Raw genomic sequence first — 230,686 nt, 5'->3', positions numbered from 1 at the left:
AATCTTCAAAAGTGATTCTCATTATTTTTATAGCTATATTTATTATTTATTCTACTAATTTTTTTATAAGGAAACGAAAAAAAGAGGTAGGATTATATTCTTTACTAGGAATAACTAAAAAACAAATTGGTACGATGTTATTTTGTGAGACTATGATAATGGGAGGCGTTGCTTTAGTAGTTGGCATACTGATTGGCAGTATGAGTTTTAAGTTATTTTTAGAACTGCTAATGAGTTTAATGAAATTAAATGTACCTATTCATTTCGAGTTATCTATAAAAGCGATAATAGACACGTTCATCGTCTTTTTATCTATTTTATTATATACAGCATGGAAAAACTCTCGCATTATTTATAAATTTCCATTGATTGAAATGTTTCAAGCTAATCATCAAGGAGAACGGATGCCAAAAGGTTCTGTACCTAGGGCGTATATAGGTCTTATTTTAATGGGATTAGGATATATACTAGCAGGCTTCTTCCGTGAAGTAGTAAATATTGTGCGGAATCCCATTGATCCTATGAACCCTATTATAAATCCTATAATGATTCCAGTTTTTATTTTGTTTTTAGTTGTTTTTGGGACATATTTTCTATTCACTTCTTATACAGTTATTGTTTTAAAGAAAATTAGAAGTAAAAGAGAAATATTTTATAGCGGTATAAATATAATAAACATTTCGCAATTACTATACCGAGTAAAAGGAAACGCTAAGTTACTTGCAATAATTGCTATATTAAGCGCTACAGCTTTAACTGCAATTAGTACAGTCGCAGCAGGGTATTATGTAGGGCAATCTGAAACAAATGGAGATTTTATGCAACTGTATGGAGTTGCGTTATTTATTGGAAGTTTTTTAGGGGTTATATTTGTATTGGCGACAGGTTCAATTATATATTATAAACAATTATCTGAAGCGTATGCTAATCAGAGATATTATGAAACTCTTCGTAAAATAGGTGTTACGAAAAAAGAGGTAAGAAAGTCAATTTCGAAGCAAGTTAGCTTTAGTTTTATTTCACCTCTAATAGTCGGACTTGTTCATAGCTTATTTGCGATACCAATAATAAACAACATGCCTATATATAACATCATTATTCCTATTTTAATTAGTAGTGGTGCATATTGTATAATTTATGTTGGATATTATGTGTTAACTATTTATTCGTATTTTAAAATTGTGTATAAATAAAATGGAATGATACGTGTAATAGATAAAAAACGGTTCACTAATAGTGAACCGTTTTTTTTTGTGAACTCATTATTACTCTATAAGAAAATAAAGCAGTGATAGATAGGTTCTTCAATATTTTAAAGGTAATCGAAGAGTTTGGATTTGCGGTTCTTTTTTGTATACATGCTCCTACTATTTCAAAATGCATAAAATGTTATGCGAAATAATGGAGGGGATACGATGTATAATTCGAATTATGATAATTGGTATAGACAGAATGATAAGCTAATTAGTGATATTGAAAAAGCTATAAACGGAGAGTATAGCGCTATAAGTTGCTATGCAAAATTAGCTAACATGGCTCCAAATCAAGTAGAACAAAAACAAATTCTTGAAATCCGTAATGATGAAATAAGGCATTTTCATCATTTTGTACAAATCTATACGAATTTAACTGGCAGACAGCCGAAACCACAGATTACGGAAAATTGCCCTAATACGTACTTACAGGGATTAGAGTTCGCTATACAAGATGAGCAAAAGACCGTAGATTTTTACTTGGAAATTTCAGATGAAGCAGCAGATGCATCTATGAAAGAGTTATTGCGCAGAATAGCTGCAGATGAACAAAATCATGCGGTGTGGTTTTTATATTATTTTGTGAAGTCGAAGTGAGTGTTAAAAATGAATGGCTGATGTGCTGAACATATTAGAAATTATTTTAAAACGCAGTGCAATAATTTAATGAAAAACTTAAATGTAAGTAGAAAGAAACCGTTTCATAAGTAGTGGGACGGTTTTTTCGCGGTGAAATACAAGTTACATAGGTATCGACAAAATATAGTAGTTGAATTTGGTATATAATGTATGGAACGAAAATAAATAAGCTAGGAGCAAACAAATGAAAAGAGGAATTTTTGTAGATATTCCAAATGAAAATGATAATTTACTTTGGAAAGTGTTAAAGCCAATTGATATTACTTCATTTGATTGGCGAGTGGAAAACGAGGAATCTTATTTCATATTGCCTGATGGATTAGGAACAGAATTATTTTCAGAAGATAACAAGGTAATGAGTGGATTAGAATTGAAAAAATTAATAAAAGACAACATATATTATCTCATTTTTGCAGATTTAAAAGCGTATCCAAAAGGAGAGGAAGTAGTAGATATTGAAACATATGAAGAATTTAAAGAGAGTAAGTGTAAAGTAGTCGTATTAGTAGCGGATGGTGATTACATACAGGTTTATGCGAAAAACCAAGAAGAGATTGAAATGATGTATGAAAACGCAATTGATCAAGGGTTTTATGTTGAATATGTTACAGACGAGAATGATGGAAGGACTCGTATGTCAGTATGGTAGTAATTTGAAGGGGGAATGGCAATATGGAGAGAAATATAAGTAAAGAATATACAATTCGAATTGCTGCAGAAGAAAGTAATAGCATTATCACTCTATTAAAAGAAGTAGCACAATGGCTACAATATAAAGAAGTGGATCAGTGGCAGTATCTTTTAGGAGAGGAAGCTACGGCTGAAATACTAGAATGTATAAGAGAGAAATATACATATGTTGTTATGAAAGAAGATGAAATAGTTGGTACGGTTACAGCTTCTCCTAAACAAAATGAATGGGATGAACATATTTTTGGAAAAGAGGAAGTTTCTAATTCATTATATATTCATAGATTTGCGGTGAAACGGAAGTATAAGGGGGATGGAATAGGAGAATGGATTATACGGTGGGTAGAAGAGAATGTGCAACATGACAAAGAGTATTTGAAGTTAGATTGCGTCCGGCATAATCGTATATTGAATGATTTTTATAAGAGAGGTGGTTTTGACTATGTTGGCAGTACGGATGGACTTAGTAAGTTTCAAAAGAAAAGAGGAGAGTGAATGAATCAAATTAACGTAAGTTTAGTTGAACAGTTAATACAACAACAGTTTCCCGAATGGGCCCATTTAGAAGTGAAACCTGTAAAGTTTAGTGGGCATGATAATAGGACGTTTCACTTAGGGGATGAGATGAGTGTAAGATTGCCAAGTGATGCAGCATATGCACCGCAAGTAGAGAAAGAAAATAAGTGGCTTCCAATATTAAGTAAGGAACTTTTTTTACCAATTTCTGCACCAATTGTGAAAGGGAGTCCATCTGAAGAATATCTATGGCCTTGGTCTATTAATAAGTGGATCGAGGGGGAGACCGTTACGAAAGAAAATGTTCGTGACTTAAATGAATTTGCGGCGGACTTAGGCTCGTTTTTAATAGAGTTACAATCAATTGATGCGAGTAACGGGCCAATAGCTGGAGAACATAATTTTTACCGAGGCGGGCTTATATCTGTATACGATGAAGAAGCGAGAGTGGCTATTGAAAATAATAAGGATGTTTTTGATGAGACATTATTAAAGCATCTTTGGAATGTAGCACTTCGTTCAACATGGGACCACAAACCAGTTTGGATTCATGGAGATGTTGCACCAGGAAACTTACTCGTTAAGGATGGAAAACTTTGTGCCGTAATTGATTTTGGTATTTTAGGAGTAGGAGATCCGGCTTGTGATGCAGCGATGGCCTGGACATTTTTTGATAAGAATAGTAGAAACGTATTTAAAGAAGTATTACGCATGGATGAAGAAACGTGGAATAGAGCGAGAGGATGGGCGCTTTGGAAGGCGTTAATTACATATGATGCGAATAAGACTAGTAATAAGATAGTGGCAGAAGAATCTTATCGTGTAATTCAAGTAATTGTGGATGATTATAAGAGGTAATAGAAAAAGCTTATTTTGATTGTATATTTCAAAATAGGCTTTTTTACATGATTAAATATTCGAATTAAAAGAAGGAATTCGACATTAATATACAGAATATTTAGATAATAGGAGGTGTCTAATTTTGAATGAAATTGAATTAAAAAGTAATGTAATTAAGACAGGGCGAGAGAAGGGGATTATACTTCGCTTTATACTTGCTAGTCTAGTTGGTGTGTTTATGTTTTTTGTTCCTGTTACGATAAACGGTGCTTCGTCTATTATGATTGATCATATCGTATCATGGATTAGGACTTCGGTTCCGAGCGTAGTACCTTATTACGCACTACTTGTTATGGCAATGGGTGCGATTTATCCGTTTTATACGAAGAAATGGAATGCATCTATTGTAGACATTTGTTTTTCTATTTTAAAAGTAGTAGGTGTTGTTTTCGGCGTATTATATTGTTTGAAAGTAGGACCAGCATGGTTCTTTGCGCCAGATGTTGGACCGTTTTTGTATGAGAAGTTAGTTATATCAGTAAGTTTACTCGTTCCAATTGGCTCAGCATTTTTAGCGTTATTAGTCGGGTACGGATTGCTTGAGTTTATCGGCACGTTTTGTCGTCCAATTATGAGACCGTTATGGAAAACACCTGGGCGATCAGCAATTGATGCGGTTGCTTCCTTTGTAGGAAGCTATTCGTTAGCCTTATTAATTACGAACCGTGTTTACAAAGAAGGAAAGTATACGACGAAAGAAGCAGCAATTATCGCAACAGGTTTTTCAACAGTATCCGCAACATTTATGATCATCATCGCAAAAACATTAGATATTATGCATTTATGGAATGTTTACTTTTGGACTACTCTTGTTGTAACATTCATCGTGACCGCTATCACCGTAAGAATCCCGCCTCTTAGTAGAAAACCAGATACATATATTACGAAAGAAGGGTTCCCAGAGCCCGTTTATAAAGAGAAAATGTTAGAGCGAGCTTGGGAAGATGCATTAGAAGTATCGAAGTCTGCGCCAAGTATTATGAAAAATATCGCAGTGAATTTAAAAGACGGATTTATAATGACGATGGGGATTTTACCATCAATTATGTCAGTAGGATTAATTGGTATCGTCTTAGCAAAGTTTACGCCAATATTTGATTGGGTAAGTTACATTTTCTATCCATTTACGTGGCTATTACAATTACCAGAAGCAGACCTAGCTGCTAAAGCAGTATCAGTTGGTATTGCAGAAATGTTTTTACCTTCTCTTTTAGTTGTAAGTGCACCGCTTGTTACAAAGTTTGTTATTGCGGTTGTGTCCGTTTCATCCATTTTGTTTTTCTCCGCATCAATCCCTTGCATATTATCGACAGATATTCCGTTAAAAGTATCTGAACTTATTATTTTATATGTGCAAAGAACGATTTTAACGTTGCTTATTATTACGCCGATTGCTTATTTGTTGCTTTAAACATGTAGAGTTAAGTTTCTGAAGTTATGCCATTTTCTGATTATTAAAATCAGAAAATGGCATAACGTTAATTATGTTCTAAAGTAACTCTAGATGATTTTTTCATAAATAACGTATGAGCTAAGTATATAATCATACCAATACGTGTGATTAATACTCCTGCGAGTAGAAAAACTCCGCTTACTTTTATCCATAGGGCTAAAAGTGAACCTAATGTAGGTGAAATCACCATAGCGCCGTGCACCATTGTATTTGCGGTACTAGTTACTCTTCCCATTAATCTTGCAGGGGTTTGAAGTAAGTAACTATAGCATACAGAGATAGAAGCGATAAATATACCAATAAAAAACCAAATGATTAACGATAAAAATAAATTACTCGATAAAAAGCCGAACCCTCCAAGTCCAGTAAGGATCAACATTCCTCCAAGTAATATAGCTGAACCGTTTAAGATATTCATTTTGTTTACTGTATTTCCCTATTTTCCAATGGTTATAGCTCTGACTAAAGCGTCTAACCCAACGATACTTATAAAGATTCCAAACAAACTATCACGTATGTCCATTTCTTTTGCCAATAAAACAACTAAACTATCAAATAAAAATATGAAAAAAAATACTGTAGCGTTAAATAGTATTAAAAGTGTTAAAGCTTTCTTGGACCAGATAGAAACAAAGCCTTCGCGGAAATCGTTCCAAAACCCACTGACTAAAGCATCACTTTATCGTAAAACATAGGCTTGTGAAATGTTTTTAATCCATTTTTATTATTAAGTAACGATTTGGTATTACTTTAGTTTTCGAATATTCCTTGACGGGAATATTCCTATTTGGTTATAATCGATTCAACAGGAAAAAAATATTAGTGATGATATTGATGTGTTATAACCGGAGACCATCACTTAACGGGGTGAGTGATATGTCGGGGAAAATTCCGGGCGTGAATATGACGACGTTGAGCGCTTTATCTGAACCGAATCGTATGAATATCGTTGAACTCTTGCGTGACGGTCCCTTAACCGTTGGGGAAATCGCCGAACATTTGGGATTAAGGCAACCACAAACTTCGAAACACCTAAAAGTGTTAAGCGATACAGGGATTGTGGAAGTGCAGGCTGAAGCTAATCGCCGGATTTACAAACTCCGACCTGAGCCTTTCCAAGCACTTGATTGTTGGGTGCAGTCATTTAAGCGTGTGATGGAAGAGAGATTCGATAATTTAGATGAGTATTTGAAGGAATTGCAAAACAAGGAAAAGTCATAAAATCAGTTCATATTTAAGGAGGAATTAACATGTCAAACAATACAATGGTATCAAGAGTAGAGAACGATCGGGTATTAGTACTGGAGCGCGTTTTCGATGCGCCGCGTGATCTTGTATTCAGTATGTTTAAAGAACCAGAGCATTTGAAACATTGGTGGGGACCAAGAGGTTGGGAAATTCCAGCATGCACTGTCGACTTCCGTCCGGGAGGCGTTTGGCACTACTGTATGAAGTGTGTCAATCAGAACTTGGAGCAATTTTTTGGTATGGAATCATGGGGAAAAGCAGTCTATAAAGAGATTATTGAGCCAGAAAAAATCGTCTACACTGATTACTTTTCAGATGCTGAAGGCAATGTAAATGATTCTATGCCGTCAACCGAGATGACATTGGAATTCATCGATTTAGGTGGAAAGACAAAGCTAATAAACCGTGCTGAATATGTTTCCGAAGAAGCCCTTAAGACCGTTATGGACATGGGCATGCTACAAGGTATCACCGAAACTTGGGATCGTTTGAATGAGCGATTGGAGTCGCTGAAATAGATTTTTGCACCGCAACTTTATTTTCGGTGATAATTAGGTATAAGTGTATGGAGTTTAATAAAAATTGTTTATAAAGGAGCGTTAAAATAAATGATTAATAATGTTGGTCAAATCATGTTGTATGTGAATAACCAAGATGAAGTGAAGGAGTTTTGGACAGAGAAAGTAGGGTTTATTGTAATTTCAGAGGAAGATAACGGTCAAGGAATGCGATGGATTGAAATTGCTCCAACTAAAGAAGCTGAAACAAGTATTATTCTCCATAATAAGGAGTTAATTGCTAAAATGCAGCCTGAGTTAAATCTTGGTACACCTTCCTTAATGTTCTTCTCAAAAGAATTCGATCGTTTATATAGCGATTTAGTAAACAAAAACGTTACAGTCGGAGAAATTGTAAATATGCCTTCAGGTAGAATATTTAATTTTGCAGATAGCGAAAATAATTATTTTGCAGTAATGGAAAAAAAGTAAATTTCAATTCAATTTATGAGTGCGATGCTTGAATAAAGGCATCGCATTTTTTATTTTAAAGATATATTTTATTCCTTAACATAAATATAATTATGTGTTCTTATATAACGATTTAACGGTATTAGAGTATGATATAGTTACAACAAAGGGGGCTTAAAAATGGAAGTAATTCACGAAAGAGCAAAGTTACGGTTAATGGATAGCAATGATGTCGAAAAAATGTTTTCAATCGTGGAAGGAAATCGAGATATTTGGGCGTATTTAATCTCTAAAATGGATACTGTTCAAGATATGCAGCAATATGTTCAAAAGGCGATAAAAGCTTATGGGGCAGGGAAGGATTTGCCATTTGTTGTTGTTGATCAAAAGACAAATGAAATAGTAGGGAGTACACGCTTATATAACATTTCAGTTGAAGATAAGACGGTGGAATTAGGGAAAACGTGGTATGACCCAAGTGTGCAACGTACGAGTATGAATACAGAATGTAAGTATATGTTATTACAATATGCTTTTGAAAAGTTGCATATGCGGAGGGTACAAATTAAGACGGATGCACGAAATGAAAAAGCACAAAGAGCAATTGAAAGACTCGGCGCAGTAAAAGAGGGTGTACTTAGAAACGAAAGAAAATTACCGAGTGGGCATGTTAGAGATGCAGTTGTATATAGTGTTATTGCAAATGAATGGCCAGCTGTAAAGGAAAGGTTATTAGAAAAATTAGAGTCATATAAAGAAAAACGATAATTCATATTATTAAAGGTGTATTGATCGTCAAGATGAAAAATATACCTTTTTTCTTACAAAACAGTTACTTCTTTTGTTTCATCATTCCATTATGATAAAAAATTCGTTACAATGTAGTTGTATGGTAATAAACTTATAAATTACACAAATGTAATGAAAACCGCAAACGAAAAATGAATTGATAATCCTCAATTTTAAATGAAAACCCTTTAATGCATATATATGATAAGAAAAATTCCTTCTTTTAAACAAATTCAAACAAAATGATTTGATATATACGTTTTTATATAGAAGTATGGATGATGTACGGAGGCAGTTATAAATGAAAGAAAATAAGAAAAGTAAGAAAAGAAAAATCTTGCAAGTATTCTTGCTTATGATTTGTTCTATTATTTTATATGTAAGTTATGCAGCTTACGATATTTGGAGTTATCGCTTTAAAACAGATGATGGTGTGAAGACAGATGCTGGTATCGTGCTGGGAGCAGCTTCATGGAACGGAAAACCATCTCCTGTATTTAAAGAAAGAATTAATCATGCAATTTCCTTATATAAGAACGGTAATATTAAAAAGATTATTTTCACAGGTGGTACAAAGTTTGAGGCAGAGCTTGAGGAAGCGCGTACTGCTAGAGTGTATGCACTGAAACATGGTGTGAAAGAAGAGGATATTCTAATTGAAACAAAATCCCTTTTCACAGAGGACAATTTAAAGAATGCAAAGCAAGTTGGAATAGAGAACGGAATACGCACATATACGATTGTGAGTGATCCACTTCATATGAAACGTGCAATGAAAATTGCAAAACATATTAAAATTGAAGCGTATGCATCACCAACTCCAACGTCAGCGTATAAAACGTTAGATACAGAAATCCCTTTCTTTTTTAAAGAATTATGCTCGTATATTGGATATGTAACCTCTTTGCCATTAAAGGCATTGAAAGGGGATTAATATAAGAAAAGAACCTATCCTTTTTATAGGAACTTTTCTTATTGTTCAAAAGCATTGTATTTTTATCGGAATAGTGAAACAATAGAGAAGTAACTTCATATAATCATAATGACAAAATGAACGGTTTATGAATCGAACATAAAGGAGATTATGTATGGCACTCTCATTTGTTGAAACAGAAGAACAATCTTTAGTTATTGAGAAAATAAATAAATTGATTCCGAAGTTCATGGAAAGGGAGCATCAACTAAGTGAATTAGGATCATTTCCGTATGAAAATATTAATAATTTGAAAGATATCGGATATACGAAATTAACGTTGCCAAAAGAATTGGGAGGCAATGCGATTTCTTTATATGACTTCGTTTTATTTCAAGAGAAAATAGCAGAAGGCTGCGGTGCTACCGCATTATCGATTGGATGGCACCTTGGCATTGTAAAGGAATTAGCTGAAAATCGTTCTTGGAATGAGGAAATGTTCACTTGGTTTTGTGAAGAAGTACGTAATGGTGCGCTTTTTAATCGAGCAGCGACAGAGCCGAATACAGGTAGTCCTACGCGCGGCGGGAAACCAGAGACGTTAGCTGTCAAAAAAGGTGAGAAGTGGATTATAAATGGAAGAAAAACGTTTACGACAATGGCACCAGTACTTGATTATTTTATCATTTCAGCAAGTATTGAAGGCCAGGAAGATATCGGAGAGTTTGTCATTCCAAAGAATACGCAAGGCGTGACAATTGAAGAAACGTGGGATAGCATCGCAATGCGAGGAACTGCGAGCCATGATCTCGTTTTACAAAATGTAGAGATACCAGATCGCTTTTTCACTGATATAAAGGGTTCAAAAGTTAAAGCTAAGGGTATTGGCTGGTTGCTACATATACCAGCATGTTATTTAGGAATTGCACAATCAGCAAGAAATTATGCAGTTCAGTTTGCGGTATCATACAAGCCAAACAGTTTAAATCATTCTATAAGTTTATTACCGAATGTTAGAAGGTTAGTTGGAGAATTAGAACTTGAGCTTATGCAAGCTCGTGTCTTTTTATATCAAATTGCGAAAAAATACGATGAGGCAGAAGATAAATTATCATTGCAAGCAGAACTTGCGGCAGTGAAATACGCGGTAACAAATGCGGCGATATCTATTGTAGATAAAGCAATGCGCATCGTAGGAGCGAAAAGTTTATCAGAAAAAAATCCGCTTCATCACTATTATTTAAACGTCAGAGCAGGACTACACAATCCGCCGATGGATGATGTAACACTGTCTATGCTGGCGGATGCGGCGTTTCGGTCGTAATGAAGAAATATAAAGTCTGTTCCGTTCAGGAACAGGCTTTTCGTTGTCGGTGAATCGTTGATATAATTCCATGTATTATGTCATTGTTCAAAGAAGAGGGAATTCTCGTTTTACAAAATAAAAAGGCTATCCTTTTGATAAGAGGATAGCTTTTTTATTTTGTTCTATTGTGGCTGCACTTCAAGATTCATACTACTTTCAGAACCGTCTTGATTATGTGCAAATAATGAATACTCACCTGGTAAAGGATTGGCGATGAGTGAACGTAAAGGAAAGGATTTACTTTCATTTGGCTGTAACGTGTGTTTTACTAAACGATCTTCTTTGAATTTAATTGAGAAGATGAACGAAAGGTTTGAGTTTCTTCTTTATTGATTGATGAAAGGGGAATCGTTTCTGTTTCTATACTTGAAGGTGAGGAAGCTAGTTTTGTATTTGGCTTTGTTAATAAAGTAATCGCGCAAAGTGATGCAATTACAATAAATGAACTAGAGATAACGAACCGTTTTTTTGTAAGAAGTATATATTTCTATCCTTTTATAAGAATATAAGAATGTATAATTTTAAGAAAAACATAACATATATGATATTTATTATCAATTCAATAAATCTTTCTTTTCATTCTTCTTTTTATAGTTTTATAGTGGAATGCTATGTTTCTTATTTCACCTACTGTATAATAAGAAAAAAGTACGAAAAGAGGTTATCTCATGCTAGAGGTTATTGCAACTTGTTTAGAAGATGTGAAGCGAATTGAAAAGGCTGGTGGAAATCGAATTGAACTCATTTCATCATATACAGAAGGTGGTTTAACACCGAGCTATGCTTTTATAAAAAAAGCAGTAGATGCAGTGCAAATACCAGTTCATGTTATGATTCGTCCGCATGCGAAGTCTTTTACATATACGGAAGAAGAAATTGAAATGATGAAAGAAGATATTGTAGTTGCTCAAAATCTTGGAGCTGCTGGTGTTGTATTAGGTGTATTAAACGTACAAAATGAAGTTGATGAAGAGAAATTAGCAGATATATTATCTGTTGTGGATGGAATAAATGTAACGTATCATCGTGCGATAGATGATACAGAAAATCCAGTAGAAGCGATGAAAGTTTTGAAGAAATTCAATAAAGTTACTCACGTTTTAACTTCAGGCGGACAAGGAAATGTAGTAGATAATATTCCGGTGCTTCGAGAGATGCAGAAGGAAAGTGAAGGGAATATACAGCTTGTTGTCGGAAGTGGAGTAACGAAAGAGAATGTAAAGCAATTGCTAGATGAAACTGGAATTTCTCAAGCTCATGTCGGTACAGCGGTAAGAGAAGGGAAATCATGTTTTTCTGAAATTGATCCTAATTTAGTACAAGAATTAGTTCAAATAATAAAATAAACACTTAAGAAAGAGGAGAAACGATGAAGGAAAATACGAAGAAAGAATTATTCTCATGGGCTAAAACGATAGGATTTACCCTTGTATTAATCGCTATTATTCGCGGTGTTTTATTTACACCTTCATTAGTACAAGGGGAATCGATGATGCCCACTTTAGAAAATAACGAACGAGTTCTCGTGAATAAGATTGGTTATAGTATAAGTGGATTAGACCGTTTTGACGTTATCGTCTTCCACGGAAAAGAAGGGTACGATTTAGTAAAACGAGTAATTGGTTTACCGGGTGATACAGTTGAGTATAAAGATGATGTTTTATATGTAAACGGAAAAGCGATGGAAGAACCGTATTTAAAAGAATTTAAAGAAAAGGCGTCTGGTCGTGTATTAACTCCTGATTTTACGTTAGAACAAATCACAGGGAAAACGAAAGTGCCAGAAGGCCAAGTGTTTGTTTTAGGAGATAATCGTGAAGTTTCTAAAGACGGTCGTATGTTTGGATTTATTTCAGAAGATGAAATTGTCGGAAAAGGACAAGCTGTTTTCTGGCCGTTGAAACAAGTGAGAGCGTTATAAAGTAAAGCGAAAGTATGGGAGAAATATTCTTCCATACTTTTTTTGTTTGTAAAAAAATATTGATAGAATTGAAAGAATATTTTATAATTTTAAATTATATGTTTGTTTCGAAAAACGGAATTGAAGTTCCGAAATTCGGAACGAGAAGGAGATAGAATGAGTATAAATAAAACGGCAGTTAAGACAATGGATATTTTAGAGTTGTTTTATGAGCATGAGGAGCTAAGTTTGACAGAGATGGTTCAGCTTACGAATATGCCGAAAACATCTGTTTATCGTTTAATTGGCTCGTTAGAAGAAATGGACTTTTTACAAAAAACAGAAAAGGGCAAGTATCGTCTCGGAGTCGTTTTTTTACGATTTGGTCAACTTGTTTCACAAAGGTTATCCGTAAGAAATATTGCGATTCCTTATATGAAAGAGCTTAGAGATAGTTTAGGGCAAGCAGTAAATTTAATTATTCAAGATGGTAATGACGCGATTTATGTTGAGAAGATGGAAGGAGCTCAGCCAGTACGTGTTTATACGGCGGTTGGAAGAAGGGCTCCACTGTATGCGGGTGCATGTCCGAGAATTTTACTATCGTATTTTTCTGAGGAAGAGAAAAGAAAGTACATAGAGGAAACGGATTTAAAGCAGTTTGCAGATGGAACGATTGTGAATAAGGAGCATTTGTTAGAAGTATTACATATGGCAAAACAAGCTGGATATACAATTAGTTATTCTGAATTAGAAAATCATACAGCGGCTATAGCAGCACCAATTTTTGCAAGTGATGGAACGGTTGTAGCCGGCATTAGTATTTCGGGATTAGCAATTGAGTATAGCGAAAGTAACATTTCATATTTTACTGCGAAAGTGAAAGAAACAGCATACCGCATTTCGAAAGAACTCGGCTTTTTGGCATAGAAAGAGGGAGTGGGATGAAATTTTCTGCGTTAGGGGATCAAGCAATTATTGTTACATTTGGTGAAGAAATTGGGATGGATATATACGAAAAAGTGCAACGGTTATTTCAAGCGCTGAGGCGGCATCCATTTGCAGGAATGGTTGAATGCGTTCCGTCGTTTACTTCATTAGCGGTGTACTACAATTTGTACGAAGTATGGAAGGAAAATGATAGAAATATAAGACCATATGATTACGTTTGCCAGTATATACGGGAGCTGTCTGATTCTTATAAAGAAGAAGTGAACCGAGATGTGAAACATATTTCTATACCAGTGTGTTACGGGGGAGAATATGGACCTGATTTAGAAGAAGTTGCGCATTATCAAGGATTACAAGTAGAGGATGTTATTCGAATACATAGTGAAACAACATATTTCGTGTACATGTTAGGTTTTACACCTGGATTCCCTTATTTAGGGGGATTATCAAAAGAACTAGAAACACCTAGAAAAGAAACACCACGGTTACAAATCGCTCCTGGTTCAGTAGGGATTGGCGGAAATCAAACGGGTATTTATCCGCTTGAAACACCAGGAGGCTGGAATATTATCGGCCGAACACCTATTTCTTTATTTAATCCAAAAGAAGAAACACCAACATATATTCAAAGTGGTATGTATTTACGATTTATACCAATAACAAAAGGAGAGTACGTATCGCTTGAGGGGGCTAAAGAATGGATGTAGAGATTTTGCATGCAGGAATGTTTACAACAGTCCAAGATTTAGGACGATTTCATTATCAACAATACGGTGTACCTGTTGGCGGGGCTATGGATAAAAATGCGCTCAGGATGATTAATATGTTAGTAGGTAATGAGGAGAATGAGGCTGGACTCGAAATTACAATAATGGGACCTAAATTGTTAATAAAGAAAACGACATTGCTCGCGATTGGCGGTGCGGATATGGAACCGTTATTAAATGGAGAACGCATTCCATTATGGCACCCTATATTAGCTGAAGAAGGAAGCATGCTTTGCCTCGGAAAAGCGAAAAGCGGTTGCAGAGCATATGTGACTTTTGCGGGCGGTATAAATATTAATCGTACGATGGGAAGTAAAAGTACTTACATACGTGCTGCTCTTGGCGGTATTGAAGGGAGAATGCTGAAAAAAGGAGATTATTTTCAAATTGGTACAGGGGCAGAAGTTGGGAGTCGTTTCATTCAAAATTTACAAGAAGAAAAGCGTATAAAAACGAAGTGGGCAATTTGTAACAATGCTTTACCAAAATATAAGAAGCATCCTATTCTTCGCGTCATAACAGACTTTGAATATGATCAATTTACAGAAGAAAGTATAAAGTCGTTTTTTTCAAAAGAGTATAAAGTGTCCAATTATGCTGATCGCATGGGATATAGGCTTGACGGAGATGTTTTAAATAGAGTTGAAGAGATAGAAATTTTATCGAGCCCAGTTACATTCGGAACAATTCAAGTACCAAATGGTGGACAGCCTATTATATTAATGGCGGATAGACAAACGACAGGTGGTTATCCGAGAATTGGAAATGTAATTTCAGTAGATTTACCTCTTCTAGCGCAGCTGAAACCAGGAGACTATGTAACTTTTGAAAAAATAACTATGGAAGACGCTGCACAATTATATATAAAGCAGGAAACAAGTATGAGTCTATTAAAGAAATTCATCGCTTTACGAAGCTGAGATTAGGAGGAAAACATCGTGACTACAATCGATTTGAACTGTGATTTAGGAGAAAGTTTTGGAGCTTATAAAATGGGGAATGATGATGAAATTCTTCCGTTCGTTTCCTCTATAAACGTTGCTTGTGGTTTTCATGCGGGTGATCCGGCCGTTATGAGGCAAACGGTTGAAAAAGCTCTGCAGCATAACGTAGCAATAGGAGCGCATCCTGGATTTCCTGATTTAATTGGATTTGGAAGAAGGAATATGCACGTTTCAGCAAGTGAAGTGTACGATTATGTTTTATATCAAATTGGCGCATTAGAAGGATTTGTTAGAGCTGCCGGAGGGAAAATGCAACATGTAAAACCGCACGGTGCCTTATATAATATGGCGGCAACTGATTCGGAAATTGCGGATGCAATCGCAAAAGCAATTTATCATATTAACCCTGGATTATTACTTTACGGATTAGCGAATAGTGAGGCATTTATAAAGGCAACAGAAAAATATAATATAACTCTCGTACAAGAAGCTTTTGCTGATCGTACGTATAAGCAGGATGGAACTTTAACGAGCCGTACAGAAGAAAATGCTCTTATAAAAAATGAAGATGAAGCAATAAAACAAGTACTTCAAATGGTGAAGGAAGGGTATGTAGAATCGGTTAATGGGGAGAAAGTAGCAGTTCAGGCGCAAACGATATGTTTACACGGGGACGGAGAGAAAGCAGTACAATTTGCGAAAAAAATATACAGAACATTCGAACTTAACGGTGTTTCTATAAGTGCACCGAAATAATAAATGAGGGGAAGTGCTGGAAATGATTAAATTAATTGGGATACTACTTGTTGCAGTTGGGTTTTTATTTAGATTAAATACACTGTTAGTAGTAATGGTTGCGGGTATTGTTACTGGTATGGTTTCAGGCTTAAGCTTTTATGATGTGATTAGCATGTTCGGTAAATTTTTCATAGAAAACAGATATATGTCTATGCCAATCATATTAACTTTACCGGTAATCGGAATTTTAGAGCGTTACGGTTTAAAAGAAAGAGCAGAAGCACTTATAACGAAATCAAAAGGAGCAACAACTGGAAGAGTATTAATGTCATATTTTACGATAAGAGAATCATCAGCAGCACTTGGACTTAATATCGGTGGTCATGCGCAAACAGTGAGACCGCTAGTTGCGCCAATGGCAGAAGGAGCTGCACAAGGTAAATATGGTAAACTCCCTGAAAAATTGAGAGAAAAGATTAAAGCAAACGCAGCAGCTGCGGAAAATACAGCTTGGTTTTTCGGAGAGGATATTTTCATCGCAACTGGTGCCATTTTATTAATGAAAGGGTTCTTCGATTCAGTAGGTATGCATGTCGGTGTATGGGATATGGCACTTTGGGGTATTCCAACTGCGATATCTGCCCTTATTGTGAGCTGGATTAGGTTTAGAAGGTTTGATAAGTATATAGAGAAAACAATGAAGGCAGAAGAAAAACAAGAGAAGGAGGCTATATAAGATGAACATCATAACAATGGATACAATTTATTATGTATTAGGAATAATCGTTGCATTTATCGCTGTTCGTATTGCATTTGATCGTGAACATCCAAACCGATTCGGTTCTAGCTTATTTTGGGCATTGTTTGCAGTTACATTTTTATTTGGAAATGTAATACCTTCGTTTTACGTTGGCTGTATCGTACTCGCTATGGTCGTGTTAGCTTCATTAAATAAAGTAACAAAATCCGAGGAGAAAGAAGTACCAGTGCAAGAACGTGTGAAACATGCTGAGAAATTAAAGAATAAAATTTTTATGCCTGCACTGTTAATACCTATTTTTACAATTATCGGTACACTGACATTAGGGAAAATCAAATGGGGAAATGTCTCTCTTGTTGATCCTGATAAAGTAACGTTAGTTGCATTAGCGTTAGGTGCATTACTCGCATTCGTTGCAGCGATGCGTATTACAAAAGCGAAAATAACAACGCCTGTTCAAGAAGGAAGCAGATTACTACAGGCTGTCGGCTGGGCTGTTATTTTACCACAAATGTTAGCAGCGCTTGGCGGTATTTTCGCAAAATCTGGCGTTGGCCAGGTCGTTTCTGATTTAGTCGGACAAGTGTTACCAACAGAGTATCCATTCGTTGCTGTTATGGCGTACTGTTTAGGAATGATGCTATTCACAGTTGTAATGGGAAATGCTTTCGCTGCGTTTGCGGTTATTACTGGCGGAATTGGCTTGCCTTTAATTGTTCAAATGCACGGCGGGAACCCAGCAATTATGGCAGCACTCGGTATGTTTGCTGGATATTGCGGAACACTGATTACTCCAATGGCGGCAAACTTTAACATCGTTCCGGCAATGCTCTTAGAATTGAAAGATAAGAATGCTGTCATTAAGGCGCAAGTACCAATTGCTCTGTCCATTTTCATTATAAATATGTTTATAATGTACGGCCTTGTATATCGTTTCTAATTAGGAGAGTGAAACTATGAAAACAGTATTAGTAACAGGATTTGATCCGTTTGGCGGAGAAAGCATCAACCCAGCTTGGGAAGTCGCAAAAAGTTTACATGAAAAAACAATTGGAGAATACAAGATTATAAGTAAACAAGTTCCAACGGTATTTCATAAATCGATACAAGTATTAAAAGCGTATATAGAAGAGTTGTCGCCTGACATTATTATATGTATTGGACAAGCTGGGGGCAGACCAGATGTTACGATAGAGCGAATAGCAATTAATGTTGATGATGCAAGAATTGCTGATAATGAAGGGAACAAGCCGGTGGATATGCCGGTTGTAGAAGAAGGACCTATTGCGTATTGGTCTACACTTCCGATGAAAGCAATCGTGAAAAAACTTCGCGAAGAAGGTATACCGTCATCTGTTTCACAAACCGCAGGTACATTCGTTTGTAATCATTTATTCTATGGTCTCATGCACGAACTAGAGAAACATGATAAGAAAATAAAAGGCGGATTTGTTCATATTCCGTTCTTGCCAGAGCAAGCGAGCAATTATCCAGGGCAACCGAGTATGTCACTTTCTACGATTCGTAAAGGGATAGAGTTGGCAATTGAGGTAGCGACGGAAGTGGAAGTAGATATTGTAGCGTGCGGCGGTGCGACGCATTAAGTAAAAAGCATGTTAATTAAAGAGGGCTGATGCAGCCCTCTTTGTGTGTTTGTATTTTGTAATTGAAGATGCAGTATAGAATATAAAGGGAAAGGTTGCAATGGGAGTATTCTAACAAATATGGAATTGTTCCAAATAAAAGGCAACTTTTTAAACAGTTTCTTAATGATGTAGAATTTTCGTCTATATGAATGGATAAAAAGTTAAGTTCTGATAAACTCAAAGATATACAAAGTAATGATTTTAAAATGGTGTGATAAAAATATCACACCATTTTTATGTAAAACAAACAGAGTGAATTTTTTCCATTAGTAAAGTATAACTGGGTAAGAGATAATCATCAGAATTGTTAATTGTACTATGATTTTTCAAAACTGATAAATTTAAATATAAGTACGGTAAGAATGCAATATTTATCTAACCTTTACAAAAAAGAGTAACCCGTTTGGCTACTCTTCACATAGAAACTTGTATTTGTTTATTTCAATAAGAGACCGTTATTGAAGTCCCTTCATGAAACTTTGGATTTTTGATGATAATGCAAACAGCAGGATGCTAACTAAAATGGAGATAGCACCAATAACACCAAAGTAAATTGATTCTGTTGCAGGATTATACAGTTTAACAACTTGGGCATTTATTGCTTGCGCAGACGCAGTTGATAAGAACCATAAGCTCATGGTTTGCGAAGAGAAAGCAGCTGGAGCCAGCTTCGTCGTTATTGATAACCCTGAAGGAGATAAACAAACTTCTCCAATTACAATTAAAAAGAAGCTAAGGACTAACCACATAGGGTTCACTAAAGAGTGAGTACCGTTGATTAAAGCCGGAATAATCATAACTAAGAATGATAAACCTGCAAATAGCAATCCAATAGCGAATTTTTTTGCCGTTGAAGGCTGCTTCTTGCCTAACTTTATCCAAATCCATGCAAAAATCGGTGCAAGCGTTACGATAAAGATTGGACTTAATGATTGGAACCAAGCGGAATGCAATGTAATTCCATTGAACTGTAATTGAGTTCGTTGATCCGCGTATGTCGCTAAGATAATAGCACCTTGTTCTTGTATAGACCAAAATATTGTAGCTGCAATAAAGAGTGGTATATACGCAAGAAGACGAGATTGCTCTATTTTTGTTGTTTTAGGACTACGATACATATAAATGAAATAATAGGCTGGAATAACAATCCCTAAGATACTAATCAGGAATGTAAAACGATTTATAGTTAACAACCCAGTTGGAATTGTAACCACACCTAGCAATATTAATACAACCAGACCAACACTGAAATACTTAATAGTCTTTTTTCTTTCCGAATCTGATAATGGATTAGGTACTTGTGTACCGATTAGACCAAGGTTTTTCTTTTTTGTTCCAACAAATACCCCTAACCCAATTGCCATACCAATTGCCGCAACTCCAAAACCAAGGTGGAAATTATATTGCTGACCTAATGTTCCGACAACTAAAGGTGCAAGTAAGGCACCTAAGTTAATACCCATGTAGAATATACTGAACCCTGAGTCACGACGCGCATCTGTTTCACTGTATAAACTTCCTACGATGTTCGATATGTTAGGCTTTAACAACCCTGTTCCTAGAACTAAGAAGACCATAGAGATAAATAACGCACTTTTACTACCCGGTAAAGCTAAAATAAGATGGCCAATCATAATTAAAACGCCACCAAAGAATACGGTTTTACTTGGACCAAATAAACGATCCGATATCCATCCACCGATAATACTAGACATGAACAGTAAGGAACCGTAAATTGCCATTATCGAGGTTGCGGTAGATTGATCAATTCCTAATCCACCTTTTGAGACCGAATAGTACATATAATACAGTAAAATAGCTCTCATCCCGTAATGAGAAAACCTTTCCCAAAACTCAGTGAAGAATAAAGAGAATAATCCTTTTGGATGCCCAAAAAATCCTGTTTGAGGAATACTTTGAACAAGTTCGTTTTTTTCTTTCATAATGTTAATATTACCCCTTATTAATTTTTTATATTATACAAGTATAACTTAAGAGGTTCCCAGTAGTCCATAACTATCTAAGCCCGTCGATGAAGAAAAGCAGCCTTCTGGCTGCTTTCTAAATGAATTGAAAAATCGTCATTTACTCATTAGACACACCTTTCACTGAATCTACCTCTAAACAATCCAGAATTGATTGTGAGAGTGCTTTAGCTATTAAGAATGCTACGCCATTACTAAAATAAGTGTATATTGTTGATTTAATGGTATATGAGGCGGAATAACGTATGTATCTGGAACACTCATTAATCTTAAGCATTCTCGAACGGTTAACCTTCTATTTTCTTGTGGATGAATAAACTCTCTACCATCCTTTGCAATATGAGAAGTGATAGTGTAGGATGGTTGATCCCAATATAACTTTCTTACACCATTAAATTGGTTTGGGTTTAGATAATGAAACGTAGTAAGTAAACCGAATTGTACAACACCTACTGTAAACAACTGGTATAATAAGTATAGGAAAATACATAGAGGTGATTTTTGTGCAGCAATATGAGGAAGTACGTTCGATATTAGAAAAAGCAAAGAAAATTACAGTGTTAACAGGGGCTGGTGCAAGTACGGAAAGTGGAATCCCTGATTTTCGTTCAGCAAATGGATTATATGCTGATGCGAATATAGAGATGTATTTGTCGAGAGGCTATTATAATAGAAATTCGAAAGAGTTTTGGAAGCATTATAAAGAAATCTTTCAAATTAATACGTTTCATCAATATAAACCAAATCTTGGGCATCGCTTTTTAGCAGAGATAGAAGAACAAGGAAAAGACATAACGATTTTAACGCAAAATATTGATGGTTTACATCAAGTAGGTGGTAGTAAACATGTAATTGATTTACATGGAACACTGCAAACAGCGCATTGTCCAAAGTGTAAAACGGGGTATGATTTACAATATATGATTGATCATGAAGTGCCGCGTTGTGAGAAGTGTAATTTCATACTAAATCCAGATGTTGTTTTATACGGAGATACGTTACCTCAGTATCAAAATGCGATCAAACGTTTATATGAAACAGATGTACTTCTTGTAATGGGGACGTCACTCAAAGTACAGCCTGTCGCGTCATTCCCAGAAATCGCAAAGAGGGAAGTAGGCGCAACAACAATTTTAGTAAATGAAGAATTAACGGGACAAGAATACAATTTTGATTTTATTTTTCAAAATAAGATTGGTGAATTTGCCAAAGGGTTATCTTCGATTAAATAAGTTTTTGTTTTCGTAAAGAAACTGAGGTGGATGATGTCCACCTCAGTTTTTTTGTATGAATTATATTCATGTTATTGCGTATTAAGGGGAATGGTAATAAATAGGATATAAAATACAAAAACTGAAAATTAAATCTTTTATTTCTTTTGTAATTAATATAAAATTCTATATATATCATAAAATTAAATTTGATACATAATGATGTATTTGATTGCACTGTAGTGAACGTATGTTCTATGTAGAGAAATGTTAATAGAATGAAGCGAGGGAGCAAAATGAGACAGAAAAAGGAGAAACAGAAACAGTCGAAAAAGAAAAAGACTCATATTCCATTTCGGTTAAATGTACTATTTTTTATCGTTTTTCTTTTATTTTCAGCTATTATTATTCAATTAGGTAAAGTACAAATCATCGACGGAGAAACGTATCGAAATGAAGTGAATAAAAAGGAAGATGTAACGGTGAGTACTCCAGTTCCGAGAGGGAAGATGTTTGACCGGGAAGGGAAAGTTATTGTAAATAATAAACCGTTACGAACTGTTACATATACGAAGATGAAAGGAGTGGACTCAAAAGAGGTTTTAATAGTGGCAAGAAATTTAGCAAAGCTAATTGAAATGCCGCAAGAAGATATGGACAAGTTAACAGAGACAGATAAAAAAGACTTTTGGATGCAGTTAAATGAAAAACGTGCAGCAACAAAAGTAACGAAAGAAGATGAGAGTAAATTTAGGAAACAGGAAATAGAAGGGAAAGACTTAGATAAGAAAGTAGAAGAGTTGAGACGAGAAAGAATTACACAAGAAGAATTAAACGAGCTTTCGAAAGAGGATATAGAAGTACTAGCAATTAAAAGCAAAATGAATGCGGGATATAAAATGACGCCACAAATCGTCAAAAAAGATGTAAGTCAAAATGAATATGCAGTAGTGAGTGAAGGATTATCGAGCTTGCCAGGCGTAGATACGACTGTGGATTGGGAGCGCGAATATCCAAATGACAAAATACTACGTTCTGTACTTGGTAGTGTTTCTACTGAGAATGAGGGATTACCAAGGGAGCAATTAGACTATTATTTAGTGCGAGATTATAACCGAAATGATCGTATTGGTAAGAGTTACATCGAAAAACAATACGAAGATGTGTTACATGGAACGAAAGAACAGTCTAAAAATATTACGGATAAAGCTGGAAATATTATTCGGACTGAAAAAGTGACAAAAGGAAAAAGTGGAAATAATTTAATGTTAACAGTTGATATGGATTTACAGAAAAAGGTGGAGGAAAGTCTTGAAAGGAATTTAAGGGCATTTCATTCTTCTGAACCGATGATGGATCGTGCATTCGTCGTTATGATGAATCCGAAAAATGGTCAAATTCTATCATTAGCAGGAAAGAAAATTGTAAATAAAGATGGCGGGATGCAAATAGAAGACTACGCTTTAGGAACGATGATAAGTTCTTACGAGTTAGGATCAACGGTGAAAGGAGCTACGGTATTAGCGGGATATCAAACAGAAGCGATTAAGCCATATACGCATTTCTTGGATGCACCAATGTACTTTAAAGGAAGTTCGAAGCCGAAGAAATCGTGGAAAGACTTTGGAGATATTGATGATTTAAGAGCATTGCAAGTTTCATCCAATGTCTACATGTTTAATACGGCGTTAAAGATTGCGGGGATTGATTATGTACCAAACAATCCGTTAGATATTAGGCAAGAAACATTCAATAAAATGCGCTATTACTTTAGACAATTTGGTTTAGGTGTACCAACCGGTATTGACCTTCCAAATGAATCGATTGGTCAAATGGGTAGAACAGATAATATACCTGGTTTTTTACTTGACTATGCCATTGGACAATATGATACATATACGCCGCTTCAGCTTGCGCAATATATGTCAACGATTGCAAATGGTGGTTACCGAATGAAACCACAAATTGTACAAGAAATTAGAGAGCAACCGAATAGACCAGAGGAAGTCGGGAAAGTTATGCAATCGATGGAACCAGTCGTGTTAAATCGAGTGGATATGGATCTTTCATATATAAATCATGTGAAAGAAGGGTTTAGAAGAGTTTTCCAAGAGGTAGATGGGACCGGTGCTGGAACTTTTAAAGGTTTACCGTATAAACCGGCTGGGAAAACAGGAACAGCAGAAACAGTGTACGGTGGAGAAAGTGATATTGGAAGAGATGAAAACAACTATCGAAAAAAATGTTATAATTTAACTCTCGCCGGGTATGCGCCATATGATGCTGATCCGGAAGTTGCTTTTTCTGTTGTTGTGCCATGGGTAAATAATGATAAATCAGGTATTAATTCTGCAATTGGTAAAGAGGTTTTGGATGCATATTTTGACTTAAAAACGCAGAGATCGGGTGCAAGTCCAGTCCCAGTAGCACAATAGCCGAGTAAGGCACAATAAAAACTTCAAATTGTAGCATATCACTGCGCAAATGAACAGGTGCAGTGATATATTTTTGAGTTGAAAAGTGTTTTGATAAGGTGGGAATGGATATGAAAGAGGAGATTAAGAGAGGTTGGGGAAAGTACATACTATTTATATTTGTCCTAGTAGGAGCGTACCAGTCTTTTACTTTATGTAAGGTGGAAGGAAAATCAATGCAGCCAACTTTACATGAAGAAGACTACGTATTTGTAAATAAAGCCGCTGTACACTTTTCTAGCTTACAGCATGGAGAAATCGTCATTATTAAGGAAGAGGATGAGTCGAAATATTATGTGAAACGTGTAATAGGGCTTCCTGGTGACATAATTAACATAACGAATGGAACTGTATACGTAAATGACAAAAAGCAAGATGAACCTTATATAAATAAAGATTTATATAACAATACACAAGTGTTTTATAATTTTCAAAAGACAAAGATTCCGCCAAATAAGTTATTTGTAATGGGAGACAATCGTGAACAAAGTAAGGATAGTCGAAATGGTTTAGGATATATTGAAGAAGATAATATAATAGGAAAAGTGAAATTTGTGTACTATCCTTTTTCGAAAATGAAAATCATAAAATAAGTGGGGATTCACAAAACCCCACTTATTAAAGTTTCACTTTATCTTCTTTAAAAAACCTTTTGGATTAAATGATATGAAAAACTTATGTTTAGATTCATCGATTATGAAATTGCTATTTTTAGTTAAAAACTCTTCCACAGCTTCCATTGGGCCAGGGCCCCAATCAGGAAGGAGAGGATTTCCGTTAATACTTGTATCTTCTACAATAATGTAACTGCCAGTGGTTACAATAGATTTATAAAGTAAGAGTTCTTTCGATACATGTTCTTTACTATGATCAGAATCTAAAATAACTAAAATCACATCATCAGGTTTGCGCATACTTAATATTGATTGGACGGCCTGTACAGAAACAGATGAAGCTGTTAAATACGTAATTCGATTATGGGATGGCCGATTTGGTTGCGGAGTTATATCGATAGTAAGTACGTGACCTTTTCCAATTAAATCTAACATAGAAGCTAAAAACAGTGCACTACCACCGTAAAAAGTTCCGCATTCAATAATTAAATCAGGCTTTAATTCGTATAATATTTCTTGATACAAAAAGAGATCAGAAGGAAGTTTGCAGATTGGAACCCCGAACCAGTGTGTACCATGTAACCAAACGTTGCTGTCGTAATATTGTTTTAGAAATTCGCTACTAATGTTATCGATTTTGAATTCTCCTTTTTAAAAAGGGTTCTTTCATACGTAAAGAGTTTACGTATGAAAGTTGTACTATATATTATGTGGTAAGGGATTATAAGGCGAGTGTTTTCACGTGAAAATAAGCCAAATAACACATGTGGAAAATGAATTGCTTATAAAAGAAGATGTAAATGAAAGGAAATGATCGTATGTATAAGTACACAATTTGCTTCATTAGAAAAGGAGATAATATACTGCTATTAAATAGAAACAAAAAGCCGACAATGGGAATGTGGAATGGTGTCGGAGGGAAAATAGAAGAGTATGAAACGCCATACGAAGGAGTTATTAGAGAAACGTTTGAGGAAACGGGAATAGAGCTTCCAAGTGTAACGTATAAAGGGAATGTTATGTTTCAAGTTAAAGACGAACCTTTGGGTAGTGAGGGAATGTATGTATTCCTTACTGATTTACCAGATGGAGTACATATTGATACGCCAGTAAGCACAGATGAAGGTATATTAGAATGGAAGTCAATTGATTGGATATTAGATGGTGATAATAGAGGTGTAGTTAGCAATTTGCAAAGATATTTACCAAGAGTATTAAAAGAAGAAAACAATTTAGAGCATACATTCACATATGATAACCGGAATATTATTGATTACACAACTACACTTTTGACAGAAGATGATACGAAAAAACGATATGAAAAACATCTCATTTCTCAATAGGATAAGATGCGTTAAAATAATAAGAAAAAGCCAAGTCCTTTATTGGGACTTGGCTTTTTTGTAGGGAATGCTAATTCAAATTTTACTCTTCATAATTTGCTTTAATAATAAAGCGGTGTTGCTTCACATCGAAATATCCTTTTTGCAAGATGATTTCATGTATGCGATACAATTCCTCGGTATAGCTGTCTACTGTAAATTCAGGAATTTGCCACGGAATTGCTTGCAAGTAATAGACAACAGAACCGACATCATAAAAACGCTGAAGAGGGAACTCTTCCTTCGCTTCTAAAATTGTAAATCCGCTTTTTCTCAATTCACTACATGCCGTTTCGAGTGACCAACTTGAAAATTCGCTATTCAGCGGTGTGCCAAACTGCTCATTCAGTTCCGCACAATCAAGACCACCGACTTGTTGTGTAAGAAATGTTCCATTGGTGGAAAGACTTCTTTTCACTTCAGAAGCAGAATAGGATTCATGTTGATTCACAATTAAATCAAACTGACCATCTTGAAATGGTAAAGCAGTATCATCAGTCACTTCTACGACTATAACTCCTAAAGGTTCTAATTTCTTTCGTGCAATTGGGACATTCGGAGCATAGCCCTCAGTCGCATAAATAGTTGACGGGAACGGTTGTAACATAGATAAAAACTCTCCGCCACCAGTCCCCATATCTAGCATTGATTTTGCACGTTGCATAAGCTGGAAAGCAGTGCTACCGTATGACCATGATAGGGGCTCGCTATTCATACGGCCAGTTTCTGAAATGAAAGAAAAATCCCAGCCGCTAAAGTTAGTCTTTGCACTTTCTAATAGTGCTGAAAATAATGGATCACGTTTCATAATATGTCCTCCTATTTCGTTAATGAATGATATAGTAAGAACAGAGAAATGGAGGACCTCTTGTAAAGATGAAGAGGTTTTACGTTTCGTGTTCGAATAGATTCATACAAATTCGCTCCTTGCGAGAATAATTATTTATATATTCGGGATAATCGAGTGAAAATCCTTTGAACTATAAAGGGAAGGTAGATATTTAATGAAGAATTGGATTGAGTTTACAGACAAAGAGTACGACCGAATATGGGATAGGGTATATAGTGATTTTGAGTTTTCACCAAGTATGTCTATATTCCCATCATTTAAGGTGCCAAGTCCTTTTATAACATATGATATTTCTCATTACTTTGGAGAATCGGTAGATTTAAATGTATATGACGATCTGGAAGAAAAAGCATTACTAGTTTTTAAAGAGAATACAGTATCGAATGAATATATAATGGCACTTGATTGGCAACATGAATGTTACTGGGTAAATTCACATTTAAAGTTCGATAGAAATGAATTTGATGAGTGGACAATCCCGATTTTTCCAACTGGAGATTACTATTTCTTTATTCAGAAGGACTTTAAGTGGGGGTATTTAGGGCATCCGTGGGAGGAGAGTATAACGATATTTGGAAAAGAATTAATAGATGCTTTTGATCAACATAAACCGGAAATGTTTCATAAGATTTTAAGGCAGGGTTAATGTTTAAAAGAGAAAAAACGTTTATACTTCCAAATGAAGTATAAACGTTTTTATTATTAGCTGTTTTCATATAGATTGTTGCTTTCTTTACAAATACTTAAAAATAAAAATCTTTTGGTAAAGTGCCATTTTTTATCACCGTTCTTAATCCATGTTTCATAATCCAAGGATTAACAGGATGGTTTTTATCGAGTAATTCTCGCAACCATCGAAAAACGAGTTCTTTATCTTCTTTCGTAATATCATTAATGTGATTGGCTACAGATTTTTGAACATAATTAGAAGGGTCATTCATTAATGGCTCAAGAAGCTTTAAATTATTTCTGAAGTCACCTTTCAAAGCTCCTATTTTTTTTGCCCAAGGAAGTCTTGGCCTAGTACCTTCTGAAGCTAATCTTCTAATGTGGCTGTTTTCATCACGTAACCATTGCTGCAATATGTCCAAGGTTTCTTCATGATATTTTTCAAGATAAGGACGAATGGCATATTCAGCAGTATTTCTTTTTGTTATTTCATACATTGCGTTGAATGAGGAGTCAAAATCGTTAAGCCCATATTTTTCAACGTATTTTGCGATAGGCATATACATATAACCCTTTGTAAATGTGCCGACTTCTGTTGTATTTTCTGGTCCTAATGTTTTCAGTAATATATGTATTGCTTCATTAAAATCTTTTTGTAATGCATTGTGTAATTCATCTGCTATTACTTCTATACGTTGCTTTAACTCTAAATTTTCAACTTTATATGTTACGGTAGATACAAAGTTTCTTTTAGAGAAATTAGGATCGTGTTTACAAATAGAATCAGCCATTTTTTCTGCTAATTCTTTGTTAAATAAAAATTTTAACGGAACATATTTGCCCATTTTTTCACCCCATTGGTCGGATAAAAACAATGTTTATTTTTTAATCGACAATCCATACACCAAAGTCTCACTAGGAGTCGTAATACTAAAACCTGTCGTCTTATAATCAAGTTTCACCGTATCACCAGTGTAATCTGTCGTGAATGAATCCATTTGTACGATAAGCTCCGCATCTTCATATACAACATCATCCGCATTATATGTATCCCAAATTAAATCGACATCAACGAAAATACTGCAAGAGTTTGTCATAGTTCCTCTAATGCGAATGATCTTTTTGTCTTCACGTACTAGTCTATGTATAGCTGCTTTTGCTTCATCAGTAATACGAATGTTCATGTAATCCCAACCTTTATTTATATTTCCTCTATTATTGCAAAAACAGGAGAAATAGGGAAGGGAGAAGCATTGCATTAAAAAAACGAGCAAACAATTTTGTTTGCTCGTTTTACTTTATTTCAGTTCACATTTATCAAGTGGAATGACTTTCGTTTTCTTAGTAAATTTATAACCTAACCATAGTACTAAGAAGAGTGGTAAACCGATGTAAGAAACGAGTACACCGTTCCAGTCGATAGATGCTCCTGTAAATGCTCCGTAGTTTTGACCTAAAATAACAATAACACAAAGTGTAAATGCAAAGATTGGACCGAACGGGAACCATTTCGCTTGATATGGTAAATCTTTCAAATCTTTCCCTTGTGCAATATAGGCTTTACGGAAACGGTAATGACTAATAGCAATCCCTACCCAAGCAATAAATCCTGACATCCCTGAAGCATTTAATAACCAAATGTATACAACACCGTCACCGAATAAAGAAGCGATGAAAGCGACGCTACCAACTACTGATGTTGCGATTAATGCGTTAACAGGTACACCGCGGCTATCTAATTTCCCTAAGAACTTTGGTGCTTTTCCTTGGCGAGCTAAATCCCAAAGCATACGAGTTGATGCATACATTCCAGAGTTACCAGCAGAAAGTACTGCAGTTAAAATAACAGCGTTCATAACAGAAGCAGCGAAGGCAACGCCCGCTTTTTCAAATACAAGTGTAAATGGACTTACTGTAACATCACTTGCTGCAAGGCTTTCAGTCGTATAAGGAATTAATAAACCGATAACGAGAATTGCTAAAATATAGAATAATAAAATGCGCCAAAAGATAGAACGAATTGCTTTCGGAATATTGCGTTCTGGATCAGCAGTTTCACCAGCAGCTACTCCTAATAATTCAGTTCCTTGGAATGAGAAACCAGCAGCCATAAATACACCGATAATTGCCATGATGCCGCCATTAAATGGTGCATCTGCAACAGTGAAGTTTTTAAAGCCAACAGATTCGCTGCCCATAATTCCAAAAATCATCATAAAACCGACAATTAAAAAGATAATAATAGTAACTACTTTAATAAGTGCGAACCAATATTCAGATTCACCAAAACCTTTAACAGATAAATAGTTTAAGAGAAAAATAATAGCTAAACAAAGTCCACTCCAAATAAGAGAAGGGGTATCTGGGAACCAAAATTTCATAATTAATGTTACGGCCGCTAGTTCAGCTGCAATCGTAATCGCCCAGTTATACCAATAGTTCCATCCAAGTGCAAAACCAAGTGATGGATCAACAAATTTTGTTGCATAAGTACTAAAAGATCCAGTAACAGGCATGTAAGCCGCGAGTTCTGCTAAGCTTGTCATTAAAAAATAAACCATAATTCCAATTGCGGCATATGCGACTAATGCACCGCCAGGACCAGCTGAATGGATAACACCACCACTGGCAAGAAATAATCCGGTACCGATTGTACCACCGAGAGAAATCATCGTAAGGTGACGAGATTTTAATCCGCGTTTTAATTCACCTTGTCCTTGTGTAGTTTGCGTTTTAGAGGTAGATTGATTTGTTGCGCTATTCATGTTCAACACTCCTTTTCTTGTAGGTTAGGAAGGAGCGGGGGAGAAAAATACAAAAAACCGCCAAAGGAATTAGGCGGAACGTTTCACAAATAACCACCCCATCATACCCTTCCGTTAAGATAGCACACCACGTTTACACGGTAATTTTGTAAACGTGACAGTTCTGTTCCTTTCGGAGACAGCCCCAGCTCATATTTCCAGAGAAGAAATATAAACTTCGGCAACTTTTCCTTTCAAACGGAGTCAGTGACATTCGCTGTGTCTCGTCCATTTTACTTTTAAAAGTCGCAACCTCTACCTCATCGGATTGATGAGGATTTATATATTGCTAAGATATTTAATATATGGCAATTGTAATGACTTTCTGAATATATTGCAAGGAATTTTGTTAGGAAAAGTCAAAAAATATCGGTTATTGTATAGGAAACGCTTGCAAAACTCCACCCGAACCTACTATTATGTAGCAATAAGCAAAGAAAAAATTGTTATACAAATGTTTCGCAAAAAATATTGAAAAACCCTTTAAAATTAAAAGAAAATTCAGAAAAAATAATTCGACATAACTATCAGAAGAGGATTATTCCTTAAATTCGTTTCAAAGAATAAGTATAAATTCGATAAATAGAATGAATATTCTTTTTATTTCTGATAAAATTGAGGTATTGTTTAATTGAAAAGGGGATATCATTATGAAATTAGAAACGGAAAGATTATATATAGTACCGTGTACAGAAGAATGGATTCAAATTGCGGATAATCAAGGATACAATAGTGGTCCGCATATTGTAGGACATATAGAAAATATGAAACGAGATGCGGCTTCATTACCGTGGGGACCGTGGTATGTTATTCGGAAAGAGGATGATGTTGTTCTAGGTGATATAGGATTTAAAGGGAAACCGAATGAGCAACATACGGTAGAAATTGGTTACGGATTTATTGAGAAATATTGGAATAAAGGGTATGCAACAGAAGCAGTTAGTGAATTAATGAAATGGGCTTTTCAAACAGGGGAAGTGGAAACGATTATAGCGGAGACACTCCTTGATAATTATAGCTCTATTCGTGTCTTAGAGAAATTACATATGAAAAGAGTAAATAGTACTGAAACGATGGTCAATTGGAAAATAGAAAAATAAAAAATACCGCTCGAAGTAAATCGGGCGGTATTATTATTAATTATGGTAGCATTTGTTTTTGATCTTTCGGATAGCCGGCTGTCGATACGTTAGAACGATTGGAATGATTACGAACAGCAATAAAAATAGATATAATAACGACAAGACCAACTGCAACGTAAGAAAGTGAAATAATAGTTGGATCTACTTTAAATGTAGTAAGCAGTGTACGTATATTCGTAAAGATAATAAGTCCGCCAACGAGTACGCCAAGTAAATGAGAAGGAACGATGCGTACTAACCATGCGGCGATTGGTGCGGCAACAATACCACCAAGCATGAGGGCAAATACCCAAACCCAGCTTACTTGTTCCCAGCCAAGTGAAATGAAAAAGCCAATCGTTGCAGCGAGTGAAACAGGAAATTCACTCGTATCTACAGATCCAATAACTTTTCTAGCTTCATTTCCTCTTGCAAGAAGAACAGGTGTCGTAATCGGCCCCCAACCACCGCCGCCAGTTGAATCGACGAATCCAGCGAATAAGCCAAGTGGTACAAGTTGTTTAGCAGACATACGCTTATTTGAAGAAACAATTTGTTTTTGAATGATGAATCGTAATAAAATATAAACCCCTAAAGTAAATAAAAATATGGAAATGTACGGTTTAATTACATCACCAGGTAAATTGCTTAAAAAACATGCCCCAATAAATGCGCCAATTGCTCCTGGTAATGTAAGTCTGGAAACTGTATATTTATCAACGTTTCCAAATTTGATATGAGATGCACCAGAAGCGGCGGTTGTAACGACTTCAGCTAAATGAACTGATGCGGAAGCTACAGCTGGTGCGATACCAAACATTAATAATAGTGAGGTAGACGTTACCCCGTACGCCATACCAAGTGCGCCATCAATCAATTGAGCGAAAAATCCAATAATAGCAAAGACAATTAATTTCTGCATAAATAATCCCCCTGTAATAATAAATGAAAAAGACACTTTTCCCGTATGAGAAAAGTGCCTTTGGTTTTTCCAATCAGCAATAATTAAATTTGTTTTATTATAATACACATTAATCGTATAAATCAACTGGGTTTTAAAGTTTTTTGAATTGAACGAAAGAAAAATAAAATATACAATAAAAGGATGGAGAGAAAGGGGAGAAAGACTATGTTAGCATTTGATCATCTCGTTCACGCAGTGCATTGTACACCGGAGGAAGCAACAAAACAAATGCAGGAGCATGGATTTCATACTGCATTAGGCGGTGAGCATACGACTTGGGGTACTTGGAATAGTTTATGTTATTTTGATTTATCATATATAGAATTTTTAGCAGTTCAGCATGAAGAAAAAGCGAAAGAAGCAGAAAATCCATTAGTACAAGAAACAGTGGTGAAATTAAAAAATGGAGAAGGGATGCTACAAATCGCAATTCGAACAGATGCAATTGAAGAACTAGCAGTTAAATTTAGTAAGCACGGCTTACATATGATAGGACCATTTGAAGGGAAACGGATGAGAAAAGATGGCCGGCTTTTAGAATGGAAAATGTTATTTGTAAAGCAAGAAGAGAATGGACCGAAATTACCATTCTTTATACAGTGGAATGAAACGGATGAAGAAAGAAGAAACGATTTACGTAAAATAGGGACGATCACTGAACATAAAAATAAAGTACAAGAAATTGAAACGATTCATTATACGGTGAAAAATGTTCGAGAAACAGTGCGGAAATGGAAAGAAGTAATGGAGCTAACTGCAAATTCAATCATACAAAATGAAGAATGGAATGCTGAGTGTCAAAGTGTATCGTTTGGTGATGTTCATGTGCAGTTTTGTGAACCAGTTGGAGAAGGGCTAGTACTAGAACGTTTGAAGCATCATGGCGAATATCCATTTGCAGTGGAGTTTAAAGGGGAAAATAAACGAGAGTATGAAGTGTTAGGTAGTTTGTTCGTATATTAATAGAGGTGAGTTTTGTGGAAGAAATGTTAAGAGAGATAGAAAGAAAACTAGAGTGGTCACGTATTGTAAAATGTACAGCTATTACAAAAGGTTTTTCACATGAAGAGAAGTATAAAATTGACCTAGAGAATCGAGAAACTTATTTTGTAAAAGTGTGTGATTCTTCTAATTATGAACGAAAACAAGAAGAATATATGTATATGAAACAATTGGAGTTATTACATATTCCAACGCCGAAGTTAATTCATTTCATAAAACTTGAGGGATTAAATAAATGTGTTCAAGTATTTGAATGGACCCAAGGTGTAAATGGTCAAGAGAGCTTAAGCAAGCTATCGGTGGAAGAACAGTATAATGCAGGAAGAAAAGCAGGGGAAATATTAAAGAGAATTCACTCGATAGAAAGAGAAAGTGCAAGTAATAAATGGGAAATATTTAGGTGGAATAAGTATGAAAGGTACATAGAGGCATTAGCAGATTATGAGGTGAATTTTCTGGATTTGAAGCCAGTATTAACCTTTGTAGAAAATCATAAAGACTTATTGAAAAATCGGCCTATCACATTTTTACACGATGATTACCACCCAGCAAATAGTATGATTCATAATAATGAATTTATCGTTATCGATTTTAGTGGATATGATTTTGTCGATCCAATACACGATTTTTATAACGTAGCGATTTTTACTACAAGAATAAGCAAACCATTTGCGGTTGGACAAGTTCACGGTTATTGCGGAGGCGATCCGTCAATCCACTTTTGGAAACTGTATTCATTATATGCAGCGATGACATTCCCAGCGGATATCGTATGGACAAACCGAACTACACCACATTTAGTAGAGGATATGAAAGAAAGATTGAACCGAATTATAGAAGATCATAATCATTTTTCATCTTATATTCCAAAATGGTATCAATCACAACATGAGGATATAATAAACAATAAATAACGGAGGGATTCATTTGGATAAAATTGCGGTAATTTCAGATATACATGGTAATATTCCGGCATTAGAATCAGTACTGAAAGATATTAAATTAAGAGGAATTGAACGTATTATTTGTCTTGGAGATTTAGTAGGAAAAGGTCCGCATTCTAGCGAAGTAATTGAAATCGTTCGTAAAGAATGTGAAGGAACCGTAATGGGAAACTGGGATGATTTCATTACAAAACCGACTGAATTTGAAGCGTTAAAATGGCATCAAAAACAATTGTCAGAAGAACAAAATGAGTATTTAAGAAGCTTACCATTTTCAATCGAGTTTTATATGAGTGGGAAACTGATTCGTATGTTCCACGCTTCACCGAGAAGTTTGTATGAAAGAATTCAACCACATGCAACAAGAGAAGAGCGTATTAGTATGTTCGAAAATAGTGAGCTCACAGAGAATATAGAAGGGGAAAGAAAACCAGATGTCGTTTGTTACGGTGACGTTCATCAGGCGTATGTGCAAAATTTTAGAGGGAAAACGTTATGTAATGCTGGTAGTGTAGGTAATCCACTTGAAATTACACAAGCTTCCTATTTAATTTTTGAAGGAACATACAATGAAAAAGAAGCAGCAAGCTTTTCCATTCAACTCGTACGTGTACCATATGATATTGAACTAGCCATCAGACTAGCAGAAGAACTCGATATGCCAGAAATTGAAGAATACAAACAAGAGTTACGGACGGCTTTATATCGAGGGTTTAAGGGGAAATAAGGAAAATATAAATCAATAAAAATATATCTATCATAACTTAAAATATATCAACGATTTTTTTAAATATATCGATTTACCAACAAATAGCGATGAATTTAATTTACTGCAATTATATTATGTAAACAATATACAGGAGGGAATGTCATGCTCCGAAAACAATACATGAAAGAAATTGCTGATCATATTTTAAATTTAAATTTAACTCATCCAACAAGAGTTGGAGTGAGTGGTATTACAGCTTCAGGAAAGACAACATTTGCAAACGAACTGGCAGAGGAAATGAAAAATCGGGGAGTACAAGTAATACGCGCCAGCATTGACGATTTTCATAACCCTAGAGTGATTCGCTATACACAAGGCAAAGAATCAGCAAGAGGGTATTATGAAGATGCACACGATTATACAGCTTTCAAAGAAAGGCTATTAAAACCTTTAGGACCTAACGGGAATTTACAGTATGAAACGATTTCTCATAACTTAATAACGGACATCCCTGTACATAATACGCCGCTAGTGGCCTCGCCAAATATGGTGCTAATAGTAGATGGAACATTTTTATTGAAAAAAGAAATTGAGTATCTATTTGACTATAAAATTTTCATAGATACAGATTTTGAGATTGCGAGAAAACGTGGTGCAGAGCGCGAGACTGAGGCTTTTGGAAGTTATGAAGAAGCAGAGAAAATGTTTATAAACAGATATCATGCGGCTTGTAAGATGTATATAGATGAGCATAATGCGAAAGAATGTGCAAATGTTATATTTCAGAATAGTAATTTTGATGATCCGGTAGTTGTATTTAAAGGAATTTAAAATCTTTTATATAACAAAAAGTTCGTGAAAGGGGATGCGTCGGGTGGATAAAAAAGATAATCCGAACGATTGGCCTGTATGGGCGAATGAGTCAGTAGAGATAGTTAATGCAAATCCTGATTGGCAAGATAAAGGCCGATATGAAGAACGGCAACTTTATGAACTGCTTACTCCTCTCGGTATTAGCAAAGTAATACATATAGGAAGTACATCCATACCTGGTTTACCTGCAAAACCTATCATTGATCTAATGGCTGAAACAGACTCATTTGATAGAGTGCTCGATATTTCAGCAAAATTGGCTATATATGATTGGCATTATGTAGGCCCGGAATTAGATGAAAGACCTTGGAGAAGGTTCTTTGTGAAAGTGAAGAATAATAGGCGTGTAGCTCATCTGCATTTGATGGTTAAAGGAACTGAACGATGGGAGCAACAACTTTTATTTCGTAACCGCTTACGAGAAAATCCACAATTAGTTTATGATTATTCAAATCTAAAGCAAGAGTTAGCAAAAAAGTTTAACCAAGATAGAGAAGCATACACAAAAGCTAAAACAGAATTTATTAAACAAGTTCTAAAATGATTTAATTTTTGATTGTAACTACGTTTGAATATAAATGAAAAAAATACTTTATTTTATAGCCTAAACTTACATGAAATGCATGTAAACAAAGTGAGAAGCTTTGGTGTTCCAATGTATTTCCTTTTATTTCTCGGGAGAAATTTATATAATTGAATCAAGTTCATAGAAAGATAGGGACTAAAACTATATTAAAAGTCGACTTAATTTATGAGGGGAATTACAGGGGATAAGGCGAAAATAAGTTGAAAAACGTAAAAAGGGGACAGGGAATATAATGACAGAAGTGCTAGAACTAAAAGAAGAATTACAACAAATTCAAAATAATAATTATGCTGTGCCAGAAGACGTAGACGCATATCCATATGCACAGTGGATGTTAGATTATATCGGATCACCTGATGCTGAATTACGTGATGATTTGATTTATAGTACGCTTCACAAATGGATTACAAATGATGTATTTAGACAAAAAGAATTACGAGGATTAATGTTACAAGCAATTAGTCCTGATTATTTATTTTATAAAATTGGTGAAAAGGGCACAGATTCTGTTTTTAAACGTGCGTTCTCTGTTTTAATTCCACCACTTATTTTATCTGTTCATGAAAGAGAACCATTGTTATCTGAAGAACAACTGTACAGTGTAGCAGAACAAGTTCTGGAATATGTCTATTTAGAAGAAGATGTAAGGGGTTACGTAGAAGGAAAAGGCTGGGCGCATTCTACTGCACATGCGGCAGATGCACTAGATGCTTTAGCACGTACAATACAAAATCGTGAGTTTTCATATGCAATACTAGCTGCTGTTCGTCAGAAGATTCGATTGAATGACTACGTATACATACACTTTGAGGATGAGAGATTAGTAACGCCAATTATGTCGTTGCGTAACCAAAATATTTTAACTGAAGAAGAGTGGAGCAATTGGCTACATAGTATAGCAATTGTTGAAGATATCCCACATCCTCAACATGATATTTTAGTACAAAATATTAGAGCTTTCTTAAGAAGTTTATATTTCAGAGTTTTAGAGAAAGAGGGCGCTACTGCCTTTATAGATGATATATTGGAGACTTTGGAGAAATTGCGTAGGTATTAAAAATGACCAATACTTTAGAAACAAAGAGAAAATAATAATTTTCAAAAATTTATTAGAAATTTATTTTTACATTGTACCCTTTCAGTATAAGTTGAAAGGGGTGTCAAATGAAAAAATTATTGAAGATAGGAAAGATTATATTTTTTGTGTGTATTAGCATTATTTTTCTTGGAATAGGCGCTGTATTTATATATCATAACTATCAATTAAGAATGGAATCGAAATTAATTAATAATGAAGGTGAACTTGTTAATTTCAATAATAAAAATGTGAATGTTTATAATGAGGGGAGCGGGAAGGATACGTTTGTATTTATGGCCGGATCTGGAATTGCCGCTCCTGTTTATGAATTGAAAGGCCTATATAGTAAATTTTCGAAAGAAAACAAGATTTCTGTAATTGAGAGAGCTGGTTATGGATACAGTGATGTTTTTCATGATGATAGAGATATTGATAAGATATTAGAACAAACGAGAAAAGCGCTTATTAGAAGTGGAAATAAACCTCCCTATATTTTAGTGCCACACTCTCTATCGAGTATAGAGGCTATTTATTGGGCACAAAAATACCCAAGTGAAGTAAAAGGGATTATTGCGTTAGATATTGGTTTACCTAATCAGTACGTAACTCATAAAATAGACGAGGTTGATTCATTAAGAATAAAAGGAATGAATATTTTAACGAAAATTGGTTTTCAGCGATTAGTTCCTTCTATTACTTATAATCCCGAAGTAATTCAGCAATCCTTTTTAACCGAACAGGAAAAAAATATTTATAAAGCGCTCTCATATAAACAAGCTTTTAATGATGATATGAAGCAAGAACTTTTACAAAGTTACAATAACAGTAACAAATCTAATTCCTTATCATTCCCAAAAGAAACACCAATTTTATTTATAGATGCGATTGCTAGGGAAAATAAAAACTCGAAATATACAAAGCAAAAAAACAGAGATTATGAGGAGTTTGCTAGCAAGTTATTGATAGCTGATGTGAAAAAAATTGAAAGTACACATAGTATTTATTTACACGCTCCTGATGAAATATACAAACTTGCTACGGATTTTATTAATAATAAAGTAGTGAAGAACTAAGCTATTGTTATTTTAGTGATGGAAGGTCTACATAATGAAAGAATATAACATATTAATTGTTGAAGATGATTTGATGATAGGAGATTTATTACAAAAAATTTTGCAGCGTGAGAAGTATAAAGTGTATTGGGAGAAAGAAGGAAAGAATGTTCTTGATGTAATTCATGAAATAGATTTAGTCATAATGGATGTTATGTTACCAGGTGAAGATGGTTATCAAATTACAAAGAAAATAAAAAATCTAGGATTAAATATTCCAATCATATTTCTATCAGCTCGGAATGATATGGATAGTAAACTAAAAGGTCTTATCATTGGAGAAGAATACATGATAAAACCTTTTGATCCTCGAGAATTATTGTTAAGAATTCAGAAAATGTTAGATAATCAATATGGTACTTTCACGCAAATTAAACATTTATTTATAGATGCAGAATATAAAAGGGTTTTCATTAATGGTTTGCGTGATGAAGTTGTGTTTACAGCGATTGAGCGTAAAATATTTTTCTATTTGTATGAAAATAGGGATAGAATTCTAACAAAAGAACACTTCTTTGATTACTTATGGCAACTCGAAGATAGAAATCAAAATATCATGAACGTACATATAAAGAAAATTAGGACCAAAATCGATGATAAAACAGGTAACATTATTCAGAACATATATGGAGAAGGGTATAGATTAAATACCTTTATGAAGAAATGAAATTAAAGAAGAAATATCAGTTACTACTATTCTCCGCTATTGTTAGCGTACCACTGTTATTGTTGTCGATTAGTATCTTTGTATCAGTTATTTATAATGTTGTCTTTAAAACTAAAAACAAAAACATTCCTTTTCACGAATCCTTTGCATATCCTACTATGTTAATCATATTTTTATTATCACTATTAGTATTAGCTTTTTTATTTTCAAAATCGATTAACTCATTATTAAATAAAATTAATGTATTAAATCAAACGATTCGAGATTTAGCAAGTGATAAAAAAATCCCTAATATAATAGATGTCAAAATCGATGATGAGATTGGGGAACTGATTAAATCAGTAAACTTGCTTATAGAAAGAACGACTTATCGAGAATTAGAACTACAACAACAGGAACAAATAAAAAAAGAACTATTAAATAAATTACGGCATGATATTAATACACCCTTAACTGCGGTTAGATTACAATTATATTATTTAGAAGGTGAGTACGAGGAACAAGCACCAGTACTTGAATCACTGTATGAGCAGATACAATATATAAGTAATTTAACTAACGAATTTAATATTCAATCTACAGAGACCTTAGAGAATACTTATATTGTGAACGATGAAGTGAATATACATAATTTAATAGAAAATATGATGAAAAAATGGAGCTATTTGTATAGCATTCATAAAATTGAATTAGTATATAATCCACAAGATAAAGAGTTGATATGGGATAGTAATGAGTTATGGATTCAAAGGCTATTCGATAATATTTTTCAAAATGTGCTTAAACATTCACAAGCTAAAAAACTCAAAATCATTATAGATGAAGATATTGTTTCCTTTAGAGATAATGGAATTGGCTTTGATATAAATGTCAAAGGAACGGGAATAGGATTAAAAAATATTGAAGATATATCAAAGATGTTCAATATAAAATATACTTTACAATCAAATAGTGAGGGGACGATGCTTTCTTTTAAAAACACTCAAAAAAATATATAAATTTCATTTTGAATTTCTAGTTTAAGTTTTATTAATAACGCCTATCATGTCGTTACGGAACCCAAACCTTTTTATTGAAGCAGAGGGGGATACTGCCTTTACAGATGATATATTGGAAACTTTGAAGAAATCGCGTAGGTTTTAAAAAAGGGGGAATATTTGGTCCATCACTCGATCCCATCATAAATGAGCATTTCAGCAAAGAATAAGAATTAAAAAAACGATCTTTTCTGTAGGTTCCTACAAAAAGGATCGTTTTTGTAGTTAAATTGAAATTTCAGACTAAATAAGATTGCTGTTAAAATAGAATGTTGATTTCTGCCGAGTGCTTTGGAATTTATGCAGTACTTCTGTCTTTTCGAGAAGATTTCTTTCTTCAAGTTTTGTTGCAATAAAACGATATATTACTTTTATTAGACTAGAAAAGAGCACTTCCATCTTGATAAGAAGTTTATAAATAATAAATTATTGCTGATAAGATAAATACAAATAATACATAGTTAAATATTTTCGCTGTGCCATTCATTATTTTCACTATATTACTTAATAATCCAATTGTACAAAGACTGAATATCACCATTGTGGATCCTATAAAGTCAATTGAATAACATTGATATATAGATGTTATATTTTAAACAATTTATATAAAATTACAATAATTTAATGTGAATTATTTTCGTATCAAAGGGTACACCTTTTGAAGTGGCGTGATTTCTATGAAAAACAATGTGTCAAAAAGTTGGAGATAACATTTTGAAGTAGGGGTACCTCTACATGCCCATCAACCTAGCAGAAGAGCTTGTCCCAAAAATGATAAAAACGAACTTTGTTTCTACAAAAGACATAAAACAATAAACACGTACTTCATATTTACTTTTGTTGTGGACGATAAAAAGCATCTACCAATTGATTATACTCGCTTCTTGAAATTTCTTTATTATATAGTTTAATTAATAACTCTTTATGCGCCTTCGAAAACGCTATTTTATCAATAAATTTTGGATACATACGATCATTTTCTCCCTGTCTGATAAATTATTCTGTTGAATTCCGTCTATTTCCCCTGAATATTTTAAAAAATAAACCAACAATGTTTTATGAAATATTACATATCGAAATGATTGGACATTTTATAAGCGCTTACTATTACGAAAATGACAACAACCCTTCATTTCTCCTATGAAGAGGGTGAAGCAAAAACATTAAACTATTATATTTAAAGTTTAATCTACATGAATCGACACGGAAAGACTTTTTTAGACGAAATTATACATAATTTTATGTAATTGTACATATCCAAATAAAGTAAAAATGTATTTAAAGTATCATTGGTCTTAATATCTCATGGCACTGGTGGTTCACCATTAGTTTATCGAACGATTGCTCGTCACTTGGCTCGTAACGGATTTGTTGTGGAAATGCTTGAGCATCCATTCAATAATCGAAACGACAATACAGTGGAAGGTACAGTCGATAATCTAACTATTAGGCCAAAACATATTTCTATGGCGATTGATTGGTTCTTTAATAGTGAAGATTTTACAAAGGTTTTAAAACCTGATTCTGTTTCAGTCATCGGACATTCTATGGGAGGATACACAGCATTAGCAGCATCAGGAGGAATATCAACCTCTTTCCCTTATGAGTCTTTTGATGAGAAATCTCATCTTATCAATGTTACACCTGATTACAGAATAAAATCTTTAGTTCTTTTAGCGCCAGCTTCAGTTTGGTTTAAAACAAAAGGGGCTTTGGAAGGCATAAACATCCCTATTTTGATGCTTGTTGGGGAGAAAGATCGATTTACACCTTATTTTCATGCGGAAATTATATTGAACGGGATAACTGACAGTACTGAAATTCAACATAAAATAGTTGAGAACGCAGGACATTTTTCGTTTCTTAGCCCGTTTCCAAAAGAAATGACGAATGCGTCTTTTCTTCCGTCGCAAGATCCACCTGGTTTTAATCGAGAATATTTCCATCATGAACTAAATGAAGAGATTACAGAATTCTTATTAAAGAATATACAATAATAAGAGACGTTTGATAAAGATTAGGACTATGTATCTGAAAAAACAATTGATCTATTCACAAAGCATTCTCGTTAAACAAATGGAACCATAAATTTTCTCATTTTACTTTCCTGATCCTACATGAACATGTAGAAACTGACCACTTGTTAAAGCATACTCTAGTTGAAATTTTACACTAGCATTTTGGCTACTCCGATCCAATCCTGATATGTAGAAGCAAATTCATAAAATCTTAAAATATTTTATAATACAGTGTAAAGATATGGTGAAAATAGATTGTTTACAAAGTTGGAATTTTGCTTGAAGAACAAAATTGCTGCTGAAGTAAATAGTGGTATAAATCCTTTTAAACTATACACAATAAAAATACTGAAAAGTCTTTTCGAGGGGAGTCAATGTTGTGTTTTCTATATTTAAATTTTTAAAACAAGGACGTTATTCTATAAATGATTCGGAGAACAGAAATTCAAATGTTCAGAAAGAAACTATGGGAAATCATAATATCAGCTGTGACTTATTCCAAAACACAAATGATCTTCAAAAGCTTTTTCAACAAGCTCCTGATTTGGTAATTCGTCAATTTCAACTAGTAAATAAATCAGAAGCCGCTTTGATATACTTATCTGGATTAACAGATAAACAATCTATTCATAATAATATACTGCCCCCTTTGATGCATAACCCATTTGATGTTAGTAATGGTCTACCTGTCACAATAGGAGAAATTCAAACAATCAATACTTGGAATCAAGTCGAAAATGCTATTTTTCAAGGGGATAGTATTTTATTAATTCACGGTCAAAACACAGGGTATCAACTAAATACAAAAGGATGGCCACAAAGAGATATAACAGAACCTAGAAATGAAATATCTCTAAAAGGGACGCATCAAGGGTTTGTAGAAACATCTAGTCAGAATATAGCTTTAATACGAAGATATATTCCTAATAGAGAGTTAGTATTAAAAGAGGTTTTAATTGGAAGTAGAGGGAAGACCAAAGTATCTATTTTATATTTAAGAGATGTAGCTTCTCAAGATGTACTTAAGGAATTGGAAACTAGATTTCAAAATATTAAGGTGGACTCGATTATTAATACTGGCGAAATAATTGAATTTATTGAAGATAATCCATATTCACCCTTTCCGCAGTTTATCTTGACCGAAAGACCAGATTCAACTGTATCACACATCCTTCAGGGGAGATTCGCCATTGTTGTGGATCGAAGTCCAAATGTTTTGATTGCCCCCATAAATTTCATTTCCTTCTTTCAATGGGTAGATGACTACAACACACGTTGGTTAGTATCTTCCTCTGTTCGATTACTACGTTTTATAAGTTTTTTTATAGCCTTATTGTTACCTGCAACATATGTAGCGTTTATTTCATTTAATTATGAAGTTATTCCTGTACAGCTCTATTTATCAATTGCAGAATCGAGAGAACGCGTTCCGTTTCTTCCGGTGATAGAAGCTTTACTTATGGAGATTACCTTAGAAATGATGAGAGAGGCTGCCCTTCGTTTACCCACTCCCATTAGCCAGACCGTAGGGATTGTTGGAGGTATTGTGATTGGACAAGCTGCTGTTCAAGCAGGGATTGTGAGTAATATCATGATTATTATTGTTGCTATTACAACTATAGCTTCTTCTATTGTTCCTAATTTTGAAATGGGTTTGGCAATAAGATTACTGCGTTTTCCTATGATGTTATTAGCTGCTTTATTTGGAATTGTAGGAATTATTATCGGCTGGATGACTATAATTGCACATCTTATAAGTTTAGAGTCTTTAGGTACTCCTTATGGTAGTCCTTTGTCACCTTTTCGAATATCAGGTATGAAGGACACGTTCGTTCGCTTTCCTTTGTGGTCAATGAAGAGAAAATCTAAAAATATTACGAAGAATCACAAAGAAACCAATCCTGATAAAGGGTGAAAATATGAAAAAATATGCATATAATGACATCACTGTCATGCAATACATCTTTATTATTAATGCCTCACAAGTAGGAACTGGAATTCTGTCCCTTCCAAGGGTACTTGCAGAAAAAGCTGGAACAGATAGCTGGATAGCACTATTTATTGGTTGGTTTTGCGCTATGACTGCCAGTATTTTGCTAATTCAAACAGCCAAACACTATCCAAATGATACCTTATATGAAATTCTTATTCGATTGTTTGGGAAAATCATTGGTACCATGGTAATTATTCTTTATATGATATATTTTGCTTTTTACGCATGGACAGTTCTAATTAATGGCATGCTTTATATTAAGGGCTGGCTTCTTCCAAAAACACCCGACTATATTATTTTGTTTCTATTCTCTATTCCAACCTTTTTGGTTGCACGCAATGGTGTTCGGATAATAGGTCGATACTGCGAATTATGCTTTTATATGACAATGTGGATTCCATTTTTTTTCTTCATACCATTAAAAGATAGCAATTGGTTACACTTTCTTCCAGTATTAAAGGAGGGTTGGAAACCTGTCTTTTCGGCTGTTCCGTCTACTATCTTTTCCTTTATAGGATTTGAAATTGCATTTTTTCTTTATCCTTTTTTGCAAAAAAAGCAATATGCAACGCAAGGAATTATTATAGCAAATACCTTAACATTTATATTTTATCTATTTACTATCCTTATCTGCTTTTCGTACTTCAGTCCAGATGCAATTTTAGAGTTTAATCAACCTGTACTAAACTTGCTTAAAGTTATTGAATTTCGTTTTTTAGAACGGTTTGATATGATTTTATTGGCTATTTATCTAATTGTCGTCTCTACTGCATGGATTCCTTGTGTATACGGTGCTGTATTTTGTTCTAGTCAACTAATTGGAAAACAAGATCATACTCTTCATGTAGCTATTTTATTATTGGCAGTAATTATAGTAACGTTTTGGATCCATCCCTCATGGAATGAATCTGAACTATTTCAAAAGCTTACATCGAAAGCTGGACTTGTATTAGCTTTCTTATTCCCTGTATTTTTATGGATATATAACTTAATCCACAAAAAATACTTTCGGAGGGAAGCACATTGAAGCAGAAAATATTATGCAGTGTTTTAATTCCGCTAATATTGCTCACTGGGTGTTTAGACCAAATGAATGTAGAAGATGTTACACTCACGCTTATACTGGGTTTAGATTTGGACGAAAATGATAATTTGAAAGTATACTTATCCAGTCCTGTTTTCAATAAAGAAGCCAAGATTAAAGAGGAACAATATGGTGTGAAATCTGTTACAGTGCGAAACTCTCGTGAAAAATTCGACACCATGGCTATGGCTTTGACATCGGGAAGCAAGACACAACTTATTTTGATTGGTAAGCGACTTTTAAAACAAAAGAAGTGGGCGGATTATTTAGATCCTTTTTATCGAGATCCCAAAAATACGGTTACTACAAGAATTGTTGCTGTGGATGGACCTGTTTCAGACATAATTTATTATGCTCCCAAAAATAAACCACGTCTTCCTATATATTTGGCAAAATTAATTGAGACTGCACATAGAAGAAATATTACTGTAAAAACTACTCTTCAAGATTTTCATAACCAAACAAAAGAAAAAGGAATGACGGCGAGTGTTAGCGCACTTAAAAAGAATAACAATATAAAGTTGATAGGTTCAGCATTACTTGATGAACAGAATAGATATAAGCTAACTATTACACCAAAAGAAAATTTATTATTAAGTATCTTACAGAATCACATACAGGGAGAATTTCCATTTACTATTGCCGTACCGCTACAATCTGAAAGCAAAGAAAAACATTGGTTAAGCTTTAATACTCAAAGTACCAAAGTAAAAACAAACGTACAATACAAAAATCATTTTATGTTTAATATAAATGTACATATGAGAATTTCAATTTCAGAACGACTGTTTCCTTTTAATGTTAGGAATGATGGAGAAAGATTAGAAAGAAGCATTGAAAAACAGTTAAAAAGTGATTTAGAACGTTTAATAAAGAAAATACAAAAAGCAGAAATTGATCCTATAGGATTGGGGTTGTATGCACGAGCTTATACATATAAAGATTGGAAAAGAGTCCAAAAGAAATGGGGAAAAGCATTATCGAAGGCTGATGTTAAAGTTAATGTACATGTTAAAATTGGTGGAATGGGTACAATCAAGTAACAAGAACTCAGAGTAATAATTTTTTTTAGAAACTTCCTGGGTAGCATCACATCTCCATCAGCTTAAAGGTTCATAGCGCCCTTAGAACGTAATTTTTTGTTAGTCTGTAACAAAAAAGTACATTTTTTTCTTTTTTGGGGTGTTTACTTTTCTTAAGTTGATGCGCATGGGTCACCATACCATTTCGGGGAAATTGTACGTTTAGACACAATTTGGACGCAAATTAACCGATTCCCTGTACGTTAAGGAATCGGTATTTATAATACAGGTTAAAATAAACAGCACTGTAGACTAATTGCTATGGTGTTTTAGCAGATGAAATAACCCATACTTTATATAGCTAAGGTTCATTATTTACGTCTATTTCTGTATGAACTTTAAAATGAGGGACCTCAGCCAATAGAACATAGGCAATCTTATAATCAGGTGTTACATAACCATCATAAACACGTCCATATATTTCATTCCCGATTGAGTCCGTCCATACTTCAGCTTCTCTCAATGTCTCAAATATAATGTTTTCACTATTCCATTTGATATTCATCTGAACAGCTCTATTTCTTAAATGTTTTCGATATAATATTATCAGTTTTGAGTATCTTATATTGAGAGGTACTCTATAAAGTTCTAAAATAAATTTGTAATAGATTGAAAAATTATGATCCGGGTTATCTTTTTGAGGGAGTGTATTTTTGTGAACTTGATGGAAGAAGTACATAAAACCAATACCTTCCAAACATACTAATAAAATATTTTGGAGGTGAGTTTTATGGACAAAAAAGACTTTGAAAAAGTTTATAATGATTACTTACATCAAGGAGAAGAGCAAGCTCAATTTGAAGTAGACAATGAAGGCAATTCAGGAGCAGAACAAATTGTTGCCGTTCGTAAAAATGATGATGGGGATTTAATTGCTTTTAAGACAAGTAGCGGGAGAGAGTTAGATTATATTACTGCTCTTGGTGAAGCGAAATCAGGGGAGTTAGCTCACGTGGACGTATTTCATAAGTATGGTAGAGATATTATACGTAGTGAACCTGATGGAATAAAGGAAAATAACTTAGATAATTTACCTTCATTTTAAACAGGTAAACCTCAAGAAGAGAATGTTCATTTGGATATTCTCTTCTTTGTTTTGCGAAGTTTTCCTTGCAAATAGACGGTTCATTTTTAAAGTGCGATTATACTTTTAAAGAGCACTCTAAATTTCTCTTTATCTTCTGCTGTAAATGGTTTCGGTCCCTTTGTACGCTTACCGCTTTTTCGAACCATTGCACTTAAATACCGTGTTTGTAACAATTGTTCAATGTTTTCATTCGTATACTTATAGCCTTTATGGTGTAGAACGATACAGCCTTTTGCTAAAGCGAGCGAAGCAAGACCGTAATCTTGCGTTACGATTAAATCTTCTTTTTTGGCTAATTGCATTATTCGGTAATCCGCAGCATCTGCTCCGGAATCAACATAAATTGTTTCTACACCTTTTGGTTGTTCCGCATTAGAATAATGAGAAAAGCTAGTAACGAGGGTAACGGGAATTTCTGCATTCGTAGCCTCTAAAATAATTACATCTTTTACAGGACAAGCATCTGCATCAACGTAGATCTTCATTTTATCACTCCTATGAATAGGTTCGTGTTGATAATAATGGTAGATTTTGCTTTTGTCAAACGAGACTTCTTTACATAATGTTATTTCCCACAAACCAAAATAGCCTCACGCAAACGAGAAATACCTTTTTCAATTTGATCAATATTCACTTTCCCGTAAGATAAACGAATATAACCGTCTTTAGCACCGAAAATACTACCCGGCATAAAGGCGATTTCTTGTTTTAAGCTTTGCATAATGAGTTGTTTTTCGTTTATCGGTTCGTTTAATTTTCCCCATATGTATATACCACCGGTCGGGCTTGAGAAAGAGATTTTATCGTGAAGTTGCTCGTTTAGGGCACGAACGATAATGTCTCTTTTTTCTGCAAGTTGTTTTCGTAACGGTACGATATGCGACTGAAATGGTACAGTTTCGAAAAATTGTTGTATAAGCCACTGCGGGAATATACTCATTCCTAATTCCATTTGGTGACGCGCATCTGATAATCGCTCTACGACAGACTGCGGAGCGACAAGCCAGCCAACTCGTAACCCTGGCGCAATCATTTTTGATAAGGAATGAACATAAATGACAGTTCCGTTTTCATCAATCGATTTTAAAGTAGGGCAAGGTTGTTTATTTTCTAGCGTAAGTAAACTAGACGGATCATCTTCAACGATCGCAATTCGTAAGTCTGCGCAAAGTGATAGCAGTTTTTTTCTACGGTTTGGATGAAGCATCGTTCCCGTAGGGTTTTGGAAATTTGGATTTAGAAAGATCATTTTAATACGATGCTTTCTATATAACTCTTGCACATCGTCTGGATTAATACCGTGTTCATCGACAGGTAATGGAAAAATACGAATACCTGCCGATTGGAATAACGGTAATGAATAACAGTGTGAAGGGCTTTCGAAAGCGACTGCGTCACCTGGATTTAATAAACATTGTACGATAAGGTGAAGTGCTTGTTGGGCGCCGGATGTAATCATAATCGATTGTTCGGTCGCTTCAACTTTTAAATATTCCTTCATATATTTTACTACCGCTTGTCTTAGCGGGAGATAGCCTTGCGGATGATCGTAACTTAATGACTGCGTTAACGGTTGTTCTCGTAAAATCGTTTGTAGTTGATCGTGAGGATAGAGATTACAACCGAGCTCTCCGTTTGCGAAATCTATAATGTTCTCATTTTGTTGTACTTCTGCCCGAATATGGCGAAGTAACGGTAAGTTTGGTAAGAAAGTACCACCTTCTACGAAATTTCTCCAATTCGGCGTTAATGTTGGAGAAACGCCCCACATATGTGTACTTACACGTGTACCTTTACCAGTCGTACTTTCTACAATTCCCATAGCACGTAGTTCATTATAAGCAGTCGTTACCGTACTTCGGTTTACATTTAACTGTGTAGCTAATTTCCGTTCTGAAGGGAGGAAGCTTCCTGGAGGAAGTTCTCCGTATGTAATACGTTTCTCAATAAAGTCAACTACTTGCTGATAAATTGGGATTTTACTGTCGTTATCTAGCTTCCATTCCATACAAACGCCTCCGCAAATCTTATATACATTAAGTATAACAAATTGGCTGGGTAAAAAAACAGCCAATTGGACGGTGTTATATCCAGCCAATTTTACTATGCTAAATAGGGAAGGGGAGATTCGGATGAAACGATGGCAAATGGAATGGCTCCTAGTATCAGTAGCATTAGTATGGGGAGCAAATTATACAATTGGAAAGTATGGCGTGGCATATATGTCATCCATTCAATTTAATAGTTTACGATTTTTAGTAGCATCACCGGTATTATTACTTATTACATTTTTAATGGAACGCTCATTACGTATTGAAAGAAAAGATTGGTTACGATTACTAGCAGTCGGTATCGTTGGAACGACAATGTATCAAACGATGTTTATGCTATCTGTAAAATATACTTCAGCAACGAACGCCTCATTATTAATTGCGATGTCACCTATATTTACAGGGATATTAGCAGTATTGCACAAACAAGAACGTTTTTCGATGAAAGTACAAATTGGTTCAATAGTAGCGTTTATTGGTGCAGCATTCGTTTTATTAACAGGGCATACGGGAGGAGCTACATACGAGTATGCGTGGCTCGGAAATGTAATTGGATTAGTCGCAGCAATTGCGTGGGGATGGTATCCCATTTTAGCGCAACCACTTATCACAAAATACTCCGCAATGAGAGTCACATCATGGTCTACTTTAATTGGAATTGTACCTCTCGTTATATACTGTTTATTCAACGTAAATACATTAACGTGGCCAGTAGATACGCCAAGCTGGGGATCACTAGCATATTCAATCGTCTTTGCGACAATCTTCGGACTTGCAATGTGGTATGTCGGTATTAGTAAAATCGGTTCAACGAAAGTAATGGTTTATATGTATCTCGTACCATTGTTCGCAGTTATCTTTGCAGCTGTAACAATTGGAGAGCAAATCAATATGATGCAACTTGTTGGCGGTCTTATTATCTTTATCGGTTTATATGTTGTAAAAAAAGGCGGAATCAAAAAGACAGCTCTCAATTTGAAAAAAGTAAGCTAACAGTAAAAAGGATCTCTTTCACATAGAAGGAGATCCTTTTTTATTTAGTAGTAAAAGTGCTTGTTCAACAGCCCATTTTTGATGATCATGAATTAAATGTTCTATAGCAAGCGATGGAGACATCCATTGTAAAATATGGTCTTATTCATGAACTTCAACTTCATGAATCTTCTTTTTCGGCATAAAAATATCGTGCTGCATTACCGATAGAACGATCAATTTCAATCGCCCAACCTAATTCCTCTAGTAATTCACGATGTAAACATGCTTCTTTCGTTTCCGTACTTTCCATACCGTCACCAGGTAAAAAGTAATGTTCTCCTTTTTCGATGATAGCTATTTTTGAGCAAGTATTGTTAAAAATAACCGCATAGCAACTAGGCCGTAATACATACTGGACGGTAGGGTTTTTAGAGATAAATGTCGGTTTCGAAATCATAAAACACGACCTTTCTCTATAAAATACATAAAAGGGATATTAAGGTAAATGTAGAATTATGTAAGTATAATCTTATATGAGTGGAGTGATATCAACATGATAAATCGAAAGTGTTCACGATGTAAAGAAATAACAGGTACATTGCATGGTGGTAAAAAAATTAAAGAAGAATTTCTATGTGAAGACTGTTTGCAAAAAGGAATTGCGAGTGGGGAAATCGAATTATCACAAGTGGAGCAAGAACAAACCTCGTATCTTTCTATAAAAATATTAAAAATAATGAGTGTTATTTATTTAATAGTATCTATTATAACTGCTTTTTCTGCTGGAGCACTTATACAGGATCCAGGGCTTGGTGGAATATCATTTTCAATAACAGGTGCAGTTGGTGTTATGATAATTGGGTCGATATTCCAGTCTGTTCTTGTATTTTCAGGTATTTGGGTATTCATTCTGTTAGTCGAAACGGTTATTAAAATATATGAAAAAATGAAGTGAGTGAGAGGGAGAAATACATGCGAGTAAGAAACATTCAAGGGGAAGATTATGTAAAGATTCATTCTGTATTAAATGATTGGTGGGGCGGAAGAGATATGGCTAGTATGTTGCCGAAGTTGTTTTTCGTTCACTTTCAAGAAACGAGTTTTATCATTGAAGAAGATGGCGAAATGTTAGGTTTCTTATGTGGATTCTTTTCACAAACATATAAAGATGAAGCATATGTTCATTTTATCGGTGTAAATCCGAAGTTTAGACGAAAAGGAATCGCATCGACGTTATATTCTTATTTCTTCGATAGCGCTCGTGCAAATAACCGTAAAGTTGTAAAAGCGATAACGTCACCAGTTAATAAAAAGTCAATTGAATTTCATCAAGAAATCGGGTTTCAAATTGAAGTTGGGGATGATGAAATAGAAGGTGTATCCGTACATACAAATTATGATGGGAACGGCGGGAGTAGAGTATTATTTTTAAAAAATGTGTAAAGTAGGCTGACGTAAAGTTAGCCTTTTTGTTGTGAGGAGGGATAAATATGGAGAGTTCTCAAAGTAGAAACGAGTATTTACGACGTGTTTATAAAGTGCAAGACTATATAGAATCACATATAAATGATTCACTTTCAATTGAAGATTTAGCTAATGTGGCAGGCTTTTCAAAATTTCATTTTCATAGAATTTTTAAAGGGATGATGGATGAGCCGTTATCTCGGTATGTGAATCGTTTGAAATTAGAGAGGGCAACACACCTTCTTACTTATCGTACAGATATGACGATTACAGACATTGCGTATTACTTCGGGTTCACAGATTCAGCAGTTTTCTCCCGGACATTTAAAAGTTATTACGGAGTAAGTCCGTCTCACTATAGAAATCACAATAGCAAGAATTGCAAAGACGTAAGTGAAACTTCTCAATACAATGAGTGTAAGAAGGTTCGAGGAGAGGTCGAAATTGTAACAGCGGACAAAGTAAACGTCGCATACATAAGACATGTAGGTACATATAAAGATTTAGCTATAGATTTTCCGAAAATGATAGAAAAACTATTTCATTACGCATCGGAGCAAAACTATCATGTATTTGAGGATACGAAAGTATTAACCATTTACCACGATCATCATGAATTTACTGAGGACTATCATTTAAGAACAAGTCTATGTATAACAATTCCAGATGAGTCCGCAGTAGAAACGAGCGACATTGGAATAATGGTAATACCTTCAGGCAAGTATGCGGTAGGTCATTTTGAAATATTCCAAGATGAATATAAAGGAGTATGGAATTTCTTGTACGGTGAATGGTTGCCAAATAGCGGATATAAACCGAAAGATTCGTATCCTTTCGAAGTATATAGAAATGATCCAAGGCAGCATCCCGAACATAAACATATAGTTGATATATATGTACCTATCGAACCTTTTTAATCATAGATTAAGGGGGAAGAACGATGAAAACTGCTGAACAGTTAGATTGGACTATAAAAGAAAACTATAAAAATATAAATGGTGTATTCGTTGTACAAAAAGGTAATGTTACTTTTGAAAATCATTATAATGGTTACGGTCCAGATGATGCACGTCATGTAGCATCTGTCACAAAGACGATAATCTCCGCGTTAATTGGGATATGTGTAGATAAAGGGTATATAAAGAGCGTTGATCAAAAAGTAATAGAATTTTTCCCAGAATATAATTGTAATTCATCTGAAATAACAGTACGACACCTTCTTACAATGACAGCGCCACATCCTTTCGTAGATTGGCAGGAACCGTTAGAAGAATTATGCACACAAAAGGATTGGGTGCAGTATACGTTAAATAGGGTAGGGAAAGGCGGAGAAATTGGATTTTTTAAATATTCATCTGCAGGAGCTCATTTATTATCAGCAATTATTACGAGCGCAACAGGAAAAAGTGCGCGTGAATTTGCGAATGAATACTTATTTCAGCCGCTTGGCATGAGAGAAATTCCAAACTACAATATGAAATCTTTTGAATTCGATGACTTATTCGGAAAAGATGTGAAAGGATGGGTTCACGATCCAAATGGTATTTCGACGGGCGGCTGGGGACTAACGTTAACAGTTAAAGATATGGCTAAGTTTGGACAGATGTATTTGAATGAAGGTATTCATAATGGAAAGGAAATTCTTTCAAAATCGTGGGTACAAGAATCAATAGCGATGAATTCAAATCAATACGGTTACTTATGGTGGTTACGAGAAGAAGATGGGGTCTTTTCATACTGTGCCATGGGTGATGGTGGGAATATGATTTGTTGTATTCCAGAGAAGGAATTGGTGGTGGCGATTGCTTCAGAGATTATACCGGAAGCACATGATAGATGGAGATTAATCAAAGAGTGTATATTTCCTTATTTAAAAGTTTTACAAAAGTTACAATAGGAGAAATAGTTATACTTGCTATGTTCTACATAATTGAAATAAGTGCTGTGAGAACGGAGTCGTTCAATTAAAATTAGAAAACTTCAACACCTATACGATTATTGAATAATTGAAAGGTGTTGAAGTACTTAATGAGCTAATTAAGGTACATTAAACTGAAACACTTTTTTTAATTGTTAACTATTTTTTAACTTTTCGATGTATAAGATACATAATGCAGAGCGCAATTGCTAAAAAGATAAATTTAATTAACTCCATTAGGCTGGCATCCCACTTGTTTTGCAATCCATCTGTTAAAAAAAATACATTAAACATACCATGTAAAATTGCGGGTGGTAGTACAGAACGACCGTACTCTCTCGTGTACGTCAAAATTATAGATAATATAAATAATAACGATAGATAACTTAATATTCCTACAAACCATAACTCATAGTTTTTATAAAAGAGTGCTACTGGTAAATGCCATAAAGACCAAAGTGAAGCTGTAATTATTGCGGTTTGTATTAATGAATATTTTTTTCGTAAATAGTAATGAAGATTCCCGCGCCAAATAATTTCCTCTAAAAATGCAGACAAAGCTGCAATTGTAAGACCAATGAGTAGGAGAAATCCCAATTCATTGCAGTGATTAAATAAGAACTTTATATTATAAATATAAAAATAGAAATGGAGAAATAGACCTAGAAGTAGTGGGAATAAAATGGAGAAAATTAGTGATTTTAATGTTGGACGTGAAATGCCAAATGTATGGAAAATTTCTTGTTTCTTATATGCTTTTTGATATAAAATAACGGCTAACAACGGAACAACCATCGTGAAACCCAAATAACTACGACCATTTTCTATGTTTAGCAAAAAGATATAAAAGAACGATGTGAGAGAATAAATGTAAAATGTTGAATGATAAACTATGTTTTTATTAATATTTATCACCTACCTAAGTACGTATAATTTGTTAATCAAATATTGGATATTTTAATTATATATGAAATGGAAATAGACAGAATGAATATTTTCATATTGTTGATTCTAGTAATAGAGAAGGGGATTAAATTATATCCCTTTTTTTGCTAGTATAGTAAGAGATAGAAAGAGATTTCACTAGATGGATAAAAGACGTTGTTTGAAAGGTGAGGGTATGATGACAAAGTCTAATGTTGTAGAAATCATTTCAGCTTTAGTAGCTATTATCGGTGTGTATGTACTAATAAATGCACCAGAAATGGGGAGTAAGGCAACAAGTGAATCTGTTGCAGAGCAGGGCGGTCATATGGATACAAGTACGTATTTAGCTTTATTACAAGGATACGGAAATTCTTATACAATTCTAGGCGCGACTTGTTTATTTATGGGGTTGCTCAGTTTAATTTCGATCATTTCAATTCAAGTATATAAAAGTAAATAGAGGTTGAAAAAACAATGCTCCTGCCAAATTGACAGGAGCATTGCTCGTATAAATAAGTATTTTCGTAGATGTGTACTTATCACTATGACTTAGTTGAAATATTTTTCAACCCCTCTTTATCGTCTTCATTACTGTCGAATTCGATAAAAAGTTATGTCACAAGTTGCAAATTTGGATGACGTTATATTAACTATAGAAAAAAATGAAAAATACCCGTAACTTTTTACAAGGGAAAATCGTTAAACAAAAGAAAAGGTTTTTAATCATGCGCTTGATTGAATGGGAGAAAAAGAATGAAGATTCTAATACTGGGCGGTACACGTTTTTTAGGAAGGGCTTTCGTAGAAGAGGCTTTGAATAGAGGGCATGAAGTTACATTATTCAACCGTGGAACAAATAAAGAAATTTTTCCTGAAGTAGAGCAGTTAATCGGTGACAGAAATGATGATGTTTCAAGTTTAGTAAATCGAAAATGGGATATGGTCATAGATACATGTGGATTTTCTCCTCATCACATTAGGAATGTAGGAGAAGTACTTAAAGATAATATAAAGCACTATACATTCATCTCAAGCCTTTCCGTATATAAAGATTGGATCCCGCATCACATAAAAGAAGATTATAAATTACTACCTGAACCACCAAGTGATAAGGTAAAAGCTGTAGAGAATGGTGAAATATCTCCTTATGAGTATTACGGTGCGCTTAAAGTATTATGTGAAAAAGAAGCAGAGAAGTATTGGCCGGGGCGTGTTTTACATGTAAGAGCAGGACTTCTTTCAGGAATGTTTGATTATACAGATCGGCTTCCATACTGGATTGGGCGTTTAGCAAAGGGAGGAGAAGTGTTAGTGCCTGGAAGAAAAGACCATCCAGTACAGTTCGTTGATATAAAAGATGTCGCAAGCTTTGGGCTAAACATGGCAGAAAATAATAAAGCGGGTACATTTAATGTAACGGGTCCGAATTATGAATTGACGATGGAAGAACTATTAAATACGTGTAAAAAGGTAACGAATAGTGATGCTGAATTCGTTTGGGTAGATGAATCGTTTATGCATGAGAATAAAGTACAGCCATGGACGGAAATGCCATTGTGGCTTCCAGAAACTTTTTCATTAGAAGGTGAAACAGATCCGTGGAAAGGTGGATTTTCTATTAATATAGAGAGCGCAGTTAAAGAGGGTCTTACTTTTAGAAGGTTAGAAGACACAGTTACAGACGTGTATGAGTGGATGAGAGAAACGAAAGATAGGGAATTAAAGGCAGGTATTTCAATTGAAAGAGAAAAGGTGCTGTTAGATAAGTGGTATGAAATAAAGAGAGCTTAAATAGGAATCTTATGAAAAAAGGACTCTGTCTATTGGTTAAACAGAGTCCTAATATTAGTCTACCACTCAATCGGTTCTTCCCCGTACATTTCCCATAGCTTAGGAAACATCTTTTTCAAACCTTCTTCGTCATCTTCATCCCAGTCTAACTCGATATCAACTTCCTCAAATTCTTCATTTGATAAGACATGGTATAGTGTAAAGTATGTATCATCTTCATCCCCAGTCTTCTCCAAATATACTTCTTGTCCGAAATATAGCGTAAGTTCTTCTATTTCTGGAACATCAAACTCGCTCAAATTTTCTAATACAGGAATTAACCGTTCTGGATCTTCAATACACGCTTCGTATGTTTCTTTTCCTTGATATAATAACCACCCGCGGAAGTAATCAAAACTATCATCCGAACAACCGCCCATAATTATATAAGCAGCCGCCCATAAGTGAGACGTATAGGAAGCTTTTAAAATATGGTGCATATGTGTGTCAAAAGCTACAATTTCATGTACTGTACGTTTGGCGATATGAGAAGTGAGCCATTCTATTTGTTCTTCTTGGTCTTCGCCTTTCGATTTTGCACGAGCGAGTAGTTCCCAAAATTCTTCTTCTGTTATCGTTTTTTCTTTTATGTAATCTTCCCCTAGAATAGGGTCGGTATATCCTTTTTTTCGTTTGGAAGCGATTAGTTTGTTAGCTTCTTTTATGCATTCTTCTTCTGTTTCAAACTCTTTCGCTTTCACACTACCAGCTGTGCCAATTTTTCCGTAAAACACAACGTAGTCTCTATCTTTCACAACGATTTTCCAAAACTTATTTGATTTCTCAGTTTGCTGGATTAATAACGTTTCCATTCGTACCCCCATATTGCTTTTCTAGTATGCATTGTGATTGTAACATATGTATAAATACCTGTAATGACAAAAAGGTAAGTGCAGTTTTCGGAAAGTTCGAAAATCATTGAATGAAATAGAAAAATTTAGTAATCTTATTTGTACAGCACATACATAATAGTTTTGTAATGATACATTGGAGGGGTTTGTTGTGGATCTTACGTTTAAAGTAGAGGAAACATGTTTTAATTACCGAGTCGGAGCAATTTGCAAACAAGGTAGTAAAATACTTATCCTTCAAGATGAAGGTGAAGAGTATTGGTACGTACCAGGCGGAAGAGTGAAAATGCTAGAAAATAGTGAAGATGCATTAAAACGAGAGCTTGCAGAAGAACTAGGCGTACCTATTGAAGTGAAGAGATTAATATGGTCAGTAGAAAACTTCTTTACACTTTCTGAGCGAAAGTTTCATGAGATTAGTTTTTATTATGAAGTAGAATTGCATGAATTACCTGCAAATGGGGCGGATCAATATATTCTTGAAGAAGCAGGTAGAAAATATTTATTTAAGTGGGTGCCGGTAGAAGAGTTACATGCATATAACTTACAGCCAGCGTTTATAAAAGATAAAGTAAAGGATGTATCAGTTCATACAGAACATATCGTTTTGCAAAAGTAGACGTATTCGGAGGGGAAAACGGTGAAGGGGACTAAAAAAGAGATACATATAGATGATAAAGTCATTCGTTACACACATATCGAAAAAGGTTCTAATACAATTTGTTTTATGTTCTCAGGTTCAGGCTACAATTATGACAAGCCGTTATTTTATTATGCAACGATGCTTATGCTTGAAAATAAAATAGATGTAGTACATATTCATTATTCCTACGATGGACAATTAATGGAAAAACCAATGGAAGAAATAACGAAAGTAATGATGGATGATATTAATCCTGTCATTATTGAAGTGCTAAAAAGTGGGCAATATAGCAATTCGATGTTTTTAGGAAAATCACTCGGAACAATCCCGATTGCGAATGATTTAATGAAGAGAGAAGAATTTCTACGGTCAAAAATGATGTTGCTTACACCATTACTAACTTTTGATTCTATTTTTGATTCGATCTTACATAGTCATCACGAAGGGCTTTTAGTAATTGGAGATAAAGATCATCAATATAATGCAAATCAAATAAATCAGTTACATAAAACGAATTTACAGATTGAAGTTGTCAAAAACGCTAACCATTCTGTAAATGTTGGAGAATTTGAAACCGAGAATTCGATCGAAGCGATAGCAAAAATAATAGAAAAACTTAAAGAAGTTGTTAGGAAAAACTAACCTATCAATACATGCAAAAAGAGGTGCGAATGGCACCTCTTTTTTATTTAATAAGCCTTCAAAACACGAAGCAAATAATCCTTCCGATTTAGCGGATTAAAGTCAACACGTTTTCGAGTAGGGAAGGGAGCCTTCAGTTTATTGTAACCAGATGGCTTCGTTGTGAAGATACCTTCTCCTTCAGTAAATGAATGGAGCATTCGTTTAAAATCCTCTGTTTTTGCAACAGGTAATGATCCTGTTAACTGGTAAGAATCATTATTTAATATAGGCTCTACAAAAGTTGCTGGTATGGCAGCGAGCTTATACATTGTGGTACTAATTGCGTGCTCTGGTACAGTTAATTCAAATTCGTTTAATGGCTCATATACACATGTTTTGGCTTGTTTTAAAGCATCCATTAATACGAGCGGTGTTAAATTTCTAAAGTCACTCGCTGTTGTAACAGGACTGGCATAGCCGGTATGTGTTAATGTGACGATAATGTCCGTAACTTCCCATCCAAATAAACCTTGTTTTAACGTTCGAAATACTGTATCTTCAATCGCTTTATGAAATGCTAAAGGCAGTGATCCAAGTTCAACACCTAAGTTATACGTTATGCCAGAGTTAAGCGCGCCACGTTCAACTTTGAACCCAATTGTTGCGTAAAAAGGATTTTCTTTTTCACCCATTACTTCAACGCTATTCCCTAAGTCAATTGGTTTTTCAATACATACAACTCGCGTGTTTGAAAAGGTAACTTGTAGACGGTATTTTTCATAAAGTGTTGTTTCAATAACTTCTTTTTGCACTTCACCGAAAAGGCGAATGTATAGTTCATTATGAACATTGTCTTTCCAAACCTTAATGAGAGGATCTTCTTCGCATAGCTCCATAAGTGCAGCGTATAAATCATGAATTCGTTCTTTAGGCACTGCTTCAATAGCAGCTTCCATTTGTGGTTCGGCAAAGTGAATATCCTTTATATAATCCGTCCGCTTACCGATAATATCACCAATTTTAATATTCGTAAGTCCCCACACTTTGCAAAACTCTCCGCTTTGAACAGTAGAAGATTGAACGGCATCTCCATTATGAAACATGCACATTTTTTTAATCTTTTCCTTATGTGGTAGAGACTCTCCACGCTGTATATCAACATATTTTCTAACGTGTAAACAACCAGAAAATAGTCTTACGTAAGCAATCTTTTCGCCAGAAGATTCACGTTCAATTTTAAAAACAACACCGGATAATGTTTCATCTTGTGCCGATTTAGTAGCTGGAATTAAGGCTGAAATATTTTTAAGTAATTCAGTTACTCCTATACCTGTCATTGCTGAACCAAAAAAGATAGGAAACACATTTGCTTGCTGTATTTGCTTTTCGAGTTCTTTTCTTAATAGTGCATCCGGTATTATTTCGTTATTTACATATGACTCAAGCAATGATTCGTTAAATGGTGCTAATCGTTCAATACAATCGTCATAAGATTTATATTCAATAATCCGAGCGTCCTTTGTACCTTCGTTTTCTACAGAGTAGAAGGGGGATGCTTCATTTGAAAGAAGCTCTTTTATTTGTTTCACAACTTTTTCAGTATTTGCGCCACTACGGTCTATTTTATTAACAAATAATATAGTAGGTATGTTTAATTTCTGTAATGTCTGCATTAAAATCTTTGTTTGTGCTTGCACACCTTCAACGGCAGAGATAACTAAAATCGCACCGTCTAAAACGCGGAATGATCGCTCCACTTCAGCGATAAAATCAGCGTGTCCAGGTGTATCAATGACATTTACTTTTAAACTGTCAATAAAAAAAGAAACGACCGATGCTTTAATCGTAATTCCGCGTTGTCTTTCTAATTCCATTGAGTCAGTTTGAGTATTACCACTATCTACTCGGCCAACTTCTTTAATCACATTCGTTTCATAAAGAATACGCTCAGTCAAACTCGTCTTGCCAGCGTCTACGTGCGCGACAATCCCTATATTTATTGTTGTCATATATAAATATCCTCATTTCATTTTCCATGTTCATTTCCTCATTTCTATTTGTGTATTGCCGCATTACAATCACTCTCCAGTCATTTGAATTATTACTATTATAATGTAATTTACATTTTTTGTAACGTCATAAAACGTCTTATTTTGGAAAAATATTAATAGACGAATTTCAAAAAAATAAATAGTGAAAACAAAATGCTTGCATTATAAATCGATATAGATTATATTAATTGACATATCAACTATTGATACATCAAATATTTTTGTTTTGCATGTAAAGGAGGGGTAATTTGACAAGTTCATGCTCAAAAGAAGCAATAATTTTATATAAATTACACTTTCTAAATAAAGAAGTAAGTTCGAAGTTTGAAGGGTGTACGGGTATGAGTCAATCTAGACTAGAGCTTATACTTCAGTTATATGAAGTAGATGAAATTAGTCAAAAAGCACTTCAGCAAGAAGTGAATATTGATAATGCCGCGATTACGAGGCATTTAAAACAGCTGGAAGCAAACGGAATGATTACAAGACGTAAAAATCCAGATGATAACAGAATTACGTTAGTTTCTCTTACAGAAGAGGGGCGAAATAAAATTCAAGTGTATCAAGAGGAAAAAGAGCGTTTCGCTACTTCAGCATTTAAAGGATTAAGTGAAGAAGAACGCGACAATCTTTTAACGATGTTAGACCGCATTCAAGAAAATATAAAAGAACTTTAAAAAAGGGAGAATACAACTATGACTAACTCAGTAAAAACAAATGATTTTAACGAAATTTTAACAGGACGTCGTTCAATTCGTAAGTACGATCCTTCAGTAAAAATTAGCAAAGAAGAAATGACAGAAATTCTTACAGAAGCAACACTTGCACCATCTTCAGTAAACATGCAACCATGGAGATTCCTTGTTATTGAAAGTGACGAAGCAAAAGCAACACTGGCTCCACTTGCAAAATTCAATCAATCTCAAGTAGAAACATCTTCAGCGATGATTGCTGTATTTGGTGACTTAAACAACTTTGATAACGCAGAAGAAATTTACGGTACAGCAGTAGAGCGCGGACTTATGCCAGCTGAAGTAAAAGAAGATCAAATGAAAAAACTTTCAGGTTACTTCTCAATGGTTACACCAGAAGTAATGAAAGATACTGTACTAATTGACGGTGGTCTTGTAGCGATGCAATTTATGTTAGCAGCACGTGCTCACGGCTATGATACTTGCCCAATTGGTGGATTTGAAAAAGACCAAATCGCAGAAGCTTTCGGATTAGACAAAGAGCGTCACGTACCAGTTATGTTAATTTCAATCGGAAAAGCTGCTGACAGTGGTTATCCATCAGTACGTCTTCCAATTGAAAAAGTTGCTGAGTGGAAGTAATTTTATAAAAAAACAGAAATAAGTGAGATATGAGAGGGGAAACACCATGATTATTATTCACGCAATATTTCAAGTAGATCCAGCAAAACAACAATCATTTTTAGAAGAAATTCAGCCACTACTTCATGGTTCAAGAGAAGAAAGTGGAAATGTATCTTACGATTTATATAAAGATACTGAAAAAGAAAGTGTTTATACGATGGTAGAAGTATGGAAAGATGAAGCAGCAGTTGCGAGTCATAATACGAGTGAACACTTCACATCTTTCGTTAGTAAAGCATCACAGTTTTTAACTGCTCCGCTTGATATAAAGGTTTATAGCGGTGAACTAGTAAAATAATATGGTTATAGAAGATGACTTTGGCGTATGGCTGAGGTCATCTTTTTTATTTTGATAGGAATATATTTACTTCTAACGTAATGTGTTATAATTTGGAAAATAAATATTCTTAATTTTAAAAACATTTAAAGGTGGTAGTGAAATATATGAACATATTAAAGAAAATCACTAACAATATTTCAAAGGTCATTATAGGAAAAGATGAATCGATTGAACTAGCAGCTATAGCTCTTATAGCAAGAGGACATATTTTATTAGAAGATGTACCTGGGACAGGGAAAACAACATTAGCGAAAAGTTTGGCTAAAAGTGTGGACGCTAAGTTCCAAAGAATTCAATTTACAGCTGATACTTTGCCTGGAGATGTTATTGGACTCGAATATTTTGATGTGAAGGAATCGGATTTTAAAACGAGGTTAGGGCCTATTTTTGCAAATATAGTATTAGTAGATGAAATTAATCGAGCTGTGCCGAGAACGCAATCTTCGTTACTTGAAGTTATGGAAGAACGTACCGTTACCATTGCGAAACAGACACATTCATTACCAGAACCTTTTTTAGTTATTGCAACGCAAAATCCTCTTGAATCGGCGGGTACATTTCCTTTACCTGATGCTCAATTAGACCGATTTTTACTTACTATTCGACAAGGTTACCCTACGAGAGAAGCAGAAAAGGAAATGATGAATCGGTTCCAAACGAATGATCCATTAGAAACGCTACATTCTATTATTTCAAGTGAAGAAATAATAAATATACAAAAACGTGCAAGGGAAGTGTTAGTAGGGAATGATGTGCAAGATTATCTTCTTGAAATTATTGAAGCAACCCGTAAGCATGAGTTAATTGAAATTGGTGTAAGCCCGCGAGGCACATTGGCATTTATGCGGGCAATCCAAGCACGAGCAATATTAAATGAAAGAGATTACTGTACACCAGATGATATAAAACTACTAGCTGCATCCGTTTGTGCTCATCGTTTAACGTTAACGATTGAAGGGGAGATGAAAACGACAAAAGAACAAATCATGAAAGAAATTCTTCATACGATTAGTGTGCCAGTGGAGAATGTACGATGAATCAACAGCTTGTGTATACACCTTTAGCGGAGCCTTTCGTAATAGGAGTTATGTCAGTTGTAGCCGTTATTTTATGTGTATTTTCAAGTAATCTACTCATATTATCCCTCGTATTTTTGTATTTAATTTTAATAGGTGCTACGCATATATACATTCGGAAAGTATCTCGTGTTAACTGGGAATACAATCAAGGAAATTCGAATGTCTTTATCGGTGAAACGAACACGTGCAAAATGAAAATTTCAAACAAGTCGATATTTCCTATTCTTAATATCGTATTTCGATTTAAATGTGAAAATAAGCTAACTTGGAATCATGATGAAATAAACAAAAATCATAGTACAGGTTCAAATTATTATATGAATTTTAGTTTAAAAGGAGGAGAGTCAATTTCATTTGATTTGCAAGCTGTAGCGTTAAAAAGAGGAATTGCTAAATGGGAAGAAGTTGAAATTGTTATTACTGATCCCTTTGGATTCATAACGAAACATATAACATATAAACAAGTTGATACGCCGTCCTATTTAGTTTTACCAGCCGTTCCGAAAATACAAGTTCCTGAATTACAAGAATGGTCACGGGGATTTCGAAAAGCGATGTCTTCACCGCTATATGATGAAACGAAAGTAATGGGAGTGAAGTCGTATGAAAATGAAGATTTTCGTTCTATCCACTGGAGCGCAACAGCAAAAACAGGGATGATAACTGCGAAAAAATACGAACGAACACAATCTGATAAATATGCGATTTATCTCAATTTACAAAATAAAAGTGGCGTTTCTTTACGAAATGATATTGAAGAGCTTATTGAATTAACGGCAGGCATATGCAAACAACTGCTCATGCAAGATTGTTCATTTGAGTTATGGATTAACAGTGTGAAAGGTAACGGATTGTTACATGTAAAGAACGGGGATAATCGGAAACATTTGCAAAATGTATTAAAGGTACTTGCCTCAATATCGGATCAAGATACGCCTGTATCATCTTCTTATTTTTATACAGCAGGATTTCGTCGTAAGGAATTGGATGCAGTTCCTTTAATTCTTGGTACTTCACCTAGGGAATACAGTAGAACGAATAAATGGATTGTAATTAAAGAATAAGAAGGGATTCATGTCATGTTGAATAAAAAGCGGCATATGAAAGTGAAGTTTTGGAGTGTAAGAGCTTTAATCATACTATTCTTTGCGGTTAGTGCGATAACGTTATCACAAGGTGTTGTGCATGTACAAGACATAGTAAAAGAGCGTTTTTTTAGTGAAAAGAAATCTGAAAAAATTTATAAGGAAACAATAAACAATGAAAATAATGAAGATTATGGCACACCTTTGGAAAAGACAAAAGTAGGAGATAATGGGAATAGAACGACAACGGGTAAAAAATTTAAAGGTTTTGAAAGGGAAAGTTCATGGGGAGGCGTATTTTCTATGCTTTCAAATTCATGGATTAGTATAGCTTTTTATGTGATTATTGTAATGTCAATTATATATTCCATCTACAAGTACATTAGGAAAAGGTTGACGAAAACTGAAATAGTACAGGAGAAAGAATTGGTCACAAAGCAAACTGTAGTAAGAACCATAAAAGATGAAAAAACCATTGATCAGTCAGAAAAGTCATTGCCTACTGATACGATAAGGAAAACATTAGTTGAATGGGAAAGAACTTTACCATTTCACGAACAGCGAAGGTCTTATGAAACGATACAACAATGGTTAAAACGAATATGTCGAACGAGAGATATTATTCCGATATATGAGTCTGTTCGTTATGGTGAAAAGACGTATACGGAGTTAGATGTTAAGAAGACTATGGGGTGGATAGAGCGGGATGGAAAAGGGCGATATGAATAGTAGAATGTATTATATGAAAATAAAATGGTGGCTGAGTTAATCTGAATATGAAAGTTATATAAGTAAATAAAATTAGCAGTAAATTAATTTTATTTACTTATATTTAATTGCATGTTAATGTATACTTAATTTTTTAATATCTCTACCAATGGAAAAAGAATATACAAGCTATATGGAACTCTTTGTAGAGTATTGCTTCTTTAATTGTTCATGAGTATATCTTTGTTTTATTAATATAGAATGAAAAAAGGATACGTTAGAGCTAAACGATTAATGGGTAGCATGTTAATAAAAAATTACATGAGTTTAGTAAAAACTTATAATTTATTTTTAAGGGTGTGAAAATATAATGAAACCGGTATTGAAAAGCATACTTATTTCCTTTGCTTTTTCTGCAGTAGAGATGTGTTGGTTGCTGTTCATGTTATTTAGAGGAGGCGGAGACTGGTTATTGTCTTGGATAGGTGTATTAATGGCATATTTATCTTTATACACTTTAATAGATTTATATTGTAAAAATACATACGAAAAAACATTAAATATAGTGCTTATAAAATCAACAGTTACTACCTTTAGTTTTGGAGTATTAGGAATCATATTTGGTATAATACACGAGCTATTAACACCATGGAGTCTCAGTTTAATGGTTTGGTATTGGTTGCTAACTCTACTTTTATTTTTAACGACCATAATATTATTAGTTATTTTAGTATTTGTAAATCGTAAAGATCAAAATTTCCCCGGGGTATATAGATTACTTATACTTCTAAATTTACTTCTTACGTTAGGACCAGTATTGTGGCCACTATTTCTTACTATTATTGGAAATGGCATGAACGCTAGTGCAGGATGGTAAAAGTGAATGAAATAAAAAGTTGATATAGGGTTTTAAGTATGTAAGAGAACGTGTTCTGATAAATTGAAAACACATTCTTTTTTATTGTTAATCTTAATATGAACTCCTTAAATTTATAAGATAATTCGATTGGGAAAAAGATATGTTATTGGAACAAACATATATGTACCTTTGAAACGAACACAATTAATGAATCATCTTAAAAATAATAAAGACGAGGTGAAATGAAAATAAGGGCAGTTAAGTGGCTGTCCTTATTTTATATGCCCTTTTTATTTTCATGCATAGCTCTTTCTCAGTTTATCGTATCAAAATTTGAACGTAAGTATTTCGTAAGGAATGGATAAGAAAAAAGAGAGTTTTATCATATAGGATTAAAGTATAACTTGAATTAATCCTATATTAATAGAGGAGAGGGAGTCTTATGAAAAAATGTAATTCAATTAAGTTAGCAAGTTTGGCAGTTTTATTAGCGGGTACTACTCTATTCACACCAGGTTTTACTGTGAAAGCAGAGTCTGTTCAAAATTTATCTAGTCCGTCACAATCACATGATCAAAAGAATCGGAATGGTTGGAAACAAGTAATGCAGGAAACAGTACAGCTTGGAACCCCAGGAATATTAGCGAAGACGTCTAACAATGGAAAGATTAGTAGTTATACTGCTGGCGTCGCGGATTTAAATACAAAGAAAACAATGAAATCGGATTATCGTTTTCGGATTGGGAGTGTGACGAAGACTTTTACCGCTACGACTGTTCTTCAATTAGTAGGAGAAAATCGCGTGCAACTTGACGATCCAATTGAAAAGTGGCTACCGGGTCTCATTCAAGGAAATGGGTATGATGGCAATCAAATTACGATACGTCAACTTTTGAATCATACGAGTGGTATAGCTGAATATTTAAAGTCAAAAGACGCTGACATAATGAATTCGAGAAAAACGTATACAGCAGAAGAAATAGTGAAAATAGGACTTTCTCTACCCCCAGATTTTTCGCCAGGTAAAGGATGGGCGTATTCAAACACAGGATACGTAATATTGGGAATGCTTATTGAAAAAATAAGTGGCAATAGTTATGCAGAAGAAATTGAAAAACGAATTATTGAACCTTTGGATCTGTCAAATACGTTTTTACCAGGGAATTCACCCGTTATTCCAGGAAAGGATCATGCTCGTGGGTATATGAAAATAGACGAAACAAGTGAATTGAAAGACATGACGTATTATAATCCGAGTTTAGCTAATGCAGCTGGAGATATGATTTCAAATGCGGACGATTTAAATACGTTCTTTGCATCTTTACTCGGTGGTAAGTTACTGAAAGAACGCGAGCTAAAAGAAATGCTTACTACAGTTCCTATAGAAGGAAAAGGTCTTGGGGATGGATATGGTCTTGGGATCTATGAGACGAAACTTTCAAACGGTGTTTCAATTTGGGGTCATGGAGGGTCGATTCCTGGATTTACAACTTTTGTTGGCGGAGTAATTGGAGGCAAACATACATTGGCTGTCAGTATTAACTCTTTAGGTGCGATTGATATTTTAACACAGTTTAATAAAATGATGCAAGTTGAATTTAAGAAATAGATGAAAAGAAAGCGAATGGAATCCGGCTTTAGTTGTAAATAAAAGAGATGCTTTTTAATTTTGCAAATAAGGACAGTATTAGCATTCATGGTATGGCAGCAATCAAGTATATGTAGAACATAAATACGGATACAAGTGTAATTCAATCTTATAGTCTAGTATAAAAAAGATGTCAGTTGCATGACATCTTTTTTATTTTGGATCAAAGAGATATATTATAAATTTTGAAAATTGTTATTTTTGTAATCATTCCATATAATAAAGAGTATAGGGGATATACAGGGGAGTTAGGAATGGATAATACTTTAGTTAGTTAATTATTTTTGTTTTAATAAATAAAAGTAAATTGATGTGGAGTGAAATACATTGGGACAAAATCAGTTTAGATGGAGTAACACACAATTACGAGAACATGTTGAAGTAATAGATGGCACAAGAAGCCCGCACATTTTATTCAAGAATGCAACATATTTAAATTCCTATATGCGCGAGTGGGTGCAAGCAAATATTTGGATCTATGATGACCGCATTATATATGTAGGAGAAAAACTACCAGAGCAACTACACGAATGTGAAGTCATTGATTGTGATGGAAAGTATGTAGTTCCTAGTTACATAGAACCGCATGCACATCCATATCAATTATATAATCCTGAAACTTTAGCAAATCATGCGATGCAATTTGGTACAACAACTTTCATTAATGATAATTTAACTTTGTTTTTCACATTACAACGGGAAGTAGCGTTTCGTTTATTAGATGAATTTAAAAAGATTCCAGCAAGTATGTATTGGTGGTGTCGTTTCGATGGACAGACTGAACTACAGAATGGGGAATCTTTATTTAATAGTGAAGAAATAATGGAATGGCTGAAGCATGAAGATGTTCTTCAGGGCGGCGAGTTAACAGCATGGCCGAAACTATTACATGGCGATGATGAAATGTTAAATTGGGTGCAGGAAACAAAGCGGTTACAGAAAAAAGTAGAAGGTCATTTTCCCGGTGCGTCTGAATCAACGTTAGCGAAGTTAAAGTTACTAGGTGCTGATTGCGATCATGAAGCGATGACAGGACAGGAAGCATTAACACGCCTTATGCAAGGTTACACCGTTACTCTTAGAAACTCTTCTATCCGTCCAGATTTAGAAGTTTTACTGAAAGAATTGCTGGAATTAGGTGTCAAGCAATTTGATAGATTCATGTTCACAACAGATGGTTCACATCCGTCATTTTATGAAAACGGAATGACGAATAGGATGATAGAAATCGCGATAAAGCAAGGAATACCAGTAATTGATGCCTATAATATGGCAAGCTATAACATTGCTCGTTATTATAATATGGAGCATTTACACGGCGCGATCGCGACAGGAAGAATTGCAAATATTAATATTTTGGAAAGTAAAGAAAATCCGATTCCAATAAGTGTAATTGCAAAGGGGAAATGGATGAAGCGTGACGGAATAAACAAAAATGCATCATTACATAAAGACTGGAGTAAATTCAAAGTAACTCCATTATCATTAGACTGGTCTTTAAAGAAAGAAGATATGATTTTTTCTGAAACAACAGGTATAAAATTATTAAATGATGTTATTTCAAAACCATATGTAACTGAAATCGACTTAAACGGTGAAGAACTTTCTATTGAGCATGATGAATGTTTCCTTATGATGATTGCTCGTGATGGCACTTGGCGAGTGAATACAGTTGTGAAAGGTTTTGCGAATGGATTAGGAGGTCTTGCTAGCTCTTATTCTGGTACAGGTGACATCATTCTTATTGGAAAAAGGAAAGAAGATATGCTTACAGCTTTTCATAGAGTAAAAGAGCTTGGCGGGGGAATGGTAATAGCGGAAAGAAATGAAGTGTTACACGAAATTGCATTACCATTGCTCGGGATTATGTCTAATTTAAAAATGAGTGAATTAATACAGGAAGAAAAACAGATGGTGAAATTGCTACAAGAGCGTGGCTACGCGTATGACGATCCGGCATTTACGATTTTATTCTTTTCTGCGACGCACTTGCCTTTTATACGGGTAACACCTATAGGATTATATGATGTGAAAAGTAGTAAGGTACTTGCTACGCCGATTAAATGTTAAATATAACCCCCCTATAAAAATCAATTTTATAGGGGATTTATTATTTACAGCATAAGAATAGAATCACCTCAAAAACAAATAATATAGTATCTAAATCATTTGAGGTGATACTTAAATATGAAAAAACTATTGTATGTTTTAAGTGTATTTATTTTGTGCGTATCTATACAGCATGTGGTACATTCTCAGTCAAATGCACCAAGGTTATCTTCAGATTGTCTGGAAGAAAGTAAAATTCGTGATGAAAAGTATGTGAAAAACATTATGAATGACATTATATCTACATTTGATTTAAAGATTGATGAAAATAGTTTTTGGGAAATTAGTAAAAGAGACCTAGAGGCTGCGCATTTGATGTATGGCGGAAGGGAAAATGATTCTTATTATAATTCGCTAACTAAAGTTTATGATAGTGGTGGATATAGGGGAGAGCCTAGATTATTTGTGAAGGCGCAAGAAGCATTTTTACTTTATAAAGAAATAGACGATACTAATGTAATGAAACGCCTAAACCTTGAAAAAGGGGAATGGATTGTTACCGAAACGAAAAAGAAGCAAGGGAAAATCGTGGAATACAGACCATTACAATGTGAAAAAGATTATCTGAAAAAGAGAAATGAATACCATAATATAAAATGATGTAACGAAAATCTTGAATGGGAAAGTTTTCGTAAATAAATGTAAATTGGTCGATAGAAATCACTAGTAAGTTCGCCATAAAAAAACGTCATTTTCATCATTAAAAATGACGTTTTTTATATTTTTAAAGCCTTTGCATCGCACTCTCAATCCTATTCACCAAATCAGCTGACACTTTATGAAAATACCCCAAAACTACCTTTTTAATATCCTCAGATATAACTTTCAAATCACTAGCTAAGTTTTCGGCAAGATGTTCTTTTTCTATCGGTTGTAACTTCGCATAAAATTCACCAGCCTGCTTAAAGTCATCTTGTTTAGTTATAGAAGTCCTTTCGAGTTTACCTTCAATGTACCTTCCGTCACCGCTTGTTATTTGGTTAGCTGGTGTCCAATCTTGCTGCTGGTTAACCTGTAATTTACGAAATTCAGCCCCAATTCTTCTTCTTTGAGAATCACTATAAATGTTAGCACGGCCTTGCAGTATTTTATCATCAGATAATTCTGTGCCGTCTAGTAAATTAGAAGGGGAGAAGGCGACTTTTTCTACTTGTTCCATATAATTATCAGGATTTTTATTTAATACCATTTTGCCTACTGGTATTAGGGGATACTCTTTTTCATCCCATACTTTTGTATCGTCTAAAGGATCATAAGAAAGATTTGCTTCATCCTTAGGGTCCATAAGCTGAACATATAGGCCATATTCCACCGGTTTGCCACCCGCAATCGCATCGTATAAATCTTTACCAGCGTAATCAGGATTTTCAGCGGCTAGTCTATTTGCTTCTTCGCGACTAATGTATTGTACACCTTCAAATGGGTACCAATGGTATTTAACGTACTTTCTAATACCTTGAGCATTTCTCCAAACATATGTATTTACGCTATGTCCTGGAATGTGGCGAAGACTTTTTATCGTACCAGCATCAGAGTATAAACGTACAATAAAATGAATCGATTCAGGCGCTCTTGCTACAAAGCCCCAAGACCTATCAGGATCAATTAAATTATTTTTAGGTGAAGGTAAGAATGCTTTAATAAATTCTGGGAAACGCATCGGATCACGAATAGAAAAGACAGGAATGTGATTACATATAAGGTCAAAAATGCCTTCTTCTGTATAAAATTTTGTAGCAAAGCCACTTACATTTCTAGATGTATCAGGTGTTCCTTTTATACCGACAGCTAAAGAAAAGCGAACCATAACAGGAACTTTCTCATTAGAATTTTGTAAAAATATTAGTTTTGTATGCTCAGACATCGGATATATCGTTTGGAAATAACCAAATGCACCAAATCCTTTTACATGAACAGGTCTTTCTAAAATTTTTTCATGAATGAATTCTTGTAACGCCTCGTGCAGTACACTATCTTGCTTTAAAACAGGTCCACGTGAACCAACTGTTTGAGAGTGAAGTTTAGCTGGTTCATTAAGTTCTCGATCTTGGTTAAAGTCTTCTCCTAATAAAGATTGCCTCTGTTTATCATATTTTTCATTCATCGATTTAGCCTCCAAATTTTTTTCGTCGATTGTTACTAAATATGATTCTTTAGCCTTGATTATGTATTACATACAAAGTTCAAATTGGTAACATACCGCTAGATGAAAAAAACGCACATGCAGTGGACCTGTTGAAATAGAAGAAATTATGGAAAAATGAATATCGGGAAGAAAATTACTATTAAAATTACAATCTTAAAAATGAATTTATACATGACTTTATAGAGAATGAACATAAATAAACAGGGAAAATAACTAGGAGGAATTTAAAATGTCGGATTGGTTTCAATTAGATAAAGAATATATGATGCCTACGTATTGTCGTACGAAGGTTGCAATAGAAAGAGGAGAAGGGTGCAAGCTTTATGATGTGGATGGTAAAGAGTATGTAGATTTATTTTCTGGTGTCGGAGTGAACGTATTAGGGTATAATCACCCGAAAATCGTGCAAACGACAATGGAACAAGTTACGAAATCTCTGCATCTTCCGTTTCATTTTTTAAACCCAGTTGCGATTGAGTATGCAAAGAAATTAGTTGATTGCTCTTTAAAAAATGGAAAAGTCTTTTTTACAAACTCTGGTACGGAAGCGACAGAAACAACGTTGAAATTAATTGATAAATATAGAGCGAATACGCATGAGGAACGTGAAGGAATCGTAGTGCTGAAGAATAGCTTCCACGGGCGTACGTTAGGGGCACTTCATTTTACGAGACAAGAAAGTGTATATCAAAATTTCCCTAAAACATCGATTCCTGTATATGAAGTAGAGCGCGAGAATATAGAGCAATTAGAAGAAACAATTGTTAAAGAAAATCCAATTGCGATTATGCTAGAGCCTGTATTAGGTAGCGGGGGGATATACCCTTTATCGGGTGAATATTTACATGGTGTTCAAAACTTATGTGATAAATATAATGTCATTCTTATCGTTGATGAAGTTCAAAGTGGTATGGGGAGAACTGGTAAACTATTTGCTTATCAAAATTTCAATATTACACCGGATATTATTCAAATTGGTAAAGGAGCAGGAGGCGGGATACCGCTAGGGGGAATCATTGTAGGTGAAAAGCTATGTGATGTATTTTCACCAGGAGATCATGGTACAACGTTTGCTCATTCTTCAATGGGAACAGCTTTAGGGTTAACGGTTTTAAATACATTGATTGACGATGGTTTAATGCAAGAAGCTTATGAAATGTCACTATATTTAAATGATAAATTGCGAGAAATTCAGAATGAAAATTCTTATTATATTCAGGAAGTACGTCATGCTGGAATGATGTTTGGAATTAGTTTGAATGATACGAATACAAATGTAAAGAAATTACAGGTAGAGCTAATGGAGAAAGGGATGTTAGTTGACGTTACACAAGGGAACATCATCCGTTTACTTCCTCCATATATAATTACAAAAGAAGAGATTGATGCATTTATTTATGAGTTTATCTCCTGTATTCATAGCTTATCAGCTATAGCAAGTGTTTAAAAAGCTTTATGAAAAAGCACCTTATTTTTAATTCAAATAGGAAGAAAATAGGGGTGAAAAAAATAAATTTACATATTAAAATAAAAAGCTGAAAAAGGTACTCGTATAGCGCCTTCTTCAGCTTTTTAAAATAGTAAATTACTTAACCTAGGGATCATCTCATTGGACAAATAATTAATTATGTGAAACAATAATAACAGATAAGGAGACGTTGCTTTTCCTTAAGTGCTTCGTATTGAATTTATTCTAGTAAGAGAAGGTGTGCTTAAAGAAGTTAAATTAAATAAGGAGCTGTTTTACTATATGCAACAAAATAATGATTTAAATTTTGAACCTCAAGACGTTAATATTGTCAATCCTAAACAAGCGAGGAAAGCAGTTGTTGCTACTGGCATTGGGAATGCAATGGAGTGGTTTGACTTTGGATTATACGCGTATTTAGCGGTAATATTAAGTCAATTATTCTTCTCAGGTGTGGATAATAGTGGTTTGCAACTTGTACTTACATTTGGTACATTTGCAGCGGCCTTTCTCGTTCGACCAATCGGAGGTATTTTCTTTGGTAGAATAGGAGATAAGTATGGCCGAAAGATTGTTTTAAGTACAACTATTATTTTAATGGCACTTTCTACATTATTCATCGCATTACTACCAACCTATGAACAAATTGGTGTATGGGCACCAATACTACTTTTAATTGCTCGAATGATTCAAGGCTTCTCTACAGGCGGCGAATATTCAGGTGCAATGGTTTATATCGCAGAATCTTCTCCAGATAAAAAGCGTGGTATACTCGGTAGTGGTCTTGAAATTGGAACACTCTCAGGTTACATTGCTGCCTCGGTAATTGTTACCATTTTAACGTTATTATTAACAGATGAGCAAATGCTCAGCTGGGGATGGCGTATTCCTTTCTTAATTGCTGCACCAATTGGTTTGGTCGGTTTATATTTACGACGTCATTTAGATGAATCTCCAATCTTTCAAGAGATGGAAAAAGCACAAGAGGAATCTGAAGACAACGAACAATTTTCATTTATGGATATATTAAAATATCACAAAAAAGACTTCTTATTAAGCACAGTAATTGTTGCCTTCTTTAACATTACAAACTATATGATCCTTTCGTATATTCCTTCTTATTTAACACAAGTACTAAAAGTCAAAGAAACAACGGGCTTATTAATTATTTCAATTACGATGGCACTTATGATTCCACTGGCACTTTATTTCGGTAAATTAAGTGATAAAGTAGGTAATAAACGCGTAGTACAAATTGGCTTACTTGGTTTAGCATTATGTTCAATTCCAGCATTTTTATTAATTGGTAACGGACATATTGTAGCCATGTTTGCGGGTATTTTCATTTTAGGTTTCTTCCTTAGTGTATATGAAGGAACATTGCCTTCGTTATTACCAGCACTCTTTTTCACCGATGTACGTTATCGTGCGCTTTCTATCTCCTTTAATATTTCTGTATCTATATTCGGTGGTACAACGCCGCTTGTATGTTCATACTTAGTTCATGCTACTGGTAATCCACTGGCACCAGCATTTTATTTAACTGGTGTAAGTGTAATTGGATTAATTGTGTTTAGTATACTGTTTGTCACAACATCAGGACGTGCACTAAAAGGTTCTTACCCTACTGTCGAATCGAAAAAAGAAGCACATCAAATTGCTAAAGAGGATCCTGAAGAAACACTTTGGTGGCATGAAGAATCTTTAGAAATTGAAGCAGGAAAAAAAGCATAATTTGTGAAAAGCAACGTGGACTTTTACACAAAAAGACTCCTAGTTTAATAGGAGTCTTTTTGTATACATCATTTTCTCTTCTTCAAACTCTTCTGATACGCATAAAGCTTATAAACCTCTTCCTTAAATTCATGCAGAAGTACAGTGTTTTCACCATTTGAATAACGCACTGCATTATACGCGTCTATAATAATATGACTCTGAATATTTACCTCTTCTTCATCACTAATTCTCTCTAGCCAAGCTTCAACAGTTTCTCCTCGTTCTCGGTTTAAAGGAGGAGATAGCTTACTCTCGAGTTTGAAAATTTCTTTTCGAATTTCGTTATGTGGTGGTTTATTTCGTTTGAAGCGTTTTTGGCTAATGCCTTCTTTATCAGTAATGATTGTAGATTCAAAGACAGGCATATTTGGTAAACTTAAATGTTTTCGTTTTTTTACTATTTTCCAAACGACGTAAATAGCGATGGCTGTACAGGCTATTATTGTAATGCTATTTATGAGAGTTGGATCAAAAGGACGCTGCCCCAATTCTTCTTTAATTTGAGGATCTTTTAAATTTCCTTTATTCGACCAAAAGTCGTCTGTATCTTTTAATGCAGCTGCCGAGAACAATGGATTTAAAGCATAACCAAATCCTAAGGCAACTACTTGTATGATATAAGAAAAAAGAAGCCGAATATAAGGAAATGCCGGAATAAGTAAAGCGCTAATTATTCCAATCGTAATAATAGAAGTGAAACGTAATAGCTGTTGATTACGATTGGAACCTGTTAACCAAAATGTAATCATAATGTGTAAAGTTAATAGTAACAATTTCCACAATGGCGGAAAGGGGGCATAAAATATAGCTGAAACGACAAACCATACAATACCGCCTAACGATTTTTGTACTGGATATCCCGGTCCAACAGAGTGTACGATAAAGAAAAACAGTGGTAATAATATTGTGCCTAAAATAGAGAAAGGTAGAAATAAAGAACAACCGATTATTTGAATAACTAACAGTAGTACAAAACCTGTTGTTTTTTTCTTCATAAATTTATGAATAAGAAATACTCCTACATAACCGGTCACTAAAAATATAACAATACCAATGAGCTCATCTCTTTCCGTTAATAATGAAAGAAGGAGGAGCAGAATAAAGTCATTAACGTGATAGAGCCAAGTTTTCAAGCTTTTCCACCATCCCTTCATTATTAATGAGGAACGTAGGTTGAGATAGAAGAGGGAGCTCCTTTTTCTGCAAACCAATGTATATCATTGTAGATGAGCGTTCCCTTTTTCTCGTTACATAGTGAAGAAATCCTTGTTTCGGAAGTAGCGTACTATCATCTGAAATACGTGCTAATTCTTCTAACGCTTTGGCGTAATGTGTTTGTCCTTCGTTTAATGGTAAAAGCAAAGGGCCACCTTCTGCTAAAACGCTAATAAATAACTCAAACGGAATTTGATGCTTCGTTGCGAATTGACAAATGTACGTTGTAAATGAAATAAGGTCTTCTACATTTTCTTTCCAACCAAACCCACGATCAGCAGCTAAAGAAAGACAAATCGTCCAACTATAATTTTTTACAGGTTCATATTGCTTCGCTTGTAACGCCTGCATTTTAGCAGATGCTTTCCAATGAATAGAGCGGAAAGATTCACGTTCATATCGTTTAACACCGATAATGGATGTTTCATCATTGTAAAAAGAGAAATTCGTTCGATACGAACCTGTTAATAGTTGCTGAAGTTCTTGTAAACCGGCTACCTCTTTAGGAGAAGGGTACACAATAATTTCAGTCTTTAACTTATCGAAAACAGGTAAATGTACAGTTAAAAGATGAAAAGGATCTTTTAAAACACATTCGAACTGTTCAATTTGAAACACACCACGCTTCGTTGCGGTTAATGTTAAATCCCATTTTTGTGCTGAATGAGCAGGTTGTGAAAATGGGAAAGAAAATAACGTTTTCGATATTTGTTCAATCCCTTGATCCTTATGCGGTATAAGAGATGAATTTAAATGAAAATAACAAACGCCGTTAACGAGTGGTATATTTGCACCATTTTTTAAATGAATAAAAAACTGTCCAGATTCATCAGGGAAAAGCCGAGTTGTTTGTTTTTCATTTATAACTTGAAATCTTTTCTCTATGTAAGCGACATATTTATAAATGAAAATCGCAAATAAATAGTAGAAGAAAAAGAGAAACATAATAATTCGTTGCGGCAGAAAAAACGTAAATAGTATAGCGCCTGGCACAGTTAATTGAATAATATGGAGTTGAAAAAATAAAGGTACAGTTACAACGCGCTGTCCATTCATGCTTGTTCAATCTCCACAGGTACGTCAACTTCTTTTAAAATCCTTTGCGTGATTTCATTTTTTGTCGTGCGTAAGGCACCTTCCATTGATAAGACGATACGGTGATTCCAAACAGAAGGAACTAAAAATTGTATATCTTCAGGTGTGCAATATTCTCTGCCGCGTAAAAAGGCTAGTGCTTGAACGGCACGTACTAAAGCTAATGTAGCACGCGGGCTTACACCGTTAGCAAGGTAATCATGATTTCTTGTAGCGTGAGCAAGTTTAATAATGTAATGTTCTAACGGTTCTGATACGAAAATTTCTTTCACTTGTTTCTGTGCTTCTAAAATGTCTTCTAAAGAAATGACAGATGTGACGCTTTCTAACGGTGCATTGTTACGAAAACGGCGCATCATTTTTAATTCATCTTCAGGAGACGGATAACCAATTGAAATCGTCATTAAAAAGCGATCAAGTTGTGCATCTGGAAGAGGGAAAGTTCCTTGTGATTCAATCGGGTTTTGCGTCGCAATAACAAAGAACGGTTTCGGAAGAGGAGTAGACTGCTTTTCAAGCGTTACTTGTCGTTCTTCCATCGCTTCTAACAAACTAGATTGTGTTCTCGGCATCGCGCGGTTAATTTCATCTGCGAGTAGTATATTTGTCATAACTGGTCCAAGTCTTAATTCGAATTCACTAGTTTTTGGATTGAAATATTCAATACCTGTTACATCACTCGGAAGTACATCAGGGGTAAATTGAACGCGAGAAAAATTACCACCAATGCTTTTAGAAATTGTTTTTGCTAGTAATGTTTTTCCAGTACCAGGTACGTCTTCAAGCAGTACATGTCCATCAGCAAGCAGTGAAACGAGGAGTAAATCAATTACATTTTCCTTACCGACAAAAACAGATCCTATGTTTTCTTTCAATTTAGTTATCATATGTATCATTCCTTTCAAAATAAAAGCGGATATTTCTATATTTTAACGAATTATTCAGAAAATTGATATGATTTTTTAATTCAAAGAAATGGATATTTAATTTTAATATTACACTTGCATATTTTGGAATATGATTATACAATATCGTTATACGATGTATCGTGAGTCGATATATCATGAAGCGATGTATCGGAGGTAGTTATAATGAATGCGAAAGCGCAAAAATACATTCCATTAACTGAGGCGACATATTACATATTGTTGTCACTTGTAAAGCCAATGCATGGTTATGGAATTATGCAAATGGTAGAAGAGATGACAAATGGGGAAGTAAAGCTCGGTCCTGGTACTTTATATGGGAATACTACGAAGTTATTAAAAGAGAAATTGATTGTTGAAGTTGCCTCTACAGACAGAAAGAAGTGCTATGAGTTAACACCGTTTGGGAGAGAAGTGTTAGAGCTAGAGTATAACAGGTTACAGAGATCTGTAAGAAATGGAAACAGTATATTAGGGGAGTGAATGGAAGATGGAGACAAAGAAGATATTCAAACCTTTCGCGGTATGGAGCGTAGAAAAAGAAGAAGCTTTTTTACGGAATATGCACCAACAAGGCTGGGCATTACAAAAATATAATATAATGTATACATTTAAGAAAACTAAGCCGAAAGATGTAGTATATAAAGCGGATTTCAGATTGGATTATAAAGATTCAAAAGAAAAACAAAAAGAATATATTGATATATATGAAATGTGTGGGTGGAAACATGTAACGAGTTTTGCAAAATGGAATTATTTTTGTAAAGAGGTAGAAGATGATAATGAGTTACCTGACATTTACTCAGAAAAAGAGACGAAGGTACAAAAAATGAAGGAATTACTACAATTTTTTGCATTTATTTCAATAACTATATTACCCTCAATGTATAATGCATTTTTAAGTTCAACAGAATCAAGAGTGCCAATTTGGGCGAAAGTTATGCTGGGGTTTGTGGGTTGTATGTATATGTATCTCTTTATAAGGATCTCTTGGAAAATTAAAAAATTAAAAAACGAAATATTATAATAAAGAGTGGATTTTTAAAGAAGATGATATGATTATCGGAATCATCTTCTCTAATTTTTATGTAATTCTATTTTGTTCGTTCTTTTTTACACAATAAAAAACTATATATTTAAGACATAGAATTAACAGTTACAAAGATAATCCCAGTAACAATACCTAAAAAAATCATAAATGAAGAAGAAACGATTAATAATAATGAACTACCGATTAATACTATTTTATTAGAGTTTTGATGTTTAAAGTGGTAATAAAGTAAAAAGCCGCAAACAGTAGAAATAATCCATATAGCTAGACCGTAAGGAGTCGAGATCTTCTTCCAATCGAAGATCCAAAAGTAAAGTATGATCATGTGGCAAACTAATAGTAGTAATGCGGATGGAATCATTAATCTGTTATTAAATATCATTTATTTCACCTCTCTTATGTAAATATTACCAGAAGAGTATGGAGTTTAAAATATAATATGGAAGTGAATAAGGTTTTCACTTAAAGAAACTACGAGATGAGCAAGAGATATTTCTAAATCAATTTCCATTTGCATGGGAATTTAATTGGAAAAAGAACCATATAAAATTATGAAGGGAGGAGAGTCATAAAATGCAGAGAATGAACAATTATTTTCGTGCTCGTGCGAGTATGGTATACATGATGACTAATAATGAAGTAATGAATCACATTGTTGCTTTTCATATGGATACGAATGGAATGCTCACCTTTGTGGGTTCTTACCGAACTTACGGAAGAGGTACTGGTATAAAGGAAGTTTCTACAGAAACGGCAAACGATGGTATAGATCCTCTAGCATCACAAGGTTCTCTGACTTTTTCCCGTGATGGTCGTTTCCTATTTGCAGTTAACGCAGGCAGTCATAGTATCAGTAGTTTTATCATAGCAGATAACGGGGTGCCGACTTTCGTGGATGTAAAGCCATCAGGAGGTGCTCAGCCCAATAGCATTGGTGTGTATGATAATCTTCTCTATGTCTCCAATGTAGGTAATGCTGCAAACAATTTTGCATCAAATATTACTGGATTTCACATAGATGATAAGGGAAACCTTACACCTATTCCACGATCCACTCATGCTCTCAGTACCTTTAATGCTCAGCCCGCACAAGTTCTCTTCACCCCGGATGGTAGTAAAATTGTTGTCTCCGAGCTTACATCAAACCATCTCAGTGTCTTCCATGTAAATAAAGATGGTACGGTCACAGGACCAATTGTTAATGATTCTTACGGTAAAGGCCCATTGGGTGCTTACTTTCTATCGTCCGGAATTCTCTTAGTTACAGAAGCAGTTTCAAATGCGTTGTCATCTTATTCATTGAGCAATGATGGTACTCTTCATGTAATCAGCGGCTCTGTACAAAACGGATATAAAACTGCCTGTTGGGTTATAACAACGAAGGATGAACGTTTTGCCTACACTACGAACACTTTAAGTGGCACCATCTCCACCTACCAAATCGCCCCCAATGGAGTACTGTCAGTAGTAAGGCATATTACTAGTACACCGCCGGGGACAGCACCGGGTCTTCCGATGGATGTTGGAGTGAGTAAAGATGGACGACATTTTTACACCCTTAATGGAAATCAGGGCACAGTGTCAGTATTTAATATTCAAAGTGATGGTAGTCTAGTAAGGTTGCAGGTTGTTGCTTCATCAAATTTTCCTTACTTTGGGTCGCAAGGCTTAGCTGTTCTTTGATTCTATTGGGCCGCTATATTTGTGTGGAAAAGAAAAATATATGACGGTGTATGAATAGTAGACATGTAGATGAATTAGGAACCTTTGATTAAACAGCAATTGTCCACCTTGCTTACGTAAAACGGAAAAACCCCCTATAGAAAATTGATAGGGGGTAGGGAAATGTTTAAGAGAAAGACTGATTTTGCGCAGGTTTTATAAATTGTTCTGGGTTTTCAACAAGCCCACATACAGCACATTGGACGCGGTAAGTAGGTCCTTGATAAGCCATATGAAAAGCGTTCATCGTTTCATTCGTGTATTCTTCTTCTACATGACCAGTTTGTGGATTTAATTTTACTGGTTTTACTTGTTGCTCGAGAATATTAAAGCGAGTTCGGTTCGTTTTACAACTTGGACAAAGCATTGGTTCCATATGTATACACCTCCATTTGTAGCATTTCTTAAGCGGTATGATTTTATGCAAGTAAAAAAACTTTCTCAACATAAATAGGTATTTATTATATTTAAAATTCAGAAAAAATAAAATATAATGAATGTAAGAACTGGTTATGTCCAAACCAAATCTCCTGTTTTATGCCAATAAGCTGGGGGGCCGAGAAATCGGCCTCATTTTTTTGTGCTCATCTCAATAAGGTACAAGGTTTTTAAAAACATCTGTCGAATTTTTAGAGGTGAAGGTTAAGGGGGAATAATTATGAACTTAAAAATGAAATACATTATTTTATATGTGGAAAAGTTTGAGCAATGTCTTCAGTTTTATAAAGAAATTTTAAGATTACCAATAAGAGCAGAGCACGGTACATATATTGAATTTGAAACAGGAGCAACAATTTTAGCGATGAATACACGAGAGGATGTTAAGGAGTTAACGGGACTACCTCTTACAGAAGGTGTACTACAATCTTCTCATTTTGAGTTAGGGTTTGTTGTAGAAGATGTAAAGGGAACGATTGAGAAATTAAAAGAACAAGGGGTTAAAGTTCTAGTTGAGCCAATCGTAAAACCGTGGGGACAAACAATTGCTTACATTGCCGATCCAGACGGTAATTATATTGAAATTTGTAGTTCATTAGAATAGAAGGAGAAAAAGAGGATGGGGTTTCCAAAATTAGAGACAGAACGTTTACTATTAAGAGAACTTACACTATTAGATGCAGAAGCGATGTTCCATTATTTTTCAAAAGAATCCGTTATTCGTTATTTCGGAATGGACTCTTTCGAAAATATTGAGCAAGCGAAAACGACTATTCAAACGTTTAGAAAGCGTAATGAAGAGGGAAGTGTATTTCGCTGGGGAATAGAGAAGAAAGGCACGGATCAATTAATTGGTACGTGTGGGTTTCATTTAATTAACAATCATCATAAACGAGCTGAAATTGGTTATGAGCTAGATGATACATATTGGGGACAAGGATACGCAACCGAAGCACTGCAAGCAATGCTAGCTTACGGATTTGAAACGTTGCACTTTATAAGAATTGCAGCTGTCGTATATATAGAAAATGAAGCTTCCCGTAATTTATTAAAAAAAATCGGATTTCAAGAAGAAGGATTACTTCGAAAATATATGATTCAAAATGATGTTGCTCATGACACGGTCGTTTATTCATTATTAAAAGAAGATTGGAGAAAGTAATGAGCACAAATGAAATAATGAAAGTTATTAAGGAACATAAAGATGAACGATTTATACTAGGTATAGACGGACTAAGTCGTTCGGGTAAAACAACGTTGGTTAAAAAATTAGAAGAAAATATGAAACGAAATGGAATCTCGTTTCATATTTTTCATATTGATGATCACATTATCAAGCGTAACGAGCGATATAATACTGGATTTGAAGAGTGGTATGAGTACTACAACCTTCAATGGGATATCGACTGGTTGTTACGAAACCTTTTTCAAAAGTTACAAAGCGACATTGAATTAGAATTACCTTTTTATCATGATGAAACAGACTCATGTGAAATGAAAGAAATACAGCTTCCTTTAGTAGGTGTAATAATTATAGAAGGCGTTTTTCTGCAGCGAAAAGAATGGAGAGATTTCTTTCATTATATGGTGTATTTGGATTGTTCAAGAGAGACAAGATTTCTACGTGAAAGTCCAGAAACGCAGAGGAATCTTTCAAAATTTCAAAGTAGGTATTGGAAAGCTGAGGAGCATTATTTGGAAGCGGAATTGCCGAGGGATAGGGCGGATTTAGTAATACAAAATATGTAACAATGTAAGTAAGTACAAAATAGAAGGTGTATAAAATGAATATATTATGGGATTTTGATGGGACGTTATTTAATACGTATCCTGCATATACAATGATGCTTTCTGAAATATTAGGTGATGCAGTAGATAAACAAGAAATATACAAAAACTTAAAAATATCATATTCCCACGCAATCCAGTATTACAACATTTCAAGTGCGCAGGAAGAAAAGATTAAGGTTTTGAAGAAAAAGTTTACTCCAAAAGATATGAAACCATTTGAAGATGTCGAAGAGATTTTGAAATTTGCACATAAAAACGTGATTATGACACATAAACATAGGGCAGGAGTTATGGAAATCTTAAAATATTACGGCTGGGACAAATACTTCGTCGATATGGTTACAATTGACGATGGTTTCCCTCGAAAACCAAACTCTTTAGCTTATGATCATTTACATAAAATGCACAATATTGATTTAGCAATTGGAGATAGAGAGTTAGATTTATTACCTGCAAAGGAATTAGGCATTTCCACGTGTATGTTTCAGGGGAAGTGTGATGTAGCGGATTATTCTTTATCGCATTACTCTGAGTTTTTTAAGGTAGTTATTGATAGAAATAAGGAGCTTCCTTTATAAATAGTTTGAATAACCCTCTACTGTTTTCTCGAAAAGTAGAGGTTATTTTCTATGTTTTATAAAAAGCTAAAGCGGATTAATTCTTTCAATTATATAGAAGGAGATTCTTATAACAATTTGAATTATATAGCCATAGATGAATTTATAGATGGGAGATTGTGTTTTTGCTATTTTTTATGTAAGTAAAAGATTTCTATAAAGCGAGTGATAATATGAGTATTTTCATTTTAGAAGATGATGTCATACAAGCGCAGCAAATGAAGCGGTTAGTTGAAGAGATTTGTGAGAAATATATGTTGCCGTACGATTTTATCGAAGTAACTAGTAAAAGTGAAAACATTATTAAAAACATTCCACGGGCGACTTATGTACCAATTTATTTTTTAGATATTGAGATAAAAAGAGAAGAACGTAAAGGGTTGCAAGTAGCGCAAGAAATTCGTAAATATGATACGCAAGGGATTATTGTGTTTGTAACGACGCATTCAGAATTTGCACCGATCTCGTATCAATACATGGTATCAGCTTTAACATTTATTGATAAAGGTTTGCCTTATGAAGAACGATATCAAGTATTTGAGCAATGTTTGCTTCAATATGAGGCACGCAATAAGACTACTATTCCTAAGGATGATTTTATTGTTGAAAATAGTAACGCTACTGTGCGACTGCCATTTCATGCAGTCGAATATATTATGACCGATGATCCACATCGTTTAGCTTTAGTGACGTTAGATCGTATCGTTTATTTTTAAGGAACATTAAAAGAGATTGAAATAGTAGATGAACGGTTATTTCGTTGTCATCAATCATATGTCGTGAATATTATACAAATGTCTTCTTATGATACAACGCAGAAGATGATGATATTAAAAAGTGGGAAACGAATTCCAGTATCGCGGCGTTTAGTTAGTAAAGTACGTACAATGTTAAAGGGTGAGATGTAATGTATATTTATGATGTGTTTGCACTTTTGCTCACTAGTATGAGTCATACCTTCTTATACATTCAATTAATCCGGTACAATAGATTGTCATATAGAATGTTAGCGTCTTTAAGTGTTGTATTTATTATTTTACTTGTAATTGTCGTAACAGTAACGAGATATCCAGAGCTTAATAGTACAATTGTGTTATTTCTAATAAGTTTAGGATTGATGCAAAATGAATTGAACTTTATGCGGAATTTATATTTTGCGCTTGTCAGCATGGTTATTATTACGCTTGTGAAAATGCTATTTCTCGAAGTGGGTATGAAACTATTTATGTTAACACCATTTGATTTCTATTTATGGACAGCGAGTATAATTCATCTTATCGTGTCGCTCATAACTTTTATAGGTATTGTATTAGCTCGTAAACGAATTCAAAGTATCGCTCAGTACATAGTAGGAAGTCCACTATATTATGTTACTTATATTTTGTTAATTATTGGGTTTATTATTGAATTAATTTTAACGAGTCCATCCACTGATTTTTTAGCAAAGTTAAATCAGCAATATGGTGAATTGAGTTTTATTTCAGCAATTATATTGTTCTTAGTATTACTACTTATTGTATTACTGAGTTCGCATTTGGCGAAAGAGAAATTGGTAGAAGAACATGAAACAAGGTTAGATAAAGAATTACTCGATTATGTTGAGAAATTAGAATCGATGCATGATGAATTGGCCAGTTTCCGCCACGATTATATTAATGTGTTACTTGCGTTAGAAGCGGGAATACGTACAAAAAATGTGAATGAAATCGAGCAAGTTTATTATGAGGTTATTACTCCTACTTTAAAATTAATCAATGATCATGAACTCGATATTGCGAAATTATCTCGTATACATATACCTGAAGTGAAAAGTGTATTAAGAGCAAAAGTGGGTACTGCCCAGCAACAACAAATAAAAGTAATGCTTGATATTCCGGAAAAAATAGCGACGGTTTCGATGCCTATAGTTCCTTTTATTCGTATCATTTCAGTCTTATTAGACAATGCAACTGAAGAAGCGGTACATAGTGAGGAAAAGGTACTGCAAATTGCCTTTTTTGAAATGGATGCAGAGCAATATTTTGTTGTTCGTAATAGCTCCAATTATAAAGAGATTGATTTGCAAAAAATTTATGAGAAGAATTATTCGAGTAAAGAAGAGGGCAGAGGATATGGGTTATTCTCATTAAAACGTATTATAAATAAAACGAATAATGCAACGCTAGAAACGACTTATATGAGTCCTCATTTCACGCAAACTTTCATACTAAAAAAATAGATAACCATTTATGATGGAAATCAAACCGAATAAGAAATAACTACATACTTTCTTCAATCGTTTTTATACACTTCAAGTAAGAGGTGAAACGAGATGAATGGTCTTATTTTTACAGCGTTTATAAGTATAGGGTTACCGCTTGTTGCACTTTTATATGCTTTTTGGAAGAAACGCTATATCCCGTATATGCTAGGCGTATTGGCATTTGTTGTATCACAAATTTTAATCCGTATACCAATACTGAATTATTTAAATGGAAATAGCACAGCTTTTTCAATGTTTAGTGTCATGCAGCCTATATTATTTGCGATTATGCTTAGTTTGTCAGCTGGTATTTTTGAAGAGATAGCTCGTTTTATTGCAATGCGCTATTTTATGAAACAACGAGATTGGCAGTCAGGATTTTTATTCGGAGTAGGGCACGGTGGTATTGAAGCTGTGTTGATAGTCGGTATTCCAGTAGTATCTCTATTATTATCGCAAACAGTTAGCGGAAATACGGATAGTTATTTTGTCGGTGGAGTGGAACGTATCTTTGCGATGTTAATCCATGTCGGTCTGTCATTCATTGTATTGCAAGCAGTTGTCCAAAAGAAATTTCGTTATGTTGTATATGCAATTTTCATCCATGGGACTGTAAATGCACTAGCAGGCATCATACCGCTATACGTACCAGCAAATAGGGCTATATTTACTGTAGAAGTTACAATAGCAATTTGTGCGTTACTTGTATTTAGTTATAGTTTCATCTTAAAAAGAAAGGGTGTATTAAAATGAAAAGAATGTTACTCATTATTATAAGTGCTATTGCGGCGTTCGCACTTGCAGCATGTACTGGTAATAAAGTAGATGAAAGTACTTCAAAAAAGTTTATTCCGAAAGCGGAAGAAATTGTAACGTTACTAAATGAATCTAAGTATAAAGAAGTGCATGAAAAATTTGATAGCAAGATGAAAACTGCATTATCAGAGGAGAAAATGAAAGATCTTACGCCTGTAATTGAAAAAACTGGTACATTCGAAAAGATTGAAAAAAAGTCGATTGAAGAAAAAGATGGTTTATATACAGTTGTTCTTGTAGCGAAATATAGTAAAGAACAACGTACCTTTATCGTAACTTATAATGATAAAGAAGAAATAGCAGGTTTATATATTAAATAAAAAACAGATAAAGTGGAAGTGTCCGCTTTATCTGTTTTTTATTATTTTAACCAAATTATGGTTATTCATGCTAATATGAACTCATAGCTATATAGAAGGGGTGGGTAATTATGAAAACAGAAATAGTTTCCAAAAAGAAGTACAGCATAATAAGCTATATATCTTTACTCATCGGAATTATGTGTTTTTTATTCGTTTTTATAACTCCGACGAGAATAGCGAATGCGGGAAATATAGTTGGAGGTTATGTAACGATTACTCTGACAGGGGTAGGTATTATACTTTCAATAATCACAATGACGAAAAAAACAGAGAAGAAGGGGATAGCTATTATTTCATTAGTACTGTCCTCATCATTTTTTATATTTTGGATTATCGCGATTATCTTATTGTTTACTGGTCAAATAAATTTTGCGCCGTAATGAGCAATAAAAAGAGTCCTTCATACAAGAAGGACTCTTTTTTATTCGGTATCTTCAGGTTGATATTCTAAAATATCCCCAGGTTGGCATTCTAATGCTTTACAAATAGCATCTAAAGTTGTAATTCTAATTGCTTTTGCTTTTCCATTTTTTAATATAGAAAGGTTAGCCATTGTAATTCCAACCTTCTCTGAAAGTTCAGTTACGCTCATTTTTCTTTTCGCTAGCATTACATCAATATTAATTATTATTGCCATGTTATTCACCTCAGACCGTTAAATCATTTTCTGATTTTATATCTATCGCATCTTTTAAAAGTCTTTGGAGAACGGCAGCAAAGACTGCGATAACCATTGAAGCAAAGATTAGGAGCATGCCAAGTATAATAATACCTGGTGCATCATCTCTTTCCGCCACAAGATAGAAGAGTGGCATACCTACCACATATAAAATACTGATTGTTACTGCACATTGTTTTATCTTCTTTAAAGCTCTAACAGATAATTTCGAGAAAGCGTTACCCTTATCAATGAAGCTTACAAGTTTAAAAGCTTGATACAGAGCGAAATAAAAAGGTACCACCGTTGCATACAGATTGATTAAAATAAGATATTTTATATATGCAATATCGGGATACAATTCCGCTGCATAATTCCCTATGTTAGGAACTAAAAATATACACAAAGCAAGAACAGGGATTCCAATCAGAATAATAGCTGTCTTTAAAAAGAGTGTTGATCTTTGTTTCATATAAAGCACCTCATTTATTAATTATCTATTTAATCTAACATGAAATTTATCGTTTAACAATAAATTTTTATTTATTATGATCGTGTTTTTATTGTTAAGTAAATTTGAATTTCAGATGAAAATAAAAAGTACTGCTCTTTATAAAAAAGGGTGCAAAACAAATAGACTTCTTGTAATAAAAAAGTATGGTGAATATGGTGATATATACCATTGTTCCTTTGACGAAATATAGTACAGATAATCGTTCCTTCTTTCTGTAAATGATGTTATGTTAAAAGTAACGATTAAGTCGTTCTAATAATAAGAGTTTTTAGAAAAACAATATTTTTCGTAATTTGAAGAGGTGTTAATGAAATGAAATCGTACACGCAATTTGAACGTAGAAAACACATACTAGATGAGTTAGAAAAGTACAACCGAGTTATGGTAAATGATTTAGCGAAGGTACTAAATGTTACAACAGAAACGATACGAAGAGATTTAGATATGTTGCACAAGGAAGGGCAGCTTACGAAAATACATGGTGGTGCAATTAAGAAAAAAGATCAAACACTAGAATTTCATTTTGATAGGCGCCGAGCTGAGAATATTGAAGAAAAACGAAAAATTGCAATGGAAGCAAGTAAACTCGTAGAAGATAATGATATTATCGCAATTGAAATTGGGACAACCACAATGCAAATTTTGGATTACATACACGATAAAAAGAATTTGACGATTTTAACAAACTCGATACCAGCTGTTAATAAAATTATTGAGCTTAAAGAACAATATGATTCCTTTGATTGCAGGTTAATAGTCATTGGAGGAATATTGAATACAAATTCATTAGCATTGTCTGGAGAAATGACGTTAAACTATCTTGACCATTTCACTGTTAATAAGTTATTTGCTTCTTGTGATGGAATTTCTTTAGAAAAAGAACTAACATGTTCGTATATTGAAGATGCACAAATATATAAGCAGTTAAAGAATAATGCAAAACAAGTTGTCATGATGGCTGATGAGTCAAAGTTTAATTTAACAAAGTTCTATAAAAGCGGGAATTTCAGTGACATCGATGCATTATATACAAACGCTAAGCTCGATGAGGCGTGGCACAATGTGTTAACAAGTAATGGGGTAGAAGTAATAACAGTATAGAAAACAAAAAGAAGACTATTTCTTAGTAAGTTGAGAAATAGTCTTCTTTTTGTTTATATGTTGTTTTATTTTGTTTATTTGTTGTTTTTACAATTAGTTAACAAATTAACAACATTGTGTTAATAATATACTCGTACAATATGAATTAGGAGGTGGCAAGAATGCAAATAAAACTATCGAAAGCTGTGTTCTTTTTACTACCAGTTGGAATACCTCTAATATTGTTTTGGATTATTCCGAATTTCATTAGCTTAGGTATTAGTTTTACTGATTGGGATTTTATGACGAATGATTTTAACTTTGTTGGTTTAGAAAACTATTTCAATTTATTTACACAAGATTCTTTTATGCAAGCATTGCTAAATACGTTTTATTTCGGAATTGGAACAGTGATTCCAACGATTGCATTAGGTTTAGGATTCGCATTATTCTTCCGAAAAAAATTTAAAGGTTCTGCATTGTACCAATTAATGATTTTTTCACCTTGGGTAACGCCAACAATAGCTGTATCCATTGTGTGGTCACTTTTATATGAACCTCAATTTGGAGTTATTAATAAAGTTCTAAACTTTTTTGGGATACCAGGTTTGGACTGGCTTCAAAGTAGTCAAACAGCGATGTTAGCAGTCATTATTGTGACAGTTTGGAAATTAGTTGGTTGGACGATGATCTTCTATATTGGCGCATTAGAAAAAGTTCCAGATAGTTTATATGAAGCAGCTAGTATTGATGGAGCAAATTCATGGCAGAAATTTCGATATGTAACACTGCCAATGGTTTCATCAACAACTTTCTTCTTAGTTGTTGTCAATACAATTTCTTCAGTGCAGGCTTACGATCAAATAAAAATTTTAACACAAGGTGGACCTAGTGGTTCGACGCGTACGTTACTTTATTTATTCTTCCAACAAGGGTTTGAACAATTTGATATGGGATCTGCAACAGCAATCGCATTTATCATACTAATCATTACAATACTACTATCTGTTATAAACAAAATAATAGGTGACAAGTGGGTGAACTATTAAGGTGAATAATATGAAAAAAGGTCCATTAATCGTAAAGCATCTCTTTCTAGCGTTATCAAGTATACTATTTATTTTTCCATTCATATGGATGGTGCTTGGTTCGTTTAAAACATCTAGTGAAGTATTACAAGGAGGTTTTTGGCCTAAAGAATTTCACTGGGAAAATTATCAGCAAGTATTAGATATACTTCCATTTAGCACATATTTATTTAATAGTTTCTATACTTCTTTCATCATTACTATATATGTACTTGTTTCGTCAGCGCTTTTTGCTTATATGTTGGCATTTTATAAGTTTAAAGGCAAGAATATTACGTTTAGTGTTGTGATGGCAACCTATATGATCCCTGGAGCTGTATCGTATGTTCCTGTATATGTAATGTTAGGGAAATTTGGTTTGCTTGATTCACATTTTGGATACATGATTTCTATGGCTGTTAGCGTATTCGGTATTTTCTATTTGAAACAAACGTTCCATAAAGTTGGTTTTGAAATAGTAGAAGCAGCCAAAATTGACGGAGCGAGTGATTGGCGAATTCTTTGGAAGATTATTTTTCCAATGACACGATCATCATTTGTAACTCTAGGATTGGTCACATTTATTGGTAACTATAATAATTACATTTGGCCAGCTCTTATTTTGAAAGATAATACACAAAAACTAATTACGAATGGAATTGCTGATTATTTCATTAATAGTTCTTTAGGACGAGATTGGTCACACATTATGGTTGCAAGTACAATCGCAACGGTGCCGCTCTTAATCGTATTTTTAATTCTACAAAAATGGTTCTTATCTGGTGTTACTGATTCAGGAATAAAGGGGTAATTAAATAGTAAAGGAGATATGTGGGATGAAAAAACTATTCATGCTTCTAACAGTTTTAACATTGTTTGTTAGTGCACTTGCGGGTTGTTCAGGTGGAAAAGGAAGTACGGTTAAAGCGAGTAAAGAAGGGGAGAAGGTTGTTGTTCCATTCATTAATGGAGTAGGGGGCTCTCTTGCAGATCGTGTAGATAAGATTGTGGAAGGATACAATAAAAGTCAGGACAAATATGTAGTGAAAACGACAAAAGCGGGTAGCTACGATGAGTCATATCAAAAGCTACAAAGTGGATTTGCAGCGAATAACCAAGAAGCAATTGCATTAATAGGTTCTGATGTCATTCAAGAATATGCTAAAAAACAGTTAATCGTACCTATAGATGAATATGTTAAAAATGATACCAATTTAAAAAAGGAAGATTACGGAAAAGGATTTATAGAGCAAGCAACAATTGACGAGAAGTTATATGGCATTCCGTTTTACGGTACAACGCAAATTTTTTATTACAATAAAAAAGCATTGGCGGAGAATGGCTTTACAAAAGAGGATTTAAAGACGTGGGAAGGTGTAGAAAAGGTAGCAAAAACAGTCGCAAAACGTGGTGAAAACGGAAATGTTTCATATGCTGGCTGGATGCCAATGTGGGGGACGTCAAACTTAATTGATGCAGTTCGCAGTGCTGGCGGTAATGTATTAAGTGAAGATGGTAAAAAAGTATTAATTAACGATGATACTTGGGTTACGGTATGGGAGGAATTCCGCACATGGCTTCATGAAGATAAAATTATGAAAATACATTCAGGTGGTACTGGATGGGAATATTGGGATAAAACAGTAATTGATTTAGTAGAAGGCAGAACATTAGGGTTTACAGGATCATCTGGTGACCAAGGATTTGTTTTCAAATCATTAGGTAAAGGAATGACGGAAGAAGAACGTCTTAACACGTTTGACGCATTGCCACAACCAGCTTGGGGTAATAATAAACCAGCGCCAAAATTAGAAACATATTTATTCACATTAACGAGAAATATTGATCCAGAAGTAGCGAAAGGTGCATATGACTTTATGAAATTTGCGACAAGTACGGAGAAAACGGCTGAATGGTCAATGGCAACAGGCTATATTCCTGTTCGTAACAATGTAACAGAGTACGGTCCATATGCTGAATTTGTTAAAAAACAACCACAAGCATTAGTTCCGTTAGAACAAGCCAACAATAATGGAGTGGGACCATTTGTAGATCCAACGGGCGGAAAAATCAATGACGCTTTAAATGTAGCAAAAGATAAAGTAGAGATTGAAGGGGTTCCAGCAAAGAAAGCATTAGATGAAGCAGCTAAAGTTGCGCAAGAAGAGTTAGATAAAGTTTTGAAAAAGAAGAAGTAAACCTGTTTGTAGTACGAACGTGAGGTGCTTTTGAACGAAGGAAGTGCCTCTAAAATTCACTTGAAAAGGTGTGAGAACTATGATCGAAATAACAAGTACGATAACACTCTCTCCATTCGTAAAAAATAAACACTGTTTCCAAATGGATGAAACTGATATTACAAACTTTACATTAACAATTGATCAAGGGGATAGCCGAAAAATTCCGCTTTTACTAATCTTAAGAGATCCTAACGGTTATGTACGTATACAATATCAAACTCCAATTGTAAATGAAAAACTAGTCGTTTCGAAAGATTCAAAGTTTTGTTCTGCTGGTTGTATTGGAGGAGACATACAGTCAGGTAATTGGGAATTAGAAGTCGTATATATCCCTCATTGTGCAAAGAAAGTAGTGAAATTTACTGGGGAAAAAGTTGACTATACAGTAAATATAGAAGTGAATGATCAGTTGGAGCGAAAGTATAATAGAGAGCATTTTTGTAAGGGCAATGTTTTTATCGATGAAGACCGTTTTAATAAGGTAGTAAATGAAGAACATCGCTGGTACAAAGGGGATTTTCATGAACATACAGATTTAACAGATGGCGAGATAGATGATGAACTTGGAATGGGAGTATGTGAAAAACAAGAATTAGATTTTTTATATGCGACGGAGCACAATATTGTTATGCCATCATATCAAAAAGGAAACACATTAATTATACCATCTATGGAACTTACAACTCCTTATGGTCATTACAACATATTTGGTATAAGAGAATTCATTGATTTTACAGAGTATATAGATGAATCATTTAGCGCTGAAAAAATGAATGCACTATTTTCACTCATGAAAGAAAAAGGCTATTTATTGAGTGTGAATCATCCATTTATGAAGCCTTGGGCGAACCAAGTTAATATTAATTTAGAAAATGTTCATACGATGGAAATTATGTGTGATCCAACTTATAAAAAAAGTAAATCATCTACTTTAGAAGCTTTACGTTGTTTCGATCAAATGTGGTCAAATGGTCTTAAAATCTGGGGAATAGGAGGAAGTGACTCTCATTTACATCCGTCTAAAACATTCCCAGGATCAAAAGACCCATCCATTTACGGTGATCCAGGAACATATGTATTATGTAACGGTTTATCAATTAAAAACTTGAAATTTGCGATCAAAAACGGAAGAATTTATTTCTCTCGATTTAGAAAACTAGCGATAGATATTCAAAACGAAGGTGAAACGATTGCTGTCGGCGATGAGGCTAAAGGAAATATTGTTTATAACGTTCAAACAGATAAACCGTGTGAGTGGAGACTACTTATAAATGGAAGAACGATTGAAAAAGAATACGGCAGCGATGCAACTTTTGCATTCTCTTTAAATGAAGGGGCGTACGCTAGAGTTGAGGGATGGGAAGAGGACGAATTAGTAGCGTTTATTAATCCTATTCATAATAAAGTTCAGATTAAAAATATAAAAACATGGAATGAAGTTATAGGGGGAATAAAAGGTGAATAAAGCGATTATTTTTGATAAAGATGGAACATTAATACAGTTAGATTCAGTTTGGTACAAAATTGTGCATCGTGTGTTAGATGATATATTTCAAACGTATCCAAATGAAAAAAGTAAACGAGATGACTACTTAACGATTATTGGTATGAATGATAACGATTTTGAGAGTACGAGTTTACTAGCTTGTCGCACAAATTACTTTATTGCGGCTGCATGGTATTCGTTGCTAGAAAATCAACATGTGAATAAAGAGGGTTTTATTCAAAATGTATGTCTTCTATTCAAAAAGTACTCTACTGCAGATGATCTTGTATTTACAGAAGTGGAAGGTGCAAAGGAAACGTTACGATATTTAAAAGACAATGAATATATTATTGGGGTTGTTACGGCAGACGATGTTGATGCAGCTATTCATTCTCTGAAAATGACTGAGTTATATGATTATGTAGATTTTTTAGGTGCAGATGATGGTGTGAATAGAACAAAACCTGAAAGTGACTTTTATCATATGTTTAAAGAAAAATTTTCACTAACTGAAGAAGATGTGCTTATGGTAGGTGATACATTAACAGACGTTACATTTGCAAGAAATAGTAACATTAAAGTAGTAGGCGTCTTATCGGGTGCGAGCAGGAAGGAAGATTTAGAAGGAAAAGCGGATTATATTTTAAACAGTATGAAGGATATTTCGAAGATTTTATAATTCATGTCATCATAATTTTTAACAATATCTATAAATATAGCTCGAATTCTAGGAGGATATTATGGCTCAACTATCATTCAAAAACATTTACAAAAAATATGATCATGATGTGACAATCGTAAAAGATTTTAACCTAGAAGTAAATGATGGAGAATTTATCGTTTTGGTTGGCCCTTCAGGGTGTGGGAAATCTACAACATTACGTATGATTGCAGGACTTGAGGAGATTTCAGAGGGCGACTTTTATATTGATGGAAAGCGTGTAAATGATGTTACACCGAAAGATAGAGATATTGCAATGGTATTTCAAAACTATGCGCTTTATCCGCATATGAGTGTGTATGAAAACATGGCGTTTGGATTAAAACTACGAAAATATAGTAAAGAAGAAATTGACCAGCGTGTGCAACATGCAGCAAAAATTCTTGGACTTGAGCAGTATTTAAGCCGAAAGCCAAAAGCACTTTCAGGTGGGCAACGTCAGCGTGTTGCCTTAGGCCGAGCGATTGTTCGAAATGCAAAAGTATTTTTAATGGACGAGCCTTTATCAAACTTAGATGCGAAGTTGCGTGTTCAAATGCGTGCTGAGATTACAAAATTACACAAGCAGCTGCAAACGACATCTGTATATGTCACGCATGATCAAATTGAAGCTATGACGATGGCGACGCGCTTAGTTGTACTAAAAGATGGGATTATACAGCAAGTCGGTACACCGAAAGAAGTGTATGATAATCCAGAGAATGTATTTGTCGGCGGATTCATTGGCTCTCCTGGAATGAATTTTTTCAAAGGAGTATTAACAGATAATGCAGTTATGATTGATAAGTGGAAAATTGAAGTGCCAGAAGAGAAGATGAAAGGCTTGCGAAATAAGAGCTATACGAATAAAGAAATCATAATAGGAATACGTCCAGAAGACTTTTATTATGGAAAAGAAATCGAGGATTTACCATATAACACAAAAGTAATGGTATGTATTGATGTAGCAGAATTAATGGGGGCAGAAACATATCTATATTCTAACATTAATGGCCAATCCTTTGTTGCACGTGTGGACACATCTTTAGATGTGCAAAGTCAATCTAATATAGATCTAGGTTTAAACATGGACAAAGTGCATTACTTTGATTCAGAAACTGAGAAACGAATTGTTTTTTAGATAATAATTAATATGATTATACCTTTAGAATTTCTTCAACTACTACAAATAAATGAATAGCAAAAAGCCGATTATCCTTTAGATTACAGGGAATCGGCTTTTTTATATAAAAGATCGCTTAGCGTACGAAAATCGCTTTTTGTTGGCAGTGCCCTGTCACAATCAAGCTGAGAAAAACAAATAATCCAAAACGAGAAAATTCTTAAGTTGATGGATGTGTGATGCTACTCCTATGTTAAGGTTCGAGTCATTTGAAACAGCACCCTCTATATTGAGTGGTGTTAAAGCGACGTATATGATAAAAAAGATGTATCGCTTGTAAAAAAAATGCATCACCTTGAATGAGCTAATACGACAAGAATTCGTATCGGGCCTAATTAGGGAATGCAGTACAGATCAGTATATAGTATACAAGCATTCCCTTTCTATAAATACGGTATGTTTTTAATATAATTAAAAGAAAATTTTTGTGTTCTTTAATATGATGTCACATAATACCAGTTTTTTTCTATTTTTGTGATTTCTTTATATTCATTATTAAAGTCGTATTTGTTTGGTCTAGTATCATTTGGTGTATAAATAAATCCTGAAAAATTATCTAATATACCACGATAAGTAAAAAAGAAAACAGAAATACCATTTTTATTTTGTTGAATAATTACATCCCCACCGTTTTTGGAAGTGGATGCAAACTGTGTAGGTAAATGAATTTGTCTACTATCATAATGAACATTAGGAGTTAACTCTTTATGTTCTATAAGTGCTATAACTTTTTCACGGTCTTCTTTATAGATAATAAAATCTAAATTTATATAAATCTCATTAAATGGTATACATATCCAAGTAATTATTATGATTAATTGAATAATTAACGGTTTCCAGTTTTTGTATTTGATAAGATGTATGATTGTGAAAATTAATATTAAGAAAAACAATCCATGAACTATTATTGAAAGAAATGGCATAACAAATGGGGTAAGGAATTCAACTAAATACCATTTGAAAAAATGATAAAGTATGAGAGCGAGACCGCTTATTAATGTAATTTTGGTTAAATTCTTATTCAAATTTTGAATCTCCTTTCTATACTAAAAACATATGATTTTAGTATAAATATAAAATGTGTTTTTCATAAATTTCCCTTAGTTTCATTTTATTAACTTTGTTTGATTAATATTTTGAATATATCATAGATTTGAAATTAAATAAACGGACATTAAATTTTTACATTTTATATAGAATAAAAGTGAGGGAAGTTTTCAAAATAGACTAGTTTTTTATTTGAAATGTAATTTGATTAGTTTCATGAAATAGATCCAGTTCCGGTAAAATCAATTGCAACAAGTGAACATTACGAAACTAAGAGGAGCATATCAAAGTCGGTGACACTGACTTATGGGACAGTTCACTTCTGATTGTGGAAACGGGGCAGTACAGAAGTGGAAAAATTCTGTGTTTCTTTTTAATTAATATATTTATTGGGAAAAACTTCGAAATTTCCGGCACAAATGCTCCTTCTATCCTATAATAGAAGCTATTCTGGACGTAAGTAATTTGTAAGGAATGAGTAAGAAAAAAGAGATTTTCATAGTATAAAATATTTATTATACCTGCGTATAACACCTACTACTAATAATGTGTTATAATACGAATTAGCAACATAAAGGAAAGGAATTAGAAAAAATGACCTTACAAAATACTAAAAATTTAAAAAAACAAGTTGCTCCTTTTGAAAAATCAACGGCAAAAAAAAGTGTTTGGCAAATCATCAATACGGTAGTGCCATTTATTATCTTATGGTACCTTGCTTATAAAAGTTTGTCCGTTTCTTATTGGTTAGCATTAGTTCCAGCTGTGTTAGCCGCTGGATTTATGACACGGGTTTTCATTATTTTTCATGATTGTACCCATCATTCTTTCTTTAAAAGCCGTCGTGTAAATAGAATAGTAGGGACATGTATGGGTGTTTTAACTTTATTCCCGTTTGATCAATGGGGGCATGAGCATTCCGTTCATCACGCTACAAGTGGTAATTTGGATAAGCGAGGTACAGGAGATATTTGGACGCTTACAGTGAATGAATATTTAGCAGCGCCATTTAGACTCCGTTTAGCATATCGTTTATATCGCAATCCATTGGTTATGTTTGGGTTAGGTCCGATTTATGTTTTCCTGCTTAAAAATAGATTTAACAGAAAAGGTGCTAGAAAGAAGGAACGCATGAACACCTATTTGACGAATGTTTTAATTGTTGCTTTAGTAGGGTTACTTTGCTGGACACTCGGATGGCAATCGTTTCTTTTAGTGCATGGTTCCATATTCTTAATAGCAGGTTCAATAGGTATTTGGCTGTTTTACGTACAGCACACATTCGAGGATTCTTATTTTGAAGAAGATAAAGAGTGGGAATATGTGAAAGCGGCAGTGGAAGGAAGTTCTTTTTATAAACTACCTAAAATCTTGCAATTTTTAACTGGTAATATTGGATTTCATCATGTTCACCATTTAAGTCCAAGAGTACCTAACTATAAACTAGAAGAGGCACACAATAATACGCTTCCTTTAAAGAATGTACCAACGATTACTCTTGCTACAAGTTTGCGGTCACTCCGTTTCCGTCTTTGGGATGAGCAAAACAACAATTTTGTTAGCTTTAAAGACGTTAAAAAATTAGTGAAAAACAATGTTTCTATTCCAGTAAAATCAGAACTATAACTTCATCAAATATGACTGACTCCCCTTAATCATTTTCGATTTAAGGGGAGTTTTTGTTTAACTAGTAGATGCACGAGATGGAGAAAACTTAAATGATTTAAATTGTAATGGAGGTGGATTAGGAATAGTAGGTATTAATATTAGAGGACGATAAAAATATTATGTTAACAATTTGAGGCGATTGATATTACTTTTTTCAATAGATATTATGCTTAGTCTCTGAGTATATTTCATCTGGTGTGTATCATGTCTTACAAGAAACGTATGATTTAAAACTTGATAAAATTTGCAGCAAATACATATGAAAATGATGTTCCCTTAATAATAAAAGGGTATTACGCTATTAAATAAATGATAATAAGAACAGGCTAATTATTTTAGGATAATAAAATGCAAAACAGACAAACTCAATTACCCTTGAATTTGTCCGTTCAGTTACTGGTGAAACAGGAGGAGTATGTAAATGAAATGTGTATATAGTCTAAAACTGTTTAAAGATATGTGAATGTATTTAAAGTGGGTTTCTTTACACTAATTTATTACTTTTTAGTTTGCCTAGATAGTTCAACAGATTTTTGCGTACAACGCTGCATAGCTGAAATGATGGCTGTTCGTAAGCCTTTTTCCTCTAATGTTGCTACAGCTTCTATAGTTGTTCCGCCAGGAGAACAAACCATATCTTTCAATTCACCTGGATGTATGCCTGTTTCTAGTACCATTTTTGCAGAGCCTAACACAGCTTGAGCAGCGAATTTATATGCTTGATTTCTAGGCATACCATCTAATACAGCTGCATCTGCCATCGCTTCTATAATCATATATACGTATGCTGGCGACGAACCACTTACAGATGTTACAACGTCCATTAATTTTTCGCTTACGATCTCTGTTTGACCAAAGCTATTGAAAATGTTTAGCACATCTTCTAAATCTTTTTCTGTCACCATTTCATTAGGGCATAACGCAGACATTCCTTCTCCAACAAGAGCAGGGGTGTTAGGCATTACTCTTACAACCTTTAATTTTTTAGCAAAAGCCTCTTCAGTACTTTTAATGCTTTTCCCGGCAGCGATCGTTACGACGATAACATCGTTTTTGATTATTTCTTTTATTTCGTTAATGATTGATGCGTATAGGTCTGGTTTAATTGATAAAATTAAAATATCAGCATTTTTAGCTACTTCATTGTTGTCAGTAGTTGTAGTTAGCCCATATTTTTCACTAGCATTTTTTAAATTCGTAGTGTTTAAATCCGAACAAAGAATATTATTTGCAGACACTATCTTTTTGTTTAGCATCCCACCAATCATAGCCATTCCCATATTTCCGCAACCGATGAATCCAATTTGTTTATCCATAATAACTCAATCTTGCTCCTTTTATAATAAATTATATCATTTTGAAATTGTTATCTTAAAATAACAATAACATCTCCATGCAATATAAAGAAACATTCTAAGAGAATATATTCCTTTTTGCAACACCAAAAGTTGAAAATCAATTATATTCGACAATATGTAAATATATACACTTTAATTTTAGGTTTTATGTTGATGAATATGAGTTAAACTTATATCGATTTGTATTTTCATTCAGTAGGGTAATAATTTCATACAAGTAACTTGCCGCTCTATTTATTTTTAAAAATACTTCTTGACACCAAATCAAATTATATCGCATAATATAAAAAATTAAACCGAAAATCGTTGAAGGGAAATAGTACATATGTCTTCTTGCGAAAGAGAGTGGAATTCACCGGCTGAAAGATTCCTCGTATAGAATATATCGAACCTATCCCTGAGTCTTAAATGAAAGTTTAGGCGTTCGCCTGCGTTATAGGCGCCAAGTGGATATCTATGTATATCAATTAAGGTGGTACCGCGGAACAATGACCGTTTCGTCCTTTTTATTTTATTAAGGGCGAAGTGGTCATTTTTATTTTGCTCTTTAATAGGCTAGGTGCAGCATTGATAAGAATAGAAGCCGCTGTAAGCTGTATGAATAGAAGTGAAATTTATAAAAAACTTTGATTTTAGACTTGGGGGATACAAAAGTGAAAAAACAACGAATTGTTGTAAAGATTGGGAGTAGTTCCTTGGCAGATAGTCACGGAGGCATTTCTAAAGAACAACTTTCAGATCACGTTGCCGCATTGGCTCGATTGAAAGAGGAAGGGCATGAAGTTTTACTAATTACATCCGGGGCAGTCGCTGCAGGTTTTTCTGCTCTAGGGTATCCTAGCAGACCTGTGACAATTAAAGGGAAACAGGCTGCTGCGGCTGTCGGGCAAAGTTTATTAATGCAGGCATACACGGAGGAATTCCGTAAATATGGTATCGTTACTGCACAACTTTTACTAACGAGAAGTGATTTTTCTAGAAAAGAACAATACAGTAACGCTTACGCTACTTTAGGAGAGCTACTAAACCGTTCTGCTCTTCCTATAATCAATGAAAATGATTCCATTTCTTTAGAAGAGCTAACGTTCGGTGATAATGATATGCTGTCAGCTTTAGTAAGCGGACTTGTTTCGGCAGATATGCTCATGATTTTTACAGATGTGAACGGTTTATATGACCAAAATCCTCAGAAAAATGCGGATGCGAAAAAATATCATTTCCTTCCTGAGGTAACGGAAGAAATTGCTTCTCTTGCAGGAGATGCTGGTTCAAAACTTGGGACTGGCGGTATGAAATCAAAAATCGATGCTGCAAAGACGGCACTATCTCTTGGAGTGAGTGTATTTATCGGAACGGGATGTGGACAGGAGAAGTTTTTAGATGTTATGAAGGGCAAAGGTGATGGAACATATATCGGGAATGCTCCTCAAAAAGTAATTAAGATGAACAAGCAATGGATCGCCTTGCATTCGCTTGTTAGCGGACAAATTGAAGTAGATGCGGGGGCAGCTTCTGCCATCATTCAGCATGGTAAGAGTCTTCTTCCTGCTGGTGTTACAAATGTGTCAGGGTTTTTCCAAGTGGGTGAAGTCGTGGAAGTAATCACGCAACAAGGGCGCGTAATAGGAAAAGGACAATGCACATATAGCGCAGAGGAACTAAAGGATCTAAAAGGTATGCAGAGCCAAGATATTCAAGCAAGAGGGGAAAGGCATAGTTATGAAGTTATCCATAGGGATCATTGGGTTTCATTTTAAGAATAGCGAGGGCAGAGTCCACTGCTCAAATTCTTTAATTCCATAGGCGGGAAACACTTAGTTGGTGGAGATAAACGAGTCTTTAATTTTAACTTATTAACTTTTTAAAAGGAGGAAATGAAAATGAATGAAGTGTTAGCAAAGGGACAAAAAGCGAAAAAAATCGCTAGAGAACTTGTACTTAAATCTACAAATCAAAAAAACGAAGCACTTGCTGCGATTGCTGATCAGCTGATAGTAGAAACAGCTTATATTTTAGAGGAAAACAAACGGGATATTGAAGAAGGGAAGGCGAAAGGATTTTCTGATTCTCTTCTTGATCGTCTTATGCTGAATGAACAGCGTATCATTGATATGACTGAAGGTATTAAGCAACTAATTGATTTACGTGATCCTGTTGGAGAATGTGTTAGTGCATGGGAACGACCAAATGGACTATCTATTCAGGAGATGCGCGTACCACTTGGTGTTGTCGGAATGATTTACGAGGCAAGGCCGAATGTGACAGTGGATGCTGCTACAATTTGCTTGAAAACAGGAAACGCAGTAATACTACGTGGTAGTTCTTCTGCTATTCATTCTAACAAAGCCATCGTTAGCGTTATTCACCGAGCGCTTAAACAAACAAGTTTGCCTTCAGAAAGTGTACAGCTCATAGAAGATACAACGCGCGATAGTGCAAAGCAGTTGTTTACATTGAATGAGTACTTGGATGTTCTTATCCCAAGAGGCGGCAAGCAGTTAATAGATACTGTAGTGAGAGAAGCATCTGTTCCAGTACTTGAAACAGGTGCGGGAAATTGTCATATTTTCATTGATGAAACAGCGGATAAACAAATGGCATTTAATATTATTATAAACGCAAAAACGCAGCGTCCATCTGTATGTAATGCAATTGAAACGATTATACTTCATGAGAATTGGGCGCAGCAATTTGGTAGCGAGCTATTTTCTTCCTTGAAGGAAAGAGGCGTGGAGCTACGTGGTGATAATAAAGCATTGGCAATTGATTCTTCTATTGCATTAGCTTCAGAAGAAGACTGGGAAACAGAGTTTTTATCTCTCACACTGGCAGTTAAAGTGGTTTCCACTACGGAAGAAGCGATTCATCACATAAATACGTATGGATCCATGCATTCCGAAGCGATTATTACAGAGAACGAGGAAAACGTCAGCAAATTTTTCACATCTGTTGATGCCGCGGCACTTTATCATAATGCATCGACTCGTTTTACGGATGGATCTGAATTCGGATTCGGCGCAGAAATTGGCATCAGTACACAAAAGCTACACGTAAGGGGACCAATGGGGTTACCTGCATTAACTTCCACAAAATATGTGATTCGTGGGAATGGACAGATTCGGGGATAAGAATTATAAAAGAACAAGTAATAAGATGAAGACACCCAATTCAGTTTAAGTGTCTTCATCTTATTACAATTATTCATTTACCATACAAAAAGCCCCACAAGCATAGCGCTTAATAAGGAAACAGCCATTCCGCTAACAAGAAGCTTCCAAACATTTTTACCGATTATTGATGATTTTTCCCCGCCAAATAATGAATTGTAAGTTCCATAAATCATACCTACTGTACTAAAGTTTGCAAAAGAAGCTAGAAATGTAGTTGCAACCGCAATTGTATGTGGTTGTAAAGACTTTAGGTTTGATTTTAAATCCATCATTGCAACAAATTCATTCGTTGTTATTTTTATCCCCATTAATTCAGCTACATACATAGCATCTTTGCCTGTTAAACCGAGTAAAAAAGCAAAGGGACTAAAGATAATAGAGAAGATTTTTTGAATTGTTAAACCTGTTACAAAAAAGCTTAAAATACCATTTAAACATGCTGTTAAAGCTACATACCCAATTACCATCGCTAAAATAACAATAACCATATTCATCCCAACTAACATACTGTTTGAAATAGTAGAAAAGAAATCTTTTTTTTCATTTTTTGAAGGTGAATAAATAACATCATCTTCTTTAGTAACTTCTACAGGATTTAAAACATTAGCCAAGATTAATGCGTTAATACAGTTTAAAGGAATAGCGCTGAAAATATATGTTGCTGGAACCATTGATAGATAAGCACCAAGAATGGATCCGCTGACGCTACTCATACTCATAATTCCAAAAGTCAACAAACGATTTTCTTTTAACACAGATAATTGATCACGAACAACTGCAAGTGCTTCCGTATTTCCTAAAAACATCATTTGAATGGAAAAGAAGCTTTCTAACTTTGGTAAACGAGAAATCTTTGAAATGATTGCACCAACTTTATCGATAATCCAAGTTAAGATTCCAAAATACGAAAGAATATCAAAGAAAGTGATAACAAAAATGATAGGAAGTAAGGCGCTAAAGAAGAAATCAACTGTTTGATTTTCCATAGCTGAAGGAAATACAAATCGAATTCCTTCATTCGCACATGATAGTAGCCAACTGAAAAATGACGCAATTTTATTAATGATAATACTGCCCAATTTCGTGCCTAACATAAACCACGTAATAAAAAGCTCCAATATTATTAGAATAACAATTGGTCTCCATTTTATTTTTCTTTTATTAGGCGAACATAGGAAAACGATTAATATTACAACGAAAATCCCTAACATATTTAATATGAAATGCATGTCAACAACTCCTTGAGGCTTATTATTTGTATATAAAAAAGCCCCTATTCTTCCAAATTTGGATTATGATCAGAAGTTATGAAGAATTTAAGTTATGTTTGGGGTTAATCTATTTCGATTTATGTACTAAAAATTAATGTTTTTCCGCTTTATAAAGGATATGTATTAATAATGTAAAGCGACAAAATAAATCTATTGACGGAACAAGGGACAACTAATAACTGCATCCATTTTTAAATTGTTTAGGTGAAATACCCGTATGTTTTTTTAAGACTTTTGTAAAATGACTTTGGTCGTGAAAATTTAGTAATGTAGAAATTTCGGTTATAGAATATCTCGTATAAGTCATTAACTTTTTTGAAAAGGGAAGATAAATAACTAACTAGGGTTTAATGTGACTATTTCTGCTAGATGGGATAGTGATGCCTCTGAAATGATGGACGATATGCCATTACGAGCATTAGTGAACTTTAGCGCAGGTGCTTTTACAGAAGAAATGTTGAATGAAATAATTGGGCTATTGAACGATGCACAAATGAATTAATAAGCGGTGAATGCAAGGAAGTTAGGCGGGAGATAATGGTCCGTAAATGCCTAATTAAAGTTTTACTTTATCCATTGAACATTCTTTGTTGAATTTTAATTAAGCTTAATAAATCATTGCAGGACGTTTCTCCAGCATGCAAAAAGGCAAATGAGAGTTAGAATCTCATTTGCTTTTTTTGTACTTATTCTGCTAAATGTAGAATCATATGCTTGTCTATCATCTTTAATCATTGCTTATAAATATGAACGATGAGATGGCCATGAACCTTGGAGTTTACGAAGTTGTATAATTTGACCTGTATGATAAGCATCATGCAATTGGATATTCAGATATTGTTGCCAAACTGGTAGAGACGGACTTGGTTGATCCAGTTCTGCTTCTTGAAGGGATGTTAATGAAGATCGTAAGGCATTATGTACTTGGAGCGTTCGCTTCACTGTTTGTTGCCAAGCATCATCATCATTAGGTCCACCTTGGACAAACGTGTCATCATTATTTTGTGGAGCAACAAATGTGTCATCTTGATGTAAGCGGGAAAGTAAGCGCTCTTTAAAGATTAGTAAATGGTTTGCATTTTCCCAAATCGTATTACTGGCCGTTCCTTCTGGGTGCCAACATGCTTGTGCAGCAGTAAGATTCTTTAACGCTTCTGATATCGGTGGATACCATTCTTCTTCGTAAAAAACTTGCTTGACCCCATTTTGTAATATTTCTTTTTTACCCATTCATATAGCCTCCTTAACTATGAGATAGACCAACAATAAGTGTTAGATAAATTAGGTAGAAACGTACCTACTTATCATCTGATTGATGTTTAGAAGGTTCTAAAAGAACAATACGGCGCCGTTGTAGTAATTGCAGAAACAAACTTAGGCTTTCTAAATCATTTTTCTTACTGCAATAAATTCTCCTTTCTCTTCAATAAACCTGCCTCATAGTTGAACAAGAAAATTAACTGTAGCTTAAATTTAAAAATTTGTAGCAATATAAAGTTTCAGAAGATTTTAAAATTCTAAAAAATTAGAAGGTATAATTCGATAAATATAGAATTTAATAATTAGCAAATAAGGAGGGGATTAAATGGAAGTCTTTCACGTAACGAGTAGAAAGAGGGAAACGTACAACGTTCAAATGAAGTATTCGATACTTTTCGAATGTGCACTTGGCATTGCGGCAGTTACTCATAAAAGGTTAATCGACACGCTTGAAAAATCTCAAAGTGAATGGGAAAAAATTAGACAATCATTATCGGTAGAGATGAGAGAGCATTTACAGTTCGTAGAAGAAAATAATACATGGAAAGCATTACTTCAGTTATTGTATGAGGGAGATTTTCAGGATCTATCACAGTTTATTGCAAATATCGATTCACTTTCAGAAGAAGATTTAAAGTATATATGTTTACCGTTTTTAGGAGAAGCGTATCAAGCGAAAAGACGTTTAGCTGCAAGCGGAGAAGTATCTGTAATACATGAACTAAAGGAACTGACACATGATCATCAGTTTTTCTCTACGTATATAGAGTTTGTATGTCATGCCGATGTGCGCGAACTAAAAACGCATTTAATCGCCGTTATGACAGGTTGGTATGACAGTGTTGTAAAAAAAGAGGCAGAAGAAATTGTTTCTATACTACAGCGAGATTATGAAGCGAAAAATGAAATGAATAAAAAGATGAAACCGGAAGAGTTTGTCGAGTGGGCTACAGGTGGAGTTACATATATGCCAGAGCCAAGTGTTCATCACGTACTTCTTATCCCGCAAATTACATACAGACCGTGGAACATAGAAGCTGATATTGAAGATACGAAAGTGTTTCATTATCCAGTCGCAAATGAAAGTATACATCCAGAAGATCCGTATGAGCCGAGTTATTTTTTAGTTCATAAACATAAGGCGCTCGGGGACGAGGCAAGGCTTCGTATTGTAAAACTACTATTTGAACAAGAGCGTACGCTGCAAGAAATAACGGAAAGATTACAACTAGGAAAATCGACAGTACATCATCATTTGAAACTTTTACGTTCAGCAAAGTTAGTTGATATTCAAGACGGAAAATATGTGTTGAGAAAGAAAGCAGTGCAGTCTTTAGCGAAAGAATTAGATGCATTTTTGAATAGATAATATACAACGAGAATGTACATAAAGGGAGGAATTTAATAGAAAAGTTGGTGAGCTATAGTGAAGAGTGTATTGAAAAACCGTTCATTCTTTTTTATGTGGATAGGTAGTGCGATTTCGGAATTAGGCGGGGCTTTCGGGACGTTATGTAATTCAATTCTCGTTTATGAATTAACAGGATCAAAAACAGCATTAAGTAGCATGTGGTTACTATATTTTATCCCGTCGCTCATACTACAACTTATAAGCGGTCCATATATTGATAAATGGAGCCGAAAGTGGATTATGATTTTTTCACAATGGATACGAGCGTCCGTATTTTTACTACCTTTGGCGATGCTAGTTACAGGTAATATAGAAGTTTGGCACATTTATGTTGTTCAAATTATAGTTGGACTTATTACACCGCTTTATACACCTGCAAGTCAAGCAATTACACCGAGCATTGTAAGTAAAGAGCACCTTCAAAATGCAAATGGGTATATTGATGGGATGACTCGTCTTATGATGTTTCTTGCGCCAGTATTAGGTGGCATCGTTATTCATTTTATTGGAATGAAGCTAACACTGTTCTTTGTGTGTATTTGTCTAGTCATTAGTGGAGGGTTGTTGCTTTTCATTAGAGAAAAGAGGATAAAGCAAGAGCTTAGAAAAACGTGGCTAGAGCAGTTTCTTCATGGATTTACATATTTTTTCACAAGACCAGTTATCGTTTGGCTTGGTATCTTTCTAACATTCGTTCAATTTGGAGTAGGAGTAACGATGGTTACGAATCTTCCTTACATTAAAGATGAACTATCGGCAGGGTATGCTGAATACGGTTATTTTATGGCCGGTTTCCCACTTGGCTATGTAGTTGGATCAATATTAGTCGGAAAAGTAACATATAAAAGCCGGCGAATACTTATGCTTGGAGGATTGTTTATAGGTGGCCTTACATACATTTCTCTAGGGTTCAATCACAGTATTATAATTGCGGTAATTATTGAAGTAATTGCAGGTATTTGTATTTCATTTTTCAATGTTCATAATACGACGATATGCCAACAAACAGTACCAAACAATATGATAGGGCAAGTATTTTCAGTGCGATTATTTTTCATACGATCCGCTATGCCGTTAGGTGTGTTATTAGGAGGCATACTAAGTGAAATGTGGGGAGTTAGAGCACTATACTTTATCATAGGTGCGATTATATGCGTCACTTCTTTAATAGGAATATTACTTCCATATTTTAAATTTTTAGATGAGGCAGTTGAAGAGAAAACAGCATAATTCAAAAAATTTAAAACTTTATAATTGAAAATAATTATCATAATCAACTATAATAGAAGAATACTAGTATTCGTATTACAAAGAGGGAGTGGGATATATGTTTATCGAAACTAAAACATTTACAGTAAAAGAAGGTACATCAGATATAGTTGTAGAGCGTTTTACAAGAGAAGGCATTATTGAAAAATTTGAAGGGTTTATCGATTTAAGTGTTCTCGTTAAAAAAGTGAGACGCGGAGATGAAGAAGTAGTAGTTATGATTCGCTGGGAATCAGAACAAGCATGGAAAAACTGGGAAACAAGTGAAGAGCATTTAGCTGGACATAGAGCGGGCCGTGGTAAACCAAAACCAGATCATATCATTAACGTTGAACACGGTGTTTATTATGTGAAATCATCGAAATCGGCTTATCAACAGTCGTAAAATATAATTAGAGGTAGAGGATATTTGTTTATTAATAAACAAATATCCTCTTTTTTGATTTATGGTAAAATATGGATGTTATATATATTTATTTGTTTAGTTATAAATGGAGGTAAACGAAGTGAAAAAAATATTACTAATGGCAGCTTTAGCAACGAAATTATTATCAGTATGTAGTGATAATAATGTGAAAGAAGATGTATCTAAGAATGAGGAAGAAAAACGTGAAAGCAGTGCAAAAATAGTAGAGCAGAAAGAGTATATCGTTATTGATAAGAATTATAATGAAATATTTCTAAAAGATGCTAGCTCAAATAAAGAAGAGAGCGTGAAAGTAAGTTTAAGTAATTTAAACCCAATAAAATGGAAGGCGCCTAAAAGAAACGGTAGCTTAGATATAGGTGATCATATCTCTTTGGAAAAAGAAGAGGGTAAATATACACCTACATTAGTAAAAGATCTTGTAGGTGAAATAAAGTATGATGGTTCAATTAAATATAAAATTTTAGAAGCAACTAATAAGTCAGTAAAGTGGTTACCACTAAATAAAGAGAACAATGGAGGGAGTGTTCCACCAGAGATGGTAAAAGTGGTGAATGCTTCGAAAATAAAAGGTGGAGATATTGTAACGATTCAAGATAAAACAAAAAGCAGTAAAGACGCAATCGTATATGAACTGACAATTGTTGAATAAGTATGTAGAAGATTAAAGGTATTAAGAGAAGTAAAATATATTTAGGTAACGAATAAATCTATAAGAATGTGTTTGGAGGTTACAAATGTTAGAAACACAAATATCTATTAAACATGAACGACATAAAAAATTAGTGAAAACAATAGTAGCTGAAATCTTATCTATAGATAAGGTAACTGGATGTATGCTTATTGGTTCTGTCGCAAGAGGTGATGCATATCCTGATTCGGATTTAGACTTATATATTCTTTTAGAAGACGGACAAAAGAAGCGATTTTATTCTGAAACGAGAGAAGATATTTTAGTTGAATATAAGAGTGCAGATTTTAATCTAATACAAGTAAACTTTAAAAACAATCCGATGGAACTATACTCATTTTTAGAAGGGAAATTTTTATTTGATAAAAGCGGTGAGTTGAAAAAGTTAAAGGAAATAGCTAAAATGAATTTGAAAACTACCGTGTTTCTAGTGATAAAGTAAAAGGCGTTTCTCATTGGTTACATAGTTCGCTAATTAAAATTAAGACTGCTCTGAAAGGCAAAAGATGAGTTAAAAGCATCATATATAGTTCAAACATCAACTTGGACATTGTTAGAGGGAATATGGGCTATTAATAACAAGCCAGTACCGCCAGCTGGATCTGTTTTGAAATATATTGAAACATTATCTAAAGTACCAACGAATTTTGCAGGTTTTATAAATAAATTGTTTTTAGGTGATACGACAGAGCGCATCTCTTCAGCAATTTTCTTGATTGAGTGGGTTTTACTTAATTTGGAGAATAAATAATATGGCTATAACACTTGTCAATTTATATAGGTAAATCGATACTCCATGTCGAATTGTTCATATGATTGCATTCATTTCGAAAAACGTTCTAAGCTATAGGAAAAAACATAAGACTATTAAAAAATAGTCTTATACGGAACACTTGAATATCTTTCCTTACATATGTAAGTGTTATTAATATGAGTATATATACCCTCTGCTTAAAAGGAGATGAGTGAATGAAGTTGAATCATTTAAATCTATGTGTTGATGATTTATCAGAAGCTAGACATTTCTTTGAAACATTTTTTGATTTTCAATTTTTGGAGCAAAAGGGAAAGGCACTTGTAGTAATGAGTGATGAGAGTGGATTTATACTTGTGCTAAGTGATCCAAAAGCATTTAAGGGGAATAAGGAAGTTATGTATCCTGAAGCTTTTCATATTGGTTTTTTAGTGGAAACTTCAAGTGAAGTTGATCAATCATATAATCGTTTAGTAGCTGGTGGCATTGAAATAGGCAAGGAACCTTATACGATGAGAGGTAGTAGTTATGGTTTTTATTTTACAGTATTTAATGGCTTATTAATCGAAGTGTCTTGTATTGATTATAGAGATGGTAAGAAAGTTTCAAAATCCAATGACACTCATCAAGAGTAATTGTTTGAAGGTGTATATGTAGCCCCTTATCCAGTTTGGAAAGGGGCTTGATACCATTTTAATCCTCTTTTTTAATGGAACACTAAAGTGAAAAAGAAGCGTCTTTTAGTCAGAAATCCGACTTATGAGACAGTTCCTTTATTTTTGTTTTCATATTTTAGTATAACTGAAACAATTCCCATTTTTAGCAATGTAATCAATTAATTGAAATATTGCGAAAAATGGGATGTTTATGTGTTAAAATAAATATAGAAAACCATTTATTAACTATCGGCAGGTTAATAGAAAAAGGGTGTAAATAGTTAATAATGTCACAATTAAAATGCAACTAGATAGTTAGGAGGAATGATTATAATGGATACTACACAACAAAACAGTAATGCATGGGATAAGAAGGTTGAAGAAGGTTCTAGATACACTCAACCTGTAAGTAGTGAGGTTATTGAAAAAAGTAAATCAGGTGAATGGGAAATCACAGTCACCACAGAAAAATCAGTTCCTAGAGATTGGTTTCCAAAGTCATTAGAGGGATTAAAGATACTTTGTTTAGCATCAGGTGGAGGGCAACAAGCACCAGTACTGGCTGCTGCTGGAGCAGATGTAACAGTTACTGATATATCTAAGAAGCAATTGGAACAAGATGAAATGGTAGCGGAACGGGATGGATTAACTTTAAAAACAGTACAAGGAGATATGTCAGATCTTAGTGATTTTGAAGATGAATATTTTGATATTGTCGTAAATCCTGTTTCTAATTTGTTTGTAAAAGATGTTCATCTTGTATGGAATGAGATTTCAAGGGTTTTAAAGAATAAAGGTATTCTTATTTCTGGATTTACAAATCCTTTACTATGGATTTTTGATGACAACCAAGAACAAAAAGGTATTTTGGATGTTAAACATTCAATACCTTCATCAACATTGGATTATTTACCAGAGGATGAAGTTCAAGATTATATTAATTTAAATCAAACAATAGAATACGCACATACTCTAGAAGATCAAATCCAAGGTCAAGTTGAAGCTGGTTTTGTTATAACGGGTTTTTACGAGGATGATTTTGGTGGAACAAGGATATTAGATAAGCATATTAAAACTTTTATTGCTACAAAAGCTATAAAGTTAAAGGTTGATTAAAATTTTTGGCTCGTTAGTCGAAGAAGGAAACTTGAAAACAGTAAAAGTTCAATGTATGTCAAAAAGGATGGCAAGTGCCATCCTTTTCCTTGTGTAGTTTGAGTGTCAAAACAAGTTTTACTCCTCTTAACTGAACCCGTTATAATAAATAGTCCATCTTTTCACATTAATTTTTCACATCATTATATAGTTCCAGCGCCTCTTTCACATTCAATCTATTTTTTACAATGCCATGAATCGCTTGAATCATCGCAGTTGGATGTTCGGATTGCCATATGTTTCGGCCCATGTCTACTCCGATTGCGCCTTCTTGCAGCGCATTGTACGTAATGTTTAATGCGTCTTCGATTGAATCTAGTTTCGGTCCGCCCGCGATTACGACTGGAGCAGGGCATGTGCTTGTGATTTTTTCGAATCCTTCGCAGTAGTACGTTTTAATAATATCAGCTCCCATTTCAACACATACGCGGGAGGCGAGTGCTAGAAAGCGAGCTTCACGTTTTTGTAGTTCTTTCGCAACGGCGGTAATACCGAGTACTGGCAGGCCGTAATCGTGAGCTTCAGAGACTACGTTTGCGAGATTTGAAACAGTTTGTGTTTCATAGTCTGATCCAACAAAGACAGAAACGCCGACGCCAATTGCGTTTTGTTTTACTGCTTCTTTCACAGGTGTAACAATTGTTTCATTCGCTAAATCTTTGCCTACTACAGTTGCCCCGCCTGATACACGCATAACCATCGGTGTGTTGCAGTTTTCAGGAATACAGGAACTTAATACGCCTCGTGTTAAAAAGAGGGAATCAGTATATGGAAGCAAGTTTTTAACTGTTTCTAACGGTTGTTCAAGTCCGTGAATTGGCCCTAAAAAGTAGCCGTGATCTATCGCTAACATAACCGCTCTGCCGTCAGGTAAAATTGTGTTTAATCGATTTTTAAATCCCCAAGTCATTAGGAATCACTCCTTCGTTAATGTTGGATTTTCAGTTTGTACAGTATCTTTATTTGGTAAATGTGGTGACTTTATAAAAACAGCTTTAAAAGGCTTATCAGAATGGTTAATAAGATAATGGGATTCATGAGGTCGAACTTGCAAGACATCCCCTTGTTTGATCGGAACTCTCTCGTTATTCACATAGAAATCTATTTCGCCTTCTAACGCATAGAAGACCTCTTCGCACGTTGTATGATAGTGATTTTGAAACTCTTGCCCAGGCTGAATCACGACTAGGCCAAGATCGATATTTGGACCTTGTATTAAATATTTAGGCCCGTTATCACCGAAGCGATAGGAGAAATCATTTTCATTCGCTTTTAACATACATTTCACTCCTTTATGTAATGTGTTACAGAGCACCGGGTGCAATCCACATATGTGAGGTAAGCCCTTTATCGGCTAAAGCGAGCTGACTGTTATACACAGTTTTCCATGTTTCATAGAATTCCTTATATAGTTCATGATTTTCAGTGACTGGCTCAAATGTTTTTTCCCACTGTACAAACTGTTCGGCAGTCGCTGCCATAGATGAATATATGCCAGCACCAATCCCAGCAGCAATTGCAGTTCCTAAAGCTGCCGCTTCTTTTACAACTGGTACTTTCACTGGGATTCCAAGAACGTCTGAAAGAATTTGCGGCCAAAGTTTTCCTTTAGCAGCGCCACCAGCAAAAATCACTTCAGAAGGAAAGTTACCTGTGAGAGCCTCTATTAATTTCAAGTTGCCGAATGTAACGAAGGCGGCATTTTCTTCTATTGCCCGGAACATTTCTTTCTTCCCACATTTATCAGCATCTAAGCTCAAATTTAAAAAGGATGGTGCAGCATGTCGCCAAGAAATATAATTCATTACATTTGAAAAAGAGGGGATTATGCCATGTGAGCCTACAGGAACTTCTTTCGCTTGTTCTTCTAGTAATTCATAAGCATCTACACCGAGTTTTTCAGCGAGCCGTTTTTCTTCATGGCAAAAGGCATCTCGAAACCACCTCATAACAAGGCCAGGGAAGAAAGCAATTGTTTCGTATTGCCATAGGTTAGGAATGACGTGGCAATTAACACGAATCGCCGCATTTGGATCAGTTTCTGGTTTTGTTATATTTACTTCTTGTTGCCAAAAACTGCCTCCGCATATAAATGTTTGTTCAGGCTTTACAACTCCAGTTCCAAGCGATGCCATTTGTGCATCTCCGCCGCCAGCAACGACCGGTGTTCCTTCATGTAATCCTGTTAACTCAGCACTTCGTTTTGTGATATTCCCGATAACTGTACCAGCTTCATTTACTTTTGGAGAAAAGGCTAGAGTAAGACCGCATTGCTCAGCAACCCAGTTATCCCAAGCTCTATTTTGTAAATCGAATATACCGGACGTACATCCGTTTGAAGGATCAATTTGTAGTACGCCGCACAATTTATATAAAATCCAATCGTTTAACATCGTGAAAGAATGAATGCTCCTGTACACGTCTGGTTCATGTTTTTTAATCCAAAGTAAGCGAGGTAAAGCACCTAATGAAAAAGTTTGACCGGATTTTTTATATAAATCCTTTTCAATTTCGGAACGAATTTGTTTTAGTTCACTAACTTCCGCTGACGCGCGGCCATCAACATTTGCACAAGCCCATATTTCCTGCCCGTTTTTATCGTATAAAACAAAGCCTTCACGCATACTCGTTGCACTAATACCTTTAATAGAAGAGGAGGACGTATTACTTTTTTGAAGAACCTCTTTCGTACATTGTTGAACGAGCTGCCAGTTTTCAGTTACATCAAAATTCATAGAACCAGGGTAACGACTATCTGATTTATGAATCCATTCTTTTTGACTAACAGCAAGTTGATTACCGTTTAAATCAAAAAGAACTGCTCGAATGCTCCCTGTACCAGCGTCGTAAGCTAATAGAGTAGACATTGAGAGTCACCTTCCTTTCTTAATAAGGAGAGGGCAGTTTCTTCATCGGTAATTAATGTATGAATGAACTTTCCTTTTAAGGCGCCGTAAATTGCAGCTATCTTTTCCGTACCGCCAGCTACACCAACGACATGTTTCATATTTTGAAGAACAGAGAGTGGTGTGCCGATAAGACGGTTATGATGGGGAAGTTCTAATTGTTTTCCGTCAGTATTATAAAATTGCCCTAAAATATCTCCAACCCCGTTTTGACTACGTATATAAGTCATTTCACGTAGTGTTAATTTTTCTTCTTTCACAATTGTGGCGTCTTGAGATAAGCTGCCAATGCCAACTACTGCTGTATGAGCGAGTGAAGCGACGTGAAGCATATCTTTCACGCTCGGTTCAGATAGAATAATTTGTGTCATTTCGTTTGTAGATGTTAGAAAAGGGGTAGGAATAATATGAAGATCGCCTTGCATGTAGTTTAAATAGCTTTGATTTCTTGGAATATAGTGATTTACGCCTCCTGTAAGAGTAACGATTGAAAGACTCATAGAGCTATCAAAATGAATGTTTTCTAGCATTTTACTTATCGTCTCTCCCCAGCCAATCCCAAGTAAATCACCTTGTTGCAATTGAGTTTCTAAATATTGTGCGGCAGCTTTTCCGAGTGAAAATGCATAATCCTCAGTTGGCGTTGGAATAACGAAAGCATCTTTTAGATGGAATTTTTTCATAAGATCACGTTCGATGCTTAAACAGTGCAAACCAGTACCTTTTACGTGAAATGTGACGACACCTTCCGTCCGTGCTTTATCTAACAACCGAACGACTTTATTTCTTGAAATGTGAAGAAGTGAAGCAATTTCTTGCTGGGTTAATTGATCTTTATAATAGTACCAAGCTACTTTTGTTAACAAATTGTCTTCAAAGTTCAGCTGTGACATGCTCTTCATCCCTTTCAACAATTGACCACTGCTTAAACATATGTGTTCGTTATTTTGTTTATTCCAGTTGAAGCGATAAATAGTCCAGTGAAAAAAGTGTTCTAGATATGAAAAAAGAAATATACAATGCTACAAAACAAGTAGAACAAAAAATCATTTTCTCAAAAAATGTTCTGCATAAAGGCAGGTGACAACATGTGGAGAACGTGCCCTTATTACAAGTTACAAAGATGAGTAAATCATTTGCAGATCAACTCGTATTAAAAGAAGTGAATTTACAATTAGAGCCTGGAGATGTATACGCTTTAGTCGGAGGGAATGGTGCTGGGAAATCAACGTTAATGAAAATATTAACGGGCTTGTATTCATACGATGCTGGCAAGATGTATGTGAAAGGGAAAGTACAACAGTTTTCAAACACAGCAGAAGCACATCAACATAGCATATATTTAATACCACAAGAGCCACTCATCTTTCCGCATATGACAATTGAAGAGAACATTTGTATCGGAATGAAAGCGAAAAAGAAAGAACTTCGAAATAAAATTAATAAGTTGCTAGAGGGCTTAGGTTGGAACATTCAACTTCATAAGCTAGGGTTATCGTTATCCATTGCCCAGCAACAATTAGTAGAAATATTGAGGGGATTAATAAGGGAAGCTGAGATTCTTATTTTAGATGAGCCAACATCGACATTAACAACTCACGAAATTAAGAGTCTTTTTGTGTTGATAAAAAGCTTAAGAGAAAAAGGAATTGGCATGATATACATTACGCATCGTTTTCCAGAAATCTTTGAAATTGCAAATAAAGTAGCAATTTTGCGTGACGGTATGATTGTAAGTCAAGGGGATGTATCAAGCTATACATATGACATGCTAATGGAGGGGTTATTACCGAAAGATTATAAACTTGAGGAGAAGAAAGAAATCGCGCAAGAAGAAATAGAGCATTCGGAAAAAGTATTAGATGTCATGAATGCGTCTAGTTATGCTTTTCAAAATGTATCATTAACTGTACACGCTGGAGAAATTGTCGGGATTTCAGGTATTGTCGGATCAGGTAGGACTGAATTAGCTGAATCAATATTTGGATTAATGCCTTTGAAATCAGGTTCCGTTTTATTAGAGGGAACATCCATTACGAAGTATTCGGTACATAAGCGAATAAAGGAAGGTATGGTGTATGTACCGGAGGACCGGGCAGGGAATGGTATATTTTCAATTGCGTCTGTTAAGGAAAATATAACATCTGCATCTTTAAACAGTATGAGTAGCTTCTTTTTAAACAACAAAAAAGAAAGCGCTTTATCAGAGTTGTATATAAAACAGTTTCGAATTGTTGTCCCTCATATGAATGAGAAAATGACGTCTTTATCAGGTGGGAACCAACAGAAGGTCGTGCTAGCAAAATATCTTGCATGTAATCCGAAAGTGATTATTCTTGATGAACCGACCCGCGGTATTGATGCGAAAGCAAGACTAGAAGTATACGAAACGATACAAAGTTTGAAGAGAGAGGGACTTGCGATCATATTAATCTCTTCAGATGTAGAAGAAATTGTTCAATTAGCGAATCGGGTATATGTGATGAGAAACGGAGAATTCGTCTCTCATTTAGAGAAGAAGGAAATTTGTATTGATGAAGTTACACGCCTTGCGTACGGAGGAAAGAGAGGTGTAACGGAGTGAAACGTTTATTTAAAATGCATGAGACGTCTATTATTATTTTATTACTTTTTTACATAGCCTTCGTTGGAGTAATGAATCCGAGTTTTGTGCAGTTTAGCTCTTTATCTTTAATTATGAAATCAAGCGTTATTTTAGTTGTTTTGGCAATTGGTCAATCTTTCGTATTGTTTACGAAAAATATAGATGTATCAGTAGGGTCTATTATGGGATTAAGCGCTGCGGTTTGCGGGATGTTGTTAACAGATGGATACAGTGCCTTTATTTCGATATTTGCGGCAATTATATTTGGTGCTCTTATTGGTATGGTAAACGGAATTGGCGTTACGAAATTTCGAGTGCCAGCTATCATTATGACATTAGGAATGCTCGGTATTATTAGAGGTGCAATGTTAATATTTACGGGCGGAAAGTGGATTGAAGATATTCCGAATGAGTATAAACAAATTGCTTCTATTATGATGTTAGGCCTTCCGATAACGGTATGGACCGTTCTTATCATATTACTACTACTATATTTCTTTTTAATGAAAGTTCAAATTGGAAGATATTTTTATGCGGTCGGTGATAATGAAGATGGTGCAAGGCTTATTGGAATACATGTAGATAAAGTGAAAATATACGCGTTTATCATATCAGGCATAAGCGCTGGGCTCGCTGGATGTATATTCGTAATGAATATTGGATTCGTTCCAAATCAAACAGGTACAGGAATAGAATTGCAAGTTATCGCCGCTGCTGTTTTAGGTGGTATTCATTTAAAAGGAGGAACAGGCTCTATATTTGGAGCGGCATTAGGTGCATTCTTCTTAGAAGTGATAAGCAGTTCACTCGTCTTTTTAAAAATACCTGCATTTTGGAATAGTGCTATTTCAGGATTTTTACTTCTACTCATCATCGTATTAGATAGTGTCTTAAAAAAATGGAAGAAACTCCGGCAATTAGAAGAAAGGAGGGTGAATCTATGAAAGGAATACGTAGCTTGTATAGATGGGAAGGGGTTCTTCTCATATTGCTTCTCGTAGAATTCATTCTCTTTAGTTTCATAAATAGTGATTTCTTAAACATTAGTAACCTCCTTTTTAGTATGAACGATTTCCTCATTATTTCAATCGCGGCTATTCCGATGACATTTGTCATTGTAACTGGTGGAATTGATGTTTCAGTAGGATCTATTATGGGGCTTACTTCGATTCTTATCGGAGTACTTTGGATGAATGGCATGCCTATACTGTTGGCTGTTATCATTGCGCTCGTAGTAAGTTGTATAGCGGGCGGATTAAATGGACTTATTATAAAAATGACAGATGTAGAACCTCTTGTTGTTACACTTGGAACGATGTTTTTATATGCGGGAATCGCCCTTGTTATTTCAGGTGGTTCGGGTGCAGCGGGCTATGAAGGAATAAGTGGTTTACCAGATTCGTATGTGCAACTGGCAAATGGTAGTTTTATCGGTATACCTAATCTATTATGGCTCCTTGTCATTTTAACGATAGTATTTACGATATTGTTTCACCGTACAACATATGGTCGCTACGCAAAATTAACTGGCGTAAATGAAAGTACGGCGAAATATTCCGGTATTCGAACGAAGAAAGTGGTGATTATTGCTTACGTACTTTCTGGGGTAGGAGGTGGATTAGGAGGAGCTTTCTTAACAGCTTATTTTGGTTCTGCTCGTGCTGATATTGGAAGTGAAACGATTTTGCCAGTTATTACGGCAGTTGTATTAGGCGGCACACTCATTACGGGCGGAAAAGGGAGTGTTATTGGGACGGTACTAGCAAGTATTTTTATAGGACTCATGCAGTACGGTTTGCAAATGACGGGCTTAACGAATGAACAATCAAATGTAGTAATAGGTATTATCCTTATTATTTCTGTTATTATGAGACATTTCAAATTACAACGATTCACCACGGGGAAAAGAAGGGATTTGCATAAGGGGGAAATGTCATGAAGAGAAAATTGGGGATTGTTATGATTATGTGTATTTGTTTAATCGGTTTAATTGCTTGTTCTAGCCAAACAGCGGATAAGAAAAAAGTAGATGATGTAAAATTTGCGTTCATTCCGAAATTAACGGGAGTTGGCTTCTTCACATCAGGCGGTGAAGGTGCAAAAGAGATGGGAGATAAGTTAGGTGTACAAGTGAAGTACGATGGACCGTCTGAGGCAAGTGTATCCGGGCAAGTAAAATATATAAACAATTTTATTAACCAAAACTATGATGCGATTATGGTTTCATCTACGTCAGTTGATGGTCTCTCGCAATCATTACAACGTGCAAAGAAAAAAGGAATGACAGTATTAACGTGGGATTCTGATGTGAATCCGAAAGACCGTTCGTTTTATATTAGCCAAGGTACACCAGACCAACTTGCAAACTTATTAATTGAAATGACTTCGAAGCAAATTGGAGATAAAGGAAAAGTAGCATTCTTTTATTCAAGCCCGACTGTAACAGATCAAAATCAATGGGTAACGAAGGCAAAAGAGATTATTAAAGAGAAATATCCGAATTGGGAAATTGTAACGACGCAATATGGTGAAAATAATGCGCAAAAATCTTTATCAGTAGGAGAGAGTATTTTAAAAACGTATCCAGATATTAACGCAGTAATATGTCCAGATGCAACAGCACTTCCAGCGATGGCGCAAGCAGCTGAAGATTTGAAAATGGATAAAAAAGTAGTCGTAACTGGTTTTTCGACACCGAACGTTATGCGTGATTATGTAAAACGAGGAACGGTACAACAATTTGGATTATGGGATGTAAAACAACAAGGTGCACTCGCAACGTATGTCGCAAATGAAATTGTTGTAAAAGGGAAAAAATTAAAAGTAGGGGATAGCTTCGAAGTAAAAGGAATCGGCAAAGTGAAAGTAGAACCAAACTCTATTCAAGGGTATGACTATGAGGCAGAAGGAAACGGTATTATCGTACTTCCTGAACGAGTTGTATTTATGAAGGATAATATTGATAAATATAATTTCTAGTTGAGAGTTAACGGAGATTTTTCATTTCTTGTCGAATCGCTGATATAATTTTAGTCACTATATTTCTTCGTCAGACATAATAAAAACGTCCGAATATATCGGACGTTTTTATTATGTCGTTTTTTTAATCTATTCATTAATTGTGAACAGCTTCTTTTTCATTTAACCCAAGTGTGCGCCCTGTTGAAGCGTGAAGCTCTTGGAACAGTCTTGGATTTTCCGTAAGTGACACGCCGTAAGAAGGGACCATTTCTTTTATCTTTGGCTCCCATTCTAGTATACGTTCTGGGAAGCATTTTTCTAATACTTCAAGCATAACGTGAACCGCAGTAGAAGCACCTGGAGAAGCACCAAGTAACGCAGCGATTGATCCGTCATTTGCACTAACAACTTCTGTACCAAATTGAAGTGTTCCTTTACCACCTGCATCAGTATCTTTAATTACCTGCACACGTTGTCCAGCAACGACAGTATCCCAATCTTCACTTTTAGCGTTCGGAATAAACTCACGTAATTCTTCCATACGCTTTTCGTGTGATAACATAACTTGTTGGATTAAGTATTTTGTTAATCCCATTTCTTTTACACCGGCTGCTAACATCGTTAAGACGTTATTCGGTTTTACAGAACCAATTAAATCAAGGTTTGAGCCAGTTTTTAAGAATTTAGGTGAGAAGCCTGCAAATGGTCCAAACAGTAAAGCTTTTTTATTGTCTATATATCTCGTATCAAGGTGAGGTACAGACATTGGTGGAGCACCAACTTTAGCTTTTCCGTATACTTTTGCATGATGCTGCTCTACAACTTTTGGGTTTTTACATACCATAAATAGTCCACTTACTGGGAATCCTCCAATATGTTTTGACTCAGGAATACCAGTCTTTTGAAGTAGAGGTAGACTACCACCACCGCCGCCGATAAAGACGAATTTCGCAGTATGATGTTCAATTTTGCCACTATTCATATCATGTACTTTTACTTCCCACAAACCATTCTTCGTGCGTTTAATATTTTCAACACTATGTTTGTAGTTTAGCTCAACATTTTTAGTTTTTAAGTAATCAAATAACATGCGCGTTAACGCACCGAAGTTAACATCTGTTCCAGAGTCAATCTTCGTTGCAGCCATAGGTTCATTAGAATTACGACCTTCCATAATGAGTGGAAGCCATTTTTTTAATGTGTCAGGTGCATCAGAAAATTCCATTCCTTGGAATAGAGCGTTTTTTGAAAGCGCTTCAAAACGTTTTTTTAGAAACTCTACATTTTTTTCCCCTTGCACCAAACTCATATGAGGTAGTGGCATAATAAAATCTTGTGGATTACGAATTAAGTTTCTTTTTACAAGATAAGCCCAAAATTGTCTTGAAAGTTGAAATTGCTCATTTACTTTTACAGCTTTACCAATATCTATAGACCCGTCAGATTTTTCGGATGTATAGTTAAGCTCACATAGCGCAGAATGTCCTGTACCAGCATTATTCCATTCGTTAGAACTTTCTTCTCCGGCATTAGCGAGTTTTTCAAATACTTTAATTTCCCATTCAGGTGCCAATTCTTTAAGTAATGATCCTAACGTTGCGCTCATAATTCCTGCGCCAATTAAGATAACGTCTGTTTTTTGCTGCATGTTGCTCATGATAATCTCTCCATCCCCTATATTGGCAAAAAAGAGTAGGTGTTTTTTATATCTAAGCCGTAAAAAGAAAACACCGCCTAGGCCCCACCTAGGTACTTACCTTTTTTGTCTCAATTATATAACCATCTCATAGTCTATTATAATAATTAATAGACTAAAATATCTAGTGTTATCTGATAATTTTAAACTATTTAACGTTTTATTTCATAGAATTCTTCTGTCATAAGGGTAAAAAGCATAGTAGTAAAGCGGGATTTGGAGAAGAATTCCAGTTTGATGTTATGTCAAAAAAACTTCTATTTTTATGTTTTATCTTTGGAAACTAGTAAAATTCTATTTTCGTGACATCTAATTTGAAAAAATAGAGTAAATAACAAATAAATGATAAGATTATTCTGAAAATAATTAAGGAGGGATACCAATGCTTACAAAAGAACAAGTCGCAAACTTATTTCGGAATTTTTCTGTGAATGAATGTAAAGGATCTAGTGACTTATACGAATATTTATCAATAAAAATTTCTGAAGATGAGGAAGTTCTTACGTTAGCTTCCTACGCACAACCTGGTCAACCAGTCCCAAACTTATTATTAGGTGCAGTCCATTATTTATTGTTAAAAGGAAAAGAGCACAGTTTAAAAAACTATTATCAAAGTTTAGTTGAAAATGCTGATATAAATTTTGAAAATGCCTTTTACCAATTTAAAGATTTTTGCCATGTATATCGAGAAGAAATTATCTCTTTATTACAAACGAAACTTGTTCAAACGAATGAAGTAAGACGATGTGCCTATTTATATCCAAGTTTCTGTTACATATTTAATAAAGTGAACAAACCATTGGCGTTAATAGAAATTGGTACAAGTGCGGGATTACAACTATTTTGGGATCAATATCGTTATTCATATGGAACGGAAGAAATGTATGGAAATAGACAATCAAATGTTCATTTACAATCAGAAATAAAAGGGGAGAAGAAGCCCTCCTTTTTAGAACAAAGTCCACCTGTTATGGAAAGAATCGGACTAGATTTACATGTGAATAATTTAAATGATGAAGAAGATTATTTATGGTTACGCGCGCTTATTTGGCCAGAACATAAAGAAAGACTTGAACTATTCGATCAAGCAGCAACGCTTGTAAAAGAAAAATCAGTACAATTAATTGAAGGGGACGGTGTAGCACTTCTTCCAGCCATTGCAAATCAAATAAGGGAAGATGCTGTAATCTGCATTTTCCATACACACGTCGCAAATCAAATACCTGAAAATGTAAAACATAAGCTAGAAAAACAAATTAAAGAAATAGGTGCAAAACGTGATGTATTCCACCTATATAACAACATGTGGGACCGTGACCTTCATATTGATTATTATATTAACGGAAACGAATATTGTGAAACTGTTGGGGAAACGGAAGGGCATGGGAGATGGTTTAGTTGGGGGCTTGGGGATAAGCCGCTTTGTTAATGTAATCCTATATAGGATGGGGACATTTTGTTTTAAAATTAATTTTTTTGATTAATATGATAATAATTTATGATAAGTTGTATATAAGGATAAAATAAAAAGGATGATAAGCATGCAAAAGAGACCAGAGGCAAATGAATATAACCCGTATTATTCAACGTACATAAACTTAATACCAGATGGAGATATCATACATATTCTAGAGCAACAAATGAAGGAAACGAATCTTTTATTGAAGGATATTTCTGATAGTGAGGGACATTTTAGATATGCTCCTAATAAATGGAGTATAAAAGAAGTAATCGGTCATATTGCGGATACTGAACGTATCATGGCGTATCGATTGCTTTCCATAGCAAGAGGCGAGACAGCAGAACTTCCTGGATATAACGATGATATGTATGTTCTTAGAGCAGATTTTGATAAGCAATCTATGCAAGATCTTCTTGAGAATTTAACAGTTGTTCGCCAATCTACTATGCATTTGCTTAAAAGTTTAGATAAAGAAGCTTGGTTACAAAGGGGAATTGCGAACAATTCTGAAGTCACAGTTCTTGCATTAGCAAACATTATTGCTGGTCATGAGCTTCATCATCGTCAACTTATAAAAGAACGTTATTTGGGTTCTAATGCATATCCAGCATGTTAAAATATGAAAATAAAAAGAGAATGATTCATAGGGAATTTCTGAATTATTCTCTTTTTATTTTTCTGCGTATCAGTGGAATTATAAATGTTTTTTACAAGGTCTATTCCTTCTCGTTGATGCTAATAGGGGGCACTATACATGCCCATCAAGTTAAGAGTGGGTATTGGGGTTTGTGTAGCAATGAAACCAAATCACGCAATAAGCATTAGCGAACATTAGAAATAGTAAAAATGCCACTTTTTCCTGTTAAAACGGGGTGATTTTAAATTTCAAATTCTTCTTTTACAACAGTCGCTAGTCCATCAATTGATTTACGTAAATCTGTTTCCCCTTGTGCAAGATATACTTTTTCTATTGTGATTTCTGACGGCTTATTTATTAGTAAATTCATCGGGAGTCCAAGTAGCGATTTCATTCCCAGGTGCAGCAACTACAAGCCAATCATCAAATTGGACCCCAGCTTGCCAGCATTCATAATAGTCATGAAACCCATTTACAAACATGATTTGCCCGTTCTCAAATGTTATAAATAAATGCGGAGATTCATTAGCAAGTTGTATGTTTGTAACTTTTTGTCTTCTTACATCAAAAATTCTCTTATATTCTTCCTCCTCAGTATAATCGTCAAATTCATCCTCATTAGAAGGGTACTTTTCTGGTGGAGTATGAAATAAAAACCATTTCGATTCGATGTTGATATATAATTGCCCATCATAATCAACTGCAGCTTCAAAATTTGTAAAATGAATTTTTATAGTTGTTGGAGAAATACCAAATTGCAATCCATCAACTTGTGCTCCTATGAAGAGATGTTTTAATACATTTTCAGCATAAAGTTTGTCTTCTTTGTTCATTATACGAATCCTCCTTTCTGTAAAATATATAGTATATTTTCATTGTAATAAATAAATTTTCATGTAAAATGAACCTTTTGTGAGAAACGGGCGAATATAGTGTGAAAGCTCATGAGAGGGTAACGTAATTTTGGATGAAGTAGAATTAAAAGAATGGCTGTATAAAATGGAGTCTGGAGACCAAGAAACCTTTCGAGTTATTTATAAATTAACAAGTAAAGATATTTATAGACAGTAGTATTTTTATTAGGGAATCAAAAGCAAGATGTCAAAATTGATGAATGTACAGCTTGTTAAATAGTTCAATATTTTTGATTTTTCTCTGACTGCATAAGTATGATGTTTGTAGGAGGGGATCATATGAGTATACACAAAAAAATCATAGCGATTTCAGGAAGTATTAGGGAAGGATCATCCAACACAAACATATTAAAAACTTTAGCAGCATTTATTCCAGAAGGTATAGATTACACTATTTATAATGGGATAGAGGAACTACCTCATTTTAATCCGGATGTAGATCGAGTTGGAGCACCGGTTGTTGTTGAAGAATTTCGAAAGACATTAAGTGAAGCACATGCACTTATTATTTGTACACCAGAGTATGCAAAAAGTATTCCAGGAGTTTTGAAGAATGCTTTAGAATGGCTTGTTTCATCAGCGGAACTTTATAAAAAGCCAGTGGCTATTATAACAGCTTCACCATCAATTGCGGGAGGGGATAAAGCCCATGAATCTTTATTACTTACACTAGGTATGCTAGATACAATTGTCGTTCAAAATGGCTCGTTATTAATCCCATCTGTGCGAACTAAATTTAGTGATGATGCAAAAGTAACAGATGAGGATACAAAGAAAGCTCTTATCTCTTTAGTTCAAAGTGTAGTAGACGAGATAAAGAAATAGTGATGTAGTTCGTATTAAGGTGAAAATGGGACTTTTATAATAAAAAAAGATAAAGGCAATGCTACGGTTAGTTCAAATGTAGCATTGCCTTTTTATATAGTTAAATATATGTACTCAAAATCTCCCCAGGCAATCCATCAATCTCGCAAACTTTTTCAGATGTAAAACCAACGTTTAGTAAAATCTTCCGAGAGGGGGTATTGCTCGGATCGATAATTGCTTTTAGTACGCTTACATCTGTCTGCTTCGCTATTTCAATTAATTCTCTTGCGATATAACTACCATATCTTTTTCCCCAGTGCTCTGGCAAAATCATATACCCAATTTCAGCTTCTTTTACATTATCTTCATTCACTGTTACATGTCCAAGGCCGATAAATTCATTTGTTGCACTGTCATAAACTTTATAAGACCCAAACAGTTTATGCTTTTCATTGCGCCTTAACAATTTTTCATAGTCGTTTTGTGCCTCTTCTAGCGGAATAGCACGCTCTGTAATTTGTGCCATCACTCTTTCATTTGATACGAGCTGGAAATATGGACTAAAATCTGTTGCTTCAAATTTTTTGAAATGCAGTTTATGCATAGGGTTCCTCCAAACGAATTTTTATTAGTTCTTCAGAAAAGATAAACGATAGTTAAATAGTGATCTCTATTTGATTGCCTTCCGGATCACTAATTACACTTTCGTAATAGCCATCTCCAGTGAAACGTGGTCCATTTAATAAAGGAGAACCAGCTTCTTTTAACGTTTTTGTTAGTTCATTTACACGTTCTTCACTACCAACAGAGAAAGCCATGTGTGCATAGCCAGTGATATTTAGGTTAGGCTCGTTTTCTATGCCTTTCTTACGCATAATTTCAAGGCGCGCTCCAGATTCGAACGTAATAAAATAAGATTCAAAGTGTTTCGCTTCATTATGATATAAAGAGTTTGCTTTACCGTTAAAGTACTTTGTATAGAAAGTACGCATTAATTCTAAATCATTTACCCAAATTGCTATATGTTCGATTTTCATTCGTTTCACTAACCCATTCTTTATGTAAATTAAAAAATATGTACTCTGTAATAATTAGCGAAATTCAACAACACTAATTAGATGTTCACTTTATTAAATTTGCATGCATATTGCAAGAAATAAGAATGGACGTTAGGAAAAAGCGGATTGTAATGAAAAAATTTTATTAATGGTATTAGATAATTTTTAAGTCATAACATGCATACAATGTCTAATTAAGTGAATTACGTACGTCAAAATTTCAAATAAGGAGGGACATTTGTGGGGCAATTTGAACAAATGGTGATTGTCGGTATTTCCATGTCTTTTATACTGTCTATTATGATATTAGGGTCTACGTATTATAATCCTCGCCTTTGGTTAAATGATTATCCGAAAGATATTCAAAAAGTAGTTTTGCCAAAATCGATAAATGAAAAAAAACAAACGTTTTATTTCGGAATTATTTACAATATTATTCTCTTCGGAACGCCTTTAGTTTCTACATATATACTACATCACCATGGGGAATTATTGTATATTGAGGCCTATTTACATACTTTTGGGATTGTAATGATTTTCAATTTAGTAGATTTATTAATAATCGATTGGCTTATATTTTGCTGGATTACTCCAAGATTTGTTGTTATTCCTAGTACTGAGGAAATGAAAGGATATAAAGACTATAAGTTTCACTTAAGAGGTGCAATAGCTGGAACGCCATTTTTAGCAATTGTAAGTTTATTTTTGGCAGGAATTGCGACAACTATCTAGTGTGAAGTAGAAGGTCATGAAGAGTTTATAGAAGATAAGTAGATTTATAATGTATAGAATTAGAAATGAAAATTTGATAATATTGGAGTAGAAAGTTTTAAAAACAGTATATTAAGTGGTATTAATATACTGTTACAAATGTTTTGATACTCTGTGGAATTCCCTAATTTTATGGAAGCATTTGATAGAACTCAAAAAAACGCAATGGAGGCTAATATGAAAAAAATAATTGGCGCAGCAACAGCAACAGTTCTTGGATTGGGGGCTTTTACCACATCTGCTATCGCAGAAACTATCGTAACAGCGGATGTACTTAACGTACGTGAAAAGCCAACTACGGAATCAAAAATTGTCGAAAAAGTAAAAGAAGGACAAAAGTTAAAGGTCATACATACTGAAGAAGGATGGTCAAAAATTGATTTAAATGGTAAAGAATTGTTTGTAAGTTCGGAGTATACAAAAGATATTTATCATGTAACAGCAAACCTATTAAATGTACGTACTGAAGCAAACACAGAATCAGAAATTCTTGGCAGACTGAAACAAGATGATGTAATTGAATCAACACATCAAGTAAAAGATGGATGGCTGCAATTTGAGTATAAAGGAAAAACAGCTTATGCAAATGTTTCTTTCCTATCAAGTACAGCACCAATTGAAAAGAAAGCGGAAGAGAAAACGAAGCGAGTAGCGAAAGTACAAAAAGCAGTTAAAGCAAAGGAAGAAGTAAAAACGCAGAAAGAAGCAAAAGTACAAGAAATAGCAAAAGCGAAAGAAACAACAAAAGAGCAGAAAGAAACGAAAGCAGAAGAAATAGTAAAGCCTAAAGAAGAAGCGAAAGTAACAGAGAGAGTAAAAGTTAAGGAAGAAACGAAAGCAGAAGAAATAGTAAAGCCTAAAGAAGAAGCGAAAGTAACAGAGAGAGTAAAAGTTAAGGAAGAAATGAAAGCAGAAGAAATAGCAAAGACCAAGGAAGAAGCAAAAGTACAAGAAATAGAAAAAGTAAAAGAAGAAGCGAAAGCGCAAGAAATAGCAAAAGCTAAGGAAGAAGCAAAAGTACGAGAAATGGAAAAAGCAAAAGCAAAAGCAAAAGCACAAGAAATAGCAAAGGCTAAGGAAGAAGCAAAAGCGCAAGAAATAGCAAAGGCTAAGGAAGAAGCAAAAGCACAAGAAATAGAAAAAGTAAAAGAAGAAGCGAAAGCGCAAGAAATAGCAAAAGCTAAGGAAGAAGCAAAAGCACAAGAAATAGAAAAAGTAAAAGAAGAAGCGAAAGCGCAAGAAATAGCAAAAGCTAAAGAAGAAGCAAAAGTACGAGAAATGGAAAAAGCAAAAGCACAAGAAATAGCAAAGGCTAAGGAAGAAGCAAAAGCACGAGAAATAGAAAAAGCTAAAGAAGAAGCAAAAGCAAAAGCGCAGGAAATAGCAAAGGCTAAGGAAGAAGCGCAAGCACGAGAAATAGAAAAAGCGAAAGCAAAAGAAGCAACAAAGACACAAGAAGTATCTAAAAATAACACACAGTCTGCTAAACGTGAATTAACGGTAGTAGCGACAGCATATACTGCTGATCCAAGTGAAAATGGTACATATGGTGGACGCGTTTTAACTGCGATGGGTCATGATTTAACGGAAAATCCTAATATGAGAATTATTGCAGTAGATCCGAAGGTAATCCCATTAGGATCTAAAGTATGGGTAGAAGGTTATGGAGAAGCTATTGCTGGTGATACTGGTAGTGCTATTAAAGGAAATCGTATTGATGTTTTAATGGGTTCAAAAAGTAAAGCTATGAACTGGGGAAGACAAACTGTTAAAGTAAAAATTTTATAATAATGGTTATCCAAATAGAAGTCAGTTCTCTTTATTGAGACTGGCTTTTATTTTTTACCTTAATGTTATTCATTGGAAAAATTTGAAGGATATGTAAAAGAATAAAACCTTAATTTTGCTGCTGAGTACCGTGAGCAGTAAAAGTAACCCTATTGAATTATATAATCCTTATTTGTATTTCTGACAACCATATTGTTCTTCTATCACTATTAAAATACAATTAGATAAATAGGAGAAAAATATTCATAAAATAGTAATTGTTTTATTTAGTCTTATACTAGGGTTTATAACGTTCCAAATCCCTATAGTGTCAGAATGGATACAGAACTCAGTCTTCTTGTAAATTGTTATTATTTTATTATCGTATTCATACCAAAAAGATAACGGTGATAAGAATGAGAAAAATGATGATTAGCAACAATAAAAAATGTTTTATGTACCGAAAGTTATTAAAAGATTAGTATCGAGGATTACCTTTATAAGCGAGAAGAGGATAGAATATGACAATGGAATTATATGGCGAACATTGGGATGGAATAAAAGGGTATAGAGTAATGGAAGGGAAAGATTCATATAATCATTATTTCGGTGGTCAAGATTGTGAAGTACCATTGTGTAAGTTATGCGGTGAGAAAATGCATCAAATTTTTTGTTTTGATTTGAAAGATGAGAAACTTGCTGAACTTAAAAATGATGAATTGATTGTATTACCATTCATCTCTTGCTTGAATTGTGCGATGGTGTGGGAGCCGCAATATTTTCAATTAAGTAATGGGGGCAAAACGGTACAAATAATAAAACAAGACAATACGGAAGAGTGGATTATGGAAGCTGAGTATAAGCTACCGGTCAATCTTCCAAAAACTAATGTAAAGCTAACGAATATGAAAAATGAAGATATACCTACTGATGAAGATAGTTACTGGGAAGCTTTTGACTTATTCGGTTCGGAATATGTATGTAGATTGGTAGGAGCGCCCCTATACGATGATGCTCCAGAAGATTTAGGATGTCCAACTTGTTCGAAAGAGATGAAATATGTTGCTACAATTACACAAGATCTTGAAGAACGGGAACTTATTTTCAGTAGTTGATTTTCTGTTCGGTGAGATGAATATATATTATTACTTATGTAAAGATCGTTCCGTTATGAAAACTGAAATACAAGGAACATAATAAAATAAGACTGACAAAAAGAGTCAGTCTTATTTTTGTATCGTAACATCAGTAATAATCGCATGAAATATATCTCTTTGCGTGAAATCATCTGTAAAAACAGTCTCTCTATTAACCTCAATTGTATCGTGTGGGTTATACCATTTACTCAATAAATCTTTTCCAAATTCAAGTCGTTTTTCTCTAGTATTATGCCGTCTAATCGTTTCTTCAAGTGATAAGTCAAAATAATATGTATAAGCGTTTCCTTCGAAATAATGTATTAATTCTCTTAACATTTCACCGTACCTACGACTGTTTAGTATTCCTTCTAAAATAACAAATTCACATTTTCCTTTTCCGTACTTCGTAATTTCAAATAGTAAATCATGAGATAAGTTACCCATTGTATCGTGAACTTTTAGCATATCTCTGCGCACAACGTCTTGTGAGACTAGAAGTGTTCCTTGCCCGAAATGCTCTTGCAGTTCTTTTGCGATAGTTGTCTTGCCGCTTGCGGAGTTTCCTCGAAGAATAATTAATGTTGATTTCAAAGTCTCATCTCCAAATTGTTTTAGTTTTTTAGGTCCTGTTACAAAAGAACTTCATTATGGGAAACATTCTTTTAGTTAGTTAAATAATAGTTTATGATACTCAGTATAGGTTGAACAGAATAATTTCTTATTGTGGGATTATGCAAATAAAGCTGTTTGAAAAATTTACTATCCGCATATAGAAAAGTTATTATAAGAGTAACTAATAAGGAGGTGACCTATGTTATTCCAAAAGGGAAAATTATTAGTTAGATACGTAATAAAAAACGATGCACCTATCATTTCAAAATGGCTAACAGACCCAGAAGTCCTGCAGTATTACGAAGGACGAGATAATCCGCAATCTGTAGAAAAGGTGCTTGATCATTTTATACATCATCCAAACGGTCATGAAAAAAGATGTTTAATAGAATTTGATGCCGTTCCAATCGGTTACATTCAAATGTATCCAGTTGATTCTGAATGGAAAGCGTTATATGGATATGAAGAATCGCAGAATGTATGGGGAATGGACCAATTTATCGGTGAACCGATCTTTTGGGGAAAAGGAATTGGAACAAAACTTGTTCAAGCAGCAATTACATACATAATGGAGAACTTAGGAGCAGAAGCGATAGCGATGGATCCTAAAGTAAATAATGAACGTGCGATAAGCTGTTATGAAAAATGCGGGTTTAAAAAGGTGAAAGTACTAGAGAAACATGAACTGCATGAAGGGAAATTAGAAGATTGTTGGATGGTAGAATATAAACAATTATAATAAATATGCAGGGGCTTATAAAAATAAAGGGAGCTGTGTGAAATGAAAAAGGCATTACTAGTTATTGATGTGCAAGCGGGTATGTATACAGCAGGAATCCCAGTACATAATGGGGAAAAGTTTTTAGAAACGTTGCAAGAGCTCATTGGGGAATGTCGTTCAAATGGTATTCCGGTTATTTATGTACAACATAACGGGCCAAAAGATCATCCGTTAGAAAAAGGTACAGATGGCTGGAAAGTGCATGCGGCGATTGCTCCGCGAGAAGGGGAGCTTGTCGTTGAAAAGACGACTCCAGACTCATTCCATAAGACAAACTTAAACGAAGTGTTACAAGGAAAAGGGATTGAGCATGTTATTATTTCAGGAATGCAAACAGAGTACTGTGTTGATACGACAACGCGAAGAGCGTTTAGTGAAGGGTATAAAGTAACATTAGTAAGTGATGCACATAGCACATTTGACACAGATGTATTACGCGCTGAAGATATTGTAAAACATCATAATGTTGTATTTGGATCATTTGCAGATGTTATTACGTTAAAAGATTTAAAAGTAAAAGCGTAATTACAGAAGTTGCTGTCTCTTAATGGGGCAGCTTTTTTATTTGAAGATAGGCTATCAAACGTTGTCGATAAATCGATATTTCTTGTCGAATTGTTGATATAATTTCATTCACCGTATTGATATCACAAAAAAACAAAAAGGAGTACCACATTATCAACAAGGGTACTCCTTCACGAAAACGTTATTTCTTCTTATCTTTATCCAACACATTCTGTTCTTCAGCAAACTCGGTACCATATGCAAACCGGCGATTAATTCGAATGTTATCATTGCTGTGCCTTGTGTGGGAATTAGAAAAGCGATGGACGATTACTTCTGATAATGTAAAGACGATGGCAGAAAGGATACTGCCCCATGCAATTTGCATGTAGTTGTCTAATAAAATATTACCGAAAATCCAAACACTTAAGTACGTAAGTAAGAAATCCGTCATAATGGCAGCGGAATTGCCAATTCGATTTAAAATAATTTTATCAACAAACATATAAGAAATGATTGTGACGAAGAGACTAAAAGAAATGATTTGGACGAGCGTTGCTGGGAAAAATAGAGCTAGTCCAATACTAAAAGCGATGATGCATGATATAAATTTGATAAGTATTACAGTAATATCATTCAATATTTACACCTCCCATTTATACATAGTTTTACAATAAATACAGGAGTTCATACATTGGAACGGTTTAATTTATATAAAACTTTATCATGCTGAAATTTTATCTAAATATTAAAAAAATAATCAAAAAATGTTATAGTGAAATGAGAGCGTATGACATTTTTAGGTAAGGGGGAATCCGGGATGTGGATAACTTCAGAAGTAGAAATTCCAGATGAGTTAATCGATCACCTTGAACAAGGTAAGTTAGTATTATTCGTTGGAGCAGGAGTTTCTATGAAGGGGAAATCAAACTTACCGAATTTCGATGATTTAGTTGATGAAATTTCGAAAGCTTTATATGTCGAAAGGCGTGAGATGACAGAACCCCACGATTATTATCTCGGTAAAATTGCGAAAACGAAAGATGTGCATCAAGTTGCAAGAGACCTCGTTAATATAGAAAAATCAAAACCAAATCCATTACACTATGCGATTCCAAGGCTGTTTCCGTTAGATACGGATGTTCGAATTGTAACGACAAACTTTGATCAACATTTTACGTCTGTAATTACAGAAATGAATAGAGAGCTGAATATTTATTATGCACCTGCTTTACCGACAGGGAGAGCGTTTAAAGGGTTGGCTTACATACATGGGAATGTAGAACAAGAGAAAGAAGCTTTAATTTTAACGGATGGTGATTTTGGAAGGGCTTACCTAACAGAAGGGTGGGCGAGACGATTTTTAGTTGATCTATTCTCAAATTACACTGTTTTATTCGTTGGGTATAGTCATAATGATCCTGTAATGAAATATTTAGCAACAGGCTTACCACCGAGTACAAGGCGTTATGCTTTCGTCGCACAAGGTGATAATACATATCATTGGGAGCATTTAGGGATAAGACCGATTGTGTATCCGAATAAAGCAAATAATCATCAGGCGCTTGTGAAAGCGGTGAAGCGGTGGGCGGAATTAATGGGGGATAATTATATTACGAAAAGAATGCGTATTCGTGATATTGTAACCGTTCCTCCATCAGTAGAGCAGGAGCAATTATCCTATATAAAACAGTCAATAAAAAAAATTGAAACCGTTCGGTACTTCGTTGAATTTGCTCGTGATTATGAATGGGTGGAATGGCTTGAAGCAGAAGGGAAACTAAGAAATTTATTTCTGCTTACAGCAAATTATGATGAAGTAGATGAATTGCTTGCGGAATGGTTAGTGGAGCAATTTCTATTTAGTCATCAAAAAGAACTATTTCAATTGATTTTTAAAAATCATTCCAAAATATCCCCGTTATGGTGGCGAACAATTTGTAGTTACTTAAACGAAACGAAAGAAACGATGGACCCTTTGTTGTTTGCAAGATGGACATTGCTTTTATTAGAAACAGCAGAGAAAGATAGTAGCTCTATTGAAATAATCACATATTTATTGCAAAAATGTTCTTTCCCTGAGCATAAAGAAATTGGCTTGTTGCTATTAACGTTTATTTTAGATGGGAAACTTAAATTGAAGCGTGTAAGAAGATGGGGAAATGATACGCAAGAGTCGATTGAACTCGAGGAATCGAGTCGTATACCGATGCCTATTTTTTCTCATGTGGAGCGAATTTGGAAAGAGAAAATGAGACCACATATCGCTTACTACGCAAATCCGATTATGGTTACGGGGTTAGAAAAGATACAACTATTGTCATTAAGACAAAATGCACTGAAAAGAAGAGATAGAGAAATTTCAGAGCAGGAGTTACAGCAAAATGATTTTACATTTTTAATTCAAATTGTAAAAGAGTGTCTTACATATTTATGTGAAAACAATGAGAAAAAAGCAAATCATTATATTACAGAAATGATAGAAACTGATAGTGTACTTCAAAAGCGAATTGCAATTGAAGCAATGATTAATAATGTATTCGTTACAGCGGATGACAAACTGAAGTGGTTGTTACATGTAGATGTTCTGTTAGATTTCACATGTAAACATGAAGTGTTTCAACTTTTAAAGAATTATTACGCAGATGCTTTAGAGGAAACGAAAGAAGAAGTAATTCAACATGTATTAGAGTATCTTGCAGAAGAGAGGGCGTTTGATGCTTGTCTTGTATTAGACTTACTATTCACGTGTGATTCGAATAGTAAGTGTACGGCGGAAGGATACGAGCTAATGAAACAGAAACACCCCCATTTTTCTTCAGATCTATACAGTGTTCCAAAGAAAGAGGCAAATGAACAACGTATTACATGCAATGTAACAGCTGATGGATTACTACAGCTGAAAGACGATGAAATAATGGAGCAAGTTCGGCAATTTTCAAGAGACGGTGTTTTTGAACAACGCCATTTTTTAGAGATGTTATCAAAAGCGTGTAAATTGAATGTAGAGTGGAGTATTTCGTTTGCTTATCAACTAGTAGGCGTGCACGAAATTAGTAATGAAGTATGGTTTGTGTGTATAAGAGAGTGGCGAAATAACCGGAATTTGACGAATGAACAAATTCAAAAAATCATTCCGTTATTGCAGAAATTTATTAGAAATACTGCTTTTCATTGGCTAATTAGTAGTTTTCTATATGAAATTAGCAATCGATTAGAAGAGCTAGAAGAAAACAGTATACGGGTTGTAAAGCGCTTTGCTTTTTCAGTATTTCCACATGTTATGAGAGGGGAAACAGATTTTAAAATTGGAAAACAAGAGTTTTACAATGAGTCTATACAGCATCCTGTTGGGAAGATGACAGCTGTATTGCTAAAACTGTTAGCGTACGATCACTTATATGATCGCAATGTATATGAATATTTATTTTTATTTGAAGAACAGGTAAGGGTTACTTCGGAACGAACGAACTTTATGTTAGCTCGTTTAACAGCAGATATTACGTTTTTATACCATATTGAGAAGCAATGGTGTCGGAAAAATGTACTACCTTACTTAGATTTAAAGAAAGAAAGTGAGCTTACGAAATATGCGTGGGCGGGATTATGTTATACGCAAATTAATCTACCTTTGTTTACAGAAATAAGACGATATATTAAGTATGCAGTAGAACATTTAGATGCACTACATCCATATACGAGAGAAGCATTTTTAAAATGGCTTAGCTTTGTATTTATTAAATGCGTATTATATTGGGAGCAAAAAACAGATTGGTTATATCCACTTTTGATGCAAGAAAACGAAGAGAATAAAATTAAATTTATGCAGTATTTATGCTACTACGTAAAAACGTTAAGTGGTAAGGAACAACAAAAATTTTGGACAGCGTGGCTTAGTGTGTTTTTAAGAGAACGTCCGAAAATGGGCGTAATAACAACGAGAGAATATATGATGCTTTTACGTATTGTTTTATGCATGGATGAGGTTTTAGAAAAAGGATTAAATATTATTTCTAGTAAATTTCAAGGTGTGGAAGGACAATCTAATCAAGAAGAAATGAAACAGTTGTTTATAGAGATACTTGAAAAGAAAGAGCGTATGAAAGCGTATAAAGAATTGTATGCAAATGTGTTTTTCACTTTACTGCAGACGTGTCAAGAAGCCGATTTACTTGAAAGTGAGATCATACAAGTAAAAGAACTATTAACCAGGTATGAAGTAGAAAGACATGTATTAAATTTAATAGAAAATGAAATAATTCGCATCGGAATCGTAACGGAGAATTTACAAGAGGAATCATAGGGCGGAAGTGGAATTTTAAAAAAATATATAAAAAGTTATTGACAGTGTTTTGAAAAGCGTTCTATAATACGAATCATACTTATTCAATTTCAAAAACATTTGAATAAACAAAGTGCAATGAAGAGATCACAGTAGTGGTTAGTCTTACTGTAACAGAGAGCTGGTGGTTGGTGTGAACCAGTACAGGGATAATCATGAATTACAGTCTTGGAGCATCTTTTTCGTAGTAAAGATACTATTGTCTTTATGAAGGAAAAGCGGTCAAATGATCGTTAACAGTGAAGAGAGGTAGACAGAAATATAGTCTACAACTAGGGTGGTACCGCGATAAATATCGTCCCTACTGATTTATTCAGTAGGGACTTTTTGTATTTTAGTGGTCCAACTTGAAAATAAAATAGTCATGCATTGAAAGGAAAAGCAGTAGTTGTTGTTTCCCTGTAACAGAGAGCTGGTGGTTGGTGTGAACCAGTACAAAAACAAGAGCGAATTACAGTCCTGGAGCATCTTTTTCGTAGTAAAGATAGTTATTGTCTTTATGAAGGGAAAGACGGTCAGATGATCGTTAACAATGAAGAGAGGTAGGCGAAATAAGTCTACAACTAGGGTGGTACCGCGATAAATATCGTCCCTACTGATTGAATCAGTAGGGCTTTTTTGTACAAAAAAGTGGCTTATTAACTAGTAGTTAGTGTCTTTATGGTAATTATTAGTTTAAAATAAGAAGAGGTATCGATTCCACTTTAAATTTGTATAATTAACCAGTTCAGAAAATAGAGAATTTTTTATTCTCTTACTATACTTTTAAAACATTAGAGGAGGATTTCCAAATGGCAAATCATGAATTAGATCAATTACGTAAACAGGTAGATGAAATTAACTTACAACTATTACACCTATTAAACAAACGCGGTGAAATCGTTCAAAAGATTGGGGAGCAAAAACAAGTACAAGGTACGAAACGCTTTGATCCAGTACGTGAGCGTGAAGTACTTGATATGCTTGCAGAGCATAACGAAGGACCATTCGAAACGTCAACGATTCAACATATTTTCAAAACGATTTTCAAAGCAAGCTTAGAATTACAAGAAGATGATAACCGTAAAGCATTACTAGTTTCACGTAAAAAGAAAAAAGAAAATACAATTGTTAATGTTAAAGGTGAATTGATTGGAAACGGAACACAAACGTTCATCATGGGACCTTGTGCGGTAGAAAGTTTAGAGCAAGTTCGCCAAGTAGGGCAAGCGATGAAAGATCAAGGACTTAAATTAATGCGCGGCGGTGCTTTCAAACCGAGAACGTCTCCATACGATTTCCAAGGTTTAGGAGTAGAAGGTTTACAAATTTTACGACAAGTAGCAGATGAGTTCGACTTAGCGATTATTAGTGAAATTTTAAATCCGAATGACGTAGAAATGGCGCTAGAATACGTTGATGTAATTCAAGTTGGAGCACGTAACATGCAAAACTTCGATTTACTACGAGCTGTAGGTAAAGTTAATAAGCCAGTATTATTAAAACGTGGATTAGCAGCAACAATTGATGAGTTCATTAATGCAGCGGAATACATTATTGCACAAGGTAATGACCAAATTATTCTTTGTGAGCGCGGTATTCGCACATACGAGAGAGCGACACGTAACACATTAGATATTTCAGCAGTACCGATTTTAAAGAAAGAAACACATTTACCAGTTATCGTTGACGTAACACATTCAACTGGACGTAGAGATTTACTATTACCAACAGCGAAAGCAGCACTTGCAATTGGAGCAGATGCAGTAATGGCTGAAGTTCATCCAGACCCAGCAGTTGCGTTATCAGATTCTGCGCAACAAATGGATATTCCAGAATTCCATAGATTCATGGATGAGTTAAAAGGTTTCAAAAATAAATTATCTTAATTCCATATCATAAATGCACTGAAGAGGAAACAGTAGTGCTTATCTCACTGTTAAAGAGAGCTGATGGCCGGTGTGAATCAGTACAAAGGTAAGCATGAATTACAGCCTTGGAGCATCTTTCCCGCCAACTTTTGGAGAGAAAGACGGTCAAACGATCGTTAAAGAAGAAGAGAGGTAGACGAAAGAAGTCTACAACTAGGGTGGTACCGCGATAAACATCGTCCCTACTGAGCGCTCAGTAGGGACTTTTTTGTACAAAAAAATAGTAAAGGGGCAAGAGAAATGAGATACATTACAGCTGGAGAATCACATGGGCCGCAGTTAACAGTTATTTTAGAAGGTGTACCAGCAGGTTTAACATTAACAGCGGAACATATTAATAAAGAATTATTAAGAAGACAAAAAGGGCATGGGCGCGGAAGACGCATGCAAATTGAAACAGATACAGTTGAAATTGCAAGTGGTGTACGTCACGGAATGACACTTGGTTCACCAATTACGTTAATCGTAAAAAATGATGATTTCAAACATTGGACGAAAGTAATGGGTGCTGAACCAATTTCGGAGCAAGAAAGTAAAGAAATGAAACGTACTATAACGAAACCACGTCCAGGACATGCGGATTTAAACGGGGCAATTAAATACGGCCATCGTGATATAAGAAACGTATTAGAGCGCTCTTCTGCAAGAGAAACGACAGTTCGTGTTGCTGCTGGTGCAGTTGCGAAACAAATTTTGAAAGAACTAGGTGTGGAAATCGCAGGACATGTTCTTGAAATTGGTGGGGTACAAGCGAAGCGTATTTCAAACTTACCAATTGAAGAAATTCAAACGATAACTGAAAATTCACCAGTTCGATGTTTAGATAAAGAAGTAGAACAAGAAATGATGAATGCGATTGATGATGCGAAAAGTAGCGGAGATTCTATAGGCGGTATTGTCGAAGTCATTGCAGAAGGAATGCCAATTGGAGTTGGTAGCTACGTTCATTACGACCGCAAATTAGATGCAAAACTTGCCGGTGCTATTATGAGTGTGAATGCGTTTAAAGGTGCTGAGATCGGAATTGGTTTTGAAGCGGCAAGACAGCCGGGAAGTAAAGTGCACGATGAAATTTTATGGGATGAAGAAAAAGGATACACGAGAAATACGAATAATGCCGGCGGTTTAGAAGGCGGTATGACAACAGGTATGCCAATTGTCGTAAGAGGCGTAATGAAGCCAATTCCTACATTATATAAACCGTTAGCAAGCGTAGATATTGATACGAAAGAAGCGTTCCAAGCGAGTATTGAGAGATCTGATAGCTGTGCAGTACCAGCAGCAGGTGTTGTAGCTGAAGCTGTCGTTGCATGGGAACTTGCCGGTGCACTAGTCGAGCAATTCGGAAAAGATCGCATGGAATTACTAAAACAAAATATTTCGCAACATAACAAATACGCAAAAGAATTTTAATGAAAAGGTGGATTTAACATGCGAGTAAAAGATCAACTATCATCATTACAACCGTATAAACCAGGTAAATCACCAGAGCAAATGAAAGAAGTATACGGGAATCATTCATTTGTTAAGTTAGCATCAAATGAAAATCCATTTGGCTGTTCACCTCGTGTTTTAGGAGAATTACAAAAATCGTGGCAGGAACATGCTTTATATCCTGACGGAGGTGCTGAAGTACTCCGTCAAACAATTGCAGAGAAATTACAAGTGCAAATGGAACAAGTGCTTTGTGGTAGTGGACTTGATGAAGTCATTCAAATTATAAGTCGTGCAGTGATCTGTAAAGGAGATAATATCGTAACTGCTGGCGCGACATTCCCTCAGTACCGTCATCATGCAATTATTGAAGGCTGTGAAGTGAAAGAAATTGCTTTAAAGAACGGTGTATATGATCTAGATGAAATTTCTTCAGCAGTTGATGAACATACAAAAATCGTATGGATTTGTAATCCGAACAACCCGACAGGCACATATGTGAATGAGCGAAAATTGACTCAATTCATTGAAAGCATTAGTGAAAATACGTTAATTGTCATTGATGAAGCGTACTATGAATACGTAACAGCAAAAGATTTCCCTGAGACATTACCGCTTCTAGAAAAACATAACAACATTCTTGTACTTAGAACGTTTTCTAAAGCGTACGGATTAGCTTCTTTCCGCGTTGGTTATGCGATTGGACAGGAAGAGTTAATCGAGAAATTAAATGTCGTACGTTTGCCATTTAACGTATCTTCATTAGCGCAAAAAGCAGCGACGATTGCTTTTAACGATGAAGCGTTTATTGAAGAAATAGTTCGTGTTAATACAGAAGGATTACAACAATACGAGAGTTTTTGTACAGAAAATGAAATTCCATTTTATTCGTCGCAAACGAACTTTATCTTCTTGCCGGTAGATGATGCTGGGGAAATTTATGAAGCTTGTGCGCATGCAGGGTTTATTATTCGTCCGTTCCCAAATGGTGTTCGTATTACAATCGGAACTAGGGAACAAAATGAAGGAGTGATTTCAGTGTTAAAACAACACTTTGAAAATAAAAAAGGTAAGTCTCGAGATGAGGCAAATGTGTAAAAAGGTAGTATTAATCGGTACTGGATTAATAGGAGGCTCTCTTGCATTAGCGATTAAAAAAGAGCACGATGTAACGATTATCGGTTATGACATATTTAAAGAGCAAGTAGAGCGCGCAAAAGAATTACATGTAGTTGATGAAGTAGCAGTAGATTTACAGCGTGCATGTGAGGAGGCAAATTTAATTGTATTTGCCTCTCCAGTTGAAGAAACGAAAAAGTTGTTACACAAACTTGCATCATTTCATTTACGAGAAGATGTCATTGTTACCGATGTAGGAAGTACGAAAGGGACAATCATGAATGAAGCAGAAGCTTTATTAACAAAGCAAGTTTCATTTATCGGCGGACATCCGATGGCAGGTTCTCACAAAACAGGAGTTGAAAGTGCGAAGGCGCATTTATTTGAAAATGCATTTTACATTTTAACACCGATGAATCATGTATTAGATGAGCGAGTAGAAGAGTTGAAAGAATGGTTAAAAGGAACAGGCTCTCATTTTCTTGTATTAAATACAAAAGAACATGATTATATAACAGGAATAGTTAGTCATTTCCCACATTTAATTGCAGCAGGATTAGTAAAACAAGTTGAGAAACATGCTGGTGATAATCCGCTTATTCATCAACTAGCGGCAGGCGGATTTAAAGATATAACACGTATTGCATCAAGTAGTCCGAAAATGTGGAGTGATATCGTAAAGCAAAATCGAGGGCATTTATTGGAACTATTAGAAGAATGGATTTTAGAAATGGAAGAGCTATATAAGACGGTTTCTAAAGGAGATGCAGGAGAAATACAAAGTTATTTTGCAGATGCGAAAGAATATCGTGACTCTTTACCAGTTCGAAAAAGAGGGGCGATTCCTGCCTATCACGACTTATACGTCGACGTTTTAGATAAAGTAGGGGCATTAGCCCATATCACAAGCATTCTAGCAGAAGAAGAAATTAGTATTACGAACTTGCAAATATTAGAAGCGCGAGAAGGATTGCTCGGAGTTTTACGAATTAGTTTCCAAAGAGAAGAGGATCGAACGCAGGCAAAAATTGCGCTCGGAAAAGAAGAATACCAAACGTATGAAACAATTTAATGAGGAGGGTGACAACGTGAAAGAAAAAACAGTACAAACTGTAAATAACGGATTGAATGGCAAAATTACAATCCCTGGAGATAAATCAATTTCCCATCGCGCTGTCATGTTTGGCGCAATCGCGGAAGGTAAAACAACAATTAAAGGATTTCTTCCTGGTGCGGATTGTTTAAGTACTATTTCTTGTTTTAAAGAAATGGGAGTAGAGATTACACAAAATAGAGACGAAGTTACGGTAATTGGAACAGGATTAGAAGGTTTACAAGAGCCAAAAGCTGTATTAGATGTTGGTAATTCTGGTACAACGATTCGATTAATGTCAGGAATACTTGCAAACACACCATTCTTTTCTTGCGTGCAAGGTGATGCTTCAATTGCGAAGAGACCGATGCAACGTGTAACAAATCCACTAAAGCAAATGGGTGCAAAAATTGATGGCCGAAAAGACGGAACGTTTACGCCGTTCACAATACGAGGCGGGAATTTAAAGGCGATTGAATATACTTCACCGGTAGCAAGTGCGCAAGTGAAATCAGCTATTTTACTTGCAGGCCTTCGCGCAGAAGGTGTAACAGCTGTTACAGAACCTCATATTTCCCGCGATCATACAGAAAGAATGCTTGAGGCGTTTGGCGTTACAGTAACTCGCGTGGGGAAAACAGTGAAACTAGCAGGAGGACAGAAGTTAACCGCAACAGATGTTCAAGTGCCAGGTGATGTATCATCAGCGGCATTTTTCTTAGTAGCAGGTGCAATTATTCCAAATAGTAAACTACTATTACAAAATGTGGGAATGAATCCGACTCGTACAGGTATTATTGATGTTCTTGAGAAAATGGGCGCTACGTTTACTGTAGAGCAGATTAACGAAGGAGCATCAGAACCTGCTGCAAATATTACAATTGAAACATCGCCGCTGAAAGGAATCGAAATCGGTGGAGATATCATTCCACGACTGATTGATGAAATCCCAATTATCGCTTTAGCGGCAACACAAGCAGATGGAATTACAGTCATTAAAGATGCACACGAGCTAAAAGTGAAAGAAACGAATCGTATCGATACAGTCGTTGCTGAACTAACGAAACTAGGAGCTCGTATTGAAGCGACCGACGACGGAATGATTATTTACGGTAAATGTAAGCTAAAAGGAAATACAGTACATAGTCACGGTGATCACCGCATTGGAATGATGCTTGCGATTGCCGGCTGTATAGCTGAAGGAGAAACAACGATTGAAGATGCAGAAGCAGTAGGTGTATCGTATCCTACATTTTTTGAAGAACTGCAAACGTTAGCTAAATAAAGTGATGAGAAGCAGATATGCAATGTATCTGCTTTTTTATGTTGGCTTTTTTCTTAAATAATGTTGCTTTATTACGTAAGAATTTTATCCTTATTGATTTTATGAGATTTTTACGCATAATTGTAACTAAGGGAGATGGTTCCAAGTTGAGTAAACAGAATATCAGCACAACAGTTTCAGGGGATTTAATTGTTACCCATCTAATTGGCAAGATTAATACAGCTGATGTTTATGAATGGTTTAATGGCTTCGAGCAGGTTTGTCAGCAATTCATTTCCGAGGGTCGGAAATACAAATTGTTGGTGGATAGAAAAGGATACACGCCAGATCATTTTTCTGTTCAAAAAGCATGGAAAGATAAGTTCTTCAATGAAACCATTTTGAATCACAGTAAGGCAATTGCGTTTCTCCTTGAAGAAGGGGAGATAATGAATTATTTACAACAATCCAATACAAAAGAATCCGTAAAATTTTTCGATGATTATGAACAAGCATTAATTTGGTTGAATGAATATCCAATATAAAACCTTTATTGAACCAGTTTCTCTCAATCAACTGGTTTTTTTTATGCCCGTAATGTTGCCGTTGTCATAAGTTTCATCACTTTCAATGGTACCTCTTAGCTTCGCAAACCCAAGAGAACGCAAGGCGTTTAATATTCTTATGCCGCCAATAGAAAGCAGTTGAAAAGAGCCTTTATGTTAGATTGTTTCTAAATCGATATCTTTTGTTGAAACATCCTCGTAATTTCACTTACCGAATTATAATAGTTTGAATTGTGGTATAATTCAAACGAGGAATGGAGGAGAAATATATGAACGTTATACAATTAAAAGAAGATAAGTTTAGAGAAGCATTACGTTTATCAGAATATGCTTTTCAATATAAAGCAAATGAAGAACGAGTAGAGCAGCAAATTACACGAATGAAGGAAAGCCATCAAATATACGGTATTATGGAAGGAGAAGAGTTAGCTGCAAAGTTGCACTTAATTCCTTTTCATATTTACATAGGAAAAGAAAAGTTTAAAATGGGCGGCGTTGCGGGGGTAGCGACGTATCCGGAATATAGAAGAAGTGGATATGTAAAAGAGTTACTTCAGCATTCACTACAAACTATGAAAAGAGATGGATATAGTGTATCGATGTTACATCCATTTGCAGTTTCATTTTATCGTAAATACGGCTGGGAACTTTGTGCGAATCGAATCGTATGTCAGATGACAAAGAGCGATTTAATAATTAAAAAACAAGTGAATGGTACAGTGAAACGTTTTAGTAAAGATAATCATCCAGAAGAAGTAGAGAATCTATATGAAACATTTGCAGAACGATTTTCTGGTATGTTAGTTCGCGGACGTAAATGGTGGCTACAAGCGGTGTATCATGATTTAATATTGGCAGTTTACTATGATGAAAATAAAACGGTGGCTGGTTACATTTTATACAAAATAGAGAATTCTAAAATGAAAGTAGAAGAATTTGTCCCATTACATAATGAAGCAAGAATTGGTCTTTGGAACTTCATCTGCCAACATGATTCTATGATTAAAGATCTAGAAATGATACTAAGTGAGACAGAACCACTTCTTTACACATTACAAGAACCACGAGTAAAAGCAGAAGTAACTCCATATTTCATGGGAAGAATTGTAGATGTAGAACAGTTTTTCAAACAATATGAATGGAACTGGAACAACGAAGAGCAAGAAGTAATTTTACATATTACAGATTCATTTGCACCGTGGAATAACGTAACGGTTCAACTTAAAAATAATGAAATAACAATCGTTAAAGAAGAAACAGCAAAAGAAAATGGAATTCAAATCGATATTAATGCGTTATCTACTATTATGTTTGGTTACAAGCGACCGCTAGAATTAAATGAAATAGACTTAATAAGCGGTAGTGAAGAGGAGATACGTGCATTTGAGAATGTAGTGCCGGTGCGTAAGCCGTTTATTTATGATTTCTTTTAATTAATGTCATGTGCTATGTATGAGTAACAAAGTACTATAATGATAAACTTTTTATTATAGTACTTTTCTATTTAATAGAGTGAAATCATTGTTTTAGGAGGAAAAGTAAAATGATTAGGCAAGCCGTAGGTGCGGTCGTATTCCAACACAGTGAATTTTTATTGGTACATAAGGTGAAAATTAGCGACATAGATGGAGAATATGCTATGTCAAAGGGGGAATGGGATTTTCCTAAAGGTGGAGTGAAACATACAGATAATGATTTAGAGAGTGCTATTTTGAGAGAGCTGGAAGAAGAAACTGGATCTACAAAGTTTAAAGTTATAAAACAATTTGAAGATAAAATTTGCTTTGGCTTTCCTGAAGAACTCAAAATGAAAATTGGATATGAAGAGCAAGAAACTACTATGTTTTATGTAGAATATATAGGTGACAGAATAGATTTACATCCAAAAGATAATGAAATAAGTCAAGTTCAATTTTTTAAGATACAAGATGTATTGAGGGTTTTAAGTCATGATGATACAAAGAAATTTTTTGATGGGATAACGCAAAAAATGTATTAATATCTTAATTGAGTGTGTTATTTGATAAATGTTTCAATAGCGTATTTACACACTTGACTTTTAATCCATGTAATTTATAATTATAAACGGAATGAATTTTCATTCCTGAAAATTGAGGTGAGAAAAATGGCTAAAAATAAGCAAGAGGATATTTTTGATGCTGGTATAAAACTTTTCGCAGAGCGTGGTTACGATGGTACGACAATACCGATGATCGCTGAAAAAGCAAATGTCGGCGCTGGTACTATTTATCGCTATTTTGAAAATAAAGAGGCACTCGTTAACTCATTATTTTCAAAAAGCATGATACAGCTATCTGAAACAATAAAAACTGATTTTCCTGTTGAAGCAAATATTCGAGAACAGTTTAGTCATACGTATAACCGTTTATTTGAATTTGCGAGAAACAATGTGGATGCTTTTCTTTTTACAAATTCGCACTGTGATAGTTATTTTCTTGATGAACAGAGTAAGAAAATATTTGACGATTTTATAGGCTTCTTTATGAATATTATTGAAGATGGAATCGAAAAAGGTTTTCTTCGTCCATTGCCTATAATTGCTTTAATTATTATTGTATATCAACCGCTTGAAAAATTAATAAAAGTAATGGCGACAGGGCAATTAGAATACTCAAAAGAATTAGTAAAAGAATTGGAAGAGAGCTCTTGGAATGCTATTAGAATCATTTGATTCTATAGCTTTATAAGGACAGGAATGAACATTCATTCCCAAATAAATATAAAAAATGATTACAGGAGATGATATATCTGTACAATTAAAGGAATGAATATTCATTCCGCAGGGAGTGATTTAATAGAATTGAAAAATAATTTAATAGGATAATAGGAATGAACGTTCATTCCGAAATAATATTTTCAAAAACAGGGAATGAATATTCATTCTCTATGCACCATGAAACTCTAATAACAGGAGATGATTCGAATGAGCAAGCTAAAAAGTTGGAGAAGTTTATCTTTTCTATTATGGATAGTTATTACTATTGCAATGGTCGTAACGATGCCTAATATGGATCAGTTAGTGAAGGAAAAAGGGCAAATCACGATTCCTAATACAGAACAAAGCAGTATTGCTGACAAGATGATAAAGGAGATGGATAAAGAAGGGGCTGAAAAGTATGAAATTATAGCTGTCTTTAATAGTGGAAGTAAGAAGGCTTTAACAAATGAGCAAAAAGAGGAAATAACGAAAACGATCAATGCCCTGCAAAATGAAAAAGAGCAATTAGGAATTAAGGAAGTCGTTTCACATTTAGATAATAAAGAACTGGAGAAACAATTAGTTTCTAAAGATAATACGACTATTTTAACGCAAATGTCGGTAGATAAAAAACATGGTAAAATATCAAAAATTGTAAATAATCTTCATAAAAAAGTACAAACGAAAGGAGTTACAACGTACTTAACAGGAAGTGATTTAATAGCGGGTGATTTTCTTACATCCTCTCAAGAGGGCGTGAAAAAGACAGAAGTTATTTCGATCATTTTCATTCTTGTAGTATTAATCATTGTATTCCGTTCACCAGTCGTTCCGATTATTTCTCTTCTTACAGTTGGTGTTTCGTATTTAATTTCAATGGGGATTATTGGCCATCTTGTAGATCAATTTAATTTTCCGTTTTCAAACTTTACGCAAGTGTTTGTAGTAGTCGTCCTGTTTGGAGTGGGAACAGACTATAACATTTTATTATATACAAGATTTAAAGAAGAATTAAGTAAACAAGAAAATGCATATTTAGCTACGAAAGAAACGTTTAAATCGGCAGGTAAAACCGTTTTATATAGCGGGATAGCAGTACTAATTGGCTTTGCATCTCTTGCTTTAGCAAGTTTTAAATTATATCAATCTACTTCAGCGGTAGCAATTGGTGTCGCAGTACTACTACTCGTATTAACCACTTTAAATCCATTTTTCATGGTGCTTTTAGGAAAAGGAATGTTTTATCCAGTTAAAACATTTAAAGGACATGAGGATAGTCGTTTATGGGGATTCTTTGCGAAAAATTCAGTAGCAAGACCATTTATCGCTTTAATTATCGTATTCGTGATATCGATTCCATTCGTATTAAAATATTCTAACACGCTTAATTACAATGATTTATTTGAAGTGGATAATAAATATGAATCAAAAATGGGGATTAACGTAATAGAAGAGCATTTTCCGCCTGGTTTTTCTTCACCAAGTACGTTAGTCATTCAATCGGATAAAAAGTTAGATGAGGCGAATTCTTTACAAACTTTAGATGAACTTACTGATAAAATCTCGAAAGTTAAAGGAGTCTCAGAAGTATATTCACCGACGCGTCCAACTGGAGATAAGATTAAAGAATTATATATAAATAAACAAGCCGGAGAATTGAATACAGGCTTAGGAGATGCAAATGGTGGCATAAAAGAAATTAATGAAGGATTAACTGATGCGAAAGATAAAATGGGTAGTAATGATTCAAATAGTCTTGCAAATGTTCAAAAGTTAATTGATGGAACAAATGAAGCGAAAAATGGCGTATCAGCATTAGGGACAGCTTTAAATCAATTATCGAATGGAATAAACAATGGAGCACAAGGAGCGAAGCAAATAGAGGATGGGCTAGCATCATTAAACGGAAATATCAATGCCCTGTCAAATGCAACTTCGCAGCTTCATGCTGGTTATGCTCAGTTAGAAAAAGGTTTAAGTTCGTACGATCAATATTTCGGAAGTATTTCTCAAGCGATTGATGGTGCGAAAAAAGGATATGAACAAATTGAAACGTTAATGAACAATTTCATTCAAACAAAACCAGAATTAGCAAATGATCCTAATGTGCAGCAAACATTAGGAATTGCAAAAGAAGCTCAGAGGCAATTGAGTGTTCTTTCAAATGAATTAAATCAATTAGCGACGCAGCACAAAGCAGCGATGAGTTCATTTAAAGAAGCAAATCAATCATTATTAAAAGTAGATAATGGTTTAAAGGAAATGAACAATGGAGTAACGCAACTACAAAAAGGAGCTGCTGAACTGAAAAATGGATTGAACGAAGGAGCTACAGGTTCAAAACAAATTTCGAACAAATCGGCTGACTTACAATCTGGATTAATGAAAATAAACGATGGGCAAGGACAGTTATTAACTGGACTGAAAGATTTACAAGAAAAGATGGGGCAATTGCAATCAGGTTTATCTAAAAGTACAGAGGGGTTAGGAAAAGTAAGTAACGGTCTAGGTGACGCTCAAAAATATTTAGGAGAGTTAAATGAGTCGAAAAGCTCTGAGAAATTTTATATTCCGAAAGAAGTTTTAGAAGGAGAAGATTTCCAAAAAGCATTGAATACGTACATGTCACATAATAGAAAGATTGCTAAAATGACAATTATTTTAGACGTAAACCCGTATTCAAAAGAAGCGATGCCTATCATTCAAGAAATTAATAAAACGATAGATGGTACGTTAAAGGGAACAGAACTAAATGATGCGAAAAAAGCAATTGGCGGGACAACAGCTAGAAACGTTGATTTAAAAGAAGTAACCGGGCAAGATTTTCTACGTACTGCTACGATTATGTTATTAGGGATTTCGCTTGTATTAATCGTGATTACACGCTCATTCTTAAACTCAATCTTTATTATTGGGTCGTTAATTTTAGCGTACTTTGCATCACTTGGTATAAGTGAACAAATTAGTGCACATGTATTAAACATAGGGTCATTAAGCTGGAATGTTCCATTCTTTAGCTTCATTATGATTGTCGCTTTAGGAGTGGATTATAGCATCTTCGTTATGATGCGATACAATGAGCTAGAAGGGGATTCAGTAACGAAAATTGTAAATGCATCTCGTCACATAGGAGGAGTCGTATTATCAGCGGCACTTATTTTAGGAGGGACATTTGCAGCGTTAATTCCTTCAGGAGTATTGACACTTATACAAGTAGCATCCGTTGTTGGCGTTGCTCTTTTACTATTAGCTTTAATTGTAATGCCGATATTGTTACCTGCTTTAATAGGATTGACGAATAAATTGAAGAGTTATAAAGAGAAAATAATGAATACGAAATAAGAAAAACCTGTAGGGAATGTTTTCTCTACAGGTTTTTTGTATATAAAATATGAAATGAAAAAATGATTCAATGTATTACAGAATGAGAAGCGAATAGGGATATTAGAAAGAGGTCGATGATATACAAAAAATAGCTAGGGGAATGGATAAAAACTATTCGATTTCGTTGTAGAAAGCTAATCAACCGTTGCTATTCATCCAGCTTCTACTATATAATAGCTATAGTCTACAATAATTGAGTCGTAATATGCGATTTTTTAAGACAATCGGTGAGAAAACGCTGAAATAAGCGGTATTAGTAGGAGGACACAAATGATTACAGTAAGTAACGTTAGTTTGCGTTTCGCAGATCGCAAATTATTTGAAGATGTTAACATAAAATTCACGCCAGGTAATTGCTACGGTTTAATTGGAGCAAACGGTGCTGGTAAATCAACATTTCTAAAGATTTTATCTGGAGAAATTGACCAATCAACGGGTGACATACATATTACGCCAGGTGAGCGTCTAGCAGTATTAAAACAGAATCACTTCGAATATGAAGAATTCCCTGCACTAGAAACAGTAATGATGGGTCACACACGTCTTTATAAAGTAATGCAAGAGAAAAATGCAATTTACATGAAAGAAGACTTTAGTGATGAAGATGGCATGCGTGCTGCAGAACTTGAAGGTGAGTTCGCTGAGCTAAACGGTTGGGAAGCTGAGTCAGAAGCTGCAATCCTTCTAAAAGGGTTAGGTATTGGTGAAGATATTCATGATAAAAAGATGTCTGAATTAACAGGGGCAGAGAAAGTAAAAGTATTACTTGCTCAAGCTTTATTCGGTCAACCTGACATTCTATTACTAGATGAGCCTACCAACCATTTGGACTTAAAAGCGATTCAATGGTTAGAAAACTTCTTAATGAACTTTGAAAATACAGTTATCGTTGTATCCCATGACCGTCACTTCTTAAATAAAGTATGTACGCACATGGCTGACCTTGATTTCGGTAAAATTCAATTATACGTTGGTAACTATGACTTCTGGTACGAATCAAGCCAATTAGCATTAAAACTAACGCAAGATTCTAACAAGAAAAAAGAAGAAAAAGTAAAAGAGTTACAAAACTTTATTGCACGCTTTAGCTCAAATGCATCTAAAGCGAAACAGGCAACTTCTCGTAAAAAATTGTTAGATAAAATTACATTAGATGATATTAGACCATCATCACGTCGTTATCCGTTCGTTGGTTTCACACCAGAACGTGAAGTAGGAAATGACCTATTAACAGTTGAAGGTATTTCGAAAACGATTGATGGCGAAAAAATATTAGATAATGTGAACTTCACTTTAAATAAAGGTGATAAAGTTGCATTTATCGGACGTAACGATATTGCGATGACAACATTATTTAAAATTCTTATGGGTGAAATGGAGCCAGATAGCGGTTCATTCAAATGGGGTGTAACAACATCTCAAGCTCATTTCCCAAGAGATAACTCTGAGTACTTCGAGAACAGTGATTACACTTTAATTGATTGGTTACGTCAGTTCTCTCCACAAGATGAGTCAGAAAGTTTCTTACGTGGTTTCTTAGGCCGTATGCTATTCTCTGGTGAAGAAGTAAAGAAAAATGTTTCTGTTTTATCTGGAGGAGAAAAAGTTCGTTGTATGTTATCTAAAATGATGTTAAGCGGTGCAAACGTATTAACACTTGATGATCCGACGAACCATTTAGACCTTGAGTCTATTACAGCATTAAACAACGGTTTAATCACATTTAAAGGAACATTACTATTCACTTCTCATGACCATCAGTTCGTACAAACAATTGCAAACCGTATTATCGAAGTAACGCCAAACGGTGTAGTTGATAAGGTAGCAACGTATGATGAGTTCTTAGAAAGTCAAGAACTTCAAAAACAAGTTGATGCAATGTACAAAGGTCAATAATAATTGATTAAAACCCTCGCTTTCTATTATGAGAGCGGGGGTTTTTTAAGTAAACAAATATTCGTTTTAATATAAAGTGGGGGGAGGATTAAAATGGATAATTATTCAAAAATAACATTAGCGATGGTAAGAAATTTTTGAAGCGTGGATAAACCCTGAAATGATGAAGAAATGGTTTTTTACATTGGAAGGGACGGATAAAGTAACGGGAAATACTCCTGAAGTAGGAGGGAGTTGGGAAATTATTGATCATCGTGGCGAAAAAGATTATCGAGCAATTGGGGAATATATCGAAATGAATCGTCCTAAAAAAATTAGTATTTACATTAAAAACGCCGCAGTTTAGTGAATTATTAGATAAAATCACAGTTGAAATAAAAGAGAAACAACAAGGATTTAAAATGATATTTTCACAAAATATAATCGTTGCTCATGAAGAAGATTGGACAAAATATGATGTTGAAAAAGCTTTAAAGGGGTGTCATGCTGGCTCTGAGCATGATTGGAATAATATTCATGGGACTGAAAGAATTGGTTAAAAGAAGAGGGAATAGCTACAAAGGATGATAAACGGTAGTCGAAAAAGTGTAGTTTGAGCAAATTGCCCAAACTACACTTTTTATTTTATGAAATTGGGTAGTTTACATGAATGTACCAAAATTGGAGATAGGTTAGTTTGCAAATGAGGAAATAAAGGATTATAGTTTGTGGAGTCATAATTAGTGGATGAGCCTTGGGAGAAAACAGGAAATGTTACAAATGTATTTTGTTAAATAGAAACCAAGGTCAAAATGTTTAAAAAGAAATAGTTGAATAAATAAAAGCTACAAATTATAATTACTAATATTCTTCATATAGTTAAACAAATAAAATCTATTTGAAGAAGAGAAATTGAATAGAGAGACAGACTTATATAAAATAAGCCTTGGATGATCAAAAGAGGTGGAGAGATGCAACAATTTTTATTGAAGAGTAAACGAGTATTAAGTAATCATTTTGGATTTTTCGTATTTGCTGTTATTTTACTTTGGTTAAAAACATATGCTGCATATGTGACAGAATTTAATTTAGGGATATCGAACACAATACAAAAGTTCTTACTGTTTTTCAACCCGTTAAGCTCAGCAGTTCTATTTTTAGGACTCGCATTATTCGCAAAAGGGAAACGAGCTTACATTTGGTTAATTATTATTAATTTGCTAATGTCTATACTTTTATACGCAAACGTAGTATATTATCGCTTTTTCAGTGACTTTATTACGTTCCCGACATTAACACAATCGAATAACTTTGGAGATTTAGGTGGTAGTATTTTTGCATTGCTACACTTATATGATCCACTATATTTCTTAGATACAATCATTTTAATTGTTTTAGTCGCAACGAAATTTGTAAATCCTAAACCAATCCGTGTTGCGAAGCATAAATTATCTCTAGTATTTGTAGCAGGTATTTTATTATTTAGCGTTAACTTAGGTCTGGCAGAATCTGACCGTCCTGAGTTATTAACTAGAACATTTGACCGCAATTATATCGTGAAATATTTAGGGGCGTACAACTTTACGATTTATGATGGTATTCAAAGTGCGAAAGCATCAACAGAACGAGCATTAGCGGATGGAGATAATATGACAGAAGTTAGAAACTATCTTACATCAACTTATGCAAGTCCAAATCCTGAGTATTTCGGTAAAGGAAAAGGAATGAACGTAATTTATATTCATTTAGAGTCATTCCAAAACTTTTTACTAAACTATAAACTAAATGGTCAAGAGGTTACACCATTCTTAAACTCATTTACAAAAGATGCGAATACGTTATACTTTGATAACTTCTTCCATCAAACAGGACAGGGTAAAACATCTGATGCGGAGTTCATGTTAGAGAACTCAATGTTTGGATTACCACAAGGATCTGTTTTTACAAATAAAGCTCATAACACGTATCAATCAGCACCAGCTATTTTAGGTCAACAAGGATACACATCAGCAGTGTTCCACGGTAACTACAAAACGTTCTGGAACCGTGATGAAATTTATAAATCATTTGGTTTTAATAAATTCTTTGATGCGTCATACTACGATATGAATGAAAAAGATGTAGTAAACTATGGCTTAAAAGATAAACCGTTCTTTAATGAATCAATTCCGTTATTACAAACGTTGAAACAACCGTTCTATACGAAGTTCATTACGTTATCGAACCATTTCCCTTATCCGATTGATAAAGCGGAAGCAACGATTGAACCAGCTAAAACAGGTGATTCATCAGTAGATACGTACTTCCAAACAGCACGCTATTTAGATGAATCTGTAAAAGGATTCATTGATTACTTGAAACAATCTGGTTTATACGATAACTCAATTATCGTTATGTACGGTGATCATTACGGTATTTCAGATAATCATAGTGCAGCAATGTCTCAAATAATGGGTAAAGAAATGAACGCATTTGAAAATGCTCAATTACAACGTGTACCATTAATCATTCGCGTACCAGGAATGGAAGGCGGCGTACAACATCAATACGGCGGAGAAATTGACGTTCTTCCAACGTTATTACACTTACTAGGTACAGATACGAAAAATTATGTCCAATTCGGATCAGATTTATTATCACCAGAGCATAAACAAGTCGTTCCGTTCCGTAACGGTAACTACGTAAGCCCAACAGTTACTGCACTTAACGGCAAATACTATGATACAGCGACTGGGAAACCTGTAGAATTTACAGATGAAATAAAACAAAATGAGCAAATGGTTCAAAAATCACTAAAATACTCCGACCAAGTTGTTAACGGTGACTTATTACGATTCTACACACCAGAAGGATTTACACCGGTAGAACCTTCTAAATATAACTATAACAATCGTGATAAAGATAAAACGAAGGTGAAGACGACTGAAGACGGGGAAACGAAATAAATAATAAAAAATCCTACTCGTATAGAAAACGAGTAGGATTTTTTGTTTTAAGATTTACTTTCGGATTTTTGGAGTGCTACTTTTTTAGGCATAAAACATGCAATAATCAAAGCTACAAAGGATAAGACTAACATAAATACGTACGCATCACTTGAGCTGAAGATAGAAGCTAATTTCGTTACTTGCATAGCTGATATGCTTCCGTTCTCACTAGATAACTGTGAAGTATGTGAAGTGGATTGAATTGTATACACAGTAATAATGACTGCTGTTCCTATAGCACCTGCTAATTGACGTACGGTATTATTCACTGCGGAACCATGTGAACCCAGTTCTCTTGGTAAAGCGTTTAAACCTGCTGTATTTAAAGGCATCGAAATGAAACTTAGTCCAATGCGTAGAATAATGGTACGAACCATTAAATACATATAAGTGGTGGATTCGGTCAAATCAATTACACCCCACATCGATATAACGATACATATTAAACCTATAATAAAGAGTGGTTTTGCCCCATATTTATCAAACATTTTACCCGTGATAGGTGATAAGAATGCATTAATTACAGCTCCAGGTAATAGAAGTAAACCTGATTCAAAAGCAGTAAAACCTCGTCCGTTTTGCAAGTAAATCGGTAAAAGAATTAAATCAGCATACATAATCATCGTAATGAGTACGTTAATGACTGATGTAAGAGTGAAAATTTTATACTTAAATACGGATAAATTTAATAGTGGATCGCTAGACTTTATTTGACGTAAACAAAATAGAGTTGTAACAATTATTCCGATGATAATTGTAGTAATAACAATTGGATGATCCCATCCTTTACTTCCTGCACTACTAAATCCGAATATAATACAACCAAAGCCAATCGTTGATAAAATGACACTTACGATATCTAATTTTGCTTTTGTTGTCTCAGCAACATTCATTAAATATTTTAGCGCGAGAATAATAACGATTAATACAAATGGAGCGAATCCAATAAATAACCATCTCCATGATACATATTCAATAATAAAGCCAGATAATGTTGGAGCGATGGCTGGCGCAAAAATTATGGCGAAACCGATGGTTCCCATAATACTGCCACGCTTTTCACTAGGGTATAAATATAAAATAACTGTCATCATTAGTGGCATAATAATTCCTGCTCCAATTGCTTGAATCATTCTTCCTGTTAACAAAATGCCAAAATTCATGGCGCATGCACAAAGAACAGTCCCGATAAACAAAGAGAGCATCGAGCTAATAAACAGCTGCCTTGTTGTAAATCGTTTCATTAAAAATGCAGTAATTGGCACTAGAACGCCATTTATGAGCATAAAGCCTGTTGATAGCCATTGCACGGTTGCAGCTGTAACATCAAATACTTCCATTAAATTACTCATCGCTACATTTAATAGCGTCTGATTTAATGTTGATAAAAAACAACCGGAAATGAGCACAATTAATATAATTTTTTTATTTCTTTCTGATATTTCCTTTTGCATTGGTAAACTCCTTCATTGTTGTCTTGATTTATCGACATTGTGTCGATAAAATTAATGGTAACAAAATAAATTTTCTTTGACCATGAACAGTTTTGTTGAAAATGTTCACTACTCGACATAGAAGGTATGCACTGTCGAGTAAGTAAAGAGAAAATCTATAAAGGAGTTTCAAAATGTCTACACCTAAAAAAGAAGATCCTCGTACAGTACGTTCAAGAGAAATGTTTAAAAATGCTGTTTTTTCTCTCCTATGTGAGAATCCTAGTATTTCAAGTTTAACGGTTCAGAAAGTCGCAACAAAAGCAGGATTAAACCGAACAACCTTTTACTTACATTATCAAGATATTCAAGATTTACTAGACCAAATCACGAATGAGATTTCAAATGAACTTTCAAATAAAATAGCTGATTTAATACATGCAAAAGATTTATCAGAAAAACAAAAGCTAACACAATTACTTGATTATTTATATATCCATCGAAATTATTTATTTATATTATTTAAAATGAATCAATTTGAGGAGCAACTATTTTTATTTTTAAAAGAGTTAATAGAAACGAGAAGAGAGAATACGAAAAAGGATCTGCCTGATGATTATGTTGCGGTTGATATTAAAACAGCTTCATTAGTAGGTATCATCATGTGGTGGATAAGGAATGGACTTCACTTTAGTTCAGATTATATTGCAAATCAAATTTATTTTATGTATAAAGGGTAATAAATGCAAACAATTTATCCGTATTAAAAAAAGATTAAAATAACCTAGTATAATTTAAAGTATCGGGATTAATAAAAATTTATAAAACAAAAGATCCAGAGATAGAAGGGGGATATGCATGAATTTTAAAAATGAAAAAATATCATTACATTTAGAGGTTGTAAATTACCAATATGCAGATGCAAAAGACGAGTGTGATAGAAATTGGTTAAGAGTAAAAGCGAAACTATCAGAAGAAAATAAAGTTTTTGAAACGATGGATCCTTTTTTACAAACATACGATTTACAGTACATGATAAAATGGTTTGAATCTTTACCAAACCCTAAATATAACGAACTAGATTTCATAGAACCAAATTTAGCGTTTGAATTTATGGGGGGAAAAGCAGGGGAGTTTAACATTGTTATTCGCTTATCGCTGGAACTTAACCCCACATGGTGTAAGGAAGAAGAATACGAATTTTCTATCGGTATAACTCAAGAGGATAGGGAGAATATTATTCGTTCTATTGAAGAGCAACAAAGGAAATTCCCAAAACGATAAAAAAAGACTTGATAACCTACAAGAGGGAATCAAGTCTTTTTATTACATACGATTATCATGCCAGAAGTTTAATGGGAAGTGTTCGTTCTCATTATAGGCTTCTAATTCATATCCTCTTTCTTTCAGCCCTTTAATAATACCAGGTACTGCTTTAACTGATTGTGGATGAATATCATGCATTAGAATAACTTCTGTTGGGTTTGTAGCACCATGTAGAACGTTTTCTACGATTTTAGCAGATGCAGCGTCTACTTGCATTTTGTTGTATTTCCAGTCTAATGAATCAATTGTCCAATCCCAAACTTTTAAACCATTTTCAACAACTTTGTTGCGAAGAGCTTCATTTAACCCTGGCATTGAGCCGTAAGATGGACGAGTTAATACTGGAGATTTTCCTAGAACGCCAGCGATTAAGCCTTGGTCTTCTTTCATTTCATCAACGTAATGACCTTCTGTGTAAAGTTTCTTGTAGTTATGAGTCATACTGTGCATCCCAACATAGTGGCCTTCAGCATCTTCACGTTTTACAAGATCAGGGAAAGCTTTTACGTTTGAACCAATTAGGAAGAATGTTGCTTTTGCATTTTCACTCTTTAACATATCTAAAAGCTCAGCTGTGTATTTTCCAGGACCATCGTCAAATGTTAAGTAAGCGACTTTTCTAACTTGCCCGTTATAGTGCTTTGGAGCTTCTTTCGGAGCAAGGGACGTTTGAATTTCACTTACAAGTTGAACAGATTTCGCTTCATCCTCTGTACTTGCTAGAGCGATATGTGTTGATCCGTAAGCAGCTTCGTATGTAAATAATACCCCAGCGCAAATCAACAGAGCCCTTTTCACTAAAGTTGTCATCCGAATTCCATTGTGCATAATTTTCCTACTCTCTATAAAAGTTCTACTCTACTATATTAGCAATTTTAGAGGGGGAAATGCAAAAAAACTTTTTTACAAGCGCAAAAAAGTTTGTTAAAAAGCATGTAAGATTTCACTGTTTTGCAGGTTTGAAAAAATGAAACAAGAATTAAATGAATGGAACTGCATGTAATAATGGTTCATTCACGTTTTTTGTTTTAGAAAGGGAGGAAAAGTATGAAAAAATTAGCTTGTTTACATGCTCATCATTCAAATATTGAATACATTGACCGAGCATTGCAATCTTTTGGAATCGAAATACTCCATTTTGTAGATCCCATCTTATCACGCATATTAAAAAAAGATTGCGATTTTGAAAAAGAACAAGCACGGAGTAATTTAAAAGATATTATAAAGTATATAGCCAAAAGTGATATAGATACACTTTTATTAACTTGTACAGATTATATTACGCTATTAGATGAGAATTTCAAAATAGACATACCTATATTGAAAATTGATGAGCTATTTTTTGAAATGATTTGTCATATTGAAGAGCCACAAACAATACTTTTTACAAATAATCGTACGGTTTCAGGAACGATGGAACGTTTAAAACAATACGCTCGGCAGAATAATAAATCCATACATGTAAAAGTAGAAGTGATAGAAGGGATATTTGAGTTAATTATGCAAGGTCGTAAAGAAGAGCATGATGTTAAATTAGAAAAGTATTTATATGAAATTATGAAAGATAGAAACGAAATGCTTTCAGTTGCACAATTATCTATGGTAGATGCTGCTACAAGGGTAGAAAATATAATAGGAAGGAACATAATAAATCCGTTGAATGCGCTTGTGGAGTATTGTATACAGAGTGTGAATGAACAACCGTGTGAAAAATAAGGAAGAGGATGTTTTTTATTTTAAAGAACATCAATAAAATTTCACATACCGTATTTTAAAAATAAATATAGGAAAACCAAAAAATAATGTAGAATATATCGTACATACATATGTGAAGGCAACAAAATATATAAAAGAGGTGGATCTATGTTACTTGAAGAAGTAATGCAGCAACTAGAAGAATATGGAACAGAACAAAACCGTAAAATCTTTAAAAATCATGGGGCAAAAGAGCCGTTATTTGGAGTTAGTTTTGCAAATTTAAAATTGTTGAAAAAGAGGATAAAAAAGGATCATGATTTAGCAATCTCATTATGGGAAACGAAAAATATGGATGCAATGACTTTAGCAACGATGATTTTAGATCCGAAGAAACTAACGTCAAAACAACTAAATAGATGGGTTCAGGATGTTGATTACTATTGTTTAATGGACGTTCTTATGACAGCTATATGTACGTCACCAATCGCAATAGAAAGAATGGAAGAGTGGACGAAGTCTGATGATGAATGGATTGGAAGAGCAGGTTGGTCTTTATTAGCAAATATAGCGATTAAAAATAAAACGTTACATGATGAATTTTTCACTCCGTATCTAGAAGAAATTAAAGCAAATATACATAATGAAAAAAATAGAAAAAAAGAAGCGATGAATAGTGCTTTAATCGCGATAGGGATTCGAAATGAAGCTTTAGAGCAACAAGCAATTGAAATTGCACGTGAAATTGGAAAAGTAGAAGTTGATCATGGTGCAACGTCATGCAAAACACCAGACGCAGAACCGTATATAAAAAAAGCGAGAGAAAGAGCTGAAAAAAAGAAAGTGAAATAAGAAAAGGGGAACGGTTATGAAACCAATGGAAGCGGCACAAAGCATAATTACATCACAATTTTCGAATTGTGATGTTGCTTTACTAGGGGGAAGTGTGGCTAGAGGAGAGGCTACGAAAACATCTGACCTTGATATTGTAATATTCGACCAAAGTTTGTCATCTTGTTATAGAGAATCCTTCTATAGTAATGGCTGGCCTGTTGAAGTATTCGTACATAATTTTGAAACGTATAAAACCTTTTTTAAAAGTGATTGTGAGCGCGGGAGACCTTCATTACCTCAATTAGTTTCAGAAGGGATTGTGCTAAAAGGAAAAGATGAAATTGTAGAGACACTTAAAAGAGAAGCGAATGATTTATTAAATAAAGGACCAAAAAAATGGTCAGAAGAAACGATGAAGCAGAAACGCTATTTTATTACGGATACCTTGGATGATTTCATTGGTGCAACAAAGAGAGAAGAAGAATTGTTCATCGCCAATTTATTAGCTGATTTAGTACATGAATATGTTTTAAGGATAAATGGTCAATGGCTTGGAAATTCAAAATGGTTTATTAGAGTGTTAAGAAGGTATGACGAGCAATATGCAGAACATTTTGTAGCGGCTTTTGATCATTTTTATAAAACAGAGGAGAAAAATGAATTAATTACTTTTGTAGAAAACACGCTAGATCAATACGGAGGAAGAATGTTCGAAGGCTTTTCTATAGGGAAATGAAAAGGGGATAGCAAAGTGAATGTACCATTCGTTCAATTAAGAGAACTGACAATAGATGATGTAGAAGATCGATATCAATGGTCATTAGATACAGAAGTAACCAAGCATTTAGTTGTACCAGATCAATATCCACCGTTCACTCGTGAAGATACGAGAAGGTGGATTGAAGCATGCATAAGTCGAGGGAATGGTTATGAACAACGAGCTATCGTTACAAAGGAAGGTATACACATTGGATGGATAGACCTAAAAAACTTTGATAATACAAATAAAAATGCTGAACTAGGGGTTGCCATTGGAAATAAAGAATATTGGGGTAAAGGATATGGAATGGCAGCACTATACAGTATGTTACAAATTGGCTTTTCTGTATTCGAATTAGAAAAAATATGGCTACGAGTAGACGAAGATAATTTACAAGCTAGAAAGAGTTATGAAAAAGCAGGATTTGTTTGTGAAGGAATAATGAGAAATGATCGGTTACGTAAAGGGAAGTTCATTCATCGCTATCGTTATAGTATGTTAAAAGAAGAATATCAATCTTTATTTAATAGTCTATAAAAATGTTATGTAAACTAAAAGGGGGATGGGGAAAATGATTAGATTACTTACGAAAGAAGATGCGGAAAAATATTGGGACTTACGTTTACAAGCTTTACAAGTAAATCCAGAGGCATTTGTAACAACTTATGAAGAGGCGATTCGCCAGGAAAATCCTATTAAGCGAGTGGAAAGTAATTTAACAGCTACTACTAGTTGTACATTTGGTGCATTTAATGAAGAAAATCATTTAGTTGGAGTTGTCACTTTACTAACAGAAGAGAGAGAGGCGTATAAACATAAAGGTCATATCGTTGCGATGTATGTAGATGCACAAAACAGGCGGAACGGATTGGCACGTGAGTTAATAACAAATGCCATTCAAAGAGCGCGAGATATAAAACTAGAGCAATTGACATTAGGTGTTGTATCTACAAACGAACCAGCAAAAAAATTGTATGAATCAATGGGCTTTAAAACGTATGGAATTGAAAAAAGAGCTATAAAGGTGAATGGTGTGTATAGTGATGATGAAAATATGGTGTTGTTTCTTTAAAGGAAGGATATTATCATGAAAGATCTCCATTTAGAAAAAGATATGAACCCCAACGTGGCAATTTTGTATGCAACGGTTACTGATACATTTAAACGATTGCAAAGGTTAGTCGAAGGTATTGAAAAGAACGAACTATCCTATAAAGGGTCTGAAAATAATGAAAATAACATTGGACAGCTACTTCAGCATTTAGCAGTAGTCAATTTACACTGGGTGTACCGTTTAAAAGGAGAGGGAGTTCCGCCTGCACTTGAAAATAAATATGGACCAATGTTGAATGAAATGGGAAAATTGCCTAGTTTAAGAAAGTACAAATTACAAGAATTAATGCAAGATTATGAAGCTGTGCAACATATGTTTTATGAGGAATGTATGAAACTAACAGAAAATGATTTAACACGAGAAGTTTTTTATGAAAAGGGAGAAAATGCGACTATAAGGTGGGGAATATGGCATATAGCCGATCATAATCGGTACCATCAAGCTCATATTAGTCGATTACGAAAGTTATATAGAAGTAGACCGCATGTATGATTAAATTTTTGAATATTAATTATATTCATTTTGTTATATAGTAGAAAAAGAAACTATATAAGGGGTTTTATAATGAAAGCTATTGCAGTAGGGATATTGGCATCGTTTTTCTTTGCCTTTACCTTTGTGTTAAACCGGTCGATGGACTTAGGGGGCGGGAGTTGGATTTGGAGTGCATCACTACGGTATTACTTTATGGTTCCAATGCTACTACTTATTGTCATGTATAGAGGGAATTTAAAACAACTCTTGCAATATATGAAAAACAATCCGAAAGAGTGGTTGTTATGGAGTATTGTAGGGTTTGGTCTCTTTTATGCACCGCTTAGTTTCGCGGGTGCGTTTGGACCGGGGTGGCTTGTCGCTTCGACTTGGCAAATTACAATAGTTGCAGGGATTTTGTTAACACCATTTTTTGCGGTAGACCCATTACATAAAAAACTTCCAATGAAAGAATTAGTAATGTCAGGCATTATTTTATTCGGTGTTGTTCTTATGCAAGTAGAACACGCTTCTTCTTTAGGGATTCGTGAAACCATTTTATGTGTGGTTCCTGTACTCATTGCTGCGTTTGCATATCCACTTGGAAATAGAAAAATGATGCAAGTATGTAAGGGCGAATTAGATGTCTTCCAACGAGTTCTCGGTATGACATTAGCAAGTTTACCATTTTGGTTTTTACTATCTGGTTATGAAGTATCAACAGGCGGACTACCGTCAAGTAGTCAAGTTTTCCAATGTTTTATTGTAGCAGTTAGTTCAGGGTTAATCGCAACGGTATTATTCTTCTTTGCGACAGATCTTGTAAAAGATGATCCGCAAAAATTAGCAACAGTCGAGGCGACACAGTCTGGTGAAGTTTTATTTGCATTAGTAGGAGAGCTGCTCTGGTTATCGGCTCCAATTCCGTCTTCTTTATCGTGGGTTGGAATGAGTCTTGTAATTGTCGGAATGATACTTCATAGTTATGTAGCTGTAGTTGTGAAAAAAGAAGAGAAAATAACGGCATAAAAAGATTAGCTCTTTTTCAATAAAGAGCTAATCTTTTTTCATGAGAAAGGATGGAGATAGGATGTTACAACGTGTTGAGCATTTAGAAATAGATCCCATTAAAAAAGTATTAAAGCATGCGACCGGTCCGAGTGAAGCAAGCTTATTTAAAGCAGTTTCAATGTATAAAAATGATCAGGCAGTGCTATATAAATATGGGAATAAGGGTTGCATAGGTATAGCGCTAATTCATACAAATAGAGCGAGAATGTGTCACATAGCTGTTGATGAAAAATATCGCAATCAAGGAATTGCACTTCAAATGATTAAAGAAATAATTAGGGAATATGAGTTAACATATATTGAGGCTGAGACAGATACAGAGGCAGTCGGATTTTACAAGAAATGTAACTTTAAGATTGAAAGCTTGGGAGAGAAATATCTGGGGGTAGAGAGGTTTTATTGTTATTTAGAGAATGAATAAAATAAATAGCTCATCATTTGTGATGGGCTATTTCATATTAGTATAAATTAAGATTGCTAGATTGAAAGTTTTTGATTGTGTTTACCTTTCTATATTTATTTTAAATTAATATACAATAATTTAACTGTTTCCGATATGATAAAAACGACAGAGGTATAGTAATTGGAATGATTAAGTTAAAAATTAAGAAAAATATGATAATATATGTATGTATTAGTTTAAAGCAAAATGGGGGAACAATCGTGAAAATGAATGACATAGTGGCGAATACACAATTTCCAAATACAATCGAAACAATTACAAATGATTTAAAAGCATTAGGGATAGAAAAGGGAATAACAGTTATTGTACATTCTTCATTAAGTTCAATCGGTTGGATATCAGGCGGTGCAGTTGCCGTAGTAGAAGCGTTAATGAAAGTTGTTACAGAAGAAGGAACGATAATTATGCCGACGCAATCTTCGGATTTATCCGATCCAAAACATTGGTCAAGACCACCTGTACCAGAAGAATGGTGGCAAATTATTCGGGATAACGTCCCAGCATTTGATCCACGTATAACACCAACAAGGGCAATGGGAGAAGTAGTTGAATGTTTTCGTACATATCCGAATGTATTGCGCAGTAATCATCCACTCAGTAGTTTTGCAGCATGGGGGCAACACGCAGAAGAAATTACAGCGAATCATTCACTTTCCATAAGTTTTGGTGAAGAATCGCCATTACGAAAAATATACGATTTAGATGGATACATATTATTACTTGGTGTTGGTTATGACTCTAATACGTCTATACATTTATCTGAGGTACGTACAGGTGCACGCGAGTTAATAAAGGTAGGAGCACCTATTATAGAAGAAGGTGTAAGAGTATGGAAAGAATTCGTTGAAATGGATTACGATTCTGATACGTTTGTAGAAATCGGAGTTGAATATGAGCTTAAAGGAACAGTTACGCGTGGGAAGATAGGGAATGCGACGTGCCGTTTTATGAGGCAGCGTGATGCAGTTGACTTTGGAACAGAGTGGTTTCGTGCGAAAAATCAGTAAGGGATGGTTATTATGCAGGAGAAAAAAGTATTAATTACGAGCGGCGGCTGCCTAGAAAAATGGGATCAAGTACGTGGACATACAAATTTAGCAAAAGGTACGATTGGAAGAATTATTGCGGAAGAGCTAATGACAAAGGGCGCACATGTAATATATTTGCATGGCTATTTCGCTGAGAAGCCAATGGATGTAAATAACCAATTAGAATTGCACCCATTTGAGGGGATTATTGATTTACAAGATAAGATGAAAAGTATTATTACACATGAAAAAGTAGATGCAGTTATTATGGCTGCTGCTGGCTCAGATTGGGTTGTCGAAAAGATTTGTGATCAAGATGGAAATGTTCTTAATATGAACGGAAAGATTTCAAGTGACATCGCTCCAATTATTCATTTTCAAAAAGCGCCAAAAGTATTAAAACAAATAAAGAGTTGGGATCCAGAAACGATACTCGTTGGCTTTAAACTTGAAAGTGACGTAAATGAAGCAGAACTTATTGAAAGAGCAAGTAAAAGAATGGAAGATGCAAAAGCAAGTGTAATGGTAGCAAACTCACCGCATTCTTTATATTCTCGCGGTGCTGTGCATCACGTTATTGGACAAGACGGTAATGTGAAGTTATGTAATGGGAAAGATGAAACTGCAAAAGAAATTGTCAATATGTTAGAGCATTTATGTAATCGTATCACTGCGATGTAAATTTAAGCTTTTAGAAAGAGATGCAGTCGCATAGTATGTAATGGAGTTAATATTAAATTAGTGGGGGAACTTAGCCCTCACTAATTATTAAATTGAGTCAATGGAATAAATAGGCCATTAGCTGCTCGTAAATGTGTAATACATGATATATGCATAATGAACATTTTGTGAGGAGTGGATTGTATGGAACATTTATTAAAGCAAGCTATTAAACTTAGAAATGAAAAGAAATATGCGCAGTCTAGAGAGATACTTATAGGATTAACAAACTTTACGAGGGATGCAGAAGTACTATATCAATGTGCTTGGATACATGATGTAATGGGTCTTGAAACGGAGGCGGTTCCGTATTATGAACAGGCAATTGCGAACGGACTTGATGGTGAATCCCTTTGCGGTGCGTATATCGGTCTTGGCAGTACGTATCGTTGTATAGGGGAATATGATAAAGCGATTACTTTATTAGAAGCAGGGATAAAGAAGTTCCCGGAAAATGACGTGATGAAAGTGTTTTTATCATTAGCAAAATATAACGTAAACGAACATGAAGAAGCGATGAAATTACTGTTAGAGACAGTTGTGAAAGTAGATGAGATAAAAGAATTTGAACGTGCTATTTCATTTTATAAAGACCATTTAAATGAGGTTTTTGAATAGAGGAGAGAAGGAATGAATCCATCAATTTCAAGAAGGAAAAAAGGCATTTGGATTGGACTCGTATCTTTAATTATGTTATCAAACTATTTATTGTATGCCCTGCCAATAGTGCCAGCTGCCCCGAAAGAAGTAGTCCTCGGTTCATTATTAGATTTTATGTTTGTAATTCCAGTCATCACATATTTCTTTATTATACGGAAAAGATATTCATTAACGTATATGTTTCCTGTAGTTATAGCTGGATATGTATTCGCAAGATTTATAATTCCTAGTGATTATTTACAAGCTTTTTCATTTGTTTCGTATGTAATAGTTGCTGGAGAAATTGTGTTCGTATGTTTTGAACTGTTTCTTATATATAAAATTATAAGAGTACTTCCTAAAATAATAAAACGATATAAAGAATATAGAAGTGAGTATTCTTCATTTTCTTATGCGATTGATGCAGCGTTTGATGCTACTATGAAAAGAAGTAAGGCTGTAAGTATCATTCTTACTGAGTGTAAATTAATCTATTATGCATTTTTATCGTGGCGTGAAAAAGTACCAGATGGTGAATGCACATATTCCTATCACAAAAAGACCGGCGCTATAGGTGTTTATATTATGATTATTCACGCAACAGTAATTGAAAGTATCGGTTTTCACTATTTACTTCATCAATGGAATCCAGTAATAGCTTGGATTTTACTCATACTAAACGTATATGCGATGATTTATTTTTTAACTGAAATACAAGCGATGCGTAAAAATCCAATTGTCGTAACAGAAGAACAAGTTATCATTCAAATTGGATTAGGAAAGAAAGTTGTATTGCCATTTACACAAATTGATAATATTGCATTCTACAAGGGGGAATCCCTAACAGCAAAAGAAGAAAAAGAGGTGCTGGATGCAACTGTTATGGAGTTCATAAAAGAACCTGCTACTTTTGAAATAACGCTAAAAGAGCCAGTGAAAGTGCAGTTGTTGTATGGATTTACTAAAACAGTAAGTCGTGTTCACTTAAATGTTGATGAGAAACGAAAATTTTATGATGCGGTTACTGAAAGGTTAAAACATATGAATGGTGGATAGTGAAAAACTCCTTCTAAATAAGAAGGAGTTTTATTGTGTAATTGTAGACCGTACACTTCTTTATCGCTATATAAACGGATATAATTAAGACTAGAAATAGCATAAGGGGAAACAAAAAAATGAATAAATTACGAACACCTAAAAGTGAAATTATAGAAAGAAAAATCCGATATGACTCGACAATAGTAGATCACAATTGCTTAATACTTGAAAAGAAATCGCAAAGTATCGTGTTATTTTATGAGGTTCAGTATTCATTTACGATGAATACAAATGATTCGAGTTTAACAATCCAAAAAGGAAGTTACACCATTGCATACTACTGGGAAAATCGTCCGTACAATTTATACATATGGAGAGATAAGAACGGAATGTATTTAGGCGCTTATTTTAATGTTGTAAAAAATACGCAAATAACAGACGAACTAGTGTCATTTGAAGACTTAATTATTGATATTATGGTAATGCCAAGTGGAGAATGTTTTATTTTAGATGAGGATGAGTTACCTGAGCCCTTAGAGAGTTTTGAAGGTGGCTATGTGGATGAAGCTCTTTATGTATTAAAGGAAATAATTCAAAAGTCGCTTCCTCAAATGATTGTAGAGACAGAAATGGTGCGGCTAAAATAAAGTTTAATCGATTTGAAAAGAGAATACGTGTTTAATGAAAATGAGTAGTCTCAAGTTATATGATCTAACTTTTTTGATAAATCTAAGGTTAGAAGCATATTTCTTGGGATTACTCTTTTTTTGTAGGAATTTTGTTGCTTAGTTTCTAAATTGATTTTTAAATTTATCAAATAAGATTGACTGAATCAAGTTCAGTCGTTTATGATTGAATCAGATTCAGTCGTGGTAAAAAACATAGTAGGAGATGACGTATGAAAAGAATATCAAAAGAACCCGATATAAGACGCCAAGAGTTAATGGATATTGGTTTTGAACTATATATGAAAAATGGTATGGGAGGATTTAGCATAAAAGATGTTGTTAGTCGGGCTGGTGTAGCAACAGGGTTGTTTTACTATTACTTTAAATCTAAAGAAGATTTTGTTGATGAGACTTTAAATAGCTTCATTGTGAAAAATATGGAGTTAATTGAAGAAATACTTATTTCAAATGAACGGTCTGTAATGCAGAAGATGAAAGATTCTCTAGATATATTTTGGACATTTATTGAAAAATTAGCACCCTATAAAAATGTGAGTTCGTTTCAGACGGAACAACATTTTCAACTGGAACAGAAATTATTCACACGAATTCAACCATTAATTCGACAAGTAATTGAAGAAGGAGTGAAAACGGGGATTTTTTATACTGACAACTCCTCATTAGCTTCTGGATTTATTTTATACGGTCTTAGCAGTATTGCTCATTCAGAAGTAAAGTTGAATCTAGATACGAAGCAAGAAATGGTTAATTTAGTATTAACTACACTACGATACGATCAAAAAGAAGGTGAATGTATATGAAGATTATTATCGATGGAAACAATATTTCGCAAGAGCAACTTACAAAATGGAAAAGAGAACGTATTAAAAAAGCATTAAATACATTAGGACATAAAGGGCCTGAAATAAATGATACAGACGTCATGATAAAAAAGCTAACGGAAGTAAAGTTTAAATATTCATATAATGAAATGTATGATAAACTGAAATCAAAACTTAGATTAAGTGGAATAGGTATGCGTATCTGTACTGTTTTATCTGGTGATAGACGAAAATTTTCAAAAACAAGCATCTATTTAGATGGGATTACAGCAGAAGAAGCTATAAATGGAATTGATAGTTTTATGCTTGAACAATCACGTGAAAATAATCAAGTGAATTTATCGGCTTGTCCTGATCACTATGTACTAAGCCCCTTTGGGGAAAATGAATTAGAGGTTATCGAAACTACAGGTAATTCTCCGTTCCCAGTTCAATTTTTCATTGTTTTTGGTGACGAAACGGGATTGAAAACACCTAGAGATAAGTCTTACCAATACCAATCAACAGGTGTTGCACGTATGAAAGATGGTACTATTATTGGTGGAGTTCGGCATCAATTTAAAGATATTGATACTGGGATAGAAGTAAGTCTAGTTGTTGAGTTCCCAGCACTTTGTCCTAATAGTCTTATTAAATCACATCAAATGCATTTAGCATGTGAGTTTTCTTATTGGTTACAGCGGATTAAGGACCATAAAAAATAGTAAGTGAAAAATACCTTTCAAATAAAGAAATATACAATTTTTATGAATATAAATCGAACTGTATTTCAAACAAACAGTAACGATGTTCAAACGAATCATATGTGTCTTTAAATAAAGACTAGTTAACTTATAGGAAATGTTTTTATAATATGTAGTTAATTCTATAACGTATCGCTGATTGGAAAAACCGAATCCATTCATTTATATGAATCAGTTCAAGGAGGGGGAAGAAGTGGCAGAACTGTTATTCCCTTTATTAAAAGACGAGAAGCAACAAGAAAATAAAATCGTTGGTGAAATGATAGCTGATGCATATGCTTTAAAAAAATAGTGAGAAATAAAAAACTCGCAAGTTTTTAAGCTTGCGGGTTTTCATCGTAAACAATTAATAAATATGATAAAATTAAGAGGTAACTTATGGTACGGTTGGTTGTTCAATTATCACTTCTCCAAAGTAGGAGGGGGGTGATAATACGTGAGTGAAATTACGTTGCTGCTGCAAGGTGGACTGTTTCTCATTGCATTGTTAACGTTTATTGTCGTCTTAATTGACAAGCTCAAAAAATAACAACCCACCTATGCCTATAGAAAGTGGGTTGTTGTGTTTGTACGAAACAAATAGGATAAATGAACAATCCAATCTGCTAAGTTACGTGGACTAGTGTGTAGCCGCACACTAGTCTTTTTTATTTATATACAGGTTTTAATTGTTTTATGTGATTGTATTGTTCTTTTCACACTCATTATAACACAGTGTCTTTTCATGAAGAAAGGAGACCGTATGTTCCTATATGGATTAAATAGAACGTGTAGTTTCTTTAAATAGCCCATCCATATACTGTTTTAAACTTTCCACAAAAAATCCTTTTTTGTCTACATTATTTACGCCGACAATTGGTGATGGAAGATTGTATCTTTTTTCTGATAAATGAACAACAACATCAAAAATATCAAATAGGCGAATGAAGCAGAATAGACCGTCTTTATCACTAAGTAAAATAAAGTAATGGTTTTCGCTCGTTGTATTTAATGTATTCCATAAAGAGCTTTTGCTTAAGTCACGAACGATACTCTTTTCCTTTAATTCCATGAAATCGGCATTTAATAGAATGGTAGAAATATCAATCGCATCTGGATCGTCAAAGTAGCCATCAATTGTTTGTACAGCAAAAGTATAAGCCATTTTTAATACACTCATTTTATATTTACGGTTATCTAAAAGCAATTCACGTTGAATAGAACTAGCTACTTTTGTTACGCGCTCTTCTTTCCAAATTTCATTATGTAATGAAATATCGTGCTTTTTACATAGTTTCATAATTAATGCATTGGAATAAAGTATCTCATCACTTACTTCGACTACATCTGTCTCAGCGGCTGCTAGCTCCTCACCATGTTCATTCGTATAGAGAGGGGAATCGATTTGTTTTTTCATTTGCTCAATCTTATATTGACTTAATTTATGTCTAATTAAAGGACGATCAATATTTGTTGTCATATGTTCATGACATGAATCACAAATTGAATTTATGAAATAATATCCACATAATATCTCTGGAATGACATATTGTTCACTAAGTTCTTTCGTATCTTTTCTGCAAATGATGCATTGTGTCATATTTATCACCTTTACCTGCAAATTTGTCTGTAATCTCATTGTAGTGTATTTAATGGGATTTTGGAATATTGTAAAGGAAAATATTATGTGAAATCTAAGTTTAATTTGGTACAATGGAGAGAAGTGCTAGTTTAAAGGAGGACGTTTTTTTGAAATCGAAAGTGCACTTTTGGACATTAGAAGTGCTGATGGTTGTAGGAATTATATTTATTTGCACAAAAATATCGTTTCTATTTCAACCGATTGGTATCTTCATATCAACATTATTTTTCCCAATTTTAATCGCGTTATTTTTATACTTCATATTTAACCCATTGTTAGTCTTTTTGGAGAATAAAAAAGTACCTAGAGGTTTAGCGATTTTACTACTGTATCTTTTTATCATCACATTAACTGGAGTTGCTATTGGAGTAGTTGTTCCAACCATCTCACAACAGTTAATGGATTTAGTAAAAAATATGCCGACTTACATAAAAGAGGGAAAAGTATACATACAAGATCTATCCCATCATAGATTATTTGAATGGCTATCTACACAAAACTACGTTTCCATTGAGACAATTGAGAAAAATGCAATTGAATACTTAAAGGAAATACCAAACACACTTACGTCGAGTGCAACGGCTTTATTTGGTATTATCACGAACGTGGCGTTAGTTATCTTTACAGTACCGTTCATTTTATTTTATATGTTTAAAGATGGACATGCATTTCCAGGAAAAGCTGTTAGTGTATTACCAGAGTCTTACCGTGAAGAAGGACTTCGTATCATAAAGGAAACGAACGAAACATTATCTGCATATATTCAAGGTCAAGCGCTCGTTTGTATGTTTATTGGTGCCTTTACATTTACTGGTTATTTAATCATCGGTTTACCGTATGCTTTCGTTTTAGGAATTATCGCAGCATTTACAAATATAATTCCGAACTTAGGTCCATTTATCGGAGCAGCACCAGCTGTCATTATAGGTCTGTTCGTATCTCCGATGCAAGCTCTGTACGTAATTATTATAGTAACAATCGTACAACAGTTTGAAAGTAACATCATTTCACCGCGTATTATGAGTTCAAAATTAAATATCCATCCGTTGACAATTATCATCCTTATTTTAGGGGTAGGTAATTTCGCGGGAATTATCGGAATGATTTTAGCAGTACCAGCTTATGCGGTAACAAAAACAGTTGTTTCGAACTTAGTGAGATTGTTTAAGACGAAACGAAGTAAACGGAAATAGAATATGTTGAGAAAGATACACCGCTTAATAAAAAGGGGTGTATCTTTTATTTTTTAGTGTATGAAATACTTATTATTGTATATTTTTTACACATCAAATCAGGCGGTGAATTTTTGTTAAATGAACTATGTGGAATCCCTCTGAACTATCCAAATCATTTCTTTACACCGCGTTATTAACATCATAATCGACTCCTTTCATTTCTAATATAAGTTCAAACAATTATAGGTGAGTGTAGTACTTGCTTCTACGATCACGAATTTCATCTATAATCTTTTTATACTGTTCCTCTTGTTTTACTTCATTTGCAGATATAGTTTCTTTTTGAATCGTAATGGTTAAAAAGAAAAGGTGAAACTTCATACATGAATTCCTCCTTTCGAATAGGAATTACAGGTGACTACAATAATGACTTTGTCGTTCTTTTACGTTGTACATAGCCTGCTCAATTTGTCGGTCATGAAGCATATCAGACTCAGACAGTTTGTTTTTTTGAATGGTAATTGTTAAAAATAATACTCTGAATTTCATTGGATATTACCCCTTTATAATTTATTTAGTAAAGACGATTGTAATAAGAGGACTGACGCTCTTTCACATCATCCATAATATTTTTAATTTGTTGTTCACGAGAAATTTCATCTTTTGAAAGTTTACGCTTTTGAATGGTAATCGTTAAAAAGAAAGCTTTAAATTTCATTAGGATATTACCCCTTTATAATTTATTTAGTAAAGACGATTGTAATAAGAGGACTGGCGCTCTTTCACATCATCCATAATGTTTTTTATTTGTTGTTCACGAGAAATTTCATCTTTTGAAAGTTTGTGTTTTTGAATGGTAATTGTTAAAAAGAAAGCCTTAAATTTCATTAGGAAATTACCCCTTTATAATTTATTTAGTAAAGGCGATTGTAATAAGAGGACTGACGCTCTTTTACTTCGTCCATAATAATTTTAATTTGTTGTTCACGTAAGATTTCAGCTTTTGAAGATTTACGTTTTTGAATGGTGATAGTTAAAAAGAAAGCTTTGAATTTCATTAGGATATTGCCCCTTTAAAAAAAATTTTAATACATTTGTGTATAATACGAACTTTTAATGTCCGTTATTTTATCCATAGTTTGTTTTAATTGTTGTTTACGAAAGATTTCAGCTTCAGATAACGTTTTTTTCTGAAGTGCTGTCGTAAAAAAGAAAATATGAAAAGTCATGGACGAATTCCTCCTTCCGAAAAGGAATTACAGGTGATCGCAATAAAGCACTTGGCGCTCCTTAACATCATTCATAGCTTTTGTAATTTGCTCATTATGAAGAATTTCAGCTTTGGAAAGTGTATTTCTTTGAATCGTAATACTTAAAAACAATACGCTAATAGTCATCGAATGTTGCTCCTTTCTTTAAAAAATAATGTATGAGACTAAAAAATCGCACGAAAAAGCCACAGGAAGATAGCGTTTTCCTATGGCTGGGCGTGAAAAAGCCACAGGAAAGTATACGACCTCCTGTGGCGAATTTATGAATTAATAGAAATAAAGTACGATTTTCAATTCTCCGTTAGGGTGGTCGAATTCATATTTAATTGTCCGAAAAACACAGGTGCAGTTAACGCTAAAGTTAAAGCATGTAATTGTAATTTCATCATTTCCTTCGACCTCCTTTTAGAATATTTTTCTTACGTTAGTAATTATATACAATTAATGGATAATTGTAAACGTAAAAAGTGAAAATTTTTAATTTTGATTAAAATGCGTATATTTAAAAGGGCTTTTTAAAGGATACATTGTATGGATTGGATAATAAATAGAACGTGGGGGTGTCTAATGAAGTATATGAATAGAATAGCAGGTGTTATGCTAACAATTTTATTAGTTGTTACTGCTTGTTCTAATGGGGAGCAAATAAAAGAAATATCACATATTGAACCTGGGGCTTTTAAAAAATATATGGGGACATACGTTGGAAATAATTCCGATGTGTTTGCGATTGTTACAAACTTACCTGGTGGTGAAACAGTTCAAAGTATAAATTTGAAAAATGAGAAGATCGCGGTGAAATACGGTGAGAAAAAGAGCGGTAACTTAACAGAAGATATCATTGAGACGTATTGGTTTGACGAAAAGGATACGATGAAAAAGAACTTTCTCTTTAATGCTATTTATCTTGCAGTTTTAGTACCGAATGCGAAAGGGTATGAGTTTCAGATTGAAAATCAAAGTTTTGCATTAAAAAGAGAAGAACTTTTACCCATACTGTATAAAGAATTTAATGATTTGCCAAAGGATGATCTTATATGGAATAAGGGAATCGTAATGAATTTCTTTTACGGTAATCAAGAAAAAATAGAAAAGCTAGTTAATAATAAAGATTTTCGAAAGCAATTTTTTAATGAACATCCTGTGCGGAAATCTAAGTGATATGGAGGAAGATGTGGTTATTTTATGATTGAAAATACAGACATTTTTTTAAGGGAGTCATTCAGTATTGAATGATTCTTTTTTTGATGAAAATTATGGAAAAAAATATAACGTTGTGCTATGGTTGATTACATAAGTAATGAACCTATGAACCTAAGGTGGTGAAATCGTGAAACCTACTCTAGAACAAAATAAGTTAATATACATACAAATTGCAGAAACAATTGAATCTGATATTTTAAAAGACATATTACTTGAAGAAGAACAAGTTCCGTCGACAAATCAATTTGCGAAGATGTTACAAATTAATCCGGCTACAGCTGCAAAAGGAGTAAATCTACTAGTAGATGAGGGGATTTTATATAAAAAGAGAGGGATCGGGATGTTTGTTACAAAGGGAGCAAAAGAAGTCGTACTAAAAAAAAGACAAAATACTTTTATGACCGAGTATTTACCTAAAGTGTGGGAAGAAGCAAAAGTACTAGAAATATCAAAAGACGAATTGATGGACATGATACACAAAATTACGAAGGAGGGGAAAGAGGGATGATTGCACTTGAAACGAAAAACTTGTCTAAAAAATATAAAAAGAAATTAGCTGTTAACGAAGTAACTATTTCATTGGAAGAGCATAAAATATATGGTTTGCTTGGAAGAAACGGAGCGGGGAAAACAACTTTATTAAACATACTCGCAGGTCAGATTATTTCAAGTAGTGGAAGCGTATCTGTATTTGGTGAAAATGTATTTGAAAATAGTAAAGCGATGCGAAATATTTGTTTCGTAAAGGTGAAAGAAAACATTAATTTAAGTAGTAAGGTAAAAGATGTTTTTTATTTGTGTAACATGTTTTATGAAAATTGGGATCAAGAATATGCTGAGGAACTTATTAAAAAATTTCAATTGAATGCAAAAGAAAAGTATTATGATTTATCCCATGGTATTCAAACAATTGTTGGTATTATTAAAGGTTTAGCTAGTAGAGCACCAATTACTATTTTTGATGAGCCGACTACCGGTTTAGATGCAGCACATCGAGAGTTGTTTTACGAATTACTATTGGAAGATTATAGTGAATATCCACGAACAATCATCTTATCAACACATTTAGTTGAGGAAGTGTCCCATGTTATAGAAAATGTAATCATATTAAAAGAAGGATCATTAGCTGTTCAATCCTCTGTGGAAGATTTTTTAGAAAAAGGACACATAATATCAGGACATAAAGATAAAGTGACAAATTTTTTAATGGGGAAAAATGTTGTAAAACAAGAGTTGTATGGGAATAAAGAGATTTCTGCGATATGGGGAGATCTTTCTGCTAGAGATTATGAGCTGATAGAAACTGAAGGGTTAGAAATAGACAGAGTAACACTGCAAAAACTATTTATTTATCTAACAGATAATGAGGTGAAATGAAAATGCTTTTAAAACAATTAAAGTTACATATGAAATTTCATTATAAGGCTATTCTTATCTTTTGGTGTGTGGCATTACTTATAAAATGGACAACAACTGCAACTGATATAAAGGGACTAAAGGTAGCATTTTTACATGATATCTTCAATAATTCATCTATTGCAATTGCAATATTTATTGTGGCAAGTGTTTTTCTTGTTCAAGATGACATATTTCGTACAGTTGTCTCATTTGGCGTTACTAGATTACAATTCTTTATTGGTTCAGTATGTTTTATCATATTACAATCAGTAATTTTTTCATTTCTACAAGTTTTGCTTTTACAAGGTACATTTTATGAAACGAAACATATAAATTTAGGAGCACATACAATCGAACAATTCTTTGCACAGTTCGTGTTCTATCTATTATTAGCTAGCTTATTTCAATTAACAACTATTTTTCAGAAAAGATTTAATTGGATAGGCTTTGCTTTTAGTGTGATTTTTTTCTTGGGGTTGACGAGTACAATTTATGGTAAGGTAGGTTTGAAAGAATTGGTATTTATTGATAGTAAATCGTTACTTGATATACCCAATTTTATATCAATTTCGATAGTACTTATTTTAATATACTTTATAATTAGCGCTCTATTTATTCGTAAAGTTTCTTTTGAGGATACGATTTAAGCACAAATACTTTAAGAGAGAAGGAAGACTGTATGGGAGATACTTCTTCACTAATAACCGTCTTTTTATGCGTGGCACTGCTAATTTTTTGGCGACGATATCGTTCTATGTATAAGCCGATAAAGGGAACGGGAAAACGTATTTTGTGGCCATTACTATTTTTAACACCGGGTATTTTATTGTTTTTTGGTCCAGTACATCCAGCTATATTACAAGTGACTATAGCAGCATCCATTGGGGTGATTTTCGCAATCCCACTTATATTTCTAACAAACTATGAGCGAAGAGAAGACGGAAACATTTATACGAAAAAAAGTGCTGCCTTTTTAATTACTTTTATCGGAATTGTTATTTTAAGATATAGTTCAAGACAATATATCGTTGGCTTAGATCCGCAAATAATTGGTTTATTATTTTACGTCGTTGCGGTGTCTTATATTATTCCGTGGAGAATTGCTTGTTATATAAAATTCAGGAAAGTTTGGCGCAGGAATAGTAATCATGTGATATAAAAATAAAAACTTCTCATTTGAGAAGTTTTTATTTTTATGGGCTATTTGCTTGTAATACAAGTTTCGAAACATCTTTAACAGAACCTATTTCAAATGCCCTCATACGAGCATTTACTGCACGTTTAAATTGCTCTGTTTGAGTTGTCGCTCCTGTAACAGTTGGGAGAAAACATAGCACAGAGCTAGCAACTGAAATAGCGAAGGATATTCCTAGTTTTCATGAGAAGTTAAATTGTGTAATTGATAGAATTAGTGTGGAACGAATTGGTGAGAATGGAGAATCAATTATTGAATTTGAAGTACCATTGCAAAAAAGCTGACAAAAGTCAGCTTTTTTATTTCGAACTATGAAGTAAAGCACCAATTGCACCACTATAACCGCCGTCTTGTAAAAAGACTGGTATTTTGTTTTGATATTCTGTATAGCTACTAATAATATTTTGAAGATGTACGTTATTACATAGAGTAGAACCGATGTAAATGATATGGTCAATATTTTTTGCTTCGGCGAATTGAAGACTTAATGCTGTGACGACTTCACCGACAAGTCCTTGAACGGTAGCTAGTATATCTGAACTACTATAATTTGAGTCTGTAATGGTCGCTTTTCCGAAATTGCTAGCAGTTAAGTTATTATCAAGAGGGGAGAGAATCCCGCCATAAATATCTCCAACTGTAATATCTAGACTGTTTCTTGAACCAATTTTCGTAAGCGGAATCATGTCTTCAAAATGATCTATATTTGTTAATAGTTTTGAAAGACCCATAATAGTACCACCGCCAACTCCAGTTCCACCAGCGCGAACATATTGCTTGTCGTGAACATAGTGAATGGAAGTACCTGTACCGATATTTGTTAATACAAAGCTGTTTATAGCACGTTTTTCTTCTTTTAGTATGTATCGTACTCCTGCTAAAGTAGCTTCAAACTCGTTTAATTCTACTATTTTATATGAACTTGAAAGGAGTTGTTCTAAATGTGTAGCTTTACCACCTGTAATGCATAATTGTGTAATTGAATTATTATTATGAAGCCATTCTTTAATTCTTTCATGTTCATATGAATAAAATTTTTCAAAAACTAATTTGTTCATTTCGTTAAAGTAAGCAATTTTTGTTAATGTTCCCCCAGCATCAATACCAACAACATTCCGCATTTCCCTACCCCTTACTATGTAATCTGTTTAATCAGCTTGATATATTAATAGCTTTTCAATGGTAACGATTGATTGACCGTTTACAGAGGCAATTCCTTTCCCAAGAACAAAACCTCGTCTGTTACGTGTTAATTCATAATGTAAGTCAAGTTTATCACCGGGATACGCATTTTCATGAAATTCCACCCCATCTAAAGAGGAGAGGAAACCAAGTCCTTCAGATTCACCTGTACTTACAAAAGCACTAAGTTGAGCCAGTGCTTCTACAATTAGCATATGAGGCATATAGTTTTGATTTTCATTAATAAACCACTCGTTATTTGTGATCAGTTTGTATCCTATAGCTGATTGAGATTCTTTAACGTTTGTAATTTTATCAATCATTAAAAATGGATAGCGATGGGGAAGAGTATCTTTAATATTCATATTGTACCTCCAGGAATAATAATACCCCTGCTAAAGTTAAGCAGGGGAGTTATTATTAATTTTCAACTAATTCCGCTACTTTTTCAATAGAGAAAATACCGCTGTTTTTAATGTTTTCAACTGCTTCTTGTAATACTACTTTATCTTGAACAAGTGCAATACGTACAAAACCTTCGCCATGAGGACCAAATGCATGGCCTGGTGTGACAACGACATTTGCACGATCCATAAGTGCATAAGCGAACTCTAGCGAAGTCCATCCTTTCGGAATTTCAGCCCAAACGAACATACTTCCAGCTGGTTTATCGACATTCCAACCGAATTTGCGGAATCCGTCCACTAAAGTATCTCTACGTTCTTGGTAAATTCCACGGTTTTTTTCGCAAAATGCAGCGCCGTGTCGTAATGCAGCGGATGCAGCTTTTTGAATTGGTAAAAACACACCGTAATCTGTATTAGACTTAAATTGCGTAAGCGCGCCGACAATTTCTTCGTTACCAATCATATAACCAATACGGCTACCAGCTAAACTATAACTTTTAGATAAAGAATTAATTTCAACGCCAACTTCTTTTGCACCAGGTACAGATAAGAAGCTAATTGGCTTTTGACCATCAAAATAAAATTCAGCATAAGCAAAATCATGGACAACGATAATATTATGTTTTTTCGCGAATGCGATTACATCTTTAAAGAAATCTTCATGTGCCATTGCTGGAACTGGATTTCCTGGGAAGTTCAAAATCATCATCTTTGCTTTATTGGCGATTTCTTCAGGGATAACTTCTAAGTTAGGTAAGAAATCATTTTCTTTTTTTAATGGCATGTAGTAAGATGTTGCACCGGCCATTTGAATTCCTGTTTCATAAGCTGTATATCCTGGATCAGGAACTAGTATTATATCTCCCGGATTTGCAAAAACCATCGGTAAATGAACGAGTCCGTCTTGTGAACCCATTAATAATAAAACTTCTTTTTCAGCATTTAATATAACGTTATGAGTGTTGTTGTAATATTCAGTTACAGCTTCGTGAAATTCTTGTATGCCTGTTAATGTGTATCCATAGCTTTCTTTTTCACTCGCCGTATGTACCATTGCTTCTCTTACGAAATCAGCAGGAGGCATATCGGGATTCCCGATACTTAAATCAATCATTTTATGACCTACTGCAATTTTCTCTTTTTTATAGGCCCCTAATTCACTAAATATAGAAGACTGGAATGCTTTCATTCTAGTTGCTAATGTATAAGTCATCAAAACCCCTCCTAAAAACAGTGTTTTCTTTCTGTATTTTTAATTATTCTGAAAACACATGTTTACATTTTATCATTTTTTTATGAAAATTAAAACGATTGACAAATTTAGAGGGAGGATAGTAAGGGGGAAATAAAAATAACGCAGAAAATATTTTCCACGTTATAAATGACAATTATTTGTTTGTTTTTTTGTATGTACATGTTTTTTCAGTTGTAAAAAAGTATACATTTAATTTATTATCGACAACTTTTAAAGATTGATCCGATGTAAACGAGTTACCATAATCAATACGATACACGTTAGAATTTTTAACAAAGGATCCTTTAAATAAATCCTCTTTTTTATTTGTTGTTTGCATTTCCACTAAATTGTGAACAACCTTTTCTTTCTTTTCTTCTTTTACAACTGTTTCAAATTTATAATATACAGGGCATTCACCTTTTTTATTATCAATGACTTCCCAAGAGCCGTATATATCATTATTGCTACATCCACTAAGTAGAACGATTAATATAGGGAAAATAAATAGAAACTTTTTCATTGTGTACTCCTTTCTTATTAGTTTTTATAAACGTGCGAATACGATAGGAATATTGTAAAAAATAAAGTTTAAATTTTTATAAAGAATTATTAAATTTCACATAAAAATTTGGAGAAAGGTGAGATTTTCAAAATAAAAAGGCATGAATCTAGTGTAATGCTAGATTCATGCCTAGTTCTCTATCTTATGTTATGTTTTTTGAGGATAAATGAAGCGGAAAGAAGAATGACAATTCCATTTACAATATATACATTTACAATAACGAAGACTAGGTTAGCTGCTCCCAAACCACCTTTATCGAATATAGAGGTGAATGCTGTAGTAGTCAAAAAAATAATGGGAGTTAACAATAAAAATAGGAAACCTGCAACAATCCTTCTTTTAAAGTTATTTTGAGATAAGGAAATGGCTAAAAAATTAAGGACGCCAAACATGATCAATGAAAAAAGAAGGATAATTAATAATTGGATGCCATCAGACATTTCCACAGCTCCTTTTTGAAAAATCTATAATTTATTTTATTCGAAAGTAGTAGGGGATAATCCTTTAAATATTTGAACTACATAAAGAAAATAGATTTTAATCCTAGAAATTCAAAAAGAATGGACCCAGTATAATACGGGATCCATTCTTAAAAAGTATTAGTTTTATAAATTCGCAGATTGTGACGTTTGTTTTTCAAATTGTTTCTGCTTAGATAAGGAAATAAAAATAATCAACAACGAAATGACTCCGAAGATGAGAACCATATATTGTAACCCAATCGTATCTAAGAAGAAGCCAGTTCCAAGTAAGACAATTTGGAACATAACTCTCTCAAACATATTACGGAATGAGAAGAGGCGACCGTGATAGCTTTTTTCTACTTTCGTTTGGAAAATTGTCGACATAATAGGGAAGAAACAGCCGACACTAAAGCCAAACAAACCAAACGATGTAAGAGCCATCCATTTTATATCGCTAAAGAACAATAAAAGGTGTGCAAAAGCGGTACAAACAGCGAAGAAATATAATAATTTTTCAGGTTTGAAATGGTCAGATAAACGTTTAATAACGAAGGCACCTAACATAAATGCGACACCTTCAATTGTATATATAAATCCTTTTATCGTTGGATCATGTTGCATTTCGCTAATGTTAATAACCATTAAATTGAATCCAGCTATAAATAATAGAGGGATAATACTTAATATAAGTGCTGTAAAAGCAATAGGAATTCCTTTTAAAATACGAAACACTTCCATAAAGCTATTATCTTTAGCCGATTCTTTACTTGATGTAGTTGACTTTTTATCTTCAAATTGTAGGAAGAAAGTTGAGAGGAATAATAAAGCGTATGCTGCCATTGAGAAGGCATACATATACTGTAAACTCATTACAACTAAAAGAATTCCACCTAGTGAAGTACCCGCAATACGAGCGATTGTACCAACATTCATATGTACACCGTTCATCTGTAATAACTCATGCTCACGAACGATTAGAGGAATTACAGATTGTAATGCAGGGAAATAAAATGCAGCTGAAATTTGAAGTGCAACCATAAATGCAATCATGAATGCGATACTTTCATATTGAATGGCGGAAAACATGAAAATAACACTAATAACACGACCGAAGCCAGCGTAAAGAAGAACTTTCTTTTTTTCATATTGATCAATAACACGCCCAGCCATTGGACCAACTAGAACACCAGCTAACAGTCCGATAAATAATATAACGGATTTCATAAAATCAGAAGGGACGTATTTTTGCATAAATTCAAGATTCCCAAGAATACCAAGCCATAACCCTAGACCAGCAATAAACTCCCCAATTAACACAATCCAAACATTTTTATTACGCCACATAATGTAAAACCTCTCTGTCTTTTAAAATGAAAAACTCGTATATAAAACCTCCTTATTTTATGTATTATTTTTAACGAACTTTTTTAGAGTCAGAGTCTATATTACGTGTTTCATTAATGGATTTCAATCTTTTTGATTTGTAAAAAAATGATGAATTAAGTGATACAATGGGTAACTAAAAATACAAAAAATTCACAAATAAATTCAAAGGGAAGGTAAGTGTGGGGAAAATAAAAAAAGTAAGAACGCAGATAATGCGTCTTACTTTTCTCAAAAAACCAAAATAGATTAAATTAGCAACACTTATGATCTTGTCCAATAGCTAAGCCGCTAAAAGACAGAGGACCAACAATGTCTGCACTTGCACCACTAGTAAGGTTTTCTACAGTTAATGAATACTCGTGAGTCCCGCAGCTAACATTTTGATCTATAGCTTGAAATGTTTGCGCGTAAAATTGCTCAGAATCTGTAGATTCAATCCCTACTTGAGCGTTGAAGATTTCTGTATTGTCACGGAAAATTCGGAATAAAACTTGTGAAATCTCAGTTATACCTTTAACCCCAACTGTAGCAATTAATTCTACTCGATTATTACGTGAATCTCTTCTTGAAATTTTTAATTTAATACTTGCTAGAATTGCTTTTTCTGGGGAATGGGGAATTACAAAAGTTGTTTCACCTGTTTTATTTAAAGGTTGAGTAGCTTGATAATCAATGATATGAGTCATATTCGTCACCTCCTCATATACTAAAATATGAAGGTAACGATGAATTAGCTTGGACATATACTATAAGATTTTAAGAGAATTGAGGAGTAATGTTGAATAAAGGGAGATAATATAAAAGCATCAAGAAAAAATCCCAATTATGAGAGTCATTTTTTGATGCTTTTCATACTTTAGGCGGAATATTCTTCTTTACGTACTTCGAAGAATTCATTCCGGCGTAAGTAATTAAAAATTTTTTCCGAAACCTCTTCTTCATGAGACACTAAGAATCGTTGATCAAAAGCATAGAAAGATTGACCTTTAATTAATTTTACGTAGTATATTTTACACGCCTCCTTTAAATTAGGATTCTTAAATACTTTATATTATGATGACCTATCTGGTTGTTAATAATACTTAAAGTTTCAAAGGGGAGAAGTATAAATTCAAAAAAACATTGAAATAGCTTACAAATCTGTAATGTTTTTGTCACCTTTGCCGATAGTTAAAATTAACCAGTATCTTCTATACTACAAATAGGTTCCATAAAACAAGGGGGTAGAAAGATGGAGGAAGTAATTGGAGAAGTTGTAGCAGGGATTTGTGAATTTGTAGTTGAAGTTACGGTGGATGTTTTAGGAGATTTAGTTTCCGGAAATGATGAAGAGAAAGAAACATTATAAAATTTGTAAAAAGTTTAAAGATAAACAATGTGTAAAAGCTGATTTCTAAAGGGAAGTCAGCTTTTATATTTTTTACATTATATTAATAATATCTAAATATTAATCTGTTACGATATTAATGAAATCAATAAAGGAGCTGACCGATATGAATATGCCGAATTCTAGATGTGATGTACCTGATTCTAATACGATTGTAGCGAATATAAATGAAAAAGAATATCACTTTATTGTTCGTATACATCCACTTGCAGGAAAGATGATAGCGCTATTTGAAAATGGGAAAGAATATGGCTTGCTTGATAAGGAAATCGCTAGTAGGGATAAATTTATTAGGTCAGAGCTTACTAAGTTGAAGCATTTCAACATAGATATTCTTTATGATAGTCCTGGGTTGATATGGATTGGCATGGACCAATATGGATTGCATGCAAGAGAGGCTACTAATAGCGAAGTAGAAGTTATTGTGAAGTTACAGGGGGATTAGACGTGTAAGAAGATCCTCAAATTTAAGAGATACTTTGTGGGGGTGTGGGATAATTCCCCATAACCTTTTTTGTTTTGTGCTTAAAAATAAAAGAGTTAAATTTTTTTGATAGAAGGTCTCTAGTACAAGAGACGAGACTAAACTAAAAGAGGATTTGAAATTATATAAAGAGAACTTATAAATTAAATATAATACTTTATAGAAAGAAGATGATAAAAGTGAGTAAAGAAGAACTTGTGAAACAACAATTTGGTAGTAATGCAGAGAAGTATGTGAAAAGTAAAATTCATGCAAAAGGACTGGATTTACAATATGTAGTTCAGCAAGTTGAAACTCGTCATAATACTCGTCTTCTTGATATTGCTACTGGTGGTGGACATGTTGCTAATTTGTTAGCCCCAATGTTCAAAGAGGTAGTCGCTCTTGATTTAACAGAAAAAATGTTAGAAAAAGCAAAAGGTTTTATAGAAGGGAACGGACATGAAAATGTATCATTTGTAGCAGGACATGCAGAAAGGTTACCATTTGCTGATGATTCCTTTGATACAATTACATGCCGAATTGCAGCACATCACTTTGTTGATCCTTTGCAATTTATTTTTGAAGTAAATCGAACGTTAGAAGATAATGGATTATTTATATTAATTGATAACGTTTCACCAGAAAATAATGAGTTTGATACATTTTATAACTTTATCGAAAAGAAGAGAGATCCAAGCCATGAACGAGCTTTGAAAAAAACAGAATGGATTACTTTATTAGAAAAACATGGTTTGCAAATGCAGTCATGTCATACTTTTGACAAGAAGTTCGATTTTGATTGGTGGTGCGATATGATGGATGTTCCTATGCAAAAACGTGTAAAGTTAACAGAGTGTATGATGAAAACATCAAATGAAATGCAAGAATTTTTCAAAATTCAATTTGGAAACAATAAAATAGAATCGTTTTATACTGAAATGGCACTGTTCGTATGTAAAAAAAGTTCAACATTAAAAAGATAAATTTCTTGCAGTCTTTCTGATGTACGATATACTTAGTACAGAGAAAATGAGAATTGAGGAATAGTAATAATGATTCGTGTACGTATTGAGGGAACTGAGGAAGAGATGCTTGAATTTTTAGAGAAAATGCCTGACATTCCTGGGTTTGAAAAAACACATATGAGAGAACCGAGAAAAGGGAATAATCCGAAATATGATTCAAGCAAAAGTGTACTAGCATATTTATCTTATAAAAAGATTGAAGTCGCCAATAAATAGGCGGCTTTTTTAATTATCTCTGTTTCACCGCCTTGTCTTTTTCGCATAATAATAATAGTAGATTATGCTGGAGAGGGGTGAGGAAAGTTAATAAAAAAATAATCTTTTTCGGAGATTTTGGTATTGATGATGCAGTAACGTTAATTTATGCGAATAAAACATGCAAATTAGATATTATCGGTATCGTTGCAGAGTATGGAAATGTATCAAGAGAAATTGTTACGGAAAATGTTTATTTTTTAGAAAGATACTATGCTACAAAAGTGAAGATTATTGAAGGTGCCAGTAGACCAATGACAGCTGAAGAACCTTTGTTTTTCCCTGAAATTCATGGGGATCACGGTTTAGGTCCAATTATTCCACCGAAAATGAGAATTTGTGACAGAGAAAATTTTTGTGAATTGATTAAATTAATTGAGCCTTGTCCAGAAGATATTATTATAGTGGCGACGGGACGATTAACAACACTTGCAACATTATTTTTATTGTACCCCAATTTAATGAATCGAGTATGTTCTTATTATATAATGGGCGGTGTTTTTCTATTTCCGGGAAACGTTACACCTGTATCAGAAGCTAATTTTTACGGCGATCCAATTGCCGCGAATATCGTTATGAAATATGCGCAGAATGCTACAATATATCCGTTAAATGTAACGCAGCGTGCTCTTATTACCCCTGAAATGGTCGATATTATTGATAAAGAAGGAACAGGGCAGGCGAAACTCATAAAGCCAATGATCGATTTTTATTACGAGAACTTTTACAAAAAAGAATATCCAGGTATTGCTGGGAGTCCGATTCACGATTTACTTCCGTTCATTTCATTTATAAATGATGATATTTTTGAATATAAAAAATCAGCAGTTTGGATTAGTACGACGAATGATGTAACGAGAGGTCAAAGTGTTGCAGATTTTAGAAAAATAGCTGAGCCAACGACGTTTGATAATCGTCCTATACAAAAAATTGCCGTTGAATTTAATTATCAAGCGTTTAAAGACGAATTTATGAGAACAATATTGAAGCCAGATTGTCCTTAAAAGGGTGAGCAGATTTGAATGATTTTCATAAGACGAATAACTTACGAAAAATGTAACATAACTAATGGTAAGCAATTGTTTCTGATTATAATTTTTATTGGTCAATTATAAAGGAGGAAATGATATGATTTGGTCTTTAATCGTTGGTGGTATATTAGGATGGTTTGCAAGTTTAATTACTGGGAAGGATGTACCTGGTGGTGTAATCGGTAATATTATTGCAGGTATTGTCGGTTCTTGGCTTGGTACAGCGTTACTTGGTAAATTCGGACCTGTTATAGGCGGATATGCGATTGTTCCGGCTTTAATAGGCGCCATTGTTTTGATTTTCATCGTAAGCTTTATATTCCGTGCAATGCGGAAATGAATACAGGGGACTGTCTACATTTGTAAGCAGTCCCTTTGTATTATGTTGTCTAATCTGTTATGCTACTGTTATACAATCAGGAGGTGTCAGCATTGAAATCATTTACAGTAAATTTTCATCAAGAGGATAATGCAAAGGCAACAACAGTACATAAATTAAGTGAAGAGGACTTCGAGAAAGCAACAGAAAAAGGTACTCGCCATCTATTTGATTTAGATACAAACGTTGGTTTCTTCGTATTCTTTGATGCTGAAGATACAGAAGGAAACGAGCAATACTTAATGTTACAATATGAAGGAGATCATGAAGAACCAAGTGCTTGCTACGGATTTGATTTGAAATTGTTCTATCAATTTTTAGCACTATACTTAAATGATCTTGAATTCCAAGGTGAGACAAATGAAGAAGAGGAAGAAAATGGTCCAATTCATCATTTAGCGCACTTACTTTACCATATCGTTGAAGACGGTAAATCTATCGAAGTGTAAAAATACATATTTGAAGCTGTCCTTTAATAGGACAGCTTTTTTAATTATATAAATAGTTAATCTTAATGGATTTCTGATCATGACAAATGATTTGAATAAGATTCAGAAGGAACAAAACATTAAACCAGCAGAGAATGAGTATTCACTTTCTGCTGGTTTTTTGCATTTAAAGGAGATTTTGTAGCAGTTTAATTCAAGTTACAAAAAGGATATAGCGAGTATGGAGAGAAGGTGTATACAAGGAGATGAATAAGATGATTAACAATACAATTCCAAGCTTTTTGAAGCTTTTGGAAAGCGATGATATAGGATTACATGACTTGAACAAATATTATGATATGCACCCAGAGGCATTCGAAGAGTATTTTAAGTTTCACTGTCCTAAGACAGAAGAACGTCTCTCTAGTGCGATTGAAAGTATCCTGCAAAACTAGAAGACATTCGTATTATTTCAGAAATTTTACCATCAATTATTCAAGAAGTTAGTAAGGACTATCGCATTCAATTTGGTAGTAATATAGATGTAACTTTTCATATATTTGTAGGTGGAGTTGGTTCTAATGCATTTGTGGAAAGGGAGATTATTGGGGATATATTTTTTGCGGCTGAGAAATTATCTCCTGTAAGGGAGCACCTCCGTGTTATCGTTGCTCATGAAATCGGACATATATATCATAATGTAGCATTACAAGAGAATGGAATGATGCCCTGGTAAGTTTATATCGTGAAGGGGTCGCGACCTATTTATCACAACTAATAGTTAAAGGTTTAAGTGAGTCCGTTTACTATTCATATAGTAGTAATGGTGATCCATCGTTACAATATTATAAAGAAATTGAAGAGAACATTAAGAAACGTTTTTTACAGGATTATGTTGAAGGATGGACAGTTGAAAAAGAGAAAGAATGGTTCCGTCTATCAGGAGGGACTTATTTCGGATACAACCGACTCGGTTATTTTTTAGGAAAATCATATATAGAGTATATGGTTCGTACTTTCGGAGAAACGGAAGCACTTACTTTTTGGGGGAAAAATAATTTGAGGAGTAGTGTTATGGAATGGTTACAAAAGTGAATATATTGAAGAGGGAGGTTGAAAATGATGAAAGTATATATGAAAGTACTTATATTTTTCCTAACTTTAACGTGTGTAGCGGCTTTAACCGCATGTACTAACGCTGAGGAAAAGAAGCAAACTAATTCAACATCAGAAAATAGTACGGAAAAAAAGAGCGATACGTCAGAAATGAGTAAAAAGAATGAAGAGACTGCTCCCAAAAAAGAGAATGAACCTGTGGAAAAACCAAAAGGTCAAGAATCGGTAAAACCTTCAACGGAGTCTAATACGAAAAATACAGTGCTTAATCAAAAATCAATTAACCATGTAAAAGATTTATTTGAGCAAGCGAAAGAAGGTAAAGTACCTAACGTACCATATGCAGCTCATACAGGAGATATTGAAGAAATAGAGAAGGCATGGGGAAAGGCAGATAAGACTGAGCAAGCAGGAAACGGGATGTATGCAACTTTTACAAGTAAAAATGTAGCATTTGGCTTTAATAAAGGATCACAAGTCTTTGACGTACGCTCTTACCATTCAGAGCTCAAATCGATTACGTTACAAGAAATCGAAAAGGCTTTAGGAAAACCAGCGTCTGTTAAAGAAAATGGTAATGATAAAATTTATGTTTATAAAGTAAATGACCAGTTTGAATTGAAATTTGTAATTCCAAAATCGACTGGTAAAGTACATCATATTTCTGTGTTCTCACCGGAGGATAGTATTAATAAAATGGCAGGTTAAATGAAGAGCTGTTCCTATAGGGACAGCTCTTTTGTTTTGTTTCTTTCTAACGATTGAACAAAAAAAGCTTGAATGATACCACCGATTATTAATAAGAAGGCACAAATATAAAATAGAGTACTACCGCTTAATTTACTTAATAACAATGCACCTACAAAAGGCCCACAAGTTCTTGAAATATCCCAATGTATACCGTATATAGAAAAATATAATCCGCGTCTATGACTTGGAGCGATTTGTGAAACGAATCGTAGTAAGTGATTCAAAGCTATACTTTGCCCAATTACTAAAAAGAGCAATGTGAAGAATAATGACCATATTGTTGTGGAATAACCGTAGCCAATCGCAGCTAACGTATAGCAAGTATAGGAAATAACAATGATTTTAGGCATAGAAAACTGTTCAGACCATTTCACCAGGGAAATTTGGAGAATCACTTCCATGACAGCTTTACAAGTTGAGATAAACACGAGTACAAATAGAAAATTTGGAAATACACTTTCGGCGAATATACGATAATTTGATTCGGTTTGGGCGTAGAAAAAACTAATCGGTAGCGTAGAAACCATAAGTCCAAACACAGCGTAATGCTTTGAAATAAATTGTTTTGGCGAATATACTTCTTTAGTTTTATTAACGTTTTTCATGAGTGGAGCTGTTTCAGGAAGCTGCGTCCAAACGAGAATAGCATATAGCGTAAGGGCTACACCTTGCAAAATAAATAAATACTCAGGGTGACTAGTATAGAAAAAGGCGCCGATTAATGGGCCAATTACAGAGCCGATTGCTCCCGTAGTATGCAGAACAGCAAATATTTCTGCCTGTTGTTCTTCCTTCGTTAAGTCAGCGATTTGTGCTCGCTGTGCCGGAATATATAAAGAGCGTCCAATACCATTTACTACATACAATAAGGCGAAAAAGGCGACCGATTCAGCAAAAACGAATCCGCTTACGGCAAAAGCTTGTAAAAGTAATCCGAGTAACATTATTTTCTTTCGGCCGTATTTATCTGTTACACCCCCAGCGATTAATGTAAACACAATATCAGCGAGGGGCTGTAATCCGAAAAGAAGCATTGTAACGATGACATTACCATTTAACGCTTTATTAACGTGAACAATAAAAATGATAGCTAACATCGCTTCAGTCGTTCGGACTAACAATTCACCGAACAATCGAATGAGAATAGGCTTATTATAACGTTTTAAAAGATACTTCATTTTTATTTCCTCCTTTCTATATTTAAATGATAAGATGGAAGCCAGAAATGAAAAAGGGTAGAATAAAAGAGGAAGATTTTTCATCTTTTAGGGGGCGTTTTATGATTATTTTGGAGCAATATATGCACCTGTGGCTCCAGTATGGAAATGGGAGAGCAGAGGGAGAACAATTAGAAATAACAATACAAAATATATCTGAAACTTTATTTTGTACAGAGCGAAATAGTAAATTAATAATAAAAAAATTAGAAGAATTTAATTGGATTATGTGGTTTCCAGGCCGAGGGAGAGGAAATCGTTCAAAGTTGTTATTTCAAAAACATCCACTTTCTTTAATTTTAGAAAGAGGAAAAGAAATAACGAAACAAGGGGATGTAAAAAACGGGAGTGCATTTATTGAAAGGTATAGCTCATATTTTCCATCGCTTCAAACTCAATTTCAAACTTGGATAGATTCGATATTCGGGTATCAAGTCGAAAGGACATCTAAAGGGAGAAGAGATGTACTACGTTTGCAAGTCCAAATGAATCTAGATATTGCATTAGATCCTGTATACGCTACGATGCGTTCGGAATGTCATATGGTAAAACATATATACGACACGTTAGTGTATATAGACGGAAATACAAACAGTGTAGAGCCAAGACTTGCGTTTTATTGGGAATATGATGACCAGAAATATATATGGACCTTCTACTTACGAAAAGGTGTTCAGTTTCATAACAGGAAAGAATTTACTGCTTATGACGTTGTACATACATTTAAACGATTCTTGAAAGCGAAAAATAATCCGCATGCGTGGATGTTACAGCACGTTGAAAGTTTACATGTTCTTGATGACTACATTGTGCAGATTCGTTTATCTACAGATAATAAGCTGTTTTTACATGCTTTAAGTACAGAACAGTGTTCTATTGTAAATGAAGATGGAGATGGAAGGTTAATCGGTACTGGACCGTTTCGATTATGTGAAAAGAATGAGGATGTATTCGTATTAGAAGCAAATGATTTATATTTTCGCGAGCGACCATTTCTCGATCGAATTGAATTATGGAATGTAGAGCACAGCGTAAATACGTGCGATATTTTAGCGAAAGCACACTATAACAATATAGAAAAGCATCATAAAGAACTAACTAGACTTGAGTCGAATGTAACATACATTACATTAAATACCGCAAAAGAAGGACCTATGCAAAACACGATGTTTCGGAAAGCTCTATATAAAATCATTCATAGCAATGCGCTTATCGAGGAATTGCAAGGAGCGCGCGGAGAAATAGCAGAAGAATTGGTTCTAACAAAGGGTGGCACTATACATATAAATGAGGACATATATACGCTTATTAAAGAGAGCTCTTACCGTAATGAAACACTGCGACTATATACATTTACAGAACAAGATCATGTTGAAGACTCATATTGGATACAAAAAGAGTGTGCGAAGTATGGCGTCACTATTGAAGTCATTTTTCTTGAAACAAAAGAGTTATTGCAAGCAAGTACGATACAAAAGGCTGATATAATACATGATAGTGCGACAATTAGTGAGCGTATTGAAGAAAGTTTACTATATATGTTTCTTACAAAAAACAGCTTTATTCATCAACATAGCAATATAAAATTTAACGAAGTATTGCAGTCTTATTTTATAGAGAATCAATTAGAGAAACGGATGACACTGTTACACAATATTGAAGACACATTGTTACGCCAAATTCATATTATTCCTTTATATCGTAACAAACAGCAAGTAAGTTCACACGAAAAAGTGCAAAATATAATGATTAATCCACAAGGTTGGATCGATTTTTATCAAATATGGTTTAAGCCTTGATATATAAAGGTTCTTATGCATTTTAGTAAGATGTGTAAGAATCTTTTTTGTATGGAAATGAAGTTTGTTTTGCACATTTTTACGCTACATGTTATAAAAGTTCATTTACAGCGTAACAGTGTTATGTTACATTGTTGTTAGGAAGGAGTGATATACAGTTGATTACAGATTTAATTTCAAAAAAAGATTTATTAGAGTTAACTGGTATTTCATACGGACAGTTATATAGGTGGAAGAGAAAAAATTTAATACCGGAAGATTGGTTTGTACGGAAGTCAACGTTCACAGGTCAGGAAACATTTTTTCCAAAAGAAAAGATATTAGAGCGTATTGATAAAATTCAAACGATGAAAGAGGATCTATCGCTTGATGAATTGGCAAATATGTTTTCACCAAGCGTAACAGAGATTCTTTTAGCAAAGGAAGATCTCATTCGTAAAGAAATTACATCAGAACCTGTTTTACAATTTTTCATGGAGCAAACGAACAAAACGGCAGATTTTCAATCTGCAGATATTCTTTATGTATACGTGTTAGAAGAACTTCTTCAATCAGGAGACGTTAGCTTAGAAGAAGGGAAAATGGTTTTACAAGTTTTACGTGAAAATTATGAAGCGATTAAACATAAAAATTGTGACTTAGTTATTATTCGGAAGTTAGGGATTTCTACATGCTTCTTAGTATCAAGCGTTGAGGATTTAATTTTTGAAAAGGGAACAAAGATTGTTTTACGTGTAGCAATTATGAAATATACCGAAGCATTAAAAACTAAACTGTTGTAGTGGAGGAGAAATAATGCGTACAGAAAATTTAATTATAAACGGATATGGTTCATCAAACGGTGGAGAGTTTCATAAAGTGCAACTAAATGGAAAAGGAACTGTTAATGGAAACGTTGAGTGCGACCAATTTGAATGTAATGGTTACGGAATTGTTACTGGTGATTTGAAAAGTAGCGATGCGAGAATTAGCGGATCAGGTAAAGTTGAGGGTACAGTTAGTGCAGAAATGATGCGAATCGATGGGAAAGGGACAATTACACAAGATGTAAAGGCGACCACTTTAAAAATTGCAGGAAAAGGGACGATAGGTGGTAATGTAACTGGTGAAGAATTTAAAATCAATGGTCAAGCGACGATTGATGGTAATTGTGAAGTTGATATTTTTTCTTCAGAAGGGCAATTTACAGTTGGTGGATTATTAAGCGCAGATGAAATTAATATAAATATTCATGGTACATGTAGAGCGAAAGAAATTGGTGGCCAAACCATTAAAGTAAAACATAGATTGAGTGCTTTTAGTAGACTATTTAAAACAGTATTTGGCTTACAGTTAGAAGCTGAACTGCTAGAAGGTGACAATATCGATATTGATTATGCTCACATTAAAACAGTAAGGGGAAACAATGTTACTGTAGGGCCGAACTGTGAGATTGAACTAATTGAATATACTGGGGTTCTTACTGTTGATAAAAGTGCAAATGTAAAAGAAATTAAGCAAGTTTAAGTTTAAAAGGGAGAGAGGAATCGGTATGGAAAATCAACATAGTCTTACTGTAAATGGATCAGGTAGCTCAGCAGGTGGAGATTATAACAAAGTAAAGATACGCGGCGAAGGAACAATCTCTAATCATATGAGTTGTAATGATTTTAAAACGTATGGTACGAGTGAAGTACGTGGCAATATGAAAGCGAAAAATTATGTCGTGTATGGAGATAGTGAAGTACAGGGGAATATGGAGGCGGAATATGTAAAAGTATATGGCAATGCCCAAGTACAAGGTGACGGACAAATTAATAAAACAAAAGTTAGAGGTATGATAGAATTTAAAGGGAAGCTATCCGGTGATTTCATAGATGTGAAAGGTGCTTTAAATGTAAAGGGAGATATAGAACTAGAGGAATTATTACTAACTGGTGGTCTTGAAAGTGATGGTTTGCTTAATGCTGAAAATATTGAAATCTCACTTCGTTATGAAGGAAGTAAAGTGAGAGAAATCGGTGGGAAAAAGATTACAGTACGTAAAAAAGCGAGATTTATTCCTTTTACAAGTCATGCAGGAAGCCTTCAAACATCAATTATTGAAGGGGATGATATTTATTTAGAACATACAATAGCAGACGTAGTAAGAGGAAATCATGTTATAATTGGCCCTGGCTGTGAAATTAGTGTAGTAGAATATCACACTAGTTTTAATCAGAAAGGTAATGCAGTCGTAAAAGAACATAAACAAATATAAGTAGTATGAGGGAGAGCAAGAAATATGGTTGAGAAGAATAATAAACTCGGCTTCGTTGTTGCCGGTTTATTGCTAGGGATTTTAATGGCATCAATGGATAATACCATTGTCGTAACAGCGATGGGAACAATCGTTGGTGATTTAGGAGGCCTTGAAAACTTTGTATGGGTCGTTTCTGCCTATATGGTCGCAGAAATGGCAGGTATGCCGATTTTCGGTAAACTATCAGATATGTATGGTAGAAAGAGATTCTTTATTTTCGGTTTAATCGTCTTTATGATTGGTTCGGCACTTTGTGGAACTGCTGAAAATATTACACAGTTAGGTATTTATCGTGCCATTCAAGGTATTGGCGGCGGGGCACTAGTGCCAATCGCATTTACTATCGTTTTTGATATTTTCCCTCCAGAAAAGCGCGGGAAAATGGGTGGTTTATTCGGAGCAGTATTTGGTTTATCAAGTATTTTCGGGCCATTACTTGGCGCATATATTACGGATTATATTAGCTGGCACTGGGTGTTTTATATTAACTTACCACTTGGAATTTTAGCACTTATTTTTATTACATTATTTTATAAAGAGTCACGAGTTCATAGAGAACAAAAGATTGATTGGTTTGGCGCAATTACTTTAGTTGGTGCAGTAGTTTGTTTAATGTTCGCCTTAGAATTAGGCGGACAAAAGTATGATTGGGATTCTAGCTTTATTTTAAGTTTATTTGCTGGGTTCGCTATTTTAGTAATTGCTTTTATTGTTATTGAACGAAAAGTAGAAGAACCAATCATTTCATTTGAGATGTTTAAACAACGTCTATTCGGAATGAGTACAATTATTGCCTTATGTTACGGGGCGGCATTTATGTCAGCAACTGTGTACATTCCGTTATTTATTCAAGGCGTATACGGTGGTACCGCAACAAACTCAGGATTATTGTTATTACCAATGATGTTAGGATCAGTAGTAACAGCGCAGTTAGGTGGATTTTTAACATCAAAACTTAGCTACCGAAACATTATGATTATTTCTGCTGTAATTATGCTAATCGGATTATTCTTATTAAGTACATTAACGCCAGAAACAAGTCGTATATTATTAACAATTTATATGGTTATTATCGGTTTTGGAGTTGGTTTTTCATTCTCTGTACTAAGTATGGCTGCTATTCATAACTTCGGTATGGAGCAACGCGGGTCTGCGACTTCAACGAGTAATTTCATTCGTTCATTAGGTATGACACTTGGTATTACAATCTTCGGAATGATTCAAAGGACTGGTTTCCAGGATCAATTAGAAGAAGCGTTTAAAGGTATGAGCGGGGGAATGAATACAAACGCTTTAGGAGATTCAAGAGCTATTCTATCAGAATCGGCAAGATCTCAAATTCCGCCGCAAATATTAGATAAAATTATTGAAGCTCTCTCTAGTTCAATCGTTCAGACATTTATGTGGGCGTTAGTCCCCGCAAGTTTAGCGTTCGTATTCGTTTTCTTTATGGGAAATGAGCGCATGGTATATAAAAAAGAACAAAACAAGGTGAAAAGTGAAACATCAAAAGCATAAAGAAAAAGCTCCTTTCAATTTTGAAAGGAGCTTTTTCTTATGTACGGAGTCGAATTAGCCTTCGATAATTTCGTATTCTTCGTCTGCTAATAATAAAATTTGTGTTTTCTTACCTTTGTTTTGAACTTCGATTACATCATATGTACCTAAGTCTCTTAGCTTGCTTTGAGAAGCGTTAACCATAACTTCCATAGAATCAATTAAGATATCTTCTTCAACGTATGATTCAGGTAATGCCATATCTTCAGTATCTAATACACATGTATATAGATTTTGTAAGTTCTCAGCAGTTGGGTTTTGTTCCTCAACATCAATAATGTTTTTTACTGCTTCCATATTTTCTTCTTTTACTTGATATACTTTAATTTTAGTCATTGTTTTAATCTCCTTTATTACGTAATCTTAGAGGCTGCACCTCATTATAACGCTTTTTCATTGAAAGATGAAATTGTTATATGTATTTATAGTAAAAATTATGTGCTATTACTTATTATTGGTGTAATTTCCATATTGATGTTAGGCGTAACAAATTATATCCTTACGTTAAAATTATATTGTCCAAGCTTTTCATATATCCCGCTCATATTATGTGTATTAGATAAAAACATATAGGGAAGGGATTGAATGTAAGTGGATTGCGAGCCGAAACGAAATTGTCAATGTTGTCAAAATAGTATATGTGAATTTTTGAAAAGTTTAGATCCTTATTCTAGGATTGAGAGTATCACAATAGACGGAAACGAAATAGTTGTATCATATTTCATTTCATTTAATGAGATAAAAGGTATAGTTTCATTTGCACAAGAAGACAATGAGGTAATATTTGTAGATTGTTCAAGGATTGATGCGATTCGAATAGGAAAAGTGTGTAGTTGTAAAGCGAAAGTTAAATTTATTGAAGAGGATTTTAGTCTCCTTGGAAATGTTTGTCCACAGTGTTTAACGGAGGGAAGTACACTCTTTTTCGATTTTTATAATTCTGAATTGAATTTATCTCTACAAGCAAAAACAATTGATACGCCTAGATGTATTGAATTTACAGATGAACTTGGGAATGTAGTAAAGCAAATTACAATAGTAGGTGAAGCGATTGTTTCTAAAGATTTTGTTCAAGTGCCAGAACTACTAGATTTCCGATTGCTTTTATCGCATCCAGCTGGGGATCCTTTGAACTATGGATTGCTATTTATTAATTTCCCTGATGTTACTTTTATTATTATTTTAGTATCAAGCGGATACCTTTCCATTTCGAACTGTTTAAAAATAGAGAGTGGAACTGGCAATGCCGAAATAGAAGAAATGAAAAAAATGATAGTGGATGACAATAATACGTACAAGTCGATTATTAAGTTGACCAAAATATATAAAAATGGTGCGACGGAATCTTTTATTTCTAAGAAGGAGCTATAACGTACCTATTGATTAATCCTCTTAAAATATACGAGGCGGATTGTAGTAACGGAAGAAATCGCTTTGTTAGTATGGATGTTAGAAGTAAATAGGATGGCTAGTTGTACTAATAATTGCTATTTGTAATTTAAATATAGTGACGGAGGAACATACAATATTGGTAAAGCAATTAAGAAAAGGGCTATTAAAGCAGCCCTTTTCTTAATTATGTAAAATAGCTATTGGTAGTGTTTATTGAGTTTACATAGTTATTCAAAATTGATATCAAGTTTAATCAAGAATTAATTTATTTACTAAATTCTTTTTGAGCCCCCATATAGCTTCCAATGATATTTTGATAACTTGGAAGATGCTTAGCAAGTAAAGCTCCGAAACCTTCAACATCATTTCGCCAGTCACGCTGTAATTCTGCTGCAACGCTAAACCAGTTCATTAGTTGCACCCCTCCATGAGCCATACGCATAAGAGCGGCATCAGCAACTTGTTTACTAAAAGTTCCAGATGCATCCGTTACAACAAATACCTCATACCCTGCATTTATAGCTGATAGAGCTGGGAACGCAACACAAACATCAGTAACGACACCTGCGATAATTAACTGTTTTTTACCCGTTGCTTCAATAGCTTTTACAAATTCATCATTGTCCCACGCGTTAATTTGTCCAGGACGCGCTATTTTAGGCGCATTTGGAAATAGTTCGATTAATTGCTGCATGAGTGGACCATTAGGACCGTCTTCGAAGCTAGTTGTTAAAATAACAGGTAAATCAAAAAACTTAGCGGTATTCGCAAGAGCTAAAACATTATTCTTGAATTCATCAACACCATAGTCACGCACTAGACTGGAAATAAGACCTGTTTGATGATCCACTAGAAGAACCGCGGCATCACTTTTTGAAAGACGAGAATACAAATCAGACATTTTATAATCCCCCTTAATAAGCTTATTTAAAAATCAATCTTACAGTTATTTATCTTGATTTGGTATACATGCAAAAATTTATCAACAAATAGTTTTCATTAGAATATTGGGATGTATGTATTTTCATATTGAGGAATTACAAATTTTTCGTTTTGGGAAACAATGTATTAATTGAGTGGATAGCTATGTGGTATGGTCCTAATGCTATCTATTATTTGTGAATAATAATGTTTTTACCTGTAAATAGAAAATGAGATATGAGGACTAAAATGAATCTGAAAATAGCAATTCTTGATTGGTAAATCATTTCAATGAAATTAGATGTTATAATAAAATTGAATTTACGTATAATTTATAATTATTTGATATTTTAGAGTTGAGTTTCATAGACATTTACTTAGATAATAAATAAGTGTGTATAAGAATACTAATAAAAGTTAACTCATGAAAATGTTGAGTCTAGTTGATTTTAAAGAAAGCGGGAATGTAAATGATATATGAGGCAAAAATACATACAAGAAAAAAATTAGTTTCTATGTTCGAGGATTTTAATAATGTTGTTCTACTTTCTTATTTACAAGGACATATGGGCAATGCCTGGGTGAACGATCTTGAAAACCCGACAGTAGCGCAAATTACGGTAGGGATTTTCACATTTTACGCTGGGGATCCAAATGCAAAAGAGACAGAAGAGTTATTACGTAACATCCCTGAAAGAATTTTAGTAATCGTAAATAGTGATCAATGGAAAAAGCGTTTAGAAACATTCCATGAAAGAAAAATAGATAAGTTTTTACGATATAAATTTAAAAGAAATGCAGAAGTGTTTAATCGCTCAAAATTACAATCTTTTATAACTGCACTTCCAAAAGGATATGAATTAAGAAAAATAGATGAGCATATCGCAAATAATCCAACATTACACAACGTTTCTGAAGATTTTACAAGTCAATTTCGATCAATAGATGATTATGTAAATCGAGGTATAGGTTATAGCATTTTGTATAATGGAGAAGTCGTATGCGGTGCATCATCATATAGTATTTATAATGATGGTATTGAAATTGAAGTTGCTACTGATCTTGATCATAGAAGAAAGGGATTGGCAACTGTAGTTTGTGCGACCTTAATATTGGATTGTTTAGAAAAGGGGAGGTATCCAAACTGGGACGCAGCGAATAGTACTTCTGTCAAATTAGCAGAAAAGCTAGGGTATGTTTTTGATAAGGCATATGATACTTATTTTGTAAATAATAAGTGAATGAACGGGAGCGTGTACGGATTGTACAACGTCATAAGACTAGTAAATTAACGTTTAGTAGTCTTATTTTTTATAATTGCAAACAAAAACTAAACTATCCAAAGATAAAAAGGTATTAAAAGAGATGTTAATAAATGAAATTAAGGGAAAAGAATGACGACAAGATTGGTTTCCTAAGAAGAGTTGAAAAATTTGAGAATAAAACAATGATATTAATGATAAGGATGAAGGGATTCCGCAAGAATTTGGGTATAAAAACCGACTTTTTTTAGTCGGTTTTTATTTTTTTCAACAGTAGAGTGATACTAATATTGATTTTTCTTCTATTACTAGTGAATATAATTAACACATCAGTTCCTACTTCCACGATGAGGGTTCAGAAATTCTCTTTTTATATAGGTAGATAATCATAAAGGCTTAATATATTAAGTTATGTGTGTTTAACTAACAATAAATTTGCTATTTTTTTGTAAATGATGAAAGTAACTATTATACAAACCCACGCATTAATAGAAGAGATACATATACAGTATAGAGAGTTAAAAAACTCCAAAATATTGTATAAAGGAGATTATAAAATATGAGCGAACAATGCCCAATTAATGTACCATGTCAGGTAGATGGACAAACTCAAACGCCATTAAGTGATGCAGCTGCAACACCAATTCTTACTCCAGGAACACCGATTGTAAAAATACCAGTTGTATTAGCAGAAAGAACAATTCAAATTGTTGTAGAATCTGATATTTCATTAGATCCTCCAGCAACTGAGATTAAACGTGTGTTAAAAAATGTATTTTTAACACAATGTAAGTTAGTTCCTGTAGCATTTACTCCAGTAGATGCTACACCTTATCGCCGAGTTACAAGAGCAAAATTATTTGTACAAGGATATATTCGTAAAAATATTGAATATGCAAATGATGAGTGTAATGGAGTGCTATATGATCGTATTGCAAATGTTCCATTTTCTGGTTTTGCAGATTTGACAGCAGCTGATTTTCTTTCACTAGCTTTAGTAGCTTCTTCATCAGATACTACATCTCACTTTATTAATCCTAAAAATGGTGATTTACCACGTTTAGACAAATACTTCTTCGAAAATACAGTTTTTTATAATGAACAACCGTATTGTGAATTAGTAAGCGCACAATTTTTCGAATTAGACTTTTCACCTTGTCCAACAGAATTAAACGAGCCATTTGGAACTCTTCGTGAAAAAATTGTACTAGATCTTACTTTAAAAGTTTTACAAGTACAACAAGTACAAGTATAAGACTAAAAAAGCATTGTCTTTAATAAAAAGACAATGTCTTTTTTATTATTATAAAACATATATAATGATGGAATGGTCGCGTACAAAAAGCATATTTTTATGAATTTCATCAGATGGGGGGATGGTGATGAATAAGCCATGGGTTGGTAAGGAAATATGGAACAAAGTTTACAAATGGAAAATGCTGAATGTTCAAGATGATTCGCGCGAAATAAGAGAAAAAAAGGAAAGTAAAGAAACAGAGTCAAAAAAAGAAGATAAAGTAATTGGAATAGAGAAAGAGAGTGAAAAAACTGGATTAACAAAAGAAAATAAAGCGATTGGATTAGAGGAAGAAGAGGTGAAAATTGAATCAGTAAAAGAATATGAAGAAAGAGAATTAGAGAAAGAAGAAATAGCAATTGAATCAAACAAAGAAAGTGAAGAGACTGAACCAGCAAAAGAAAATAAAGTGATTGGATTAGAGAAAGTAGAAGTAGCAAATGAATCAGAGAAAAAAAGTGAAGAAACTGAATCAAAGAGAGAAAGTATAGGTTTAGGATCAAAAATAGAGACTTCAGTGCATTCAATGGTAGTGAAAACGCCATTTTCTATTATTTCAGAAGTGTCTAGCTTTAAAGTATTTCCAAAAATAAATGTGAAAAATCAAGATGCATTTGTATTTCGAAATGAAAAAGATGCGGAGGGGCGTGAATTAGATTCTAAGTTATTAACTACAGTGCAACAGTATCATTCGGAGGCTTATTGTAAATTAGTTTCTTTAAATCTTCATGAAAAGAGAGTGCTTGTTGAATTATATAATCAAAAAGTTAAAGAGAATAATGAAGAGAATAAGGTAGAGACATCTTCATGGATTCCTATTCACAGCATAATATTAGAGAGTGAAAATGGGGGAGAAGTAAGTAATTATATAACAGCCAGACTACCAATAGAAATAGGAAGATATAAAGGTGAAATTAGTTTACGAGAAAAAGTGGTATTTACAGAAAAAGTGATAGGAATAAAAGAGGTGGAACAGGAGATTATTTTGACAAAAACCGAATTTTTAGTACCAAAAGTAAAAAAGAATGGACAAAATAAATTTACAGTTGAAAAAGGGAGCTTATTGGTAGAAGGATATATATATCAATGTATTGAATACATATCAGAACAAAGTACATTTCATGACAATGTGTATCAGTTAGTACAAAATATTGTATTGGAATTAATCATTCAAGTGATACAAGAACAGGAAGTACAAGTGCGAATTACATAAAAATGATTATATTCCCTTGATTAGCTCATTATTTTTATTCGTAGCGTATCAATGCGTAATCTTTTGTAAATCATTCAGTGCTATAGAATATCCTCCAAACGGTTTATCCTCAATGAATTCATTTTAATATTTATGAAGGGTGATATTGTTGCTAGCTAGGATAGTTACTTAATTGTATGGATTTCTTCAGGTTTAAGTTTTAAAAAGGTGCTAACAAGTTTGTCAACGAACTTGCTAACACTTATTTAAAACGGACATAAAATTGGCGTAAATGTTGTTTGATTAATGAAGCTAATTAAATAACATAGATAATTACATCTTATAACCTAGGGTGTAATATAAAGTATATTCACTCCTTTTTTACAAAACTCACAATTTAAATAGTAAAACATGTTTATCGTAATTTTCCAAACACCAATTATATTTTTTTAGAATAATTGGGTGGACGTCTTCTTCTGTAGTATCGACTTCAGTATAGCCGTATTTTTTATAAAAGCTTTCTAGTTCTTCAAAAGGAAGACAATACACATTTAGTATTTGTAATTTTTTTGCAGTTTGTACTAAAAATGAAACGAGTTTCCCAGCTAATTGTAGACCTCTAAATTTAGGGAGAATAAAAATTCCACCCATTTCAATAGTACCTTCATCTATTTGGACTAAACGTCCAACACCTGCATACTCATTGTTATATGTAATGATCGCAACTGTGTCTCGTGTTAAATCACTTGGTACAAATCCTATCGATTCATAATGATTATTAACCCATTCTAAATCATTAGATGTAGCTAGTTGAATACTCATATGTATCCTCCCTCAGAAAAAATGTAATATTCTCATTATACACAGTGTAATAACTTGTAAAAAGAGGTTAAAATGAAATCATTTTTATTTGCAGTTCAAGTTTTGAATAATAGTGCATACAATATAAAGTCTTTTCCTTTCTTCATTTAAGTTTTACGTATATAATTTAAAAGTACTATTTTTATTTTATATTTTTTATATTTATAACAGAATAGAGGTTTAAAAATGGGTGTTAAAATCATTACGGATAGTGCGGCGGATTTACCGGTAGAATTGCTGCAAGCATATGATATTGATTTAATTCCACTCCGTGTATATGATGAAGCAGAAACAGAGTATTTAGATGGAGTTACATTAAAATCAGTTACATTACTGCAAAAAATGAGAGAAGGCGCAGTTTATAAAACGTCATTGCCTTCACTTGAAACATTCCAAGAAAAATTTGTTTCCTATGCAAAAGAAGGTAACCCTTGTATATATTTAGCTTTTTCATCTGAATTGTCTGGTACATATCAATCGTCAGTTCTCATTAAAAAAGAAGTGAAAGAAACATACACTGATTTAGATTTAGAAATTATCGATACAAAATGTGCCTCACTCGGTCAAGGTATTGTCGTATTAGAGGCTGCAAAAATGGCAAAAGAGGGCGCATCGAAAGAAGAAATATTAAACCGTGTCGCTTTTCTAATGGAGCATATGGAGCATATCTTCACTGTAGCTGACTTACAGTACCTTGTTAGAGGTGGCCGTTTAAGTAAAGTAGCCGGTTTCATCGGGGGTTTGCTAAACATTAAGCCAATCTTAAATGTGGATGAAGGAAAACTTGTACCACTTGAAAAGGTACGAGGGAAAAAGAAAGTATTAAGCCGAATTGTTGATATTATGGAAGAGCGCGGGAAAGACCTTAAAGGTCAAACAATCGGTATGACTCACGGTGATGATCTAGAAACTGCCGAAGCATTAAAAGCATTAATTACTGAAAGATTCGGCTGTGAAGTATTTATCGTAAATACAATTGGAGCTGCAATCGGAGCGCATACAGGACCAGGTGCGTTAACATTGTTCTTCTTAAATGAAGTAGAGTAAAGGATTGATCTTTTGATCAATCCTTTTTTATTCTAATTTAATTGTTTTATGTAAATAAAAAATATGTAATTATTTCTTCACTTTCTCTTTAAAAGGTAAGAAGGTAGATAGGAAAGTGATAATAGCTAGTCCAAAGCCGAATCTTTCAGTTTGATCAATCACTAAGTCATTTTTCCACTGATAAAGGAAAGAAGCGATTATTAAAAGTAAAGCAGCGCCTCCAACATATCTTACTATTTTTCGTGCGGATTCATCTTTAAGTCTTACAATCATGTTTATCGTCCTTTCGAGTTTACTAAATAATTCGACAAACTAATTACTAGGATGCGATATTGGTAATTCATCTATGAAATTGAGTGAATTTTTATCGGAGAAACATCAAAAGGTATATGCATTACGAAACATGATAGAGGTGTACATAGAACTTAAAGATTGGAAAAATGTTAATAAAGTTATGAATGAAGCATTTCATTTTTTATCGATTTATGATGTACCAATTGCACATGTCCAACTATATGGTTTGAAAGCTAAAATATTCAAAATACGAGGAGATTATTATGAATATGAGAAAAATATACAAAAAGCAATTGACGTGGGAGTAGAAAAAAAGCAACATCGCTTAGTTGCTGAATTATCCTATGAACTAGGTAACTTTTATAATGAGAATCGCTCTTATAAATTATCTGCGAAGTATTTTAAAATATCAGCTGAAAATAAAATGGATTAAAAAAGAAGTTTAGTCAAAAGTTCTTATAAATTGTAAAAGGTTATCCAAAAGAGTATGATATTTTATACTTTTTGGATAACCTCTTTTTATTACTATTCTACAATTATTGGTCGATATGGTATCGGTGATGATAAAATCATAGAAGTTTTTACTGTACCAAATGGTATAACGATATCAATTAATTCCTCTAATTCTTTCATTGAGTGAACCGCTACTTTTAAGTAATAGCTACTTTCACCTGTTACTCGGTGACATTCGAGTATTCTATGTTCTTCGTATATTTTCTCCTCAAATTTTTTGCATGGAATCTTTAAATTTTCGATTCTTAAAAATGCTTGAATTGATTTTCCAACTGTATCTAGTGATATCCGTGCTGTATACTTTTCAATTATTCCTGCATCTTGTAACCTTTTTAGTCTTTCTGTAACGCTAGGGCGGCTAAGGTGTAGATGCACAGTCATTTCTGTAATTGTCATCCTGGCATCTTCTTGTAATAATAGGGTTATTTTCTTATCGATCTCATCCATTACTCATGCTCCTTTGCAAAGTTGAAAGTAAACTTCTGAAATACATGCATAATATAAAATCTAATGCTAAATTACATACACAATTGAATGTTGAATAGACTGATAACTTTCTATAATTAAAATATAAATGGAGGTGCATGTAATGTCTAATCATTTCAACGAAACAATTTCTATTAAAAAGGGAACAGCTTTATACGTAGGGGCAGTTTTAGGATCAGGAATTCTTATTTTACCTGGTATGACTGCGAGTATAGCGGAAGGGAATGCGATTATTTCTTGGCTTATTATGATTTTATTTAGTATCCCACTTGCATTAACATTCGCTTTTTTATCTATTGAGCATGCAAGTGCAGGGGGAATTGCAACTTTTTCTGAGAAAGCTTTTGGTAAAAAAGTAGGTGCGATTATAGGCTGGTGTTTTTTTATCGCAGGTAGTGTTGGACAAATCATTGTATCACTGACAGGTGGAATGTATATAGTAAAAGTCTTTTCTTTACCATCGTATTTTTCTTATATTATCGGGTTAATCATAGTAAGTATTTCTATCGGTTTCAATTTATTTGGATTAAAAATGAGCGGTTCATTTCAAGTATGTATCGGAGTATTAACTTTTTTTATTTTAATCGTAACAATAATAAGCTCGCTACCTTATATTGAAATGAAAAATATAAATGTACATATTTCTATGAAAGCAGTAAATTCAATTTTAGATGCGTCATTATTAATTTTTTGGTCATTTTTCGGTTGGGAAGCTATTGCAAGTTTAGCTCCAGAATTTAAAACACCTAGAAAAAGAAATATTATTTTGTCTACGGGAATTGCAATTATTATTATTGGGGTTTTATATATTGGGATTGCATTATCAGTAATCGGAACAAAATCATACCAGATTAATTCTGATAATAGTACAGCTCTAGTGCTTGTAATAAAACAAACATTAGGTGACCAATTTACATGGTTAATTGGATTGGTAGCTTTTATTATTTGCTTAGGAACGACAAATGCATTTATCGCAAGTATGGGACGTTTAGGTTATTCACTAGGAAAAGAAGAAGTTGCACCTCGTTATTTAGCATGTATTAATGAAAAAAGAGCAGCGCCAACAAATGCAGTAAAAGTTGTAGGTTTTATTGCGATAATAGGTTTGTTAATAAGTTTTATTTTTCATATTAGTATAGATAGAATCGTATTAATACCGAACTCGTTAGGGATTGTTACATATATAGTCGGTACTGCGGCCGGAGTTAAGTTAATAAATAATAGATTAGGTAAAATTTTTTCTATAATAGCTTTTACATGTTGTATAGCGGTTTATCCCTTTATTGGAGGAGTCATACTTATTCCAATAGTTGTAGCTTTAGCGTCTTTATGCTATTTATATTGCATAAAAGGTAGACTTGTAGATGGGAGGGAGCAGAATAAGGAATGTTAAAATGCATTCGTTTAAGTTTCAATATTTAGAGATATCTAAATATTGGAGATTCATATATAATTATGAAGTGATTAAATTGTTGTAACTATTTGTAAAAATAGGAGGCTATTAAAATGAATATACGTATTCAAGCTCCAACTAAATGGGATTTAGGCAGACTATATTCTAATAAACAAAATCTTATATTTTCTATAGAACGGTTAATTATAGAATATAAAGCAACAAAAGACTCAGTAATCCTCTCACAACTTATAGAGGCTATCGAAAAAGCAGAGTATTACTTATATTGCCGTGCTGCTGAAGATGAGAAGCATCCTGAAAATACTTTACTAAGTGTAAAAGTAAATCAATTAAAGAAAGAAGTTCAACTATTAATAGAATCTAGTAAGGGACAAAGTGTTAATACAAATCATTCAAGTATTAAACTAATAGAAAATGAATTAAAAGCTTGGGAAGATATGTATACACAATTAAGAAATAAAATAGAAGTAATACACGATAAAGAGACTTTATCATTTGGACAAGCAAATTACGTTGCGATGAATAGTGATGATCATAATGAAAGATTAATAGTATTTGATTCTCTTACAAATGCTTTGAATAAGGAAAAAGATATCTTCGCTACTGTATTGAATCAAATAGGAAGATTACGTCATGCTAAAAGTGATGAAATGGAAGGGACAGAGATTTTAAAACAATCACTACAAGCAAATGGCATCTCTGAAACTGCATTATCCCAAATGTGGAATGCAACGGAACAAAATCTTACGAAGCTAGTAATTGCGTTAAACGGTTATAAAAAAGGAAAGAATTCAATTACATGGTACGAGCTAATGACATGGAAAGAAAGTAATGAGACTGTTATTCCTTTTTCAGTAGCAGTAAAAAACATATATGATGCACTAAAAAATATAGATGAAGAATTGGCACAGTTCGCACAGAATGCAATAGCAAATGGATGGGTAGATGCTGAACCGAGAGATAATAAACCACCAGGTGGGTTTTGTGCTCCTTTTTTCAGTGAAAAAGAATCCCGTATTTCAATGCGTTATGATGGAACAATTGATAGTGTAAGAGTACTTGCTCATGAATTAGGACATGCTTGGCATTTTTATGTTATGAGTTTGGAACAATCTACTTCATTTTTAGATGATTACCTGCCAATGAGTACAGCAGAATCAGCGTCTATTTTCTTTGAGATGGTGCTCGTAGATCACTTAATAAAAACAGCAGAATGTACAGAAATGAAAAAGGCATTGCTTAGCTGGAAAATTAGAAATAGCTTTAATTATGTTATGGCAATTCGTGCATCGTTTCAGTTCGAAAAGAGTTTTTATGAAAAAAATAAAGAAGGTCCTATAAGTGCTGATGAAATTGAGAAATTATCTATAGCAGCGCAAGAAAAGGCATACGGAAATGCACTAACAGAATATCAGCCATTTGTTTGGATGAAATACGTTCAGTTTTATATAGCAGACGTTCCTTTTTACAATTATCCATACACATTTGGGTATTTAGTAAGTTTTAGTTTACTAGAATTAGCGAAAGAAAATAAAAGTGAATTTCATTTGAAGTATAAAGAATTTTTGCGAGAAACGGGAAAAGCTCCAGTTGAAGAACTTATGAAAATACATTTTGAAATTGATCTAACAAATTATGAATTTTGGAATAAAGCTTTTATACAAATAAATAAAGATATTGATGAATATTTGCAGCTTATGTAGGGGGAGAACAAATTAATAAAGGGGACTACATACATGAACAGAATCGGCATTATCGGAGCAATGCAAATCGAAATAGACTTACTATTAGAAAAACTACTTATTAAAGAGGAACATACTATTGCGAGAATACCTTTTTATAAAGGAAACTTCATGGATACAGAAATTATTATTACGCGATGTGGTGTAGGAAAGGTAAATGCTGCCGCATGTACACAAATTTTAATTAATAAATTTGATGTGGATTCTATCATTAATACAGGTATTGCGGGTGGATTACATCCGGATGTGAAAATTGGTGATCTAGTTATTTCTACAAATGTTACGCATCATGATGTTAATAAAAATCAAATGAAGAATCTATTTCCGTTTCAAGAAGTGTTTCATGCAAGCAAGGAATTAAGAGATTTAGCCCGAAAAGCTGTTAATAGTAGTAGTTTAAATATTACTGTTCATGAAGGAAGAATCGTCAGCGGAGAATGCTTCGTCGAGGATTCAAAATTAAAGGAGCAATTAGTCACTGAATATGTACCTCATTGTACAGAAATGGAAGGGGCAGCAATTGGACATGTTTCTTATATAAATGACATACCGTTTCTCGTTTTGAGATGCATTTCTGACAGTGCAGATGATTCAGCGCAAGTTTCATATGATGATTTCGCGAAAACCGCAGCGAATTATTGCTCAGAAATTATTGTTGAGATGCTTAAAAATATTTCGATTAAAGCTGTATTGTAGTTCATAAGTAAAGAATGGGAGAGAATATCATGTTACAAGCACTAATTTTCGATATGGATGGAACTTTATTTCAAACAGATAAAATTTTAGAGTTATCACTAGATGATACATTTGATCATTTACGGTCACTACAATTATGGAATACGATAACACCAATTGATAAATATCGTGAAATTATGGGTGTACCTTTATCTAAAGTTTGGGAAGCTTTATTACCTAATCATTCTAATGAAGTAAGGGAACAAACAGATGCATATTTTTTAGAAAGACTAATTGAAAATATAAAGAGCGGAAATGGTGCTTTATATCCGAATGTAAAGGAAGTTTTTAGTTTTATAAAAGAAAATAATTGTTCTGTTTACATTGCTAGTAATGGTTTAACGGAATATTTACAAGCAATCGTATCTTATTATGATTTAGACCAATGGGTTATGGAAACATTCAGTATTGAACAAATACACTCGCTAAATAAAGGTGACTTAGTAAAAAGTATTTTGATGAAATATGATATAAAAGAGGCAGCGGTAGTTGGGGATCGTTTATCGGATATTAATGCGGCAAAAGATAATGGTCTAATTGCAATTGGATGTAATTTTGATTTTGCACAAGAAGATGAACTTGCTCATGCTGATTTAGTAATTGATGATTTAATGGAACTGAAGGGGATATTACCAGAATTGAAGAATACGTACATAACAAAATGAATAAGTTCACATTCAAATGAATGCTCAGGATAATATATTCTTGGGCATTTTTATTTTTCAAAAAGATACATTTGGATAGAGAAAGTGGGGGATTAAGCTGGAAGATATACAAATTAAGCAGATTGAAGATTTGTTTAAATATGAGATTAATCACCTTATTCAAGAAAGTACAAAAGAGGGATTTAACTTCTTAATAAAACTAATAAATGAATATGAAAGTAAAAGAAATACATTTAGTAAAACGGGCGAATGTTTATATGGCATTTTTCGAGGTGATACGTTAATTGGAATCGGGGGATTAAATCAAGATCCGTATACGAAAGTTAATAAGATTGGCCGATTGAGGAGATTTTATATTTCAAAGGATTATCGGCGCATCGGATTAGGGAAGTTGTTATTAAAGAAACTATTAAGACATGCGGAAAAGTATTTTCACGTTGTTGTTCTACATTCGGATACAAAGCAAGGTGAGGAGTTTTATAGCGCAAATGGATTTGTAAAAATCGGAAATTATAAAGGTTCAAGTCACCTGATAAGATTGTAGAAAGGTTCTATACTCAAGTATGGAACCTTTCTTATGCAATTACATCTTAACATTCATTTGTTTCAATAAACCCTTAGGATCACCTTTTACATAATAAAAATGCGGATTATTTTCATCATCGTAAAGCATAATATAAGGTTTTTCATTAAGCGGGAGAAGAATAAGTACCTCATCAATTGTTGTATGTAACCATTGATTTGTAATAGAAACTGGTTTAGATAAAGGGATTTTTATCATGTGACCATCTTTTGGAACGACGTTTAAGTTTTTGAACGGGCCAGTAATGTATTTAGCATATTGAACAGCTTCTTTTTGAATAGCTGGATCTAAAGATTGTTTTTGAACGACCATTTCTTTTTTACAATCAAATACTTCAATTTGTTTATTTGTATTTGCGAACGCATTTGTTGATAATAAAAAGAAGAGAAGAGTAATGACTCCTATTTTTTTGAACATGAAATAACACCTCACACTTACTATACCCTCAAACGTTGTAAATATTTTTATGTCACATTGATGTAACAAAGAAGTTGTATGATAAAATTGATATTTGTTTATAAGTAATGGAGGAAATGTAATGAAAGTATTAATCGCGGATGATGAACAAGATATGCTGAAAATTTTAAAAGCATATTTTGAAAAAGAAGGCTTCGAAGTTTTATTAGCAAAAGATGGAGAGGAAGCACTTCAAATATTTTATGATGAGAAAATTGACTTAGCTATTTTAGACTGGATGATGCCGAAAAGTAGTGGTATTACTGTCTGTCAGGAAATAAAAAAGAATTCGAGTGTAAAAGTATTAATGCTTACTGCGAAAAGTGAAAGTGAAGATGAATTAGCAGCTCTTCAAAGCGGGGCAGATGAGTATGTGAAAAAACCATTTCACCCAGGAGTGCTAATTACGCGAGCGAAAAAGCTTGTACAGCATGAAGATGTTATTCAAGTTCAAGATTTAAAAATAGATTTCACCAAAAATAAAGTATATAAAAATGAGAAAGAATTAGACATTACAAAGACAGAATTACAATTAATAAAGTGCTTTTTAAATCATAAAGGCACGATTTTAACGAGGAAAAAGTTGTTAGATATCGTCTGGGGATTTGATTATTTTGGGGAAGAGCGAACGGTTGATACGCATGTAAGAAGATTACGTAAAAAAATAGGAGGAAATATTATAAAGACACATCGCGGTTTAGGATACAGTTTGGAGGAAGAGTGTGAATAAACTCGGTAAAAAGTTATTTTTCAGCATCTCTTTAACAGTCATCCTTATTTTTGCCATCTCTTTATTATTAATTAACTATTTTTTACCAAAATATAATGTGCACAAAACACGCGAAAGCTTAGAAGGCATTACAGCGCAAATCCAGTCAATACCGCGTAAAGAACTGGATGATGCTATAAATCATATTGAAAATGAAGGTAATGTTACGATTGCGTATACATCAATAAATAGTTCAGAAGATGCTATTAATGAAGAATTACGCATGCAACTTACAAAAAAGAGAGTTGCATTGAATAAACTTTGGATTACAAAAGAAGAAATTACGAAAGTGAAGAACATCGGACAATCGAATAAAATATATGATCAAGAAAAGATAAAATCTAGTTTTTTTGCGAAATACATTGCGAAAGATGATATGTTGATTTTAGTAGGAGTTTCTATCGCACATTCCAATGAAGTAATTAAAACGCTTAACTCATTTTATATATACATTTTGGGATTCTCACTATTTCTTATTATCGTGCTCGTCTGGGTTTTTTCAAAAACAATCACTACACCACTGAATGAATTGAGTGATGTCGCAGAAGATATTTCACGTCTGAAATTTAAACGGACGAAAGTTAAAACGAATGATGAAATAGGTGATTTAGCAAATAGTATAAACATTATGAGTGATAAATTACATGAAGCACATCAAGATTTAACAGATCGAAATGACCACTTAAAACGATTTATGGGCGATGTAACTCATGAATTAAAAACACCAATCGCATTAGTAAAAGCATATTCTATGGGAATAAAAGACGGTTTAGATGATGGCACATATGTTGATACAATCATTAAACAAACAGATCAAATTTCAAATTTAATTGAAGAGTTATTGCGATTTTCTAAACTAGAAAGAGATATTTTACAAAAAGAAGAATTCCCTATTGAACCACTAGTACAAAGTATAATAGATAAGCATAAGATTGAACTGGAGTCGAAAGAAATCAAGTTGCAAGTGGACTATAGTGTTGGTGACACGATTGTTTATGCTGATTTAAATAAAATGAGAATGGTCTTTCAAAATTTAATTTCTAATGCGATAAAATATACAACGAATCAAAATATAAAAATCATATTAGAAGAGAAAAATGGCATTGTGTATTTTCAAATTCAAAATGGTATTGCTGCTGAGGGAATTAAAGAGATAGATAAAATTTGGGAGCCTTTTTACGTATTAGAGTCTTCTCGCAGTAAAGAAAAATCAGGTACTGGATTAGGATTAGCGATTGTAAAAAGTATATTAGAAAGACATGGTTTTGAATACGGAGTTTCGGTAGAAGATGGAGAAATACAATTTTATATGTATATAGAAAGGAACTAATTGTTATTAGTTCCTTTTCTATTATCTTGAAAGATTCGAATGTTTTACAAAATTCTCAACTTTCTACGAAATATAAACTGAATTTTCTGCATTTTTAATGTATAGTAAAAGAAGGAATATATGGGGAGGGAAGGGCATGAGGAAAAAGAAATTAGCAATAACACTTTCAGCTATATTATCTTTAACAATTACTTCAGGAGTTTCTAGTATGACTGCACATGCAGAAAATGAAGGGAGCTCTGTAAAAGGGAGTGATATTAAGTTAAATGGTCAAGTTTCAGAAGCTTTAACTCCAAACACAAAAATTCAATTGGAAAATGGGATGACAAAACCAATCTATTCTCTTGATGAAGCAATTATTGAAAATTTATTTGTAGAGACAGAAGTCGATAGTGATAGAGATGGTAGGAAAGATCGAGTATCGATTAAAGTTATGCGTCCAAAGACAGAATCAAATGTAAAAGTTCCTGTTATATATGAAATGAGTCCATATCGATCTGGATTAAAAGATGTGCCTGTTTATAATGTTGATGAAGAATTGTATGCGTATGAAGGAAAACCGTATGGGGCAGTTAATCTTGGGTCGTATGGTAATTATTATGTTCCGAGAGGATATGCAGTTATTTTAGGCGAAAGTATCGGAACTGGAAAATCAGATGGATGTCCGACAACTGGAGATGAACAAGAAATACTAGGGACGAAGTCTGTCATTGATTGGGTAAATGGGCGTGCAAAAGCATATACAGAGGATGGTAAGGAAGTAAATGCAAATTGGTCTACGGGAAATGTAGGAATGACAGGAGTTTCTTATAATGGTACGTTACCGAATGCTGTCGCAACGACAGGAGTGGAAGGGTTAAAAACAATTATTCCAATCGCAGCGATTAGTAGCTGGTATGATTATTATCGTGCAAATGGGGCGGTTATTGCGCCAGGTGGATATCAGGGAGAAGATACAGATAATATGGCAGAAGCAGTACTAACAAGAAAGAACCCTGAAGTTTGCGGGCAAATTATTAAAGAACTAACAGCTGGACAAGATCGTAAAACAGGCGATTATAACGATTTTTGGGATAAACGTAACTATGTAAAAGATGTTAAGAATGTGAAGGCTAGTGTGTTTGTTGTTCACGGTTTAAATGATTGGAATGTAAAAACGAAGCAGTTCGCACAGTGGTGGGAAGCTCTTGGCAAAAATAATGTTCCTCGTAAAATGTGGTTACATCAAGGTGGACATGGCGGAACATCAAGTAATAACTGGCAACAAACCCAAAATAAATGGTTCGATTATTGGTTATATGGAATTGAAAATGGAATTATGGATGAACCGATGGTAGATGTACAACGTGAAAATAAATCGTGGCAAAAAATAAAAAATTGGCCAGATCCAGCAGCTGTACCATCAAAAGTCCGTATGTATTTAAGTAATAAAGCAGTCAATCTACCATTAAGTATGGGATCAGTAAACAATGTTTTCTCATTAGTAGATGATGCTAAAATAAAGTCAAATCAACTAGTAGAAAACCCTGAGTTAGAAATAGCGAATCGATTAGTATATACAATGCCTGTACTGCAAAAAGATATACGAATAAGTGGTACGCCTAAAATTTCAATAACAGGAAATATTGATCGATCTGTTTCAAATTTAACAGCTTTACTTGTTGATTATGGCGGAGCGAGGCCTGAAATTGTAACGAGAGGTTGGATGGATCCGCAAAACTTAAATAGTATAGAAAATTCAACAGCGATTCAACCTGGTAAAGATTACACATTTACATGGGACATGCAGCCAGATGATTATGTATTTAAAGCAGGGCATCAAATGGGGGTCGTTTTAATCGCAAGTGATTACGATTATACAATTAGACCGAAAGCAGGAACGAAGCTAACGGTGAAATTGAGCGAAGTGACATTGCCGATTGTGAAATAAATAGTTTTTGATAAAGAGCTTACTATAGTAAGCTCTTTGTTTATAATCGGAATTTTCAACTTTTATATGTTCAATCGCGAGGAAATATTATACAATGTAAATATATTACATGGAAAGTGAGTGATAAATTATGACAGTCAGCTCTTTCGAATTCTCATTAAAATTTGAGGTACGGAAAGATTAAGTAAATTAGAATCTTCCGTACACATAAAACGGAGGAGAAAATAAATGTTTAGTTTTTATAGTACACTTTGTACAGAACTATATGATTTTACAAAACCTGTCGGTTATTCTTTAAATGGTGATATTGAGTATTACCAAGAACGTTTAAATAATTGTGGGGGAAGAATTCTCGAAGCGGCAGTAGGATCAGGGCGTGTCATTATTCCACTTCTTGAAGTTGGATTTAAAGTTGATGGGATAGATTATTCAACTGAAATGCTAGATTCTTGCCGTAAGCGTTGTAAAGAGAGAGGCTTAAACCCTAATTTATACCAAGGAAGCTTACAACAATTTTCATTACCATATAAATATGAGGCGATAATAATTCCTACCGGATCCTTTTGTTTAATTGAAAATCGTGATGATTCTATAAACGCTTTGAAATGTTTTTATGAACATCTTAATCCAGGTGGGCGTTTAATTGTAGACCTTGGACTTCCGTATGATTGGAAGACGGGTGAGATTCATACATCGACTTTTTCCTTACCAAGCGGAGACGGGATTACATTAGAAAATAAATCAATTGAAATAGATTGGCTTAACCAAGTAACTGTATCATATTTAAAATACGAAAAATGGAGTAAAGGAAAGTTAGTACAAACTGAACTACAACGTTTTGCAATGCGGTGGTATGGAATAGAAGAGTTTAAACTCCTTTTAGAAAGTATAGGTTTCACTGACATTACTTGCTCTGCTGACTATGTTTATGAAAAGCAACCGTCAAATGCAGAACAAATTATTACTTTTGAAGCTGTACGAAAGTAATAATATAGGAACTATTCATGAAAATAAGGCAATCGACACAACATCGACTGCCTTATTTTCAATTTTAGGATATGTTTTATTTCATTGTTTATAGAGAAAAATCGGAGGAAAACAAATGAAATTCATCTTAATATTTGGCCCGCAAGCAGTCGGGAAAATGACGGTCGGGCATGAGTTAGAAAAAATAACTGATTTAAAGCTATTTCATAATCATATGACGATTGATTTTGTTAGCTCGTTTTTTGATTACAGTACAAAGCGGAAGCACAACGGTTAGTAAGTTTGTTTCGTAATGAACTATTTGAAGAAGTGTCTAAAAGTGATTTATACGGAATGATTTTTACATATGTATGGGCATTTGATCTTCAATCGGATTGGGATTACATAAACCATGTAGTAAGTATTTTTGAATCAAAAGGCGCAGCAGTATATTTTGTAGAGCTCGAGGCAGAATTAGATGAAAGATTAGAGCGAAATAAAAGTCCACATAGACTAGAGCATAAACCGAAAAAAAGAGACATTGAATGGTCTGAAAAAAATTTAAAAGAAACGATGAAAAAACATAGATTAAATTCATTTCATGATGAAATTGAAAAAGAAGAGTACATAAAAATTAATAATACTCATTTGAGTGCTAAAGAAGTAGCTGTAATGATTAAGGAAAAATTCCGATTGTAAAATACTTAAATGCTGTTACGTTTTCATTGTCCAAGCATTCTCCTACTAACTACACATACTATTTATATTAAGGACGGTCACTAATTTATTGAGAAACCGTCATTTATATATAAATGACAACTTTGGAAGGAGGTAAGAAAAAATTGGAAAATGAACAGCCAGGAAGAATTGAAAATCAAGTGTATTCTAATCGAGTTGTAAGATCAGAATTTGATAAGCATTGGGAAACTTGTATTTCAAAAAGTGGTTATGTAATCTATGTAGCGACAAGTGATCATGCTGAAGTAATAGTACTTCTTTCAGATGGTTCAAGTAAATTGTTAATCTTCGAAAAAGGCGGAAAAGTAGTAGTGGGTGGTGGTGGAACAAGTCATTATAGCAAACCGCATATTGCAAGAAATATTTAATGTGAAAAATGTTAATCGAGAAGATGCTGGTAGCCTTATAACCTTTAATTTATATATAAAAATACAAATCATAAAGTAAGTTTTTTTAGATTCTGGCGTTTTTTGTAACAAAAATAAGATGAAAAAGATCTTTAACGTATAAAGGTCTTTTTTGTTTTATTATAGCAGGGATATACTGTATACATAAAAAAGTGTAGTGAAAAACAATCAGCCTTTCATGTACTATACATGAAAGGCTGATTGTTTTTATGTGTTGAAGGAGTCTTTTAGAAGAATTGTAGTTTTTAGATTGATAGTTAAAACTGTAACAGCTTATGTATAATTAATATCATTTTGTCAAATGAATGTCACATAAAAGTCTTATAGTGTATATAGAAAGTGAAACATATACAAAGCAGGAGATGAAATGATGAAAAAGGCACTACAATATATATTCATATTATTTACGTTAGTTACTTTAAGTTATGTAATTTATATTAACTATGAAAAGCAGAAAGAGATTAAAAATAATAAACAAGTAATTAGTGAAGTTGCAAAGAGGTATGATATTCCAGATTGGATACCATTATCTATTGCTGATCATGAAACAAAATTTGATCGAAAAGCGATAGGGGATAACGGAACATCTTTCGGATTATTCCAATTACATCGTGGTGGATTAGCACCAGCGCAATTATCGGAAGAGAGTTTAGTGGATTCGCGTATAAATACAACGATAGCAATTTCAAGTATGGTCAAATCGTATGAACGTGGTGTGAAAAAAGGACTGCAGGATTGGGAGTTGCTTAAATATGTTGCTAATACATCAGGGTGGCCAGGAAACTTAGGAGGAGAATGGACAGATAATAATACGAAATATAATAAAGGGCTAGAACAATCATATCAATTATATAAAAAAGAGAAGTAGATATAAAAAGGCATTTTCAATTTGGGGAAATGTCTTTTTTATGTTATAGTATAAAAGTGTTTGGGTGTTATGTTATTTCGATATATCTTCAAATTTGTTGTGTAGTATTTTTATATTAAATAACTACTAAAATCATTTTTTTATATAAGGAGTAAGAAGTAGGGATATGAAAAATATAGATTTTATACTAGAAAGTGATGAAACATTAAAACCGTCAGAACGATTAGTACTATTATTATTAGAGAAGCATAGAATGTTATATACGAACGATCTATTAGCTCTTTCAAATTTATCATATAAAACATTAACAGATTCACTAACAGCACTCGTTTTAAAGTCTTATGTTTTAAAGGATACAGGTAAGGGAAGAAGGCAGAATTGTTATAGATTAGTATGATAAGAGTACTGCTATAGATTCTTGCTATATATGTATTTTTCAAATGTAAGGATAAATTCCATTTTTATTTTCAAGTGATAAAAAACTATTAATTTAAGTAAATAGCCGGTTTTGAATATATAAAGAGTTCATGGCTGTTAAATATATAATTTCATTTCATTTTTATTAATGTTTATTAGTTGTAAGTGAAAATGATATTTTTTTAAACAAATATAAAAATGAAATTCAAAAACAATCTACTCATTAGAGTGGGTTGTTTTTTTATTAGGATAGCGAATTATAAAAATAATATTATTATGTAAACTTAATTATTTAGAAAGGAACATGTGATTATTAATGGAATTTATTAAGGGGTACTTAACATTTGTATACATGGAGGTTCATTATGGAACAAATCATATCAATATCACAAGCAGTCATAAGAGGGGAAAAAGAAAAGGTAGTAGAAATCATTAATACGGATCCAAGTGTTGTTAACTCATTTAGTGAAGATGGATGGACACCGCTTCACTTAGCTGCTTATTTTGGACAGAAAGAAATTGCAAGTTTCCTTTTAGAACAGGGAGCAGAAATACATATTAGAGCAAAAAACGAAAATGAAAATACACCTCTTCAAGCAGCAATTGCGAATAAGCAAAGCGAGCTTGTAGCTTTCTTAATTGAAAAGGGATCAGATGTGAATGCTGTGCAAAGTGGTGGCTGGACAGGACTTCATGAAGCGGCGTTATTAGGAAATGAAGAAATCATTATATTACTTCTTGAAAATGGTGCTAATAAAATGATTAAGAAAAATGATGGAAAAACCGCATATGATATTGCTTTAGAAAAAGGGTATGAATCCCTATTACATCATTTGCAAGAGGAAGTGAGCTTATGATTAGCCACTGGAATGTAGGGATTTTTCTTTTTAATGAAGTGGAAGTGTTAGATTTTGCGGGTCCATTTGAAGTTTTTTCCGTTACAGCAACAAGTGAAGGTCAACTATTTACAGTTCATACTGTTAGTCAAGATGGAGAAATGATTACAGCGAGAAATGGATTAAAGGTACAACCGGACTATAGTATCGAAAACTTGCCTCCAGTTGATATTTTAATTATTCCTGGTGGGTTAGGTGTTAGAGAAAACGAAATGAAAAATGAAATAATAACAAATTGGATCCGCGAGCAAATGAAAGAAGTAAAGTTAATGACTTCTGTTTGTACCGGTGCGCTTTTACTTGCGAAAGCTGGATTACTCGATGGCTTCAAAGCGACAACACATTGGGCAAGTATTGAAAGTTTTAGAAATGATTTTCCGAATGTGGAAGTATTAGAGAATGTAAAGTTTGTAGATGAGGGGCATATTATTACGTCTGGAGGAATTTCAGCTGGAATTAATATGTCATTTCACATTGTGAGAAATTTGTTGGGTGCTCGGGTTGCTGAAGAAACAGCGAAGAGGATGGAATATGATATAGATTTAAAGTATTAAAAGTAAAACAAGACCAGCAGTTGGATATTTCCAGCTGCTGGTCTTGTTTTATATTGACTGAATATGCGCTAATTCCTCATCTGTAAGAATCGGACGGATAGACGAGTCTGCATTTTCTTTCGCTTGTTTTTCTGTTTTTGCGCCAGGAATTGCGACCGATACCGCTGGATGAGTGAGGACATAACGAAGTGCAAGTTGCCCTAAGGTTTGATTTTCATTTGAGAGTAATCGTAGTTTCTCTACTTTTTGTAAATCTTCTTGAAACCACTTTTCTTTTGGCCATTCTTTGCGTAAATCTCCGTCAAGAAAAGTTGTTTTATTTGTAAATTTTCCAGTTAATATCCCCATTTTTAAAGGGCCGCGTATAACAGCTCCTAAATTGTTCTCCTGTAGGTAGGGCAGTATGTCGTTTTCCGGTTTTCGGTTTAATATGTTGTAATCAAGTTGCACAACATCAATTTCATTGTTTTTATTGAAGTGTTTTATATATTGTATGTCGTGAGTTGAAACACCAACAGCTCTTACTTTTCCGTCCCGTTTTAATATTTCAAATGCTCGTAAAAATGCTTCTGTTTCTTCTTGTTTATCCCACCAAATGTGACAGAAATAAACATCAATATAATCTGTTTTTAGGCGCAGTAAGCTAGTTTCAAATACTGCGATCACTTTTTCTGCAGTATTATAAACAGGCTCTCCACTTGGATCATAGTGATGCCCAATTAAACCGCCTTTCGTTGATAAAACGATATTATTACGGTGCTCTCTTATCGCTTGAGTTACTAACCTTTCACTATGTCCTAATCCGTATACATCAGCAGTATCAATAAAGTTTACGCCACATTCAATTGCTTTCTTCATAGCGGTTATAGATTGTTCGTCGTTAACAGGACCCCATTCATCGCCGCCAATCGCCCACGCTCCAAAGCCAATTTCAGAAACAGTAATTCCAGTTTTACCTAATGTACGGTAGTGCATCATTTTTCCTCCTTGTAAGCATGTTATAACATCGGTATGCAAAACTAGAATTTATATGTGTAAAAATGTTTTCTACAATTGGGGAAAAAGAATAACATAAACTACTATTTTATAGCAGCATAAATAAAAATTCTCATTTTAAATACAGAGATGTCGTCGAACGCTATCTCTAATTGGTTAATTTGTGAGATTTTTTTGTGAAGGAGGTTATTTTATAAGAATAGAATTTAAGTTAGTAAGAGATCGTGCCTATGGTAGTGAGAAAATATGGGTTAGGGGGATTTGAAAATGAGGAAACTCAAAAGAGTCAATGTTCCTAATATACCAGAGCAACTATCACAGCCTAACGACAAGCGAACTATAAATAAGAAGAAGTTAAGGCGTTTTATTTTCATGTTCATTTTTATTGCTGCGACTACTTTGTACGTTCAATATATTTTAACGAAACAACAAGAAGTAATTAATGGCAAAAAAAATACAATAACAAATCAAAAGAAACAATTAGTTTCTTTAAAGAAAGATCAAGGTTCTTTAAAGACTAACATTGAGAATTTAACCGATAATGAAGAAGAGATTTTAAAGTTTGCTAGAAAAGAGTATCTATTTTCTAAGTCAAACGAAACAATATTCGTATTGCCAAAGTGAAGTGGTGGAACAGTTAGCGATAGCTAACTGTTTTTTGATGTATGAGGGAAAAGTTGTTTGTAGTGTGAATGTCATGGTACAAGGAGAAATGACATATTGTAAAAATGAGAAGTTTGAGCCAATTTTAATTGTTTTAAGAGATTTTCATAATTATGGAATATATGTCAGGATAAATATTGTTAAAATTCTGTCAATTGTATATAATACAAGGTAAGCGGATACATTTTTTAATCAACGTTGAGTTAACAGCTTATACGTCTGTTAAGAAAACCGTTATCCTCGTATAAGAAAGGAAGATAGCTGTGTACGCTTCAAATACAATTTACGTCGTAGGGGATGCGAAAGCACCTCAAAATAATCCCATTACCGAAAAGTTCAAAAGTTATTTTGTAGCATTTGTACTTGAGAAGGATACAGGGGAAATTGTAGATGCAGATTGCTCAGCCACAATTGCATTAACATCTCAATTTGTTAAATATTTGTTTCTACATAAAAATATTAATGACCCAGCATTAGTAACAGAAATAAAAAATCGGTACTTCGGTTCGTGTCAAAAGGCGCTACTTGTAGCGCTAAAGGATGCACAGAAAAAATATAATCAGATCGCTGCTTTGTCTACCCATTCATAGACAAAATCCAGCCGTAAGAATCTTCTTATGGCTGGATTTTTTTGTTTCACATTAACGGAAAAGCCACCCGGATATTAAAGTATCACTCTATAAACAATGAAAGGATGAACAAAATGAAAATTACCGATGTGAAGGTAAACCGCCGACATGTAAAGCTTCATACACCGTTTAAAACTGCGCTTCGCACTGTAACGGAAATCGAAAGTATAGATGTGTTTATTCATACAGATGAAGGGATTGTTGGAAAAGGAGCTGCTGCAGCAACACCAGTTATTACAGGTGATTTTGCCAACGGGATTGAGGAAGCAATATTAGGGCCAATTCGCTCCGTATTAGTTGATAAAGGTGTGCTGCAATTTCAAACGTTATTGTTACACATTCAAATGAGCTGTATAGGAAATACAAGTGCGAAAGCGGCGGTAGATATGGCTTTATACGATGTATATTGTCGATTTCACAACATACCGTTATATGCATTGTTAGGTGGGAAGAAAGAGATTTATACTGATATTACAGTAAGTGTTGATGAGCCTTTATTAATGGCAAAAGAAGCGAAAAAGCATATCGAAAAGGGATTCCAAACATTAAAAATTAAGGTGGGTAAAGAGGCACATTTAGATTTAGAACGCATAGAGGCAATTCGAAATGTAGTACCAAAGAATACGACGTTACGTTTAGATGCAAATCAAGGATGGAAACCGAAAGAAGCGGTTTCTATTATTAGAGAATTGGAGAATAGAAATTTAAATATAGAATTTGTAGAACAACCAGTTCATGCGAAAGATTGGGAAGGATTAAAGTACGTGAAGGACAATGTACAAACGCCTATTATGGCAGATGAAAGTATGTTTTCGGCAAGAGACGCATTAAAGATTGTCCAAGGAGGATATGCAGACCTACTTAATATTAAATTAATGAAATGCGGCGGCATACGAGAAGCATGGAAAATTGCGGATATTGCGGAAGCAGCAGGTGTGAAATGTATGGTCGGAAGTATGATGGAATCTTCACTTTCAGTTAGCGCTGTTGCCCATTTAGCTGCGGCTCATCCGAATATTCATTACTTTGATCTTGATGCACCGTTATGGTTAGTAGAAGAGCCAGAAGGGATGACTTACACTGGTCCAAAGGTAAACCTGCATTCTATAGTGAATATACAATCTTAGAAGTAGTACCTAGTAAACTATCTTATAAGGGGGATATATATGAAAAAAGTAGGAACTGCATTTTTAACAACTTTATTTATATTTTCATCGTTTACTTCGGTGAATGCTGAAGAGAAGAAGGATAGTAAAGCATTTATAGATGTATCTGCTGCAACGTTATGGACTGCACCAGATTCATTACGACCAATTGATGCACCGAGTGCGACAAATCCAGTTGATTTATGGAAGTGGACGAAATCAATGACGCTAGATGAGAAGCTTTGGTTAACGAGTGCAAATAAATTAGAAACGCAAGCGCTACTCGGTCAAGAAGTAACAGTAATTGATAAAAAAGGTGATTGGGTAAAAGTACTAGTGCACGGACAGCCAACGCCGCGAAATGAAGAAGGGTATCCAGGGTGGATGCCTGAAAAACAATTAACGTATAATCAGGAATTTGCAGATAAAACAAACGAAGCTTTTGTATTAGTAACGAAACCGACAGCAATTGTATATATTAACCCTTCTGAAAAACATAAATCGCTAGAAGTCAGTTATAATACGCGTTTACCGCTATTAAGTGAAGATACGATCTCATACCGCGTATTGTTGCCAAATGGTCAGAAGGCGTGGCTACGGAAAAATGATGGAACTGTTTACCATTCTCAAAATGATATTCCGACTCCAACCGCTGATGACTTAATAAACACCGGAAAAATGTTTTTAGGATTACCGTATATATGGGCTGGTACAAGTGGTTTTGGATTTGATTGCTCTGGATTTACACATACGATTTATAAATCACATGGCATTACAATACCGAGGGATTCTGGGCCACAATCAAAAGCAGGAATTGCGGTTGATAAAGAAAACCTACAAAAGGGCGATTTAATATTCTTTGCACATAATCAAGGAAAAGGTAGTGTTCATCACGTTGCCATGTATATTGGTGATGGAAATATGATTCACTCTCCAAAGGCTGAAAGATCGGTAGAAATTATACCGCTAAATACACCAGGATATATAGAAGAATACGCTGGTGCTCGTCGTTACTTACCTTAAAAAAGATAGGGGGGCTTTATATGAAAAAGGTTGTTCGCTACTCATTAGTTAGTACTCTACTTGTATCTTCATTTTTAGTAGGCTGTGCTAAAGAAAAAACAGCTACAAAGCCGAAAGATGAGAAGAAAGTATTACAACTACTAGAAACGGGTGAAATTCCATCATTAAATTCAGGGAAAGTAACAGATGCGGTATCATTTAACGTTTTGAATAACGTAATGGAAGGGTTATTCCGTTTATCGAAAAATGATGAAGTGATTCAAGCGGGAGCACAAAAATATGAAGTGAGTAAAGATGGTAAGACATATACATTCCACTTACGTGATGCGAAATGGTCTAACGGAGATCCAGTAACAGCTCATGATTACGTATATGCTTGGAAGCAACTTATAAATCCAGATACAGCCTCTCAATATGCATATATCGCGTACGATGTGAAAAATGCGGAGAAGATAAATAAGAAACAATTAGGCTTAGAAGAATTAGGTGTGAAAGCAAAGGATGATAAAACGTTCGTTGTAGAGCTGGAACATCCTGTACCGTATTTTACGAAACTACTCATTTTACCATCTTTCTATCCAATTAATGAAAAATATGCGAAGGAGCAAGGTGATAAATACGGGTTAGAGGCAAATAAAGCGATATATAATGGGCCGTTTACATTATCAGAGTGGAAGCACGAAGCGAGCTTTACAATGAAGAAAAACGATAAATATTGGGATAAAAAAGAAGTGAAGTTAGATGAAGTAAACTATCAAATTGTTAAAGAAATTTCAACTGCGGTAAATTTATATGAGACAGATAAAGTTGATAGAGCTGTCATTTCAACAGAATTCGTAGATAAATATAAAAATAATAAAGAGTTGAAACAATATACAGATCCGGTTATGTATTTCTTCCGTTTCAATGAAAATGTGCCGATTCTTAAAAATAAAAATGCACGTCTTGCGCTAAGTACAGTGTTTGATAAAAAGGGCTTGGCGACATCATTTTTAAATGACGGATCAGTTGCTGCGAATTATTACGTACCAAAAGGATTTTTAAAAGGACCAGATAAGAAAGATTTTAGAAGTACGGCAGGTGAGTTTAATAAGACGGATGTAAAACAAGCGAAAGAATATTGGGAAAAGGCGAAGCAAGAGACAGGCACAAATGAAGTGACGTTAGAACTATTAAACTATGACTTAGAGAACTTTAAAAAGGTAGGCGAATATATTAAAGAACAGCTTGAGAAAAACTTACCGGGGCTAAAAGTAAATGTGAAATTACAACCACATACGCAAAAATTAGCGTTAGAGAAGAAAAAAGAATACGAAATGTCGTTATCACGTTGGTTACCTGATTATCCAGATCCAATGACATACTTAGAAGTTTTCCTTTCGGGAAGTACCGTAAATAATACAGGATATGCAAATCCAGAATATGATGCGTTAATTAAGAAGATTAAAACAGAATTAGGTAATGATGAAAAAGCTCGTTGGAAAGCACTGCAAGATGCGGAAAAAGTGCTCCTTGATGATGCGGTAATTGCACCAGTATTCCAGCGCGGTCTTTCTTACTTACAAAAACCATATGTGAAAGAATTATATGTACATCAATTCGGTCCAGCTACAAGTTTAAAATGGGCAGATGTACAAAAATAAAGTGATGGAGAAACAGACTTCACGTATGTGATAGTCTGTTTTTTCTTATAGATTCAAATGAATTATAGACATTTTATAAGTTTTTTCATAGCTTAAAAATAAAATTATTACATAAATTCCAGTGTGAAATTTATGTAGAATCTTGTATAATTAACATGTTTCTTTGGAAACATTTTCTTTCTCTATGAATGTATGAATTTGCAGAGAAAAGAGAGGAATACATACATGTATACAATAGATAAATAGAATGGGACATGTATAGAAAAAAGGAGAAAAATGATGACGTGTCATAAACAAGGGTTACAATTTATTAGCAATAGAAAGAGGAATAAACGATGAAGATGAAGCATGCTTTCGGACCAATTATTTTAGCCTGTGTACTCTTTTTCATTGTATTGCTTATTCCATCTAAGAGTTTAGTGTCACTAATAAGCGATAAAAAGATAGAAGATGCAGCAACTTCCTTACAAAAAGAGAAATTACAAAGTGTTTTCTTGCAACAGAAAATGTTAGAGAATTCGCAGTATTTACCGATGTATGGTTCATCAGAGTTTTTACGAATGGATGCATATCATCCATCTAACTATTTTAGAGTAAATCCAGCAGGTTTTACTCCATTTTTAATAGGGACTGGTGGTACGCAAAGCTTGGCTCATATATTAAATATGACGTCTACAATGGATGAATTAGAAGGTAAAAAGGTAGTCTTTGTTCTTTCACCACAATGGTTTACAAAAACCGGTGTATCACAAGGGGATTTTACAAATAATTTCTCCAAACAACAAGCCTATCACTTTATTTTTAATGACGAAATAAAGCCTGAAATGAAGAAAAAAATCGCGAAACGTTTACTAGATTATAAAGTTGTTCGTAAGGATGCGATATTAAGTAGTTCGCTAGAAAGTATTGTATATAACGATACAAAACATAACATAAAAGCTGGACTAGCTAAACCGCTAGCGTATATGTACCGGAACATTTTAGATCATCGAGATTTATTTAACTCTCTATTTAAGATCGAACCGATGAAAGAGGAAACAAATATGGGATTACGTTCGCTTTCTTGGGAAGATGCACGTAAACATGCGGAACAAGAAGGTAAAGTAGGATCCACAACAAATACATTCGGAATTGAAAATCCATATTATTATAAACATAATTTAAAGAAAAAATTAAAAGGTTTAAAAAACTTTAGAGCAAATGAATCGTATGATGATTCACCAGAATATGATGACTTACAAATTGTTTTAGATCTTTTCAAAGAAAAAAATGTAAAACCACTCTTTATTTCTGTGCCTGTAAACGGACCGTGGTATGATTACGCTGGTTTCCCAAAAGAACGTCGTGATGTGTATTACAATAAGGTTCGCGATCAAGTTGAGAAAGCGGGATACCCAGTAGTCGATTTTTCTAGCCATGAATATGATAAGTATTTCTTAAAAGATACGATTCATTTAGGCTGGAAAGGATGGATCTATTTTGATGAAGCAGTGCAGAAGTTTTACTCTGAAAAATAATGCATAAACAATAGAAACAGGAATGGCAATAAAGCCGTTCCTGTTTTTTAGTATAGAGGATTTTGGTGTGGGCAATTTGGAAAGACGTGTATATCTTGAATTTGTCTAAAGTCATAATGTTTCATGGCGAACTGGGCTTGGTAAAGGTATTCGTAAACAAATAATTGATTATTTTGAACGCCGCATAAAACGCCGGATGTCCCTTGCCCATTAATGAGAGAAACACCAACAGGGCGTCCGATTAAGTATGGTGCTTTTTGCTGCCAATGCATAGGGAATCAATCCTTTTTGAGTTACTATACGTATTTTATAGTGGAATTGTTGCTTATCCATGTAAATCTTAGACTGGAGGGGTTTTTATGTAATGTCTAGAAGTTATATATGAATCGATTATTAGTGTGAAAGAGGAAGGAATGAATTATGGAGAAAGAAAGTATTCTAGAAAAAAAGTTAAGTCTAATAGATTGGTGCCAAACGTTGAAGTATGTAACTAATGATGTATGGTTTAAACCTTTTAGAAAAGGTTCATGGGGAACCGCGGATGTGATTTCACATTTAATCGTTTGGGATGAGTTTTTAATGAAGTTTAGAATTCCATACTTTATAAGCGGACAATCTGTATCCAATGTTCCAACAGGTGTTGAGGAAATGAATGAGGGTGCAATAAAATATGCGAGATCCGGTATTTCAAAAGAAGAACTATTAGATCAATTCAGCTTTACTCGTAAACAATTAGTTGATCAAATTAATCAAATTCCTGCCCAGAATTTTAATGGTGACTATCAATTCGGCACAAAAAGAGTGAGGTTAAACGATTATTTTCCATCACTCATTCAGCATGACTTAAAGCATAAAGAAGAAATAATGCAATTTATAATATATAAACAAGCCTATAATAAAAAACCGCTATAATTCTACATGAATTTATAGCGGTTTTTATTATAATCTTAAGCAAGATTTTTACGTTTTTTTGTCCACTTTTTTATTACGAAATATAAAAGTATAAGTACAACACCACCGATAGCGAACGATTTCACATACGGTCCAGCAATATCGTTAATATTCTCCCAATTTTCACCTAGTTTCTCACCTAAATAAATGAAAATGATAGACCAAGGGATGATCGCAAGTGCTGTTAATGTAGTGAAACGTAGTAATGGCATTTTTGTAATACCAGCAGGAATTGATATCGCATGACGAACGATAGGAATGAAACGTGCAGTGAAAATTACGCCAGTTCCGTAACGATTAAACCAATCTTCAGCAGCATCCATTTGTTTTTTATGTATGAAAATATACTTACCGTAACGTTCTAATACAGGGCGAC

Annotated in this window: 247 protein-coding genes, 13 pseudogenes, 1 riboswitch and 4 other annotated features (2 of these 265 only partly in view); of the genes and pseudogenes, 188 read left to right on the top strand and 72 right to left on the bottom strand. The window is 34.1% G+C overall.

The window, feature by feature from the left end:
* From MHH59_RS15555 to MHH59_RS15530, 6 genes are all read left to right on the top strand, one after another.
* Positions 1 to 1,193, top strand: the 3' portion of a protein-coding gene (locus MHH59_RS15555) for an ABC transporter permease (protein WP_340851713.1). The gene continues 175 nt to the left of window position 1, outside the view; 1,193 of the gene's 1,368 nt are visible here — the last part of the coding sequence; the start codon falls outside the window, past its left edge; the stop codon is at positions 1,191 to 1,193.
* 222 nt (positions 1,194 to 1,415) lie between these two features.
* A complete protein-coding gene (locus MHH59_RS15550; protein ID WP_002013647.1) occupies positions 1,416 to 1,850 on the top strand; it encodes a ferritin-like domain-containing protein in 435 nt (144 codons plus the stop codon).
* Positions 1,851 to 2,076: 226 nt separating this feature from the next.
* On the top strand, positions 2,077 to 2,541 hold the full coding sequence (locus tag MHH59_RS15545; RefSeq protein WP_003190057.1) for a DUF2691 family protein: 465 nt from the start codon (positions 2,077 to 2,079) through the stop codon (positions 2,539 to 2,541).
* 23 nt (positions 2,542 to 2,564) lie between these two features.
* A complete protein-coding gene (locus tag MHH59_RS15540; protein WP_340851710.1) occupies positions 2,565 to 3,077 on the top strand; it encodes a GNAT family N-acetyltransferase in 513 nt (170 codons plus the stop codon).
* On the top strand, positions 3,078 to 3,956 hold the full coding sequence (locus MHH59_RS15535) for an aminoglycoside phosphotransferase family protein (protein WP_340851708.1): 879 nt from the start codon (positions 3,078 to 3,080) through the stop codon (positions 3,954 to 3,956).
* A 124-nt stretch (positions 3,957 to 4,080) separates the two neighbouring features.
* Positions 4,081 to 5,409 (top strand): YjiH family protein, encoded by a 1,329-nt coding sequence (locus tag MHH59_RS15530; protein ID WP_002128010.1) that lies wholly within the window; start codon positions 4,081 to 4,083, stop codon positions 5,407 to 5,409.
* Between the two features lie 67 nt (positions 5,410 to 5,476).
* Here the strand turns inward: MHH59_RS15530 and MHH59_RS15525 are convergent, their stop codons facing one another.
* Positions 5,477 to 5,869 (bottom strand): hypothetical protein, encoded by a 393-nt coding sequence (locus tag MHH59_RS15525; RefSeq protein WP_002128009.1) that lies wholly within the window; start codon positions 5,867 to 5,869, stop codon positions 5,477 to 5,479.
* 458 nt (positions 5,870 to 6,327) lie between these two features.
* Between MHH59_RS15525 and MHH59_RS15520 the strand changes: the two genes are divergently transcribed.
* The 15 genes from MHH59_RS15520 (at position 6,328) to pcp (ending at position 18,399) form a co-directional block, all read left to right on the top strand.
* The gene (locus MHH59_RS15520) at positions 6,328 to 6,672 is read left to right on the top strand and encodes an ArsR/SmtB family transcription factor (protein ID WP_000014568.1); all 345 of its coding nucleotides are present in this window, start codon (positions 6,328 to 6,330) and stop codon (positions 6,670 to 6,672) included.
* Between the two features lie 29 nt (positions 6,673 to 6,701).
* A complete protein-coding gene (locus tag MHH59_RS15515) occupies positions 6,702 to 7,217 on the top strand; it encodes an SRPBCC domain-containing protein (protein ID WP_002013656.1) in 516 nt (171 codons plus the stop codon).
* 90 nt (positions 7,218 to 7,307) lie between these two features.
* Positions 7,308 to 7,688 (top strand): VOC family protein, encoded by a 381-nt coding sequence (locus MHH59_RS15510; protein ID WP_002033018.1) that lies wholly within the window; start codon positions 7,308 to 7,310, stop codon positions 7,686 to 7,688.
* A 159-nt stretch (positions 7,689 to 7,847) separates the two neighbouring features.
* Complete coding sequence (locus MHH59_RS15505; RefSeq protein ID WP_103458759.1) at positions 7,848 to 8,435, top strand: GNAT family N-acetyltransferase; 588 nt, start codon at positions 7,848 to 7,850, stop codon at positions 8,433 to 8,435.
* Between the two features lie 322 nt (positions 8,436 to 8,757).
* Complete coding sequence (locus MHH59_RS15500) at positions 8,758 to 9,390, top strand: YdcF family protein (RefSeq protein WP_002128006.1); 633 nt, start codon at positions 8,758 to 8,760, stop codon at positions 9,388 to 9,390.
* Between the two features lie 154 nt (positions 9,391 to 9,544).
* Positions 9,545 to 10,693: an acyl-CoA dehydrogenase family protein gene (locus tag MHH59_RS15495; protein WP_002128005.1), complete on the top strand. Its 1,149-nt coding sequence runs from the start codon at positions 9,545 to 9,547 to the stop codon at positions 10,691 to 10,693.
* Between the two features lie 710 nt (positions 10,694 to 11,403).
* The gene (locus tag MHH59_RS15490) at positions 11,404 to 12,081 is read left to right on the top strand and encodes a copper homeostasis protein CutC (protein ID WP_340851704.1); all 678 of its coding nucleotides are present in this window, start codon (positions 11,404 to 11,406) and stop codon (positions 12,079 to 12,081) included.
* A 23-nt stretch (positions 12,082 to 12,104) separates the two neighbouring features.
* Positions 12,105 to 12,656: a signal peptidase I gene (lepB, locus tag MHH59_RS15485; protein ID WP_002013664.1), complete on the top strand. Its 552-nt coding sequence runs from the start codon at positions 12,105 to 12,107 to the stop codon at positions 12,654 to 12,656.
* A gap of 156 nt (positions 12,657 to 12,812) precedes the next feature.
* Positions 12,813 to 13,565 carry an IclR family transcriptional regulator gene (locus MHH59_RS15480; RefSeq protein ID WP_002137090.1) on the top strand — a complete coding sequence of 251 codons (753 nt, stop codon included), beginning with the start codon at positions 12,813 to 12,815 and terminating at the stop codon, positions 13,563 to 13,565.
* 14 nt (positions 13,566 to 13,579) lie between these two features.
* Complete coding sequence (gene pxpB, locus MHH59_RS15475) at positions 13,580 to 14,293, top strand: 5-oxoprolinase subunit PxpB (protein ID WP_078206994.1); 714 nt, start codon at positions 13,580 to 13,582, stop codon at positions 14,291 to 14,293.
* Positions 14,284 to 15,273, top strand: a complete 990-nt coding sequence (locus tag MHH59_RS15470) for a 5-oxoprolinase subunit C family protein (protein WP_340851701.1) — start codon at positions 14,284 to 14,286, stop codon at positions 15,271 to 15,273. The genes pxpB and MHH59_RS15470 overlap by 10 nt, the downstream gene beginning before the upstream one ends.
* Before the next feature lie 18 nt (positions 15,274 to 15,291).
* Complete coding sequence (gene pxpA / locus MHH59_RS15465; protein WP_340851699.1) at positions 15,292 to 16,053, top strand: 5-oxoprolinase subunit PxpA; 762 nt, start codon at positions 15,292 to 15,294, stop codon at positions 16,051 to 16,053.
* A 22-nt stretch (positions 16,054 to 16,075) separates the two neighbouring features.
* Entirely contained in the window at positions 16,076 to 16,771 is a 696-nt protein-coding gene (locus MHH59_RS15460; protein ID WP_000593391.1) for a DUF969 domain-containing protein, read from the top strand.
* A 1-nt stretch (position 16,772) separates the two neighbouring features.
* On the top strand, positions 16,773 to 17,735 hold the full coding sequence (locus MHH59_RS15455; protein WP_001021656.1) for a DUF979 domain-containing protein: 963 nt from the start codon (positions 16,773 to 16,775) through the stop codon (positions 17,733 to 17,735).
* 16 nt (positions 17,736 to 17,751) lie between these two features.
* On the top strand, positions 17,752 to 18,399 hold the full coding sequence (gene pcp / locus MHH59_RS15450) for a pyroglutamyl-peptidase I (protein ID WP_002127993.1): 648 nt from the start codon (positions 17,752 to 17,754) through the stop codon (positions 18,397 to 18,399).
* 497 nt (positions 18,400 to 18,896) lie between these two features.
* On the opposite strand, the gene MHH59_RS15445 is transcribed toward pcp, so the two are convergent.
* Positions 18,897 to 20,384 (bottom strand): peptide MFS transporter, encoded by a 1,488-nt coding sequence (locus tag MHH59_RS15445; protein WP_002127991.1) that lies wholly within the window; start codon positions 20,382 to 20,384, stop codon positions 18,897 to 18,899.
* A gap of 225 nt (positions 20,385 to 20,609) precedes the next feature.
* Positions 20,610 to 20,888 (bottom strand): DNA cytosine methyltransferase, encoded by a 279-nt coding sequence (locus MHH59_RS15440; protein WP_078214177.1) that lies wholly within the window; start codon positions 20,886 to 20,888, stop codon positions 20,610 to 20,612.
* A 41-nt stretch (positions 20,889 to 20,929) separates the two neighbouring features.
* Here MHH59_RS15440 and MHH59_RS15435 point away from each other — a divergent pair, with 41 nt between their 5' ends.
* The 3 genes from MHH59_RS15435 to lepB (MHH59_RS15425) all read left to right on the top strand — a co-directional run bounded on the left by MHH59_RS15435 (position 20,930) and on the right by lepB (MHH59_RS15425) (position 24,704).
* On the top strand, positions 20,930 to 21,658 hold the full coding sequence (locus tag MHH59_RS15435; protein ID WP_340851697.1) for an NAD-dependent protein deacylase: 729 nt from the start codon (positions 20,930 to 20,932) through the stop codon (positions 21,656 to 21,658).
* 257 nt (positions 21,659 to 21,915) lie between these two features.
* Complete coding sequence (locus MHH59_RS15430) at positions 21,916 to 24,072, top strand: peptidoglycan D,D-transpeptidase FtsI family protein (protein ID WP_193388593.1); 2,157 nt, start codon at positions 21,916 to 21,918, stop codon at positions 24,070 to 24,072.
* A gap of 110 nt (positions 24,073 to 24,182) precedes the next feature.
* Positions 24,183 to 24,704 carry a signal peptidase I gene (lepB, locus tag MHH59_RS15425; RefSeq protein ID WP_016127209.1) on the top strand — a complete coding sequence of 174 codons (522 nt, stop codon included), beginning with the start codon at positions 24,183 to 24,185 and terminating at the stop codon, positions 24,702 to 24,704.
* Between the two features lie 33 nt (positions 24,705 to 24,737).
* On the opposite strand, the gene MHH59_RS15420 is transcribed toward lepB (MHH59_RS15425), so the two are convergent.
* Complete coding sequence (locus MHH59_RS15420; protein ID WP_078178857.1) at positions 24,738 to 25,361, bottom strand: cephalosporin hydroxylase family protein; 624 nt, start codon at positions 25,359 to 25,361, stop codon at positions 24,738 to 24,740.
* Positions 25,362 to 25,543: 182 nt separating this feature from the next.
* Here MHH59_RS15420 and MHH59_RS15415 point away from each other — a divergent pair, with 182 nt between their 5' ends.
* Positions 25,544 to 26,068, top strand: coding sequence for an NUDIX hydrolase (locus MHH59_RS15415; protein ID WP_002127986.1), 525 nt, complete (start codon positions 25,544 to 25,546; stop codon positions 26,066 to 26,068).
* Positions 26,069 to 26,150: 82 nt separating this feature from the next.
* Here the strand turns inward: MHH59_RS15415 and MHH59_RS15410 are convergent, their stop codons facing one another.
* Complete coding sequence (locus tag MHH59_RS15410; protein ID WP_002127984.1) at positions 26,151 to 26,915, bottom strand: class I SAM-dependent methyltransferase; 765 nt, start codon at positions 26,913 to 26,915, stop codon at positions 26,151 to 26,153.
* A 196-nt stretch (positions 26,916 to 27,111) separates the two neighbouring features.
* On the opposite strand from MHH59_RS15410, the gene MHH59_RS15405 reads away from it, so the two are divergent.
* Entirely contained in the window at positions 27,112 to 27,603 is a 492-nt protein-coding gene (locus tag MHH59_RS15405; protein WP_002165521.1) for a DUF2716 domain-containing protein, read from the top strand.
* Between the two features lie 97 nt (positions 27,604 to 27,700).
* On the opposite strand, the gene MHH59_RS15400 is transcribed toward MHH59_RS15405, so the two are convergent.
* From MHH59_RS15400 to MHH59_RS15390, 3 genes are all read right to left on the bottom strand, one after another.
* A complete protein-coding gene (locus MHH59_RS15400; protein WP_016127208.1) occupies positions 27,701 to 28,471 on the bottom strand; it encodes a DNA alkylation repair protein in 771 nt (256 codons plus the stop codon).
* A gap of 33 nt (positions 28,472 to 28,504) precedes the next feature.
* Positions 28,505 to 28,810 carry an iron-sulfur cluster biosynthesis family protein gene (locus MHH59_RS15395; protein ID WP_002127979.1) on the bottom strand — a complete coding sequence of 102 codons (306 nt, stop codon included), beginning with the start codon at positions 28,808 to 28,810 and terminating at the stop codon, positions 28,505 to 28,507.
* Between the two features lie 114 nt (positions 28,811 to 28,924).
* Positions 28,925 to 30,391, bottom strand: coding sequence for an amino acid permease (locus MHH59_RS15390; RefSeq protein ID WP_050000600.1), 1,467 nt, complete (start codon positions 30,389 to 30,391; stop codon positions 28,925 to 28,927).
* A 112-nt stretch (positions 30,392 to 30,503) separates the two neighbouring features.
* Positions 30,504 to 30,696: riboswitch (Lysine riboswitch) on the bottom strand.
* Positions 30,697 to 31,080: 384 nt separating this feature from the next.
* Between MHH59_RS15390 and MHH59_RS15385 the strand changes: the two genes are divergently transcribed.
* On the top strand, positions 31,081 to 31,530 hold the full coding sequence (locus MHH59_RS15385; RefSeq protein WP_002127978.1) for a GNAT family N-acetyltransferase: 450 nt from the start codon (positions 31,081 to 31,083) through the stop codon (positions 31,528 to 31,530).
* A gap of 40 nt (positions 31,531 to 31,570) precedes the next feature.
* On the opposite strand, the gene MHH59_RS15380 is transcribed toward MHH59_RS15385, so the two are convergent.
* Positions 31,571 to 32,473: a sulfite exporter TauE/SafE family protein gene (locus tag MHH59_RS15380; RefSeq protein WP_002127976.1), complete on the bottom strand. Its 903-nt coding sequence runs from the start codon at positions 32,471 to 32,473 to the stop codon at positions 31,571 to 31,573.
* Between the two features lie 207 nt (positions 32,474 to 32,680).
* On the opposite strand from MHH59_RS15380, the gene MHH59_RS15375 reads away from it, so the two are divergent.
* From MHH59_RS15375 to MHH59_RS15335, 9 genes are all read left to right on the top strand, one after another.
* A complete protein-coding gene (locus MHH59_RS15375) occupies positions 32,681 to 33,478 on the top strand; it encodes a VOC family protein (protein ID WP_059038078.1) in 798 nt (265 codons plus the stop codon).
* 14 nt (positions 33,479 to 33,492) lie between these two features.
* Positions 33,493 to 34,431, top strand: coding sequence for an aminoglycoside phosphotransferase family protein (locus MHH59_RS15370; protein ID WP_340851690.1), 939 nt, complete (start codon positions 33,493 to 33,495; stop codon positions 34,429 to 34,431).
* Positions 34,432 to 34,444: 13 nt separating this feature from the next.
* Positions 34,445 to 35,188: a metallophosphoesterase family protein gene (locus MHH59_RS15365; protein WP_002013591.1), complete on the top strand. Its 744-nt coding sequence runs from the start codon at positions 34,445 to 34,447 to the stop codon at positions 35,186 to 35,188.
* A gap of 144 nt (positions 35,189 to 35,332) precedes the next feature.
* On the top strand, positions 35,333 to 36,001 hold the full coding sequence (locus MHH59_RS15360) for an AAA family ATPase (RefSeq protein ID WP_016127206.1): 669 nt from the start codon (positions 35,333 to 35,335) through the stop codon (positions 35,999 to 36,001).
* A 43-nt stretch (positions 36,002 to 36,044) separates the two neighbouring features.
* The gene (locus tag MHH59_RS15355) at positions 36,045 to 36,587 is read left to right on the top strand and encodes a GrpB family protein (protein ID WP_002168100.1); all 543 of its coding nucleotides are present in this window, start codon (positions 36,045 to 36,047) and stop codon (positions 36,585 to 36,587) included.
* 274 nt (positions 36,588 to 36,861) lie between these two features.
* Positions 36,862 to 37,686, top strand: coding sequence for a DUF2785 domain-containing protein (locus MHH59_RS15350; protein ID WP_340851687.1), 825 nt, complete (start codon positions 36,862 to 36,864; stop codon positions 37,684 to 37,686).
* 107 nt (positions 37,687 to 37,793) lie between these two features.
* Positions 37,794 to 38,780, top strand: coding sequence for an alpha/beta fold hydrolase (locus tag MHH59_RS15345; RefSeq protein WP_340851685.1), 987 nt, complete (start codon positions 37,794 to 37,796; stop codon positions 38,778 to 38,780).
* 34 nt (positions 38,781 to 38,814) lie between these two features.
* Complete coding sequence (locus tag MHH59_RS15340) at positions 38,815 to 39,486, top strand: response regulator transcription factor (protein WP_003190126.1); 672 nt, start codon at positions 38,815 to 38,817, stop codon at positions 39,484 to 39,486.
* On the top strand, positions 39,483 to 40,484 hold the full coding sequence (locus MHH59_RS15335; protein ID WP_340851683.1) for a sensor histidine kinase: 1,002 nt from the start codon (positions 39,483 to 39,485) through the stop codon (positions 40,482 to 40,484). The genes MHH59_RS15340 and MHH59_RS15335 overlap by 4 nt, the downstream gene beginning before the upstream one ends.
* 870 nt (positions 40,485 to 41,354) lie before the next feature.
* Here the strand turns inward: MHH59_RS15335 and MHH59_RS15330 are convergent.
* Positions 41,355 to 41,492: a hypothetical protein gene (locus MHH59_RS15330; protein ID WP_000283272.1), complete on the bottom strand. Its 138-nt coding sequence runs from the start codon at positions 41,490 to 41,492 to the stop codon at positions 41,355 to 41,357.
* A gap of 320 nt (positions 41,493 to 41,812) precedes the next feature.
* Between MHH59_RS15330 and MHH59_RS15325 the strand changes: the two genes are divergently transcribed.
* Positions 41,813 to 42,520, top strand: coding sequence for an alpha/beta hydrolase family protein (locus tag MHH59_RS15325; protein ID WP_016127200.1), 708 nt, complete (start codon positions 41,813 to 41,815; stop codon positions 42,518 to 42,520).
* Between the two features lie 105 nt (positions 42,521 to 42,625).
* Here the strand turns inward: MHH59_RS15325 and MHH59_RS30855 are convergent.
* A pseudogene (locus MHH59_RS30855) lies at positions 42,626 to 42,851 on the bottom strand (IS4 family transposase); the annotation flags it as partial.
* Between the two features lie 69 nt (positions 42,852 to 42,920).
* On the opposite strand from MHH59_RS30855, the gene MHH59_RS15320 reads away from it, so the two are divergent.
* Genes MHH59_RS15320 through MHH59_RS15310 form a run of 3 tightly spaced genes read left to right on the top strand, consistent with a single transcriptional unit; the run spans position 42,921 to position 46,661 of the window.
* Positions 42,921 to 44,456 (top strand): spore germination protein, encoded by a 1,536-nt coding sequence (locus MHH59_RS15320; RefSeq protein ID WP_002120381.1) that lies wholly within the window; start codon positions 42,921 to 42,923, stop codon positions 44,454 to 44,456.
* 4 nt (positions 44,457 to 44,460) lie between these two features.
* Positions 44,461 to 45,561, top strand: coding sequence for a GerAB/ArcD/ProY family transporter (locus tag MHH59_RS15315; protein ID WP_002120379.1), 1,101 nt, complete (start codon positions 44,461 to 44,463; stop codon positions 45,559 to 45,561).
* Positions 45,558 to 46,661 (top strand): Ger(x)C family spore germination protein, encoded by a 1,104-nt coding sequence (locus tag MHH59_RS15310; protein WP_002168107.1) that lies wholly within the window; start codon positions 45,558 to 45,560, stop codon positions 46,659 to 46,661. Before MHH59_RS15315 ends, MHH59_RS15310 begins: the two co-directional genes overlap by 4 nt.
* A 340-nt stretch (positions 46,662 to 47,001) precedes the next feature.
* Here MHH59_RS15310 and MHH59_RS15305 read toward each other — a convergent pair whose 3' ends face one another.
* Positions 47,002 to 47,199 (bottom strand): hypothetical protein, encoded by a 198-nt coding sequence (locus tag MHH59_RS15305; protein WP_033712249.1) that lies wholly within the window; start codon positions 47,197 to 47,199, stop codon positions 47,002 to 47,004.
* 231 nt (positions 47,200 to 47,430) lie between these two features.
* Between MHH59_RS15305 and MHH59_RS15300 the strand changes: the two genes are divergently transcribed.
* Entirely contained in the window at positions 47,431 to 47,745 is a 315-nt protein-coding gene (locus tag MHH59_RS15300) for a DUF3892 domain-containing protein (protein WP_002185513.1), read from the top strand.
* Positions 47,746 to 47,831: 86 nt separating this feature from the next.
* Here MHH59_RS15300 and MHH59_RS15295 read toward each other — a convergent pair whose 3' ends face one another.
* A complete protein-coding gene (locus MHH59_RS15295) occupies positions 47,832 to 48,272 on the bottom strand; it encodes a YaiI/YqxD family protein (RefSeq protein WP_002127967.1) in 441 nt (146 codons plus the stop codon).
* An 80-nt stretch (positions 48,273 to 48,352) separates the two neighbouring features.
* The gene (pdxR, locus tag MHH59_RS15290) at positions 48,353 to 49,795 is read right to left on the bottom strand and encodes a MocR-like pyridoxine biosynthesis transcription factor PdxR (protein ID WP_002168109.1); all 1,443 of its coding nucleotides are present in this window, start codon (positions 49,793 to 49,795) and stop codon (positions 48,353 to 48,355) included.
* A 124-nt stretch (positions 49,796 to 49,919) separates the two neighbouring features.
* Between pdxR and MHH59_RS15285 the strand changes: the two genes are divergently transcribed.
* Entirely contained in the window at positions 49,920 to 50,831 is a 912-nt protein-coding gene (locus tag MHH59_RS15285) for a DMT family transporter (protein WP_002120365.1), read from the top strand.
* 18 nt (positions 50,832 to 50,849) lie between these two features.
* Here the strand turns inward: MHH59_RS15285 and MHH59_RS15280 are convergent.
* Positions 50,850 to 51,270, bottom strand: a pseudogene (locus tag MHH59_RS15280) (NUDIX domain-containing protein).
* Between the two features lie 96 nt (positions 51,271 to 51,366).
* Here MHH59_RS15280 and MHH59_RS15275 point away from each other — a divergent pair.
* Genes MHH59_RS15275 through MHH59_RS15260 form a run of 4 tightly spaced genes read left to right on the top strand, consistent with a single transcriptional unit; the run spans position 51,367 to position 54,174 of the window.
* Entirely contained in the window at positions 51,367 to 51,768 is a 402-nt protein-coding gene (locus MHH59_RS15275) for a DUF3980 domain-containing protein (protein WP_002013574.1), read from the top strand.
* Positions 51,769 to 51,785: 17 nt separating this feature from the next.
* Positions 51,786 to 52,256: a GNAT family N-acetyltransferase gene (locus MHH59_RS15270; RefSeq protein WP_002013573.1), complete on the top strand. Its 471-nt coding sequence runs from the start codon at positions 51,786 to 51,788 to the stop codon at positions 52,254 to 52,256.
* Positions 52,257 to 52,303: 47 nt separating this feature from the next.
* Positions 52,304 to 53,194, top strand: coding sequence for an AraC family transcriptional regulator (locus tag MHH59_RS15265; RefSeq protein ID WP_002013572.1), 891 nt, complete (start codon positions 52,304 to 52,306; stop codon positions 53,192 to 53,194).
* Positions 53,195 to 53,217: 23 nt separating this feature from the next.
* Positions 53,218 to 54,174 carry a serine hydrolase domain-containing protein gene (locus MHH59_RS15260; RefSeq protein ID WP_002013570.1) on the top strand — a complete coding sequence of 319 codons (957 nt, stop codon included), beginning with the start codon at positions 53,218 to 53,220 and terminating at the stop codon, positions 54,172 to 54,174.
* A gap of 180 nt (positions 54,175 to 54,354) precedes the next feature.
* Here MHH59_RS15260 and MHH59_RS15255 read toward each other — a convergent pair whose 3' ends face one another.
* Positions 54,355 to 55,110, bottom strand: a complete 756-nt coding sequence (locus tag MHH59_RS15255; RefSeq protein WP_002013569.1) for a CPBP family intramembrane glutamic endopeptidase — start codon at positions 55,108 to 55,110, stop codon at positions 54,355 to 54,357.
* A gap of 172 nt (positions 55,111 to 55,282) precedes the next feature.
* On the opposite strand from MHH59_RS15255, the gene MHH59_RS15250 reads away from it, so the two are divergent.
* Together MHH59_RS15250 and MHH59_RS15245 are read left to right on the top strand one after the other, a co-directional pair.
* A complete protein-coding gene (locus tag MHH59_RS15250) occupies positions 55,283 to 55,582 on the top strand; it encodes a hypothetical protein (protein WP_000361375.1) in 300 nt (99 codons plus the stop codon).
* A 293-nt stretch (positions 55,583 to 55,875) separates the two neighbouring features.
* The gene (locus MHH59_RS15245; RefSeq protein ID WP_002013566.1) at positions 55,876 to 56,913 is read left to right on the top strand and encodes an SDR family oxidoreductase; all 1,038 of its coding nucleotides are present in this window, start codon (positions 55,876 to 55,878) and stop codon (positions 56,911 to 56,913) included.
* Positions 56,914 to 56,972: 59 nt separating this feature from the next.
* On the opposite strand, the gene MHH59_RS15240 is transcribed toward MHH59_RS15245, so the two are convergent.
* Positions 56,973 to 57,764: a DUF4240 domain-containing protein gene (locus tag MHH59_RS15240; RefSeq protein ID WP_002013565.1), complete on the bottom strand. Its 792-nt coding sequence runs from the start codon at positions 57,762 to 57,764 to the stop codon at positions 56,973 to 56,975.
* Positions 57,765 to 57,954: 190 nt separating this feature from the next.
* Here MHH59_RS15240 and MHH59_RS15235 point away from each other — a divergent pair, with 190 nt between their 5' ends.
* Both MHH59_RS15235 and MHH59_RS15230 read left to right on the top strand, forming a co-directional pair.
* Positions 57,955 to 58,422, top strand: coding sequence for an NUDIX hydrolase (locus MHH59_RS15235; protein ID WP_002013562.1), 468 nt, complete (start codon positions 57,955 to 57,957; stop codon positions 58,420 to 58,422).
* A 21-nt stretch (positions 58,423 to 58,443) separates the two neighbouring features.
* Positions 58,444 to 59,088 carry an alpha/beta hydrolase gene (locus tag MHH59_RS15230; RefSeq protein ID WP_088045036.1) on the top strand — a complete coding sequence of 215 codons (645 nt, stop codon included), beginning with the start codon at positions 58,444 to 58,446 and terminating at the stop codon, positions 59,086 to 59,088.
* Positions 59,089 to 59,135: 47 nt separating this feature from the next.
* Here MHH59_RS15230 and MHH59_RS15225 read toward each other — a convergent pair whose 3' ends face one another.
* The gene (locus MHH59_RS15225) at positions 59,136 to 61,079 is read right to left on the bottom strand and encodes an elongation factor G (RefSeq protein ID WP_199626788.1); all 1,944 of its coding nucleotides are present in this window, start codon (positions 61,077 to 61,079) and stop codon (positions 59,136 to 59,138) included.
* A gap of 290 nt (positions 61,080 to 61,369) precedes the next feature.
* Here MHH59_RS15225 and MHH59_RS15220 point away from each other — a divergent pair, with 290 nt between their 5' ends.
* From MHH59_RS15220 to MHH59_RS15175, 10 genes are all read left to right on the top strand, one after another.
* A complete protein-coding gene (locus MHH59_RS15220) occupies positions 61,370 to 61,798 on the top strand; it encodes a MarR family winged helix-turn-helix transcriptional regulator (protein ID WP_000204168.1) in 429 nt (142 codons plus the stop codon).
* An 18-nt stretch (positions 61,799 to 61,816) separates the two neighbouring features.
* Positions 61,817 to 62,455, top strand: a complete 639-nt coding sequence (locus MHH59_RS15215) for a nitroreductase family protein (RefSeq protein WP_000185377.1) — start codon at positions 61,817 to 61,819, stop codon at positions 62,453 to 62,455.
* A 46-nt stretch (positions 62,456 to 62,501) separates the two neighbouring features.
* Positions 62,502 to 62,795, top strand: coding sequence for a putative quinol monooxygenase (locus MHH59_RS15210; RefSeq protein WP_000583822.1), 294 nt, complete (start codon positions 62,502 to 62,504; stop codon positions 62,793 to 62,795).
* Between the two features lie 146 nt (positions 62,796 to 62,941).
* Complete coding sequence (locus MHH59_RS15205; protein WP_001023371.1) at positions 62,942 to 63,874, top strand: AAA family ATPase; 933 nt, start codon at positions 62,942 to 62,944, stop codon at positions 63,872 to 63,874.
* Complete coding sequence (locus MHH59_RS15200) at positions 63,871 to 64,980, top strand: DUF58 domain-containing protein (protein ID WP_001075915.1); 1,110 nt, start codon at positions 63,871 to 63,873, stop codon at positions 64,978 to 64,980. Before MHH59_RS15205 ends, MHH59_RS15200 begins: the two co-directional genes overlap by 4 nt.
* Before the next feature lie 15 nt (positions 64,981 to 64,995).
* The gene (locus MHH59_RS15195) at positions 64,996 to 65,730 is read left to right on the top strand and encodes a signal peptidase II (RefSeq protein WP_340851667.1); all 735 of its coding nucleotides are present in this window, start codon (positions 64,996 to 64,998) and stop codon (positions 65,728 to 65,730) included.
* Positions 65,731 to 66,079: 349 nt separating this feature from the next.
* Positions 66,080 to 66,586 (top strand): DUF3902 family protein, encoded by a 507-nt coding sequence (locus MHH59_RS15190; RefSeq protein WP_340851665.1) that lies wholly within the window; start codon positions 66,080 to 66,082, stop codon positions 66,584 to 66,586.
* Between the two features lie 424 nt (positions 66,587 to 67,010).
* Positions 67,011 to 68,177, top strand: coding sequence for a serine hydrolase domain-containing protein (locus MHH59_RS15185; protein WP_002127946.1), 1,167 nt, complete (start codon positions 67,011 to 67,013; stop codon positions 68,175 to 68,177).
* A 366-nt stretch (positions 68,178 to 68,543) separates the two neighbouring features.
* Entirely contained in the window at positions 68,544 to 70,286 is a 1,743-nt protein-coding gene (locus MHH59_RS15180) for an adenine deaminase C-terminal domain-containing protein (protein WP_340851663.1), read from the top strand.
* Between the two features lie 117 nt (positions 70,287 to 70,403).
* Positions 70,404 to 70,925: a hypothetical protein gene (locus tag MHH59_RS15175; protein ID WP_002137023.1), complete on the top strand. Its 522-nt coding sequence runs from the start codon at positions 70,404 to 70,406 to the stop codon at positions 70,923 to 70,925.
* Positions 70,926 to 71,049: 124 nt separating this feature from the next.
* On the opposite strand, the gene MHH59_RS15170 is transcribed toward MHH59_RS15175, so the two are convergent.
* Positions 71,050 to 72,429: a catalase gene (locus MHH59_RS15170; protein WP_061688467.1), complete on the bottom strand. Its 1,380-nt coding sequence runs from the start codon at positions 72,427 to 72,429 to the stop codon at positions 71,050 to 71,052.
* A 271-nt stretch (positions 72,430 to 72,700) separates the two neighbouring features.
* On the opposite strand from MHH59_RS15170, the gene MHH59_RS15165 reads away from it, so the two are divergent.
* Both MHH59_RS15165 and MHH59_RS15160 read left to right on the top strand, forming a co-directional pair.
* Complete coding sequence (locus MHH59_RS15165) at positions 72,701 to 73,918, top strand: aspartate aminotransferase family protein (RefSeq protein ID WP_002127942.1); 1,218 nt, start codon at positions 72,701 to 72,703, stop codon at positions 73,916 to 73,918.
* A 303-nt stretch (positions 73,919 to 74,221) separates the two neighbouring features.
* Entirely contained in the window at positions 74,222 to 75,673 is a 1,452-nt protein-coding gene (locus tag MHH59_RS15160) for an MFS transporter (RefSeq protein WP_340851661.1), read from the top strand.
* 68 nt (positions 75,674 to 75,741) lie between these two features.
* Here MHH59_RS15160 and MHH59_RS15155 read toward each other — a convergent pair whose 3' ends face one another.
* Genes MHH59_RS15155 through MHH59_RS15145 form a run of 3 tightly spaced genes read right to left on the bottom strand, consistent with a single transcriptional unit; the run spans position 75,742 to position 78,912 of the window.
* A complete protein-coding gene (locus MHH59_RS15155) occupies positions 75,742 to 76,848 on the bottom strand; it encodes a DUF4018 domain-containing protein (RefSeq protein WP_340851659.1) in 1,107 nt (368 codons plus the stop codon).
* On the bottom strand, positions 76,823 to 77,986 hold the full coding sequence (locus MHH59_RS15150) for a DUF58 domain-containing protein (protein ID WP_002168123.1): 1,164 nt from the start codon (positions 77,984 to 77,986) through the stop codon (positions 76,823 to 76,825). The genes MHH59_RS15155 and MHH59_RS15150 overlap by 26 nt, the downstream gene beginning before the upstream one ends.
* A complete protein-coding gene (locus MHH59_RS15145; RefSeq protein ID WP_340851657.1) occupies positions 77,983 to 78,912 on the bottom strand; it encodes an AAA family ATPase in 930 nt (309 codons plus the stop codon). Before MHH59_RS15145 ends, MHH59_RS15150 begins: the two co-directional genes overlap by 4 nt.
* A 204-nt stretch (positions 78,913 to 79,116) precedes the next feature.
* Between MHH59_RS15145 and MHH59_RS15140 the strand changes: the two genes are divergently transcribed.
* Positions 79,117 to 79,434, top strand: a complete 318-nt coding sequence (locus MHH59_RS15140) for a PadR family transcriptional regulator (RefSeq protein ID WP_000991891.1) — start codon at positions 79,117 to 79,119, stop codon at positions 79,432 to 79,434.
* Between the two features lie 7 nt (positions 79,435 to 79,441).
* Positions 79,442 to 79,978 (top strand): DUF2812 domain-containing protein, encoded by a 537-nt coding sequence (locus tag MHH59_RS15135; protein ID WP_016120425.1) that lies wholly within the window; start codon positions 79,442 to 79,444, stop codon positions 79,976 to 79,978.
* A gap of 109 nt (positions 79,979 to 80,087) precedes the next feature.
* On the opposite strand, the gene MHH59_RS15130 is transcribed toward MHH59_RS15135, so the two are convergent.
* Complete coding sequence (locus MHH59_RS15130) at positions 80,088 to 80,384, bottom strand: hypothetical protein (RefSeq protein WP_002127933.1); 297 nt, start codon at positions 80,382 to 80,384, stop codon at positions 80,088 to 80,090.
* 191 nt (positions 80,385 to 80,575) lie between these two features.
* Here MHH59_RS15130 and MHH59_RS15125 point away from each other — a divergent pair, with 191 nt between their 5' ends.
* Positions 80,576 to 81,685 carry a lactonase family protein gene (locus MHH59_RS15125; RefSeq protein ID WP_002127931.1) on the top strand — a complete coding sequence of 370 codons (1,110 nt, stop codon included), beginning with the start codon at positions 80,576 to 80,578 and terminating at the stop codon, positions 81,683 to 81,685.
* Positions 81,686 to 81,851: 166 nt separating this feature from the next.
* On the opposite strand, the gene MHH59_RS15120 is transcribed toward MHH59_RS15125, so the two are convergent.
* Entirely contained in the window at positions 81,852 to 82,100 is a 249-nt protein-coding gene (locus MHH59_RS15120) for a hypothetical protein (protein ID WP_002013535.1), read from the bottom strand.
* Positions 82,101 to 82,382: 282 nt separating this feature from the next.
* Here MHH59_RS15120 and MHH59_RS15115 point away from each other — a divergent pair, with 282 nt between their 5' ends.
* From MHH59_RS15115 to MHH59_RS15075, 9 genes and pseudogenes are all read left to right on the top strand, one after another.
* Positions 82,383 to 82,766, top strand: a complete 384-nt coding sequence (locus MHH59_RS15115) for a VOC family protein (RefSeq protein ID WP_002013534.1) — start codon at positions 82,383 to 82,385, stop codon at positions 82,764 to 82,766.
* 15 nt (positions 82,767 to 82,781) lie between these two features.
* Positions 82,782 to 83,324: a GNAT family N-acetyltransferase gene (locus MHH59_RS15110; protein WP_002168128.1), complete on the top strand. Its 543-nt coding sequence runs from the start codon at positions 82,782 to 82,784 to the stop codon at positions 83,322 to 83,324.
* Positions 83,324 to 83,911 carry a kinase gene (locus tag MHH59_RS15105; protein WP_340851655.1) on the top strand — a complete coding sequence of 196 codons (588 nt, stop codon included), beginning with the start codon at positions 83,324 to 83,326 and terminating at the stop codon, positions 83,909 to 83,911. The genes MHH59_RS15110 and MHH59_RS15105 overlap by 1 nt, the downstream gene beginning before the upstream one ends.
* A gap of 35 nt (positions 83,912 to 83,946) precedes the next feature.
* Positions 83,947 to 84,531 carry an HAD-IA family hydrolase gene (locus MHH59_RS15100; protein ID WP_002165541.1) on the top strand — a complete coding sequence of 195 codons (585 nt, stop codon included), beginning with the start codon at positions 83,947 to 83,949 and terminating at the stop codon, positions 84,529 to 84,531.
* A gap of 212 nt (positions 84,532 to 84,743) precedes the next feature.
* Positions 84,744 to 85,478: pseudogene (locus MHH59_RS15095) on the top strand (response regulator transcription factor).
* The gene (locus MHH59_RS15090) at positions 85,478 to 86,788 is read left to right on the top strand and encodes a GHKL domain-containing protein (protein WP_002168130.1); all 1,311 of its coding nucleotides are present in this window, start codon (positions 85,478 to 85,480) and stop codon (positions 86,786 to 86,788) included. The pseudogene MHH59_RS15095 and the gene MHH59_RS15090 overlap by 1 nt, the downstream one beginning before the upstream one ends.
* A gap of 93 nt (positions 86,789 to 86,881) precedes the next feature.
* Positions 86,882 to 87,565 carry a YhfC family glutamic-type intramembrane protease gene (locus MHH59_RS15085; protein ID WP_002165544.1) on the top strand — a complete coding sequence of 228 codons (684 nt, stop codon included), beginning with the start codon at positions 86,882 to 86,884 and terminating at the stop codon, positions 87,563 to 87,565.
* A complete protein-coding gene (locus MHH59_RS15080) occupies positions 87,562 to 87,948 on the top strand; it encodes a DUF3887 domain-containing protein (RefSeq protein ID WP_002165545.1) in 387 nt (128 codons plus the stop codon). Before MHH59_RS15085 ends, MHH59_RS15080 begins: the two co-directional genes overlap by 4 nt.
* A gap of 110 nt (positions 87,949 to 88,058) precedes the next feature.
* Positions 88,059 to 88,370, top strand: coding sequence for a hypothetical protein (locus MHH59_RS15075; RefSeq protein ID WP_340851650.1), 312 nt, complete (start codon positions 88,059 to 88,061; stop codon positions 88,368 to 88,370).
* Between the two features lie 41 nt (positions 88,371 to 88,411).
* Here the strand turns inward: MHH59_RS15075 and MHH59_RS15070 are convergent, their stop codons facing one another.
* Positions 88,412 to 88,627: a helix-turn-helix domain-containing protein gene (locus tag MHH59_RS15070; RefSeq protein ID WP_000974615.1), complete on the bottom strand. Its 216-nt coding sequence runs from the start codon at positions 88,625 to 88,627 to the stop codon at positions 88,412 to 88,414.
* Between the two features lie 10 nt (positions 88,628 to 88,637).
* Complete coding sequence (locus MHH59_RS15065; protein WP_002127922.1) at positions 88,638 to 89,120, bottom strand: DUF2975 domain-containing protein; 483 nt, start codon at positions 89,118 to 89,120, stop codon at positions 88,638 to 88,640.
* 354 nt (positions 89,121 to 89,474) lie between these two features.
* Here MHH59_RS15065 and MHH59_RS15060 point away from each other — a divergent pair, with 354 nt between their 5' ends.
* The 7 genes from MHH59_RS15060 to MHH59_RS15030 all read left to right on the top strand — a co-directional run bounded on the left by MHH59_RS15060 (position 89,475) and on the right by MHH59_RS15030 (position 96,876).
* On the top strand, positions 89,475 to 90,263 hold the full coding sequence (locus tag MHH59_RS15060; RefSeq protein WP_002127921.1) for a DeoR/GlpR family DNA-binding transcription regulator: 789 nt from the start codon (positions 89,475 to 89,477) through the stop codon (positions 90,261 to 90,263).
* Between the two features lie 161 nt (positions 90,264 to 90,424).
* Positions 90,425 to 91,291: a carbohydrate ABC transporter permease gene (locus MHH59_RS15055; RefSeq protein ID WP_002165547.1), complete on the top strand. Its 867-nt coding sequence runs from the start codon at positions 90,425 to 90,427 to the stop codon at positions 91,289 to 91,291.
* A gap of 10 nt (positions 91,292 to 91,301) precedes the next feature.
* Entirely contained in the window at positions 91,302 to 92,120 is an 819-nt protein-coding gene (locus tag MHH59_RS15050; RefSeq protein WP_002110514.1) for a carbohydrate ABC transporter permease, read from the top strand.
* A gap of 25 nt (positions 92,121 to 92,145) precedes the next feature.
* Complete coding sequence (locus MHH59_RS15045; protein WP_340851649.1) at positions 92,146 to 93,507, top strand: extracellular solute-binding protein; 1,362 nt, start codon at positions 92,146 to 92,148, stop codon at positions 93,505 to 93,507.
* A 79-nt stretch (positions 93,508 to 93,586) separates the two neighbouring features.
* Positions 93,587 to 95,014 carry a CehA/McbA family metallohydrolase gene (locus tag MHH59_RS15040; RefSeq protein WP_002165549.1) on the top strand — a complete coding sequence of 476 codons (1,428 nt, stop codon included), beginning with the start codon at positions 93,587 to 93,589 and terminating at the stop codon, positions 95,012 to 95,014.
* Positions 95,007 to 95,714 carry an HAD family hydrolase gene (locus MHH59_RS15035; RefSeq protein WP_002110510.1) on the top strand — a complete coding sequence of 236 codons (708 nt, stop codon included), beginning with the start codon at positions 95,007 to 95,009 and terminating at the stop codon, positions 95,712 to 95,714. Before MHH59_RS15040 ends, MHH59_RS15035 begins: the two co-directional genes overlap by 8 nt.
* A gap of 61 nt (positions 95,715 to 95,775) precedes the next feature.
* Positions 95,776 to 96,876 carry an ABC transporter ATP-binding protein gene (locus MHH59_RS15030; RefSeq protein ID WP_340851648.1) on the top strand — a complete coding sequence of 367 codons (1,101 nt, stop codon included), beginning with the start codon at positions 95,776 to 95,778 and terminating at the stop codon, positions 96,874 to 96,876.
* Between the two features lie 476 nt (positions 96,877 to 97,352).
* On the opposite strand, the gene MHH59_RS15025 is transcribed toward MHH59_RS15030, so the two are convergent.
* Positions 97,353 to 97,943 carry a hypothetical protein gene (locus MHH59_RS15025; protein WP_003190229.1) on the bottom strand — a complete coding sequence of 197 codons (591 nt, stop codon included), beginning with the start codon at positions 97,941 to 97,943 and terminating at the stop codon, positions 97,353 to 97,355.
* 616 nt (positions 97,944 to 98,559) lie between these two features.
* On the opposite strand from MHH59_RS15025, the gene MHH59_RS15020 reads away from it, so the two are divergent.
* Positions 98,560 to 99,591, top strand: coding sequence for a fatty acid desaturase (locus MHH59_RS15020; RefSeq protein ID WP_061688459.1), 1,032 nt, complete (start codon positions 98,560 to 98,562; stop codon positions 99,589 to 99,591).
* Positions 99,592 to 100,130: 539 nt separating this feature from the next.
* On the opposite strand, the gene proC is transcribed toward MHH59_RS15020, so the two are convergent.
* A complete protein-coding gene (proC, locus tag MHH59_RS15015) occupies positions 100,131 to 100,949 on the bottom strand; it encodes a pyrroline-5-carboxylate reductase (protein WP_002168136.1) in 819 nt (272 codons plus the stop codon).
* Positions 100,950 to 101,288: 339 nt separating this feature from the next.
* Positions 101,289 to 101,499: a binding site (T-box leader), on the top strand.
* 145 nt (positions 101,500 to 101,644) lie between these two features.
* Here proC and proB point away from each other — a divergent pair.
* Entirely contained in the window at positions 101,645 to 102,748 is a 1,104-nt protein-coding gene (gene proB / locus MHH59_RS15010) for a glutamate 5-kinase (protein WP_340851647.1), read from the top strand.
* A 123-nt stretch (positions 102,749 to 102,871) separates the two neighbouring features.
* Positions 102,872 to 104,119, top strand: coding sequence for a glutamate-5-semialdehyde dehydrogenase (locus MHH59_RS15005; RefSeq protein ID WP_340851644.1), 1,248 nt, complete (start codon positions 102,872 to 102,874; stop codon positions 104,117 to 104,119).
* 77 nt (positions 104,120 to 104,196) lie between these two features.
* Here the strand turns inward: MHH59_RS15005 and MHH59_RS15000 are convergent, their stop codons facing one another.
* Positions 104,197 to 105,390: a nucleoside transporter C-terminal domain-containing protein gene (locus MHH59_RS15000; RefSeq protein ID WP_002165562.1), complete on the bottom strand. Its 1,194-nt coding sequence runs from the start codon at positions 105,388 to 105,390 to the stop codon at positions 104,197 to 104,199.
* A gap of 214 nt (positions 105,391 to 105,604) precedes the next feature.
* Positions 105,605 to 105,751, bottom strand: a pseudogene (locus MHH59_RS30850) (helix-turn-helix domain-containing protein); the annotation flags it as partial.
* 33 nt (positions 105,752 to 105,784) lie between these two features.
* Between MHH59_RS30850 and MHH59_RS14990 the strand changes: the two are divergent.
* A complete protein-coding gene (locus MHH59_RS14990; RefSeq protein ID WP_340853028.1) occupies positions 105,785 to 105,934 on the top strand; it encodes a hypothetical protein in 150 nt (49 codons plus the stop codon).
* Between the two features lie 236 nt (positions 105,935 to 106,170).
* On the opposite strand, the gene MHH59_RS14985 is transcribed toward MHH59_RS14990, so the two are convergent.
* A complete protein-coding gene (locus MHH59_RS14985) occupies positions 106,171 to 106,662 on the bottom strand; it encodes a DinB family protein (RefSeq protein WP_340851643.1) in 492 nt (163 codons plus the stop codon).
* A gap of 355 nt (positions 106,663 to 107,017) precedes the next feature.
* On the opposite strand from MHH59_RS14985, the gene MHH59_RS14980 reads away from it, so the two are divergent.
* The 7 genes and pseudogenes from MHH59_RS14980 to MHH59_RS14950 all read left to right on the top strand — a co-directional run bounded on the left by MHH59_RS14980 (position 107,018) and on the right by MHH59_RS14950 (position 113,016).
* The gene (locus MHH59_RS14980; protein ID WP_003190247.1) at positions 107,018 to 108,061 is read left to right on the top strand and encodes an ArsR/SmtB family transcription factor; all 1,044 of its coding nucleotides are present in this window, start codon (positions 107,018 to 107,020) and stop codon (positions 108,059 to 108,061) included.
* Between the two features lie 57 nt (positions 108,062 to 108,118).
* Entirely contained in the window at positions 108,119 to 109,333 is a 1,215-nt protein-coding gene (locus tag MHH59_RS14975; RefSeq protein ID WP_340851641.1) for an MFS transporter, read from the top strand.
* 97 nt (positions 109,334 to 109,430) lie between these two features.
* A complete protein-coding gene (locus tag MHH59_RS14970; protein ID WP_340851639.1) occupies positions 109,431 to 109,757 on the top strand; it encodes an antibiotic biosynthesis monooxygenase family protein in 327 nt (108 codons plus the stop codon).
* Between the two features lie 106 nt (positions 109,758 to 109,863).
* Positions 109,864 to 110,451, top strand: coding sequence for a hypothetical protein (locus tag MHH59_RS14965; protein ID WP_340851637.1), 588 nt, complete (start codon positions 109,864 to 109,866; stop codon positions 110,449 to 110,451).
* An 85-nt stretch (positions 110,452 to 110,536) separates the two neighbouring features.
* A pseudogene (locus tag MHH59_RS14960) lies at positions 110,537 to 111,241 on the top strand (nucleotidyltransferase domain-containing protein).
* Between the two features lie 218 nt (positions 111,242 to 111,459).
* Positions 111,460 to 111,879, top strand: coding sequence for a VOC family protein (locus tag MHH59_RS14955; protein ID WP_002127901.1), 420 nt, complete (start codon positions 111,460 to 111,462; stop codon positions 111,877 to 111,879).
* Positions 111,880 to 112,233: 354 nt separating this feature from the next.
* On the top strand, positions 112,234 to 113,016 hold the full coding sequence (locus MHH59_RS14950; protein ID WP_002127899.1) for a class I SAM-dependent methyltransferase: 783 nt from the start codon (positions 112,234 to 112,236) through the stop codon (positions 113,014 to 113,016).
* Positions 113,017 to 113,182: 166 nt separating this feature from the next.
* On the opposite strand, the gene lsrF is transcribed toward MHH59_RS14950, so the two are convergent.
* Genes lsrF through MHH59_RS14930 form a run of 4 tightly spaced genes read right to left on the bottom strand, consistent with a single transcriptional unit; the run spans position 113,183 to position 116,854 of the window.
* Positions 113,183 to 113,965 carry a 3-hydroxy-5-phosphonooxypentane-2,4-dione thiolase gene (gene lsrF, locus MHH59_RS14945; RefSeq protein ID WP_002032842.1) on the bottom strand — a complete coding sequence of 261 codons (783 nt, stop codon included), beginning with the start codon at positions 113,963 to 113,965 and terminating at the stop codon, positions 113,183 to 113,185.
* Between the two features lie 6 nt (positions 113,966 to 113,971).
* Entirely contained in the window at positions 113,972 to 114,334 is a 363-nt protein-coding gene (locus MHH59_RS14940; RefSeq protein ID WP_000909986.1) for a cupin domain-containing protein, read from the bottom strand.
* Positions 114,335 to 114,359: 25 nt separating this feature from the next.
* Positions 114,360 to 115,922, bottom strand: a complete 1,563-nt coding sequence (gene lsrK / locus MHH59_RS14935; protein WP_340851636.1) for an autoinducer-2 kinase — start codon at positions 115,920 to 115,922, stop codon at positions 114,360 to 114,362.
* Positions 115,907 to 116,854, bottom strand: coding sequence for a sugar-binding transcriptional regulator (locus MHH59_RS14930; protein ID WP_340851635.1), 948 nt, complete (start codon positions 116,852 to 116,854; stop codon positions 115,907 to 115,909). Before MHH59_RS14930 ends, lsrK begins: the two co-directional genes overlap by 16 nt.
* 197 nt (positions 116,855 to 117,051) lie before the next feature.
* On the opposite strand from MHH59_RS14930, the gene MHH59_RS14925 reads away from it, so the two are divergent.
* From MHH59_RS14925 to lsrB, 4 genes are read left to right on the top strand one after another with little or no spacing between them, the layout of a single operon-like run.
* Complete coding sequence (locus MHH59_RS14925; RefSeq protein WP_002168147.1) at positions 117,052 to 118,545, top strand: sugar ABC transporter ATP-binding protein; 1,494 nt, start codon at positions 117,052 to 117,054, stop codon at positions 118,543 to 118,545.
* Positions 118,542 to 119,510, top strand: a complete 969-nt coding sequence (locus MHH59_RS14920) for an ABC transporter permease subunit (protein WP_016127172.1) — start codon at positions 118,542 to 118,544, stop codon at positions 119,508 to 119,510. Before MHH59_RS14925 ends, MHH59_RS14920 begins: the two co-directional genes overlap by 4 nt.
* Entirely contained in the window at positions 119,507 to 120,505 is a 999-nt protein-coding gene (locus MHH59_RS14915; RefSeq protein ID WP_002168149.1) for an ABC transporter permease, read from the top strand. The genes MHH59_RS14920 and MHH59_RS14915 overlap by 4 nt, the downstream gene beginning before the upstream one ends.
* The gene (gene lsrB / locus MHH59_RS14910; RefSeq protein ID WP_340851632.1) at positions 120,502 to 121,545 is read left to right on the top strand and encodes an autoinducer 2 ABC transporter substrate-binding protein LsrB; all 1,044 of its coding nucleotides are present in this window, start codon (positions 120,502 to 120,504) and stop codon (positions 121,543 to 121,545) included. Before MHH59_RS14915 ends, lsrB begins: the two co-directional genes overlap by 4 nt.
* Before the next feature lie 136 nt (positions 121,546 to 121,681).
* Here lsrB and MHH59_RS14905 read toward each other — a convergent pair whose 3' ends face one another.
* Positions 121,682 to 123,184, bottom strand: a complete 1,503-nt coding sequence (locus tag MHH59_RS14905; protein WP_002127892.1) for a malate:quinone oxidoreductase — start codon at positions 123,182 to 123,184, stop codon at positions 121,682 to 121,684.
* Positions 123,185 to 123,605: 421 nt separating this feature from the next.
* Here MHH59_RS14905 and MHH59_RS14900 point away from each other — a divergent pair, with 421 nt between their 5' ends.
* Both MHH59_RS14900 and MHH59_RS14895 read left to right on the top strand, forming a co-directional pair.
* Positions 123,606 to 124,652, top strand: a complete 1,047-nt coding sequence (locus MHH59_RS14900) for a DUF2332 domain-containing protein (protein WP_002127890.1) — start codon at positions 123,606 to 123,608, stop codon at positions 124,650 to 124,652.
* 112 nt (positions 124,653 to 124,764) lie between these two features.
* On the top strand, positions 124,765 to 125,301 hold the full coding sequence (locus tag MHH59_RS14895) for a DinB family protein (RefSeq protein WP_002127888.1): 537 nt from the start codon (positions 124,765 to 124,767) through the stop codon (positions 125,299 to 125,301).
* Positions 125,302 to 125,563: 262 nt separating this feature from the next.
* Here MHH59_RS14895 and tnpB read toward each other — a convergent pair whose 3' ends face one another.
* Both tnpB and MHH59_RS14885 read right to left on the bottom strand, forming a co-directional pair.
* Positions 125,564 to 125,692 carry an IS66 family insertion sequence element accessory protein TnpB gene (gene tnpB, locus MHH59_RS14890; RefSeq protein ID WP_002127887.1) on the bottom strand — a complete coding sequence of 43 codons (129 nt, stop codon included), beginning with the start codon at positions 125,690 to 125,692 and terminating at the stop codon, positions 125,564 to 125,566.
* The gene (locus tag MHH59_RS14885; RefSeq protein ID WP_002127885.1) at positions 125,673 to 126,155 is read right to left on the bottom strand and encodes a hypothetical protein; all 483 of its coding nucleotides are present in this window, start codon (positions 126,153 to 126,155) and stop codon (positions 125,673 to 125,675) included. Before MHH59_RS14885 ends, tnpB begins: the two co-directional genes overlap by 20 nt.
* A 130-nt stretch (positions 126,156 to 126,285) precedes the next feature.
* Here MHH59_RS14885 and MHH59_RS14880 point away from each other — a divergent pair.
* Both MHH59_RS14880 and MHH59_RS14875 read left to right on the top strand, forming a co-directional pair.
* Positions 126,286 to 126,425: pseudogene (locus MHH59_RS14880) on the top strand (sigma-70 family RNA polymerase sigma factor); the annotation flags it as partial.
* A 90-nt stretch (positions 126,426 to 126,515) separates the two neighbouring features.
* Positions 126,516 to 127,061, top strand: a complete 546-nt coding sequence (locus MHH59_RS14875; protein WP_002189990.1) for an NADPH-dependent FMN reductase — start codon at positions 126,516 to 126,518, stop codon at positions 127,059 to 127,061.
* A gap of 100 nt (positions 127,062 to 127,161) precedes the next feature.
* On the opposite strand, the gene MHH59_RS14870 is transcribed toward MHH59_RS14875, so the two are convergent.
* Positions 127,162 to 127,647, bottom strand: coding sequence for a GNAT family N-acetyltransferase (locus MHH59_RS14870; RefSeq protein WP_002127881.1), 486 nt, complete (start codon positions 127,645 to 127,647; stop codon positions 127,162 to 127,164).
* Positions 127,648 to 127,699: 52 nt separating this feature from the next.
* Positions 127,700 to 128,080: a VOC family protein gene (locus MHH59_RS14865; RefSeq protein WP_002127880.1), complete on the bottom strand. Its 381-nt coding sequence runs from the start codon at positions 128,078 to 128,080 to the stop codon at positions 127,700 to 127,702.
* 261 nt (positions 128,081 to 128,341) lie between these two features.
* On the opposite strand from MHH59_RS14865, the gene MHH59_RS14860 reads away from it, so the two are divergent.
* The 3 genes and pseudogenes from MHH59_RS14860 (at position 128,342) to MHH59_RS14850 (ending at position 131,836) form a co-directional block, all read left to right on the top strand.
* On the top strand, positions 128,342 to 128,833 hold the full coding sequence (locus tag MHH59_RS14860; RefSeq protein WP_340851627.1) for a nitroreductase: 492 nt from the start codon (positions 128,342 to 128,344) through the stop codon (positions 128,831 to 128,833).
* Between the two features lie 216 nt (positions 128,834 to 129,049).
* Positions 129,050 to 130,660, top strand: a complete 1,611-nt coding sequence (gene entB, locus MHH59_RS14855; protein WP_340851623.1) for a cell wall-binding protein EntB — start codon at positions 129,050 to 129,052, stop codon at positions 130,658 to 130,660.
* Between the two features lie 500 nt (positions 130,661 to 131,160).
* Positions 131,161 to 131,836: pseudogene (locus tag MHH59_RS14850) on the top strand (hypothetical protein).
* Between the two features lie 29 nt (positions 131,837 to 131,865).
* Here the strand turns inward: MHH59_RS14850 and MHH59_RS14845 are convergent.
* Entirely contained in the window at positions 131,866 to 132,369 is a 504-nt protein-coding gene (locus tag MHH59_RS14845) for a kinase (protein WP_003189952.1), read from the bottom strand.
* Between the two features lie 220 nt (positions 132,370 to 132,589).
* Here MHH59_RS14845 and MHH59_RS14840 point away from each other — a divergent pair, with 220 nt between their 5' ends.
* Both MHH59_RS14840 and MHH59_RS14835 read left to right on the top strand, forming a co-directional pair.
* A complete protein-coding gene (locus MHH59_RS14840) occupies positions 132,590 to 133,129 on the top strand; it encodes a GNAT family N-acetyltransferase (protein WP_003189954.1) in 540 nt (179 codons plus the stop codon).
* Positions 133,130 to 133,171: 42 nt separating this feature from the next.
* A complete protein-coding gene (locus MHH59_RS14835) occupies positions 133,172 to 133,696 on the top strand; it encodes a cysteine hydrolase family protein (protein ID WP_002032801.1) in 525 nt (174 codons plus the stop codon).
* Positions 133,697 to 133,877: 181 nt separating this feature from the next.
* Here MHH59_RS14835 and MHH59_RS14830 read toward each other — a convergent pair whose 3' ends face one another.
* Positions 133,878 to 134,315 carry a YndM family protein gene (locus MHH59_RS14830; protein ID WP_002127868.1) on the bottom strand — a complete coding sequence of 146 codons (438 nt, stop codon included), beginning with the start codon at positions 134,313 to 134,315 and terminating at the stop codon, positions 133,878 to 133,880.
* A gap of 150 nt (positions 134,316 to 134,465) precedes the next feature.
* On the opposite strand from MHH59_RS14830, the gene MHH59_RS14825 reads away from it, so the two are divergent.
* From MHH59_RS14825 to MHH59_RS14795, 7 genes are all read left to right on the top strand, one after another.
* Positions 134,466 to 137,978: a DUF4020 domain-containing protein gene (locus tag MHH59_RS14825; protein ID WP_002127866.1), complete on the top strand. Its 3,513-nt coding sequence runs from the start codon at positions 134,466 to 134,468 to the stop codon at positions 137,976 to 137,978.
* A gap of 108 nt (positions 137,979 to 138,086) precedes the next feature.
* Positions 138,087 to 138,323, top strand: a binding site (T-box leader).
* Between the two features lie 54 nt (positions 138,324 to 138,377).
* Positions 138,378 to 138,614: a binding site (T-box leader), on the top strand.
* A gap of 194 nt (positions 138,615 to 138,808) precedes the next feature.
* Positions 138,809 to 139,885 carry a bifunctional 3-deoxy-7-phosphoheptulonate synthase/chorismate mutase gene (locus MHH59_RS14820; RefSeq protein WP_002013433.1) on the top strand — a complete coding sequence of 359 codons (1,077 nt, stop codon included), beginning with the start codon at positions 138,809 to 138,811 and terminating at the stop codon, positions 139,883 to 139,885.
* 9 nt (positions 139,886 to 139,894) lie between these two features.
* Positions 139,895 to 140,114 (top strand) — a binding site (T-box leader).
* Between the two features lie 53 nt (positions 140,115 to 140,167).
* A complete protein-coding gene (gene aroC / locus MHH59_RS14815; protein WP_002013434.1) occupies positions 140,168 to 141,340 on the top strand; it encodes a chorismate synthase in 1,173 nt (390 codons plus the stop codon).
* An 18-nt stretch (positions 141,341 to 141,358) separates the two neighbouring features.
* Entirely contained in the window at positions 141,359 to 142,459 is a 1,101-nt protein-coding gene (gene hisC / locus MHH59_RS14810; RefSeq protein WP_340851620.1) for a histidinol-phosphate transaminase, read from the top strand.
* Positions 142,452 to 143,552, top strand: coding sequence for a prephenate dehydrogenase (gene tyrA, locus MHH59_RS14805; protein ID WP_002168163.1), 1,101 nt, complete (start codon positions 142,452 to 142,454; stop codon positions 143,550 to 143,552). Before hisC ends, tyrA begins: the two co-directional genes overlap by 8 nt.
* Before the next feature lie 16 nt (positions 143,553 to 143,568).
* Positions 143,569 to 144,858: a 3-phosphoshikimate 1-carboxyvinyltransferase gene (gene aroA, locus MHH59_RS14800; RefSeq protein ID WP_340851619.1), complete on the top strand. Its 1,290-nt coding sequence runs from the start codon at positions 143,569 to 143,571 to the stop codon at positions 144,856 to 144,858.
* A gap of 17 nt (positions 144,859 to 144,875) precedes the next feature.
* Positions 144,876 to 145,382: a SpoIIAA family protein gene (locus MHH59_RS14795; RefSeq protein ID WP_033734078.1), complete on the top strand. Its 507-nt coding sequence runs from the start codon at positions 144,876 to 144,878 to the stop codon at positions 145,380 to 145,382.
* A 45-nt stretch (positions 145,383 to 145,427) separates the two neighbouring features.
* Here the strand turns inward: MHH59_RS14795 and MHH59_RS30845 are convergent.
* Positions 145,428 to 145,545: pseudogene (locus MHH59_RS30845) on the bottom strand (IS1595 family transposase); the annotation flags it as partial.
* Between the two features lie 127 nt (positions 145,546 to 145,672).
* Between MHH59_RS30845 and MHH59_RS14790 the strand changes: the two are divergent.
* The 8 genes from MHH59_RS14790 to MHH59_RS14755 all read left to right on the top strand — a co-directional run bounded on the left by MHH59_RS14790 (position 145,673) and on the right by MHH59_RS14755 (position 156,326).
* Complete coding sequence (locus tag MHH59_RS14790; RefSeq protein ID WP_050001094.1) at positions 145,673 to 146,836, top strand: GNAT family N-acetyltransferase; 1,164 nt, start codon at positions 145,673 to 145,675, stop codon at positions 146,834 to 146,836.
* Between the two features lie 110 nt (positions 146,837 to 146,946).
* On the top strand, positions 146,947 to 147,402 hold the full coding sequence (locus MHH59_RS14785) for an NUDIX domain-containing protein (protein ID WP_002127860.1): 456 nt from the start codon (positions 146,947 to 146,949) through the stop codon (positions 147,400 to 147,402).
* A 126-nt stretch (positions 147,403 to 147,528) separates the two neighbouring features.
* Positions 147,529 to 148,095: a TetR/AcrR family transcriptional regulator gene (locus MHH59_RS14780; protein WP_002185597.1), complete on the top strand. Its 567-nt coding sequence runs from the start codon at positions 147,529 to 147,531 to the stop codon at positions 148,093 to 148,095.
* A gap of 252 nt (positions 148,096 to 148,347) precedes the next feature.
* Positions 148,348 to 151,464 (top strand): MMPL family transporter, encoded by a 3,117-nt coding sequence (locus MHH59_RS14775; protein ID WP_340851615.1) that lies wholly within the window; start codon positions 148,348 to 148,350, stop codon positions 151,462 to 151,464.
* 312 nt (positions 151,465 to 151,776) lie between these two features.
* On the top strand, positions 151,777 to 153,402 hold the full coding sequence (locus MHH59_RS14770) for an ABC-F family ATP-binding cassette domain-containing protein (RefSeq protein ID WP_002032778.1): 1,626 nt from the start codon (positions 151,777 to 151,779) through the stop codon (positions 153,400 to 153,402).
* 160 nt (positions 153,403 to 153,562) lie between these two features.
* Positions 153,563 to 153,748 (top strand): hypothetical protein, encoded by a 186-nt coding sequence (locus tag MHH59_RS14765; protein ID WP_002127856.1) that lies wholly within the window; start codon positions 153,563 to 153,565, stop codon positions 153,746 to 153,748.
* A 55-nt stretch (positions 153,749 to 153,803) separates the two neighbouring features.
* The gene (locus tag MHH59_RS14760) at positions 153,804 to 153,941 is read left to right on the top strand and encodes a hypothetical protein (protein WP_233152506.1); all 138 of its coding nucleotides are present in this window, start codon (positions 153,804 to 153,806) and stop codon (positions 153,939 to 153,941) included.
* A gap of 411 nt (positions 153,942 to 154,352) precedes the next feature.
* Entirely contained in the window at positions 154,353 to 156,326 is a 1,974-nt protein-coding gene (locus tag MHH59_RS14755; protein WP_002127854.1) for an LTA synthase family protein, read from the top strand.
* Between the two features lie 47 nt (positions 156,327 to 156,373).
* Here the strand turns inward: MHH59_RS14755 and MHH59_RS14750 are convergent, their stop codons facing one another.
* Complete coding sequence (locus MHH59_RS14750; RefSeq protein ID WP_103458785.1) at positions 156,374 to 157,822, bottom strand: DHA2 family efflux MFS transporter permease subunit; 1,449 nt, start codon at positions 157,820 to 157,822, stop codon at positions 156,374 to 156,376.
* 173 nt (positions 157,823 to 157,995) lie between these two features.
* On the opposite strand from MHH59_RS14750, the gene MHH59_RS14745 reads away from it, so the two are divergent.
* Both MHH59_RS14745 and MHH59_RS14740 read left to right on the top strand, forming a co-directional pair.
* A complete protein-coding gene (locus tag MHH59_RS14745; protein ID WP_002013396.1) occupies positions 157,996 to 158,541 on the top strand; it encodes a TetR/AcrR family transcriptional regulator in 546 nt (181 codons plus the stop codon).
* A gap of 118 nt (positions 158,542 to 158,659) precedes the next feature.
* Complete coding sequence (locus MHH59_RS14740; RefSeq protein ID WP_063225788.1) at positions 158,660 to 159,085, top strand: WapI family immunity protein; 426 nt, start codon at positions 158,660 to 158,662, stop codon at positions 159,083 to 159,085.
* A 42-nt stretch (positions 159,086 to 159,127) separates the two neighbouring features.
* Here MHH59_RS14740 and MHH59_RS14735 read toward each other — a convergent pair whose 3' ends face one another.
* A complete protein-coding gene (locus tag MHH59_RS14735) occupies positions 159,128 to 159,955 on the bottom strand; it encodes a peptidoglycan-N-acetylglucosamine deacetylase (protein WP_002127847.1) in 828 nt (275 codons plus the stop codon).
* A gap of 219 nt (positions 159,956 to 160,174) precedes the next feature.
* On the opposite strand from MHH59_RS14735, the gene MHH59_RS14730 reads away from it, so the two are divergent.
* The 17 genes and pseudogenes from MHH59_RS14730 to MHH59_RS14650 all read left to right on the top strand — a co-directional run bounded on the left by MHH59_RS14730 (position 160,175) and on the right by MHH59_RS14650 (position 171,745).
* Positions 160,175 to 160,843 (top strand): hypothetical protein, encoded by a 669-nt coding sequence (locus MHH59_RS14730; protein WP_340851609.1) that lies wholly within the window; start codon positions 160,175 to 160,177, stop codon positions 160,841 to 160,843.
* Positions 160,844 to 160,990: 147 nt separating this feature from the next.
* Positions 160,991 to 161,674 carry a DNA alkylation repair protein gene (locus tag MHH59_RS14725; RefSeq protein WP_002127844.1) on the top strand — a complete coding sequence of 228 codons (684 nt, stop codon included), beginning with the start codon at positions 160,991 to 160,993 and terminating at the stop codon, positions 161,672 to 161,674.
* A gap of 16 nt (positions 161,675 to 161,690) precedes the next feature.
* Entirely contained in the window at positions 161,691 to 162,392 is a 702-nt protein-coding gene (locus MHH59_RS14720) for a nucleotidyltransferase domain-containing protein (RefSeq protein ID WP_033729208.1), read from the top strand.
* 15 nt (positions 162,393 to 162,407) lie between these two features.
* A complete protein-coding gene (locus MHH59_RS14715) occupies positions 162,408 to 162,953 on the top strand; it encodes a GNAT family N-acetyltransferase (protein WP_002185628.1) in 546 nt (181 codons plus the stop codon).
* Between the two features lie 34 nt (positions 162,954 to 162,987).
* Entirely contained in the window at positions 162,988 to 163,488 is a 501-nt protein-coding gene (locus tag MHH59_RS14710) for a GNAT family N-acetyltransferase (RefSeq protein ID WP_002032747.1), read from the top strand.
* 15 nt (positions 163,489 to 163,503) lie between these two features.
* Positions 163,504 to 164,022, top strand: coding sequence for a DinB family protein (locus tag MHH59_RS14705; protein ID WP_340851607.1), 519 nt, complete (start codon positions 163,504 to 163,506; stop codon positions 164,020 to 164,022).
* A gap of 72 nt (positions 164,023 to 164,094) precedes the next feature.
* Positions 164,095 to 165,033 (top strand): DMT family transporter, encoded by a 939-nt coding sequence (locus tag MHH59_RS14700; protein WP_002013410.1) that lies wholly within the window; start codon positions 164,095 to 164,097, stop codon positions 165,031 to 165,033.
* Between the two features lie 61 nt (positions 165,034 to 165,094).
* Entirely contained in the window at positions 165,095 to 165,496 is a 402-nt protein-coding gene (locus MHH59_RS14695) for a GNAT family N-acetyltransferase (RefSeq protein ID WP_002127840.1), read from the top strand.
* A 248-nt stretch (positions 165,497 to 165,744) separates the two neighbouring features.
* The gene (locus tag MHH59_RS14690; protein ID WP_131243733.1) at positions 165,745 to 166,545 is read left to right on the top strand and encodes an aminoglycoside N(3)-acetyltransferase; all 801 of its coding nucleotides are present in this window, start codon (positions 165,745 to 165,747) and stop codon (positions 166,543 to 166,545) included.
* Between the two features lie 12 nt (positions 166,546 to 166,557).
* A complete protein-coding gene (locus MHH59_RS14685; protein WP_002127835.1) occupies positions 166,558 to 167,247 on the top strand; it encodes a phosphopantothenoylcysteine decarboxylase domain-containing protein in 690 nt (229 codons plus the stop codon).
* Positions 167,248 to 167,430: 183 nt separating this feature from the next.
* Entirely contained in the window at positions 167,431 to 167,904 is a 474-nt protein-coding gene (locus MHH59_RS14680) for a tetratricopeptide repeat protein (protein ID WP_002013416.1), read from the top strand.
* Between the two features lie 12 nt (positions 167,905 to 167,916).
* Entirely contained in the window at positions 167,917 to 168,981 is a 1,065-nt protein-coding gene (locus MHH59_RS14675; RefSeq protein WP_340851603.1) for a hypothetical protein, read from the top strand.
* Between the two features lie 119 nt (positions 168,982 to 169,100).
* Positions 169,101 to 169,610 carry a DUF402 domain-containing protein gene (locus MHH59_RS14670; protein ID WP_201056664.1) on the top strand — a complete coding sequence of 170 codons (510 nt, stop codon included), beginning with the start codon at positions 169,101 to 169,103 and terminating at the stop codon, positions 169,608 to 169,610.
* Positions 169,611 to 169,861: 251 nt separating this feature from the next.
* Positions 169,862 to 170,452: a TetR/AcrR family transcriptional regulator gene (locus tag MHH59_RS14665; RefSeq protein ID WP_002127831.1), complete on the top strand. Its 591-nt coding sequence runs from the start codon at positions 169,862 to 169,864 to the stop codon at positions 170,450 to 170,452.
* The gene (locus MHH59_RS14660; RefSeq protein WP_340851602.1) at positions 170,449 to 171,177 is read left to right on the top strand and encodes a hypothetical protein; all 729 of its coding nucleotides are present in this window, start codon (positions 170,449 to 170,451) and stop codon (positions 171,175 to 171,177) included. Before MHH59_RS14665 ends, MHH59_RS14660 begins: the two co-directional genes overlap by 4 nt.
* A gap of 217 nt (positions 171,178 to 171,394) precedes the next feature.
* Positions 171,395 to 171,508: pseudogene (locus MHH59_RS14655) on the top strand (alkanesulfonate monooxygenase); the annotation flags it as partial.
* A 144-nt stretch (positions 171,509 to 171,652) separates the two neighbouring features.
* A complete protein-coding gene (locus tag MHH59_RS14650) occupies positions 171,653 to 171,745 on the top strand; it encodes a putative holin-like toxin (RefSeq protein ID WP_087945754.1) in 93 nt (30 codons plus the stop codon).
* Positions 171,746 to 171,973: 228 nt separating this feature from the next.
* Here the strand turns inward: MHH59_RS14650 and MHH59_RS14645 are convergent, their stop codons facing one another.
* On the bottom strand, positions 171,974 to 172,795 hold the full coding sequence (locus MHH59_RS14645) for an HNH endonuclease (RefSeq protein ID WP_000189680.1): 822 nt from the start codon (positions 172,793 to 172,795) through the stop codon (positions 171,974 to 171,976).
* Positions 172,796 to 172,944: 149 nt separating this feature from the next.
* Between MHH59_RS14645 and MHH59_RS14640 the strand changes: the two genes are divergently transcribed.
* Positions 172,945 to 174,030: an AI-2E family transporter gene (locus MHH59_RS14640; RefSeq protein WP_000837889.1), complete on the top strand. Its 1,086-nt coding sequence runs from the start codon at positions 172,945 to 172,947 to the stop codon at positions 174,028 to 174,030.
* A gap of 222 nt (positions 174,031 to 174,252) precedes the next feature.
* On the opposite strand, the gene MHH59_RS14635 is transcribed toward MHH59_RS14640, so the two are convergent.
* From MHH59_RS14635 to MHH59_RS14605, 7 genes are read right to left on the bottom strand one after another with little or no spacing between them, the layout of a single operon-like run.
* Positions 174,253 to 174,393 (bottom strand): YrzI family small protein, encoded by a 141-nt coding sequence (locus MHH59_RS14635; protein WP_002065956.1) that lies wholly within the window; start codon positions 174,391 to 174,393, stop codon positions 174,253 to 174,255.
* A 27-nt stretch (positions 174,394 to 174,420) separates the two neighbouring features.
* Positions 174,421 to 174,561, bottom strand: coding sequence for a YrzI family small protein (locus tag MHH59_RS14630; protein WP_000672237.1), 141 nt, complete (start codon positions 174,559 to 174,561; stop codon positions 174,421 to 174,423).
* 25 nt (positions 174,562 to 174,586) lie between these two features.
* Complete coding sequence (locus MHH59_RS14625; RefSeq protein ID WP_002013394.1) at positions 174,587 to 174,730, bottom strand: YrzI family small protein; 144 nt, start codon at positions 174,728 to 174,730, stop codon at positions 174,587 to 174,589.
* Between the two features lie 26 nt (positions 174,731 to 174,756).
* Positions 174,757 to 174,900 (bottom strand): YrzI family small protein, encoded by a 144-nt coding sequence (locus MHH59_RS14620; RefSeq protein WP_000668953.1) that lies wholly within the window; start codon positions 174,898 to 174,900, stop codon positions 174,757 to 174,759.
* Between the two features lie 26 nt (positions 174,901 to 174,926).
* The gene (locus MHH59_RS14615) at positions 174,927 to 175,070 is read right to left on the bottom strand and encodes a YrzI family small protein (protein ID WP_000668987.1); all 144 of its coding nucleotides are present in this window, start codon (positions 175,068 to 175,070) and stop codon (positions 174,927 to 174,929) included.
* A gap of 27 nt (positions 175,071 to 175,097) precedes the next feature.
* Positions 175,098 to 175,241, bottom strand: coding sequence for a YrzI family small protein (locus tag MHH59_RS14610; protein ID WP_000142704.1), 144 nt, complete (start codon positions 175,239 to 175,241; stop codon positions 175,098 to 175,100).
* Positions 175,242 to 175,268: 27 nt separating this feature from the next.
* Entirely contained in the window at positions 175,269 to 175,409 is a 141-nt protein-coding gene (locus MHH59_RS14605; protein WP_000156202.1) for a YrzI family small protein, read from the bottom strand.
* A gap of 441 nt (positions 175,410 to 175,850) precedes the next feature.
* Here MHH59_RS14605 and MHH59_RS14600 point away from each other — a divergent pair, with 441 nt between their 5' ends.
* The 5 genes from MHH59_RS14600 (at position 175,851) to MHH59_RS14580 (ending at position 179,043) form a co-directional block, all read left to right on the top strand.
* Positions 175,851 to 176,444 carry a DUF4825 domain-containing protein gene (locus MHH59_RS14600; protein ID WP_098632505.1) on the top strand — a complete coding sequence of 198 codons (594 nt, stop codon included), beginning with the start codon at positions 175,851 to 175,853 and terminating at the stop codon, positions 176,442 to 176,444.
* Between the two features lie 169 nt (positions 176,445 to 176,613).
* Positions 176,614 to 176,994 carry a GntR family transcriptional regulator gene (locus MHH59_RS14595; protein ID WP_000805182.1) on the top strand — a complete coding sequence of 127 codons (381 nt, stop codon included), beginning with the start codon at positions 176,614 to 176,616 and terminating at the stop codon, positions 176,992 to 176,994.
* Positions 176,991 to 177,863 (top strand): ATP-binding cassette domain-containing protein, encoded by an 873-nt coding sequence (locus tag MHH59_RS14590; protein ID WP_002168178.1) that lies wholly within the window; start codon positions 176,991 to 176,993, stop codon positions 177,861 to 177,863. The genes MHH59_RS14595 and MHH59_RS14590 overlap by 4 nt, the downstream gene beginning before the upstream one ends.
* Positions 177,860 to 178,531, top strand: coding sequence for a DUF4052 family protein (locus MHH59_RS14585; RefSeq protein ID WP_000783094.1), 672 nt, complete (start codon positions 177,860 to 177,862; stop codon positions 178,529 to 178,531). The genes MHH59_RS14590 and MHH59_RS14585 overlap by 4 nt, the downstream gene beginning before the upstream one ends.
* 32 nt (positions 178,532 to 178,563) lie before the next feature.
* Positions 178,564 to 179,043, top strand: a complete 480-nt coding sequence (locus MHH59_RS14580) for a CcdC family protein (RefSeq protein WP_340851601.1) — start codon at positions 178,564 to 178,566, stop codon at positions 179,041 to 179,043.
* 34 nt (positions 179,044 to 179,077) lie between these two features.
* Here MHH59_RS14580 and MHH59_RS14575 read toward each other — a convergent pair whose 3' ends face one another.
* Positions 179,078 to 179,221, bottom strand: coding sequence for a hypothetical protein (locus MHH59_RS14575; protein ID WP_340851599.1), 144 nt, complete (start codon positions 179,219 to 179,221; stop codon positions 179,078 to 179,080).
* Between MHH59_RS14575 and MHH59_RS14570 the strand changes: the two are divergent.
* A pseudogene (locus tag MHH59_RS14570) lies at positions 179,196 to 179,363 on the top strand (2'-5' RNA ligase family protein); the annotation flags it as partial. The gene MHH59_RS14575 and the pseudogene MHH59_RS14570 sit on opposite strands and share 26 nt — an antisense overlap.
* Before the next feature lie 15 nt (positions 179,364 to 179,378).
* Here MHH59_RS14570 and coaW read toward each other — a convergent pair.
* The 8 genes from coaW to MHH59_RS14530 all read right to left on the bottom strand — a co-directional run bounded on the left by coaW (position 179,379) and on the right by MHH59_RS14530 (position 185,326).
* Positions 179,379 to 180,200, bottom strand: a complete 822-nt coding sequence (gene coaW, locus MHH59_RS14565) for a type II pantothenate kinase (protein ID WP_340851597.1) — start codon at positions 180,198 to 180,200, stop codon at positions 179,379 to 179,381.
* A gap of 27 nt (positions 180,201 to 180,227) precedes the next feature.
* A complete protein-coding gene (locus MHH59_RS14560; protein ID WP_033729224.1) occupies positions 180,228 to 180,626 on the bottom strand; it encodes a 3-hydroxyacyl-ACP dehydratase FabZ family protein in 399 nt (132 codons plus the stop codon).
* 55 nt (positions 180,627 to 180,681) lie between these two features.
* Positions 180,682 to 181,881 carry an LL-diaminopimelate aminotransferase gene (locus MHH59_RS14555; RefSeq protein ID WP_340851595.1) on the bottom strand — a complete coding sequence of 400 codons (1,200 nt, stop codon included), beginning with the start codon at positions 181,879 to 181,881 and terminating at the stop codon, positions 180,682 to 180,684.
* Between the two features lie 175 nt (positions 181,882 to 182,056).
* A complete protein-coding gene (locus MHH59_RS14550; protein ID WP_002065911.1) occupies positions 182,057 to 182,425 on the bottom strand; it encodes a hypothetical protein in 369 nt (122 codons plus the stop codon).
* 179 nt (positions 182,426 to 182,604) lie between these two features.
* Positions 182,605 to 182,907 (bottom strand): hypothetical protein, encoded by a 303-nt coding sequence (locus tag MHH59_RS14545; RefSeq protein ID WP_002136836.1) that lies wholly within the window; start codon positions 182,905 to 182,907, stop codon positions 182,605 to 182,607.
* A gap of 165 nt (positions 182,908 to 183,072) precedes the next feature.
* The gene (locus tag MHH59_RS14540) at positions 183,073 to 184,275 is read right to left on the bottom strand and encodes an MFS transporter (RefSeq protein ID WP_340851593.1); all 1,203 of its coding nucleotides are present in this window, start codon (positions 184,273 to 184,275) and stop codon (positions 183,073 to 183,075) included.
* 293 nt (positions 184,276 to 184,568) lie between these two features.
* Positions 184,569 to 185,003, bottom strand: coding sequence for an exosporium protein ExsC (gene exsC, locus MHH59_RS14535; RefSeq protein WP_002165595.1), 435 nt, complete (start codon positions 185,001 to 185,003; stop codon positions 184,569 to 184,571).
* 170 nt (positions 185,004 to 185,173) lie between these two features.
* On the bottom strand, positions 185,174 to 185,326 hold the full coding sequence (locus MHH59_RS14530) for a YqbF domain-containing protein (protein WP_078179002.1): 153 nt from the start codon (positions 185,324 to 185,326) through the stop codon (positions 185,174 to 185,176).
* A 484-nt stretch (positions 185,327 to 185,810) separates the two neighbouring features.
* Here MHH59_RS14530 and MHH59_RS14525 point away from each other — a divergent pair, with 484 nt between their 5' ends.
* From MHH59_RS14525 to MHH59_RS14490, 8 genes and pseudogenes are all read left to right on the top strand, one after another.
* The gene (locus MHH59_RS14525) at positions 185,811 to 186,149 is read left to right on the top strand and encodes a hypothetical protein (protein WP_340851590.1); all 339 of its coding nucleotides are present in this window, start codon (positions 185,811 to 185,813) and stop codon (positions 186,147 to 186,149) included.
* Positions 186,150 to 186,367: 218 nt separating this feature from the next.
* Entirely contained in the window at positions 186,368 to 187,153 is a 786-nt protein-coding gene (locus MHH59_RS14520; RefSeq protein ID WP_002192837.1) for a class I SAM-dependent methyltransferase, read from the top strand.
* 69 nt (positions 187,154 to 187,222) lie between these two features.
* Complete coding sequence (locus tag MHH59_RS14515) at positions 187,223 to 187,411, top strand: DUF3970 family protein (protein ID WP_002013371.1); 189 nt, start codon at positions 187,223 to 187,225, stop codon at positions 187,409 to 187,411.
* A 77-nt stretch (positions 187,412 to 187,488) separates the two neighbouring features.
* A complete protein-coding gene (locus MHH59_RS14510) occupies positions 187,489 to 188,454 on the top strand; it encodes a nucleoside hydrolase (protein ID WP_002127811.1) in 966 nt (321 codons plus the stop codon).
* A gap of 124 nt (positions 188,455 to 188,578) precedes the next feature.
* Positions 188,579 to 188,821, top strand: coding sequence for a GlsB/YeaQ/YmgE family stress response membrane protein (locus MHH59_RS14505; protein ID WP_002013368.1), 243 nt, complete (start codon positions 188,579 to 188,581; stop codon positions 188,819 to 188,821).
* Positions 188,822 to 188,913: 92 nt separating this feature from the next.
* Complete coding sequence (locus MHH59_RS14500) at positions 188,914 to 189,309, top strand: hypothetical protein (RefSeq protein ID WP_002084959.1); 396 nt, start codon at positions 188,914 to 188,916, stop codon at positions 189,307 to 189,309.
* A gap of 254 nt (positions 189,310 to 189,563) precedes the next feature.
* A pseudogene (locus tag MHH59_RS14495) lies at positions 189,564 to 190,383 on the top strand (aminopeptidase).
* Positions 190,384 to 190,407: 24 nt separating this feature from the next.
* Entirely contained in the window at positions 190,408 to 191,112 is a 705-nt protein-coding gene (locus MHH59_RS14490; protein ID WP_016127143.1) for a YjgB family protein, read from the top strand.
* Positions 191,113 to 191,126: 14 nt separating this feature from the next.
* On the opposite strand, the gene MHH59_RS14485 is transcribed toward MHH59_RS14490, so the two are convergent.
* On the bottom strand, positions 191,127 to 192,332 hold the full coding sequence (locus tag MHH59_RS14485) for an MDR family MFS transporter (protein ID WP_002127807.1): 1,206 nt from the start codon (positions 192,330 to 192,332) through the stop codon (positions 191,127 to 191,129).
* Positions 192,333 to 192,379: 47 nt separating this feature from the next.
* On the opposite strand from MHH59_RS14485, the gene MHH59_RS14480 reads away from it, so the two are divergent.
* From MHH59_RS14480 to MHH59_RS14460, 5 genes are all read left to right on the top strand, one after another.
* Entirely contained in the window at positions 192,380 to 194,170 is a 1,791-nt protein-coding gene (locus MHH59_RS14480) for an ABC transporter substrate-binding protein (protein WP_053216347.1), read from the top strand.
* Positions 194,171 to 194,328: 158 nt separating this feature from the next.
* Positions 194,329 to 194,952, top strand: a complete 624-nt coding sequence (locus MHH59_RS14475) for a YhbD family protein (protein WP_340851588.1) — start codon at positions 194,329 to 194,331, stop codon at positions 194,950 to 194,952.
* Between the two features lie 13 nt (positions 194,953 to 194,965).
* Entirely contained in the window at positions 194,966 to 195,676 is a 711-nt protein-coding gene (locus MHH59_RS14470) for a bactofilin family protein (protein ID WP_002189907.1), read from the top strand.
* 25 nt (positions 195,677 to 195,701) lie between these two features.
* Positions 195,702 to 196,409, top strand: coding sequence for a polymer-forming cytoskeletal protein (locus MHH59_RS14465; protein WP_002189906.1), 708 nt, complete (start codon positions 195,702 to 195,704; stop codon positions 196,407 to 196,409).
* Positions 196,410 to 196,433: 24 nt separating this feature from the next.
* A complete protein-coding gene (locus MHH59_RS14460; protein WP_085311637.1) occupies positions 196,434 to 197,969 on the top strand; it encodes an MDR family MFS transporter in 1,536 nt (511 codons plus the stop codon).
* 54 nt (positions 197,970 to 198,023) lie between these two features.
* On the opposite strand, the gene MHH59_RS14455 is transcribed toward MHH59_RS14460, so the two are convergent.
* Positions 198,024 to 198,344 carry a hypothetical protein gene (locus tag MHH59_RS14455; RefSeq protein ID WP_002032538.1) on the bottom strand — a complete coding sequence of 107 codons (321 nt, stop codon included), beginning with the start codon at positions 198,342 to 198,344 and terminating at the stop codon, positions 198,024 to 198,026.
* 255 nt (positions 198,345 to 198,599) lie between these two features.
* On the opposite strand from MHH59_RS14455, the gene MHH59_RS14450 reads away from it, so the two are divergent.
* Positions 198,600 to 199,379: a BC_2878 family exosporium-associated protein gene (locus MHH59_RS14450; RefSeq protein ID WP_002127800.1), complete on the top strand. Its 780-nt coding sequence runs from the start codon at positions 198,600 to 198,602 to the stop codon at positions 199,377 to 199,379.
* A gap of 286 nt (positions 199,380 to 199,665) precedes the next feature.
* Here MHH59_RS14450 and ycaC read toward each other — a convergent pair whose 3' ends face one another.
* Entirely contained in the window at positions 199,666 to 200,301 is a 636-nt protein-coding gene (gene ycaC / locus MHH59_RS14445) for an isochorismate family cysteine hydrolase YcaC (protein ID WP_002013351.1), read from the bottom strand.
* 490 nt (positions 200,302 to 200,791) lie between these two features.
* Between ycaC and MHH59_RS14440 the strand changes: the two genes are divergently transcribed.
* The 3 genes from MHH59_RS14440 (at position 200,792) to MHH59_RS14430 (ending at position 204,093) form a co-directional block, all read left to right on the top strand.
* Positions 200,792 to 201,562: a GNAT family N-acetyltransferase gene (locus MHH59_RS14440; protein WP_002013350.1), complete on the top strand. Its 771-nt coding sequence runs from the start codon at positions 200,792 to 200,794 to the stop codon at positions 201,560 to 201,562.
* Between the two features lie 580 nt (positions 201,563 to 202,142).
* Positions 202,143 to 202,838 (top strand): CsxC family protein, encoded by a 696-nt coding sequence (locus MHH59_RS14435; protein ID WP_078179262.1) that lies wholly within the window; start codon positions 202,143 to 202,145, stop codon positions 202,836 to 202,838.
* A gap of 127 nt (positions 202,839 to 202,965) precedes the next feature.
* Positions 202,966 to 204,093 carry a BC_2427 family protein gene (locus tag MHH59_RS14430; protein ID WP_340851584.1) on the top strand — a complete coding sequence of 376 codons (1,128 nt, stop codon included), beginning with the start codon at positions 202,966 to 202,968 and terminating at the stop codon, positions 204,091 to 204,093.
* A gap of 369 nt (positions 204,094 to 204,462) precedes the next feature.
* On the opposite strand, the gene MHH59_RS14425 is transcribed toward MHH59_RS14430, so the two are convergent.
* Entirely contained in the window at positions 204,463 to 204,894 is a 432-nt protein-coding gene (locus MHH59_RS14425; RefSeq protein WP_340851581.1) for a GNAT family N-acetyltransferase, read from the bottom strand.
* Positions 204,895 to 205,119: 225 nt separating this feature from the next.
* Between MHH59_RS14425 and MHH59_RS14420 the strand changes: the two genes are divergently transcribed.
* On the top strand, positions 205,120 to 205,980 hold the full coding sequence (locus tag MHH59_RS14420) for a DegV family protein (RefSeq protein ID WP_002142141.1): 861 nt from the start codon (positions 205,120 to 205,122) through the stop codon (positions 205,978 to 205,980).
* A 69-nt stretch (positions 205,981 to 206,049) separates the two neighbouring features.
* On the opposite strand, the gene MHH59_RS14415 is transcribed toward MHH59_RS14420, so the two are convergent.
* Positions 206,050 to 206,253, bottom strand: a complete 204-nt coding sequence (locus MHH59_RS14415) for a hypothetical protein (protein ID WP_000637078.1) — start codon at positions 206,251 to 206,253, stop codon at positions 206,050 to 206,052.
* 70 nt (positions 206,254 to 206,323) lie between these two features.
* Here MHH59_RS14415 and MHH59_RS14410 point away from each other — a divergent pair.
* Positions 206,324 to 206,707, top strand: a pseudogene (locus MHH59_RS14410) (helix-turn-helix domain-containing protein); the annotation flags it as partial.
* A 92-nt stretch (positions 206,708 to 206,799) separates the two neighbouring features.
* On the opposite strand, the gene MHH59_RS14405 reads toward MHH59_RS14410, so the two are convergent.
* Positions 206,800 to 207,234 carry an Lrp/AsnC family transcriptional regulator gene (locus MHH59_RS14405; protein WP_340851580.1) on the bottom strand — a complete coding sequence of 145 codons (435 nt, stop codon included), beginning with the start codon at positions 207,232 to 207,234 and terminating at the stop codon, positions 206,800 to 206,802.
* 142 nt (positions 207,235 to 207,376) lie between these two features.
* Between MHH59_RS14405 and MHH59_RS14400 the strand changes: the two genes are divergently transcribed.
* From MHH59_RS14400 to MHH59_RS14380, 5 genes are all read left to right on the top strand, one after another.
* Complete coding sequence (locus MHH59_RS14400) at positions 207,377 to 208,666, top strand: APC family permease (protein ID WP_340851578.1); 1,290 nt, start codon at positions 207,377 to 207,379, stop codon at positions 208,664 to 208,666.
* Positions 208,667 to 208,779: 113 nt separating this feature from the next.
* Complete coding sequence (locus tag MHH59_RS14395; RefSeq protein WP_340851575.1) at positions 208,780 to 210,390, top strand: M3 family metallopeptidase; 1,611 nt, start codon at positions 208,780 to 208,782, stop codon at positions 210,388 to 210,390.
* Between the two features lie 33 nt (positions 210,391 to 210,423).
* The gene (locus MHH59_RS14390) at positions 210,424 to 211,125 is read left to right on the top strand and encodes a 5'-methylthioadenosine/adenosylhomocysteine nucleosidase (protein WP_002168203.1); all 702 of its coding nucleotides are present in this window, start codon (positions 210,424 to 210,426) and stop codon (positions 211,123 to 211,125) included.
* Between the two features lie 29 nt (positions 211,126 to 211,154).
* Positions 211,155 to 211,829, top strand: a complete 675-nt coding sequence (locus MHH59_RS14385; RefSeq protein ID WP_087996133.1) for an HAD family hydrolase — start codon at positions 211,155 to 211,157, stop codon at positions 211,827 to 211,829.
* Between the two features lie 130 nt (positions 211,830 to 211,959).
* Complete coding sequence (locus MHH59_RS14380) at positions 211,960 to 212,373, top strand: GNAT family N-acetyltransferase (protein ID WP_002012933.1); 414 nt, start codon at positions 211,960 to 211,962, stop codon at positions 212,371 to 212,373.
* A gap of 39 nt (positions 212,374 to 212,412) precedes the next feature.
* Here MHH59_RS14380 and MHH59_RS14375 read toward each other — a convergent pair whose 3' ends face one another.
* Positions 212,413 to 212,829: a hypothetical protein gene (locus MHH59_RS14375; protein WP_002012934.1), complete on the bottom strand. Its 417-nt coding sequence runs from the start codon at positions 212,827 to 212,829 to the stop codon at positions 212,413 to 212,415.
* Between the two features lie 121 nt (positions 212,830 to 212,950).
* On the opposite strand from MHH59_RS14375, the gene MHH59_RS14370 reads away from it, so the two are divergent.
* The 10 genes and pseudogenes from MHH59_RS14370 (at position 212,951) to MHH59_RS14325 (ending at position 221,743) form a co-directional block, all read left to right on the top strand.
* Positions 212,951 to 213,598: a response regulator transcription factor gene (locus tag MHH59_RS14370; protein WP_002168205.1), complete on the top strand. Its 648-nt coding sequence runs from the start codon at positions 212,951 to 212,953 to the stop codon at positions 213,596 to 213,598.
* Complete coding sequence (locus tag MHH59_RS14365) at positions 213,591 to 214,967, top strand: sensor histidine kinase (RefSeq protein WP_078203350.1); 1,377 nt, start codon at positions 213,591 to 213,593, stop codon at positions 214,965 to 214,967. The genes MHH59_RS14370 and MHH59_RS14365 overlap by 8 nt, the downstream gene beginning before the upstream one ends.
* Positions 214,968 to 215,103: 136 nt before the next feature.
* A complete protein-coding gene (locus MHH59_RS14360) occupies positions 215,104 to 216,897 on the top strand; it encodes a Xaa-Pro dipeptidyl-peptidase (RefSeq protein ID WP_098168344.1) in 1,794 nt (597 codons plus the stop codon).
* A 228-nt stretch (positions 216,898 to 217,125) separates the two neighbouring features.
* The gene (locus MHH59_RS14355; RefSeq protein WP_002127787.1) at positions 217,126 to 217,884 is read left to right on the top strand and encodes a class I SAM-dependent methyltransferase; all 759 of its coding nucleotides are present in this window, start codon (positions 217,126 to 217,128) and stop codon (positions 217,882 to 217,884) included.
* A 115-nt stretch (positions 217,885 to 217,999) separates the two neighbouring features.
* Positions 218,000 to 218,562: pseudogene (locus tag MHH59_RS14350) on the top strand (AAA family ATPase).
* A 143-nt stretch (positions 218,563 to 218,705) separates the two neighbouring features.
* Complete coding sequence (locus MHH59_RS14345) at positions 218,706 to 218,969, top strand: hypothetical protein (protein ID WP_002127785.1); 264 nt, start codon at positions 218,706 to 218,708, stop codon at positions 218,967 to 218,969.
* A gap of 406 nt (positions 218,970 to 219,375) precedes the next feature.
* On the top strand, positions 219,376 to 219,876 hold the full coding sequence (locus tag MHH59_RS14340; RefSeq protein ID WP_002012946.1) for an invasion protein: 501 nt from the start codon (positions 219,376 to 219,378) through the stop codon (positions 219,874 to 219,876).
* Positions 219,877 to 220,042: 166 nt separating this feature from the next.
* On the top strand, positions 220,043 to 220,273 hold the full coding sequence (locus MHH59_RS14335) for a hypothetical protein (RefSeq protein ID WP_000789035.1): 231 nt from the start codon (positions 220,043 to 220,045) through the stop codon (positions 220,271 to 220,273).
* A gap of 385 nt (positions 220,274 to 220,658) precedes the next feature.
* Entirely contained in the window at positions 220,659 to 221,150 is a 492-nt protein-coding gene (locus MHH59_RS14330; RefSeq protein WP_002127784.1) for an ankyrin repeat domain-containing protein, read from the top strand.
* On the top strand, positions 221,147 to 221,743 hold the full coding sequence (locus MHH59_RS14325; RefSeq protein WP_002168209.1) for a DJ-1/PfpI family protein: 597 nt from the start codon (positions 221,147 to 221,149) through the stop codon (positions 221,741 to 221,743). Before MHH59_RS14330 ends, MHH59_RS14325 begins: the two co-directional genes overlap by 4 nt.
* 48 nt (positions 221,744 to 221,791) lie before the next feature.
* Here MHH59_RS14325 and MHH59_RS14320 read toward each other — a convergent pair whose 3' ends face one another.
* A complete protein-coding gene (locus tag MHH59_RS14320; RefSeq protein ID WP_340851572.1) occupies positions 221,792 to 222,718 on the bottom strand; it encodes an aldo/keto reductase in 927 nt (308 codons plus the stop codon).
* A gap of 288 nt (positions 222,719 to 223,006) precedes the next feature.
* Here MHH59_RS14320 and MHH59_RS14315 point away from each other — a divergent pair, with 288 nt between their 5' ends.
* The 7 genes from MHH59_RS14315 (at position 223,007) to dltD (ending at position 229,359) form a co-directional block, all read left to right on the top strand.
* A complete protein-coding gene (locus MHH59_RS14315; protein ID WP_340851570.1) occupies positions 223,007 to 223,363 on the top strand; it encodes an FtsB family cell division protein in 357 nt (118 codons plus the stop codon).
* The gene (locus MHH59_RS14310; RefSeq protein WP_340851569.1) at positions 223,302 to 223,577 is read left to right on the top strand and encodes a hypothetical protein; all 276 of its coding nucleotides are present in this window, start codon (positions 223,302 to 223,304) and stop codon (positions 223,575 to 223,577) included. The genes MHH59_RS14315 and MHH59_RS14310 overlap by 62 nt, the downstream gene beginning before the upstream one ends.
* A gap of 88 nt (positions 223,578 to 223,665) precedes the next feature.
* The gene (locus MHH59_RS14305) at positions 223,666 to 223,992 is read left to right on the top strand and encodes a DUF3870 domain-containing protein (RefSeq protein ID WP_002127779.1); all 327 of its coding nucleotides are present in this window, start codon (positions 223,666 to 223,668) and stop codon (positions 223,990 to 223,992) included.
* Positions 223,993 to 224,096: 104 nt separating this feature from the next.
* Positions 224,097 to 225,158 (top strand): dipeptide epimerase, encoded by a 1,062-nt coding sequence (locus MHH59_RS14300; protein ID WP_003189768.1) that lies wholly within the window; start codon positions 224,097 to 224,099, stop codon positions 225,156 to 225,158.
* Between the two features lie 39 nt (positions 225,159 to 225,197).
* Positions 225,198 to 226,199, top strand: a complete 1,002-nt coding sequence (locus tag MHH59_RS14295; RefSeq protein WP_002185644.1) for a C40 family peptidase — start codon at positions 225,198 to 225,200, stop codon at positions 226,197 to 226,199.
* A gap of 20 nt (positions 226,200 to 226,219) precedes the next feature.
* The gene (locus MHH59_RS14290; RefSeq protein WP_002127776.1) at positions 226,220 to 227,842 is read left to right on the top strand and encodes a peptide ABC transporter substrate-binding protein; all 1,623 of its coding nucleotides are present in this window, start codon (positions 226,220 to 226,222) and stop codon (positions 227,840 to 227,842) included.
* Between the two features lie 335 nt (positions 227,843 to 228,177).
* Positions 228,178 to 229,359: a D-alanyl-lipoteichoic acid biosynthesis protein DltD gene (dltD, locus tag MHH59_RS14285; protein WP_002127775.1), complete on the top strand. Its 1,182-nt coding sequence runs from the start codon at positions 228,178 to 228,180 to the stop codon at positions 229,357 to 229,359.
* A gap of 47 nt (positions 229,360 to 229,406) precedes the next feature.
* Here dltD and MHH59_RS14280 read toward each other — a convergent pair whose 3' ends face one another.
* The gene (locus MHH59_RS14280; RefSeq protein WP_033729255.1) at positions 229,407 to 229,631 is read right to left on the bottom strand and encodes a hypothetical protein; all 225 of its coding nucleotides are present in this window, start codon (positions 229,629 to 229,631) and stop codon (positions 229,407 to 229,409) included.
* A 148-nt stretch (positions 229,632 to 229,779) separates the two neighbouring features.
* Between MHH59_RS14280 and MHH59_RS14275 the strand changes: the two genes are divergently transcribed.
* A complete protein-coding gene (locus tag MHH59_RS14275; protein WP_003189773.1) occupies positions 229,780 to 230,271 on the top strand; it encodes a DinB family protein in 492 nt (163 codons plus the stop codon).
* 35 nt (positions 230,272 to 230,306) lie between these two features.
* Here MHH59_RS14275 and MHH59_RS14270 read toward each other — a convergent pair whose 3' ends face one another.
* A protein-coding gene (locus MHH59_RS14270) for a DedA family protein (RefSeq protein WP_002032601.1) crosses the window boundary here: on the bottom strand, positions 230,307 to 230,686 show its 3' portion. The gene runs 226 nt beyond the window's last position; 380 of the gene's 606 nt are visible here — the last part of the coding sequence; the start codon falls outside the window, past its right edge; the stop codon is at positions 230,307 to 230,309.

Origin of the sequence: Bacillus sp. FSL E2-0195 (assembly GCF_038003645.1) — a bacterium.
Taxonomy (GTDB): Bacteria; Bacillota; Bacilli; order Bacillales; family Bacillaceae_G; genus Bacillus_A; species Bacillus_A mycoides.
Note: the sequence above shows the minus strand (reverse complement) of the source record. Positions and strands in the feature narration are given on the sequence as shown.

Bases quoted from the DNA above. Each gene is read 5' to 3' on its own strand.
- MHH59_RS15550 (WP_002013647.1), top strand. From the start codon at position 1,416: ATGTATAATTCGAATTATGATAATTGGTATAGACAGAATGATAAGCTA.
- MHH59_RS15545 (WP_003190057.1), top strand. From the start codon at position 2,077: ATGAAAAGAGGAATTTTTGTAGATATTCCAAATGAAAATGATAATTTA.
- MHH59_RS15540 (WP_340851710.1), top strand. From the start codon at position 2,565: ATGGAGAGAAATATAAGTAAAGAATATACAATTCGAATTGCTGCAGAA.
- MHH59_RS15535 (WP_340851708.1), top strand. From the start codon at position 3,078: ATGAATCAAATTAACGTAAGTTTAGTTGAACAGTTAATACAACAACAG.
- MHH59_RS15525 (WP_002128009.1), bottom strand. From the start codon at position 5,869: ATGAATATCTTAAACGGTTCAGCTATATTACTTGGAGGAATGTTGATC.
- MHH59_RS15520 (WP_000014568.1), top strand. From the start codon at position 6,328: ATGTCGGGGAAAATTCCGGGCGTGAATATGACGACGTTGAGCGCTTTA.
- MHH59_RS15515 (WP_002013656.1), top strand. From the start codon at position 6,702: ATGTCAAACAATACAATGGTATCAAGAGTAGAGAACGATCGGGTATTA.
- MHH59_RS15510 (WP_002033018.1), top strand. From the start codon at position 7,308: ATGATTAATAATGTTGGTCAAATCATGTTGTATGTGAATAACCAAGAT.
- MHH59_RS15505 (WP_103458759.1), top strand. From the start codon at position 7,848: ATGGAAGTAATTCACGAAAGAGCAAAGTTACGGTTAATGGATAGCAAT.
- MHH59_RS15500 (WP_002128006.1), top strand. From the start codon at position 8,758: ATGAAAGAAAATAAGAAAAGTAAGAAAAGAAAAATCTTGCAAGTATTC.
- MHH59_RS15495 (WP_002128005.1), top strand. From the start codon at position 9,545: ATGGCACTCTCATTTGTTGAAACAGAAGAACAATCTTTAGTTATTGAG.
- MHH59_RS15490 (WP_340851704.1), top strand. From the start codon at position 11,404: ATGCTAGAGGTTATTGCAACTTGTTTAGAAGATGTGAAGCGAATTGAA.
- lepB (WP_002013664.1), top strand. From the start codon at position 12,105: ATGAAGGAAAATACGAAGAAAGAATTATTCTCATGGGCTAAAACGATA.
- MHH59_RS15480 (WP_002137090.1), top strand. From the start codon at position 12,813: ATGAGTATAAATAAAACGGCAGTTAAGACAATGGATATTTTAGAGTTG.
- pxpB (WP_078206994.1), top strand. From the start codon at position 13,580: ATGAAATTTTCTGCGTTAGGGGATCAAGCAATTATTGTTACATTTGGT.
- MHH59_RS15470 (WP_340851701.1), top strand. From the start codon at position 14,284: ATGGATGTAGAGATTTTGCATGCAGGAATGTTTACAACAGTCCAAGAT.
- MHH59_RS15460 (WP_000593391.1), top strand. From the start codon at position 16,076: ATGATTAAATTAATTGGGATACTACTTGTTGCAGTTGGGTTTTTATTT.
- MHH59_RS15455 (WP_001021656.1), top strand. From the start codon at position 16,773: ATGAACATCATAACAATGGATACAATTTATTATGTATTAGGAATAATC.
- pcp (WP_002127993.1), top strand. From the start codon at position 17,752: ATGAAAACAGTATTAGTAACAGGATTTGATCCGTTTGGCGGAGAAAGC.
- MHH59_RS15445 (WP_002127991.1), bottom strand. From the start codon at position 20,384: ATGAAAGAAAAAAACGAACTTGTTCAAAGTATTCCTCAAACAGGATTT.
- MHH59_RS15430 (WP_193388593.1), top strand. From the start codon at position 21,916: ATGAAGCGAGGGAGCAAAATGAGACAGAAAAAGGAGAAACAGAAACAG.
- lepB (WP_016127209.1), top strand. From the start codon at position 24,183: ATGAAAGAGGAGATTAAGAGAGGTTGGGGAAAGTACATACTATTTATA.
- MHH59_RS15415 (WP_002127986.1), top strand. From the start codon at position 25,544: ATGTATAAGTACACAATTTGCTTCATTAGAAAAGGAGATAATATACTG.
- MHH59_RS15410 (WP_002127984.1), bottom strand. From the start codon at position 26,915: ATGAAACGTGATCCATTATTTTCAGCACTATTAGAAAGTGCAAAGACT.
- MHH59_RS15405 (WP_002165521.1), top strand. From the start codon at position 27,112: ATGAAGAATTGGATTGAGTTTACAGACAAAGAGTACGACCGAATATGG.
- MHH59_RS15400 (WP_016127208.1), bottom strand. From the start codon at position 28,471: ATGGGCAAATATGTTCCGTTAAAATTTTTATTTAACAAAGAATTAGCA.
- MHH59_RS15395 (WP_002127979.1), bottom strand. From the start codon at position 28,810: ATGAACATTCGTATTACTGATGAAGCAAAAGCAGCTATACATAGACTA.
- MHH59_RS15390 (WP_050000600.1), bottom strand. From the start codon at position 30,391: ATGAATAGCGCAACAAATCAATCTACCTCTAAAACGCAAACTACACAA.
- MHH59_RS15385 (WP_002127978.1), top strand. From the start codon at position 31,081: ATGAAATTAGAAACGGAAAGATTATATATAGTACCGTGTACAGAAGAA.
- MHH59_RS15380 (WP_002127976.1), bottom strand. From the start codon at position 32,473: ATGCAGAAATTAATTGTCTTTGCTATTATTGGATTTTTCGCTCAATTG.
- MHH59_RS15375 (WP_059038078.1), top strand. From the start codon at position 32,681: ATGTTAGCATTTGATCATCTCGTTCACGCAGTGCATTGTACACCGGAG.
- MHH59_RS15360 (WP_016127206.1), top strand. From the start codon at position 35,333: ATGCTCCGAAAACAATACATGAAAGAAATTGCTGATCATATTTTAAAT.
- MHH59_RS15350 (WP_340851687.1), top strand. From the start codon at position 36,862: ATGACAGAAGTGCTAGAACTAAAAGAAGAATTACAACAAATTCAAAAT.
- MHH59_RS15345 (WP_340851685.1), top strand. From the start codon at position 37,794: ATGAAAAAATTATTGAAGATAGGAAAGATTATATTTTTTGTGTGTATT.
- MHH59_RS15340 (WP_003190126.1), top strand. From the start codon at position 38,815: ATGAAAGAATATAACATATTAATTGTTGAAGATGATTTGATGATAGGA.
- MHH59_RS15335 (WP_340851683.1), top strand. From the start codon at position 39,483: ATGAAATTAAAGAAGAAATATCAGTTACTACTATTCTCCGCTATTGTT.
- MHH59_RS15330 (WP_000283272.1), bottom strand. From the start codon at position 41,492: ATGTATCCAAAATTTATTGATAAAATAGCGTTTTCGAAGGCGCATAAA.
- MHH59_RS15315 (WP_002120379.1), top strand. From the start codon at position 44,461: ATGAAAAAATATGCATATAATGACATCACTGTCATGCAATACATCTTT.
- MHH59_RS15300 (WP_002185513.1), top strand. From the start codon at position 47,431: ATGGACAAAAAAGACTTTGAAAAAGTTTATAATGATTACTTACATCAA.
- MHH59_RS15295 (WP_002127967.1), bottom strand. From the start codon at position 48,272: ATGAAGATCTACGTTGATGCAGATGCTTGTCCTGTAAAAGATGTAATT.
- pdxR (WP_002168109.1), bottom strand. From the start codon at position 49,795: ATGGAATGGAAGCTAGATAACGACAGTAAAATCCCAATTTATCAGCAA.
- MHH59_RS15285 (WP_002120365.1), top strand. From the start codon at position 49,920: ATGAAACGATGGCAAATGGAATGGCTCCTAGTATCAGTAGCATTAGTA.
- MHH59_RS15275 (WP_002013574.1), top strand. From the start codon at position 51,367: ATGATAAATCGAAAGTGTTCACGATGTAAAGAAATAACAGGTACATTG.
- MHH59_RS15270 (WP_002013573.1), top strand. From the start codon at position 51,786: ATGCGAGTAAGAAACATTCAAGGGGAAGATTATGTAAAGATTCATTCT.
- MHH59_RS15265 (WP_002013572.1), top strand. From the start codon at position 52,304: ATGGAGAGTTCTCAAAGTAGAAACGAGTATTTACGACGTGTTTATAAA.
- MHH59_RS15260 (WP_002013570.1), top strand. From the start codon at position 53,218: ATGAAAACTGCTGAACAGTTAGATTGGACTATAAAAGAAAACTATAAA.
- MHH59_RS15250 (WP_000361375.1), top strand. From the start codon at position 55,283: ATGGATAAAAGACGTTGTTTGAAAGGTGAGGGTATGATGACAAAGTCT.
- MHH59_RS15245 (WP_002013566.1), top strand. From the start codon at position 55,876: ATGAAGATTCTAATACTGGGCGGTACACGTTTTTTAGGAAGGGCTTTC.
- MHH59_RS15240 (WP_002013565.1), bottom strand. From the start codon at position 57,764: ATGGAAACGTTATTAATCCAGCAAACTGAGAAATCAAATAAGTTTTGG.
- MHH59_RS15225 (WP_199626788.1), bottom strand. From the start codon at position 61,079: ATGACAACAATAAATATAGGGATTGTCGCGCACGTAGACGCTGGCAAG.
- MHH59_RS15215 (WP_000185377.1), top strand. From the start codon at position 61,817: ATGACTAACTCAGTAAAAACAAATGATTTTAACGAAATTTTAACAGGA.
- MHH59_RS15210 (WP_000583822.1), top strand. From the start codon at position 62,502: ATGATTATTATTCACGCAATATTTCAAGTAGATCCAGCAAAACAACAA.
- MHH59_RS15205 (WP_001023371.1), top strand. From the start codon at position 62,942: ATGAACATATTAAAGAAAATCACTAACAATATTTCAAAGGTCATTATA.
- MHH59_RS15200 (WP_001075915.1), top strand. From the start codon at position 63,871: ATGAATCAACAGCTTGTGTATACACCTTTAGCGGAGCCTTTCGTAATA.
- MHH59_RS15195 (WP_340851667.1), top strand. From the start codon at position 64,996: ATGTTGAATAAAAAGCGGCATATGAAAGTGAAGTTTTGGAGTGTAAGA.
- MHH59_RS15190 (WP_340851665.1), top strand. From the start codon at position 66,080: ATGAAACCGGTATTGAAAAGCATACTTATTTCCTTTGCTTTTTCTGCA.
- MHH59_RS15185 (WP_002127946.1), top strand. From the start codon at position 67,011: ATGAAAAAATGTAATTCAATTAAGTTAGCAAGTTTGGCAGTTTTATTA.
- MHH59_RS15175 (WP_002137023.1), top strand. From the start codon at position 70,404: ATGAAAAAACTATTGTATGTTTTAAGTGTATTTATTTTGTGCGTATCT.
- MHH59_RS15170 (WP_061688467.1), bottom strand. From the start codon at position 72,429: ATGAATGAAAAATATGATAAACAGAGGCAATCTTTATTAGGAGAAGAC.
- MHH59_RS15165 (WP_002127942.1), top strand. From the start codon at position 72,701: ATGTCGGATTGGTTTCAATTAGATAAAGAATATATGATGCCTACGTAT.
- MHH59_RS15160 (WP_340851661.1), top strand. From the start codon at position 74,222: ATGCAACAAAATAATGATTTAAATTTTGAACCTCAAGACGTTAATATT.
- MHH59_RS15150 (WP_002168123.1), bottom strand. From the start codon at position 77,986: ATGAATGGACAGCGCGTTGTAACTGTACCTTTATTTTTTCAACTCCAT.
- MHH59_RS15145 (WP_340851657.1), bottom strand. From the start codon at position 78,912: ATGATAACTAAATTGAAAGAAAACATAGGATCTGTTTTTGTCGGTAAG.
- MHH59_RS15140 (WP_000991891.1), top strand. From the start codon at position 79,117: ATGAATGCGAAAGCGCAAAAATACATTCCATTAACTGAGGCGACATAT.
- MHH59_RS15135 (WP_016120425.1), top strand. From the start codon at position 79,442: ATGGAGACAAAGAAGATATTCAAACCTTTCGCGGTATGGAGCGTAGAA.
- MHH59_RS15130 (WP_002127933.1), bottom strand. From the start codon at position 80,384: ATGATATTTAATAACAGATTAATGATTCCATCCGCATTACTACTATTA.
- MHH59_RS15125 (WP_002127931.1), top strand. From the start codon at position 80,576: ATGCAGAGAATGAACAATTATTTTCGTGCTCGTGCGAGTATGGTATAC.
- MHH59_RS15120 (WP_002013535.1), bottom strand. From the start codon at position 82,100: ATGGAACCAATGCTTTGTCCAAGTTGTAAAACGAACCGAACTCGCTTT.
- MHH59_RS15115 (WP_002013534.1), top strand. From the start codon at position 82,383: ATGAACTTAAAAATGAAATACATTATTTTATATGTGGAAAAGTTTGAG.
- MHH59_RS15110 (WP_002168128.1), top strand. From the start codon at position 82,782: ATGGGGTTTCCAAAATTAGAGACAGAACGTTTACTATTAAGAGAACTT.
- MHH59_RS15105 (WP_340851655.1), top strand. From the start codon at position 83,324: ATGAGCACAAATGAAATAATGAAAGTTATTAAGGAACATAAAGATGAA.
- MHH59_RS15100 (WP_002165541.1), top strand. From the start codon at position 83,947: ATGAATATATTATGGGATTTTGATGGGACGTTATTTAATACGTATCCT.
- MHH59_RS15090 (WP_002168130.1), top strand. From the start codon at position 85,478: ATGTATATTTATGATGTGTTTGCACTTTTGCTCACTAGTATGAGTCAT.
- MHH59_RS15085 (WP_002165544.1), top strand. From the start codon at position 86,882: ATGAATGGTCTTATTTTTACAGCGTTTATAAGTATAGGGTTACCGCTT.
- MHH59_RS15080 (WP_002165545.1), top strand. From the start codon at position 87,562: ATGAAAAGAATGTTACTCATTATTATAAGTGCTATTGCGGCGTTCGCA.
- MHH59_RS15075 (WP_340851650.1), top strand. From the start codon at position 88,059: ATGAAAACAGAAATAGTTTCCAAAAAGAAGTACAGCATAATAAGCTAT.
- MHH59_RS15070 (WP_000974615.1), bottom strand. From the start codon at position 88,627: ATGGCAATAATAATTAATATTGATGTAATGCTAGCGAAAAGAAAAATG.
- MHH59_RS15065 (WP_002127922.1), bottom strand. From the start codon at position 89,120: ATGAAACAAAGATCAACACTCTTTTTAAAGACAGCTATTATTCTGATT.
- MHH59_RS15060 (WP_002127921.1), top strand. From the start codon at position 89,475: ATGAAATCGTACACGCAATTTGAACGTAGAAAACACATACTAGATGAG.
- MHH59_RS15055 (WP_002165547.1), top strand. From the start codon at position 90,425: ATGCAAATAAAACTATCGAAAGCTGTGTTCTTTTTACTACCAGTTGGA.
- MHH59_RS15050 (WP_002110514.1), top strand. From the start codon at position 91,302: ATGAAAAAAGGTCCATTAATCGTAAAGCATCTCTTTCTAGCGTTATCA.
- MHH59_RS15045 (WP_340851649.1), top strand. From the start codon at position 92,146: ATGAAAAAACTATTCATGCTTCTAACAGTTTTAACATTGTTTGTTAGT.
- MHH59_RS15040 (WP_002165549.1), top strand. From the start codon at position 93,587: ATGATCGAAATAACAAGTACGATAACACTCTCTCCATTCGTAAAAAAT.
- MHH59_RS15030 (WP_340851648.1), top strand. From the start codon at position 95,776: ATGGCTCAACTATCATTCAAAAACATTTACAAAAAATATGATCATGAT.
- MHH59_RS15020 (WP_061688459.1), top strand. From the start codon at position 98,560: ATGACCTTACAAAATACTAAAAATTTAAAAAAACAAGTTGCTCCTTTT.
- proC (WP_002168136.1), bottom strand. From the start codon at position 100,949: ATGGATAAACAAATTGGATTCATCGGTTGCGGAAATATGGGAATGGCT.
- MHH59_RS15005 (WP_340851644.1), top strand. From the start codon at position 102,872: ATGAATGAAGTGTTAGCAAAGGGACAAAAAGCGAAAAAAATCGCTAGA.
- MHH59_RS15000 (WP_002165562.1), bottom strand. From the start codon at position 105,390: ATGCATTTCATATTAAATATGTTAGGGATTTTCGTTGTAATATTAATC.
- MHH59_RS14985 (WP_340851643.1), bottom strand. From the start codon at position 106,662: ATGGGTAAAAAAGAAATATTACAAAATGGGGTCAAGCAAGTTTTTTAC.
- MHH59_RS14980 (WP_003190247.1), top strand. From the start codon at position 107,018: ATGGAAGTCTTTCACGTAACGAGTAGAAAGAGGGAAACGTACAACGTT.
- MHH59_RS14970 (WP_340851639.1), top strand. From the start codon at position 109,431: ATGTTTATCGAAACTAAAACATTTACAGTAAAAGAAGGTACATCAGAT.
- MHH59_RS14965 (WP_340851637.1), top strand. From the start codon at position 109,864: ATGGAGGTAAACGAAGTGAAAAAAATATTACTAATGGCAGCTTTAGCA.
- MHH59_RS14955 (WP_002127901.1), top strand. From the start codon at position 111,460: ATGAAGTTGAATCATTTAAATCTATGTGTTGATGATTTATCAGAAGCT.
- MHH59_RS14950 (WP_002127899.1), top strand. From the start codon at position 112,234: ATGGATACTACACAACAAAACAGTAATGCATGGGATAAGAAGGTTGAA.
- lsrF (WP_002032842.1), bottom strand. From the start codon at position 113,965: ATGACTTGGGGATTTAAAAATCGATTAAACACAATTTTACCTGACGGC.
- MHH59_RS14940 (WP_000909986.1), bottom strand. From the start codon at position 114,334: ATGTTAAAAGCGAATGAAAATGATTTCTCCTATCGCTTCGGTGATAAC.
- lsrK (WP_340851636.1), bottom strand. From the start codon at position 115,922: ATGTCTACTCTATTAGCTTACGACGCTGGTACAGGGAGCATTCGAGCA.
- MHH59_RS14930 (WP_340851635.1), bottom strand. From the start codon at position 116,854: ATGTCACAGCTGAACTTTGAAGACAATTTGTTAACAAAAGTAGCTTGG.
- MHH59_RS14915 (WP_002168149.1), top strand. From the start codon at position 119,507: ATGAAAGGAATACGTAGCTTGTATAGATGGGAAGGGGTTCTTCTCATA.
- lsrB (WP_340851632.1), top strand. From the start codon at position 120,502: ATGAAGAGAAAATTGGGGATTGTTATGATTATGTGTATTTGTTTAATC.
- MHH59_RS14905 (WP_002127892.1), bottom strand. From the start codon at position 123,184: ATGAGCAACATGCAGCAAAAAACAGACGTTATCTTAATTGGCGCAGGA.
- MHH59_RS14900 (WP_002127890.1), top strand. From the start codon at position 123,606: ATGCTTACAAAAGAACAAGTCGCAAACTTATTTCGGAATTTTTCTGTG.
- MHH59_RS14895 (WP_002127888.1), top strand. From the start codon at position 124,765: ATGCAAAAGAGACCAGAGGCAAATGAATATAACCCGTATTATTCAACG.
- tnpB (WP_002127887.1), bottom strand. From the start codon at position 125,692: ATGAATTTACTAATAAATAAGCCGTCAGAAATCACAATAGAAAAAGTA.
- MHH59_RS14885 (WP_002127885.1), bottom strand. From the start codon at position 126,155: ATGAACAAAGAAGACAAACTTTATGCTGAAAATGTATTAAAACATCTC.
- MHH59_RS14875 (WP_002189990.1), top strand. From the start codon at position 126,516: ATGAGTATACACAAAAAAATCATAGCGATTTCAGGAAGTATTAGGGAA.
- MHH59_RS14870 (WP_002127881.1), bottom strand. From the start codon at position 127,647: ATGCATAAACTGCATTTCAAAAAATTTGAAGCAACAGATTTTAGTCCA.
- MHH59_RS14865 (WP_002127880.1), bottom strand. From the start codon at position 128,080: ATGAAAATCGAACATATAGCAATTTGGGTAAATGATTTAGAATTAATG.
- entB (WP_340851623.1), top strand. From the start codon at position 129,050: ATGAAAAAAATAATTGGCGCAGCAACAGCAACAGTTCTTGGATTGGGG.
- MHH59_RS14840 (WP_003189954.1), top strand. From the start codon at position 132,590: ATGTTATTCCAAAAGGGAAAATTATTAGTTAGATACGTAATAAAAAAC.
- MHH59_RS14835 (WP_002032801.1), top strand. From the start codon at position 133,172: ATGAAAAAGGCATTACTAGTTATTGATGTGCAAGCGGGTATGTATACA.
- MHH59_RS14825 (WP_002127866.1), top strand. From the start codon at position 134,466: ATGACATTTTTAGGTAAGGGGGAATCCGGGATGTGGATAACTTCAGAA.
- MHH59_RS14820 (WP_002013433.1), top strand. From the start codon at position 138,809: ATGGCAAATCATGAATTAGATCAATTACGTAAACAGGTAGATGAAATT.
- aroC (WP_002013434.1), top strand. From the start codon at position 140,168: ATGAGATACATTACAGCTGGAGAATCACATGGGCCGCAGTTAACAGTT.
- hisC (WP_340851620.1), top strand. From the start codon at position 141,359: ATGCGAGTAAAAGATCAACTATCATCATTACAACCGTATAAACCAGGT.
- tyrA (WP_002168163.1), top strand. From the start codon at position 142,452: ATGTGTAAAAAGGTAGTATTAATCGGTACTGGATTAATAGGAGGCTCT.
- MHH59_RS14795 (WP_033734078.1), top strand. From the start codon at position 144,876: ATGCAATGTATCTGCTTTTTTATGTTGGCTTTTTTCTTAAATAATGTT.
- MHH59_RS14790 (WP_050001094.1), top strand. From the start codon at position 145,673: ATGAACGTTATACAATTAAAAGAAGATAAGTTTAGAGAAGCATTACGT.
- MHH59_RS14785 (WP_002127860.1), top strand. From the start codon at position 146,947: ATGATTAGGCAAGCCGTAGGTGCGGTCGTATTCCAACACAGTGAATTT.
- MHH59_RS14780 (WP_002185597.1), top strand. From the start codon at position 147,529: ATGGCTAAAAATAAGCAAGAGGATATTTTTGATGCTGGTATAAAACTT.
- MHH59_RS14775 (WP_340851615.1), top strand. From the start codon at position 148,348: ATGAGCAAGCTAAAAAGTTGGAGAAGTTTATCTTTTCTATTATGGATA.
- MHH59_RS14770 (WP_002032778.1), top strand. From the start codon at position 151,777: ATGATTACAGTAAGTAACGTTAGTTTGCGTTTCGCAGATCGCAAATTA.
- MHH59_RS14765 (WP_002127856.1), top strand. From the start codon at position 153,563: ATGATGAAGAAATGGTTTTTTACATTGGAAGGGACGGATAAAGTAACG.
- MHH59_RS14760 (WP_233152506.1), top strand. From the start codon at position 153,804: ATGATATTTTCACAAAATATAATCGTTGCTCATGAAGAAGATTGGACA.
- MHH59_RS14755 (WP_002127854.1), top strand. From the start codon at position 154,353: ATGCAACAATTTTTATTGAAGAGTAAACGAGTATTAAGTAATCATTTT.
- MHH59_RS14750 (WP_103458785.1), bottom strand. From the start codon at position 157,822: ATGCAAAAGGAAATATCAGAAAGAAATAAAAAAATTATATTAATTGTG.
- MHH59_RS14745 (WP_002013396.1), top strand. From the start codon at position 157,996: ATGTCTACACCTAAAAAAGAAGATCCTCGTACAGTACGTTCAAGAGAA.
- MHH59_RS14740 (WP_063225788.1), top strand. From the start codon at position 158,660: ATGAATTTTAAAAATGAAAAAATATCATTACATTTAGAGGTTGTAAAT.
- MHH59_RS14735 (WP_002127847.1), bottom strand. From the start codon at position 159,955: ATGCACAATGGAATTCGGATGACAACTTTAGTGAAAAGGGCTCTGTTG.
- MHH59_RS14730 (WP_340851609.1), top strand. From the start codon at position 160,175: ATGAAAAAATTAGCTTGTTTACATGCTCATCATTCAAATATTGAATAC.
- MHH59_RS14725 (WP_002127844.1), top strand. From the start codon at position 160,991: ATGTTACTTGAAGAAGTAATGCAGCAACTAGAAGAATATGGAACAGAA.
- MHH59_RS14720 (WP_033729208.1), top strand. From the start codon at position 161,691: ATGAAACCAATGGAAGCGGCACAAAGCATAATTACATCACAATTTTCG.
- MHH59_RS14710 (WP_002032747.1), top strand. From the start codon at position 162,988: ATGATTAGATTACTTACGAAAGAAGATGCGGAAAAATATTGGGACTTA.
- MHH59_RS14705 (WP_340851607.1), top strand. From the start codon at position 163,504: ATGAAAGATCTCCATTTAGAAAAAGATATGAACCCCAACGTGGCAATT.
- MHH59_RS14700 (WP_002013410.1), top strand. From the start codon at position 164,095: ATGAAAGCTATTGCAGTAGGGATATTGGCATCGTTTTTCTTTGCCTTT.
- MHH59_RS14695 (WP_002127840.1), top strand. From the start codon at position 165,095: ATGTTACAACGTGTTGAGCATTTAGAAATAGATCCCATTAAAAAAGTA.
- MHH59_RS14690 (WP_131243733.1), top strand. From the start codon at position 165,745: ATGAATGACATAGTGGCGAATACACAATTTCCAAATACAATCGAAACA.
- MHH59_RS14685 (WP_002127835.1), top strand. From the start codon at position 166,558: ATGCAGGAGAAAAAAGTATTAATTACGAGCGGCGGCTGCCTAGAAAAA.
- MHH59_RS14680 (WP_002013416.1), top strand. From the start codon at position 167,431: ATGGAACATTTATTAAAGCAAGCTATTAAACTTAGAAATGAAAAGAAA.
- MHH59_RS14675 (WP_340851603.1), top strand. From the start codon at position 167,917: ATGAATCCATCAATTTCAAGAAGGAAAAAAGGCATTTGGATTGGACTC.
- MHH59_RS14670 (WP_201056664.1), top strand. From the start codon at position 169,101: ATGAATAAATTACGAACACCTAAAAGTGAAATTATAGAAAGAAAAATC.
- MHH59_RS14665 (WP_002127831.1), top strand. From the start codon at position 169,862: ATGAAAAGAATATCAAAAGAACCCGATATAAGACGCCAAGAGTTAATG.
- MHH59_RS14660 (WP_340851602.1), top strand. From the start codon at position 170,449: ATGAAGATTATTATCGATGGAAACAATATTTCGCAAGAGCAACTTACA.
- MHH59_RS14645 (WP_000189680.1), bottom strand. From the start codon at position 172,795: ATGACACAATGCATCATTTGCAGAAAAGATACGAAAGAACTTAGTGAA.
- MHH59_RS14635 (WP_002065956.1), bottom strand. From the start codon at position 174,393: ATGAAGTTTCACCTTTTCTTTTTAACCATTACGATTCAAAAAGAAACT.
- MHH59_RS14630 (WP_000672237.1), bottom strand. From the start codon at position 174,561: ATGAAATTCAGAGTATTATTTTTAACAATTACCATTCAAAAAAACAAA.
- MHH59_RS14625 (WP_002013394.1), bottom strand. From the start codon at position 174,730: ATGAAATTTAAAGCTTTCTTTTTAACGATTACCATTCAAAAGCGTAAA.
- MHH59_RS14620 (WP_000668953.1), bottom strand. From the start codon at position 174,900: ATGAAATTTAAGGCTTTCTTTTTAACAATTACCATTCAAAAACACAAA.
- MHH59_RS14615 (WP_000668987.1), bottom strand. From the start codon at position 175,070: ATGAAATTCAAAGCTTTCTTTTTAACTATCACCATTCAAAAACGTAAA.
- MHH59_RS14610 (WP_000142704.1), bottom strand. From the start codon at position 175,241: ATGACTTTTCATATTTTCTTTTTTACGACAGCACTTCAGAAAAAAACG.
- MHH59_RS14605 (WP_000156202.1), bottom strand. From the start codon at position 175,409: ATGACTATTAGCGTATTGTTTTTAAGTATTACGATTCAAAGAAATACA.
- MHH59_RS14600 (WP_098632505.1), top strand. From the start codon at position 175,851: ATGAAGTATATGAATAGAATAGCAGGTGTTATGCTAACAATTTTATTA.
- MHH59_RS14590 (WP_002168178.1), top strand. From the start codon at position 176,991: ATGATTGCACTTGAAACGAAAAACTTGTCTAAAAAATATAAAAAGAAA.
- MHH59_RS14585 (WP_000783094.1), top strand. From the start codon at position 177,860: ATGAAAATGCTTTTAAAACAATTAAAGTTACATATGAAATTTCATTAT.
- MHH59_RS14580 (WP_340851601.1), top strand. From the start codon at position 178,564: ATGGGAGATACTTCTTCACTAATAACCGTCTTTTTATGCGTGGCACTG.
- coaW (WP_340851597.1), bottom strand. From the start codon at position 180,200: ATGCGGAATGTTGTTGGTATTGATGCTGGGGGAACATTAACAAAAATT.
- MHH59_RS14560 (WP_033729224.1), bottom strand. From the start codon at position 180,626: ATGAATATTAAAGATACTCTTCCCCATCGCTATCCATTTTTAATGATT.
- MHH59_RS14555 (WP_340851595.1), bottom strand. From the start codon at position 181,881: ATGACTTATACATTAGCAACTAGAATGAAAGCATTCCAGTCTTCTATA.
- MHH59_RS14550 (WP_002065911.1), bottom strand. From the start codon at position 182,425: ATGAAAAAGTTTCTATTTATTTTCCCTATATTAATCGTTCTACTTAGT.
- MHH59_RS14545 (WP_002136836.1), bottom strand. From the start codon at position 182,907: ATGTCTGATGGCATCCAATTATTAATTATCCTTCTTTTTTCATTGATC.
- MHH59_RS14540 (WP_340851593.1), bottom strand. From the start codon at position 184,275: ATGTGGCGTAATAAAAATGTTTGGATTGTGTTAATTGGGGAGTTTATT.
- exsC (WP_002165595.1), bottom strand. From the start codon at position 185,003: ATGACTCATATCATTGATTATCAAGCTACTCAACCTTTAAATAAAACA.
- MHH59_RS14525 (WP_340851590.1), top strand. From the start codon at position 185,811: ATGAATATGCCGAATTCTAGATGTGATGTACCTGATTCTAATACGATT.
- MHH59_RS14515 (WP_002013371.1), top strand. From the start codon at position 187,223: ATGATTCGTGTACGTATTGAGGGAACTGAGGAAGAGATGCTTGAATTT.
- MHH59_RS14505 (WP_002013368.1), top strand. From the start codon at position 188,579: ATGATTTGGTCTTTAATCGTTGGTGGTATATTAGGATGGTTTGCAAGT.
- MHH59_RS14490 (WP_016127143.1), top strand. From the start codon at position 190,408: ATGATGAAAGTATATATGAAAGTACTTATATTTTTCCTAACTTTAACG.
- MHH59_RS14485 (WP_002127807.1), bottom strand. From the start codon at position 192,332: ATGAAGTATCTTTTAAAACGTTATAATAAGCCTATTCTCATTCGATTG.
- MHH59_RS14480 (WP_053216347.1), top strand. From the start codon at position 192,380: ATGAAAAAGGGTAGAATAAAAGAGGAAGATTTTTCATCTTTTAGGGGG.
- MHH59_RS14470 (WP_002189907.1), top strand. From the start codon at position 194,966: ATGCGTACAGAAAATTTAATTATAAACGGATATGGTTCATCAAACGGT.
- MHH59_RS14465 (WP_002189906.1), top strand. From the start codon at position 195,702: ATGGAAAATCAACATAGTCTTACTGTAAATGGATCAGGTAGCTCAGCA.
- MHH59_RS14460 (WP_085311637.1), top strand. From the start codon at position 196,434: ATGGTTGAGAAGAATAATAAACTCGGCTTCGTTGTTGCCGGTTTATTG.
- MHH59_RS14455 (WP_002032538.1), bottom strand. From the start codon at position 198,344: ATGACTAAAATTAAAGTATATCAAGTAAAAGAAGAAAATATGGAAGCA.
- ycaC (WP_002013351.1), bottom strand. From the start codon at position 200,301: ATGTCTGATTTGTATTCTCGTCTTTCAAAAAGTGATGCCGCGGTTCTT.
- MHH59_RS14440 (WP_002013350.1), top strand. From the start codon at position 200,792: ATGATATATGAGGCAAAAATACATACAAGAAAAAAATTAGTTTCTATG.
- MHH59_RS14435 (WP_078179262.1), top strand. From the start codon at position 202,143: ATGAGCGAACAATGCCCAATTAATGTACCATGTCAGGTAGATGGACAA.
- MHH59_RS14430 (WP_340851584.1), top strand. From the start codon at position 202,966: ATGAATAAGCCATGGGTTGGTAAGGAAATATGGAACAAAGTTTACAAA.
- MHH59_RS14425 (WP_340851581.1), bottom strand. From the start codon at position 204,894: ATGAGTATTCAACTAGCTACATCTAATGATTTAGAATGGGTTAATAAT.
- MHH59_RS14420 (WP_002142141.1), top strand. From the start codon at position 205,120: ATGGGTGTTAAAATCATTACGGATAGTGCGGCGGATTTACCGGTAGAA.
- MHH59_RS14415 (WP_000637078.1), bottom strand. From the start codon at position 206,253: ATGATTGTAAGACTTAAAGATGAATCCGCACGAAAAATAGTAAGATAT.
- MHH59_RS14405 (WP_340851580.1), bottom strand. From the start codon at position 207,234: ATGGATGAGATCGATAAGAAAATAACCCTATTATTACAAGAAGATGCC.
- MHH59_RS14400 (WP_340851578.1), top strand. From the start codon at position 207,377: ATGTCTAATCATTTCAACGAAACAATTTCTATTAAAAAGGGAACAGCT.
- MHH59_RS14395 (WP_340851575.1), top strand. From the start codon at position 208,780: ATGAATATACGTATTCAAGCTCCAACTAAATGGGATTTAGGCAGACTA.
- MHH59_RS14390 (WP_002168203.1), top strand. From the start codon at position 210,424: ATGAACAGAATCGGCATTATCGGAGCAATGCAAATCGAAATAGACTTA.
- MHH59_RS14385 (WP_087996133.1), top strand. From the start codon at position 211,155: ATGTTACAAGCACTAATTTTCGATATGGATGGAACTTTATTTCAAACA.
- MHH59_RS14375 (WP_002012934.1), bottom strand. From the start codon at position 212,829: ATGTTCAAAAAAATAGGAGTCATTACTCTTCTCTTCTTTTTATTATCA.
- MHH59_RS14370 (WP_002168205.1), top strand. From the start codon at position 212,951: ATGAAAGTATTAATCGCGGATGATGAACAAGATATGCTGAAAATTTTA.
- MHH59_RS14360 (WP_098168344.1), top strand. From the start codon at position 215,104: ATGAGGAAAAAGAAATTAGCAATAACACTTTCAGCTATATTATCTTTA.
- MHH59_RS14355 (WP_002127787.1), top strand. From the start codon at position 217,126: ATGTTTAGTTTTTATAGTACACTTTGTACAGAACTATATGATTTTACA.
- MHH59_RS14340 (WP_002012946.1), top strand. From the start codon at position 219,376: ATGATGAAAAAGGCACTACAATATATATTCATATTATTTACGTTAGTT.
- MHH59_RS14335 (WP_000789035.1), top strand. From the start codon at position 220,043: ATGAAAAATATAGATTTTATACTAGAAAGTGATGAAACATTAAAACCG.
- MHH59_RS14330 (WP_002127784.1), top strand. From the start codon at position 220,659: ATGGAACAAATCATATCAATATCACAAGCAGTCATAAGAGGGGAAAAA.
- MHH59_RS14325 (WP_002168209.1), top strand. From the start codon at position 221,147: ATGATTAGCCACTGGAATGTAGGGATTTTTCTTTTTAATGAAGTGGAA.
- MHH59_RS14320 (WP_340851572.1), bottom strand. From the start codon at position 222,718: ATGCACTACCGTACATTAGGTAAAACTGGAATTACTGTTTCTGAAATT.
- MHH59_RS14315 (WP_340851570.1), top strand. From the start codon at position 223,007: ATGAGGAAACTCAAAAGAGTCAATGTTCCTAATATACCAGAGCAACTA.
- MHH59_RS14300 (WP_003189768.1), top strand. From the start codon at position 224,097: ATGAACAAAATGAAAATTACCGATGTGAAGGTAAACCGCCGACATGTA.
- MHH59_RS14295 (WP_002185644.1), top strand. From the start codon at position 225,198: ATGAAAAAAGTAGGAACTGCATTTTTAACAACTTTATTTATATTTTCA.
- MHH59_RS14290 (WP_002127776.1), top strand. From the start codon at position 226,220: ATGAAAAAGGTTGTTCGCTACTCATTAGTTAGTACTCTACTTGTATCT.
- dltD (WP_002127775.1), top strand. From the start codon at position 228,178: ATGAAGATGAAGCATGCTTTCGGACCAATTATTTTAGCCTGTGTACTC.
- MHH59_RS14280 (WP_033729255.1), bottom strand. From the start codon at position 229,631: ATGCATTGGCAGCAAAAAGCACCATACTTAATCGGACGCCCTGTTGGT.
- MHH59_RS14275 (WP_003189773.1), top strand. From the start codon at position 229,780: ATGGAGAAAGAAAGTATTCTAGAAAAAAAGTTAAGTCTAATAGATTGG.